Source organism: Bradyrhizobium sp. USDA 4486 (assembly GCF_054057995.1).
In genome coordinates this window covers 1415017-1639909 of sequence record NZ_JBSRZV010000001.1, presented here as the reverse complement: position 1 = coordinate 1639909, position 224893 = coordinate 1415017, and the positions used below count along the sequence as shown (strand labels likewise).

At 64.2% G+C, this 224893-nt stretch carries 224 protein-coding genes, 5 tRNA genes and 9 pseudogenes (2 of these 238 running past the window's edge); 75 read left to right on the top strand and 163 right to left on the bottom strand.

Annotated features, from left to right (window positions below; translation table 11 throughout):
- Positions 1-1001 carry the 3' portion of an L-idonate 5-dehydrogenase gene (locus ACVWY3_RS08035; RefSeq protein WP_456837969.1) on the top strand. Its footprint begins 37 nt before the window's first position, so the window shows 1001 of its 1038 coding nt (coding positions 38-1038); its start codon lies beyond the left edge, outside the window; it ends in the stop codon at positions 999-1001.
- 57 nt (positions 1002-1058) lie between these two features.
- Here the strand turns inward: ACVWY3_RS08035 and ACVWY3_RS08030 are convergent, their stop codons facing one another.
- Entirely contained in the window at positions 1059-1922 is an 864-nt protein-coding gene (locus ACVWY3_RS08030) for a DUF2380 domain-containing protein (RefSeq protein ID WP_456837968.1), read from the bottom strand.
- 187 nt (positions 1923-2109) lie between these two features.
- Here ACVWY3_RS08030 and ACVWY3_RS08025 point away from each other — a divergent pair, with 187 nt between their 5' ends.
- A complete protein-coding gene (locus tag ACVWY3_RS08025; protein ID WP_456837967.1) occupies positions 2110-3492 on the top strand; it encodes a histidine kinase in 1383 nt (460 codons plus the stop codon).
- A complete protein-coding gene (locus ACVWY3_RS08020; RefSeq protein WP_456837966.1) occupies positions 3489-4142 on the top strand; it encodes a response regulator in 654 nt (217 codons plus the stop codon). Before ACVWY3_RS08025 ends, ACVWY3_RS08020 begins: the two co-directional genes overlap by 4 nt.
- A gap of 18 nt (positions 4143-4160) precedes the next feature.
- Here ACVWY3_RS08020 and ACVWY3_RS08015 read toward each other — a convergent pair whose 3' ends face one another.
- Complete coding sequence (locus ACVWY3_RS08015) at positions 4161-5144, bottom strand: VOC family protein (protein WP_456837965.1); 984 nt, start codon at positions 5142-5144, stop codon at positions 4161-4163.
- A gap of 146 nt (positions 5145-5290) precedes the next feature.
- Between ACVWY3_RS08015 and ACVWY3_RS08010 the strand changes: the two genes are divergently transcribed.
- The 4 genes from ACVWY3_RS08010 (at position 5291) to ACVWY3_RS07995 (ending at position 9800) form a co-directional block, all read left to right on the top strand.
- On the top strand, positions 5291-6082 hold the full coding sequence (locus ACVWY3_RS08010) for a DNA-binding transcriptional regulator (RefSeq protein ID WP_456837964.1): 792 nt from the start codon (positions 5291-5293) through the stop codon (positions 6080-6082).
- A 71-nt stretch (positions 6083-6153) separates the two neighbouring features.
- The gene (gene mhpA / locus ACVWY3_RS08005) at positions 6154-7677 is read left to right on the top strand and encodes a bifunctional 3-(3-hydroxy-phenyl)propionate/3-hydroxycinnamic acid hydroxylase MhpA (protein ID WP_456837963.1); all 1524 of its coding nucleotides are present in this window, start codon (positions 6154-6156) and stop codon (positions 7675-7677) included.
- A gap of 25 nt (positions 7678-7702) precedes the next feature.
- On the top strand, positions 7703-8554 hold the full coding sequence (locus ACVWY3_RS08000; protein ID WP_456837962.1) for a fumarylacetoacetate hydrolase family protein: 852 nt from the start codon (positions 7703-7705) through the stop codon (positions 8552-8554).
- Positions 8555-8591: 37 nt separating this feature from the next.
- Entirely contained in the window at positions 8592-9800 is a 1209-nt protein-coding gene (locus tag ACVWY3_RS07995; RefSeq protein ID WP_456837961.1) for an ABC transporter substrate-binding protein, read from the top strand.
- A 62-nt stretch (positions 9801-9862) separates the two neighbouring features.
- Here the strand turns inward: ACVWY3_RS07995 and ACVWY3_RS07990 are convergent, their stop codons facing one another.
- Entirely contained in the window at positions 9863-10705 is an 843-nt protein-coding gene (locus tag ACVWY3_RS07990; protein ID WP_456837960.1) for a hypothetical protein, read from the bottom strand.
- Positions 10706-10916: 211 nt separating this feature from the next.
- On the opposite strand from ACVWY3_RS07990, the gene ACVWY3_RS07985 reads away from it, so the two are divergent.
- Together ACVWY3_RS07985 and ACVWY3_RS07980 are read left to right on the top strand one after the other, a co-directional pair.
- Positions 10917-11801 carry an IclR family transcriptional regulator gene (locus tag ACVWY3_RS07985; protein ID WP_456837959.1) on the top strand — a complete coding sequence of 295 codons (885 nt, stop codon included), beginning with the start codon at positions 10917-10919 and terminating at the stop codon, positions 11799-11801.
- Between the two features lie 36 nt (positions 11802-11837).
- On the top strand, positions 11838-12809 hold the full coding sequence (locus ACVWY3_RS07980) for a Bug family tripartite tricarboxylate transporter substrate binding protein (protein ID WP_456837958.1): 972 nt from the start codon (positions 11838-11840) through the stop codon (positions 12807-12809).
- A gap of 51 nt (positions 12810-12860) precedes the next feature.
- On the opposite strand, the gene ACVWY3_RS07975 is transcribed toward ACVWY3_RS07980, so the two are convergent.
- The 4 genes from ACVWY3_RS07975 to ACVWY3_RS07960 form a co-directional block, all read right to left on the bottom strand.
- A complete protein-coding gene (locus ACVWY3_RS07975; RefSeq protein WP_456843314.1) occupies positions 12861-13127 on the bottom strand; it encodes a hypothetical protein in 267 nt (88 codons plus the stop codon).
- 132 nt (positions 13128-13259) lie between these two features.
- A complete protein-coding gene (locus ACVWY3_RS07970; protein ID WP_456843313.1) occupies positions 13260-13757 on the bottom strand; it encodes a ferritin-like domain-containing protein in 498 nt (165 codons plus the stop codon).
- Positions 13758-14557: 800 nt separating this feature from the next.
- On the bottom strand, positions 14558-15049 hold the full coding sequence (locus ACVWY3_RS07965) for an SRPBCC family protein (protein ID WP_456837957.1): 492 nt from the start codon (positions 15047-15049) through the stop codon (positions 14558-14560).
- A gap of 2 nt (positions 15050-15051) precedes the next feature.
- On the bottom strand, positions 15052-15438 hold the full coding sequence (locus ACVWY3_RS07960; RefSeq protein WP_456837956.1) for an ArsR/SmtB family transcription factor: 387 nt from the start codon (positions 15436-15438) through the stop codon (positions 15052-15054).
- A 274-nt stretch (positions 15439-15712) separates the two neighbouring features.
- On the opposite strand from ACVWY3_RS07960, the gene ACVWY3_RS07955 reads away from it, so the two are divergent.
- Entirely contained in the window at positions 15713-16774 is a 1062-nt protein-coding gene (locus ACVWY3_RS07955; protein WP_456837955.1) for a serine hydrolase, read from the top strand.
- Positions 16775-16862: 88 nt separating this feature from the next.
- On the opposite strand, the gene ACVWY3_RS07950 is transcribed toward ACVWY3_RS07955, so the two are convergent.
- The gene (locus ACVWY3_RS07950; protein WP_456837954.1) at positions 16863-17567 is read right to left on the bottom strand and encodes an SDR family oxidoreductase; all 705 of its coding nucleotides are present in this window, start codon (positions 17565-17567) and stop codon (positions 16863-16865) included.
- 112 nt (positions 17568-17679) lie between these two features.
- On the opposite strand from ACVWY3_RS07950, the gene ACVWY3_RS07945 reads away from it, so the two are divergent.
- Positions 17680-18519: a GNAT family N-acetyltransferase gene (locus ACVWY3_RS07945; protein WP_456837953.1), complete on the top strand. Its 840-nt coding sequence runs from the start codon at positions 17680-17682 to the stop codon at positions 18517-18519.
- An 80-nt stretch (positions 18520-18599) separates the two neighbouring features.
- Here the strand turns inward: ACVWY3_RS07945 and ACVWY3_RS07940 are convergent, their stop codons facing one another.
- Entirely contained in the window at positions 18600-19055 is a 456-nt protein-coding gene (locus ACVWY3_RS07940) for a hypothetical protein (RefSeq protein ID WP_456837952.1), read from the bottom strand.
- Between the two features lie 283 nt (positions 19056-19338).
- On the opposite strand from ACVWY3_RS07940, the gene ACVWY3_RS07935 reads away from it, so the two are divergent.
- Positions 19339-19614 carry a hypothetical protein gene (locus ACVWY3_RS07935; protein WP_456837951.1) on the top strand — a complete coding sequence of 92 codons (276 nt, stop codon included), beginning with the start codon at positions 19339-19341 and terminating at the stop codon, positions 19612-19614.
- Positions 19615-19669: 55 nt separating this feature from the next.
- Here the strand turns inward: ACVWY3_RS07935 and ACVWY3_RS07930 are convergent, their stop codons facing one another.
- The 6 genes from ACVWY3_RS07930 to ACVWY3_RS07905 form a co-directional block, all read right to left on the bottom strand.
- Positions 19670-19951 carry a hypothetical protein gene (locus ACVWY3_RS07930; RefSeq protein WP_456837950.1) on the bottom strand — a complete coding sequence of 94 codons (282 nt, stop codon included), beginning with the start codon at positions 19949-19951 and terminating at the stop codon, positions 19670-19672.
- A gap of 11 nt (positions 19952-19962) precedes the next feature.
- Complete coding sequence (locus tag ACVWY3_RS07925) at positions 19963-20304, bottom strand: curlin (protein WP_456837949.1); 342 nt, start codon at positions 20302-20304, stop codon at positions 19963-19965.
- A gap of 162 nt (positions 20305-20466) precedes the next feature.
- Positions 20467-20877 carry a curlin gene (locus ACVWY3_RS07920; protein WP_456837948.1) on the bottom strand — a complete coding sequence of 137 codons (411 nt, stop codon included), beginning with the start codon at positions 20875-20877 and terminating at the stop codon, positions 20467-20469.
- 46 nt (positions 20878-20923) lie between these two features.
- On the bottom strand, positions 20924-21313 hold the full coding sequence (locus ACVWY3_RS07915; RefSeq protein WP_456837947.1) for a curlin: 390 nt from the start codon (positions 21311-21313) through the stop codon (positions 20924-20926).
- Between the two features lie 142 nt (positions 21314-21455).
- Positions 21456-21848, bottom strand: coding sequence for a curlin subunit CsgB (locus ACVWY3_RS07910; RefSeq protein WP_456837946.1), 393 nt, complete (start codon positions 21846-21848; stop codon positions 21456-21458).
- Positions 21849-22030: 182 nt separating this feature from the next.
- Entirely contained in the window at positions 22031-22663 is a 633-nt protein-coding gene (locus ACVWY3_RS07905) for a response regulator transcription factor (protein ID WP_456837945.1), read from the bottom strand.
- A 772-nt stretch (positions 22664-23435) separates the two neighbouring features.
- Between ACVWY3_RS07905 and ACVWY3_RS07900 the strand changes: the two genes are divergently transcribed.
- The 6 genes and pseudogenes from ACVWY3_RS07900 to ACVWY3_RS07875 all read left to right on the top strand — a co-directional run.
- The gene (locus tag ACVWY3_RS07900) at positions 23436-24680 is read left to right on the top strand and encodes an efflux RND transporter periplasmic adaptor subunit (RefSeq protein ID WP_456837944.1); all 1245 of its coding nucleotides are present in this window, start codon (positions 23436-23438) and stop codon (positions 24678-24680) included.
- A complete protein-coding gene (locus ACVWY3_RS07895) occupies positions 24677-25402 on the top strand; it encodes an ABC transporter ATP-binding protein (RefSeq protein WP_456837943.1) in 726 nt (241 codons plus the stop codon). Before ACVWY3_RS07900 ends, ACVWY3_RS07895 begins: the two co-directional genes overlap by 4 nt.
- The gene (locus ACVWY3_RS07890; protein ID WP_456837942.1) at positions 25399-26622 is read left to right on the top strand and encodes an ABC transporter permease; all 1224 of its coding nucleotides are present in this window, start codon (positions 25399-25401) and stop codon (positions 26620-26622) included. The genes ACVWY3_RS07895 and ACVWY3_RS07890 overlap by 4 nt, the downstream gene beginning before the upstream one ends.
- A 51-nt stretch (positions 26623-26673) precedes the next feature.
- Entirely contained in the window at positions 26674-26988 is a 315-nt protein-coding gene (locus ACVWY3_RS07885) for a response regulator transcription factor (protein ID WP_456837941.1), read from the top strand.
- Between the two features lie 586 nt (positions 26989-27574).
- A complete protein-coding gene (locus ACVWY3_RS07880) occupies positions 27575-28663 on the top strand; it encodes an IS4 family transposase (RefSeq protein ID WP_456837940.1) in 1089 nt (362 codons plus the stop codon).
- Between the two features lie 625 nt (positions 28664-29288).
- A pseudogene (locus ACVWY3_RS07875) lies at positions 29289-31127 on the top strand (alkaline phosphatase family protein); the annotation flags it as partial.
- Between the two features lie 75 nt (positions 31128-31202).
- Here the strand turns inward: ACVWY3_RS07875 and ltrA are convergent.
- Complete coding sequence (gene ltrA / locus ACVWY3_RS07870; RefSeq protein WP_456837647.1) at positions 31203-32582, bottom strand: group II intron reverse transcriptase/maturase; 1380 nt, start codon at positions 32580-32582, stop codon at positions 31203-31205.
- A 479-nt stretch (positions 32583-33061) separates the two neighbouring features.
- The gene (locus ACVWY3_RS07865; protein WP_456837939.1) at positions 33062-33643 is read right to left on the bottom strand and encodes a hypothetical protein; all 582 of its coding nucleotides are present in this window, start codon (positions 33641-33643) and stop codon (positions 33062-33064) included.
- 382 nt (positions 33644-34025) lie between these two features.
- Here ACVWY3_RS07865 and ACVWY3_RS07860 point away from each other — a divergent pair, with 382 nt between their 5' ends.
- Positions 34026-34685, top strand: coding sequence for a peroxiredoxin (locus ACVWY3_RS07860; protein ID WP_235545731.1), 660 nt, complete (start codon positions 34026-34028; stop codon positions 34683-34685).
- Positions 34686-34829: 144 nt separating this feature from the next.
- On the opposite strand, the gene ACVWY3_RS07855 is transcribed toward ACVWY3_RS07860, so the two are convergent.
- Positions 34830-36560, bottom strand: coding sequence for a methyl-accepting chemotaxis protein (locus ACVWY3_RS07855; RefSeq protein WP_456837938.1), 1731 nt, complete (start codon positions 36558-36560; stop codon positions 34830-34832).
- Between the two features lie 213 nt (positions 36561-36773).
- Here ACVWY3_RS07855 and ACVWY3_RS07850 point away from each other — a divergent pair, with 213 nt between their 5' ends.
- Complete coding sequence (locus ACVWY3_RS07850; RefSeq protein ID WP_456837937.1) at positions 36774-37028, top strand: histone; 255 nt, start codon at positions 36774-36776, stop codon at positions 37026-37028.
- 55 nt (positions 37029-37083) lie between these two features.
- Here ACVWY3_RS07850 and ACVWY3_RS07845 read toward each other — a convergent pair whose 3' ends face one another.
- The 3 genes from ACVWY3_RS07845 to ACVWY3_RS07835 form a co-directional block, all read right to left on the bottom strand.
- Positions 37084-37827, bottom strand: coding sequence for a hypothetical protein (locus ACVWY3_RS07845; RefSeq protein WP_456837936.1), 744 nt, complete (start codon positions 37825-37827; stop codon positions 37084-37086).
- 101 nt (positions 37828-37928) lie between these two features.
- Positions 37929-38801 carry a DMT family transporter gene (locus ACVWY3_RS07840; RefSeq protein ID WP_456837935.1) on the bottom strand — a complete coding sequence of 291 codons (873 nt, stop codon included), beginning with the start codon at positions 38799-38801 and terminating at the stop codon, positions 37929-37931.
- A gap of 85 nt (positions 38802-38886) precedes the next feature.
- Positions 38887-39333: a hypothetical protein gene (locus ACVWY3_RS07835; RefSeq protein ID WP_456837934.1), complete on the bottom strand. Its 447-nt coding sequence runs from the start codon at positions 39331-39333 to the stop codon at positions 38887-38889.
- A 292-nt stretch (positions 39334-39625) separates the two neighbouring features.
- Between ACVWY3_RS07835 and ACVWY3_RS07830 the strand changes: the two genes are divergently transcribed.
- Positions 39626-39889 carry a hypothetical protein gene (locus ACVWY3_RS07830; RefSeq protein WP_456837933.1) on the top strand — a complete coding sequence of 88 codons (264 nt, stop codon included), beginning with the start codon at positions 39626-39628 and terminating at the stop codon, positions 39887-39889.
- Between the two features lie 21 nt (positions 39890-39910).
- Here the strand turns inward: ACVWY3_RS07830 and ACVWY3_RS07825 are convergent, their stop codons facing one another.
- On the bottom strand, positions 39911-40285 hold the full coding sequence (locus ACVWY3_RS07825) for a host attachment protein (protein ID WP_456837932.1): 375 nt from the start codon (positions 40283-40285) through the stop codon (positions 39911-39913).
- A gap of 408 nt (positions 40286-40693) precedes the next feature.
- Between ACVWY3_RS07825 and ACVWY3_RS07820 the strand changes: the two genes are divergently transcribed.
- The 3 genes from ACVWY3_RS07820 to ACVWY3_RS07810 all read left to right on the top strand — a co-directional run bounded on the left by ACVWY3_RS07820 (position 40694) and on the right by ACVWY3_RS07810 (position 42583).
- Positions 40694-40963 (top strand): hypothetical protein, encoded by a 270-nt coding sequence (locus ACVWY3_RS07820; RefSeq protein WP_456837931.1) that lies wholly within the window; start codon positions 40694-40696, stop codon positions 40961-40963.
- A gap of 379 nt (positions 40964-41342) precedes the next feature.
- A complete protein-coding gene (locus tag ACVWY3_RS07815) occupies positions 41343-41891 on the top strand; it encodes a hypothetical protein (protein ID WP_456837930.1) in 549 nt (182 codons plus the stop codon).
- A gap of 53 nt (positions 41892-41944) precedes the next feature.
- Complete coding sequence (locus ACVWY3_RS07810) at positions 41945-42583, top strand: site-specific integrase (RefSeq protein WP_456843312.1); 639 nt, start codon at positions 41945-41947, stop codon at positions 42581-42583.
- Here the strand turns inward: ACVWY3_RS07810 and ACVWY3_RS07805 are convergent.
- From ACVWY3_RS07805 to ACVWY3_RS07795, 3 genes are read right to left on the bottom strand one after another with little or no spacing between them, the layout of a single operon-like run.
- Positions 42519-42725: a cold-shock protein gene (locus tag ACVWY3_RS07805; protein ID WP_456837929.1), complete on the bottom strand. Its 207-nt coding sequence runs from the start codon at positions 42723-42725 to the stop codon at positions 42519-42521. The genes ACVWY3_RS07810 and ACVWY3_RS07805 overlap by 65 nt on opposite strands.
- A gap of 19 nt (positions 42726-42744) precedes the next feature.
- The gene (locus ACVWY3_RS07800; protein WP_456837928.1) at positions 42745-43023 is read right to left on the bottom strand and encodes a DUF2934 domain-containing protein; all 279 of its coding nucleotides are present in this window, start codon (positions 43021-43023) and stop codon (positions 42745-42747) included.
- A gap of 18 nt (positions 43024-43041) precedes the next feature.
- Positions 43042-43203 (bottom strand): DUF2934 domain-containing protein, encoded by a 162-nt coding sequence (locus ACVWY3_RS07795; protein ID WP_456837927.1) that lies wholly within the window; start codon positions 43201-43203, stop codon positions 43042-43044.
- Between the two features lie 168 nt (positions 43204-43371).
- On the opposite strand from ACVWY3_RS07795, the gene ACVWY3_RS07790 reads away from it, so the two are divergent.
- Positions 43372-43554, top strand: coding sequence for a hypothetical protein (locus tag ACVWY3_RS07790; RefSeq protein WP_456837926.1), 183 nt, complete (start codon positions 43372-43374; stop codon positions 43552-43554).
- A 1693-nt stretch (positions 43555-45247) separates the two neighbouring features.
- Here the strand turns inward: ACVWY3_RS07790 and ACVWY3_RS07785 are convergent.
- Positions 45248-45547, bottom strand: a complete 300-nt coding sequence (locus ACVWY3_RS07785; RefSeq protein ID WP_456837925.1) for a hypothetical protein — start codon at positions 45545-45547, stop codon at positions 45248-45250.
- 203 nt (positions 45548-45750) lie between these two features.
- On the opposite strand from ACVWY3_RS07785, the gene ACVWY3_RS07780 reads away from it, so the two are divergent.
- Positions 45751-46083, top strand: a complete 333-nt coding sequence (locus ACVWY3_RS07780) for a PilZ domain-containing protein (RefSeq protein WP_456837924.1) — start codon at positions 45751-45753, stop codon at positions 46081-46083.
- A gap of 1225 nt (positions 46084-47308) precedes the next feature.
- On the opposite strand, the gene ACVWY3_RS07775 is transcribed toward ACVWY3_RS07780, so the two are convergent.
- The 10 genes and pseudogenes from ACVWY3_RS07775 to ACVWY3_RS07730 form a co-directional block, all read right to left on the bottom strand.
- Positions 47309-48462 (bottom strand): IS3 family transposase gene (locus tag ACVWY3_RS07775; RefSeq protein ID WP_456837923.1). Its coding sequence is split into 2 segments (ribosomal slippage): positions 47309-48213 and positions 48213-48462, totalling 1155 coding nucleotides; the frame shifts between segments, so codons are not numbered across the junction.
- 192 nt (positions 48463-48654) lie between these two features.
- Entirely contained in the window at positions 48655-48897 is a 243-nt protein-coding gene (locus ACVWY3_RS07770; RefSeq protein WP_456837922.1) for an ATP-binding protein, read from the bottom strand.
- 311 nt (positions 48898-49208) lie between these two features.
- Entirely contained in the window at positions 49209-49952 is a 744-nt protein-coding gene (gene istB / locus ACVWY3_RS07765) for an IS21-like element helper ATPase IstB (protein WP_456837182.1), read from the bottom strand.
- A gap of 11 nt (positions 49953-49963) precedes the next feature.
- Positions 49964-51502: pseudogene (gene istA / locus ACVWY3_RS07760) on the bottom strand (IS21 family transposase).
- Positions 51503-51619: 117 nt separating this feature from the next.
- Positions 51620-52210, bottom strand: a pseudogene (locus ACVWY3_RS07755) (ATP-binding protein); the annotation flags it as partial.
- A gap of 53 nt (positions 52211-52263) precedes the next feature.
- Positions 52264-53816, bottom strand: a pseudogene (gene istA, locus ACVWY3_RS07750) (IS21 family transposase).
- 127 nt (positions 53817-53943) lie between these two features.
- Entirely contained in the window at positions 53944-54378 is a 435-nt protein-coding gene (locus ACVWY3_RS07745) for a hypothetical protein (protein WP_456837921.1), read from the bottom strand.
- Between the two features lie 1473 nt (positions 54379-55851).
- Positions 55852-55928: transfer RNA gene (locus tag ACVWY3_RS07740), tRNA-Arg, on the bottom strand.
- A gap of 153 nt (positions 55929-56081) precedes the next feature.
- A complete protein-coding gene (locus ACVWY3_RS07735) occupies positions 56082-56579 on the bottom strand; it encodes a hypothetical protein (protein ID WP_456837920.1) in 498 nt (165 codons plus the stop codon).
- Positions 56580-56740: 161 nt separating this feature from the next.
- On the bottom strand, positions 56741-57313 hold the full coding sequence (locus ACVWY3_RS07730; RefSeq protein ID WP_456837919.1) for a hypothetical protein: 573 nt from the start codon (positions 57311-57313) through the stop codon (positions 56741-56743).
- A 178-nt stretch (positions 57314-57491) separates the two neighbouring features.
- Here ACVWY3_RS07730 and ACVWY3_RS07725 point away from each other — a divergent pair, with 178 nt between their 5' ends.
- Complete coding sequence (locus ACVWY3_RS07725) at positions 57492-57878, top strand: VOC family protein (protein WP_456837918.1); 387 nt, start codon at positions 57492-57494, stop codon at positions 57876-57878.
- 49 nt (positions 57879-57927) lie between these two features.
- Here the strand turns inward: ACVWY3_RS07725 and ACVWY3_RS07720 are convergent, their stop codons facing one another.
- Positions 57928-58428 (bottom strand): hypothetical protein, encoded by a 501-nt coding sequence (locus tag ACVWY3_RS07720; protein WP_456837917.1) that lies wholly within the window; start codon positions 58426-58428, stop codon positions 57928-57930.
- Positions 58429-58687: 259 nt separating this feature from the next.
- On the opposite strand from ACVWY3_RS07720, the gene ACVWY3_RS07715 reads away from it, so the two are divergent.
- Positions 58688-59038, top strand: coding sequence for a GrlR family regulatory protein (locus ACVWY3_RS07715; RefSeq protein WP_456837916.1), 351 nt, complete (start codon positions 58688-58690; stop codon positions 59036-59038).
- Here the strand turns inward: ACVWY3_RS07715 and ACVWY3_RS07710 are convergent, their stop codons facing one another.
- The 9 genes from ACVWY3_RS07710 to ACVWY3_RS07670 all read right to left on the bottom strand — a co-directional run bounded on the left by ACVWY3_RS07710 (position 59039) and on the right by ACVWY3_RS07670 (position 72880).
- Positions 59039-61726, bottom strand: coding sequence for a PAS domain S-box protein (locus ACVWY3_RS07710; RefSeq protein ID WP_456837915.1), 2688 nt, complete (start codon positions 61724-61726; stop codon positions 59039-59041).
- 125 nt (positions 61727-61851) lie between these two features.
- Positions 61852-62763, bottom strand: coding sequence for a DMT family transporter (locus ACVWY3_RS07705; RefSeq protein WP_456837914.1), 912 nt, complete (start codon positions 62761-62763; stop codon positions 61852-61854).
- A 79-nt stretch (positions 62764-62842) separates the two neighbouring features.
- Entirely contained in the window at positions 62843-63658 is an 816-nt protein-coding gene (locus tag ACVWY3_RS07700; RefSeq protein WP_456837913.1) for an NUDIX hydrolase, read from the bottom strand.
- Between the two features lie 4 nt (positions 63659-63662).
- On the bottom strand, positions 63663-64616 hold the full coding sequence (locus tag ACVWY3_RS07695) for a dihydrodipicolinate synthase family protein (RefSeq protein ID WP_456837912.1): 954 nt from the start codon (positions 64614-64616) through the stop codon (positions 63663-63665).
- Between the two features lie 105 nt (positions 64617-64721).
- Positions 64722-65603, bottom strand: a complete 882-nt coding sequence (locus ACVWY3_RS07690) for an SDR family oxidoreductase (protein ID WP_456837911.1) — start codon at positions 65601-65603, stop codon at positions 64722-64724.
- A 123-nt stretch (positions 65604-65726) separates the two neighbouring features.
- Positions 65727-66587 (bottom strand): MaoC/PaaZ C-terminal domain-containing protein, encoded by an 861-nt coding sequence (locus tag ACVWY3_RS07685; protein ID WP_456837910.1) that lies wholly within the window; start codon positions 66585-66587, stop codon positions 65727-65729.
- A gap of 195 nt (positions 66588-66782) precedes the next feature.
- Positions 66783-67172: a Zn-ribbon domain-containing OB-fold protein gene (locus tag ACVWY3_RS07680; RefSeq protein WP_456837909.1), complete on the bottom strand. Its 390-nt coding sequence runs from the start codon at positions 67170-67172 to the stop codon at positions 66783-66785.
- Complete coding sequence (locus tag ACVWY3_RS07675; protein ID WP_456837908.1) at positions 67172-68329, bottom strand: thiolase domain-containing protein; 1158 nt, start codon at positions 68327-68329, stop codon at positions 67172-67174. Before ACVWY3_RS07675 ends, ACVWY3_RS07680 begins: the two co-directional genes overlap by 1 nt.
- Before the next feature lie 1059 nt (positions 68330-69388).
- Positions 69389-72880, bottom strand: coding sequence for an indolepyruvate ferredoxin oxidoreductase family protein (locus ACVWY3_RS07670; RefSeq protein ID WP_456837907.1), 3492 nt, complete (start codon positions 72878-72880; stop codon positions 69389-69391).
- 295 nt (positions 72881-73175) lie between these two features.
- Here ACVWY3_RS07670 and ACVWY3_RS07665 point away from each other — a divergent pair, with 295 nt between their 5' ends.
- Positions 73176-74387 carry a c-type cytochrome gene (locus tag ACVWY3_RS07665; RefSeq protein WP_456837906.1) on the top strand — a complete coding sequence of 404 codons (1212 nt, stop codon included), beginning with the start codon at positions 73176-73178 and terminating at the stop codon, positions 74385-74387.
- Positions 74388-74474: 87 nt separating this feature from the next.
- Here the strand turns inward: ACVWY3_RS07665 and ACVWY3_RS07660 are convergent, their stop codons facing one another.
- Positions 74475-75119, bottom strand: a complete 645-nt coding sequence (locus tag ACVWY3_RS07660) for a trimeric intracellular cation channel family protein (protein WP_456837905.1) — start codon at positions 75117-75119, stop codon at positions 74475-74477.
- 163 nt (positions 75120-75282) lie between these two features.
- On the opposite strand from ACVWY3_RS07660, the gene ACVWY3_RS07655 reads away from it, so the two are divergent.
- Positions 75283-75675 carry a hypothetical protein gene (locus tag ACVWY3_RS07655; RefSeq protein ID WP_456837904.1) on the top strand — a complete coding sequence of 131 codons (393 nt, stop codon included), beginning with the start codon at positions 75283-75285 and terminating at the stop codon, positions 75673-75675.
- A 277-nt stretch (positions 75676-75952) separates the two neighbouring features.
- Here ACVWY3_RS07655 and ACVWY3_RS07650 read toward each other — a convergent pair.
- The 3 genes and pseudogenes from ACVWY3_RS07650 to ACVWY3_RS07640 form a co-directional block, all read right to left on the bottom strand.
- Positions 75953-76761: pseudogene (locus ACVWY3_RS07650) on the bottom strand (isocitrate lyase/PEP mutase family protein).
- Between the two features lie 51 nt (positions 76762-76812).
- Positions 76813-77163: an antibiotic biosynthesis monooxygenase family protein gene (locus ACVWY3_RS07645; protein ID WP_456837903.1), complete on the bottom strand. Its 351-nt coding sequence runs from the start codon at positions 77161-77163 to the stop codon at positions 76813-76815.
- A gap of 75 nt (positions 77164-77238) precedes the next feature.
- Positions 77239-77547: an NIPSNAP family protein gene (locus ACVWY3_RS07640; RefSeq protein WP_456837902.1), complete on the bottom strand. Its 309-nt coding sequence runs from the start codon at positions 77545-77547 to the stop codon at positions 77239-77241.
- 117 nt (positions 77548-77664) lie between these two features.
- Here ACVWY3_RS07640 and ACVWY3_RS07635 point away from each other — a divergent pair, with 117 nt between their 5' ends.
- The 3 genes from ACVWY3_RS07635 (at position 77665) to ACVWY3_RS07625 (ending at position 80014) form a co-directional block, all read left to right on the top strand.
- Positions 77665-78363, top strand: coding sequence for a metalloregulator ArsR/SmtB family transcription factor (locus ACVWY3_RS07635; RefSeq protein ID WP_456837901.1), 699 nt, complete (start codon positions 77665-77667; stop codon positions 78361-78363).
- Between the two features lie 195 nt (positions 78364-78558).
- Complete coding sequence (locus ACVWY3_RS07630; RefSeq protein WP_456837900.1) at positions 78559-79572, top strand: alpha/beta fold hydrolase; 1014 nt, start codon at positions 78559-78561, stop codon at positions 79570-79572.
- Between the two features lie 202 nt (positions 79573-79774).
- Positions 79775-80014 (top strand): GCG_CRPN prefix-to-repeats domain-containing protein, encoded by a 240-nt coding sequence (locus ACVWY3_RS07625; protein WP_456837899.1) that lies wholly within the window; start codon positions 79775-79777, stop codon positions 80012-80014.
- A 151-nt stretch (positions 80015-80165) separates the two neighbouring features.
- On the opposite strand, the gene ACVWY3_RS07620 is transcribed toward ACVWY3_RS07625, so the two are convergent.
- Positions 80166-80480, bottom strand: coding sequence for a twin-arginine translocation signal domain-containing protein (locus ACVWY3_RS07620; protein ID WP_456837898.1), 315 nt, complete (start codon positions 80478-80480; stop codon positions 80166-80168).
- 383 nt (positions 80481-80863) lie between these two features.
- Here ACVWY3_RS07620 and ACVWY3_RS07615 point away from each other — a divergent pair, with 383 nt between their 5' ends.
- Together ACVWY3_RS07615 and ACVWY3_RS07610 are read left to right on the top strand one after the other, a co-directional pair.
- On the top strand, positions 80864-81535 hold the full coding sequence (locus ACVWY3_RS07615; protein ID WP_456837897.1) for a glutathione S-transferase family protein: 672 nt from the start codon (positions 80864-80866) through the stop codon (positions 81533-81535).
- 75 nt (positions 81536-81610) lie between these two features.
- The gene (locus ACVWY3_RS07610; protein ID WP_456837896.1) at positions 81611-81763 is read left to right on the top strand and encodes a hypothetical protein; all 153 of its coding nucleotides are present in this window, start codon (positions 81611-81613) and stop codon (positions 81761-81763) included.
- Between the two features lie 9 nt (positions 81764-81772).
- Here ACVWY3_RS07610 and ACVWY3_RS07605 read toward each other — a convergent pair whose 3' ends face one another.
- Positions 81773-82120: a hypothetical protein gene (locus ACVWY3_RS07605; protein WP_456837895.1), complete on the bottom strand. Its 348-nt coding sequence runs from the start codon at positions 82118-82120 to the stop codon at positions 81773-81775.
- A gap of 112 nt (positions 82121-82232) precedes the next feature.
- Positions 82233-83765 carry an acyl-CoA carboxylase subunit beta gene (locus tag ACVWY3_RS07600; RefSeq protein ID WP_456837894.1) on the bottom strand — a complete coding sequence of 511 codons (1533 nt, stop codon included), beginning with the start codon at positions 83763-83765 and terminating at the stop codon, positions 82233-82235.
- Positions 83766-83915: 150 nt separating this feature from the next.
- Between ACVWY3_RS07600 and ACVWY3_RS07595 the strand changes: the two genes are divergently transcribed.
- The gene (locus tag ACVWY3_RS07595; RefSeq protein ID WP_456837893.1) at positions 83916-84320 is read left to right on the top strand and encodes a DUF4260 domain-containing protein; all 405 of its coding nucleotides are present in this window, start codon (positions 83916-83918) and stop codon (positions 84318-84320) included.
- A gap of 27 nt (positions 84321-84347) precedes the next feature.
- Here ACVWY3_RS07595 and ACVWY3_RS07590 read toward each other — a convergent pair whose 3' ends face one another.
- From ACVWY3_RS07590 to ACVWY3_RS07555, 8 genes are all read right to left on the bottom strand, one after another.
- Positions 84348-84506, bottom strand: a complete 159-nt coding sequence (locus ACVWY3_RS07590; RefSeq protein WP_456837892.1) for a hypothetical protein — start codon at positions 84504-84506, stop codon at positions 84348-84350.
- Positions 84507-84557: 51 nt separating this feature from the next.
- The gene (gene blaOXA / locus ACVWY3_RS07585; protein WP_456843311.1) at positions 84558-85415 is read right to left on the bottom strand and encodes a class D beta-lactamase; all 858 of its coding nucleotides are present in this window, start codon (positions 85413-85415) and stop codon (positions 84558-84560) included.
- Between the two features lie 87 nt (positions 85416-85502).
- Positions 85503-85763, bottom strand: a complete 261-nt coding sequence (locus ACVWY3_RS07580; protein ID WP_456837891.1) for an EscU/YscU/HrcU family type III secretion system export apparatus switch protein — start codon at positions 85761-85763, stop codon at positions 85503-85505.
- Positions 85760-87382, bottom strand: a complete 1623-nt coding sequence (fliK, locus tag ACVWY3_RS07575; protein WP_456837890.1) for a flagellar hook-length control protein FliK — start codon at positions 87380-87382, stop codon at positions 85760-85762. Before fliK ends, ACVWY3_RS07580 begins: the two co-directional genes overlap by 4 nt.
- 57 nt (positions 87383-87439) lie before the next feature.
- Entirely contained in the window at positions 87440-88234 is a 795-nt protein-coding gene (locus tag ACVWY3_RS07570) for an ATP12 family chaperone protein (RefSeq protein ID WP_456837889.1), read from the bottom strand.
- A 161-nt stretch (positions 88235-88395) separates the two neighbouring features.
- A complete protein-coding gene (locus ACVWY3_RS07565) occupies positions 88396-89610 on the bottom strand; it encodes an RluA family pseudouridine synthase (RefSeq protein WP_456837888.1) in 1215 nt (404 codons plus the stop codon).
- A 52-nt stretch (positions 89611-89662) separates the two neighbouring features.
- Positions 89663-91000, bottom strand: coding sequence for a replication-associated recombination protein A (locus ACVWY3_RS07560; protein WP_456837887.1), 1338 nt, complete (start codon positions 90998-91000; stop codon positions 89663-89665).
- Positions 90997-92406 carry a DegQ family serine endoprotease gene (locus ACVWY3_RS07555; RefSeq protein ID WP_456837886.1) on the bottom strand — a complete coding sequence of 470 codons (1410 nt, stop codon included), beginning with the start codon at positions 92404-92406 and terminating at the stop codon, positions 90997-90999. The genes ACVWY3_RS07560 and ACVWY3_RS07555 overlap by 4 nt, the downstream gene beginning before the upstream one ends.
- A gap of 311 nt (positions 92407-92717) precedes the next feature.
- Here ACVWY3_RS07555 and ACVWY3_RS07550 point away from each other — a divergent pair, with 311 nt between their 5' ends.
- Positions 92718-94328, top strand: a complete 1611-nt coding sequence (locus ACVWY3_RS07550) for an OprO/OprP family phosphate-selective porin (protein WP_456837885.1) — start codon at positions 92718-92720, stop codon at positions 94326-94328.
- Positions 94329-94501: 173 nt separating this feature from the next.
- Here the strand turns inward: ACVWY3_RS07550 and ACVWY3_RS07545 are convergent, their stop codons facing one another.
- Positions 94502-94879: a winged helix-turn-helix transcriptional regulator gene (locus ACVWY3_RS07545; protein WP_456837884.1), complete on the bottom strand. Its 378-nt coding sequence runs from the start codon at positions 94877-94879 to the stop codon at positions 94502-94504.
- 134 nt (positions 94880-95013) lie between these two features.
- Between ACVWY3_RS07545 and ACVWY3_RS07540 the strand changes: the two genes are divergently transcribed.
- Positions 95014-96027, top strand: coding sequence for a zinc-binding alcohol dehydrogenase family protein (locus ACVWY3_RS07540; protein ID WP_456837883.1), 1014 nt, complete (start codon positions 95014-95016; stop codon positions 96025-96027).
- A 179-nt stretch (positions 96028-96206) separates the two neighbouring features.
- On the opposite strand, the gene ACVWY3_RS07535 is transcribed toward ACVWY3_RS07540, so the two are convergent.
- The 34 genes from ACVWY3_RS07535 to ACVWY3_RS07370 all read right to left on the bottom strand — a co-directional run bounded on the left by ACVWY3_RS07535 (position 96207) and on the right by ACVWY3_RS07370 (position 117740).
- The gene (locus ACVWY3_RS07535; RefSeq protein WP_456837882.1) at positions 96207-96500 is read right to left on the bottom strand and encodes a DUF1330 domain-containing protein; all 294 of its coding nucleotides are present in this window, start codon (positions 96498-96500) and stop codon (positions 96207-96209) included.
- Between the two features lie 68 nt (positions 96501-96568).
- The gene (locus ACVWY3_RS07530) at positions 96569-97357 is read right to left on the bottom strand and encodes an SDR family NAD(P)-dependent oxidoreductase (RefSeq protein WP_456837881.1); all 789 of its coding nucleotides are present in this window, start codon (positions 97355-97357) and stop codon (positions 96569-96571) included.
- A gap of 136 nt (positions 97358-97493) precedes the next feature.
- Complete coding sequence (gene rplQ, locus ACVWY3_RS07525) at positions 97494-97910, bottom strand: 50S ribosomal protein L17 (RefSeq protein ID WP_456837880.1); 417 nt, start codon at positions 97908-97910, stop codon at positions 97494-97496.
- Positions 97911-98160: 250 nt separating this feature from the next.
- Positions 98161-99192 carry a DNA-directed RNA polymerase subunit alpha gene (locus ACVWY3_RS07520; RefSeq protein ID WP_035729592.1) on the bottom strand — a complete coding sequence of 344 codons (1032 nt, stop codon included), beginning with the start codon at positions 99190-99192 and terminating at the stop codon, positions 98161-98163.
- Between the two features lie 110 nt (positions 99193-99302).
- Entirely contained in the window at positions 99303-99692 is a 390-nt protein-coding gene (gene rpsK, locus ACVWY3_RS07515) for a 30S ribosomal protein S11 (protein WP_007603045.1), read from the bottom strand.
- Positions 99693-99813: 121 nt separating this feature from the next.
- The gene (rpsM, locus tag ACVWY3_RS07510) at positions 99814-100182 is read right to left on the bottom strand and encodes a 30S ribosomal protein S13 (protein WP_456837879.1); all 369 of its coding nucleotides are present in this window, start codon (positions 100180-100182) and stop codon (positions 99814-99816) included.
- A 187-nt stretch (positions 100183-100369) separates the two neighbouring features.
- Positions 100370-101212, bottom strand: a complete 843-nt coding sequence (locus tag ACVWY3_RS07505) for an adenylate kinase (protein WP_456837878.1) — start codon at positions 101210-101212, stop codon at positions 100370-100372.
- A 277-nt stretch (positions 101213-101489) separates the two neighbouring features.
- Positions 101490-102821, bottom strand: coding sequence for a preprotein translocase subunit SecY (secY, locus tag ACVWY3_RS07500; RefSeq protein ID WP_027564397.1), 1332 nt, complete (start codon positions 102819-102821; stop codon positions 101490-101492).
- 248 nt (positions 102822-103069) lie between these two features.
- Positions 103070-103555 (bottom strand): 50S ribosomal protein L15, encoded by a 486-nt coding sequence (gene rplO, locus ACVWY3_RS07495; protein ID WP_018322273.1) that lies wholly within the window; start codon positions 103553-103555, stop codon positions 103070-103072.
- A 74-nt stretch (positions 103556-103629) separates the two neighbouring features.
- Entirely contained in the window at positions 103630-103836 is a 207-nt protein-coding gene (gene rpmD, locus ACVWY3_RS07490) for a 50S ribosomal protein L30 (protein WP_456837877.1), read from the bottom strand.
- 24 nt (positions 103837-103860) lie between these two features.
- On the bottom strand, positions 103861-104457 hold the full coding sequence (gene rpsE / locus ACVWY3_RS07485) for a 30S ribosomal protein S5 (RefSeq protein ID WP_456837876.1): 597 nt from the start codon (positions 104455-104457) through the stop codon (positions 103861-103863).
- A 47-nt stretch (positions 104458-104504) separates the two neighbouring features.
- A complete protein-coding gene (rplR, locus tag ACVWY3_RS07480; RefSeq protein ID WP_080137236.1) occupies positions 104505-104867 on the bottom strand; it encodes a 50S ribosomal protein L18 in 363 nt (120 codons plus the stop codon).
- 11 nt (positions 104868-104878) lie between these two features.
- Positions 104879-105412: a 50S ribosomal protein L6 gene (gene rplF, locus ACVWY3_RS07475; protein ID WP_456837875.1), complete on the bottom strand. Its 534-nt coding sequence runs from the start codon at positions 105410-105412 to the stop codon at positions 104879-104881.
- Between the two features lie 16 nt (positions 105413-105428).
- Positions 105429-105827 carry a 30S ribosomal protein S8 gene (gene rpsH, locus ACVWY3_RS07470; protein ID WP_018647252.1) on the bottom strand — a complete coding sequence of 133 codons (399 nt, stop codon included), beginning with the start codon at positions 105825-105827 and terminating at the stop codon, positions 105429-105431.
- Positions 105828-105841: 14 nt separating this feature from the next.
- Positions 105842-106147, bottom strand: coding sequence for a 30S ribosomal protein S14 (rpsN, locus tag ACVWY3_RS07465; protein ID WP_018322268.1), 306 nt, complete (start codon positions 106145-106147; stop codon positions 105842-105844).
- A 46-nt stretch (positions 106148-106193) separates the two neighbouring features.
- Positions 106194-106751 (bottom strand): 50S ribosomal protein L5, encoded by a 558-nt coding sequence (gene rplE, locus ACVWY3_RS07460; protein WP_370985639.1) that lies wholly within the window; start codon positions 106749-106751, stop codon positions 106194-106196.
- Positions 106744-107058: a 50S ribosomal protein L24 gene (rplX, locus tag ACVWY3_RS07455; RefSeq protein WP_024342453.1), complete on the bottom strand. Its 315-nt coding sequence runs from the start codon at positions 107056-107058 to the stop codon at positions 106744-106746. The genes rplE and rplX overlap by 8 nt, the downstream gene beginning before the upstream one ends.
- Positions 107058-107426 (bottom strand): 50S ribosomal protein L14, encoded by a 369-nt coding sequence (gene rplN, locus ACVWY3_RS07450; protein ID WP_007603030.1) that lies wholly within the window; start codon positions 107424-107426, stop codon positions 107058-107060. Before rplN ends, rplX begins: the two co-directional genes overlap by 1 nt.
- Positions 107427-107509: 83 nt before the next feature.
- Positions 107510-107758, bottom strand: a complete 249-nt coding sequence (rpsQ, locus tag ACVWY3_RS07445) for a 30S ribosomal protein S17 (RefSeq protein WP_007603028.1) — start codon at positions 107756-107758, stop codon at positions 107510-107512.
- Positions 107759-107771: 13 nt separating this feature from the next.
- A complete protein-coding gene (gene rpmC, locus ACVWY3_RS07440; protein WP_011088144.1) occupies positions 107772-107978 on the bottom strand; it encodes a 50S ribosomal protein L29 in 207 nt (68 codons plus the stop codon).
- A 5-nt stretch (positions 107979-107983) separates the two neighbouring features.
- Positions 107984-108397, bottom strand: a complete 414-nt coding sequence (rplP, locus tag ACVWY3_RS07435) for a 50S ribosomal protein L16 (RefSeq protein WP_008136349.1) — start codon at positions 108395-108397, stop codon at positions 107984-107986.
- Between the two features lie 30 nt (positions 108398-108427).
- A complete protein-coding gene (gene rpsC, locus ACVWY3_RS07430) occupies positions 108428-109153 on the bottom strand; it encodes a 30S ribosomal protein S3 (RefSeq protein WP_027564403.1) in 726 nt (241 codons plus the stop codon).
- 17 nt (positions 109154-109170) lie between these two features.
- Entirely contained in the window at positions 109171-109557 is a 387-nt protein-coding gene (gene rplV / locus ACVWY3_RS07425) for a 50S ribosomal protein L22 (RefSeq protein WP_008549264.1), read from the bottom strand.
- 10 nt (positions 109558-109567) lie between these two features.
- The gene (rpsS, locus tag ACVWY3_RS07420; protein WP_008136357.1) at positions 109568-109846 is read right to left on the bottom strand and encodes a 30S ribosomal protein S19; all 279 of its coding nucleotides are present in this window, start codon (positions 109844-109846) and stop codon (positions 109568-109570) included.
- Between the two features lie 12 nt (positions 109847-109858).
- Positions 109859-110692, bottom strand: coding sequence for a 50S ribosomal protein L2 (gene rplB, locus ACVWY3_RS07415; RefSeq protein WP_060736369.1), 834 nt, complete (start codon positions 110690-110692; stop codon positions 109859-109861).
- 12 nt (positions 110693-110704) lie between these two features.
- The gene (locus ACVWY3_RS07410; protein ID WP_456837874.1) at positions 110705-111007 is read right to left on the bottom strand and encodes a 50S ribosomal protein L23; all 303 of its coding nucleotides are present in this window, start codon (positions 111005-111007) and stop codon (positions 110705-110707) included.
- Positions 111004-111624, bottom strand: coding sequence for a 50S ribosomal protein L4 (gene rplD / locus ACVWY3_RS07405; protein WP_456837873.1), 621 nt, complete (start codon positions 111622-111624; stop codon positions 111004-111006). Before rplD ends, ACVWY3_RS07410 begins: the two co-directional genes overlap by 4 nt.
- A 1-nt stretch (position 111625) precedes the next feature.
- Positions 111626-112339 carry a 50S ribosomal protein L3 gene (gene rplC / locus ACVWY3_RS07400; RefSeq protein WP_008549275.1) on the bottom strand — a complete coding sequence of 238 codons (714 nt, stop codon included), beginning with the start codon at positions 112337-112339 and terminating at the stop codon, positions 111626-111628.
- Positions 112340-112390: 51 nt separating this feature from the next.
- Positions 112391-112699: a 30S ribosomal protein S10 gene (rpsJ, locus tag ACVWY3_RS07395; protein WP_002712302.1), complete on the bottom strand. Its 309-nt coding sequence runs from the start codon at positions 112697-112699 to the stop codon at positions 112391-112393.
- Positions 112700-112780: 81 nt separating this feature from the next.
- The gene (gene tuf, locus ACVWY3_RS07390; RefSeq protein WP_235545631.1) at positions 112781-113971 is read right to left on the bottom strand and encodes an elongation factor Tu; all 1191 of its coding nucleotides are present in this window, start codon (positions 113969-113971) and stop codon (positions 112781-112783) included.
- A gap of 40 nt (positions 113972-114011) precedes the next feature.
- Entirely contained in the window at positions 114012-116084 is a 2073-nt protein-coding gene (gene fusA, locus ACVWY3_RS07385; RefSeq protein WP_456837872.1) for an elongation factor G, read from the bottom strand.
- A 33-nt stretch (positions 116085-116117) separates the two neighbouring features.
- Complete coding sequence (rpsG, locus tag ACVWY3_RS07380) at positions 116118-116588, bottom strand: 30S ribosomal protein S7 (RefSeq protein WP_018647239.1); 471 nt, start codon at positions 116586-116588, stop codon at positions 116118-116120.
- Between the two features lie 15 nt (positions 116589-116603).
- Positions 116604-116975, bottom strand: coding sequence for a 30S ribosomal protein S12 (gene rpsL, locus ACVWY3_RS07375; RefSeq protein ID WP_007603006.1), 372 nt, complete (start codon positions 116973-116975; stop codon positions 116604-116606).
- A 615-nt stretch (positions 116976-117590) separates the two neighbouring features.
- Positions 117591-117740, bottom strand: a complete 150-nt coding sequence (locus ACVWY3_RS07370) for a hypothetical protein (protein ID WP_456843573.1) — start codon at positions 117738-117740, stop codon at positions 117591-117593.
- Between ACVWY3_RS07370 and ACVWY3_RS07365 the strand changes: the two are divergent.
- Positions 117676-118171, top strand: a pseudogene (locus ACVWY3_RS07365) (FAD-dependent oxidoreductase); the annotation flags it as partial. The gene ACVWY3_RS07370 and the pseudogene ACVWY3_RS07365 sit on opposite strands and share 65 nt — an antisense overlap.
- Positions 118172-118239: 68 nt before the next feature.
- On the opposite strand, the gene ACVWY3_RS07360 reads toward ACVWY3_RS07365, so the two are convergent.
- The 12 genes from ACVWY3_RS07360 to ACVWY3_RS07305 all read right to left on the bottom strand — a co-directional run bounded on the left by ACVWY3_RS07360 (position 118240) and on the right by ACVWY3_RS07305 (position 137842).
- On the bottom strand, positions 118240-120264 hold the full coding sequence (locus ACVWY3_RS07360; protein ID WP_456837871.1) for an ABC transporter ATP-binding protein: 2025 nt from the start codon (positions 120262-120264) through the stop codon (positions 118240-118242).
- Between the two features lie 134 nt (positions 120265-120398).
- Positions 120399-122459, bottom strand: coding sequence for an FAD-dependent oxidoreductase (locus ACVWY3_RS07355; protein WP_456837870.1), 2061 nt, complete (start codon positions 122457-122459; stop codon positions 120399-120401).
- Positions 122460-122652: 193 nt separating this feature from the next.
- Positions 122653-126849: a DNA-directed RNA polymerase subunit beta' gene (gene rpoC, locus ACVWY3_RS07350; protein ID WP_456837869.1), complete on the bottom strand. Its 4197-nt coding sequence runs from the start codon at positions 126847-126849 to the stop codon at positions 122653-122655.
- Positions 126850-126979: 130 nt separating this feature from the next.
- Entirely contained in the window at positions 126980-131098 is a 4119-nt protein-coding gene (gene rpoB / locus ACVWY3_RS07345) for a DNA-directed RNA polymerase subunit beta (RefSeq protein ID WP_456837868.1), read from the bottom strand.
- 515 nt (positions 131099-131613) lie between these two features.
- Entirely contained in the window at positions 131614-131994 is a 381-nt protein-coding gene (gene rplL / locus ACVWY3_RS07340; protein ID WP_235545606.1) for a 50S ribosomal protein L7/L12, read from the bottom strand.
- Positions 131995-132048: 54 nt separating this feature from the next.
- Positions 132049-132567, bottom strand: a complete 519-nt coding sequence (rplJ, locus tag ACVWY3_RS07335) for a 50S ribosomal protein L10 (protein WP_456837867.1) — start codon at positions 132565-132567, stop codon at positions 132049-132051.
- Positions 132568-133150: 583 nt separating this feature from the next.
- Positions 133151-134104, bottom strand: a complete 954-nt coding sequence (locus ACVWY3_RS07330; RefSeq protein ID WP_456837866.1) for a 2-hydroxyacid dehydrogenase — start codon at positions 134102-134104, stop codon at positions 133151-133153.
- A gap of 90 nt (positions 134105-134194) precedes the next feature.
- Entirely contained in the window at positions 134195-134887 is a 693-nt protein-coding gene (gene rplA / locus ACVWY3_RS07325; RefSeq protein ID WP_456837865.1) for a 50S ribosomal protein L1, read from the bottom strand.
- 6 nt (positions 134888-134893) lie between these two features.
- A complete protein-coding gene (gene rplK, locus ACVWY3_RS07320; protein ID WP_011088164.1) occupies positions 134894-135322 on the bottom strand; it encodes a 50S ribosomal protein L11 in 429 nt (142 codons plus the stop codon).
- A gap of 133 nt (positions 135323-135455) precedes the next feature.
- Positions 135456-136013, bottom strand: coding sequence for a transcription termination/antitermination protein NusG (gene nusG / locus ACVWY3_RS07315; protein WP_456837864.1), 558 nt, complete (start codon positions 136011-136013; stop codon positions 135456-135458).
- On the bottom strand, positions 136013-136204 hold the full coding sequence (secE, locus tag ACVWY3_RS07310) for a preprotein translocase subunit SecE (RefSeq protein ID WP_456837863.1): 192 nt from the start codon (positions 136202-136204) through the stop codon (positions 136013-136015). Before secE ends, nusG begins: the two co-directional genes overlap by 1 nt.
- Positions 136205-137766: 1562 nt before the next feature.
- A tRNA-Trp gene (locus tag ACVWY3_RS07305) sits at positions 137767-137842 on the bottom strand.
- Positions 137843-137994: 152 nt separating this feature from the next.
- On the opposite strand from ACVWY3_RS07305, the gene ACVWY3_RS07300 reads away from it, so the two are divergent.
- Positions 137995-139218, top strand: a complete 1224-nt coding sequence (locus ACVWY3_RS07300; protein ID WP_456837862.1) for a serine hydrolase domain-containing protein — start codon at positions 137995-137997, stop codon at positions 139216-139218.
- 98 nt (positions 139219-139316) lie between these two features.
- On the opposite strand, the gene ACVWY3_RS07295 is transcribed toward ACVWY3_RS07300, so the two are convergent.
- Positions 139317-140084, bottom strand: a complete 768-nt coding sequence (locus tag ACVWY3_RS07295; protein ID WP_212308609.1) for an SDR family NAD(P)-dependent oxidoreductase — start codon at positions 140082-140084, stop codon at positions 139317-139319.
- An 80-nt stretch (positions 140085-140164) separates the two neighbouring features.
- Positions 140165-140863, bottom strand: coding sequence for a histidine phosphatase family protein (locus ACVWY3_RS07290; RefSeq protein ID WP_456837861.1), 699 nt, complete (start codon positions 140861-140863; stop codon positions 140165-140167).
- Between the two features lie 133 nt (positions 140864-140996).
- On the opposite strand from ACVWY3_RS07290, the gene ACVWY3_RS07285 reads away from it, so the two are divergent.
- Positions 140997-141782 carry an SDR family NAD(P)-dependent oxidoreductase gene (locus ACVWY3_RS07285; protein WP_456837860.1) on the top strand — a complete coding sequence of 262 codons (786 nt, stop codon included), beginning with the start codon at positions 140997-140999 and terminating at the stop codon, positions 141780-141782.
- 422 nt (positions 141783-142204) lie between these two features.
- Here ACVWY3_RS07285 and ACVWY3_RS07280 read toward each other — a convergent pair whose 3' ends face one another.
- A complete protein-coding gene (locus tag ACVWY3_RS07280) occupies positions 142205-143305 on the bottom strand; it encodes an IS4 family transposase (RefSeq protein WP_456837859.1) in 1101 nt (366 codons plus the stop codon).
- Between the two features lie 786 nt (positions 143306-144091).
- On the opposite strand from ACVWY3_RS07280, the gene argE reads away from it, so the two are divergent.
- Entirely contained in the window at positions 144092-145279 is a 1188-nt protein-coding gene (gene argE / locus ACVWY3_RS07275) for an acetylornithine deacetylase (protein WP_456837858.1), read from the top strand.
- A 259-nt stretch (positions 145280-145538) separates the two neighbouring features.
- Positions 145539-145835 carry a GIY-YIG nuclease family protein gene (locus ACVWY3_RS07270; RefSeq protein WP_456837857.1) on the top strand — a complete coding sequence of 99 codons (297 nt, stop codon included), beginning with the start codon at positions 145539-145541 and terminating at the stop codon, positions 145833-145835.
- 105 nt (positions 145836-145940) lie between these two features.
- On the opposite strand, the gene ACVWY3_RS07265 is transcribed toward ACVWY3_RS07270, so the two are convergent.
- On the bottom strand, positions 145941-146999 hold the full coding sequence (locus tag ACVWY3_RS07265; protein ID WP_456843310.1) for a phosphotransferase family protein: 1059 nt from the start codon (positions 146997-146999) through the stop codon (positions 145941-145943).
- A 93-nt stretch (positions 147000-147092) separates the two neighbouring features.
- Positions 147093-148328 carry an acyl-CoA dehydrogenase family protein gene (locus ACVWY3_RS07260; protein ID WP_456837856.1) on the bottom strand — a complete coding sequence of 412 codons (1236 nt, stop codon included), beginning with the start codon at positions 148326-148328 and terminating at the stop codon, positions 147093-147095.
- A gap of 329 nt (positions 148329-148657) precedes the next feature.
- On the opposite strand from ACVWY3_RS07260, the gene ACVWY3_RS07255 reads away from it, so the two are divergent.
- On the top strand, positions 148658-149320 hold the full coding sequence (locus ACVWY3_RS07255) for a TetR/AcrR family transcriptional regulator (RefSeq protein WP_456837855.1): 663 nt from the start codon (positions 148658-148660) through the stop codon (positions 149318-149320).
- Positions 149321-149518: 198 nt separating this feature from the next.
- Here ACVWY3_RS07255 and ACVWY3_RS07250 read toward each other — a convergent pair whose 3' ends face one another.
- From ACVWY3_RS07250 to ACVWY3_RS07185, 14 genes are all read right to left on the bottom strand, one after another.
- Positions 149519-149911 (bottom strand): RidA family protein, encoded by a 393-nt coding sequence (locus ACVWY3_RS07250; protein WP_456837854.1) that lies wholly within the window; start codon positions 149909-149911, stop codon positions 149519-149521.
- Between the two features lie 166 nt (positions 149912-150077).
- Positions 150078-150299, bottom strand: a complete 222-nt coding sequence (locus ACVWY3_RS07245) for a hypothetical protein (RefSeq protein WP_456837853.1) — start codon at positions 150297-150299, stop codon at positions 150078-150080.
- A 292-nt stretch (positions 150300-150591) separates the two neighbouring features.
- Complete coding sequence (locus tag ACVWY3_RS07240) at positions 150592-151821, bottom strand: CaiB/BaiF CoA transferase family protein (protein ID WP_456837852.1); 1230 nt, start codon at positions 151819-151821, stop codon at positions 150592-150594.
- A 154-nt stretch (positions 151822-151975) separates the two neighbouring features.
- A complete protein-coding gene (locus tag ACVWY3_RS07235) occupies positions 151976-153181 on the bottom strand; it encodes an MFS transporter (RefSeq protein WP_456837851.1) in 1206 nt (401 codons plus the stop codon).
- 130 nt (positions 153182-153311) lie between these two features.
- Complete coding sequence (locus tag ACVWY3_RS07230; RefSeq protein ID WP_456837850.1) at positions 153312-154139, bottom strand: 3-keto-5-aminohexanoate cleavage protein; 828 nt, start codon at positions 154137-154139, stop codon at positions 153312-153314.
- Positions 154140-154260: 121 nt separating this feature from the next.
- Positions 154261-155646 carry an MFS transporter gene (locus ACVWY3_RS07225; protein ID WP_456837849.1) on the bottom strand — a complete coding sequence of 462 codons (1386 nt, stop codon included), beginning with the start codon at positions 155644-155646 and terminating at the stop codon, positions 154261-154263.
- A gap of 233 nt (positions 155647-155879) precedes the next feature.
- Positions 155880-156053 (bottom strand): hypothetical protein, encoded by a 174-nt coding sequence (locus tag ACVWY3_RS07220; protein WP_456843572.1) that lies wholly within the window; start codon positions 156051-156053, stop codon positions 155880-155882.
- 35 nt (positions 156054-156088) lie between these two features.
- Entirely contained in the window at positions 156089-156292 is a 204-nt protein-coding gene (locus tag ACVWY3_RS07215) for a hypothetical protein (protein WP_456837848.1), read from the bottom strand.
- 30 nt (positions 156293-156322) lie between these two features.
- Positions 156323-157657, bottom strand: coding sequence for a PQQ-dependent sugar dehydrogenase (locus ACVWY3_RS07210; RefSeq protein ID WP_456837847.1), 1335 nt, complete (start codon positions 157655-157657; stop codon positions 156323-156325).
- Positions 157654-158106 (bottom strand): DUF2231 domain-containing protein, encoded by a 453-nt coding sequence (locus tag ACVWY3_RS07205; protein ID WP_456837846.1) that lies wholly within the window; start codon positions 158104-158106, stop codon positions 157654-157656. Before ACVWY3_RS07205 ends, ACVWY3_RS07210 begins: the two co-directional genes overlap by 4 nt.
- A gap of 62 nt (positions 158107-158168) precedes the next feature.
- Entirely contained in the window at positions 158169-159128 is a 960-nt protein-coding gene (gene fcl, locus ACVWY3_RS07200) for a GDP-L-fucose synthase (protein ID WP_456837845.1), read from the bottom strand.
- Positions 159109-160179 (bottom strand): GDP-mannose 4,6-dehydratase, encoded by a 1071-nt coding sequence (gene gmd, locus ACVWY3_RS07195; RefSeq protein ID WP_456837844.1) that lies wholly within the window; start codon positions 160177-160179, stop codon positions 159109-159111. The genes fcl and gmd overlap by 20 nt, the downstream gene beginning before the upstream one ends.
- 797 nt (positions 160180-160976) lie before the next feature.
- Positions 160977-162182, bottom strand: a complete 1206-nt coding sequence (locus ACVWY3_RS07190) for a CaiB/BaiF CoA transferase family protein (RefSeq protein ID WP_456837843.1) — start codon at positions 162180-162182, stop codon at positions 160977-160979.
- Positions 162179-162973, bottom strand: a complete 795-nt coding sequence (locus ACVWY3_RS07185) for an enoyl-CoA hydratase/isomerase family protein (protein WP_456837842.1) — start codon at positions 162971-162973, stop codon at positions 162179-162181. The genes ACVWY3_RS07190 and ACVWY3_RS07185 overlap by 4 nt, the downstream gene beginning before the upstream one ends.
- Before the next feature lie 100 nt (positions 162974-163073).
- On the opposite strand from ACVWY3_RS07185, the gene ACVWY3_RS07180 reads away from it, so the two are divergent.
- A complete protein-coding gene (locus ACVWY3_RS07180; protein ID WP_456837841.1) occupies positions 163074-163724 on the top strand; it encodes a GntR family transcriptional regulator in 651 nt (216 codons plus the stop codon).
- Positions 163725-163892: 168 nt separating this feature from the next.
- On the opposite strand, the gene ACVWY3_RS07175 is transcribed toward ACVWY3_RS07180, so the two are convergent.
- Positions 163893-163966, bottom strand: a tRNA-Gly gene (locus ACVWY3_RS07175).
- A 662-nt stretch (positions 163967-164628) separates the two neighbouring features.
- Between ACVWY3_RS07175 and ACVWY3_RS07170 the strand changes: the two genes are divergently transcribed.
- The gene (locus ACVWY3_RS07170) at positions 164629-165024 is read left to right on the top strand and encodes a YciI family protein (RefSeq protein WP_456837840.1); all 396 of its coding nucleotides are present in this window, start codon (positions 164629-164631) and stop codon (positions 165022-165024) included.
- Here the strand turns inward: ACVWY3_RS07170 and ACVWY3_RS07165 are convergent.
- Positions 165021-165611 (bottom strand): TMEM175 family protein, encoded by a 591-nt coding sequence (locus tag ACVWY3_RS07165; RefSeq protein WP_456837839.1) that lies wholly within the window; start codon positions 165609-165611, stop codon positions 165021-165023. The genes ACVWY3_RS07170 and ACVWY3_RS07165 overlap by 4 nt on opposite strands.
- 130 nt (positions 165612-165741) lie before the next feature.
- Here ACVWY3_RS07165 and ACVWY3_RS07160 point away from each other — a divergent pair, with 130 nt between their 5' ends.
- Entirely contained in the window at positions 165742-167799 is a 2058-nt protein-coding gene (locus tag ACVWY3_RS07160) for an ATP-dependent helicase (protein WP_456837838.1), read from the top strand.
- Between the two features lie 88 nt (positions 167800-167887).
- The gene (locus tag ACVWY3_RS07155) at positions 167888-168919 is read left to right on the top strand and encodes an LLM class flavin-dependent oxidoreductase (RefSeq protein ID WP_456837837.1); all 1032 of its coding nucleotides are present in this window, start codon (positions 167888-167890) and stop codon (positions 168917-168919) included.
- 15 nt (positions 168920-168934) lie between these two features.
- On the opposite strand, the gene rlmB is transcribed toward ACVWY3_RS07155, so the two are convergent.
- The gene (gene rlmB / locus ACVWY3_RS07150; RefSeq protein ID WP_456837836.1) at positions 168935-169762 is read right to left on the bottom strand and encodes a 23S rRNA (guanosine(2251)-2'-O)-methyltransferase RlmB; all 828 of its coding nucleotides are present in this window, start codon (positions 169760-169762) and stop codon (positions 168935-168937) included.
- Between the two features lie 206 nt (positions 169763-169968).
- On the opposite strand from rlmB, the gene ACVWY3_RS07145 reads away from it, so the two are divergent.
- Positions 169969-170054, top strand: a tRNA-Tyr gene (locus ACVWY3_RS07145).
- A 146-nt stretch (positions 170055-170200) separates the two neighbouring features.
- On the opposite strand, the gene ACVWY3_RS07140 is transcribed toward ACVWY3_RS07145, so the two are convergent.
- Positions 170201-170689 carry a hypothetical protein gene (locus tag ACVWY3_RS07140; protein ID WP_456837835.1) on the bottom strand — a complete coding sequence of 163 codons (489 nt, stop codon included), beginning with the start codon at positions 170687-170689 and terminating at the stop codon, positions 170201-170203.
- A gap of 43 nt (positions 170690-170732) precedes the next feature.
- Positions 170733-171218, bottom strand: a complete 486-nt coding sequence (locus tag ACVWY3_RS07135; RefSeq protein ID WP_456837834.1) for a hypothetical protein — start codon at positions 171216-171218, stop codon at positions 170733-170735.
- A gap of 307 nt (positions 171219-171525) precedes the next feature.
- Here ACVWY3_RS07135 and ACVWY3_RS07130 point away from each other — a divergent pair, with 307 nt between their 5' ends.
- The 3 genes from ACVWY3_RS07130 (at position 171526) to ACVWY3_RS07120 (ending at position 172798) form a co-directional block, all read left to right on the top strand.
- The gene (locus tag ACVWY3_RS07130; RefSeq protein ID WP_456837833.1) at positions 171526-172005 is read left to right on the top strand and encodes a hypothetical protein; all 480 of its coding nucleotides are present in this window, start codon (positions 171526-171528) and stop codon (positions 172003-172005) included.
- 162 nt (positions 172006-172167) lie between these two features.
- Positions 172168-172242: transfer RNA gene (locus ACVWY3_RS07125), tRNA-Thr, on the top strand.
- Between the two features lie 382 nt (positions 172243-172624).
- Positions 172625-172798 (top strand): hypothetical protein, encoded by a 174-nt coding sequence (locus ACVWY3_RS07120; protein ID WP_456837832.1) that lies wholly within the window; start codon positions 172625-172627, stop codon positions 172796-172798.
- 38 nt (positions 172799-172836) lie between these two features.
- Here ACVWY3_RS07120 and ACVWY3_RS07115 read toward each other — a convergent pair whose 3' ends face one another.
- Positions 172837-174534 carry a methyl-accepting chemotaxis protein gene (locus ACVWY3_RS07115; RefSeq protein ID WP_456837831.1) on the bottom strand — a complete coding sequence of 566 codons (1698 nt, stop codon included), beginning with the start codon at positions 174532-174534 and terminating at the stop codon, positions 172837-172839.
- A 735-nt stretch (positions 174535-175269) separates the two neighbouring features.
- Between ACVWY3_RS07115 and ACVWY3_RS07110 the strand changes: the two genes are divergently transcribed.
- A complete protein-coding gene (locus tag ACVWY3_RS07110; protein WP_456843309.1) occupies positions 175270-175656 on the top strand; it encodes a hypothetical protein in 387 nt (128 codons plus the stop codon).
- A gap of 303 nt (positions 175657-175959) precedes the next feature.
- A complete protein-coding gene (locus ACVWY3_RS07105) occupies positions 175960-176214 on the top strand; it encodes a hypothetical protein (protein WP_456837830.1) in 255 nt (84 codons plus the stop codon).
- A gap of 137 nt (positions 176215-176351) precedes the next feature.
- On the opposite strand, the pseudogene ACVWY3_RS07100 reads toward ACVWY3_RS07105, so the two are convergent.
- The 4 genes and pseudogenes from ACVWY3_RS07100 to ACVWY3_RS07085 form a co-directional block, all read right to left on the bottom strand.
- Positions 176352-176595, bottom strand: a pseudogene (locus ACVWY3_RS07100) (hypothetical protein).
- Between the two features lie 241 nt (positions 176596-176836).
- Positions 176837-177544, bottom strand: coding sequence for an outer membrane protein (locus ACVWY3_RS07095; RefSeq protein ID WP_456837829.1), 708 nt, complete (start codon positions 177542-177544; stop codon positions 176837-176839).
- A gap of 284 nt (positions 177545-177828) precedes the next feature.
- A complete protein-coding gene (locus ACVWY3_RS07090) occupies positions 177829-178251 on the bottom strand; it encodes a hypothetical protein (RefSeq protein ID WP_456837828.1) in 423 nt (140 codons plus the stop codon).
- A 309-nt stretch (positions 178252-178560) separates the two neighbouring features.
- Positions 178561-178923 (bottom strand): His-rich protein BRANT, encoded by a 363-nt coding sequence (locus ACVWY3_RS07085; RefSeq protein ID WP_456837827.1) that lies wholly within the window; start codon positions 178921-178923, stop codon positions 178561-178563.
- Positions 178924-179173: 250 nt separating this feature from the next.
- Between ACVWY3_RS07085 and ACVWY3_RS07080 the strand changes: the two genes are divergently transcribed.
- Complete coding sequence (locus ACVWY3_RS07080; RefSeq protein ID WP_456837826.1) at positions 179174-179716, top strand: tetratricopeptide repeat protein; 543 nt, start codon at positions 179174-179176, stop codon at positions 179714-179716.
- Between the two features lie 66 nt (positions 179717-179782).
- Here the strand turns inward: ACVWY3_RS07080 and ACVWY3_RS07075 are convergent, their stop codons facing one another.
- Entirely contained in the window at positions 179783-181351 is a 1569-nt protein-coding gene (locus tag ACVWY3_RS07075; protein WP_456837825.1) for a S10 family peptidase, read from the bottom strand.
- A gap of 256 nt (positions 181352-181607) precedes the next feature.
- Between ACVWY3_RS07075 and ACVWY3_RS07070 the strand changes: the two genes are divergently transcribed.
- Positions 181608-182387, top strand: coding sequence for an NAD kinase (locus ACVWY3_RS07070; RefSeq protein ID WP_456837824.1), 780 nt, complete (start codon positions 181608-181610; stop codon positions 182385-182387).
- An 8-nt stretch (positions 182388-182395) separates the two neighbouring features.
- On the opposite strand, the gene ACVWY3_RS07065 is transcribed toward ACVWY3_RS07070, so the two are convergent.
- The 3 genes from ACVWY3_RS07065 to ACVWY3_RS07055 form a co-directional block, all read right to left on the bottom strand.
- Positions 182396-182854, bottom strand: coding sequence for a hypothetical protein (locus tag ACVWY3_RS07065; protein WP_456837823.1), 459 nt, complete (start codon positions 182852-182854; stop codon positions 182396-182398).
- Positions 182855-183015: 161 nt separating this feature from the next.
- Positions 183016-183270: a helix-turn-helix domain-containing protein gene (locus ACVWY3_RS07060; protein WP_456837822.1), complete on the bottom strand. Its 255-nt coding sequence runs from the start codon at positions 183268-183270 to the stop codon at positions 183016-183018.
- Positions 183271-183272: 2 nt separating this feature from the next.
- Positions 183273-183836, bottom strand: coding sequence for a DUF2975 domain-containing protein (locus tag ACVWY3_RS07055; protein ID WP_456837821.1), 564 nt, complete (start codon positions 183834-183836; stop codon positions 183273-183275).
- A gap of 171 nt (positions 183837-184007) precedes the next feature.
- Here ACVWY3_RS07055 and ACVWY3_RS07050 point away from each other — a divergent pair, with 171 nt between their 5' ends.
- Positions 184008-184553 carry a response regulator gene (locus ACVWY3_RS07050; RefSeq protein WP_008549760.1) on the top strand — a complete coding sequence of 182 codons (546 nt, stop codon included), beginning with the start codon at positions 184008-184010 and terminating at the stop codon, positions 184551-184553.
- A gap of 27 nt (positions 184554-184580) precedes the next feature.
- Entirely contained in the window at positions 184581-185159 is a 579-nt protein-coding gene (locus tag ACVWY3_RS07045; RefSeq protein WP_456837820.1) for an Hpt domain-containing protein, read from the top strand.
- A 213-nt stretch (positions 185160-185372) separates the two neighbouring features.
- On the opposite strand, the gene ACVWY3_RS07040 is transcribed toward ACVWY3_RS07045, so the two are convergent.
- The 4 genes from ACVWY3_RS07040 to folE form a co-directional block, all read right to left on the bottom strand.
- Positions 185373-186548, bottom strand: a complete 1176-nt coding sequence (locus ACVWY3_RS07040; protein ID WP_456837819.1) for a DUF2336 domain-containing protein — start codon at positions 186546-186548, stop codon at positions 185373-185375.
- A gap of 171 nt (positions 186549-186719) precedes the next feature.
- A complete protein-coding gene (locus ACVWY3_RS07035) occupies positions 186720-187778 on the bottom strand; it encodes a lytic transglycosylase domain-containing protein (RefSeq protein ID WP_456843308.1) in 1059 nt (352 codons plus the stop codon).
- Between the two features lie 183 nt (positions 187779-187961).
- Entirely contained in the window at positions 187962-188384 is a 423-nt protein-coding gene (gene hisI / locus ACVWY3_RS07030; RefSeq protein WP_456837818.1) for a phosphoribosyl-AMP cyclohydrolase, read from the bottom strand.
- A gap of 27 nt (positions 188385-188411) precedes the next feature.
- Positions 188412-189104: a GTP cyclohydrolase I FolE gene (folE, locus tag ACVWY3_RS07025; RefSeq protein WP_456837817.1), complete on the bottom strand. Its 693-nt coding sequence runs from the start codon at positions 189102-189104 to the stop codon at positions 188412-188414.
- Positions 189105-189346: 242 nt separating this feature from the next.
- Between folE and ACVWY3_RS07020 the strand changes: the two genes are divergently transcribed.
- On the top strand, positions 189347-189802 hold the full coding sequence (locus tag ACVWY3_RS07020) for an iron-sulfur cluster assembly scaffold protein (RefSeq protein ID WP_027560032.1): 456 nt from the start codon (positions 189347-189349) through the stop codon (positions 189800-189802).
- Between the two features lie 116 nt (positions 189803-189918).
- Here ACVWY3_RS07020 and ACVWY3_RS07015 read toward each other — a convergent pair whose 3' ends face one another.
- Positions 189919-190827 (bottom strand): hypothetical protein, encoded by a 909-nt coding sequence (locus ACVWY3_RS07015; RefSeq protein ID WP_456837816.1) that lies wholly within the window; start codon positions 190825-190827, stop codon positions 189919-189921.
- Between the two features lie 248 nt (positions 190828-191075).
- On the opposite strand from ACVWY3_RS07015, the gene yidD reads away from it, so the two are divergent.
- Entirely contained in the window at positions 191076-191414 is a 339-nt protein-coding gene (gene yidD / locus ACVWY3_RS07010; RefSeq protein ID WP_456837815.1) for a membrane protein insertion efficiency factor YidD, read from the top strand.
- A 123-nt stretch (positions 191415-191537) separates the two neighbouring features.
- Entirely contained in the window at positions 191538-191744 is a 207-nt protein-coding gene (locus ACVWY3_RS07005; protein WP_456837814.1) for a hypothetical protein, read from the top strand.
- A 7-nt stretch (positions 191745-191751) separates the two neighbouring features.
- Here ACVWY3_RS07005 and ACVWY3_RS07000 read toward each other — a convergent pair whose 3' ends face one another.
- From ACVWY3_RS07000 to ACVWY3_RS06990, 3 genes are read right to left on the bottom strand one after another with little or no spacing between them, the layout of a single operon-like run.
- Positions 191752-192708 carry a PDR/VanB family oxidoreductase gene (locus ACVWY3_RS07000; protein ID WP_456837813.1) on the bottom strand — a complete coding sequence of 319 codons (957 nt, stop codon included), beginning with the start codon at positions 192706-192708 and terminating at the stop codon, positions 191752-191754.
- Positions 192705-193226: an MOSC domain-containing protein gene (locus ACVWY3_RS06995; protein ID WP_456837812.1), complete on the bottom strand. Its 522-nt coding sequence runs from the start codon at positions 193224-193226 to the stop codon at positions 192705-192707. The genes ACVWY3_RS07000 and ACVWY3_RS06995 overlap by 4 nt, the downstream gene beginning before the upstream one ends.
- Before the next feature lie 54 nt (positions 193227-193280).
- Entirely contained in the window at positions 193281-194594 is a 1314-nt protein-coding gene (locus tag ACVWY3_RS06990; RefSeq protein ID WP_456837811.1) for an MFS transporter, read from the bottom strand.
- A 355-nt stretch (positions 194595-194949) separates the two neighbouring features.
- On the opposite strand from ACVWY3_RS06990, the gene ACVWY3_RS06985 reads away from it, so the two are divergent.
- Positions 194950-195507, top strand: a complete 558-nt coding sequence (locus ACVWY3_RS06985) for a helix-turn-helix domain-containing protein (protein ID WP_027560040.1) — start codon at positions 194950-194952, stop codon at positions 195505-195507.
- A 25-nt stretch (positions 195508-195532) separates the two neighbouring features.
- On the opposite strand, the gene ACVWY3_RS06980 is transcribed toward ACVWY3_RS06985, so the two are convergent.
- Together ACVWY3_RS06980 and ACVWY3_RS06975 are read right to left on the bottom strand one after the other, a co-directional pair.
- Positions 195533-196735 carry a hypothetical protein gene (locus ACVWY3_RS06980; RefSeq protein ID WP_456837810.1) on the bottom strand — a complete coding sequence of 401 codons (1203 nt, stop codon included), beginning with the start codon at positions 196733-196735 and terminating at the stop codon, positions 195533-195535.
- A gap of 14 nt (positions 196736-196749) precedes the next feature.
- Entirely contained in the window at positions 196750-198117 is a 1368-nt protein-coding gene (locus ACVWY3_RS06975; protein WP_456837809.1) for an APC family permease, read from the bottom strand.
- Positions 198118-198438: 321 nt separating this feature from the next.
- Here ACVWY3_RS06975 and ACVWY3_RS06970 point away from each other — a divergent pair, with 321 nt between their 5' ends.
- Positions 198439-199785, top strand: a complete 1347-nt coding sequence (locus ACVWY3_RS06970; RefSeq protein WP_456837808.1) for an alpha/beta hydrolase — start codon at positions 198439-198441, stop codon at positions 199783-199785.
- Positions 199786-199975: 190 nt separating this feature from the next.
- Here the strand turns inward: ACVWY3_RS06970 and ACVWY3_RS06965 are convergent, their stop codons facing one another.
- Complete coding sequence (locus ACVWY3_RS06965) at positions 199976-200356, bottom strand: hypothetical protein (protein WP_456837807.1); 381 nt, start codon at positions 200354-200356, stop codon at positions 199976-199978.
- Positions 200357-200448: 92 nt separating this feature from the next.
- Positions 200449-201621 carry an MFS transporter gene (locus ACVWY3_RS06960; protein ID WP_456837806.1) on the bottom strand — a complete coding sequence of 391 codons (1173 nt, stop codon included), beginning with the start codon at positions 201619-201621 and terminating at the stop codon, positions 200449-200451.
- 187 nt (positions 201622-201808) lie between these two features.
- On the opposite strand from ACVWY3_RS06960, the gene thrS reads away from it, so the two are divergent.
- The 3 genes from thrS (at position 201809) to ACVWY3_RS06945 (ending at position 205849) form a co-directional block, all read left to right on the top strand.
- On the top strand, positions 201809-203851 hold the full coding sequence (thrS, locus tag ACVWY3_RS06955; protein ID WP_456837805.1) for a threonine--tRNA ligase: 2043 nt from the start codon (positions 201809-201811) through the stop codon (positions 203849-203851).
- Positions 203852-203947: 96 nt separating this feature from the next.
- Entirely contained in the window at positions 203948-204511 is a 564-nt protein-coding gene (locus ACVWY3_RS06950) for a nitroreductase family protein (protein WP_456837804.1), read from the top strand.
- Between the two features lie 66 nt (positions 204512-204577).
- A complete protein-coding gene (locus tag ACVWY3_RS06945) occupies positions 204578-205849 on the top strand; it encodes a serine hydrolase domain-containing protein (RefSeq protein WP_456837803.1) in 1272 nt (423 codons plus the stop codon).
- Here the strand turns inward: ACVWY3_RS06945 and ACVWY3_RS06940 are convergent.
- Positions 205835-208297 carry a putative bifunctional diguanylate cyclase/phosphodiesterase gene (locus tag ACVWY3_RS06940; RefSeq protein WP_456837802.1) on the bottom strand — a complete coding sequence of 821 codons (2463 nt, stop codon included), beginning with the start codon at positions 208295-208297 and terminating at the stop codon, positions 205835-205837. The two genes, ACVWY3_RS06945 and ACVWY3_RS06940, sit on opposite strands and share 15 nt — an antisense overlap.
- Positions 208298-208837: 540 nt before the next feature.
- Between ACVWY3_RS06940 and ACVWY3_RS06935 the strand changes: the two genes are divergently transcribed.
- Positions 208838-210037 carry an IS4 family transposase gene (locus ACVWY3_RS06935; protein ID WP_456837801.1) on the top strand — a complete coding sequence of 400 codons (1200 nt, stop codon included), beginning with the start codon at positions 208838-208840 and terminating at the stop codon, positions 210035-210037.
- 808 nt (positions 210038-210845) lie between these two features.
- On the opposite strand, the gene ACVWY3_RS06930 is transcribed toward ACVWY3_RS06935, so the two are convergent.
- Together ACVWY3_RS06930 and ACVWY3_RS06925 are read right to left on the bottom strand one after the other, a co-directional pair.
- A complete protein-coding gene (locus ACVWY3_RS06930) occupies positions 210846-211085 on the bottom strand; it encodes a hypothetical protein (RefSeq protein ID WP_456843307.1) in 240 nt (79 codons plus the stop codon).
- 457 nt (positions 211086-211542) lie between these two features.
- Positions 211543-212613: a hypothetical protein gene (locus ACVWY3_RS06925; protein ID WP_456837800.1), complete on the bottom strand. Its 1071-nt coding sequence runs from the start codon at positions 212611-212613 to the stop codon at positions 211543-211545.
- Between the two features lie 263 nt (positions 212614-212876).
- On the opposite strand from ACVWY3_RS06925, the gene ACVWY3_RS06920 reads away from it, so the two are divergent.
- A complete protein-coding gene (locus tag ACVWY3_RS06920; RefSeq protein WP_456837799.1) occupies positions 212877-213905 on the top strand; it encodes a patatin-like phospholipase family protein in 1029 nt (342 codons plus the stop codon).
- A gap of 21 nt (positions 213906-213926) precedes the next feature.
- On the opposite strand, the gene ACVWY3_RS06915 is transcribed toward ACVWY3_RS06920, so the two are convergent.
- Together ACVWY3_RS06915 and ACVWY3_RS06910 are read right to left on the bottom strand one after the other, a co-directional pair.
- Complete coding sequence (locus tag ACVWY3_RS06915) at positions 213927-214355, bottom strand: CBS domain-containing protein (protein ID WP_456837798.1); 429 nt, start codon at positions 214353-214355, stop codon at positions 213927-213929.
- Positions 214356-214544: 189 nt separating this feature from the next.
- Positions 214545-215363 carry a rhomboid family intramembrane serine protease gene (locus ACVWY3_RS06910; protein WP_456837797.1) on the bottom strand — a complete coding sequence of 273 codons (819 nt, stop codon included), beginning with the start codon at positions 215361-215363 and terminating at the stop codon, positions 214545-214547.
- A gap of 451 nt (positions 215364-215814) precedes the next feature.
- Between ACVWY3_RS06910 and ACVWY3_RS06905 the strand changes: the two genes are divergently transcribed.
- Positions 215815-216369 carry a PAS domain-containing protein gene (locus ACVWY3_RS06905; protein ID WP_456837796.1) on the top strand — a complete coding sequence of 185 codons (555 nt, stop codon included), beginning with the start codon at positions 215815-215817 and terminating at the stop codon, positions 216367-216369.
- Positions 216370-216580: 211 nt separating this feature from the next.
- Positions 216581-217372, top strand: coding sequence for a Crp/Fnr family transcriptional regulator (locus tag ACVWY3_RS06900; RefSeq protein WP_456843306.1), 792 nt, complete (start codon positions 216581-216583; stop codon positions 217370-217372).
- A gap of 278 nt (positions 217373-217650) precedes the next feature.
- Here the strand turns inward: ACVWY3_RS06900 and ACVWY3_RS06895 are convergent, their stop codons facing one another.
- The gene (locus tag ACVWY3_RS06895; RefSeq protein WP_456837795.1) at positions 217651-218136 is read right to left on the bottom strand and encodes a phasin; all 486 of its coding nucleotides are present in this window, start codon (positions 218134-218136) and stop codon (positions 217651-217653) included.
- Positions 218137-218560: 424 nt separating this feature from the next.
- Between ACVWY3_RS06895 and ACVWY3_RS06890 the strand changes: the two genes are divergently transcribed.
- From ACVWY3_RS06890 to ACVWY3_RS06880, 3 genes and pseudogenes are all read left to right on the top strand, one after another.
- Positions 218561-218785 (top strand): hypothetical protein, encoded by a 225-nt coding sequence (locus ACVWY3_RS06890; protein ID WP_456837794.1) that lies wholly within the window; start codon positions 218561-218563, stop codon positions 218783-218785.
- Positions 218757-218940 (top strand): annotated as a pseudogene (locus ACVWY3_RS06885) (DJ-1/PfpI family protein); the annotation flags it as partial. The gene ACVWY3_RS06890 and the pseudogene ACVWY3_RS06885, both read left to right, overlap by 29 nt.
- A 100-nt stretch (positions 218941-219040) precedes the next feature.
- Entirely contained in the window at positions 219041-219547 is a 507-nt protein-coding gene (locus ACVWY3_RS06880) for a GNAT family N-acetyltransferase (protein WP_456837793.1), read from the top strand.
- A gap of 34 nt (positions 219548-219581) precedes the next feature.
- Here the strand turns inward: ACVWY3_RS06880 and ACVWY3_RS06875 are convergent, their stop codons facing one another.
- Complete coding sequence (locus tag ACVWY3_RS06875) at positions 219582-221516, bottom strand: DEAD/DEAH box helicase (protein WP_456837792.1); 1935 nt, start codon at positions 221514-221516, stop codon at positions 219582-219584.
- A 292-nt stretch (positions 221517-221808) separates the two neighbouring features.
- On the opposite strand from ACVWY3_RS06875, the pseudogene ACVWY3_RS06870 reads away from it, so the two are divergent.
- Positions 221809-221976, top strand: a pseudogene (locus tag ACVWY3_RS06870) (cupin domain-containing protein); the annotation flags it as partial.
- 6 nt (positions 221977-221982) lie between these two features.
- Here the strand turns inward: ACVWY3_RS06870 and ACVWY3_RS06865 are convergent.
- The 3 genes from ACVWY3_RS06865 to ACVWY3_RS06855 form a co-directional block, all read right to left on the bottom strand.
- A complete protein-coding gene (locus ACVWY3_RS06865; RefSeq protein ID WP_456837791.1) occupies positions 221983-222495 on the bottom strand; it encodes a hypothetical protein in 513 nt (170 codons plus the stop codon).
- Between the two features lie 99 nt (positions 222496-222594).
- The gene (locus ACVWY3_RS06860) at positions 222595-223023 is read right to left on the bottom strand and encodes a VOC family protein (RefSeq protein WP_456837790.1); all 429 of its coding nucleotides are present in this window, start codon (positions 223021-223023) and stop codon (positions 222595-222597) included.
- A 94-nt stretch (positions 223024-223117) separates the two neighbouring features.
- On the bottom strand, positions 223118-224266 hold the full coding sequence (locus ACVWY3_RS06855) for a zinc-binding dehydrogenase (RefSeq protein ID WP_456837789.1): 1149 nt from the start codon (positions 224264-224266) through the stop codon (positions 223118-223120).
- Positions 224267-224473: 207 nt separating this feature from the next.
- On the opposite strand from ACVWY3_RS06855, the gene ACVWY3_RS06850 reads away from it, so the two are divergent.
- Positions 224474-224893, top strand: partial view of a GNAT family N-acetyltransferase gene (locus tag ACVWY3_RS06850; protein ID WP_456843305.1) — the 5' portion only. 9 nt of this gene lie beyond the right edge of the window; 420 of the gene's 429 nt are visible here — the first part of the coding sequence; the start codon lies at positions 224474-224476; the stop codon falls past the right edge of the window.

Here is a 224893-nt window from a genome sequence, read left to right as displayed (position 1 = left end):
GGATCGATACCTATCCTGATGCGGAGCCTGGCCCGGGCGAAGTCCGCGTCAAGATCGCCAATGGCGGCATCTGCGGCTCCGACCTGCACTACTACCACCACGGTGGCTTCGGCGTGGTGCGTATCCAGCAGCCGATGGCGCTGGGGCACGAGATCGCCGGCGTGGTTGCGGCGGTGGGTGACGGCCTTACCAGTGTGAAGGCCGGCACCCGCGTCGCGGTCAATCCGAGCAAGCCATGCGGAGCGTGCCTGCATTGCCGGGAAGGCATGCGCAACCAGTGCCTCGACATGCGCTTCCTCGGCAGCGCGATGCGCTTTCCCCATGTGCAGGGCGGTTTTCGCGAGTTCATCACGGTCGACGCGGCGCAGGCCGTGCCGATCGCCGACAAGCTATCGCTGGCGGAAGCTGCGGTCGCCGAGCCGCTCGCAGTGTGCCTGCATGCCGGCAAGCAGGCCGGCCCCCTGCTCGGCAAGCGCGTGCTGATCACCGGCTGCGGCCCGATCGGCGCGCTGATGATTCTGGTCGCACGCTTCGGCGGCGCGTCTGAAATCGTGGTCACCGATGTGGCCGACGCTCCGCTCGCGGTCGCGAAAAAGCTCGGCGCGACGCATGCCATCAACGTCGCGAGCGATGCCACCGCGCTCGATCTCTGGCGCGCCGGCAAGGGCGTGTTCGACACGCTATTCGAAGCATCGGGCAACCAAGCGGCGCTGCGCACTGCGCTCGACGTGCTGAGGCCCGGCGCGACGCTGGTCCAGCTCGGCCTCGGCGGCGAGATGACGCTGCCGATCAACTCCATCGTCGCCAAGGAGTTGCAGCTGCGCGGCACCTTCCGCTTCGATCCCGAGTTCGAGCTGGCGGTGCGGCTGATGGGCGACGGCCTGATCGACGTCAAGCCGCTGATCACGGCGACCATGCCGTTCGAGAACGCGGTCGCTGCCTTCGAGCTCGCCAGCGACCGCTCGCAATCGATGAAGGTCCAACTGACTTTCGGAGCATGATCCGGAAAATCGCGCGGCGGTTTTCCGATAAGATCATGCTCAAACAATAAACTCTGGCTACTGGCTTCCGACCAGTTTTTCGCTGACCAGCCGCACCGCGCCACGCTTCCACGAATAGTCCGCGCCCATGCGCAGACCGCTATCGCCGCGCGCCAACACCGCGCCGGTCCTGGCATCGCGGACCTGGAAGCCAAGGGTGTATTCGGTGCGGCTGACCCGCCGCACCACGCCGATCAACGACTGGTCCGCGCCGAGCTTCTGCGCGATCGCCGCCTCGCAGCCGTTGCAGTCGCGCAAGGCATGCGCCTTCGCCTCGCGGCCGACATCGATGACGCGATAGCGGCCGGATTGTCCCAGCAACTCGCGCACGCCGGCGGTGACCTCGGCGAGGTATGACGCATCCGATGTGGCTGAGGCGCCCCCTGATGCAGCGGTCGTGTCCTCCAGCTCGAAATCGAACACCGCCAGCGCGACCGGCGCGGGCGCGGCGAGCGCGGCCATCACCTCGCGCGAGACAAACATCTCGGCGCGCTCCCATGATTGGTCATTGTCGCCGCGGAAGGTGTAGAGCTTGTCCATCACCAGCTTTTTGGCGCCGACGTCGATCACGGCGACCTTGGCCCATTGCACCAGCGTGCTGGTCTTCTGGATGCCGCCGATGACCTTGAACGCTGCGCCCTCCTGGGCCGACGGCACCAGGCTGTAACGGCCATCCGCGCCAATATCCCGCCTCAGCGCCGCCATGAACGCCGACAGCCGACGCTCGTGGGCGGCGGTCTGGTCCGCGGGCTCGGCCGACGTGTCGGTATAGCTGAAATCGTCGATGGCCACGCCAATGGCGGCCTCGGCAGTCGCCGGCGAAGAGGCCGCCGGGAGGACCAGGAGGAAAAGCGCAGAGAGGATCGATCGGGTGCGGCGCATGCGGGCCTCATGAGGTGGAGCGGCGCCGCAATCTGGCGGGCCGCCCTGCGCCCTGCAGCCGCGGCGATCCCGATCAGCGCCGGGAAAATTTCACGTCATTGCACTGCAGTGAAGCGTAACGCTTTGCGCCGCTTGCGTTCTGCCGTTTAATGCGCAGGCGACAAATCCGTTCGCCAGGTGCCCGCCGATGTGGAACCGTCCGAGGTTCGATCTGAAGGTCCGACTGACGTTGCGCGTGGCCGCCATATCGGCCGCCTGCTTCGCCGCGATCTCCGCCTATTTCCTCATCACGGCCGACCGCGCCGCCCATGCGCGGATCGACAGTATCGCCGGCATCGTGGCGAAGTCGCTGGAGCTGCAGCAGGGCAAGATCCAGTGGGTGGCAGGGCCGCGCGCGGACTTTCCGAATCTGGATCCCGTTGCGGCCTATGTGATGACGCCCGGCCTGTGTCTGGCCGTCCGCGGCACCAGCGGCGACATGCTCCAGCGATTCTGTAGTGGCGTGCCTCCGGCAACGCCGCCGCCGCAGGCCTTCACGGCGTTCTATCGCAGCCTGTTCGACCCCGGCCGCGAGGCGGCAAGGCCGGTGATCGTGCGCGGAGCAAAGCTCGGCGATGCCGTGGTCTGGCTCGATCCGGCGGTGCAGACGGCCGAGGCCTGGCATGAGGCCGGCCGTCTGATGCTGGCGCTTGCGATCGCCCTGCCGCTGTTGTGCGTCCTGGTCTATGCCGCGCTGGCGCGGGCGCTGCGCCCGACCCACATGATCCGCACCGGCCTCGAACAGGTCGCCGCCGGTGACCTCACCGCGCGGCTGCCGCCGTTCGACCTCGCCGAGCTGTCCGCCATCCGCGACGTCTTCAATCATCTCGCCGAAAGCCTCGACACTGCGCTCGCCGAGCGGAACGAGCTGACGCGGAAACTGATCGCGCTCCAGGACGAGGAGCGTCGTCATTTGGCACGCGAGCTTCATGACGAGTTCGGCCAGTCGCTGGCCGCCATCCGCGCGCTCGCCTCCTCGGCCCGCCAGACCGCCGCGCAGGACTGCCCTGCCCTGCTCGGCGAATGCGACGGCATCGCACGAACCGCGACCGGCATGATGGAGACGCTGCGCGGGGCGCTGTTCCGGCTGCGCCCGCCCGATGTCGAGGAGCTTGGGCTGGTCGCCAGCCTGGAAGGCCTGGTCGCGGGGTGGAACGGGCGCAGCCGCGGCGAGACGCGCTTTGCGATCCGTTTCGACGGCACGTTCGAGACGCTGCCGGCGACCATCAGCGCCAATCTCTACCGCATCGTGCAGGAGGCGCTGACCAACGCCGCCAAGCACGCCGGCGCCACCAAGGTCAGCCTGGAACTGACGATGCGCCCCGACGAGATCGCACTCGCGATCGACGATGACGGCCGCTCGGCCGATCCCGCCGGAAAATCCGGAATGGGCCTGCTCGGCATGCGCGAACGCGTCGCGGCCTTGCGCGGCCGGCTGAGCTTCGAGCCGGGACCGAATGGCGGCTCGGCGCTGCGCGTCGTCATCCCGCTGGCGGCCGCCGATCGGCCGGTTCTGGAGCACGCGGCATGACCGCGACGATTCTGCTGGTCGACGATCATTCCGTCGTGCGCGAAGGCTACCGCTCCGTGCTCGAGAAGCAGCCGGGCCTGCGCGTGGTGGCCGAGGCGTCCGACGGCGCCGAGGCCTACCGCCTGTTCAAATCCGAGGCGCCCGACCTCGTCATCATGGATCTGAGCATGCCCGGCATCGGCGGCATCGAGGCCGTCAGGCGCATCAGGCAATGGGACAAGACCGCACGGATCCTGGTCTTCACCATGCACCAGAATGCCGGTTTCGCGGTGCAGGCGATCCGCGCCGGCGCGCGCGGATACGTCACCAAGATGAGCCCGCCGGAGACGCTGGTGCGCGCGGTGATGGACGTGCTGGCCGGCAAGATCGCCATCAGCCCCGACATCGACCACGAGCTCGCACTGAGCCGGATCAGCGGCGAGAGCTCGGCCGCCGACGTGCTGACGCCGCGCGAGTTCGAGGTGCTGCGGCTGCTGCTCGCCGAGAACACGACGGAGGAGATCGCCGAGACGCTGCATGTCAGCCCGAAGACGGTCGCCAACCTGCATTCGCTGATCAAGGACAAGCTCGGCGTCGGTTCCGACATCGAGCTGGTCCGGCTGGCACTGCGTCAGGGACTGCTGACCGAGGTCGATCTCCGCGAGACGTGATCGCGACGTGGCCGAAGATCATTCCCGCGCGACCACTGAGTCCAGCCACGCGCAGTTGAGCGGCGGCACGCGTGGGTCGGCGACGCGCACGCCGCGGGCAGCCGCGTCGAGCCGCATGTCACGCAATCGCTTGCGCGGCTCCTCGGGCATGCGGAGCCGCTCGTGGCCCCACAGGGAGGGCCCGTCAAAGGTCTCGTGCGGCTGCCAGGTTTCGGGATCGATGACGCGTCCGCCCCAGCCGTATTCGATGAAGAAGCCGGACGGCGTATTCACGTAGAACGAGGTCATGTGGTCATTGGTGTGCCGGCCCAGCGTGTAGGCGATGCGTCCCTCGTCCATCTGCGCGAGATCATAGCCCTGCCCGACATCATCGAGGCAGCCGAGCTCGACCATGAAGTGATGCATCGCCTTCCGTCCCGAGCCGACCATCGCAAAGGAGTGGTGGCGGCCGTTGACGTGGAAGAAATAGAGCCCGTAAGGCTTCAGCCCAAAATCCGAGACGTGAAAGCCGAGCACGTCGCGATAGAACGGCAACAGCGGCTCGACATCCTCCACATTGAGCACGACATGCCCCATGCCGAGCGCCCCGGTACGGAACCCCGAGATCGGGCGGCCCGGCTTGAACGGCTCGCTCGCGAGCTCCGGCTTGCAAAAAGCCTCCAGCCCGTTGCCGGCGGGATCGGCAAACGCGATCAGCTCGGCGACATGCCGCTCGTCAGCGAGCGCGCGCGAACCGCGCGTGACCTTGACGCCGTGGCTTTCCAGTCGGCCCGCCAACTGATCCAGCTCAGCGGTCGACGGAACTTCCCAGCCCATCACCGCCAGCCCGGCATCGCTGCCGCCGTCGACGATCAGCCGCTGCTTGCGGTCGTCCATGCGGAAGGCGCGCATCTTGCCACCGCGATCGACCTGCTGCATGCCGAGCAGCCCGGTCGCCATCCGGCTCCACTGGTCGAGCTGGGATGAACTGATTCCGATATAGCCGAGCGCTGCGATTTCCATCGAATTCCTCCCGAAGCATCGTGGTCGCCATATTGCGGCGAGCTTGATACCGGCCGCGCGCGATCCTACGGTGGCGTCCCGCAATCGCCTCGCGTCAGCGACGACAATAGGCGCGCCGGGACGTGCCACAAGGGAGGAAATACCGAGTGTCCAAGGAGCGGACGCGGAACGGCCAGCCGCGGCAGTCTGAGGGCGTCCGCGCCTTCAAGCGCGGGCTCGACGTGCTGCACGAGGTCAACCGCTCCGGCGGCATCCGCGCCGGCGACGTTGCCCGCGCGCTCGACCTGCCGCGACCCACCGTCTACCGCCTCCTCGAAACCCTGGAGGAGCTCGGCTACATCGCGCGCAGCGCCAGCGACGACCGATTTCGGGTCACCCGGCGCGCGTTGAGCCTCGGCGACGGCTACGATCCAGGAGTGGTGATCTGCCAGGCGGCGGCGCCTTATCTCGCAGATCTCAGCAGGAAGCTGATCTGGCCGGTCGATCTCTCCACCTATGAGAACGCGGCGATGGTGGTGCAGGAGACCACGCACTCTCGCAGCCCGCTCTCGATCGACCGCGGCATGATCGGTAAACGCCTGCCCATGCTGCGCACGTCTGCGGGCCGCGCCTATCTCGCCGCCTGCCCTGCGCACGAACGCGATCTCATCATCAATCATCTCCGCCGCATCGATGAGGCCGAAGACCGCCCCTTCCTCGACCAGGGCCGGCTCGACCGCATGATCGCCGAGACTGCCGCGCGAGGTTACGCAATTCGAAGCGAGGGCGAATACAATCCCAAGACGGCTTCGATTGCCGTTGCCATCGTGCGGGACGGCGCCGTATTCGGCTGCATCTCGATCATCTGGATCCGTTCGGCGCTGGGGATCGAGGAAGCGGTCGCGCAGTTCGCGAGCCAGCTGATGGAGGCGGCGTCGGCCATTCATGTCGCGGGATAGAGGCCGTCCGCTGGGCGGACACTTGGCACGCCGGCGTTGAAGGGCCGGCCCCGCATGGGAAAAGATGCCCCATGCAAGATAAATCCATCCCTGAAGAGTTTGACGTCGTCATCGTCGGCCGCGGGCCGGTGGGCGCCACGCTCGCCAACCTGCTCGGCCTGTGCGGCGTGCGGACGCTGGTGCTGGAGCGCGAAGCGCGGACCTATCATTTGCCGCGCGCGGTGCATTTCGACGATGAATGCATGCGCGTGTTCCAGACCATCGGGCTTGCCGACGCGATCCTGCCGCAAACCATCCTCAGTCCCGGCATGCTCTTCCTTGATGCGAACGGCAAGATGCTGCTGGACTGGTCGCGGCCACAGACGCTGACGCCGATGGGCTGGAATCTCAGTTACCGCTTCCATCAGCCCGATCTGGAGGACGTGCTGATTTCTGGTCTCGCGCGCTGGGGGCACGTCACCTTGCGCAGCCGCTGCGATGTGTTCGCGCTCGATCAGGACGAGACCGGCGTGCGCGTCCGCTATGAGGACCTGTCAAACGGCAAGCTGACCGAGGTCCGCGCTGCCTATGTCATCGGCTGCGACGGCGCCCGCTCGCTGGTGCGCCGCTTCATCGGCTCCGGCATGGACGATCTCGGCTTCCACGAACGCTGGCTGGTGATCGACGTGTTACTCAAGCGCGAGCGCGACGACCTCGGCGATTACAGCATTCAGCATTGCGATCCGCGGCGGCCCGCGACTTACGTCCGCGGCACCGGCACGCGCCGGCGCTGGGAGATCACGGTGCTTCCGGACGAGGACTCACAGGACGTGGCACAGCCGGCGAAAGTCTGGGAGCTGCTGTCGCGCTGGGTCACTCCCGACGATGCCGAGATCGAGCGTGCCGCGGTCTACACCTTTCATTCGGCGATCGCGCAGCAATGGCGCAATAGCCGGCTGCTGCTCGCGGGCGATTCCGCGCACCAGACCCCGCCCTTTCTCGGCCAGGGCATGTGCGCCGGCATTCGCGATGCCGCCAACCTTGCCTGGAAGCTCGCCAGCGTCATCCGCGCTGGCGCGAGCGCCGATCTGCTCGACACCTATCAGAGTGAACGGCTGCCGCATGTGCGCGAGTTCATCGAGCTCGCCATTCGCCTCGGCGGTGTCATCAACACAAAGGCGATCGAGGCCGGCCTTGCCGCCGGCCAAGCGCGCGAGAACGCGCCGGTCAAGCTGGAAGTGAAGAAGCCCCTGCTCGGCCCCGGTCTCGCGTTCGGCGACCTGCCGCTCGCGGGACATCTCGCACCGCAATTCATGCTGAGCGACGGACGCCGCAGCGACGACCGGACCGGCTATCATCATGTGCTGCTCGTCGAGACCGCGGCCGCACTGCCGTCGCGCCTCACCCTGTCGCAGGCTGGGATCGAGATCCTCGCCGGCGACGATGTCGAAGGCGTCGGAGACTGGCTGCGCGAGCACGGCGTCATCGCCGCGCTGGTTCGTCCTGACCGTTACATCCGCGGGACCGCCCGCAACGAGTCCGAGCTCGAGCGGCTCATCGCCGCCATCAATCCTCCAACCCAAATTCCTTCAGCCCAAGTGCCGTCCGCGGCCTGACCGAACCCACTTTCAAGGACATCTCATGAAGCTGCTCTCATTCGTTGCCGGCGGACACGCCTCGTTCGGGGCCCTCAAGGACAATGGCGTCGTTGATCTCGGCAGGCGCATGGCACCCTGCGCCACGCTGCGCCAGCTGCTCGAAGCCGGCCGCCTTGCCGAGGCGGCCGAGATCGTCGCATCCGCTGCACCCGATCATCTTCTCGACAAGATCGCCTTCGCCCCCGTCATCCCCGATCCCGGCAAGATCATCTGCGTCGGCCTCAACTACCGCGACCATGTCGCCGAGACCGGGCGCACCGTCACCGAGAAGCCGGCGCTGTTCGTCCGCTTCCCCTGCAGCCAGGTTGGCCATCTTCAGCCGATCGTGAAGCCTGAGGTCAGCGATGATTTCGACTATGAGGGGGAGCTCGCGCTCGTCATCGGCACGGGCGGCCGGCACATTCCCGCGAGCCGTGCGCTCGACCACATCGCCGGCTATGCCTGCTACAATGAAGGCAGTATCCGCGACTGGCAGCGCCACACCAGTCAATTCCTCTCCGGCAAGACCTTTGCGGAGAGCGGCAGCTTCGGCCCGTGGCTGGTGACGACGGACGAAATTCCGGACCCGTCGAAGCTCACTTTGCAGACGCGGCTCAACGGCGCGGTGGTGCAGGATACCACCACCGATCTCCTGATCACCGGCATCCCCGAACTGATCGCCTATATCTCCACGATCTGCCCGCTCGTCCCCGGCGACGTCATTGTCACCGGCACGCCAGGCGGCGTCGGCGCCAAGCGCACGCCGCCTTTGTGGATGCGCCCGGGCGACACCGTCGAGGTTGAGATCTCCGGCATCGGCATCCTGCGCAACAAGGTCATCGCCGAACGGGCCTGACCGCCCAGACCGATCAACGATAAAATCAGGAAACGCCATGAATCCCCTCCGCACCACATCCACCATGCTGCTGGCCGCTCTGGCTCTCGCGGGCCCCGCCGCGCGTGCCGAGATCAAGGGCGATGCCATCCGCATCGGCGTGCTCACCGACATGAACGGCGTGTTCGCGACCGCGATGGGCCCGGGCTCGGTCGAGGCGGCGCGCATGGCGGCGGAAGAGTTCGGCGGCAGGATCAACGGCAAGCCGATCGAGATCTTGCAGGCCGACCACCAGAACAAGCCGGATCTCGCCGCATCCTTGGCGCGAAAATGGTTCAGCGACGGCGTCCAGGCAATCGCCGACGGCGGCAGCTCGGGCGCCGCGCTCGCGGTGCAGGAGCTGGTGCGTGGCAACGGCAGGATATTCCTCGTCTCCGGCGCCGGCGCTAACCAGCTCACCGACGATGCCTGCGCGCCGACCAGCGTGCAGTGGACCCAGGACGCCTATTCCACCGCGACAGCGGTCGTCTCCGGCATCATGCAGACCAGCAAGGAGCCCTGGTTCTTCATCACCGGCGACTACGCCTTCGGCCATTCGATCGAGGTGACCGCGCGCGAGCGCATCGCCGCGCTCGGCGGCAAGGTCGCCGGCAGCGTCAAGGCGCAGCTCGGCACGCCCGATTACAGCTCATTCCTGCTTCAGGCGCAGTCGTCGGGCGCCAAGATCCTGGCGATCAACGTTGCCGGCGACAATGCGACCGCGATCAAGCAGGCCGAGGAATTCGGGCTCGCCAGCCAAGGCATGAAGATCGTCCCAATGTCGTTCCAGAACGTCGACATCGACGCGGTCGGGCTGAAGGCGACGCGCGGCGACCTCATCGTCACCTCCTTCTTCGAGGACGTCTCGCCCGCCGCTCGAAAATTTTCGGACGCGTTCTACGCACGACGCAAGGCGATGCCCTCGCAAATCCAGGCCGGCGTGTATTCCGCCGTACGCCACTATCTGCAGGCGGTGAAGGACACCGACTCCGACGAGGGCGCCGTCGTGATGGCCAAAATGAAGGCGACGCCGGTATCGGACGCCTACACCACCAACGGCCGCATCCGCGAGGATCAGCGCATGGTGCACGATCTTTATCTGGTGCAGGTCAACACCCCGGAGGAATCCAGAGGCGCGTGGGACTTCGTCAAGCTGGTCGCGACGATCCCACCCGACCAGGCCTTCCGCCCGCTCGATCGCAGCAAATGCACCCTGGTCGGCAAATAGAGCGTTTTGAAGCGAAGTGGATACCGGTTCGCGTAAAAAAACGCCTCAAATAAGAGGCAACCTCAGGCGAGATACCGCGTGAGATAGCCTTCCATCGCATAGAGCGCGCAGAGCGCGAGGCTCGACCAGACCGCGGCGCTGAAATACAGGAACATCCAGGTCAGCTCGCCCTTCCAGTGCGCGATGTCGTGCGTCACGACCCAGCGCGTCGAGACGTCATGCAGGCCTTCGAGCAGGCCAAGGAATCTGTTGCCCTCGGCATGCCCTGCCCGCCATCGGCTGAGATACATCGGCACGTCGATGGTGACCAGGAAGGCGAGGAAGCAGCCGATGCCGACGATGCCGGCGATCAGCGCCCAGCGCACCGGCCCCTGGAATTCCGGCATCAGACGGCACAGCGCGATGCCGGCGAGGAAGAAGGTCACCGCCCACAGCGAGTTCTCGATCGCGTTGTAGAGGAAGTTGGTGGTCACGACCGCGTACCAGGAGAAGCACTCCGCGACGATGATCTCGGGCACGATCAACCACGCGATGGTCACCGCGGTCTCCGCGCCGGTCATGGTGCCGAACTGGTGCAGGATGATGGCCCATTGCGCGGCGAAGCAGACTTCGGCCACGGTCGCGACCGTGCGGCCGACGAACACGCTCGACAGCCAGGTGTCGAACAGGCAGATGCGCTGCACATCGGCGCGCGGCAGCACCGAGCGGAAGGCGCAGCCGAACACATAGGCGGCGCAAAGCAGGAACATCAGGCCGATATCCGAGCCGCCACCGACGCTGCCTGCGACCGTCGGATAGAACTCGCGGTACAGCATGAACCAGACGAGAATGTTTGCAGCGCTGACCAGCGTTAAGGACCCCCACCACCACGCGAGGGGATTTGAACGTGCCTGCCACCGCAACATGAATCGCTCCGCTGTAATCGATGTGACATGTCTTCGTAACAATAATGTCACAAGACGCCACGCGATCGCGACAAAATTTTGTGCGCTTGAACGTTCCCGGCGCGGTTGCGGCGGCAGCGACAACCGCGAACTAGCGTCCGCATGGTGGACGATATCGGAGCCATATCCGATTTTATTGGACAAGTCTGGGTCTTGCGTTCGATATTCGGGCATGGTCCGCACTTCCCTAGCTAGACGCCGTCTTCCGCACGCGACCGCCGCCGCAGTGCTCGCGACAAGCACCGATGACGCGGCCTTCGCAACAACGCTGGCAAAAGGTCTCGTCGTACTCGAAGCCTTCAAGGCCGGCACCACCTTGCTCGGCAACATGGAGCTGTCGAAGCTGACCGGCATCCCGCGGCCGACGGTGGCGCGGCTGACGCACACGCTGGCCGAGCTTGGATACCTCCGCTACGAAGCCGTGCGGACGAAATACCGTCTCGCGGCCCGTGCGCTGCGGATGGCGCACCCGCTGCTTGCCGACATGCAGTTCCGGCAGATGGCGCGGCCGATGATGCAGGAGTTGGCACAGAGCGTGCGCGGCACGGTCTCGATCGGCCTGCTCGATGCGACCTCGATGATCTACGTCGAGACCGCGCGCTCCGGCGATGTCGGTCCGCATGTGCCCGACGTCGGCATGCCGATTCCCGTCGTGATGACCGCGATGGGCCGCGCCGCGGCAGCAATCTTGCCGCCGGCCGACGCGGAGCGGCTTGAACGGCAGATCGCAGCCGAAGACGCCGAGCTGTGGGCAGCCTTCCGCGACAAATACCGCACCGGCCTCGCCCAATGCGCCAGCCGCGGCTTCTGCACCTGTATTGGCGAGTACATCGCCTCGATCCATGCCGTCGCTGCGCCGTTGTTTCACGCGCGCGAGCTCAATCAGTCCTTCTCGATCAATTGCGGCATCCCCGCATTCCGGCTCCAGCCAGGTCAGCTGGAAGGAGAGATCGGCCCGCGGATCGCCGCCCTTGCCGACAGCATCCGCGCAGTGGTCCATGCGGCGGAGCCCGCCGTCGAGAGGCGAAAATCGAACAAGAAGAGCGCCAATCGATGAACAATAAAACCGGCGCTCCACACCCGGGAGGCCAACATGACCATCACGCGCCGAACATTGCTGGGGACTGCGCTTGCCCTACCCTGCGTCCCATTCGCCGCACGCGCTGAGGACGCCTGGCCCTCGCACCTGGTGCGGCTGATCTCGCCCTACGGACCGGGCGGCTCCAACGACATCTCGCTGCGCCTGCTCGCCGAAGAGTTCGGCCGCAACCTGCATCAGCAGTTCATCGTCGAGAACAAGCCGGGCGCCGGCACGCGCATCGCCAATGACACGGTCGCGCACGCACCGGGCGACGGCTACACGCTGCTCTATGTCGCCGCGCCCTATGCCACCGCGGAAGCGCTGTTCGGCAAGCTGACCTACGAGCGCCGGGATCTTCAGCCGGTCGCCATGGCCGTGATCGCGCCGCTGTTCCTGATCATCAGCGCGGAGGCGCCGTTCAAGTCGCTCTCCGAGTTGATCGCCTATGGTAAGTCGAAGCCGGATGGGCTGACCTTTGCCTCGCCCGGTGCCGGCTCGCAGCCGCACCTTGCCGGCGAGCTCCTGTTCCGCGACGCCGGCGTCAAGGGCCTCAACATCCCCTTCCGCGGCGATGCGGCCTCTTACACCGAGCTGCTCGCCGGGCGCGTCGACGCCACGCTGACGGCGCTGCCGACCGCGCTACCCTACATCCAAAGCGGCAAGTTCATCGTGCTCGGCGTCGCCTCGGCCGAACGCAGCGCGCTCTACCCGCAGGCACCGACCCTGCGCGAGCAGGGTTTTCCCAACGTGGTCGCCGCCGGATGGTACGGCTTCATGGCGCCCGCGACCACGCCGCGTGAGATCGTTGACAAGCTTCAGGCTGAGGTGCTGCGTGCGCTCGCCGAACCCGCGATCAAGGACAAGCTGACAGCCCAGGGCCTGGAGGTGCGGCCGGCCAATGCCGCCACCTTCGGCCAGTTCATCGACAACGAGACGCAGAAGTGGAGCGCGCTGATCCGCGAGGCCGGCCTCAAGGGCGAGTAGCGTGCCGCCGCCGCGCCGGCGTCCCGGACATGGCGCATCGGATACCGGCGCTCAACGCCCCTCGCCGCGGCAGCCGCCGCAGCAGACGAGATCGTCGCATTCATCGGCGTGGCGCTGGTATTCGGAGATCGCGCGATTGGCCATGCGGATACGGTTGGTCTGGCCCTGGTCGACCATCGCGGCGATCCGCTGCGCCAGGAACACCCAGGCTTCGAACTCGTCGCGAATGGCGCCGGTCCGCGCGAGAAAGTCCCAGGCGATCTCGTAAGCCTCCTCGGCGGCCGGATTGCGGTAGTCGCTGAAGATAACATGTCTCATCATCGCCAAAGCGAGACGGCCGCGATCGTTCCTGCCGGTCTTCGGTCCATGCCGCCGGTGCGGCGGCATGGCAAGACCACCGGCCGCGCGCTGCGGGCCGGTGGGCCTGATCCCGGCAGAATGGCTCGAGGATCAGGCTGCCCGGCGCTGATGCGCCAGATATTCCATCGTCACCTTCTCGACGTTGGAGTCGATCCACGACGCCATGCGCTGCTCTTCCTTCAGCGAGGCCTCGAGCTTCTCCTTGGCCGCCGGCACTCCTGCGGCGCCGCAGAGCGCGAGGAGAGATTTGTAAGCGGCGATCTCGAAATTCTCGAATGCATTGTTGGCGAAGGTGTTCTTGAGGATCTCATCGCCGGCCGCCGAGTGTGCCATGGCCTGCATGTTCGCCATCACTGACTGCGCCGTATCCTTGAGGCTCGACGTGCTCTCGCCGCAGGCCTCCAGACATTGCTCCAGTCGCCTCAGCTGCTCGTTGGTCTCCTGAAGATGGGCGGAGACTTTCGCCTTGACCTCCGGATACTCGTCCAGACGTTCCGACTGGCGCTCCATCAACTCTCGCGCCTGAACTTCCATCGCGTGTGCATTGCGTAATCCCACCACGAACGTATCGCGAGCTGCGTTAGCCATTGTCCTGTCCTTTCGTATTGACTGGCCTCGTTCCGCAAACCGCAGCTCGTAAGGATCGTTCCTCCAGGAAATCAGGCCGGTTTGCCGCAGCTGATCGGCCGCTGTTCCGATGTTCGGACCCGACGCTAACCTGCGATAGCCGAACATCAAACCACCTGCGCTTGTAGGAACGCCGCCCTTGGACAGTTGTTCTCGACAACATGGAGTCGCGCGGCCGCTTTTGTTTTGCCTGCTGCGCTTGATCTCCTCGCTGAACATTCGACGAGGTTGCCACGTGTCCGCACCAACGACCTCCGACCACGCTTCGCATAGGAACGGGTCAGCGTCGCACGCGATTGGTCACGTGCGAAAACCTCGAGGAGAAGCAATATGCGTAAGACAGTTCTAACGATCTTCACAGCCGCGGTGCTCGCGGGCGCTTCGGTCGGCGCAGCGTTCGCACAAGGTGCGGGCGGCGGTGCCGGAGGCGGTGCTGGAGGAGCCGGTGGCGGCGCTGGCGCCGGTGCCGGCGCTGGAGCAGGCGGAGCTGGCGCGGGTTCAGGCGGATCCGGTTCGGGCGGGAGCGGAGACGGAGGTGCCGGCAGTGGCGGTGGCGGCATCTCCCATGTAGAACGCGGCGGACAAGGTGCTTCGAGCCCTCCCGGCATGCGCAACGAAACGACTCCGCCCTCCAACGGCGTCACGCCGCGGCGCTAGCTGACCACGGATCGCGCATCGAAGCCGGTCCCTTTTCATGGCGCACGCGCAAGAGCGGCCCCAGCGCGATCCTCCCCTCGCTGGGGCCGCTCCATGTTAAAGCCTCACCGCTTCATCAGCGACACATAGGCCGCCAGCTTGTCCAGCGTCTGGTAGCCGTATTCGACCGCGCCGAAGCCGATCATGCCGTCGCGCTGCGCAGTGCTCGAGGTCAGTTGCCGCATCATCAGCACCGTCTTGCCGTTGCTCTGCTCGGCAAAGGTGACGGTGAAACGGAACATGCCGGGATCATCGTCCTGGTCGGTGCCGTGATCCATCTCCATCAGCGACGGCCGCTCGATGCGGCGGAAGCTCATCCGGTTCGGATAGACCGTGCCGTCGGGGCCGATCATGTTGAAGCGCCAGACGCCGCCGACGCGGACGTCGATCTCGAATGTCTCGACCTTGAATCCCTTCGGTCCGAACCATTGCGGCAGATGTTTCGGGTCGGACCAGGCCTCGAACACCAGCTCGCGCGGCGCGTCGATCACGCGCGACATCACGATCTCGCGGTCGAGCGACCATTGCGACAAAGCGGGATTGGCAGAACTCGTCATCGTCAGGCACCTTTCCGTTTGGTGGTTCGGGACGGCCGCTTGGCGGCGGCCGCCTCCTTCTCCTTCTTGAGCTTCATCACATAGGCCTCGAACCGGTCGAGCCGCGCCTCCCAGATTGCGCGCTGCTGCTGGAACCAGTCCTCGGCGCCGACAAGCGCATCCGGACTGAGACGGCAGGTGCGCACGCGGCCGGATTTCTCCGACTGAACGAGCCCGCTCGTCTCCAGCACGTGGATGTGTTTCATGAAGCTCGGCAGCGCCATGTCGAAGGGGTCGGCAAGCTCGCCGACCGACGCCTCGCCGGCGCACAGCCGCATCACGATCGCCCGCCGGGTGGGATCGGCAAGCGCCGCGAAAATCTGGTCGAGGCGGGATAATTGGTTAGCCATGAAGCTAACTAATCACGGCAAATGCCGGATGTCAACAATCGTTAGCCTATTGGCTAAGTAAACGGTGACCAACGGAACCCACAACGCGCAATCGTGAATTGGGGCATCGCGCCCTCCCCGCTAAAAGATGCCCGGGGGTGCACAAGCAGATCCACTAGAGCGCGTGCCGCCTGTTGTCACATCCCTCCCGATCACCCGACGAAGCTTCGCCCGGGCTGCGCTTGTTCCGCTGGCGATCGCGCTTTCCCCGCGGCGCACATTTGCGGACTCAGACATGATCGCGCAGATGCGCGATATCGTCGCCGCCGAACTCGCGCCGACCTCGAGGCCGGATCATCCGGGCGGTCTTGCCGCCGCGCTCTATGCCGGGCGCCATGTCGAGTTCTTCACGTTCGGCTTTGCGGACGAGGCGAGCCGCCGGCCGGTCACACCTGACACGCTGTTCAACATCGCTTCACTGCGTAAACCGTTCGAGGCGACGCTGGTCGCGCTCGGCACGCTACGCGGCGAGTTGCGGCTCGACGATGCCTTGCCGAAATACCTGCCTGAACTCACCGGCGATTATGTCGGCCGCGTCACCGTCGGTCAGCTCGCCGCGCACACGTCGGGACTGCTGCTTGCGACCGATCATCCGCCATGGCCAAACGATTCCTTCAACCGGGCGCAGTTCATCGAGATGCTCAACGCATGGGAACCGCAGGCCGGCGAAGCGCCCGGCAGGCAGCGCGTCTACAGCCATGCCGGATATGTGCTGCTTCAGCTCGTGCTCGAGCGCTGTTACGGCGCCCCGATCGCGACGCTGCTCGAACAAAATATCTTCAGGCCGCTCGGCATGACCGCGACCTCCGTGCCCGAGCGCGGGCCGGACGATCGCGCCGTGATGGACGCGGCCTGGATGCAGCGCGTCGTGCAAGGCTATTCGGATCAGGGCATGGCGATCGGCCCGCCCGGCAACCAGCAGAGCTATTACGATTTTCCCGGCACAGGCCAGATGTTTTCGTCTGCGCGCGACCTTGCGACCTTCGTCGGGGCCTCAGTCGACGGCCGGTCGATCGACCCGGATCTGCGCGAGGCATTGCGGATGACGCAACACGAGGTCTTCCGCGTCGACGAGAAATTCGGACAGGGCATGGCCTGGGAGAATGTACGCCTGCCCGGCGTCCTCATCGTCGACAAGCCGGGTGGCCTCAACAACGCCTCCGGCTATCTCGGTCTCGTGCCGACGCGGCGGATCGGCATCGTCCTGCTCGCCAATCGCGGGGAATATCCGCACGAGATCGCCCGCTACAAGATCCTGCCCGCGCTGGCGCATCTGATCGCCTCGCATGGCGGCTAGCTTCGAATCAGAAAGCCCCGGCTGAGCCGGGGGCTTTCACGCCAGATCCGGAACGGGATGAAGCTCAGTATCCGGCGCTCGGCTAGGCTCAGACCGAGCGCGTCAGCCCGCCGTCGACGCGGATGTTCTGGCCGGTGATATAGGCCGCGCCGTCGGAGGCCAGGAACGCGATCGTCGCGGCGATCTCCTCGACCTTGCCGTAGCGCCGCATCGGCACGCTGTCGCGCCGCGCGTCCTGCTGCGGCAGGCTGTCGATCCAGCCTGGGAGCACGTTGTTCATGCGGATGTTGTCGGCGGCATGGGTGTCGGTGAAGATCTTGGTGAAAGCGGCGAGCCCGGCGCGGAACACCGCGGAGGTCGGAAACATCGCGCTCGGCTCGAACGCCCAGGCGGTCGAGATGTTGATGATGGCGCCCGCCTTCTGCGCCTGCATGATGGGCGTGACCAGCCTGGTCGGACGGATCACGTTGAGGAGATAAGTATCGAGGCCGGCGTGCCATTGCTCGTCGGTGATCTCCGTGATCGGCGCACGCGGCCCATGGCCCGCGCTGTTGACGAGCACGTCGATGCGGCCCCACTTGGCCAGTGCGCCGTCGACGAGGCGCCTTAGATCATCGTTCGACTTGTTGGAGCCCGTGACGCCGAACCCGCCGAGCTCGGCGGCCAGCGCCTCGCCCTTGCCGGAGGACGACAGGATCGCGACGCGAAAGCCGTCGGCCGCAAGGCGCCGCGCGGCCCCTGCCCCCATGCCGCTGCCGCCGGCGGTGACGAGTGCGACCTTCTCTGCTGCCATGACCATGGTCCCTGTGTTGAGGCGAGCCGCAGGCCCGGCCTATCATGAGGCCTTCTACTGCCGGAGCTGCCGGCAGGTCCACCGCCGAGAGCATCCGCCGAGAGAATCCACCATGAGCGACCTGCAGATCCGCAATCTGCGCCCTGACGAAATTTCCCTCGCCGCCGACTGGGCCGCGGCCGAGGGCTGGAATCCGGGCCTCTCCGATGCCGCCTGCTTTTCGATCCCCGACGCGGAGGGTTTCTTCGTCGGCGAGATCGAGGGCGAGTCGGTCGCGACCGTCTCCTGCGTCAACTACGATGATCGCTTCGCCTTTCTCGGCTTCTACATCGTGCGCGCGAGCTTTCGCGGCAGAGGCCACGGCCTCAGCATCTGGAACGCGGCAATCGCGCATGCGGGCGCGCGCGTGATCGGGCTCGACGGCGTCGTGGCGCAGCAGGACAACTATAAAAAGTCCGGCTTCCAGCTCGCCTACGCCAACATCCGCTATGGCGGCGTCATCGCGGCGCCGTCGCCGCGAGCCGATGCCGTTGCGCTCGACACGGTCCCGTTCGCGCTGGTGGAAGCCGACGATGCGACGGTCTTCCCGGCCCGGCGCAGCGCGTTCCTGCGCGCCTGGATCGGGACATCGGGCCATATCGGCCGCGCGCTGATGCGCGACGGCAAGCTCGCCGCATGGGGCGTGATCCGGCCCTGCCGGAGCGGCTGCAAGATCGGCCCGCTCGTCGCCGATGATCGCGCCGCTGCGGAGGCGATCGTGCAGGCCTTGCTGGCAACAGCGGGCGGCGGCGAGATCTTTCTCGATGTCCCCGCCGTCAACCGCGAGGCAATTGCTCTGGCGGAACAGCTCGGGCTCAAGCCGGTGTTCGAGACGGCGCGGATGTATACCGGGCCGATCCGGAGCTTGCGGATCGACCGCGTCTTCGGCGTGACCAGCTTTGAGCTGGGTTAGCTAGTGCATGATCCGGACCCGAAGGCCCGCGTTAGCGCAAAGTGTGAAACGGTTTTCCGAAAAGATCATGCTCAAGATGCTCAGTAGCAGCGCATGATGTTGACGGTGTGCTCGCTGCCGCCGCGGCCTGGCACCGTCACCTGCTCGGTCGGGCAGCTCGGCACATAGGGCCGGTCCGACGGCACGACGTTCGGCGGGAAGCGATGCGTCCAGTCCCAGGGAACGTCATAAGTGTAGGTGTAGCGCACGTCCGTGGAGACCGGCTGCCCGAGGTCGGCAAAGGGCTGGCTGCTGTAGCCCGCACCGTCGTAGAAGAAGCCACCGCCGCCCGGCCAGTAGACCCAGGGCGTGTTGCGGCCGCGGAACCTGGCACCGGGTGCGATCGGCGGACGCGCCACCGCGGCCGGCCGCGCGGCAGCGCTCACCACGCCATGCGGCGCGGCGCCGCCGGGTCGTGCAAAAGTCTCGCTGGGGCTAAGGAGCAGCGCGGCTGCGCTGAGCGAGGCGAATAACGCCCCATATGATCTGGACATCATGATACGCACCAACTCGTTTGGCTTCGCGAAAAGCGGCTCCCCGCCGCACGCTAGGCCGGGCCGTCACCTGCCCGCAAACGTATAATTAATTGTTGGTTAAGGCGCGGAATGAACGGGGAACAGGGTGCGGCCAAACGCCCGAATTCCCCACGCGTTTCAGGCGCTTCGTTCCACGAGCGGCACTTCATAACCAGTTGATCGGAGTTGATCGGCACCCTCAAAATACGTCCGGAACGCTCCCCCATCGCTGTCGTTGGCCCCGACAAGAAAAGGAGCATCCTCAATGCAGAACACGTCAAAACTCGTCTGCCTGATCACGGCATCGCTCATCGCGGGCACCACGGCCGCATCGGCCCAGGGCTATGGCTGGAACGGACCGCGCGCCGGCTGGGACGCTCCCGCCTATGAGACGGTTCAGCCGCGCGCGTACTATCCTGGGGTCACCGGGCCATACGGCGCGCTCAACGGCAGCAACCATCCGGCGCCGAGCTCGACACAGGGCGATGTCGGCCCCGACGGCAACAACAATGGCACGCTGACCGGCGTCTATCGCTGGTAGTGTGCGCTCACGGCCAAGGCCCATCGTTCCTTCGCGGACGGTGGGCCTTCGCGCGTCAGCGGCCCCGCTGCTTGCGCAGCCAGTCGAGCATGTCCTGCGCGTTGCCGGTACCCTGGGAGACAATGGCCGTGTTTCCGCCGCTGCGGCGGTAGACCGTGGTACGCCCGGGCTCCTTCTCGATCTTCACCTCGGCCTGCGCCGGATCGCCGCTCTGCGTGATCACGGAGGTGCCGTTCTCGTCCTGGACCACCGTGGTGTGACCGTCGGCAGCCCCGGCCGGCGCCGCCGCGATCACGCTCATGATCCCTATGCCGGATGCGAGCAGGAATAATCTCATGTCACACTCCTTCATCGGCTGAACTGGAAGATCGCCATCCAGTTGAAACGTCCGAACTGCCGTACCGCTCCCGTGTTCATGTCGCCGATCTGGAGCAGGAGCGCATTGGTGGAATTGCCGATCTGGGTGATGTCGGCAGTGTTGCTGAGGCCGGACTGGCCGACCGCCGCATTGGTGGTACCGCCCACCTGGATCACGTTGGCATAGTTGCGCTCCCCGTTCTGGATGATCGTCGCGTCCACCGTGCCGGTCCCGCCGATCTGGATCACCCGCGCGATGTTGATGCGGCTGTTCTCCTCGATCGTGACAGGCTCGACATTGTCGCCGAACTGCACGATCGTTTCGACGCTCACGTTCCGGTTCGTGAAGCTCCGCTGGACGGATCCCGCCGGCGCCTGCGTCGCCGTGCCGACGGCGACAAGCAACGCCGCCGCGGCCAACACGTGCCTCAACACAGCCCTGCCCCATTGCATCACGCGTCTCCGCTTCGTTGTCGATTCCCGCGAGCTCGCGTGCTACGGGCTGTGTTGAACAACCATCGACGAGTTGATCCTGCCGAACTGCGCGATCGCTCCCGTATTCATGCTGCCGAGTTGCGACACGACGCTCGTCGCCGACTGACCGGTCTGGCCGACGAAGGCGAAATTAGTCATGCCGGTCTGCCCGACCGAAGCCGATGTCGCCCCACCGAATTGCAGGATGCCGACAGCATTATTCGAGCCGTTCTGGGTGACAGTCGCGCTGGTGTTACCGCCGCTCATGAACACGCCGGCCAGGTTGGTCGAACTGCTCTGGTTCAAGACGACCGGCGGCCCGTTGACCGAGACGATCGTCTTGATGTCAGCGCTTTGCGCCCGCGCAGGGCCGTTCGCGGCAAAACAGGAGAGGAGGATCGCCGTCGCAACGACCAGAAGATGCCTATTCATCATATGCCTCCACACTATCTGTGCCGAGCCAAAACACGATCTCGGGTTAAGGAGCCTGCTGCAAAATCGTGGAGCCGTTCAGAATGCCAAGCTGGGACACCCCGGCAGCGTTGTTCAGGCCAATCTGGCCGATCAAGCTCGTGTTGGCGCCGCCGACCTGACCGACTGCGGCGTTATTGGTCGCGGTGGGGGTCGTGCCGCCCTGTCCTATCGTCGCCGAATTGGCCGAAGCCAGCGATCCCAACTGCAAGCTCGATGCGGTGTTGGTCGCACCGAATTGCAGCGTCGTCGCGGTGTTGTTCACCGGGCCGGTCTGCACTGTGGACGAGAGATTTGTCGTGCCGAACTGCAACACGCTAATCGAGTTGGCGGCTTGGGCATCGACAGCACTCAGCGCGCTCAGCATGACGACCGTCGTGACGAAAAATTTGCGCATGTCATAATCCTCCGCGAAATGTCAGCCGCCGACCCGCCGCCCCGTTCAGGCAACCTGATCGCGGTGATTTCGAGTATGGTCTGTCGAGTATCACCCGGACGCGCCGCTCGGTGGACGCGCCCGGGGCCGATACGGGGCTGGCTTAGTGCTGCGTAATGGTGCTGGAGTTGATGCCGAAGCCGAACTGCCCAACGGCGGCAGCGTTGTTCGGCGGGAGGCCGAAGAGCGTGGACTGGCTGATCGAGCTGGTGTTGTTGCCCGTGGCAACCTGCCCAGTGGTGGCCGAGTTGCCAAAGACGCCAACCTGAGTCACCGAGCTCGCATTGTTGAGCGACGGAGTGGTCGTGCCCTGCAGGGTGATCGCGGTATTCACGAAACCGAACTGGGCGGTGGTCGAGGAGTCGTTCACGTGGCCCTGCTGGTTCACGCTGGAGCCGTTTACGATCCCGACTTGCACCGTAGTTGCGGTGTTGGCAGCCTGCGCCGCGGAAGACAGAGCGAGCACGGCAACGGAAGCAAAAAACAATTTGCGCATGGAAATCCCTTTCTAGCCGAGTTGTCTGACTGGGTTTGGATGCGGTCTTGAGGAAGGCCGACATCGTAGGGATGACTCTGAACCGATCGCGCTTCGTGCGACAGACTGCAGTTCATGCTAGTCGGTACGGACTAGACGTTATCCGGGATCTCGCCGTCCGCAGGCTCGGAGCTCGCGAGAGCTCACGTCGCCTCCGCTTCGCGGCCGATGCTGTCGATCAATCTCACCACCTCGATCGGAGAGCGCAGCTCCAGCTTTCGCATCATCCTGGCGCGATGAACCTTCACCGTCACTTCGCTCACCCCGAGCCGTGCCGCGATTTGCTTGGCGACGAGCCCTTCGGCCATCAGCAGCATGATGTCGCGCTCCCGCGCCGTCAGCGTCTCGACGCGCTGACGCGCCTCGCGCATGGTGTCTTCGCGCGCCAGCCGCCTGCGGTCGCGCTCGATGCCATGCCGGATCGCGTCGAGGATCTCCTGCTCGCGAAAGGGTTTTGGAAGAAACTCGACCGCGCCGCGCTTCATGGCCTCGACCGAGACGCGGACGTCGGAATGACCGCTGATGAAGACGATCGGGATGGGCACGCCAGTCTCCGCGAGCCGGCGCTGAAGCTCGAGACCGGTCGGCGCAGTGCCCGGGAAGCGCACATCGAGCACGAGGCACGACGGTCCCTCGGACATGCTCTCGGCAAGGAACTCGTCCGTCGACGCAAACAACCTCACCTTGTGTCCGGTCTCCTCGCAAAGACTCCCAATCGCGGTTCGAATCTGAATCTCGTCGTCAACGACATAAACTGTGGCTTGATCTGAACTCATGACAACAAACTCCCCAGCCTGGGGCCCGATGACCAGGTAACGAACCGTCCATTCTTTTGTGACCGCAAACAAGGTGCTTGGATGAGTTGCAGCGGATCGAGCGAAGAGCGTCGGTCCACCGACGGGATGTCTTAGAGCCAATACTCGCCCAAGGCGAGTGAAGGCGTTCACATCTCGAACTTCGTGATTACAGGGAATAGAGCCAGCCACAGGCATCACGGCGGGGCATGTATCGCGGATGCCACCATCCGGCCGCGAGCGCGGTATCGCCAACTGCGTCATGGTGTCGCCATCCATGTGCCGACGTCAACGCCGGCTGGTCGCCGCTTTCGGCAGACCAGACGCGACGTGCAGTCAGCTTATCGAATTCGGTACCGCGCGCGTCGTATGGAATACTCCCGGTATATGATCCCAGCAAATCACGAAACGTCGCAACCTCAGGCTTTACTTCTGGATGATGAAACGTGCCCGACCGTCAGCCCGGGATCGGCGACATACTGCCGAGACGATCAGGATCGCTTGGAAGATTTACAACCATAGCGCGATTTCTCGCCATACCCCCGCAACCATTTCAAACAGGCGGGTTTTGATATGCGATTTGTGCCAGTTATTGCCTTGTTCGGAACTGCATGCGGCCTCGCCGCGCTCTCCGCCGCCGGGCCGGCCGCCATCAGCGGCGCAGCCGGCAGTGCCGCCGAGAAAGCCGCCCGCGCCTACGAATCGACCAAAACGCCTGCTCGTGCCTGTTGGGCGCGAGGCCCCGACCTTCGGGGTGGATGCGCCTCTGTTCCGCTACGCCTCGATCCAACGCGGCAGCATCGAGCAGACGGTCACCGTCACCGGCGCGCTGCAGCCGGTCAAGACGATCGAGGTGGGATCTCAGCTGTCCGGACAGCTCGCGCGGGTCTACGTCGATTTTAACGACAGTGTCGTCAAGGATCAGCCGCTCGCCCTGATCGATCCACGCAGCTTCGCGGCCAAGGTGGACGAGGCCAAGGCCTCGCTGGCGGTCGCCAACTCGCTGGTCGACGTCGCGCGCGCCAAGCTCGATCGCGCCAGGATCGATCTGCAGAACGCCAAGGGCAGCCGCGACGTGCTCGCCGCCAAGCTCGAGAGCGCGCAAGCGGTCAAGAGCTCGGCGCAGAAGACCTTGCAGCGGAAGCTGGCGCTGCAGTCGCAAAACGTGGTGGCGACGACGACGGTCGATGATGCGCAGACCGAGTTCACCGCCCGCCTCGCCCAGGAGCGCGAGGCGGAGGTGATGATGTCCCTCAACTCCTATTCGGTGGATGGAGCCCAGGCCGACGTCCGCCGGATCGAGGCGGAACTGCAGCAAATGCGCATGGCCGTGCCCGAGAAGGCGGCCGTTCTCGCCGCGGCGCAGGCCGATCTCGACCGCACCGTGATCCGTTCGCCGATCGACGGCGTCGTCGTCGGCAGGTTCGTCAACGAGGGCCAGACGCTCGCGGTCGGGCTGGAATCGCGCACCACTTTCGTGGTCGCGCACCGTCTCGAGGACATGGAGATTCACGCCCAGGTCGACGAAGCCGATATCGGGCGCATTGCCTCCGGACAGCACGCCTATTTCACGGTGGATTCCTACCCGGACCGGCGCTTCGAGGCCGTGGTGCGGCAGGTGCGCAAGGCGCCGCAGAACCAGCAGCACGTCGTCACCTACACGGTCGTGCTGGCGACCTCCAACCTGGATGGCGCGCTGTTGCCCGGAATGACCGCGCTGGTGAAGATCGTGATCGAGCGGCATGACGATGTGCTGAAAGTGCCGCTCGCCGCGCTACGCTTCCAGCCCTCCGGCACTCGGCCGGACGCCGCGCACAGTGGAGTATGGGTACGCACCGCGAGCGGCTCGCTGCAGCGCGTCGCCGTGACGGTCGGGGCGGCCGGCACCGAACAGGTCGCGCTCAAGAGCGGAGACCTGGTCGAGGGCAGCCAGGTTGCCGTCGGCCAGGCGATCCGTCCGACAGGCATGGAATTTTTCGGCATCAGGTTCGGATCATGACCGCCTCTCCGCCCCTCATCAGCCTCCAGTCGGTCTCCAGGACCTATCGCACCGACGGCATCGCGGTGGCTGCCGTGCGCAATGTCAGCTTCGATATCGCGCAAGGCGAGATCGTCGCCGTGATGGGACCGTCCGGTTCCGGCAAGTCGACGCTGATGAACATGATCGGGCTGCTCGATCTGCCGAGCGCAGGCGCGGTCTTCCTCGAAGGCGCCAACGTCGCCGGTCTCTCGGAAGACCGCCGGTCGTCCTTGCGCGCCCGCAGCATCGGCTTCGTGTTCCAGTCCTACAATCTGCTCGCCCGCCACAATGCGATCGAAAATGTCGCGCTGCCGCTGATCTATTGCGGCGTCGGCCGGAAGGAGCGCCTGGCGCGCGCCGAGCAAAGCCTGGAGGCTGTCGGCATGCTGCACCGGGCCCATCACTTCCCCCGGCAGCTCTCGGGCGGCGAACAGCAGCGTGTCGCGATCGCCCGCGCCCTGATCGCCTCTCCATTGATCGTGCTCGCCGACGAGCCGACCGGCGCGCTCGACAGCCGCACCGGCGCCGAGATTCTGGCGCTGTTCGCCGCGCTCAACCGGACCGGCCAGACCATCGTGATGATCACGCACGATCCCGGCATCGCGACCCAGTGCCGGCGAACGATCCGCCTGCATGACGGCGAGGTCGTCGCCGACGAAATGATGGCTCCAACCTTGCCGAAACGGAGCGCCACATCATGACGATGCTCCAGGGCTTTCAGATCGCCCTTCACGCCTTGCGCCTCAATCCGCTGCGCAGCTTCCTCACCATGCTCGGCATCGTGATCGGCGTCGCCTCCATCGTGACCGTGTTTGCGATCGGGTCGGGCGCGCAGCTCCGCCTTCAGGAGCAGATCCGGTCGATCGGCGCCAACGTGCTGATGATCACCCCCGGGGCGGTCTACCAGGGCGGCGTGCGCCTCAAGGACGGCAGCAAGCTGACCATGACCGAGAGCGACGTGCAGGCCATCCTCGAGCAGATTCCGGAAGTCCAGGCCGCGGCCGGCTCGATTGCCGGAACCGCGCAAGTGATCCACGAGGGCAAGAACTGGAATACGACGATCAACGGCACCACGACCGGACACTTCATGGTGCGCGACTGGCAGCTTGCGACCGGGCGCTATTTTTCCGGAGCTGAAGAGGCCGGCGCCGGCAAGGTCGTGATCCTCGGAAGCACGGTCGCGCGCGAGCTGTTCGCGCCGGGCGACGATCCCATCGGCGCGCAGGTCAGGATCATGAAGGTCCCGCTCGAAGTGGTCGGCGTGCTCGATCGCAAGGGACCCGCGCAGGACGATGTCGCTTTCGTGCCGCTCACCACGGCCAAGCTGCGCTTCCTTGGCAGCGCGAGCAACATCAACAGGGATTCGGTGGCCTACATCATCGCCAAGGTCGCTGCGGACGGACAGATGGCAGGAGCGCGATCGGAGATCGAAGGCCTGCTGCGGCAGCGCCACCGGATCCCCGCCGGCCAGGAGGACGACTTCAAGGTCCAGGATCCGGCCGCCGCGATGGAAGCGCAGCAGGGGGCGATCCGCACCGTCGCGCTCCTGCTCGTCGCCATCGCCTCGGTCTCGCTGCTCGTCGGCGGCATCAGCATCATGAACGTCATGATCGTGTCGGTCACCGAGCGCACCCGGGAGATCGGCATCCGCCGCGCCCTTGGCGGGCGGATGCGGGACATCCGTCTCCAGTTCCTCTGCGAGGCGCTCGTGCTCTGCCTGCTCGGCGGCGCCATCGGCGTCGGCGGCGGGGTCACGCTCTCGATGACGGTCGCCCGCATGGCCGGGTGGATCACCTCGATCGACGGCCAGGCGATCGGCCTCTCCCTCGTCTTCTCGATCGCGACCGGTCTCGTCTTTGGTTTTTACCCCGCCCACAAGGCATCAAAGCTCAGCCCAATCGAGGCGCTCAAGACGGAGTGAGAAGATGTTGGGGGGCCAAGATCCATTCACAGGCCAAGGGAGGAGCAAGCCATGAGCCGGGATCCGAAGCATTTGATTGTGCCGACACCGCGCGAGCGCGAGCTGATGATGCTGATCGCGCGGGGACTGCAGAACAAGAACATCGCCTACGAGCTCAAGATCTCCGAGAACACCGTCCGGGCGCATATCGGCAACATCATGCGAAAATACCGCCTCCAGAACCGGACCCAGGTCGCGATCATCTACGCCCTGCATACGGCACCCCCATCGCTCCGCCGCGATCTCGCCAAAGACGGCGACTATGCGACGGCGACAGGCTCGGCGCAGGTGCTCGCACAACCGCGGGTGCCGACCGCGCCGGATTGACCGTCCTGACCGCAATTTCTTGCGCCACGTCGGGGCGAAACACCCAGATCCGGGTCAACGGCATGGCGACAATATAATTCTCTTTATTCGAATTCGGATTTTTGTTAGATATTGCGCAACCCGGCCTAAGGAAGAGGGCGTATCGCGATCGTCACGAACGTGGGCCGGGCGGCGGTGGGCGCGGACCACATCGGCGCGACAAGCTTCGCAGGGCGGGCAGCCGTGAGCGAGAGCCTCGCGCCAACGACAGGTGTGGTTCACGTACGGCCAAATCGTGTGGTCCTGGCGCCCGGGGTCTGTGCGCCAAGTCTTGCGGTGATGCGTGCTGTCCAACCGGACACGCGCATGAGCCATCCGCACGGCGACGGGGGCAATAGTGCATCGCTCCCCGGGGAGAGCACGACATACGCCGTTCCAACCACTGCGCAGGGAAGGCCGGTTGCTCGGCTCCACCTGTATGCCGCTGTGCAGCTTCTTGTTGCCACCTTTCGCACAGTGGACCGTGGGTGCCCGGCCGGCACCCGGTCTTCCCCATAGGCGTTAAGTTTATTCTTGAGTGTTGGAATCACACGTGATTCCAAGGGGCATGGCAGACGAATCGCTTCTAAATGAGGTGGTTGCGCAGCTGGGTGGGGCTGAGCAGCTTGAGATAAGCGCGCGCCAGACGAAGGCTTTCGCGCGGCGGCGCCAAATTCCAGACGCGGTGGCGTTGCTTCGGCTGATGCTGGCCTATTGTTTAGGGGAAAGAGGATTGAGATCGACAGCTGCGTGGGCGGCTTCTGTTGGCCTTGCGGACCTCAGCAGCGTGGCGTTGTTCTATCGCCTGCGTCAATGTGGCGATTGGTTTGCAGTGCTGGTGGAGAGCTTGCTCGATGCGGCAGCGCCGAAGGCGAGCCGAGGCCGCCTGATCCGCATCGTCGATGCGACGACAGTACCTCAGGCCGGGCCGACTGCCCGCAGGAGCAGTGAGCTTTGGCGGCTTCATAGTGCATTTGATCTGCCAAGTGAGCGCTTTGGTCACTTCGAGCTAACGGATCAGCAAGAGGGCGAAACGTTTGACCGGATACCAGTAGTCAAGAACGAGATCCGCATTGCTGACCGCGCTTATCTGCAACCTGACCGCATCGCGGCTGTCCGCGCGGCTGGTGCCGACGTTCTGATCCGAGCAGGCTGGAAGAACGCGCGCTGGCTTGATGCCCAAGGCCTTCCATTCGATCTGATGGCCCAATTGCGTGCGGCAAAGGCACGCGGACTGATCGATCGGAGGATTTGGATCAAACGCAAGGACGGGGCGCCTCTGGCTATGCGTCTGGTTGCGGTCAAGAAGCCCACCGGTGCGGCCGCGGCTTCGCGTCGTAAAGCTCGGCGAGACGCACGCGACGAAAACCGCATCATCTCCAAAGGGACTCTGGAAGCCGCGGATTGGGTCATTCTGGTCACGTCGCTCGCACGGGACGAGTTCTCCGCCAAGGATGTGCTTGCACTCTATCGACTGCGATGGCGGATCGAACTTGGCTTCAAGCGACTGAAAAGCCTGATTGGTCTCAAGACACCGCCTGGAACTGATCAGCGTTCGGCGAAGCCCTACCTGCTGGCTCACCTCTTGATTATCCTGCTGCTCGAGCCGCTTGTCCGCGACTTCGAGGACTCTCCCCACTGGAAGCAGGCCGCCTGACGACACCTGGCGGTTGGCGTATCTTGCAACAACTCGTTGCATCCTTGCTGCAAGCAATCATTCCACAACCAACCATCCGCCGCTTGCGCCGCAGTAAGCGAGCGCTTGGGCGGCACCTGCGCGAGCCTCCCCGAAAACGTCAATATCAATCAATGCTTGCGCTACCTTAACGCCTATGCGGTCTTCCCTGCGCCCTCTTCTCAATTGAGGGTGGCGTGACGAGGCAAAGCTCGGGCGAGATCAGCCGCGAGGATGCGAAAGTGTGTCTGTCGTTGGAGATCGAACTGCCGGTGCTGCGGCGAGCACCAATTTCTGACCGTCACCCTGAGGCGCGAGCCCGCGGTGCGCAGCAGCGCGAGCGAGCCTCTAGGGGCGACGGCCCGGCTGCACCTCGGCCGTTCATCCTTCGAGGCTCGGCTTGCGATGCGTTTGCATCACAAGCCTCGCACCTCAGGATGACGGGAAAGATATCTTCCCCCGCAACGACTTGTCCGTGAGGTTGAGGCCCCCTCCCCAGCCCGCCTGCATCCGCAAAAGGCCTTGTAACAAAACTGTCATACAGCAAAACTAAACGAAGGCGGGGCCGCGGTCGGCGGCCATGCCGCCTCACCGCTAGGAGACTTCGATGCGCCGTTCACTGGTGTTGCTGTCCGCCGGACTGACAGTGCTGTCCACCGGATTTGCCTCCGCCCAGAACAACACGCCCCACAACCTGATCCTGTTCATTCCAGACGGCCTGCGCGCGCTGAAGGTGACGCCCGAGACGGCCCCGGCAATGGCCGAGGTCCGCGACAAGGGCGTCAACTTCAAGAACCCGCACTCGCTGTTCCCGACCTTCACCATGGCCAACGGCTCGGCGATGTCGACCGGCCATTATCTCGGCGATACCGGCGTGTTCTCCAACACGATCTGGACCAACTACACCTCCGGTCCAGCCGGCGACACGGTCGTCCCCTTCATCGAGAACGACGCCGTGCTCGGCGACATCGACGAGCATTTCAAGGGCGACTATCTCAACGAGGAAACCATCCTGAAGATGGCCCGCGACAAGGGCCTCAGCACCGCCGCGATCGGCAAGGTCGGCCCGACCTATCAGTTCGACCACACCGACCATCCGGAGAAGCCGGGCCAGCACTCGATCGTCATCGACGATTCCACCGGCGGCAAGAACGGTGTCCCGCTGTCGGACGAGATGAAGGACGCGCTCACCAAGGCGAACCTGCCCCTCACCACCCCGAGCCGTGGCGACAACGGCAAGGCCGGCGATGCCAAGACGCCGGGCACCACGGTCGCCAACGTCGCCCAGCAGGCCTATTTCGCCGACGTCGCCACCAAGGTCGTGCTGCCGATGTTCAAGGCGCGCAACAAGCCGTTCGTCCTGGTGTTCTGGTCGCGCGACCCTGACGGCACCCAGCACAATCAGGGCGACAGCCTCAACCAGATCATGCCGGGCATCAACGGGCCGAGCACGATGGCGAGCATCAAGAACGCCGACAACAACCTCGCCCAGCTCCGCAAGGCGCTGGACGATCTAGGGCTCGCCGCCAACACCAACATCATGATCCAGGCCGACCACGGCTTCTCGACCATCTCCAAGGAGAGCAAGACGAGCCCCTCGGCCAAGCTCAGCTATGACGATACGCCGAAGGACTTCTTGCCGATGGGCTTCGTTGCGATCGACCTTGCGAAAGCGCTCGACCTGCCGCTGTTCGACCCCAACGACAAGAATGCGAAGATAGAAGGCAACAAGCATCCCAAGGCCGGCAACGGCGTGCTCGGGACCAATCCGGAGAAGCCCGACCTCGTCATCGCCACCAATGGCGGCTCGGACCTGATCTATCTGCCCAGCAAGGACAAGAAGCTCGCCGCGAAGACGATCAAGGCGCTGCTCGAGCAGGACTACGTCTCGGGCCTGTTCGTCGACGACTCCCTCGGCCGCTTCCCCGGCACCCTGCCGCTGTCGAGCATCAACCTGCGCGGCAAGTCGGCGACGCCGACGCCGGCGATCGTCGTCAACTTCCGCTCCTATGCCAGCGATTGCGGCGAGGCGCCGACCAACTGCTCGGTGCAGGTCGCCGACACCGTGCTGCGCCAGGGCCAGGGCATGCATGGCAGCTTCAGCCGCGGCGACACCATGAACTTCATGGCCGCCATCGGTCCGGACTTCAAAACCGCCTATGTCAGCGAGATCCCGGTCAGCAATGCCGACGTCGGCATGACCGCGGCCCAGCTCCTCGGTCTGCGCAGCTCGGGCAACGGGGGCCTCGTCGGCCGCGTGATGTCGGAGGCGCTGCCGAACGGCGTCGTGCCGAAGGCCTATAAGACCGTTGAGCGCTCGAAGAAGAAGTCCGAGAACGGTCTTGAGACCGTGCTCAACGTCCAGCGCGTCGGCAGCCAGCGTTATTTCGACGCCGCAGGCTTCCCGGGCCGCACGCTCGGCCTCGAGCCGGATCCAGGCAATCGGGATAGGGGGGAGTCTCGCGACTCCTCCCCTCCCACACCACCGTACATACGGGTCCGTATACGGCGGTTCGGCGGATTATGCAGGCCACTGTCCCGTGACGGAAGCCAAGCCGAGCGAAGCGAAGAAGCTGTTTGGCAGAGCAATGGCGAGCGCGGGGCTGTTCGCGAGCCGCCAAGGGCCATGCGGGGCGCCGGCAGTTTGCGCTGCCAGATCCCGGCCGACGCCACGGCGTCGCAGCTCGGCGAAGCGAGCGGGTCCATACTTCCATTGCTTCCAGACGACGGCGCGCAGCCGCCGCCTGATCCACCGGTCAAGCACGCGCAACACCGACGGGGTTTGGCAGAAGCCGAAGTAGCCGCGCCACCCGATCAGGTAGGCTGACAGCTCCTTGGTAATCTGCACGAGGCTTCGACCGCACGTGCGTCGCGTCAGCTCCAGAACTTTTACCTTGAAGCGGGCGAGCGCCTGCGGCGCGATGCGCCGTCGCGGTGGTTCACTTCCGCCGGTAAAGCTGAAGCCCAGGAACTTGCGAACGCTCGGTTTGGCGACCGCACTCTTGGCCTTGTTGATCTTGAGCTTGAGGTGCTTTTCGAGGAACCGTTCGAGGCCGGCCAACACCCGCTCGCCCGCCTTCTGACTGCGTACATAGATATTGCAGTCGTCGGCGTAGCGCACGAAGCGATGGCCGCGTTTCTCCAGTTCCTTGTCCAGCACATCCAGCATCAGGTTCGACAACAGCGGCGAGAGCGGTCCGCCTTGCGGCGTACCCTCCTCCGTCGGGCTGACCAGCCCTGCCTCCATCACACCCGCAGTCAAGAAGCCACGGATGAGCTTGAGGAGGCGCTTGTCAGCGACCCGTTTGGCAATGAGCCCCATCAGGATGTCGTGGTTGACCCGGTCGAAGAACTTTTCCAGATCGATGTCGACGACGACGGCGTAACCGGATGCGATGTAGGTCTGCGCCCGTTCCACCGCCTGATGCGCCGAGCGGGTCGGCCGGAAGCCGAAGCTCGCCTCGGAGAACGTTCCGTCCCAATCTGCCTGCAACACCTGCATCACCGCCTGCTGGATGAAGCGGTCGAGCACCGTCGGGATGCCGAGCGGCCGCAGGCCGCCCGACGCCTTCGGTATCTCCACCCGCCGCACCGGCTGTGGCTTATAGGTGCCGTCAAGCAACTGGGCGCGGATCGTGAGCCAGTGCTCCTTCAGATAGGCCGATAGCTCGCCGACGGTCATCCCATCGACGCCTGCCGCACCCTTGTTGCGCTTCACTTGCGCCAATGCTGCTTGCAGATTCTCACGCTCGACGACTACTTCCATCGACGGTCCTGCGACCGCCGGGCGTTCGAGGCTGGCTCTCACCGCGCTTGCTTCGGTCTCTCCGGCGGCGGAGCTTGCGGCTTCACCGCCTGCTCCGGTGCCCAAGTTCAGTTCGACCTGATTCTTCTGCCGCATGGCTCGCGCGAGATCGTTGCTCTACTAACCACTTCCACCGTTCGGGCCTTCGGCGGCACACGCCACCTACTATGCCCTCAGCTGACTTCTGCGCTGCGGTCGGGCCGCCTTACGACGACCTCAGTCCCGTTGCCGGGACACAACGCAGACCTCCCGAGGTAAGACCGACCGCCTTCACCGCGCGCCCGCCGAATTTACCACCCCGACCCTTGATGACCCTGGACTTCGCGATCAGTTGCTCGCTCGTCCGGCCGGGTAGGCCTCGTTATCCGGTGTTTGTCCATCGGGCCGCGGCTTTGCTCCACGCTTTCTTCAGACCCCACCTCGCGGTGACGCCCTTGCGCTTCGCTAATCCTTCGCCGCCATCAGGCTGGATAGAGGACTTCCACCTCCAAGCTGTCGTTCATACTCGGCACACAACAAAAAACGGCGGGGAAGTAACCCCGCCGTTCGCTCGCCCTCATCAAGAGGGGGAAGACTTACATGCCGATGTCGAACACGTTCGGCAGCTGGCCCGCCAGAGGCAGCGCGGTGGCGCCGAGGAACGTCGCCACCATCGCCATCAGGCGACGATTGTTGTGGCGTCTGCCGCGCATCTGGCCGGCGATCCACTCCAGCATCTCACTGTTGACCTTGGAGGCGTAGGCCGGCGCCCAACTCTCGATGTCGGTATCGGCCGAGAGCGCGACGCTGCGCGGCGGCACTTTCAGGCCCGAGGCGCTGGCCGCGTAATGGGCGACAGCTTTGGCCAGGAGGTCGTCGAAGCGGCCGCCATCCGTGCGCTCGGTCGCGGCCTCGTTGATCTCGAACAGGACTTCGGCTTCGGCGCGGCTGACCGGCTGGTCGTTGACGGCGGCGGCGGTCAGGATACGGACGCACCAGGCTGTGTCGTCGGCGTCGAGCGAGCGGGAGAAATGCACCCGGCCCTTGGTGGTCGGGCCTTCGCCCGTGATCACGCCGTCGCGCACGATGGTCAGTGCATGGGCCGAAGTATCGCGGCAGGACGGTTCGAGGGACGGCGACTGAGACTTTTCAGCGGACTTGGGCGCAGCGGCAGACATAGTTCACTTCCAGATTTCTTCTGACCGACCAGCATTTTCATGCGGACGTAAAGGGGTGGTTAATGATTGACTACGGGGATCGCGACTTTTCTCAATGGTTGCCGATTGGTCGCTATGAGGACCATTTCGGTTCCGGAGAGCGTCGGGCGAGCGTGATGCGGGTCATAAAAGGCTTTATCGGGGCAATCGAGACCGTGTGGTTCCGTGGAGATGTTTCGCCGCAGGGGCCCCCTGTAACAGAAAAGTGCTAAGAGATCGGCCCTTCAGAGAAGGAATTCACATTTTACTTGAGCCCCGTTCACTTGAGGTTGGTCAGAGCCTATACTGATGCGGACGGCCAAGGACGAATTTGCAAATAAATTCAATGAGATGAGGTAGAACCATGACACTTCCGATCGGCGCCACCGCCCCCGACTTCGAAGCCGAGACCACCGAAGGGAAGATCAAGTTCCACGACTGGATCGGCAACAGCTGGGCGCTCCTGTTCTCGCACCCCAAGGACTTCACGCCGGTTTGTACGACCGAGCTCGGCGCGCTCGCCAAGCTGAAGCCGGAATTCGACAAGCGCGGCGTCAAGCTGATGGGCCTCTCGGTCGACCCGGTCGATCGCCACGCCAAATGGTCCGAGGACATCAAGGAGACGCAAGGCGCCGCTCCGAACTATCCAATGATCGGCGACACCGACTTCAACGTCTCGAAGCTCTACGAGATGCTGCCGGCCTCGACCTCGGGCGATCCCCTCACCCGCACGCCGGCCGACAACCAGACCGTCCGCAACGTCTTCATCATCGGGCCGGACAAGAAGATCAAGCTCGTGCTGGTCTATCCGATGACCACGGGCCGGAACTTCCAGGAGATCCTGCGCGTCATCGACTCGCTCCAGATGACTGCCAAGCACCGCGTTGCCACCCCGGCCGACTGGAAGCAGGGCGAGGACGTCATCATCGCGGGCTCGGTGTCGAACGACGAGGCCAAGACGATCTACCCGCAGGGCTGGAAGGAGCCGAAGCCCTACATCCGCATCGTGCCGCAGCCGAAGTGACTTTTTGAGGTCGCCGATAGCAACTGCAAAACGTCATCCCGGGGCGATGCGTCAGCATCGAACCCGGGATCTCGAGATCCCCCGGTGCGCAATTGCGCACCTGGGGTCTGGTCCTGCGGACTATCCCGGGATGACGGCGTTAGACTAAGCCGCGTGCACGCGGTCCAGAAAACCGTCGACCTCGGCCTTCAGATGCACGCTCTCGCTCGATAGCGCCTGGGCCGATGCGAACATCCGGCTCGAGGTCTCGCCGGTCTCGCTCGCGCCCTTGGCGGCGTGCCGGACATTGACCGCAACCTCCGCCGTGCCCGAAGCCGCGGCGCGCACGCTGGCCGCGATGTTCTGGGTCGCGCTGCGCTGTTGCTCGACCGCAGCCGAGATCGAGCTCGCGATGCCGCTGATGCGCTCGATGGTCTGTCCGATCCCCTTGACCGCAGCGACAGATTCCTCGGTCGCAAGCTGCATGCTCGCGATCTGGTTCGAGATCTCGTCGGTCGCTTTCGCGGTCTGGCCGGCGAGCGTCTTGACCTCCTGGGCCACCACTGCAAAGCCGCGGCCGGCATCGCCGGCGCGCGCGGCCTCGATGGTGGCGTTGAGCGCCAGCAGGTTGGTCTGCTCGGCGATCGAGGTGATCAGTTTGACGACGTCGCCGATCCGCGCGCCTGCCTCGGAGAGCTGCGCAATCCGCTGATCGGTCGCTTCGGCCTGGCGCACCGCCTCGGCGGAGATCTCGTTGGATTCCTGCACCCTCCGGGTGATCTCGGAGATCGACTGGGACAGCTCGTCTGAGGCCGATGCGGCCGAGCGCACGTGCTCGGAGGCGCTTTCGGATGCCCCGGCTGACTGCGCCGACAGCTCTGCCGTCGAACGTGCGGTGTCGGTGAGCTGCCGCGCCACCCGTTCGAATTCGCCTGACGATGTCAGCACCTTGTCGAGAATGCCGCCGACGCTGCCGCGGAACTGCTCGACGAAATTGCGCAGCTCCGCCTTGCGCTGCTCGGCCGCGGCAGCCGTGGCCGCGGCCTGCTCGCTGCGCAGGCGGGCCCGCTCCAGCGAATTGCTCTTGAACACCGCGACCGTGCGGGCGATTTCGCCGATCTCGTCGGCGCGATCCTCGCACTCGATCGTGACGTCGCTCGCCCCCTCGGCCAGCGCCGTGAGCGAGCGCGCGACCAAGGTGAGCGGCCGGGTGACGCGGCGGACGATCACGAGGGTCAGGACCAGCACCAGCAGCGCGGCAAGCCCGGCGGCGGCCGCCATGCTCTCGATCGCCCGGGCCAGCATGCTCTCGAACTGGGCCATGGGGATGCCGACATAGAGAATGCCGGCGACCTTGCCGGCGGTATCCACGACCGGGAAATAGGCGGTCATGAAGGACTTGCCGAACAGCGTGGCCGGCCCCTTATAGGCTTCGCCCCGGCGCAACAGCGCCTGGCCCGGATGGTCGGCGGCGAGCTGGGTGCCGACGGCGCGGTCACCATTCTCCTTCTTCACATTGGTCGAGCGGCGCACGAACTGCCCGCTCGCATCGTCGAACACGAAGAGCGTCGCATTGCCGCCGACATAGGACACCGCGCGATCGACGATGGCGTGATCGCTGAATTCGGGCATTTTGGGGATCTCGGCGCGCACCACCGCGCCGTCCCTCACCGTGATCTTGGCGTCGGGAACGATCTCGGCGAAAGCCAGCGCGAGCGTGCGCAGATTGACCTCGATGCCGCGGAGCGCGCGATCATTGAAGGCGGAGGTGAGCGACCAATAGCCGGCTCCGACCACCAGCGCCGTGTTCACGGCGATCAGCAGCACCGCGCAGAGGACGGCCTTGGTGCCGAGCTTGAACCGCGGCAAGAACTTCGCCGTTGAAAGTCTGGACATGATTGGAATGACCCCCGTAATTGCTGCATATTCGTGCAATCCGCTTACGGCCGCATTAACGACGGTTCACCGCCGCCGCGCGCAGCATGCTTGCCGGAGCGTTAACGAGGAGCACGCCGAGCGCTGCGCAAGGATCGCAAAGGTTGAGCGGTGCTTTGACACAATCATGGAAAACGCTATCGTCATCGCTCCATACAAGCCGTGGGGGACGATATGGACGACGAGAAGCCGATCACCGAACAAGCGATGGAGACGATCACCACCGCCGTGGAAACGACCAGGGATGCCGCAGTCACTGCCGTCAAGAAGGTCAGGAAAGCCGCCAAGAAGGTCGCGAAGAAGGTAGCGCCGAAGAAGGCGAAGAAGTCGTCGAAGAAGGCAGCCAAGAAGACCGCGAAGAAGGCGGTGAAGAAATCCGGCAAGAAGGCCGCAAAAAAGAAAAAGAAGGCCAAGAAGTCCAAGCGCTGATCGCAAGCCGAGCATCTCTCCGGGTGCGCACGCCCGGAGAGGGCTCCGGCAATGCCTAGCCTCTACGTTTGATCGCCCGCCGGCCCGGGTGATGCTTTCCTTGCGGATCGCGGAATTCGCTGCGATGGCCGCGCCGGTCCTCGGCGTTGAATCGCCGCCGCTTTCCCGGCGAGCCGAACGCCTTGATCACCTTCCTGCCGTTGACCTTCTTGATGACGTAGCCGCCCTCGGTCATCGAGAACGGCTCCGTCAGCGTTCCCTTGTGGTCGAACTTGGTGCCGCGGGGGTGCTTGAACGGCTCGAACCAGGACGGGTAGACGAAGTTCGACATCTCAAAGCCGTTGACGCGGAAAGAATCCTCCTCCACTGCGTCGCAGACCTCATAGGCATACTGGGTATTCGGATTCTTGTCGGCCCAGAGATTGGCCATGGGATCGAGCACCATCTCGAACAGCTCGTGTGAGGCGGCGACGCTGACCGGCTCCTCGCCCAGCGCCTTGACGAAGATTTTGGAGATCGGCTGGCCGCGATGGGTCAGCTCGTGGCGCCCGAGCATGTTCTTGTGCGAGGCATCGTCGAAATAGACCAGCTGCCAGTCGGCCGCCTTCGGCTGCTGGGTGACATAGAGATCGACCGGATAGCCCCATACAGGAAGGAAGTGCTTGTCGTAACATTTTTGCAGTGCCGCGGTGAGCCTGCTCATCATCCGGCCGCTGATCGACTCCTCCGCGTAGTTGATGCAGGCAATCCGGACCGGCTTCAGGGAGCGGCCGAGCAGCGCACGTCTCGCCTTCTTCATGGAAATCACCGTTGCGAAAGGGAAGCTGAAATGTGCTCACCCTAACACGGATGCGGGGCGCACGTCAGGGATGTATTCCGCCGCACCTCACCACCATCCGCCTAGAACCGGCGGTTGACCACGAACACCGCGGCTGCGCACATCACCATGCCGGCAATCGCCAGCGCATCGAGCTTCTCGCCGAACAACAGATAGGCCATCAGCGCGGTCACCGCAGGCACCAGATAGAACAAGCTCGCAACCGAGGTCGCGGCGGCGCGGCGGATCAGCCAATACAGCAATCCGATCGATCCGATCGAGAGCGCCACCGCGAGCCAAGCCAGCGCGAGCACGAACTCCTGCGTCCAGTGCACCACGCGGTCCTCGAACAGGAAGGCGCCGACCGCGAAGAAGACGGTGACGGAGACGTATTGCACGAGATTGCCGGCACGCCAGTCGATGTGGTTGCAGTAGCGGCGCTGGTAGAGCGTGCCCAGCGTGATGCTGATCAGCGATACCACCGAGGCGAGCCAGCCGAGCCCGGCTTCGCCGGTCATCGGCCGGTTGTGCAGGATCATCACCACTCCGCCGAGACCCAGCACGAGCCCGCCCCATTGCACCGGCGTCACCTTCTCGCCGAGCCAGCGGTTGGCGATGGTCGAGGTCAGGATCGGCTGCAGGCCCGGAATCAGCGCCGAGAGTCCGGCCGGTATCGAATGCGCGATCGCGATCGCTGTGCCGCCGAGATAGAAGCCATGGACGAGGATGCCGGCGACTGCGCTATGGGCAATGCCGGCACGGTCCGGCCATTTCGGCCGCGCGATGCCGGCGATGATCGCCATCAGGCCGACCACGATCGCCATGCGGATGGCGAGATAGGTCAAGGGATCGGCGTTGTTGACGACGTATTTGGTGCCGATGAATCCGGTGCTCCAGAGCACTACGAACAGGATCGGCGCTGCGCGGGCGGTCAGGGCTTCTTGATTATGATTCATTGCCGCCCTCATGCCCCATGGGGCCCCGTGCGGCAATGCGAATTTGTACCAGAGCAGTGCTGCGCTGCGGCCGCGGCTCAGCCGCTCACCATTCTTCCGGACAGGGGTCGATGATCTTCCAGAGCTCGACGCCGTTCTTGATTTTCTTCATGTCGGTGGTGAGCCCGCCATTGCGGCGGATCCAGTCCTTCACCGTATCGGGGTAGTAGGACATCAGGTCGGACGTCCCCTCGGCGCTGGTGACCTTGATGCCGAAGGTGAAGGCCTTGTCGTAATAGGCCTGGTGGAAGCCAAGGCTCGCCTTCGGCGTCACGCAGATCTTGTTCATTGGCACGATGCCGAGCACCAGGGTGCAGGCCGAGTTGCAGATGCCATCGATGATGACGCGCTCGCCCTTGTCGCGGACGCGCTTGTACTTGGCCTTATATTCCTCGACATAGCCGCCGTGATCGCGGGTGATGTGCAGCTCCGCCCGCGCCGGCGGGGCGGCGACGACGCAGAGCAACAGCAGACTCAGAAGCGTGATGCGCATGGCGGCGTGACGACGACAGCCTTGAGGGATGGACCGGCCTCAAAGGAGCCCCATAAGGCCGGCGGCAGCATTCTTTATCGAATTCTCTTTGGTCATACTTGTGTGGGGAATTCGTTAAGCATCCCGAAAAGGCCAAAAATGGGCAGCCTTGGAAGCCATTTCCGGCAATTCTGTCACACCCTCCCCAGAATCTGCGGGATCGGCCCCATTTTCGGGCCTCCGGACGGGTGCCCCGGCGGCCCGAAATCGCTATAGATGAGCGACCTATTCGCGCCGGTTCCGGAGAATCGAGATGAGCAAGTTGACCCTTGTAGCCGCAGTTGCTGCCCTGTCGGCCGCAATCCTGGTCCCTGGCCTTGCAGAGGCGCGGGGACATCACCGGTACCACCACTATCACGCCAACCCGCTGCCCTACTCGATCAGCTATCTGCACAATTACGGCCCCGGCATCACCCCCGGCACTTTCGCCTTTTACGACGGCCCGTCGACCAACCACTGCTACCGGGGCGCCGCCGCCTATGTCGGCCAGGACCGCCGCCGGCACCCCTGCTTCTGAGGGATGCCAGCGCGGGCTTCGCTATCGGCCGGCGCCCGACCGCAGCAACTGCTTCTCGATCTCGTAGACCGGCAGCTTGACGAGGTCTTTGCCGACCTCGCCTTGCAGCGCCTTGCGCAAGACGTCCGAATAGTCGGCGCGGATCATCCCGAGCGCGCGGGGCGAGGCCACCATGGTCAGGGCCGAAGTCTCGCCCGCACTGACGGCAGCATCGAGCCGGCCGGCGAGGCTCCGCAGGAAGGCGCGCTCGGCCTCATCGTGCCAATCGGTCTGCTCGACCGAACTGCGGGCACTGCCGGCCGCACCATGCAATCGACCGGGCGCATCGCTCCCTTGCGCGCTGGTCGCTGGATTGGGCTGCTCGTGCACCTCCCTGGTGTGAAGGTTCGGAAACATCCCGTCGCCGCGATTTTCCAGAATGAGCGCCTTGCGCCCGTCGCACACCACCAGCCAATCACCCTTGCGTCATCTTGTCCATTGCACAGCTCCAAGGCACGGCTCTAAGGATCTTGCGCGCCTGTCCTCGCGTTTTTCGAAAGACTGGCCACGGCGACAAGACTAGGGACGAAGCCGCGTCGATGAATTGCGCAAGATCAAGCATGACCGGGAGGTCTTGCGGGCCAACAGCAGCGCAGACGCAGCATTGGTCATGCGTGCGAACCTGGGATAGTCTGGCAAGACAAAAGAAGGTTAGGCTTAGGGCGGCTGGCTGAAGATTTGTTCATCAGCATTACATTTCGGTTCCGCCACAATTTGATCAGAACGACTTCGATATCCTGCATCGCGTAAGCGGAGGAAGACATCATGAATCTCAAGACTGGCCTCGTCGCCGCGTCCCTGTTCGGTGCTCTCGCGGCATCGCCGGCGGCGTTCGCCATGCCCGTTGCGCCCACGCCTGCGACACCGCAGGTCTCCGGCGTCGAGCAGGTCCGCATGGTCTGCAACGCCTGGGGACGGTGCTGGTGGCGCCCGAACTACTATGGATATTACGGGCCGCGGCCCAATTACGGGTATTATGCGCCTCGCTATTACGGCCCGCGCTACTATGGTTATTACGGCTATCGCCGCTGGTGACATTTCGAAGGGGCCCTCGGGGCCCCTTCGCTTTTGCGGGCGGCGCGGTCGCCTGGAGCGTTTACAAAACTGATCTAGATCAAAGTGGAAATCCACCAGGCCGTCATGCTGCGACGATGGCCGATTTGATCGTTTTTCGTTGCCCGCAGACGGGCATGAATGTCCAGACGCACCTGGAGAGGCAGCAGAAGCAGGAGGGGCCAGCTTTGCGTCCTTCGCCTGTCCCGCCTGCACGCGGCTGCATTTCATCGACCTCGCCTCCGGCCAGCCGATGAGCCGGGAACGTTGACGGCGACATTGACCCAACCGGCCTCTTAGCATGATGTCCGCAATACTACGGCTCGGAATCGGGTTTACTGAGACCGATGTTTCGCCATTGATGGCAAGTACCGACGTTCATTTGATTGTCACTTTGCAGCAGCCGGCAGACGTATGTTGTTCGACACCCTCGCCCCGTCCTCCGCGCTTCACCTTGGGGGAATATCCTCTCATGACACTCGCGCAGGCCGTGATCGCGGCAAACCGCCGATATGCGGACCTGCACGAAGGCCGCAATCCCGTCGCTGAGGCCCAGCGCGAGGCCGCTGAAGCCTCGGTGGGGGCTGACGAGCTGACCTTCAATCGGCTGGCTGACCGTTACGTCAACGAATATGCGAAGCCTCGCAAGAAATCGTGGAAGGATGACGAGTGGGTCTTGAAGCGGGCGAAGGCCGAATTCGGTCCCCGCATCGTATCGACGATCACCCGCAAAGAACTGGTCGTGTTCCTGCGCGGCCTCGCCGCCACCTCGGTGCGCAATGCCAATAAGACCCAGGCGTCCATCTGCACCATGTACAATGGGTCAACCTCGAAGATGAAACGATCATCAACGCCCTCGCCCGCATCCCCAAGGTTGGCGGAAAAGAGCGTGAGGAAGATCGCGTTTTGAGCGATGACGAGCTGAGAGCCGTTTGGCCCGCCTTCATCACTCCGCCCGATGCCGTGTTCTCGGTCGCGGTGGGGATTGCCGTTCGCCTGATTTTCCTGACCGCACAGCGGCCCTTGCAGGTCTCGGGGATGCGCCTTGACGAGCTAGCCGACCTCGACGGCCCCTCGCCGCGCTGGGACCTTCCTGCCTCCCGAATGAAGCGCCCCAAGCCTCACTCGGTCCCGCTGAGCGCAGAGGCCGTGAAACTCGTTAAGCAGGCGCTCGCTGAGAGACTGTACGACGATAGCCCCTACGTCTTCCCGTCCACTCGGGGCAAAGGGGACAAGCCGATTGACCGGCACGCTCTGTCTCAGGCGGTCCGCCGACTACGGCTAAAGCTGAAAATGGGCGAATGGTCCCCGCACGATGCGCGACGGTCAGCCAGGACGTGGGCGCGGGCAATGGGTATCGCACGCGACACCACGGAGGCCCTCACCCATCACGCCATTGTTGGCAGCGGGAAGACCTATGACCGTTACGATATGCAGGCAGAGAAGCGGCAGGCAGTAGAGGCGATTGCGGAGTACATAATTCGCGCCTTGCGGCACAAAGATGCGCAAAGGCCGCATAGCTCGGCTGCGGTGGCCTTCAGCCTATCCGCAAATTTTCGGCAGACATTTTGCCGCTACGTCCCGCGCGCGGCTCGTAGCTGATGCGAGCACCCTCAAGCAGTTGAGTATATCCCGCCTTCTCCACCGCCCTGATATGCACGAACACGTCCGGTCCGCCGTCCTCCGGCTTGATAAAGCCGTATCCCTTGGTTGGGTTAAACCACTTCACGATACCAATCGCCACGTTAGGTGCTCTCCTGATCTTAGGACTTCGTTTCGCGGTCTTTAACCTCGCGTTCCGCGCGAAGCCAGAACTCCAGATCGCGGCCGACAGGTTGCCCCGCTCCCTGCCAAAGCTCGTGCGCCCGCCTCCTGATCGCCTCTTCTACGCTTTCGGCTTTCAGTCTGCGAAGTCTGTCGCCTATCTCCTCGGCGAAATCTTCAAGCCGAGCCACGATCACCCGATCCGCAATGAGCGCGACGGCCCGATTGGCCAATTCGAGCTGATGCTCAAGTCGCCGGAGTTCGGGCAAGTATTCCATTGCGTACTCGCACGCTGGTCAGAGAGTGTCCGGTGTCTTCAGCTCGCGGCGGATTCTTTCTTCCTTCAGTTGCTGCTCGGCCTGAAACCAAAACTCATCAATCCGGCCATCAGGCTTCCCGGCTTCCTCCCAAAGCTTGTAGGCGCGGGCGCGTATCTCGTTTAATTCTGCTTGACCCATGGCGGCACCCATACGCGGCGGGCGCTTGTCCTTCGGGCTAGTAGCAGGCCCGCCTATAATGGTTAACCCGACTCATGATGAGCGGTTCCCGAAGGTGAGCCCGCATATTTACAAGACTGTTTGACGCCTTGCGCCCGCTCTCCACAATGTGGCGGGGAGCCAAGCCAAATGGACTGGGAAAAAGAACTGGACGCGCCAGTTCGCGAGACTGCCGAGCTTGTCGCGCGCACAGCGTCGGCGAGCGTTCAACCGCAGGCCAACGTTCAGAGGGCGGTCACAGCGCTGACGATAATCGAGCGACGAATAATATTCGTGCATGATCGGATCGCAGGTCTTCAGCCGCTGGCATGATTAACTAAGCTTGCGGGAGGACGCCTTCGAAGCCTCTTCAAAGGCCCGTCCGACATCACCTAGGCTCGCGTCAAACTCGACCTCAAGCCGACCGCTCGCAAGAGTCCGCACTGACACAAAGTGCTTCCGGCCAGCATCGAGAACGGACGCCAGCTTTTCCCGCATTGCCTCCGCTGAAAGCCCTTTTTCCCCATACGTGGCGGGTTACCACCAACTGCCTCAGACGTGCGAGATCAGGAGGCACCTCGTTGTCGGTCATGCGCTCGCTGATAGCTGACCAGGGTGCGAGTGATTTGCCAGGGCTCAATCCGATACCAATCAAACACGTCGTCGAGACTGAGCGGCCGAGAGACTTCCCGTCCGCTCGCGCTGTCCGGCTCTTCGATCAGATAGAACTTGTTGCGCCCTGCCCGCACGAGCCGATCTCGACAGATCAAGCCCGTCGACTCGTCCATATAAACCCGAGTAGCTACGGTGAACCTCATCTTCATTCCCCAGCCCCTTTGATTGCGGCATAAGGTGCGCCGCTATCAATACAGCGTGGCAAATCTCTCAACGTGCAGGAAGTCCGGTATACTGCTAGCTTGACCGCGCAAGCGATGGGTGGCATTGTTTCACCCACAGATTGTTATACTTGTAAGCTTACATATATAACTGCCGCGCCCGCTCAAACTATATTTTATCGGGTCCACTCGTTGTGCAGTATCGTGACCGCACCTACCACATCACGGAAACCGCTGAGTCCGGCCAATGGCACTGGACTGTAAGGCTAAGCGCACGTTTGCAACGGACGGGGACGGCAGCCAACCGCCAAGCCGCCGAAGCAGCGGTCATTCAAGAAATCGACAAGGCTTTGGCTCTTGAAAAAGCGGCAGCCCCGCGACAGCACTGGTCAGGCGTTATACCTGACCAGTCCTGAGAGCGCTGCACGCTTTGGATACCGCCTGAGAAGCTCGCGGCTTCGTTTCTTTCCCAAACAATGCTCCAAGAACAATGGGCCGCAGTACGTCACGACGGCCTGCACCGCCGCGTGCGGAATGTACTGTCGGCGCGACGCCGCGTAGGCCAAGCCGGGCAAGATCATCTCAGGCAAGCTATCAAGAAGAATGAGCGCGCTCAAAGAGTCCTCGCACTCGCGGAGCTTCGCGAGCGCGGGGACTAAGATGTCCAGGGACGGCTCATAGGTCGCGCCTTGGCGCGGGGCGTATTGGACACGTTCCATTATTGTGCTCCCATCGTTGCGCCTTGGCTCGGTTTCGTACCGTTGTCGCCGGGACCTTGCATGCTTGTGCCGAGCCTGGCGGACAGCGCCCTTTATGCGCGCTTTCGATACCCCTATGTCTTCCGCGATCTTGGTGAGAGCCAGTCTCCGCGCAGCCGTCGCGGATTTGTCGACAGCGCGCCGTATGGCGTTACAAAAACCCCGAGTCGATAACTCGCGCGCCCAGGCTTCGAGCTTGGACGCGTCAATCTTTACTTCGATGCCCGACATACGGGGGCTGCCACTTTGTGGGCTCGCCGGACCGCGGCGTGATCTTGGCGAACCGCTCGCCCTGCTCGACCATGCGGGCCACGGGCGAACCGGGGACAAGTCCACTAGTGAAAGCGCTTCGGCTAATCGAGTCCAGCTTTGCAGCGGCTTCGTTCAGGGTATCCGCAAGCACGTTGAGCGCCTCAATGGTGGCGCGATCACTCACCGCCAATCCCCGGACTGTCCGCGTCGCACGCAAAGGGCATCGCACCATTGCCGCTGCGCAGATAATTCAGCGGTACGTTCCGGCTTCCCTGCTCCGACATAGCAGCGGGCTGAGCCCACGCCGATGCAGCTTGCGAGCAACGCGGTTAGCGTCTCGACGGCATCGGCGAGGCGTTCGAGCTGAGGCGCGGCGGCCGCGATCTTTTCGAGCGCGTCGGCGGCACGTCCGAGGCGGGCGTCTTCGGATAGCGCGAGTAGATCGGTCAGTCCGATGGTTTGGTCAGTTTGATTTGTCATGCTGTCCTTCTTTGAGTTGCCGGTTCCGGGTTAATTACTAGCTTCGATCCAGTTTTAAATGGACAGCGACACTGCTTGTTGCGTACGCGCAAGCGGCTCAACATGCGCGTATTGCCGTTTTCCGGGGTGTCGGCGGAGCCCCCGAAACTGACTTCGTAAAGTGCGATTGATTGAAGTTACCTCTCCATTTGGAGCATCTCGCCATGATCGAACGTCGTGCAATGGAGCGCATGCCGATCAACCGGGCTGCGCGGCTGTCATTTGGTGAAATTCAGGGAACGCATCCGTGCATGGTGCGCGACATCAACGCTCTCGGAGCCTGTATCTCCACGCCCTACTACGTGTTTGCGAACGAATTTGTGCTATCGTTCAGCGGCCATTCCGTAATCTTCATCTGCCGCGTCGTATGGAGAAAGGAAACACGTTGTGGCGTTACCTTCCTTCTGCGCCGCAGCCCGCCGAAAGTGGCGAATGATTCCTGCGACAGTTTCAGCGGGCCATGGCGGCCGCTTTGTACATTTAGCAAGTTCACTTAGAGCGAGGCGGATAGCACGCCGCGCCGTTCCCACCCGAAGCGATAAAGGACCGGCACGGCGGCTGCGCCCACCAGGCGGACTGCCGCGCGGCAGATGGACCGCGCGGCATACCTGATAGGACCGAGAGCCGGACGCCCGCTACGCACGGCCCTCACCTATTAGGCCTCTCGATTTGCGTAACTTCGGGCCTCCAGCGGTAAGCCTTTGAGCTTCTGAGTTAAATTCATCCTCTCCTAATTCATTTTGGGAATGTCGGGTTTAGGCGTAGGGTCCAAGCATGGACCCTCGAATGATCCGCGAGCACCTAGCTCAAGCTGAGCGCCACGTTGCGCTCAGCGATAAGCATATTGCCCGTCAAATCGAGATCATTGACGCGCTGGAACATGCGGGCCGCTTGACCGACCTAGCTCTAGATATTCTCGCCACGTATCGGCTGCTTCGGGCCTCTCATGTGGAGCACCGCGACATAATCCGCAGGGAGCTGGGGGGGGCGGGTGAGGCCGGGCAAGGAAGCTACGCCCTCCTGTGGGTTCGCTTCGCCGTGCGCAAACTTCTCGGTACTCGGTCGTTTATCCCCGCTCGCTCCGTTCGCAGTCCACCTATGGCACCCCGGCCCTTATAGGGCCGGGGGAAGTGCCATAAGTCGGGATGGACCAACTCTATGGCAGGTGCCATAGACTGCCATGGCACCGCTCATCCTGTTGTACCTGCGCGACTTTTAGGCGGGGCGCCTCATGGCACGTCCATGGCACTGAGCCCTGAAAAACCCATGGCAGAAGCCATGGCAGTGCCCAAAGTGCCATGGCAACTGCCATGCCCGCTTTAGATAACCAGAAAGTACTTCGAGGCCTTGGCGGTAAGGCGCTCCGCCTTCACGGTTGCCTGTGCCACACACCAGACGCCTCTCAGGTCGAGCGCTGCGAGAGGCTTCCGTTCGAGGTCGCATAGATTTCCGCGCTCCGCGTTGATGGCTCTGCGCAGCGTAGGTAGGTCCAGAGCGATCTCATCGAGCGGCTCGCCCTCCGCGGCCCCGCGTTCGGCCTCGGGTACGGGCGGTCTCTAGGAACATGTCCAATCGATCCTCACGGCGGTCGGAAACCTTGATAGGCGGGACCTCCCCACCTTCCCCATCTGCGACCGCGAGACTCGGGTCGTGATCCTCCATCGCGAGCACCACATCCATAATGTCACCGTCTGAGCTGCTGCCGGTTTGATGGACACCCGGTTAAGCTAATCCCACCTTGCGCTCGAACTCAACAGGGCTGAGATAGCCGATGGTCGAGTGCCTCCGGGTCGTGTTGTAAAATCGTTCGATGTAGTCGAACACATCGGCGCGTGCCTCGTCTCTGGTTCGATAAATCTTGTTGGCCGTACGCTCGGTTTTCAGCGAGGAGAAGAAGCTCTCCATCGCCGCGTTGTCCCAGACGTTGCCGGAGCGGCTCATGCTGCAAACGATGCCGTGATCGGCCATCAGGCGCTGGAACTGTTCGCTGGTGTACTGGCTGCCCTGATCGGAGTGATGCAACAGCGCATCCGGCTTGCCGCGTCGCCAGACGGCCATCAACAATGCGTCCGTGACGAGCTGTGCTGTCATGGCGGCACTCATCGACCAGCCGACCACCCGACGTGAGAACAGGTCGATCACCGCTGCGACATAGAGCCAGCCTTCGGCCGTCCAGAAATAGGTGAAGTCGGCGATCCATTTCTGGTTGGGACGCTCGGCGGCGAACTGCCGGTCAAGGAGGTTCGCCGGTACGGCCTCAAGCTGTCGATCGCCGGCATCCTTCGGCAAGCGCCGACGTCGCGGCCGCGCCCGCAAGCCTTGCAGGCGCATCAGCCGCTCAATCCGGTGCAGGCCGCAATCCGCCCCGTCAGCGAGCAGATCACGCCACACCCGGCGTGCGCCATAGGTGCGGTCGCTGGCGACAAAGCTGGCCTTGACCTTGTCGCCGAGCTCCTCGTCGCTGCGGGATCTGGCGCTGGGAGAGCGGTTCAGCCAGGCATGGAAGCCCGACCGCGACACTCCCAGCGCATCGCATAGCCATGCCACCGGCCAGATCGTCCGGTGCTTCGCGACGAAGGCGAACTTCATGTCGCTTCCTTCGCGAAGTAGGCTGCGGCCTTTTTTAGGATATCCCGCTCGGCCTTCAGCTTGGCGACCTCGCGGCGCAGCCGCTCGATCTCTTGCTGCTCGGGCTTCATCTGACCATGGCCGGGAAAGGCCTGAACCGGGTCAGAGCCGAACTCCTTCACCCATTTGCGCATTACGTTCTCATGAACCCCCAGGTCGCGGCCGGCTTGCGCCACCGACACCCCGCGCTCCCTGACAAACTTGACCGCTTCGATCTTGAACTCTCGGCTGAACTTCCGTCTCTGCATGACCAACCTCCGGCTTGATAAAACACCCAATCTCGGTGTCCATCAAACCGGCAGCAGCTCAGTCCTCATCGCGGCCGATCTCGACGCCTCTGAGCCGCTACCCAAAGCGAACTTTGGAAGGATCTCCGATTCTGAATGCGTATTTCGCAAAAACGCGACAGTGGTTTCGCTAACTGACGGACAGCAGTTTCGCTAAATCGCGGACAGCGTGGCGGCGCTGGCTTTTGGTTGCCTGGTTGTTGAAGTCAGTTGGTATTCGTTTCGCTGTTTTCGACGTCGGTCAAGGGGGCGCGCGGCTTTTTTCCTTCGCATGCTGTCGCCTTCGAGAGCGATGCGGTGGGAGTTGTGGATGATCCGGTCGAGGATAGCGTCTGCGATGGTCGGCTCGCCGACCATGTCGTGCCATTGCGCAACGGGCAGCTGGGCGGTAATCAAGGTCGATTTGCGCCTATAGCGCTCTTCGAAGATTTCGAGGAGATCAAGGCGCTGCGGATTCCGATGATCTCGCCCGGGTGTACCGATTTGATCTCGCCCAGGATTCCGAGATGATCTCGCCCACCATTCCGATTTGATGTCGCCCGGGGCGCGAGGCGTTCTGGCTGTCTGGTTTCTGGCATCGACGAAGCCGCGTGGTCAATCTTGAATCGCGGCTCGAAGGACTTGTTTTTTGCTGCTCCTGCTGTGGGCATGTGGGCAACGCCCTTCGCGTTGTCCAAGCGCAGCGGCATGTCCACAGCGCCACGGGCTCAGGTCTTTCGGCCGGGCTTACGGGTTCGCCGCAGGCTCTCGCCGTTGAGATCGATCCGGTGAGCATTGTGGACCAGGCGGTCGAGGACGGCGTCGGCGTAGGTGGGATCGCCGATCAGCGCGTGCCATTGGTCGACGGGGAGCTGACTGGTGACGATGGTGGAGCGGTGGCCGTAGCGGTCCTCGAGGATCTCCAGCAGGTCGTGGCGGGCTGCGGCGTCGAGTGGCTCGAGGCCCCAGTCGTCGAGGATGAGGAGATCGACACGGCCGAGCGCGCGCAGCAAACGGGGATGGCGGCCGTCGCCGCGCGCCAAAGCGAGATCGCTAAACAGCCGCGGGACGCGCTGATAAAGCACGGAGCGATTGTCGCGGCAGGCCTTGTTGCCGAGCGCCGAGGCGAGCCAGCTCTTGCCAACGCCGGAGGGTCCGCAGATCAAAAGGTTGGCGTGGTCGTCGATCCATTGCCCTTCAACCAGCATCGTCAGTAGGCTGCGGTCGAGGCCACGCGGGGTGCGATAGTCGATGTCCTCGACGCAGGCCTGCTGACGCAGCTTGGCGTATTGCAGCCGCTTCGAGAGCCGCTTGTCGCGTCGCAGCGACGCTTCGCGTTCGAGCAGCAGCGCGAGCCATTCGGCGTGGCCGAGGCTTGCGGCATCGCCGCCGGCTTCGATGTCGGCAAAGGCCTTGGCCATGCCATGAAGGCCGAGCGCGTGGAGTTGATCGAGGGTCGGATGCGTGAGCAAGGCGTGATCTCCTAGTTGTAGTAGCGCGGCCCGCGGATGTTGGGATGAAGGATCGGCGCATCGTCCGCGGAGCGCTTGGGGGAAGGACGCCGATCGAGATTGTTGGCGAGGATCGATTTGACCGAGCCGTAGGTGCGGGCGCCGATGTCGATCGCCCGCAGGGCGGCGGCATCGAGCCGCTCTTGCCCGTAGGATCTGGCGAGCCAGATGATGCCGAGGCAGGCGCGGAAGCCCTGCTCGGGGTGCGTGCGTTCATCGAGGATCAGGTTGCACAGCGCCGCGGTGGCCGATCCGATCGAGGCGGCATCCTTGCGGATGCGCTCGATGGTCCAGCCGGCGTAGCGCCGATGACTGGACGCCATGTGTTCCGGCAGGGTGGTGTGCTTGTGGTTGCCGCTCATGCGCTGATGCGCGGCGATCCGCTCACCCTTGTGGAATATCTCGACGGTGCGGGCGGTGAAGCGCACCTCGACCTCGGCGCGGACGAAGCGATGCGGGACGCTGTACTAATGCGCCTCGACCTCGACGTGGTAATCGATGCTGACCCGGCAGATCCGCCACTCGGCGAACACGTAAGGGCTCTCCGGCAAGACCCTGAGTGCCGGCCGGTCGATCTCCTCCAGCAGCTTGCGGCGGGTCACGCCGAGCCGCCGGATCGGTCGCTCCTCGTTGAGCCGGGTCATTAACTCGGCGATCGCCGCGTTGACCTCGGCGAGGCTGTGGAAGGTCCGATGGCGCAGCCGTCCGAGCAGCCAGCGCTCGACCATGAGGACCGCCTGCTCGACCTTCGCCTTGTCCCGGGGCCGCCGTGGCCTGGCCGGCAGAATGGCGGTGCCGTAATGCGCCGCCATGTCGGCGTAGCTGCGGTTGATCTGCGGATCGTACAGGCAGGCCTTGATCACGGCGACCTTGGTGTTGTCCGGCACCAGCAGTGCCGGCACGCCGCCGATCGCCTCGAAGGCGCCGACATGGCCATCGATCCAGTCGGCGAGCCCCTGCGTCCAGGTCGCCTGCGCGTAGGTGAAGCTCGATGCGCCGAGCACCGCGACGAAGATCTGCGCAACTCGCCGCTCGCCGGTGAACCGGTCGATCACCACCGGCACGCCGTCGCCCGCATAATCGACGAACAGCTTGTCGCCGGCTGCATGCGACTGGCGCATCGTCACCGACAGCCGGCCTTCCCAGGCCCGGTAGAGCTCGCAGAACCGCGAATAGCGATACCCGCCGGGTTCGCCGGCGATGTACTCCTCCCACAGGATCGCCAGCGTCACGTGCTTGCGCCGGAGCTCGCGGTGCACCGCCGCCCAGTCCGGCTCGGGCTGCCGGCGATGGCCACGCCGGGTGCCGAGACCGGCTCCCGTGCTGGCGAACAACCGGGCTTCCAGCACAGCGTCGGTGATGTCGTCGGGCAATGGCCAGGTCAGCCCAGCCGCCTCGAACCGGCGGATCGTCAACCGCACCGTCGAAGGCGCTGTCCCCACCCGCCGCGCAATCTCGCGGGTCGGCATCCCGGCCGACTTCAATCTGATCACATCGCGCACATGGCGCATCGCAAACCTCTCCGTCGGCATCCAGGTCCCCCTTCGCAAAGCCGAAAGGCGGGACCGTAGCGGAGCCAGAAGAGGCCTCGTCACCCGGGCGACATCATCCCGGAATGGTGGGCGAGATCATCTCGGAATGGTGGGCGAGATCAAATCGGAACGGTGGGCGAGATCATTCCGGAATGGTGGGCGACATCGAGCGGAATCAGCAAGGCGCTGCTGATCATTGAGGGTGTGGGTGCCCCAGTCGTCGAGGATGAGCAACTGGACCCGTGCGAGCTTGTCGATGAGGCGCGGGAAGCGACCATCGAGACGGGCCATGGCGAGGTCTTCGAACAGGCGCGGCATACGCAAATAAAGGACGGAATGATCGAGCCTGGCCGCCTGGCGTCCGAAGGCGCACGCCAGCCAGGTTTTACCAGTCCCGGTCAGGCCGGTGATGATGAAGTTCTCATGGGCTTTCAGCCAAGCGCCTTGCGCCAGCTGCAGGGTGTTGCGCCGGTCAAGGCCGCGGCGGGATGCGAAGTCGACGTCTTCGATACAGGCGTCGACGAAGCGCAGCTTGGCTGCGGCGAGGCGATTGGTCAGGCGCCGGTCGGCACGCATGGCGGCTTCACGATCGAGCATCAGGCCGAGCCACTCATCCCGGCTGAGATCGGCGGCATTGTCCTGTTCGGCTAGTTGCCTGTAAGCGGCCGCCATTCCGGCAAGGCCGAGGGCCTGCATCTGCTCGAGGGTCGGGTGGGTCAGCATCGCGATGTTCCTTTCCTTCATTGATAATAGGCGCCGCCACGGATGGTTGGCGTGGGAGGGCGTGGCTTTGATGGGCTCGGCGGCAGGGCTCGCGCGGTCCAGCCCGGATTTGAGGATGGCGCTCACGGAGGAGTAATTGATCGCGTTGATGGCGAGCGCCCTCTCACAGGCCGCTTCCAGCCGATTGCGCTCGTAGCGCCGCGCCAGGGCGATGATCCCCATGGCGGAGCGATAACCCTGCTCGGGATGCGGGCGCTCACGCATCATCCGCTCGACCAGGGTGGCGGCGTTGACGCCGACCCGCGCTGCCATCTTGATCAAACTCGCCGGTGTCATATTGGCGTAACGCTGATGGGCCTTGGGCATGTGCTCGTTCACGGTGACATGGCCGCTGCGCTGAGAGCGGCGCACATGGCTGGCGACACGCGTGTGATCCTGGAAGATCTCGACGGCTCGATACGTGAGCCGGACGTCCACCCGACGGCCGATCAGTCGGTGCGGCACCGAGTAAAAGGTCTTGTCGACTTCGACGTGATAATCGGGATGGACCTTCGCGGTTTTCCACTCGGCGTATTCGAATGGTTCGCTCGGCAGCGGCGTCAACGCAGCGCGCTCGATCTCCTCGAACAGCTGCCGGCGGGATTTGCCGATATGGCGCATCGGCCGATGGTTCAGCTCCTCCAGCAAACCGCCGATCGCAGTATTGAGATCGGTCAGGTTGAAGAACCGCCGATGGCGCAGCCGTGCCAGAATCCAGCGCTCAACAATCAGCACCGCGCCTTCAACCTTGCCCTTGTCGCGGGGCTTGCGGCTGCGGGTCGGCAAAATCGTCGTGTCGTAGTGCTCGGCCATGGCGGCAAAGGTTTGGTTGAGCGTCGGCTCGAACCACAACGCCTTGACGACCCCGGCCTTCAGATTGTCGCAGACGATCGCCTTGGGAACTCCGCCGAAGTACGACAAGGCTCGGGTCTGGCCTTCGATCCAATCTGGTAGTCGCTGACCGAAGCTTCCCATAGCGAAGGTCAGCGACGAGGCCCCGAGCACCGCGACAAATATCTGCGCCTGACGGATCTCGCCGGTTTGCGGATCGATCACCTCCACCGTCGGACCGGCATAGTCGGTCTGCATAACTGCACCCGCCGCGTGGCGATGACGGAAGGTCGGGTTCGCCCGGCGCCGATAGAACGTCAAACTTCTCGCAGAACCACGTGTAACCATAGCCCTCGGGATGCGCCGTCCGGTATTCCTGCCACAGCAGCGTCAGTGTCACGCCCTTGCGCTTGAGCTCCTGCGCGACCCGCGGCCACTCAGGCTCACTCAAGTCCTGCGGAGGCCGCCCGACCCGCCGGAACAGAGCCCGCTGCAACGCCGCCTCGCTCGCGTAAATCGGCGGTAACGGCCAGCTTAAGCCCGCCTCGCGTGCCCGCAGCAGGTAGGTGGCAACCGAGCTCTTGCTGATCTGCAGCCGTTCCGAGATCTCCCGAACCGACAGGCCCTGCTCGTACGTCAGCCTCAGGATCGATCGTAGGTCCTTCACAGTGGTTCGTTTCGCTTGCTTCCGTCTCGGCATTGCCCCTCTCAAACTCAGCTTGAGAGAGAACATTGCCTGAACGGCGCTCCCGAAAACCAACCTCCCGCAACTGTCCGCGATTTAGCGGAATCCCTGTCCCGGAATTACTGAAATCGCTGTCCGCGAATTACCGAAATCGGTGTCCGGAAATTGCCGAAACACGCATTCTGAACTTCGAGCCCGCCTCGATAGTGCCGCGTCCCGTCTTCGCGTTGCGCGAAACTTCAATCACGGTGTCGACGTTGCCCTGCAATTGCCCGTCTCCACGCACGTGCTCTCCTGCTTTGGTGGGGTGCTGCAGGCTTGCGACGTTCGCGCCGGTTGCCAATGAAATGCGCTGCATGGCGACAACGAAAATGCCGCCATGCTCGCGGTCATTTCCAGGAGCGATGCTTTGGCTGAGCGTATCGATGATAATCATCGCCACCGGCATGCCGTAGTGCTCGCCCGTTTCTTTGGCGATCCTGATCAGCTCCTTCTCGTCGGCGGTCGCTTTTCCGTCCGCACCATAGAGCCCGCACGGCCCCCCACTGAAGACAGCCGTCTTACCGGCTCTCCACAAGCCCGAGACAATCGAAGTCGTGCCTCTAGCGATAAAGAACTTCCCGCACCAATCGAGGTGGCGAGGCTCCGCGCTGCGAATGTCTTCGATGTACGCGATCTTAGATTGCTTACCGATAGACTGATTGTCCCGGCGCTCTTCGCTCTCTTCAGTCGTCTCGCCAGCGTCAAGCGACCGCTGGCGTTCAGCTTTGGAAATCCGCTGCTCGCGCTCCCGCTCAGCTTATCTTGCCATTCGGCCCACCGCTCTTCAGTGCCGCCGTTCGCCAGGAATGCAGTCTTCTCGTCGACATCCTGCTGGTGCTTCTTGAGTCCTTGATTCTTGAGACTCTCACTGGCAGCGGCAACGAAGATCGCTTTATCGATCTTGCCGCGCGTTCGCCCGATAGTGCGAAGGTAACGGCTCGCGCGCTCCAAAGCATCAGGCGTCGATACTATGGGGCGGCAAAGCTCGGCTAGCAGCTTGCGCCGGTCCTCGAGTTGGCGTCGCATCCTGTCCAGAGCACGCTCAGCCGAACGCTCCAGCTCGTTAAGTTCGCTCCCATCGGATGCGCACTCCTGCCGTCTGTCGGCAATCGCCCGGATCGTCGTCTCGCTTTCGTCTTCAATAGGACTGAAGGTCTGCTCGATAGGCTTGAAACCCCTCCCCGTCCGGCGCAAGGGGGATGACGTAGTCGAACGTCACCCCAAGGATGCCGTTTGCCTGACGGGTCGCCTCGGCGCGCTCAGCCGGTGACAGAGCTAACAGCCGCGGTCGCGAAGCCGCGGCCGGTTGGTTGGAACATGATTGCATTCGGGTTCTCGCGGAAGTTCGTTAGGCAGCCAGGACGGAAGCGATGACGCTGGCGCGGTAGCGGCGGAAGCCTCCGAGCTTGAAGCCGTCACCAGCAACGGAGCGGCCAGCCTTGGAGTAAAGCCAAGGCCGGGTAACTCGAAGCGCCGTGCAGACTTCCTCGACGGTTAAGGCAGCTTCGCCCGATAGAGCCGCTAGGCTGCATTTGGGGGCCTGGCGCTCTGAGAACGATAAGAGCGGGTTGGGCGGCAGTGCGGTAGTCATGGCGCAGGACTCCTCCTTCCCCGGCGAGCTGGTTGCTCCGGAGGCGTGTCAGTGATGACGCCCGGCAGGCGGGCGATGGTGCTTGGTCTGGAACGGTCTCGCGAAGTGCGCCGGTTTAGGGTATCCGCGCGCGAGCTATCGTTTAGGACCGTTAGGCAGAAGGTCTCACGGCTCGGTTCTGGGGGTCAACTTAAGGGGCAAGACAGTCTAAGGCAGACCCGAGCGGCTCTGGCCGTCTCCGGCCTTCGCACGACGCATGTAGACGGCGCGCCGTTGTTCTTGAACAAAAAATATCGCGCCGGGGGCCCCCTTCCCCGAAGCGCGCTGCCGTGGCTCGCCCGACAAGTGGAGGTATCCCGCCGGTTTCCCGAACGCAAAATCCACCGATTGAAAATGACGTTAAGCTGTTGATTTTGCTGGCGCGCTCGGAAGGATTCGAACCTCCGACCCTCGGAATCGAAATCCGATGCTCTATCCAGCTGAGCTACGAGCGCCCTGGCCCATTGGAGGGCCGCAACCGAGAAGCGCCGGGACCGCGGCTGGCGAACCAGCGCAGCAGGCGGCGTTCGGACGGCTTCGAATTAGCAGAGAGATTGACCAATAAAAAGCCCTTCCCGCCTCCCCGGAGGCGGGTCACAGCGGGGTTGTCACCAGGTCGTGTTGAAGAGGCCGAAATGCGGCTGCTGTGCCACCATCATCGGCCGGCCATACTGCGGCCCACCATATTGTGGCCCACCATAATACGGCGGGGCCGGATGCACTCTGGCGACCTTGCGCTTGGGCTGAGCCTGGGCCTGCGACTTCTTGGCGGCGTCGGGCTTCGAACCAGGGGTGAACTGGGCAAATGTCTCGCGCACCCGCGCCTTGGCCGACATCTCCGCCAGGGCGGCTGCCGACGCGGCGTCCGGCGGCTGAGGCGCGGCCGCGGCCGTCTTCACCACGGGCGCCGCAATCGTCGGCTGGGTGGTGTCGAGCACGACACGCTCAGGCAGGTGGCGATCCGACCTGATCCGGATCAGGGGTTGATCATTGCTCGCGGTGGCAACAGCCTGCGCCACAGGTGCCACCGGCACCATGTAGCTCACCGCGAACAACAGTGCGAGCAAAGCTCCACCGACATAAACGAAGTACCGAAAGATGGGCATTGGCCACGCTCCGCCCCCCGCATCCCCGCGTGGGCTCTCCGCCTCAACGGGCGATCCTTTAATTGGTTCCTAGCTCAGCCCTTTGGTTCAAATGGCATCGCCAAGATTTTTGACCAAGGGCTGCGGACGGTAACTTTTCCGCTATCGGAGAGCGCTGTCTTTCAGGCGCGCCGTGCTGCGAGGAGCGAACATTTCGCCTGATCCGCGTTCACGTTGACGAAGCCGATCGGGACGCGCGCAAACGTCTTGCGGCTCTTCATGCTGACCGGCTCGGTCAGCACGCGGATGCGGTCGGTGAGATGGCTGCCGTCGCGTCGTGCGAATGCGCAAACGATCTCGACATCCTTTACGGCATAGTCATTGTCATTTCGCAGCGTGAACGTCACCAGCGCCTTCGAGCCGAGGCCACCGCGGCGCCAAGTCTGTGATGAAATCCTGAGATGATCGAGGTCGGCCATTGCCGACGCCTGGGCTTCAGAAGCCGGCGTGACCGCCGCTGATGCATCGCCCGAGGACCCCGGCTCGACGGATGCGAGCTCAGGCTTCGCCGGCTCGGCGCTGTTGCCCTTGGAAAGAGGCAGCAGCATCCAGACACCGCAGCCGACGATGATGGCCGCCAGCAGCCATAAAAGGCTGCGGCCGAATGAGACACTCGCGATCGTCACGCTCCGCGCCACCCGCTCGCCGGTCCCGGCGAAGCGTCCCAGTCCGATACGATCAAGCCTGGCGTTCATGGTGAACCGATAGCGACCACAGCGCGTCCGACCACAGATCTGGCTGCTATTTACCCTAATCCGGCAGACGAACTAAGGTTCCCGCGCTTCATGCGAGTCGGCAGGGGCGGTGGCGATCACTCCCCGAGCGCGTTAACATGCGCTGCAACATCGAAAGACCCTGTCGGGAGAACAAGGAATGCCAGTCGTCGTTACCTGGGATCACGTCCATCTGCGCAGCCCCGATCCGGAGGCCACGGCGGCCTGGCTGCGCGACATCCTCGGTGGCGAAATCGTACGCGCGCCCGGACGGATCGACGTGAACCTCGGCGGCGCAAAAATCTTCATTGCACCGCTTGAGGGCGATAACGCCGTCAATCCGCCGCCCCCGCACCCGCACCAGGGCCTCGACCATTTCGGTCTGACGGTGAAGGACATCGACGCCGTTGCGGCCGAGATCAAGGCCAAGGGAGTGACCTTTACGCGCGAGCCGACCACGATCCGCCCCGGCGTGCGCATCTGCTTCATCAGCGGTCCCGAGGGCATCTCCATCGAGCTGCTCGAGCGCGACAAGAAATACGCCTGACGCAAGCCGCATCAGGCAACAGCCGCCGGGCGAGAACCGCTCGGTGCGGTTACGTCATGCTACCGGGCATGAAACAGCGGATGGTCACGCCCATGTAGCCGTAGATCGGCCACACCATGGTGCGCCCCACCCGGTTCGGCTCCGAGATCACGGCCTCCTCGGGCACGTCGACCCAGACCATCTCCTGCTGCTGCTGACGATCGAGCATGGAGCCCGAACGCGGGATGCGGACACGATAGTGTCCGTCCTTGCTCTCCCAATCGGTATCCGAGAGCGCCGAGCCGTCGGCATCGGAGCAGCACGGCCCCTTACCGCTGCGCAGGCCGTCGAACCAGGCCTTCAGATCGGCATTGGTGTTGACGAACTGGCCGCGGTCGCGCGCGTGCCCGAAAGGGGCTGCGAGCGCAATCAGAGCCGCGGCGCAAGCCAGCTTCGTCACGCTTTGCCAGCGTGCCGCGCTGCCAATCCGCCATCGTTCGTCTTTGCAAATCGTGGGACGCGCACTGTGCAGACGCGGCTCATCGCCGCCGGAATCGATCCAGTTGCTCACGTTTGTCTTGCTCCAGCACCCCGCGGCCAGTGCAACAATGGTTATGCATTTCGCGGGCCAACTTGATTCGCAATGACTGGCCTCGCCTCATAATGAGACCGTCATATCAGTGTCACAGACAAGCCGGGACAATTACGGTCTGCAGGACGGGAACAGCGTGGCGGCTGGCAAACTGCCGCGTTGCGCGCGGGATTGTGCTTTGGCATAAAAGCTCTACCGGTTGCGCCATTGGGCGATGGCGGCCGGCTTGCGGGGCTTTATGAAGAACGGCCTCTATTCGATTCACGTGTGTCTGCTCGATGGTCGAGTCAGCAAGGGCAGCGGGGTGATTCTTTTTCGCGACGGCAGGATTCTGGGCGGCGACGCGTACCTGTTTTACACTGGCAGCTACACCGTGAAGGACAACACCTTCAAGGGCGAGGTGCTGGTCCAGCGCCACACCTCTCCGCGGGGCGACGACAATCCCCTGTTCGGCGGCCCTGCCCCGGTCGGCATCGGCGTCAGCGGCACGTTCACGGACACCCGCGCTGAGATGACCGGCACGGCTCTCGTCGGCAAGGCCAGCCAGATCTTCGGCGCCACCTTGCACCGGCTGGCTGACGCCGACTAGCTATTCCGCTGCCTGCTCAAGTGGCGCGGTGCGCGGCAGAATCATCTGGATGCGTGTGCCGCCGCCCGGCTCGGAATCAAGGTCGAGGCGCCCGCCGAGGCGGTTGGTCACGATGCTGTAGACGATGTGCAGCCCGAGACCGGTGCCTCCCTGGTCACGCCGCGTCGTGAAAAACGGATCGAACGCGCGGCGGCGGACGTCGAGCGACATGCCGCAGCCGTTGTCCGAGAAGATGACCTCGACATTGTCCTTGCCGGACTCGCGCACCTGGATGTCGATCGTCCCCGGCCGGCCGTCCGGGAAGGCGTGTGCCACCGAATTGAGAAACAGGTTGGTCAGCACCTGGCCGTAGGGACCGGGATAGCTGTTCATGGTGAGATCGGGCTGGCACTCGACGTTGAGCGTCAGATTGTGCTTGCGCAGGCCCGGCCGCAGACTCATCACCACCTGCTCGGTGAGGTCGCCGAGATCGAACGTGCGCTGGTCAGAATAGTTGCGGTCGGCCGCGACCTGCTTGAACGACTGGATCAGCTCGGCGGCGCGATTGAGGTTGGAGACGAGCTGCGAGGACGCATCGCGGCTGGTGTTGAGGAAGTCGTTGAGCGTGGAGCGGCGAAGCTCGCCGCGCTCGACCTCGGAGGTAAACGTCGCAGTCTTGCGCTCCAGCGCGGAGGCGACCGTGAGGCTGATGCCGACGGGGTTGTTGACCTCATGCGCGACGCCGGCGACGAGTCGTCCGAGCGCCGCGAGCTTCTCCGCCTCGATCAGCGACGCCTGGGTCTCGCGCAGATTGCGCAGCGCGGTCTCGGCGGCTTCCTTGGCCTTGCGCATCTCCTGCTCGCCGCGCTTGCGCTCGCCGATGTCGAGCGCCACGGTGACGATCCGCTCGATCTCGCCCTCGGCGTCAAGCAGCGGCAGCTTGTTGACGAGCCATTGCCGCATGTTGCCGGAGGCGTCCTTGTACTCCTCCTCGTAGAAACCCAGACCCTTGCGCAGCCTGAGCACGCGCTTGTCGTTCTCGTCGGTCTTGGCCGCGCCGTAGCGCGACATCAGGTCCGCGGTGGTGCGGCCTAGCGCATCGCCGGGCTCGATGCCGAAGATGCCGGCCATGTAGCGGTTCATCAGCACGTAGCGCAGGTCGCGGTCCTTGACATTGATGACCGCCGGCACGGTGTCGATGACCTGCTGGAGCAGGCGCCGGCCTTCGGCGATGGCGTCTTCCGCCCGCTTCTGGTCGGTGATGTCGCGCAGCGTGCCCTCGTAGCGGACGATGTTGCCGGCTTCGTCCCGCACGCCGGTGGCGCTGTCGGAGAGCCACAGGATGTCGCCGCTGCGCTGGCGCACCTGGTACTCGAACTCGCGCACCATGCCGTCACGCGCCATCAGCCGCTGATACTCGTCGCGCGCCTCGGGATGGACGTAGATGGTATGGGCGATATCGCTGATGCTGTCGATGAGGTGCTGCGGGCTGTCATAGCCCATCATCCGCGCCAGCGCCGGATTGGCATTGAGGAGGTCTCCGCCCGGCGTCGTCACGTAGATGCCGTCGACGGAGCCCTCGAACAGCTTTCGGTAGCTCTCCTCCGCAAGGCGCTGCTCAGTGAGCGCGCGCACCGCCGCCTCGCGTGCGGTGTCGGCCTCCTCCAGCGCGCGGCGGAACACTTCGGCTGCGCGCGCGATGTCGCCGATCTCGTTGTCGAGGTCGGCAGACGGAATAGAGGTGTTCTTCTCGCCTGCCGCGAGCGCGCGAATGGATCGCGCGATCTTGGCCAGCGGCCGCACGGTCCGCCGCACCACGAAGGCGGCAGCGACCATGCCGATCAGCACGCCGACGCTGCCGAGCACGATGCTCTGCCACCGCGCCTCGGCAAGCGTCCGGGCGAAGTCGCGTGACAGCACGTGGCCGCGGCGGTCGCTGACATCGCGCAGCAGTTCGGTGACGCGGCCGATCAGCCGGCCCTCGGTACCCAGCACCTCGCGGTCGATGTCGACGATCTGCCGCTCCCGGACCGCGACCGCGATGATGGCGTCGGCGTAGTCATTGACGGCCGCCTTCAACCCGCTATCGGCGATGTCCATCGTCCGCATGCCCTGCGCCGCCTGCTCGGCCGCGGACGGATTGCGTGCGAGCAGACCGAGCGCGATCCGGCTCTGCGCCTCGGACAGGCGGGACGCCAGCTCGCGGTCCGCGGTGGCGGAGACCGCGGCGTCGAACCGGTCGCGCAGCGGCGGCAATCCGGCGAGCAGCTGCGCGCGGCGGTCGATCAGGGTCGAGATGCGCTCGAGGCCGCTGCGATAGGTCGCCAGGCGTTCGGTGACGCCGTCGATCATGTCCTGCTGCTCGGGCGCGAGCTCGATGCGGGTCTTCTTCAGGATGTCGCTGAGGGTCGAGGCCGCCTCGCCGACCTGCTTGAACTGGATGCCGGCACCGGGATCGGTGACGAAGTCGCGCGCGGCGAGCCGCAGCTCGTTCATGCGGCGGTCGATGTCCTCGGCGAGGTCGCCGACGCTCTGGAGCCGCTGCAGCTCGGCGAAAGTCGTGTCGATGTGCCGGATCGCGATCACGCTGGCCGTCGAGGTGACGATGATCACCGCCAGCACCAGGAGGAAGCTGCCGAAGGTGAGCTGGCCGATGGAGAGCGAGAATGTACGCTTTTTCTCGGGGGTCGGCGTCAATTCGGCGGACATTGGTGTTTTGAGGACCGGGCTACTGGTAGCCCAATATACGACGTATTGCAGGCGCGGGGGAACATGCCTGGGGCCGCCGGATATCCTTAATATTTCGCCTGCCGCCCTGCTCCGCCTCGCGTTGATCAGGCCTTGGCGCTGGCCGGCCGGCGGGCCGGGATCGTCATGGCGGCCACGCCGAGGACGACGCAGGCGAGGCCGATCCAGGCGGTCCGACTCAAGGTCTCGCCAAGGAAGGCGACGCTGAGGGTGACCCCGATGGGGACACGCAGATAAGCCTGCGCGGTGGTTCCGACCGAGCCCAGGGTCTGGATCAGGCGGAAGTAGATCGCGAACGCCGCCGCGGTCGAGAACACGGCGAGCGCAAGCAGCGCCAGCACGGAGCTCAGCGAGGGCGTTACCGTCCAAGGCTGCTCGACGAGCAGCGAGGCCGGGATCAGCACAGCCGCGCCCGCCAGCAGCGAGCCCGCGGCAGGGGCCATGGGATCGAGGCCCTTGAAGCTGCGGCCGAAGATCGCGGCACAGGCATAGCAGATCGTGGCGGCGACGATCGCCGCCTCTGCAATGATCCCGCTCCCGATGTCATGGACGGCATCGACGCCGACGATCAGCAGGATGCCGGCCATCCCCGCAATAACGCCGAACAGCTTTCGCGGGGTCGTCGCCTCATGACGGGTGACGATTGCGGTGAGCAGGAAGGTGAAGATTGGCCCCGCCGAGTTGAGGATGGTGGCGAGCGCGGCATCGACATGGCGCTCGCCCCAGGCGATCAGCGTCCAGGGAATGACGCTGTTGAGCACGGCCTGGAACGCGAAGCGCTGCCAGGTCGCGGCATCGATCGGCATGCGGATGCCCCGCCCCCACATCACGAGGAGCAGCAGCAGGCCCGCGATCGCGGTGCGCGCCGCAATCAGCGTGATCGGCGGGATGGTGGCAACACCGAGCTTAATGAAGGTGTAGGAGCCGCCCCAGAGCGTTGCCAGCATGACCAGCAGTGCCAGCTCGACGGCGATGTTGGTATCTTGCCTGATGTTCATTGTGCGTCCCGTCCATTCCGCAATGGACGGAACCTAGCGCGTCCGCGCTCGCCGATACTTCGCTGCGTGTCGAAGTGTATTAGCCGACCGCGCCAACCTCGAAGACCTCGCCATCATAGCCGGCCTCACGGGGAATTCGGAGCTGGCGGCCGGTTTCGGTCTTGGTCATCACAGGCATCACCGTGACGATGGACAGGCCGCGGGCGTGCGCCATCGCGGCGCTCACGTTTGGCTGCTTGGCAAGCCGGATCAGATTGCGCGTGGTCGGGAACGGGAGCTTGAAACGGCCGGTCTCGCCGCCCTCGACCGCCTCGCGCGGCGACACCCAGATCGAATCGGTGGACTCGCGGCCGTCGTGGGCGCCGAGCTGGTCGGGCGGCGCGGCGGCGAGGAAAAACCAGGTATCGAACCGCTTCGGCATGCCCTCCGGCGTGATCCAGTGCGCGTAAGGCACGAGCGTGTCGAGCGCGAGCTGGAGGCCGTTGTCGGCGAGAATGCTGAGGAAGCTGATCTTGTGCTCGTTCAGCGCAACGCGATGCTTGTCCGCGATCTCGCCGGCGCGTTTGGCATCGACCGCGGCGCCCGTGTCCTTCGACCGCGCCAACAGGATCCCGCTCTCCTCGAAAGTCTCGCGGATAGCGGCGATCCGGAAACCGCGGTCCGCCTCGCTCAAGCCCTCGCCGCCTGAATAGAGGTCGGCGCGGGCGACGATCTCCTGATCGCCGGCATCGACGCTGCCCCCGGGAAACACCAGCGCGCCCGAGTTGAACTCGATCTGATGATGGCGGACCATCATGAAGACCTCGATTTCGCCGGGGCCCTTGCCGTCGGCCTTTGCGCCATCGCGGAGCAAAAGGATCGTCGAGGCTGGGCGTGACGCTGATGTCTCGGGCATTCGATTAACCTGCGGCGCTGGATTGCGGGCCGAGATTGGCGCGCTTGTCGAAACGGGCGACGCGCGACAAGAGGTAATCGACCTCGGCTTTCGCCGTCGCCGTCATCGTCGCGCCCGGCTTGCGCTGCGCGCTGGAGGCGATGATGCCGCGCTTCTGGAGCACGTATTTGCGTACGGTGAGGCCGACGCCGGGCTGCTGTTCGTAGCGGATCAGCGGCAGATGGGCGTCGAAGATGTCATGCGCGGCATCGCGCTTGCCGGCCTTGGAGAGGTTGACGACGTCGATCAAAAGCTCGGGGAAGGCGTAGCCAGTCATCGCGCCGTCGGCACCGCGCTCCATCTCGAAGTCCAGGAACGTGCCGCCATTGCCGCAGAGGATCGAGAGCGGGCGGAGCGAGCCGTCCTTCTGGAAGCCGCGCAGGGTCGAGATCTTCTCCAGGCCCGGCCAATCCTCGTGCTTGAGCATCACGCAGTTCGGATTGTCCATGACGATCTTGCGGATCACGGCCGGCGTGAACACCACCGACAGCGTCAGCGGATAGTCCTGCAGCACCCAGGGAATGTCGGGGCCGATCGCCTCGGCCGCCTGCTTGAAATAGCCGACAATTTGGTCGTCGGTGCGAAGCGAGGGTGGCGGCGCGATCATCACGCCGGCGGCGCCTGCGCCCATCGAGGCCTTCGCCAGCGAGCGCATGGTAGCAAAGCCAGGCGCGGAGACGCCGACGATCACCTGCATCTTCTTGGCGCGCTTGACGTAGCGCACCGCCACCTGCTCGGCTTCAGTGGCATCCAGCTTCGGCGCCTCACCGAGGATGCCGAGCACCGTGACGCCATCGCAGCCGACCTCCTCGTAGAAATCGGTCAGGCGGTCGATCGAGCGCTCGTCGATCCGGCCGTCATCGTGGAACGGCGTCGGCGCGATTGCGAAGGTGCCCTTGGCGTCGGCGGTGAGTTTCATCAAGCTCTCTCTTTCTCCGTCATTCCGGGGCGCGCGCAGGCGCGAACCCGGAATCTCGAGGTTCCGGGTTCGGCTCTTCGAGCCGCCCCGGAACGACAACAACAGCTAAAACCGCCTCGCCGACCAACGCTTCACATCCTCCTCGGAGAAGAAGATCTCCTTGGCATGATCGACGATGTCCTGGGCGTTCCAGCCCGAATGCGGCGGCTTCCAGCCTTCCATCTCCATCATCCGCATTTCGCGCACGCCGCAGGGCCCGGACACGCCCAGCACCTTGCCGGTCTGGTCGCCCGACAAATCGCTGACCATGTATAGCACGGCCGGCGCGATGCCGTCCGGCCCCAGCGCCGCACCGGGGTTCTCCTTATAGCGGGGCAGGTCTGCGGTCATGCGGGTCAGGGCGCCCGGGGCGAGCGTCCAGATCCGGATGTTGTACTTGCGGCCCTCGATCGCCAGCACGTTGGACAGCCCCCAGATGCCGCCCTTGGCCGCGCCGTAATTGGTCTGGCCGAAATTGCCGATCAGGCCTGAGGTCGAGGAGGTGTTGACGATGACACCGCCGCCGTTTTCCCGCATCCAGCGAAACACCGGCATGGTGCAACAAAAGGTGCCCTTCAGATGCACCTTGATGACCTTGTCCCAGTCGGCCTCGCTGGCCTTATGAAAGGTCTGGTCGCGCAAAATGCCGGCATTGTTGACGAGGATGTCGGCGCGGCCGAAGTGCTTGATGGCGTCGTCGAACACCGACTGGCCGCCTTCCATCGTGGAGATGTCGGCGCCGTTGGCGACGGCCTTGCCGCCCTCGGCCTTGATCGCGTCCACCACCTTCTGGGCCATCGAGGTGTCGGCGCCGGAGCCGTCGCGAGGCCCGCCGAGATCGTTGACGACGACCGAGGCCCCTTCCCGCGCGAACAGTTTTGCGTAGGCCTCACCCAGCCCCCCGCCCGCGCCGGTGATCAGCGCAACCTTGCCGTCGAGTAGTCCCATGGTGGCTTCTCCCTGTTCGTTATCGTCATTCCGGGGCGCGCGAAGCGCGAACCCGGAATTTCGTGCCACAACATCTGGATTCCGGGTTCAGCCCTGCGGGCTGCCCCGGAATGACGGAGGGTGCTAACCAAGCACCGTCTTGCCGTTCTTGATCACGGTGACGCCGCGCGACTTCACCTTGGCTTCGAACGAGATCACGTTGCCGTCCTTCCAGAGGTCCATGGTCACGGTCTCACCGGGATAGACCGGGGAAGAGAACCGCGCGACGTGCTGGCGGAACGCGCTGGCGTCGTAGTCGGCATAGGTCTGGAGCACGCCGCGGCAGGTGATGCCGTAGGTGCACATGCCGTGCAGGATCGGACGCGGGAAGCCGGCTTTCCTGGCGAACTCGGGATCCGAGTGCAGCGGGTTGCGGTCGCCGCAGAGGCGATAGACCAGCGCCTGGTCCGGACGCGTTGGGATATCGATGGTTCTGTCGGGGCTGCGCGAGGGGATCTTGTGCGGATCGGGCTGGGTCAGGTTCGGCCCGCCGAAGCCGCCGTCGCCGCGGGCAAAGCGCGAGGCGACCAGCGTTGCGAGCTTCTCGCCCTTCTCGTTCTTGAGCACGGTCTGGTGGCTGATGACGACGCCCTTGTCCTTGCCTTTGTCGTAGACCTCGAGCACCGAGGAGTCTGCGGTGATGTTGGCAGCCACCGGCAGCGGCTGATGGAAGGTGATGTCGCGCTCGCCGTCCACCACCATGACGCGGTTGAGGTTCATCTCGCCCGGCCCCGAGCCCCAGGCTGCGACGGACGCAAACGTCGGCACCACCTTCAGCGGCCGCGGCGTGAACGTGCCCTCGTTGACGAAGGCGAGCTCGTTCTCGTCCATCGGGTCTGAGCCGAGGCCGATGCCGTAGGCGTAGAGCATCACCTCGCGATCGGTGTAGGCGTATTGCTGGCCGAGGTTTTTCAGGCCTTTGAGCTCGTCGTATCTGGCGGACATTCTCTGGTTGCCTCCCGGAATTTCACCGGCGCTCATTTACGTGCCCTCTCCCCTTGTGGGAGAGTGCTACGATGTGCCGGCCACATACGCGTTTGGGTGAGGGGTTGCTTCCGCATCGAAAGTTGTCTCTGCGGAGGGATACCCCTCATCCGGCGCTTCGCGCCACCTTCTCCCACAAGGGGGAGAAGGAAGAAATCAGGCCACCGTGAAGAACGGCAGTGGCGCGCCGTCGGTCGGCTTGAACACCACCTTCACCTTCAGGCCGATCTTCAGCTTCTCCAGATCGCAGTCGACGAAATTGGTCTGCACCGACGGTCCTTCCTTCAGCGTGACGTAGCCGATGGCGTAGGGACCCGTCGGCGACTTCCGCATCAGGCTGTAGGTGTAGATCGTGCCCTCGCCCGACGCCTCCTCCCACACTGTCCTGTCGGAGTAGCAGAACGGGCAGATCGAGCGCGGGAAGTAATGCGCTTCACCGCAGGCGGTGCAGCGCTTGATCATGAACTTGCCTTGCTTGGCCGCATCCCAGAACGCGGCGGTCTCCGGATTCGTGACCGGGGCCGGATATTTCTTCACTTCACTCATCACACGCGCTCCAGAATAGCCGTCGAGGCGGCGTGGCGAACACCCAGGAGACCGCCGGTGCCGTGGGCGATGGCGAGATCGCAATTCTTGACCTGCACCTTCGGATGCGCCTCGCCGCGCAGCTGCCTGACAGCCTCGATAATCTTGGTCATGCCGCCGCGGTTGACCGGATGGTTGCTGCAGAGGCCACCGCCATCGGTGTTGAACGGAAGCTTGCCGACGCCCGAGATCAGATTGCCGTCGGCGACGAACTTGCCGCCTTCGCCCTTCTTGCAGAAGCCGAGGTCCTCGAGCTGCATCAGCACCGTGATGGTGAAGCTGTCATAGATCGAGGCGTATTTGATGTCCTTCGGCGTGATGCCGGCTTCCTCGAACGCGCGCGGGCCGGACCAGACGCCGGCGGAGTAAGTGAGATCGAGATCCTTGCCGCCGCGCGGCCCCTTCATCGCCTCGCTATGGCCGATCAGGCGCACAAGCGGCTTCTTCAGGCTCTTGGCGATCTCCGGCGTCGTCACGATCAGCGCGCCGCCGCCGTCGGAGACGACGCAGCAATCCATGCGATGCAGGGGATCTGAGATCATCGGCGAGTTCAGGACGTCCTCGACGGTGACGACGTCCTTGAGCATCGCATGCGGATTGTATTGCGCATGATGCGAAGCTGCGACCTTGATCCAGGCGAGCTGCTCGGAGGTGGTGCCGTAGTCGTGCATATGGCGCATGGCACACATGCCATAGGCATTGTGCGTGGTCGCGCCATACGCGGTTTCGAAATCGACCTCGGCGCCGGCCGCGCGCGGCGGCATCACGCCGGTGCGCGGCTTGCCCGCGAGCGTGATCAGCGCGATCGAGCACTTGCCCGCTGCGATCGCTTCGGCGGCATGGCCGAGATGGATGATGTAGGAGCAGCCGCCGGTCTCGGTGGAATCGACATGGCGGAGCTTTTTGATATTGAGGCCGAGATAGTCGACCATCGGCCAGGCGCCGCCGGGCGCATCGCCCGCGCAGAAATAGCCGTCGACATCGTCCTTGCTGATCCCGGCATCCTCGATCGCACCCTTGGCGACCTCGGCATGGAGCTGGGCGGTGGATTTGTCCGGCGCATGCCGCGTCGGGTGTTCGTAGATCCCGGCAATGTAGGCCTTGCCCTTGATGGTCAAAACAGAGGTCTCCGCTTGCGTTTCTTCTTGCCCTGTTTTTCTGAACCGCAGTAGGCGGATTGGCAAGCGCGGAAATATTCCGCCCCGCGAGAGGGCAGCGGGTTGGCGCAACTCTCTGGCCCCGTCATCCTGAGGCGCGAGCGGCGCGATGCAAGGCATTGCGCCGGGAGCCTCGAAGGATGCACGGCTGAGCTATCTCGACGCCCGCGCCGCAACAGCCGGGCCGTCGTCCTTCGAGGCTCGCCGAAGAGGCTCGCACCTCAGGATGACGGTTATGCAGGGCTGGCTGTCTCGACATCGTCGTTGCGAGCGCAGCGAGGCAATCCAGGAATTTTTCCGCGGATGCATTTCTGCATTGCTTCGCTGCGCTCGCGATGACGGCCAGGCACGCCTCCGCATCCTCGCGGCACATCTCGCCCGAGCTTTGCCTCGTCACGCCACCCTCAATTGAGAAGAGGGCGCAGGGGAAGACCGGGGAGAAGACCGGGTGCCGGCCGGGCACCCACGGTCCACTGTGCGAAGATTGCGCTACGAAGAGCTGCACAGCGGCATACAGGTGGAGCCAGACATCCGGCCTTCCCTGCGCAATGGGTTGACGGCTTATGTCGTGCTCTCCCCGGGGAGCGTTGCACTATTGCCCCCGTCGCCTTGCAGATAGCTGATGCGCGAACCCGGTCGGGCCGCCACATCACCACAAGACTTGGCGCACAGACCCCGGGCGTCAGGACCACACGATTTTGCCGTACGCGAGACCGCGCCCGTCGTGCGCGCGAGAGACTCGCGCGACGCAGCCCGCGTCCACCGCCGCTCACCCCGCGTTTTGTGACGATCGCGATACGCCCCTCTGAGAGGGATGAGGTGGCGGAGAGATACGACAATTCCGAATTTCGGTAAAGGGGAATGTTTTTGGAGATGTGGGTTGACCCATGTGCGGGTGTTTTGCGCAACGGGTAGCACAAGGCATGGTGTGGGCAAAGCGTAGCGTGCCCACGTCTTTTGTGCCATCCGGCGAGATGGTGGGCACGGCCTTTGCGCCTTTACCCACCCTACGAGAGCGCCCTACTCCGCCGCGATCTGCCGAGGCGCGGGCGGCGGGTTGGCGAGATCCGCGGCGAGCTGGGCGTAGCGGCTCTTGGCGTCCTGCACCGCCTTCTCCTTCACCGGGCCGTAGCCGCGGATGCGGTCGGGCAGTGACAGGAGCTCGACCGCTGTGTCGATCGTGACGGGCGACAAGAGGCCGAGCACGGTGGCGACATCCTTCTCGTAGCCGGCGATCAGGTCGCGTTCGAGCTTGCGGTCGGCACTGCGGCCGAAGATGTCGAACGGGGTGCCGCGCAGGAACTTGAATTTTGCCAGCACGCGGAACGCCTTCAGCATCCACGGGCCGAAGGCGCGCTTCTTCGGACGACCGAGCGCATCGACGCCGCGGCTGAGGATCGGCGGGGCGAGATTGAAGCTGAACTTGAAGTCGCCTTCGAACTGGTCGCGCAGCTGCTGCTCGAAGGCGCCGTCGGTGAACAGGCGCGCGACTTCGTATTCGTCCTTGTAGGCCAGGAGCTTGGCGTAATTCACCGCGACGGCGCGCGGCAGCGCTTCGCCATAGCCGCCCTGCTTGGCGGCATCGCGGACCTGATCGACCAGCTTGCGATAGCGCTTGGCGAGACGGTTGTTCTGGTAGGCGGTCAGATGCTTGGCGCGGTGCTCGATGACCTCGTCGAGCGTCATGGCATCGAGCGTCTTCGGCGCGACCACCTCATCGCTGCCCTTCAGCATCTCCGTAAGGCGCGCGGGATCGGCGACCGCGAGGCGGCCGAGGCGGAAGGCTTCCTTGTTCATCTTGATCGAGACGCCGTTGACCTCTATAGCCTGCTCGATCGCCTCGGCCGAGAGCGGCAGCAGGCCCTTCTGATAGGCGTAGCCCATCATCATCATGTTGGTGGCGATGGCATCGCCGAGCAGCTGCTCGGCGGGCTTGGTGAAGTCGAAGAACACGGAATCCTTGTGCAGCGCCGTCTCCAACAGCCCGTTCAACTTGCGGGTCTGGAAGTTGAAGTCGCGGTTGAGGATGAAGTCGGCGGTGGGAATGAGGTGGCTGTTGATGATGCCGCGGGTGCGGCTGGTATCACACAGCGAGATGGTGTCCTTGGCGACCGCGACCACCTCGTCGGCGGCAAGCACGAGATCGGCCGTGCCGGTGACGATGCGTGAGCACGTCACCTCGGCCGGGTGGTCCGAGAGGCGGACATGGCTGAGCACCGCCCCGCCCTTTTGCGCCAGGCCCGACATGTCGAGGATCATCGAGGCCTTGCCTTCGATGTGCGCCGCCATGCCGAGCAGCGCACCGATCGTGAGCACGCCGGTGCCGCCGACACCGCCGACCGCGATGTTGTAGGGCTTGTCGAGTGTCGGGCGCGAGGCGGGCTCGGGCAGCTCGCCGATGTCGGCGAGCTCGGCCGGCGCGCGGTGGCGCGGCGCGCCGCCGTCGATGGTGACGAAGGATGGGCAGAAGCCCTTCAGGCATGAATAGTCCTTGTTGCAGGACGACTGGTTGATGGCGCGCTTGCGGCCGAACTCGGTCTCCAGCGGCTCGACCGAGATGCAGTTCGACTGCACCGAGCAATCGCCGCAGCCTTCGCAGACGGCCGGATTGATCATGACACGCCGCGCCGGATCCTCCATCAGGCCGCGCTTGCGGCGGCGGCGCTTCTCGGCGGCGCAGGTCTGCACGAAGACGATCGCCGAAGTGCCCTTGAACTCGCGGCACATCTTCATGACGTTCTCGAGCTCGTCGCGGTGATATTTCTTCACGCCGGGCGCGATGGTGTCGGCGGGATAGGCATCGGGCGCCTCCGAGACCAGGTAGATCTCGCGGATGCCTTCGGCGTGGAGCTGATGAGTGATCTGCTGCGGCGAGAGATCGCCGTCGTGGCGCTGGCCGCCGGTCATGGCGACGGCGTCATTGTAGAGGATCTTGTAGGTGATGTTGGCCTTGGAGGCCACCGCCTGGCGGATGGCGAGAATGCCGGAGTGGAAATAGGTGCCGTCGCCGAGATTGGCGAAGATATGGTTCTCGTTGGTGAAGGGCGCGATGCCGACCCACGGCACGCCCTCGCCGCCCATATGCGTGAAGGTCTCGGTCGAGCGATCCATCCACAGCGCCATGAAGTGACATCCGATGCCGGCCATGGCGCGGCTGCCTTCGGGGACTTTTGTGGAGGTGTTGTGGGGACAGCCGGAGCAGAAATACGGAGTGCGGGAGACAGGCGCGACCGCCTGCATCTGCGTGGCCTGGCGGCCGTTGAACCAGTCGGCCTTGGCGCGGAGCATCTCCGCGATCTCGGGGTTGAGATTAAGTCGAAGCAGGCGTTCGGTGAGCGAGGTCGCAAGCGAGGCGACGCTGAGCTCGGCGGCGAAGGTCAAAAAGCGCTTGTCGTGCTCATCCATCTTGCCGACGATGCGCGGGCGAACGTCGTCGCGCCAGTTGAACAGCTCCTGCTTGACCTGGTTCTCGACGATCTCGCGACGTTCCTCGACGATAAAGATCTCTTCGAGACCGACGGCGAAGCTGCGCACGCCCTCCGGCTCCAGCGGCCAGGGCATGCCGATCTTGTAGAGGCGAAGGCCGATTTTCGCGGCGATCTCCTCGGTGATGCCGAGCTCGCGCAGCGCCTGGCGCACGTCCTCATAGCTCTTGCCCGAGGCCATGATGCCGAAGCGGGCGTTCGGCGAGTCCATGGTGATGCGGTTGACCTTGTTGGCGCGGGCAAAGGCGATCGCGGCAAAGCCCTTGTAGTCCTGCAGGCGACGGTCCTGCTCGAAGCGGTCGTCGGGCCAGCGCAGGTTGAGGCCGCTGGGCGGCAGCTCGAAATCGGTCGGGATGATGAAGGGCTTCATCTCGTCGGTGAGGTCGATCTCGGCGGTGGTCTCTACCGTCTCGGTGATCACCTTCATGCCGACCCAGCAGCCGGAATAGCGCGACATCGCGATGCCGAGCAGGCCCATCTCGATCATCTCGTGGATGCTGGACGGATAAAGATACGGCATCAGCGCCGAGATGAAGGCATGGTCGGACTGATGCGGGACGGTGGAGGACTTTGCGCCGTGGTCGTCGCCGGCCAGGCACAGCACACCGCCGTTCTTGGCGGAGCCCGCGGCATTGCCGTGGCGGAACACGTCGCCGCAGCGGTCGACGCCGGGGCCCTTGCCGTACCAGATGCCGACCACGCCGTCATATTTGGCGCCGGGCGAGAGGTTGAGCTGCTGCGAGCCCCAGACGGCCGTGGCCGCCAGGTCCTCGTTCACGCCGGGCTGGAACTTGATGTTGTACTGTTCGAGATGCTTGCGGGCGGCGAAGAGCTGCTGGTCGTAGCCGCCGAGCGGCGAGCCGCGATAGCCGGAGATGAAGCCCGCGGTGTTGAGGCCGTTGGCGCGGTCGCGCCGGATCTGGGCCATGGGAAGGCGGACCAGAGCCTGGATGCCCGTGGTGAAGACATGTCCGGTCTGCTGGGTGTATTTTTGGTCGAGACTGATCGGACCCTGGTTGATGCCCATGCTGTCCTCGTTTTGCCGCCCTGTTCAGGCCCTTGTTGCTTTAGGTCGCTTAAGCCGTTGCCTGCCCGTTGTTTTTAGCTAGGGCGCGCCGACCACCTTCGCCACTCTATGTCGGATATTTCACGCTCCGCATCACAAATCTGGACCAAAGGGAGCGCCGGGTAAAAATCGCAATTTCGTGGCCGGAAGCACACTGGGGATTTTCAATTTGTGTCACCATACCCCCGTCGTCGCGAAATGAATCGATGCCCCATCCTGCGGGGATGCGGGCCATTGGTCGCAGGAGAGACCGAGCATGCGGACGATTCTGGCAGTGATCGCGTTGTGCAGTGCAGTTGGAAGCGCGGCTTTCGCCGCCGAGCCGTCGCCGGAGCTGATCGCCTATGGCAAGGCGCTGGTCGAGGCCGGCGGCTGCGCGGGCTGCCACACCGCCGATCCGGCGCGGCCGTTCGCGGGCGGCAAGCGCATCGACACGGCCTTCGGAGCGGTCTATGCGCCGAACCTGACGCCCGACCGCGATAGCGGGATCGGCGCCTGGGCGGATGCCGATTTCACCCGCGCGCTCCGCTACGGCATCGCACCCGATGGCTCGAACTATTATCCGGCATTCCCCTATTCCTACTTCACGAGGATGACGAAGGACGACACGCTGGCGATCCGCGCCTATCTCGGCACGCTGGCACCGGTGGCGAACCGCAACAAGCCGCCGGAGATGCGCTGGCCATTCGGTTATCGCCGCCTGATGCGGGTCTGGAACGCCTTCTATTTCAAGCCCGGCCTGTTCGAGCCGGACCAGAGCCAGAGCGCGGCATGGAACAGGGGCGGCTATCTCGTCAGCGGCCTTGCGCATTGCGGCGCCTGCCATACGCCGAAGAACTATTTCGGCGCAGACAAGGCCGCGCAGGCGCTCTCCGGCAACGAGGTCGGCGGCTGGTACGCGCCACGACTCGACGGCGCCGCGCGCACCGGGCTGAAATCGTGGAGCGTCGAGGAGATCACCGAATATCTCCAGAGCGGCCGCAATACCAGGAGTCATGCCGGTGGGCTCATGGCCGAGGTGGTCGTCAACTCGACCTCGAAGATGAGCGATGCCGACGTGAAGGCGATCGCGCTCTACTTGAAGAGCCTGCCGCCCTCGCGGCGCGAGACCATCGTGACGCCACCCGGGGAGGCCGAGATGACAGCCGGCAAGGCTGTCTACGCAAGGCTCTGCATCGCCTGTCATGAGGCCGACGGCTCGGGCGCGCCGCGGATTTATCCGCCGCTGCCGGGCAATGCGCTGCTGCAATCGGTCAATCCGTCCTCGACCTTGCGCATCATCCTCGACGGTGCCCATACCGTGACGACACCGCGCGCACCCAATACTGGCGAGATGCCTGCCTATGCCAAGCAGCTGTCGGACCACGAGATCGCGGCGGTGACGAACTATATTCGCAATTCCTGGGGCAATGCGGCGCCGCTGGTGACGCCGTCGCAGGTGGCGAAGGCGCGCAGGCAAGAGCCGTAGTTGGCACTCTCCGAATTCATGAGATCGTCATGGCCGGGACAACAAGCCTGGCCATGACGTAGCGGACAGAATGAGGCGACGGAGCAATTATCTCCCCTCGTCCTCGGTGAAGACGAATTTCGGCATCTCCCATTTGTAGCGCACGGCAAGCAGGCGGAAGCTGATGCCGAGGACGAATGTCAGAATGGTCCAGAGCTCGGCGTTGAGTTTCAAGCCGAACGCGGTGGCATAGAACAGGCCAGTCACCACCGAGACGCTGGCATAGAGCTCGGAGCGGAACAGCAGCGGCACGTCGTTGCAGAGCACGTCGCGCAGGACGCCGCCGGCGCAGCCCGTCACCATGCCGGAGACGATGACGATCGGCAGCGAGGCATCCATCTGCCAAGCGACGTCGCAACCGGTCATCGTGAAGACGACGAGGCCGATGGCATCGAGCACGATGAAGGCGACCTTGAGCCGGTGCACGAGGCGTGCGGTCAGGATAGTGAGAAAGGCGGCGCCGCCGGCGAGCGCGAGATAGATCGGGTGCTGCACCCATACCAGCGGATAGTGCCCGAGGAAGAGATCGCGCAGCGTGCCGCCGCCGAGCGCGGTGATGCAGCCGAGGAAGCAGACCCCGAGCCAGTCCATGCTGCGGCGGCCGGCGGCGAGCGCGGCGGTCATGCCTTGCGCTGCGACCGCGACCAGCGACAGGAGATGCAGCACGCTATCGCTCGGCGGCAGGCTCCACATGATCTTATTCCCTTCCTCCGCGGGTGGAACTCACGCTCGATGTTCCCGGTGAACAGGTTCCCGATTCCCGCAGCCGGAGCAACATGCGACGAAAGCATAGAGGGCCCGGAACTGAATCTCGCATCCATGGGTTGTCCGGGGTCATAACCGAGGAGACCAATCGATGGCTGACGACCGTTTTCCCAACGATCCGTACCGCCCGAACCTCGCCGACGATGAGTATCTTCGCGCGGCGCGCCGGGATACCGACCTTCAGGCCGATCCCGAGCTTGGCGAAGGCCCCGCCTCCAGCGGCAAGATTGCGCTGTTCGCGGTGGCGGTCGCCCTGGTGTTGGGCGCCGTGTTCTACGGCTTGAACAACACGACCACCGGCAACCAGGCGAGCAACACGCCGTCGACGCAGACCGCACAGCAGTCGCAGCCCGCCAATCCGGCCGCGCCTCCCGGCATGCGCGACGTGACGCCGCGCAACAACGCCGCGCCGGGCGTGACGACGGGCGCCGCGCCGAGCAAGCCGGCCCCGGATACGCAGACGCCGTCTGACGGCGCGAAGTAACGACGTCATTGCGTAACACGCAACTGTCAGCGCTCGGCTTGACTGGGCGATCCAGTACTCCGAGACGGCAGTGATTCAATCGATAAGCCGCCGCGTACTGGATGCTCCGCTTTCGCGGAGCATGACACCGGGAGGATAAGAGAGCGGTGGGACAAAAATCCCGCTGCTCTTCTTTCGTCTAAAGCGCGATGAGATTGGGATGAATCGTCATCGACTTTAGGTTGTTGTCTGAGCATGATCTTTACGGAAACAGCGTCGCACGTTTCCGGATCATGCGTTAGCTGAACATCTTGTTGAGCTCGGCGCCGGAATAGCCGCCGCCGAGCTCCGCAAACGTCCCCTTCTCCGCCATTTCCTTGGCTGCGCGCATGAAGCCGGCCCAGGCGGCACGGGCGAGCGAGCCGCCGACGCTGATGCGGCGCACGCCGAGATCCTCGGCTTCCTTCAGCGACAGGCCGGAGCCGCCGATCAGCAGGTTGAACGGCTTTGGTGCGACAGCCTTCACTACCGCGGCGATGTCCTCGCGAGTCTTCAGGCCCGGCGCATAGAGGCAGTCCGCGCCGGCGTCCGCATAGGCGGTGAGCCGGTCGATGACGAGCTTGAGGTCGGTCACGCCCCACAAGTAAGCCCGCAGCGGCCGACCAGCAGCGTGCCACTGTCGCCGATCGCCTTGCGCGAAGCCTTGATGCGCTCGACGGCGAGCGTGCGCTCATAGATCGGCTTGTCCTTGTCGCCGGTGGAATCCTCAATCGAGAGGCCCGCGACACCGGTGCGCACACCGCGCTCGACATTGTCGGCGACCTTGTCCGGCTCGACCGCAAAGCCGCCCTCGAAATCCGCATTTACGGAAATGTCGACCGCCGAGCTCAATGCTGCCAGATGCTGACAGACGTCCTCGACGGTGACGTGATTGTCGGCCTTGCCGATGGTCCCGGCAAAGCCGGCGCTCGAGGATGCGATCGCCTTGAAACCGAGTTGCTGCAAGGCTTTCGCGCTGCCGATATCGACCGGATTGGGCAGGATGAAGCAGCCGCTCTCGTGCAGCTTCCTGAACGTCGCGCGCTTGTCGGCGGTCGTCACATGCATGTCTCTCTCCCTTGTTGGCCGCGCAGAGATGGGGATGCGTCGCGGCCGGCGCTAGTGCACGTCGTGCACCGCGCGGCTGTCCTTCGGCGCCTGCTCGCGATCATTCATGCCGTAGTCGCGGATGACGCTGGCGATGCGCAGGTGATAGTCGGCGAAGATCTGCGCCCTGCCCTTGGCCTGGGTGCGGCGATGCTCCATGGTGTTGCGCCAGGCCTGGACTGCGGCCTCGTCCCGCCAGAACGAGATCGACAGGATCTTGCCCTTTTCGGTCAGGCTCTCGAAGCGCTCGACCGAGATGAAGCCATCGATGGTTTGCAGGAGCGGCTTCAGATCGGCAGCGAGATCGAAATAGTCCTGGCGGTGTTCCGGCTTGGGCCAGACCTCGAAAATCACGGCGATCATGGGCGTCTCCTCTTATGTGAGCATGATCTCCTGCGGAAAACCGCGTTGCACTTTTGCGGATCATGCTGGCGTAGCCTACACTACCACCTTGCGCAGGAAGGTGCGCTCTTCCACCAGGATGAATTTGTTCTCCTCGGCGAAATGGAAATTCGCCATCCCTTCCGCATCCTGTCGCAGCCGCGCGCGGTAGACCTCATAAGCGGCGAGACTCTCGAAGGTGATCAGCGCGAAGGCGATGTTGTTGGTGCCCTCATGTGGCATGAAATAGCCGATGAGGTCGCCGCCGCATTTCGGGATGATGGTGAGCCAGCTCTTGGAATATTCCTCGAACTGCGTGCGCTTGAACGGATCGAGCTGGTAGCGGATGAAGACGGTGACGGACATGGTCGGCTCCTGTGTCTTCCGTCGTTGCGAGCACGGGTTTCGTAGAGTGGGCGCAATGACGGCGTCGTGAGAGGCTAAGCCCTTGCCCGACCGTAATGCTTCGGCTACCATCGAAGCATGAAATCAGGTCCCGACATCGCCATGGTCGCCTCGCTGGTCGGCGACCCCGCCCGCGCCAACATGCTCACGGCGCTGATGAACGGCCGCGCGCTCACTGCGAGCGAGCTTGCGCAGGAGGCCGGCATCACGCCGCAGACCGCGAGCTCGCATCTGGCAAAGCTCGAGGCCGGCGGTCTCGTCGAGCCGGAGAAGCAGGGCCGCCACCGCTATTACCGCCTCACCGACGACGACGTCGCCGGCGTGCTCGAAGGCCTTGCCGGCCTTGCCGCACGCACCGGCCACATGCGCGTGCGCACCGGGCCGAAGGACCCCGCGCTGCGTCGCGCGCGGATCTGCTACGACCACCTCGCCGGCGATCTCGGCGTGCAGATGCTCGACACCATGCGCGAGCGGCAGCTGGTCAGGCAGAAGAAGCAGGAGATCGAGCTGACAGCCGAAGGCGAGCGCTTCCTCGCCAAGAATTTGCAGATCTCACCCGACATGCTCAGCCATCCGCGCCGCCCGGTCTGCAAGGCCTGCCTCGACTGGAGCGAGCGGCGCCACCATCTCGCCGGCACGCTCGGCGCGGCAATGATGCAGCGGTTCGCGGAATTGAAATGGGCCGCGCGCGATCCCACGCCCGGCAGCCGCGTTGTGATTTTCACCCGCAGCGGCGAGAAGCAGTTCGCGGCGCTGTTCGGAAACGGGAAGGATTAGTCACGCAAGGTGCGTGACGGCACACAATTGCGTGTGAACTCCCACTGTTGTCGTGGCCGGGCTTGACCCGGCCATCCATCGCTTTAAGCGCAGTGTCGTTCCGGGGCGATGCGAAGCATCGCACCCGGAACCTCGAGATTCCGGGCTCGCGTCTTCGACGCGCCCCGGAATGACGGCTCCAAATACGAGACGCCAATGACCCGCCTCCTCATCCTCGCCGCGCTCGCCGCTGCCCTTCTCGCTTCCCCGCTCACCTCCGCACACGCCGCCGACACGCCTCAACGCGAACCCTACGGCATCGCACTCGAGGGCTTTGCGTATCCCTATCCCGTGCAACTGCTCCCCGTGGTCAATGACGGCGAGCAGCTCAGCATGGCCTATATGGACGTGGCGCCAGTGCAAGCAAACGGCCGCACCGTCGTTCTGCTGCACGGGCGCAATTTCCCGTCGAGCTATTGGGCACCTGTCATCAAGATGTTGAGCGAGGCCGGGTATCGTGTCGTGGTGCCGGACCAGGTCGGCTTCGGCAAATCCTCCAAGCCGGCAGGCGAGCTGCATTTCGACAATCTGGCCCGCAACACCATCGCGCTGCTCGATCACTTAGAGATCAGCAAAGCGGATATCATCGCTCATTCACTCGGCGGCATGCTGGGCGTGCGCATCGCCCGCGCCTATCCGGAACGCGTCAGCCATCTCGTGCTGACCGCACCGATCGGGCTCGAGGACTACCGCCTCTACGTGCCGCCGACGCCGACCGAGAAGATCATCGAGACCGAGGACAAGCTCACCGCCGACGGCTACCGCAAGCAGCTCCAGACCAATTACGCGATCAAGTTGCCATCGGATGCGATCACGCCATTCATCGACGCCCGCTTCAACATCAAGGGCAGCCCGGATTATCCGCGCTGGCTGCGCGCCTTCGTCTCGTCCGGCCAGATGATCTATCGCGAGCCGGTTGCGCATGAGATTCCGCTCATTACCGAGCCGACGCTGTTCATCATGGGCGCCGACGACCACAACGCACCGGGCCGGCCGCTCGCGCCCGAGGCGTTGCGCGCCAAGATGGGGCAGAATGCGGAGCTCGCCACGCAACTCGCCGCGAAGATGCCGAATGCGCGGGCCGAGATGATCCCGGACACCGGCCATCTCGTCTTCCTGGAGGCGCCGGAGAAATACAGGGATCTGGTGCTGGGGTTTCTCGGCCGCTAACGGCAGATGCGTATTGCCTGAGCCGTACGCGGGGAACGTTCATGCCGTATTCAGGTCATGATGGGCAGGTTGGCATCGCGATGCACGTTGCCTTCCCATTTGACGTGTCGAATTGTGTCTTTTGATTCATTGTGCGCCGCAAGCGCAAAGCCCTGAAGCTTCGCCCCCAAAGCCCTGCCCCAAGGACGAGAAGGAAGACCAAATGAAATATCTCTTCGCCGCCGTCATGCTCGCCAGCGCGGTCGTCGGTTTCAGCGAAGGGGCCAGCGCCGCTGGCGGCTGCGGCCCCGGCTGGTATCGCGGCCCCTATGGCGGCTGCCGTCCGATGGCCGGACGCCCGCCGGTCGTCGTCGCGCCGGCGCCCGCACCCGTCGTCGTGGTGCGACCGCGCGTTTGCCCCTACGGCTTCCGCTGGTGGGCCGGCCGCTGCCGCCCGATCTGATCTTGTCTTTTCGCACTGCGACGTGGCCGCGCAAGACCAGCCTGCGCGGCCATGTTGTTCTTGAAGGCCCTCCCATCATCTCGCCACGGCCTCGAATCAAAACGGGGACCGCGAACCGCGATCCCCCTCCAAGGCCTGGCTTGCGCGAAGCTTACCAATGATGACGACGCCAGTGCCGGCGGCGCCAGCCCCAATGGCGGTGACGCCAGCCCCAATGGCGGTGGCGCCAACCCCAATGGCGGCGGTGCCAATGGCCGTGACCGTAGCCCCAACGAACCTGCTCGGGCCTGAGCTGCGCGGCCTCATCGCTGCTGGTCAGGGCAGGATGGGCCTCGGGATTGCCTTCCGGCCTGCGGGCCGGGCCGAGCGGCTGCGGTGACAATGGCGCGGCCTGCGCGGTCGCTGCGAAGGCGGCGGCGCCCGCCGTCACACCCAACGCAAGTTTCAAAAAGTTCCGACGCTCCATGACGTGTCCTCTGATCTTTCGCGCCAGTGATGCAGAGGGAGTGTCGCGGTCATGACATGAACCAGAGCTGAATCGCACATTCAGATTCGTTGCGAAGGTGATGGCTGCCGCAGGCCTATGTCACGAACTCCTGCGCCAGCACCAGCGTCTCGCGCGTGCGCTTCACGTCAGGCGAGTTGCAGTTGAAATCGGCAGCGGGCATCGCGGCTCCTCCCGTTGTTTGGCCTCAGCACAGATGGATATAGTGGCGGCAACAAAATGCCCGCGCGGCCCCACGCGCACCGCCCAATCTGCGGTCTCTCTGCCCGCGGGAAAAAACATGTGCCCATTGTCGGAACTCCCTCCCCTCATACGTCCTCTGCTCGGACAACACGGAGCCCCACATGCCCAATCTCATCCTCACCACGTTCGACTGGGTTCCCGAAATGCCGCGCGGCTTCGTGCGCGACCTTCGCGTGCGCTGGGCGCTGGAGGAAGCCGCCTTGCCCTACCGCGTCGCGAGCGTGCCGTTCAGTCCGCGCGATGCGGCGCACTTCGCGCACCAGCCGTTCGGACAGGTGCCGTGGCTGACCGACGGCGACCTCTCGATCTTCGAGAGCGGCGCGATCCTGCTGCATCTGGGTCAGCGCAACCCCGAACTGATGCCGACCGATCCCCGTGGCCGTAACGAAGCGATGGAGTGGGTGTTCGCCGCGCTCAATTCGGTGGAGATGCCGGCCCTGCCCTGGACGATGTTCAAGTTCACCGGCAGTTTCGACGCCTCACCCGCCGTGAAGTTTGTCGACGACTTCCTCAAACTCCGCCTCAAGCACATGGAGACGGTGCTGGCGGCCCGCGAATGGCTGGCGGGGTCCTTCTCAGTCGCGGACATCGCGATGTCGGACGTGCTGCGCGTGGTCGATAAGTTCGGCGGCCTGTCGGAGCACCCGGCTTGCCGCGACTACGTTGCGCGCGCAACGGCCCGTCCGGCCTTCGTCAAAGCCCACGCCGACCAGATGGCGCATTTTGCCGCGGCGGATAAGGCGCACGGGGCGTCACTCGCGGCACACAATTAACCCGCTGTTATCCATGTCCCCACCACCCCCGGAACGAAGCAATTTGCTTCAAATTATTCCGGCCAGAGGTGACACATGGCCCGCATCGACTATCTCAAAGAGCAGGTTGCCCGTGCCGAACGTCTGGCGAAGACCATCCTCGACCAGGAAACCGTGGAGCGGCTGCAAGCCTTCGCGGCCGAATGCCGCGCGGAGCTGATGGTGCTGACGCTGCGGGCTGCAGCATGACGCGGCGCGTCAGACCAGCTTCAGCGGCGCATCGGCGACCACGCGCAGGTCGATGGTCCCAATCAGCGCCGCGCGCCGCGCCTCCGCAGCGCTGATCGCCTCATTTGTCTGCCGCAGCGTGCTGATGTTCGAGCCGAGCGAGACGATGCCGCCGAGCACCAGGGCAATCGATCCGAGCGCTGCGGTCTGGCCGGTCCCGAACAGGCCGAGGATGGTGATCAGCAGCAGCGCACCACCGCTGCCGATGGCGATCTTCGACGCGAGGATGTATTTCCGGCATCGCTCGGCGATCTCGGCGAGCCGCTCGATCCGGTCTTCGATGTCGGAGATTTCGTCGGTCCGGTCGGATACGGTCATTGGATCGATGATGCCAAATCAGAAGAAACTAGCAGCCCGCATGAGCGAAGCGACATGCGGGACCTGGACAAAGATCCAGATATTCGCTTTCGCTCATCCGGGCTAAGCCGTCTCACAACGGCAAATTGTCGTGCTTCTTCGCCGGCATTTCCGTCTTCTTGTCCTTCAGCATCGCCAGCGCTCGTGCGATCCGCTTCCGTGTCGAATGCGGCATGATGACGTCGTCGATGTAGCCGCGCTCCGCCGCAATGAACGGCGACAGGAAGCGGTCTTCGTACTCCTTGGTTCGGGCGGCGATCTTGTCGGGATCGCCGAGGTCTGAGCGGAAGATGATCTCGACCGCGCCCTTGGCGCCCATCACCGCGATCTGGGCGGTCGGCCAGGCGTAGTTCATGTCGGCGCCGATTTCCTTGGAGGCCATGACGTCGAAGGCGCCGCCATAGGCCTTGCGGGTGATAATGGTGACGAGCGGCACGGTGCACTGCGAATAGGCGAACAAGAGCTTGGCGCCGTGCTTGATCAGGCCGCCATATTCCTGCGCCGTGCCCGGCAGGAAACCGGGCACGTCGACGAAGGTGACGATCGGGATGTTGAAGGCGTCGCAGAAGCGAACAAAGCGCGCCGCCTTACGCGATGCGTCCGAATCGAGCACGCCGGCCAGCACCATCGGCTGATTGGCGACGAAGCCGACGGTGCGGCCGGCGATGCGGCCGAAGCCGGTGACGATGTTCTTGGCGAAGGCTTCCGCGATCTCGAAGAAGTCGCCCTCGTCCACGACCTTCAGGATCAGCTCCTTCATGTCGTAGGGCTTGTTCGGATTGTCGGGGATCAGCGTGTCCAACGACATGTCGATGCGGGCGGTGTCGTCGAAGCTCGGCCATTCCGGCACGCCGTCGGTGTTGTTGGACGGCAGGAAGTCGATCAGGCGCCGCATCTGCAGCAGCGCTTCGACATCGTTCTCGAAGGCACCGTCCGCGATCGAGGAGCGCGTCGCGTGCACCGAGGCGCCGCCGAGCTCCTCCGCCGTGACGACCTCGTTGGTAACGGTCTTCACCACGTCGGGGCCGGTGACGAACATGTAGCTGGTGTTCTTCACCATGAAGATGAAGTCCGTCATCGCGGGCGAATAGACGTCACCGCCGGCGCAGGGGCCCATGATGACGGAGATCTGCGGGATCACGCCCGAGGCGAGCACGTTGCGGCGGAACACGTAGGAATAGCCGGCCAGCGCGGCGACGCCTTCCTGGATGCGCGCGCCGCCCGCGTCGTAGAGGCCGATGATGGGCGCCCGCGCCTTCATCGCCATGTCCTGGAGCTTCGTGATCTTCAGCGCGTGCGTTTCCGAGAGCGAGCCGCCGAACACCGTGAAGTCCTTGGCGAACACGAAGGTCTTGCGGCCATTGACGGTGCCCCAGCCGGTGACGACGCCGTCGCCGGGGATCTTGCTCTTCTCCATGCCAAACTCGATCGAGCGGTGCTCGACGAACATGTCGAATTCCTCGAACGATCCCTTGTCGAGCAGAAGCTCGATACGTTCGCGCGCGGTCAGCTTGCCGCGGGCGTGCTGCGCCTCGATGCGCTTCTCCCCGCCGCCGAGCTTTGCGCCGGCACGACGTTCTTCAAGGGCGTCCAGGATGTGTTTCATTTGCTCCCGCCAGTTCTTAACTAAGCCACGTTTGCCGGGGGTTCTAACACGCCATTTTGCGGACCGGAAAGCGGCTTTCGGCGCCGCAGGGCTGCCCTGAAGCAGCGCGAAAGCGCAAGGAATTGCAAAGTTTTTGCCTGGAGGGCGACGATGGACGAACAAGCTGCCGAGACCGGCTCCGTGACGGGCGGCGTCAACATCCTGCTGCGGCTGGAGGGCCTGACCCTGTTCGCAGGCATGGTGATGCTCTACGCGGCCTGGGACGGCTCGTGGCTGGTCTTTGCCGTGCTGTTCTTCGTGCCCGACCTGAGCTTCCTCGCCTACCTCTCCGACGCCAAATTCGGCGCGATGGTCTACAACGCCGCCCACAGCTACATGGCGCCGGTGGCGCTGCTGACGCTGGGCTTCGGCCTCGCCTCGCCCCTCACCCTCTCCATCGCCTTGATCTGGCTCGCCCATATCGGCATCGACCGGGCGCTCGGCTATGGCTTGAAATATTCGGCCGGGTTCGGCTTCACCCATCTCGGCCGGATCGGCCGGCAAAGGGGCGTCTGACCTCAAAAGTCGGTACGGCGGCGGTCATCACGCCCTGGCATCACCCATGTCCGCGACGGTCGTCCCACTGCCGCCGAAGTCATCGTCCGAAACCGTCGATTTCCTGCGGCGCATGGCCCGCATGGTGTCGGGGGGAACGGCGAGACGCTGCTGCGCGCCGCCGCGCTGATCGGGACGGATCGTCATGCCCGGGCTGGTCCCGTCTGCGGGGCCGGCTCGCCCGACCTCCGCCGCGAGTCAGATCGCGCCGATCTCGGCAAGGCAGGCTTGCGTCAGGCTCATGCGCGCCTCGATGTGGCGCGGCTCCTTGCAATCGATGTTGAGCGCGAACACCGTGTGCGCTTCGCCCTTTTCGGCCCAGCCGACCATCCAACCCAGCGACGGCTCGCCGCGCTCGGCGCCGAGCAAGCCTGATTTGGCGCGGATGACGCTGTCGCCGACCTTCGTCATCGGCAGGATGTCGGCGACGAGATCCTGGCTGCGCTTTGAGATTGGCAGCGCGCGGCGGCGCAGCCGGTCGACGAAATCAATCTGCTCGACCGGGTCGATGCGCAGATTGCCGGTCAGCCAGAACTGGTCGATGCCGCCGCCGATGTCGCGATTACCGTAGTCGAACTCGTCGACATATTTCTGCATGCGCACCTCGCCGATCCGGCGCGCGATCTCCTGATAGACCGGCACCGCACTGACCGCGATCGCACTGCGCAGCGTGTGATCCTTGTTCCAGGCTTCGATCGGCCGCTTCACGCCGTCCCAAGGGAAGACGTCCTTGTCAGGGTCGGCGACAACGCCAGTCTCGAGCGCAATCAGCGAGTTCGGAATCTTGAAGGTCGAGGCCGGCAGCTTGGCCTCGCCCGAGCGCTCCTTGTCGCTGGCGACGATCAGATAGTCCTCGACCTTGTAGCCAACGAAAGTGCCTGACGTGGCGAGATCGGTGAAACGTTTTGCCAGGCTGTCGCGGATCTCGTTGCGCGGCGGCGCGACATGGGCGAGCGCGCGCTGCGGCAGGATCGCGGTGGCGGCGAGAAGGCCGAGGGTGGAACGGCGGGTGAGCAAGGGTGATGTCCGCAAAATGATGAAAGTGACCGCGACCATGCAGCCGCTACGCGGTGAAACCATGACAGGTAACTACTTGAGCATGATCTTTCCGGAAAACCGCTACACACTTTTCCGGATCATGCCCTACTGCCCCCGGCCCGACAGCCGCAGCAGGAACACCAGCACCTCGGCGACGGCCTTGTAGAGGTCGGGCGGGATCTCCTCGCCGAGCTCGACCTTGGAGAGCGCGCCGGCCAAGATCTCGTTCTCCTCGATCGGGATGTCGTTGGCTTTCGCGATCTCGACGATCTTTTCGCCGATCGTGCCCTTGCCCTTGGCGACGACGACCGGCGCGCCCGAGCCCTTCTCGTAATGCAGCGCGATCGCGAGCTTGGGGTCGCTCATGTCGCACGATCCAGGAAATGGCCGGCGCGGGCGGGTGCGGGCTGCGGCGGCGTGCCGTCGCGGACCAGGATGTCGCCGGGCTTGAGCTCGGCCCGCACCAAAGCCTGGTTGAGCTCACTGACACCGGCGCGGAGCTGCTGCGCGGTCGCCGGCCGCTCCGCCCACATCCGCACGAAAGTCTTGTCGCCGTTCAGCGTGATCAGCGCGTGTACGGGTCCCGCCGGCTCGACATTGAGCGTGAAGCGCGCGCGCCAGGCGCGCTTGGCGGGATCGGCGGACCCATCGCCGCCGTCACGCGAGATCTCGAACTGAGCCATCGCGGTGCCCTGTGGGGTCGCAAACGGAATCTCGAAATTCCATTGCGGCACGGTTGGCTCGATGCGATGGCCGGATGCATCGGTGCGGTCGGGAAGCGAAGCGACTTGCAGCAATGTCTGCCGCGCGATCGCGGCATCGGTGTCGTCGAGCAGGCGATGCACTGTTGCGGAGAGCGGCGTATCCGGCGCCAGCGACGGCGAGGCGATGGCCTGCGCTGCCGGCAGCGCACCGCGGAACGGCGGCGGCGTCATGCGCGCGGCGGCCTCGAAGATACGGCCGTCGGGCGCGGTCTTGTTCGAGCCCGGCACGTTACCGGTCAGGCGCGGCAGGTTCTGCGCGGCCTCTTGCAGCAGGCTCGCGGCGAGGCCGGCCGACAGGGTGCGCGGCAGCGCGGCCTGCGACACGTCGGGGACGATATCAGCCAGGACTGCCGCAGCGAGACAGGCGGCACGTGGCATCTGCTGCGGCTGCGCGATGTCAGGCGCGGTCGAAGGCAATGCGGCCTGCGGGGTCTCGCCTGCCGTCGGCGCCGACGGCGCGGCGGCGACCTGCAGTGTCGCCGCGGCGTTCGCCGGGATCGTTCCACCCTGGGCCCGCGGCGCGGCGGTCTCGAGCGTCGCCAGCGTCTGGCGCAGCACCAGCAGCGCGGCCTTCAGGTCCGGCACGTTGCCCGAGGACGGCGTTGCGCCGGCGGCGAGTGAAGCCTCAAGGAACAGGCCGGACTTCTGGAAAGCGGATTCGATATCGCCGCCGTCGAGAGCGGTGTTGAGCGGCGTCTGTTGCGCCAGCACGTCCAGCACCGCCTGCTTCAGTCCAACAGGCAGATCGCTGCCGGTGACGACGGAGGCGAGGTTGGCGAACAGCGGCGCCTGGCTGCCCTGCATTTTGACCGCCTCGGCCGAAGCGGCAGTAACGGCGACCTGCTCCAAGGGCGTCAGCGAATTGCGTGCCGCGGTTGCGGACGGCGCCAGCGACGGGCTGTCCACGAGCGAGGCCGCAGCCGGCGTCAGCGTGATCTGATCGGCAGCCGTCTCGCCTGCCCCGTTCATGACGGCGAGCCGGATGGTGCCGTCGTTCTGCGACGCCGCGAGCTGGAGATTCTGCCCCGGGGTCAACGACACCTCCGACATCACGTCCATCGAGAGGTTGGCGATCGCGATCCGCACCAGATTGTCGGCGAGCACGCTGACGACTTTGGCGTCGACGACGCTGCCGGCCTGAAGCACGAGATCGGGCGTCGCCGCATCAGCGATGATGCTGGCGGCACTGACCGGAAGGATCGAGCTGATCGGCGTCGGCATCTCGGCGGGCCCAGGGAATGCTCGCGCCACCCTAAGGCCGCCGTCGTAAACCTGTCGTTAAGGACCTTTGGCCGCGGGCGCCTTAACAGCCTCCAGAACCGCGACGGCGGCCTCGAAATCCCTGAGGCGCGTGGCCCTGCGGGCGGCCGCCTCCTCGTCCACGCCCCACTGGTCAATATTCCAGTCCTCGTCGACATGGGCAGCGGCCCAGACCTGGCCGGCATCGCGCACACCATGGGCCAGCGCCAGCGCCAGCAGCGCCGAGCCGGTCAGAGTCGTCACCATATGGAGCGCCGCGACCGACCAGGGATCACCCGGCAGTGCGGCGCGCGCGGCCCGCAGTGCCTCGTCCGGCTGCTTCACGTGCATGACGCCTTCGGAGAGGATGAAATGCGCGCCCAGCGTCTCCGCGGCCCAGAACAGCACGGGGTCCCAATGCGCGGCCTCGCGGGCGACCAGCCCCTCGGGGTGGCCGGCGCGATAGAACAGCAAATCGGACTCGAAGTATTTTGCGAGGTCGTCGCTGACGAGCTCGACGCGGTCGACGACGCCCTCGACCACGCTGTTGGCGATCCGCGTCAGCGGCATGGTTACGGGATCGATCGCCTCGCCTTGCGCCGCCCACTCGCCGGCCACGGCATCGGCCAGCGGTCGCGAGGGGATCACCACCTGGCGGCCGGACGGCGTGCGGATCGGCTTGCCGTCGAGCGCGATGGCAAAACCGCCCTCGGCTTCGGTGACGCCGGCCTCCTTGTAGAAGCGCTTGCGCAGCGGCGTGCGCGCAGAGGCACGCGCCGAGTCCCGCGGATCCGGCAGGGGCTGGCTTGCTGCTTCTTCGAACAATTCGCGCATGTGAGTGCTCGGTCCCGGTCGCTGAGTGCTACGCTTTTACGACAAGACCTGTGGCCGATAAAGCGAGTGGCGGCATGAGGGAACCTGCGAGCGCCCGCCCCAGTGCGCAATTGAGCACAGGGCGTGCGATGACATTGAGGTGGTGCTTAGCAGTGCGCCTCCTACTCCTCCGGCGCGTTCTCGATCGGATCGAACCGGCTGGCATCCAGCCCCAGCAGATTCCACGACTGCTGCATGTGCGGCGGCAGCGGCGCGGTGGCGTCGATCACGCCGCCGCGCGGATGGGGGATGACGATGCGGCGTGCCAGGAGGTGCAGCCGGTTCTGCAGGCCGCCCGGCAGCTGCCAGTTCTCGATGTTGAAATATTTGGGATCGCCGACGATGGGGTGGCCGATATGCTCCATATGGGCGCGTAGCTGGTGGGTGCGGCCCGTCACCGGCTTCAGCGACACCCAGGTCAGCTTGTTGCCGGCGGTCTCGACCACCGCATAGTACGTCACTGCGTGGCTCGCGCCCTCGTCGCCATGCTGGGCGATGCGCATGATGGTGTCGTCCTCGCCTTCCTCTTTGGCGAGGAAGGTCGAGATGCGGCCCTGCTTCGGCTTCGGCAGGCCCGGCACCAGCGCCCAGTAGATCTTTCGCGCCGACCGCGAGCGGAACGCGCCGGTCAGATGCGAGGCGGCAAAGCGTGTCTTGGCGATCAGGAGACAACCCGACGTCTCGCGATCGATGCGGTGCACGAGGCGGGGCTTCTGGCCCTTGGCATCGCGCATCACCTCCAGCATCTGATCGATGTGGCGCGTCATGCCCGAGCCGCCCTGCACGGCAAGGCCGGCGGGCTTGTTGAGCACGAGGACGTCGTCGTCCTCCCAGATCGTCATCTCTTTCAGCGCCTTGAGCGTCTTCTGCGCGGCCTCGGAGAGCTCTCCGACCACCTTCGGTGCATCGAGCTTCAGCGGCGGAATGCGGACGCTCTGGCCTTCCTCCAGGCGATCCTTGCTGTCCACGCGCTTGCCGTCGACGCGCAGCTCGCCTTTGCGGACGACGCGCTGGATGTGGGAGAACGACAGACCCGGAAAGCGCGCTTCGAGAAAACGATCGACGCGCATATTGTTCTCGTCGGCCGTGACGATGACGGTCTGCACTTTGGTCGGCAGCAGCGCCTCGACGGGCTTCGCCGGCGCGGCTTTCTCCAGCGCGGCCTTGGGCGGACGCCGCTCGGCACGCTCACCCGCAAAGCGCGGCGGCTTGCTGCCGGGCTTGCCGCCTGGACGCGCTCCGGCTTTCTGCGCGCTCCGTGCCTGATGCAGGCGCGCTTCCTTGCGCTCGGCGCGTGAACGGGGCTCTTGATTGGTTCTCTTGATACGGCGGCTCATGGTTGCCTGCGTACCCTAAAAGCCGGCTGCCGTCACGACGAAATGGCCGTTTCTAGCGCGAGCCGCCCCGCTCCTTGCGCAGCTTCGCCCAGTAATCCAGCCGCTTGCGGATCTCCCGTTCGAAGCCACGCTCGGGCGGGTCGTAGAAGGTTTGCCGGCCGAGCGCCTCCGGGAAGTAGTCCTGGCCGGAGAAGGCGTCGGGGGCGTCGTGGTCGTATTCGTAGCCTGAGCCGTAGCCCTCCGACTTCATCAGCTTGGTTGGCGAATTGAGGATGTGTTTTGGCGGCAGCAGCGAGCCGGCCTGTTTTGCGACCTGCATCGCCGTGCCGAAGGCGGTGTAGACCGCGTTGGATTTCGGCGCGGTGGCGAGATAGACGACGGCCTGCGCGATCGCGAGCTCGCCCTCGGGATGGCCGAGGAAGTCGAAGGCGTCCTTGGCGGCATTGGCGATGACGAGTGCCTGCGGATCGGCAAGGCCGATGTCCTCCACCGCCATCCGCACCACGCGGCGGGCCAGGAACAGCGGGTCCTCGCCGGCATCCAGCATGCGCGCGAGATAATACAGCGCGGCGTCGGGATCGGAGCCGCGCACCGACTTATGCAGAGCCGAGATCAGATTGTAATGGCCGTCGGCCGACTTGTCGTAGATCGGCGCACGGCGCTGCAGGATGTCCTGCAGCTGCGCGGCATTGAATATCTCGTCCGCCCGTGCCGAACGCCAGACCTCTTCGGCAAGCGTCAGCGAGGCGCGGCCGTCGCCGTCGGCCATGCGCACCAGCACGGCGCGCGCCTCGGCATCGAGCGGCAGCTTCCTGCCCTCAACCGCCTCGGCATGCGCAAACAGCTTCTCGATCGCGGCGGCATCGAGCGAGCGAAACACCAGCACGCGCGCGCGGGAGAGCAACGCCGCATTGAGCTCGAACGACGGGTTTTCGGTGGTGGCGCCGACCATCACCACCGTGCCGTCTTCCATGACCGGCAGAAACGAATCCTGCTGGGCGCGATTGAACCTGTGCACCTCGTCGACGAACAGCAGGGTGCCCTTGCCCATCTCGCGGCGGGCCCGCGCGGCGTCGAACGCCTTCTTGAGATCGGCGACGCCGGAGAACACCGCGGAGATCTGCTCGAAATGCAGATCGGTGGCGTCCGCCAAGAGCCGCGCCACCGTGGTCTTGCCGGTGCCGGGCGGTCCCCAGAACACCAGCGAGCCCAGCGTGCGCGTCTCCAGCATGCGCGTCAGCGCGCCGTCGGGCCCGAGGATGTGATCCTGACCGACGACCTCCGACAGCGCACGCGGGCGCAGCCGGTCCGGCAGCGGATGCGGAGCCTCGTGGTCGAGCCCCGCCGCGGCAAAGAGAGTCGGCGTCTCCTGTGGTCGTTTCGGACTCATCCGCCCAGCGTGACGTTGATCTGCTGGCCGCCGCGCACCAGCGTGATGCGCCAGATCCGCGGCCGCTCGCCCGCGGCCTTTTCGAGGTCGCCGGTCTTGCTGATCTTCTGGTTGTTGACCGCCAGGATGATGTCGCCCTTCTGGAAGCCGACACTCGCGGCCGCGCTGTCGCTGCCGAGGTCGGTGACCACGACGCCTTCGGTGTCGGCGTCCAGATGCAGTTCGTCGGCCACCGCCGGTGTGATGGTCGAGACCTTCGCGCCCTGGAACGGCGAACGCGCGGTAATGACGAGCTCGTTGCGCCCCGAGTCAGGCGCGGTCTCCAGCGCCACCGTCAGCTTGAATGGCTTGCCGCCGCGCTGCACGTCGATCTGCGCGGCGCCACCGAGCGGACGGGTGGCGAAACGGTAGTCGAAGGCGTTGGGATCATCCACGGCCTGGCCGTCGATGCCGGTGATGAGGTCCGAGGATTTCAAACCGGCCTTCGCCGCCGGGCTATTCGAGACCACGCTCGCGACCAGCGCGCCTGTCGGCGAGCGCAGGCCGAGGCTCTCGGCGATCTCGGGCGTCACCGCCTGCAGCTTGGCGCCCAGCCACGGCCGCTTCACCGCCTTGCCGCCGCTCTTGGCTGAGGCGACGACGACGCGCACCATGTTGGACGGAATCGCAAAGCCGATGCCTTGCGAGCCGCCGGAGCGCGAATAGATCGCGGTGTTGATGCCGGCGAGCTTGCCGCTCATCTCGACCAGCGCGCCGCCGGAATTGCCGGGATTGATCGCCGCATCGGTCTGGATGAAGAACTGGTAGTCGGTGATGCCGACCTGCGTGCGCGCCAGCGCCGAGATGATGCCATGCGTCACCGTCTGGCCGACGCCGAAGGGATTGCCGATCGCGAGCACGACGTCGCCGACCAAGAGCTCGTCGGAATTGGTGAAGTCGAGCGTCGGAAACTTCTCCTTGGTGTCCTTCAACCGCAGCACCGCGAGATCGGTGCGCGGGTCCTTCAGCAGGATCTCGGCCTCGAACTCGCGCTTGTCCGACAGAGATACCCTCACCTGGTCCGCCCCCTCGATGACATGGACGTTGGTGACGACGAGGCCGGAGGCATCGACGATGACGCCGGAGCCGAGCGAGCGCTGCATCTGCTCGGGCTGCTGGCCCGGCACGCCGAAGAAGCGGCGGAAAATCGGGTCATCGAGCAGCGGATTGCGGTTCTGCACCACCTTGGCGGCATAGACGTTGACGACCGCCGGCTGCACCCGCTGCACGATCGGCGCATAGGACAGCCGCAGCTCCGCCTGCGAGGATGGAACACGGCGGTCCTGCGCGGCGGCCGGATTGAAATGGGCTGAAAACGCTATGCACAATGCCGTGACGACAGTTGCGGGACGGATCGATCGAAACATTCCTACCTCTCGGAAAAGACGTCGGAATATAGGCGCGTTCGCCGGCCAATAGAAGGGCGCGCTGGGGGCAAATATGCCCTCTCCGGTGTGTCCGGCCTGCAAGCACGGCGGGCGAAATGACGATCCGCCTGAGGTAGTGTATTGGCATGATGCGCGTCATCCAGCATGCTACTTGGTGGCGGATTCGGTTGCGACGAAATTGCATCAGTGGGAACCCGCGCAACCGGGGCGCCGTCGCGGGGCAGTCATCGATCATACCTAGGCTCTCCCGTTACGACTTGGGGAAGTTCGTCAAACGATGGAGGCGTGACGTGAGCAGAACAAGAATTGCAGCCACGGCTATTGGTCTCGCCGGCGCGCTGGCGGCTTCGCAGGCAAAGGCTCAATCCGCAAGCAACAGCGAGCAGGAAATTGCGCTGCTGAAGCAACAGTTGAAGATGCTTGAGCAGAAGCTCGACAAGCTCCAGAGCCAGACCGCGGCGAACACCGCGGCCACGGCGAAGGCCAGGGCCGAAGCGAAGGCCGAGGCCAAAGCCGAAGCGCGGTCGGAGGCGAAGGCGGTCGTCAATGCCAATGCCGCGATCCCCGTCAAGGGCCCGGCACCCGCACCCGGCGTGGTCGTGACCATGCCGAACAACCGGCCGACCATCTGCACCGCAGACCAGGCCAATTGCGTCGCCCTCACCAGCCGCCTGCACTGGGATGTCGGCGGCTATGACTATCGCCCGAACACGGCGGGCACCGTGCCGCAGAAGCTCGACAGCGGCGAGAACGTCCGCCGAGCGCGCATCGGCGTTACCGGGAAATTCTTCAACGACTGGAACTTCGCGCTGATCTACGACTTCGGCGGCTCCTCCGACGGATTTGGCGGCGCGGCGCCGGGATCGCTCCCGGGCGGCGGCGTGTCCGGCGTCGAGAACGCCTATCTCAGCTACACCGGCCTGAGGCCGTTCGGAGGCCGAATGGCGATCGAGGCCGGCATCATGGACCTGCCCTACACACTGGATGAAGCCACGAGCTCCAACGACATCTTGTTCCTGGAGCGCGCCTCGCCCGGCGTGATCGCGACCAACATCGCCGCCGGAGATTTCCGTTCAGCAGCCGGCACGCGCTGGTTCAACGACCAGCTCTGGATCGGCGGCTATGTCACGGGACCGTCCACGGGTGCGATCCACTCCGCCTCGAGCGCTACGCCGGCGGGCACCATCGAGCAATACGGCGCCGTTGCGCGTGTTGCAGGCAATCCGATCAGCGGCAAAGACTACTCGGTGCATATCGGCGTCGATGCGGAATGGCTGATTCAGCCGCCGCGCAATCTGATCGCGAATACACAGACGCTGACGCTCAGCGATCGTCCGGAGCTTCGCATCGATCCGACCACGCTGATCTCGACCGGCGCGATGGCCAATGTCTCGGGCGCGCAGGTCTACAGCGTCGAAGCGGCGGCGACCTACGGTCCGCTCATCGTTCAGGGCGAGTACTTCTGGTATAATATCGACCGCAGTGCGAATACATCGGTGCTACCGACCGGCTTGCCGAGCCTGAAATTCCAGGGCGGCTATGCGCAGGCCGGCTACGTGCTGACGGGCGAAGGTCGGACTTACAACGCGGCGAACGCGGCCTACAACGGCGTAAAGCCGGCGCATCCGTTCTCACTCGACGGCGGCGGCTGGGGCGCGTGGGAAGTCGCGGGGCGCTTCTCGACCATCGACCTCAACGATCAACTCGCGACCGCCAACGGCGTCGCCGGCGGGCGGCAGACCGTCTACACGCTGGCGCTCAACTGGTACGTCAACGGCAATGTGCGCTTCATGCTCGACTATCTGCATGGCACGGTGTCGAAGCAAGCCTCAGCGGTGTCGGCGGCGGACACTGGCTCGAAGTTCGACGCGGTCGCGTTGCGCACGCAATTTGCGTTCTGATCCTCGCTGTCGTCCCGGGGCGCGAACCCGGGACCCATAGCCACAAGCTGGAGTTCTGGCGAGGACTCGGAGTTGCCGGCTCGCGCCAAACTTCTTCCCGGGGTTGTGGGTCCCCACCCGCTCCGCCTTCGCAGGGATGACACTGAGATTGCCGCAACAACTTCGCGGCAGAATCATGCCGCCCGTTTCGGCTTCTTCGCGACCGCCGGCGGCGGCGCGCAGGACAGCCGCTGCTGATGGCTCTCGCCCCAGGCCTTTAGGATGTCGATGACCGGCCGAAGGCTCTCGCCGAGCTCGGAAAGGCAATATTCCACCCGCGGCGGCACCTCGGCATAGACCTTGCGGATGACGAGCTTATCCTCCTCCAGCGCGCGGAGTTGCTTGGTCAGCATGCGCTGGGTGATACCGGGCATCCGGCGGCGCAATTCGCCGAAGCGCTGGGTGCCGCTTTGCAGGTGGTAGAGGATCACGCCCTTCCATTTGCCGTCGATCAGGTCCAGCGTCGCCTCGACCGAGCAGCCCGGCCGGCGGGCAAAATCGCGCCGTTTCATGCGTGTTTTCCCCAATAGTATCCAAACAGGGACTATATCCCCGAATTTACAGTACTTGCCAAATGGAGGCCAGCGGGACAGTTAGCAGGCCAGGCGCATGTCGCAAGCTGCGCGCCAACTGATGGAGACAAGCCATGAAGGCCGTCGGCTACAAAAAGTCGCTTCCGATCGAGGACGCGGATTCACTGATCGATTTCGAGACCGCAAAGCCGGATCCCAAGGGACGCGACATCCGCGTCGCCGTGAAGGCGATCTCAGCCAATCCAGTCGATTACAAGGTGCGCAAGCGCGCCGCTCCGCCCGAAGGCGAGACGAAGATTCTGGGTTACGACGCAGCCGGCGTGGTCGATGCTGTCGGCCCCGATGTCTCCCTGTTCAAGCCGGGCGACGAAGTGTTCTACGCGGGCTCGATCCTGCGCCAGGGCACCAATGCCGAATTCCATCTGGTCGACGAGCGCATCGTCGGCAACAAGCCGAAGAGCCTGTCGTTCGCTCAGGCCGCCGCCCTTCCCCTCACCTCCATCACCGCCTGGGAATTGCTGTTCGATCGTCTCGGCGTAGTGCCCGGCAAGAGCGTCGATCCGCGCACGCTCTTGATCACCGGCGGCGCCGGCGGCGTCGGCTCGATCCTGATCCAACTGGCGCGCCGGCTCACCGGCCTCACGGTGCTCGCCACCGCGACGCGGCCGGAGTCGCAGAAGTGGTGCCTCGATCTCGGCGCGCATGCCGTGATCGACCACGGCAAGCCGATGAGGGAGCAGATCGAGAGCTTGAAGCTGCCCCCAGTCGCGCTGGTGGCAAGCCTCACCTATACCGACCAGCACTACAAGAGCATCGCCGAGCTCATGGCGCCGCAGGGCCGGTTCGGCCTTATCGATGATCCCCCGGAGTTCACCATGAGCACCTTCAAGGGCAAGGCGATCTCGGTCCACTGGGAATCAATGTTCACGCGCTCCTCGTTCCAGACACCCGACATGATCGCGCAGCATCATTTGCTGGGCGATGTCGCCGATCTCATCGACAAGGGCGTGTTGCGCACCACGCTCGACCAGACCTTTGGCACGATCAATGCGACCAATCTCAAGCGCGCTCACGCGCTGCTCGAAAGCGGCAAGTCGCGCGGCAAGATCGTGCTGGAAGGATGGTAGGCGCTACATACTCCGTCATGCCCGGGCTTGTCCCGGGCATTCACGTCCTGTTTTGCAGGAGTGAAGACGTGGATGGCCGGGACAAGCCCGGCCATGACGATGTGGAAACGGTAGCGCCAAAAATCACGCCTTTTTCATAGGCGATAGCCCTCGGACAAGCCCGGCCATGACGAGCGCCGTTACGGCGCCACACCCTCGACGAACAGCAGCCGACGCTCCAGCGCACCGGCGCGGATCTTCAGCGCTTCGGCATATTCCGGCGAGGCGTACCATTCCTTCAGCCGCGCCATCGAGGCAAATTCGACGATGACGATGGTCTTCGGCGGAAGCTTGCCTTCCGCAAGCTCGGCCTTGCCGCCGCGAACGAGATAACGCCCGCCGTACTGCGCGATAGTCTTCGCGGCCAGCGTGCGATAGGCTTCGAAGCCCTCGAGATCGCGCATCTCGACTTCGGAGATCACATAGGCCGGCATGGACGCGGCCCTACTGTTTTGAGCGTGACCTTGTCGGAAAACCGCATCACACTTTTCCGGATCATGCTCTACGCGATGGTGTTGACGATGCCGCCCTCCGCGCGTAGCGCGGCGCCATTGGTCGCGGATGCCTCCTTCGAGGCGACGTAGACCACCATGTTGGCGATCTCGTCGACGCTGGCAAAGCGCTGGATCAGGGAGCTCGGGCGATGCTGCTTGACGAAGTTGGCGGCGGCTTCGTCAACCGATTGACCGTTCTGTTTCGCGAGATCCTTCACGAAGGTCTCGACGCCTTCCGACAAGGTGGGGCCTGGCAGCACGGAATTGACGGTGACGCCGGTGCCGCGGGTGAGCTGCGCAAGGCCGCGCGCGACCGAGAGCTGGGCCGTCTTGGTCATGCCGTAGTGGATCATCTCGACGGGAATGTTGAGCCCGGACTCCGAAGAGATGAAGACGATACGGCCCCAATTGCGTTTGAGCATGCCCTTCATGTAAGCGCGCGACAGCCGCACGCCGCTCATGACGTTGACCTCGAAGAAGCGGTTCCAGTCCTCGTCCGGGATCTCGAAAAAGTCCTTCGGCTCGAAGATGCCGGCATTGTTGATGAGGATGTCGACCTCGGGAAGCGCCGCGACGAGGGCCTTGCAGCCAGCAGCAGTCGAGACGTCGGCGGCGATGCCGCGCACCTTGGCACCCGTCCCTTCCAGCTTGCGCACGGCGGCATCGACCTTGGCCTGGCCGCGGCCGTTGATGACGACGCTGGCGCCAGACGCGGCCAGGCCCTTGGCAATGGCGTGGCCGATGCCGGCGGTCGAGCCGGTCACGAGGGCGGTCTTTCCGGACAGATCGATCTTCATGCGTCGTCTCCATTGAGGCTGATGGAGATATCGTGCACAGCACGGATCGGCGCAATCAGCCCTCACCGACGCGTGAGCACCATAAAAAAAGCGGCGCCTAAGGGCGCCGCTTTCCGGAATCTTTCTGCGGGTCGACTTACGCCGCCTCGGCTTCCTTCTCCTGCACCGGACTGGAGTCCTGGCCCTTGGCATCGACGTCGCGATCGACGAACTCGATCACGGCCATCGCGGCGTTGTCGCCGTAGCGGAAGCCGGCCTTGATGATGCGGGTGTAGCCGCCCTGGCGGTCCTTGTAGCGGGTCGCGAGCGTATCGAAGAGCTTCTTGACCATGTCGACGTCGCGCAGCTCGGAGATGGCCTGGCGACGCAGCGACAGACCGCCCTTCTTGCCGAGGGTGACGAGCTTCTCGACGATCGGGCGGAGCTCCTTGGCCTTGGGCAGCGTGGTGACGATCTGCTCGTGCTTGATCAGCGCGGCCGCCATGTTGGCGAACATCGCCTTGCGGTGCTCGGCCGTGCGGTTGAGCTTCCGATGAACCTTGCCGTGACGCATGTGAGTAGTCCTTACGTTAAAACTGCCGCGACGGTTCGTCGGACATGTTGCTCAGGTGGGCTGCCTGCGTTCGCCCGCGAAAGCGCCAGGCGCTTTTCGCTCTTCTTGTTTGAGCATGATCCTTATCGCAAAACGGCCTCGCACTTTTGCGGGATCATGCTCTCAGTCATTCCGGACGGCGCGAAGCGACGATCCGGAATCGCGAGATTCCGGGTTCGATGCTGACGCATCGCCCCGGAACGACGAATTCTCAGTAGTGATCCTCGAAGCGCTTGGCGAGCTCGTCGATGTTCTCCGGCGGCCAGCCCGGCACTTCCATGCCGAGGTGCAGACCCATCTGGGCCAGCACTTCCTTGATCTCGTTCAGCGACTTGCGGCCGAAGTTCGGAGTGCGGAGCATTTCCGCCTCGCTCTTCTGCACGAGGTCGCCGATGTAGACGATGTTGTCGTTCTTCAGGCAGTTGGCCGAACGCACCGACAGCTCGAGCTCGTCCACCTTCTTGAGGAAGGCCGGGTTGAAGGCGAGGTCCGGGATGATCTCCTGGGCGACTTCCTTGCGCGGCTCTTCGAAGTTGACGAACACGTTGAGCTGATCCTGCAGGATGCGGGCGGCGTAAGCCACCGAGTCATCCGGCGAGATCGCGCCGTTGGTCTCGATCGTCATGGTCAGCTTGTCGTAGTCGAGGATCTGGCCCTCGCGGGTGTTCTCGACCTTGTAGGAGACCTTGCGGACCGGCGAGTACAGGCTGTCGACCGGGATCAGGCCGATCGGCGCGTCCTCGGGACGATTGCGCTCGGCGGGCACGTAGCCCTTGCCGGTCGAGACCGTGAACTCCATGCGGATCTCGGCGCCCTCGTCGAGGGTGCAGATCTGCAGGTCGGGGTTCAGAACGGTGACGTCGCCGACGGTCTGGATGTCGCCGGCGGTGACGACGCCCGGGCCCTGCTTCTTCACGACCATGCGCTTGGGGCCTTCGCCCTGCATCTTGATCGAGATGTCCTTGATGTTCAGCACGATGTCGGTGACGTCCTCACGGACGCCCGCGATCGAGGAGAATTCGTGCAGCACGCCATCGATGTGCACCGACTGCACCGCCGCGCCCTGGAGCGAGGACAGCAGGATGCGGCGCAGCGCGTTGCCGAGGGTCTGGCCGAAGCCGCGCTCGAGCGGCTCGGCGACGATGGTCGCGAAACGCGTGGGGTCACTGCCGGGCGTGACCTGGAGCTTGTTCGGCCGAATCAGTTCTTGCCAATTTTTCTGGATCGTCACTGTTTCACCCATACAGGCCAGTCGAACTGCCGTTGCAGACACTGGCGTTGGAGGAAAGGCCGCAGGTCGCGCCCGCGGCTTGGTACAAAGTCATTGCGGGCCGATGTACCCGCAACTTGGTATCAAACGCGCCGACGCTTGCGGGGACGGCAACCGTTGTGCGGGATGGTGGTCACGTCACGGATCGAGGTGACGGTGAAGCCCGCGGCCTGGAGCGCGCGGAGCGCCGACTCGCGGCCCGAACCGGGACCAGCGACTTCGACTTCCAGCGTGCGCATGCCGTGCTCCTGCGCCTTCTTGGACACGTCCTCGGCGGCCACCTGCGCCGCATAGGGGGTCGACTTGCGCGAGCCCTTGAAGCCCATCGTGCCGGCGGAGGACCAGGCAATCGTGTTGCCCTGCGCGTCGGTGATGGTGATGGTCGTGTTGTTGAACGACGAGTTCACGTGCGCAACGCCGGAGGCGATGTTCTTGCGCTCACGACGGCGAACGCGGGTGGCTTCCTTGCCCATTGATGACCTTTCCTGGAGATCTCAAACGCCGCCGTAATGCCAGCGGCTACACCTGTGGAACGAAAAGCGCGTGGCGAACGGGTGCCCCCTTTCGCCACACGCCGCGATTGGATTCGAAAACTTACTTCTTCTTGCCGGCGATGGCCTTGGCCGGACCCTTGCGCGTACGCGCATTGGTGTGGGTCCGCTGACCGCGCACCGGCAGACCGCGACGATGACGCAGGCCGCGATAGCAGCCGAGGTCCATCAGGCGCTTGATGTTGATGCCGACTTCGCGACGCAGATCGCCCTCGACGAGATAGTCGCGGTCGATCACTTCGCGGATCTGGAGCACTTCGGCGTCGCTGAGTTGATTGACGCGACGATCCGCGGGGATCTTCACCTTCTCGATGATGTCACCGGCGATCTTCGGGCCGATGCCATGGATGTACTGAAGCGCGATCAGCACGCGCTTGTTGGTGGGAATGTTCACGCCGGCAATACGGGCCACGGCCTTCTCTCCTGTTGCCGATCCCTCGTCAGGGACCGGGCTTTAAGTGCTTGCTTTCTCGGGCAGGTGTTCACAAACGCGAACACGACGCCCACCCCCGGTCTTCCTGGGGCCCGGCATCGTCTGAAACTATCCGACTTGGATGCGAGGCTTATTAGGGGATTCCAGGGGCTTTCGTCAACCGCTGCTAGCGCTTGGCTCGCTTTTTCGTGACCTTTTTTGGTCCCTTCATCGAACCTTTTTTGACCGTCTTTTTGGCGGTCTTCCTAGCTGTCTTCTTCGCGCTCTTCACAGCCTTTTTGGCCGCTTTTTTGGCGGTCTTGGCTGATTTTGCCGCCTTTTTAGCCGCTTTCGCCGATTTTGGGGCCATCTTCTCGGGTGCCTTGGCCTTCTTGGCCGGGCCTGCCTTGGCCGCGCTGCGGGCATGGGTCTTGGGTTCCACCGCCCCGAGCGCCAGCAGCTGGCGGTGGATGGCGCGGGTGACCTCGTCGATGGCCATCATGCCGTCGATGGTCGAGAGCTTCCGCCGCTCGGAATAGTAGTGAATCAGCGGCTCGGTCTGGCTGCGGTAGCTGGCCAGGCGCTTGGTCAGGACCTCCGGGGTGTCGTCGACCCGGACCTCCTCCCCGCGCTCGCGCATCTGGGCAACGCGGGTCTCGACGCGACTCAGCAGCGCGCTCTCGTTGACGCGGAGCTCGATCACAGCGTCGAGCTTGAGATGCTTCTGCCTCAAGAGCTCGTCCAGCGCCTCGGCCTGCGGCACGGTGCGCGGGAAGCCGTCCAGGATGAATCCGGCCTTGGCGTCCGGCTGATCGATGCGATCGGAGATGATTCCGACCACGACGTCGTCGGGGACGAGGCCGCCGCTGGCCATGATCTCCTTGGCTTTCAGCCCGACCGGCGTTCCAGCCGCCACGGCCGCGCGCAGCATCTCGCCGGTCGAGAGCTGGACGATGCCATAGCGCTGCACCAAGCGCTGCGCCTGGGTCCCCTTGCCCGACCCCGGCGGTCCCAGAAGTATAATTCTCATCGGCGTACGCCCCCCGGATTGGTGAGCGATACGTCGCGCACCTGTGTTTGAAAGTTCGGCAACAGTGCAAACCATAATCGGCGCCGCACCGCTACCCATATCATAGGGGAGGGCATGCCCGGACGCCAAGAAGGCCTTTGAAATCAGTGATTGTGTGGCGGTGAGAGCAGCTCTGCCGATGCGACCGAACGTCCGGCCGGTCGCTCCCGCGGGCGCTGCGCGTTGCGCGCGCGCCGAATCGGCGGCGCCGTAGCGCCGTCTTCGGAGGACTCTGTGCTTAGCGGCGGCGGCCGCGCAGCTTCGACTTGCGGATCAGGCCTTCGTACTGATGGGCCAGCAGATAACCCTGCACCTGCGCCACCGTATCCATGGTCACGCTGACGACGATCAGCAGCGAGGTGCCGCCGAAATAGAACGGCACCGAGGCGTAGGAGATCAGGATCTCCGGGATCAAGCAGACGATCGCGAGATAGATCGCGCCCAGCACGGTGATGCGCGACAGCACGTAGTCGATATATTCCGCCGTGCGCTCGCCCGGGCGGATGCCCGGGATGAAACCGCCATGCTTCTTCAGATTGTCCGCGGTCTCGGTCGGGTTGAACACGATTGCGGTATAGAAGAAGGCGAAGAACACGATCAGCGCGAGATAGAGCACCAGGAACAGCGGGCGGCCGTGGCCGAGCTGGGTGGTGATCCACTGGAACCATTCCGGCCCGCTGCCGGCATTGAAGTTCGCGACCGTGGTCGGCAGCAGCAGCAGCGAGGACGCGAAGATCGGCGGGATCACGCCCGAGGTGTTCAGCTTCAGCGGCAGATGTGAGGACTGACCCTCGAACATCTTGTTGCCGACCTGGCGCTTCGGATACTGGATCAGCAGCCGGCGCTGGGCGCGCTCCATGAACACGATGAAGGCGATCACGGCGACGGCCATGATGATGACGACCAGGATCAGGCCGGTCGACATCGCGCCCTGACGGCCGAGCTCGAGCATGTTGGCGAGCGCCGCCGGCAGCTCGGCGACGATGCCGGAGAGAATGATCAGCGAGATGCCGTTGCCGATGCCGCGCGAGGTGATCTGCTCGCCCAGCCACATCAGGAACATGGTGCCGCCGGTCAGCGTGATCGCGGTCGACAGGCGGAAGAACATGCCGGGGTCGCTGACGACATTGCCGGCGCCTTCGAGGCCCACCGCGATGCCGTAGGACTGGAACGCGGCCAGGATCACCGTCAGATAGCGGGTGTACTGGTTCAGCGTCTTGCGGCCGGCCTCACCCTCCTTCTTCAACGCCTCGAGCTGCGGCGAGACGGTGGTGAGGAGCTGGATGATGATCGAGGCCGAAATGTACGGCATGATGTTCAGCGCGAAGATCGCCATGCGGTGGATGCCGCCGCCGGCGAACATGTTGAACATGCCGAGGATGCCGCCCGCCTGGGACCTGAACACCTGCTCCCATATGTTGGGATCGATGCCCGGCAGCGGGATGTAGGTTCCGAGCCGATAAACGAGCAGCGCACCCAGGGTGAACCAGATGCGCTTCTTCAGTTCGTCGGCCTTGGCGAACGCGCCGAAATTGAGATTGGCTGCCAGTTGTTCCGCTGCAGAGACCATCTTGGACTTTCTCCCGCCGCCTGTTGCGCCGTCATGCCCGCGGCCGGGCTACTAAAGCGCGATGGATCAGGATGCCCCATCATCGCGCTTCAGGTTGTCGTTTTAAGCATGATCCTATCGGAAAAGCGCTTCACACTTTTCCGGATCATGCTTTAGCGGACGCCGGACATTATCTGGGGCTCGGCTTCGATAAGTCCATCGTCCCGCATGCGTAAAGGCCCGCGAGGCGCGGGCCAATGACGCAGTTGTTACGCCGCCTCGCCTTCTTCCTTGGCAGGGGCGAGGATCTTCACCGAGCCGCCGGCCTTCTCGACCGCCGCGATCGCGGTCTTGGTGGCGCCATGCACTTCGATGTTGAGCTTGGACTTGAGCTCGCCGCGGCCGAGCAGCCGCAGGCCGGCCTTGGCGCGGCGCAGCACGCCGCCCTTCACCAGGGCCTCGACGTTGACGACGCTTCCGGCGTCGATCTTCTTGGCATCGACCGCTTCCTGGAGCCGGTCGAGATTGATCTCGGCGAACTCGACGCGGAAGATGTTGTTGAAGCCGCGCTTGGGCAGACGGCGATGCATCGGCATCTGGCCGCCTTCGAAACCCTTGATGCGCACGCCCGAACGCGCGGTCTGGCCCTTGCCGCCGCGGCCGGACTGCTTGCCCTTGCCCGAACCGATGCCGCGGCCGACGCGCATGCGCTTCTTGCGCGAGCCGGCGTTGTCGGCGATATCGCTGAGCTTCATCGCCCTTCTCCTTGTGTCTTGCGCGTGATCGTCAGCGAAAACCGGGCACCCGGTTTCGGGATCATGCGCCCTGCTTACTTCTCGTCGACGATACGAACGAGATGGTGAACCTTGTTGATCATGCCGCGCACGGCCGGGGTATCCGGCAGTTCGCTGGTGCGGCCGATCTTGTTGAGCTTGAGCCCGATCAGGGTCGACCGCTGCGAGTGATGGCGGCGGATCGCGCTGCCGGTCTGCTCGAGCTTGATCGTCTTGCTGGACTTAGCGGCGTCCTTGGCCATGGGAGTCTACTCCGAAAGCTTCCGTTAGTCGGCAGCCGCCTCGGCATCGCCGCCGACGCGGCGGGACTGCAGAGTGGACACCTTGATGTTGCGGCGGGCTGCGACCGAACGCGGCGAATCCTGCTGCTTCAGGGCGTCGAACGTCGCGCGAACCATGTTGTACGGGTTCGACGAGCCGATCGACTTGGCCACCACGTCCTGGACGCCGAGCGTCTCGAACACGGCGCGCATCGGACCGCCGGCGATGATGCCAGTACCGGCCGGAGCGGCACGTAGGTAGACACGGCCTGCGCCATGACGGCCGGCGATGTCGTGATGGAGCGTGCGTCCTTCGCGCAGCGAGACCCGGGTCAGATTGCGCTTGGCGGATTCAGTCGCCTTGCGGATCGCCTCGGGCACTTCGCGTGCCTTGCCGTGACCGAAGCCGGCGCGGCCCTTCTGGTCGCCGATCACGACCAGCGCTGCGAAACCGAAGCGCTTGCCGCCCTTGACGACCTTGGCCACGCGGTTGATGTGGACGAGCTTGTCGACGAACTCGCTGTCGCGCTCCTCGCGCTCCTTGCGTTCACGTCCGCCGCCGCGTTGATCGCGTCCACCACGTTGTTCGCGTTCAGCTGCCATTGTTTTTCCAATCCTTCAGAGGCTTACGCCTCAATCCTCGAATTCCGTTAGAAGCTCAGGCCGCTCTCACGCGCCGCGTCGGCCAAAGCCTTGACGCGCCCGTGGTAGAGGTAGCCGCCGCGATCGAACACGACTTCCTTGACGCCCTTCTCGACCGCGCGCTCGGCCAGCAGCTTGCCGACCGCCTTCGCCGCATCGATGTCGGCGCCGGTCTTGCCGCCGTCCCGCATCGACTTCTCGAGCGAGGAGGCAGAGGCCAGCGTCTCGCCCTTGAGGTCGTCGATGACCTGGGCGTAGATGTGCTTGGACGAGCGGAACACCGACAGACGCGGGCGGCCGCCACCGGAGCGGCGCAGCTTCAGCCGCACACTCCGCTTGCGCCGGGCATTGGTAACCTTGGCTTTGGACATGACCGGCTCCGTTACTTCTTCTTGCCTTCCTTGCGGAAGATGAATTCGCCAACATACTTCACGCCCTTGCCCTTGTAGGGCTCCGGCGGGCGGTAGGCGCGGATCTCGGCGGCGACCTGGCCGACGCGCTGGGCGTCGCTGCCCGCCACCGTGATCTCGGTCGGCTTCGGCACCGTGATCGTGATCCCTTCCGGGATGGGATAGATCACGTCGTGGCTGTAACCGAGCGCGAGCTGCAGGTTCTTGCCCTGCATCGCGGCGCGGTAACCGACGCCGGTGATCTCGAGCTTCTTCTCGAAGCCCTTGGTGACGCCCTCGACCAGGTTCGCGACCTGGGCGCGCGCGGTGCCGTACAGGGCGCGGGCGCGGTTGGTCTCGCCGCGCGGCTTGACCTTGACCTGGCCGTTCTCGAGCTTCACCTCGACGTCGTCATGGACGACGAACTGAAGCTGGCCCTTCGGCCCCTTCATCTTGACGGTCTGCCCATCGACGGTCGCGGTGACACCCGACGGAACCGTCACAGGCTTTTTGCCAACTCGTGACATGGATCAAAAATCCTTCTCAGAACACCGTGAAGAGGACTTCACCGCCCACATTCGCGTCGCGCGCGCTGTGGTCGGCCATGATCCCCTTCGGGGTCGACAACACCGAAATGCCGAGCCCGTTGTTGACCCGCGGCAGGTTCTTCACCGAGGCGTAGACGCGACGCCCGGGCTTGGAAACGCGCTCAATCTCGCGGATGACGGGCTCGCCGTCGAAATATTTCAGCTCGATCTCGATCTCGCTGCGGCCCGAGGGGTGCTCGAGCGTGGCGTAACCGCGAATGTAGCCCTCGGACTTGAGCACCTCGAGCACGTTCTCGCGCATCTTCGAGCCGGGCGTCGAGACTTTGGTCTTGGAGCGCATCTGCGCGTTGCGGATGCGGGTGATCAGATCGCTGATTGGATCGTGCGTAGACATCTAAACGACCCTCCTTACCAGCTCGACTTGACGAGGCCCGGGACCATGCCCTTGGAGCCAAGTTCGCGCAGCGCGATACGGGACAGCTTGTTCTTGCGATAGTTCGAGCGCGGGCGGCCCGACAGCTCGCAGCGCAGGCGAATGCGGGTCGCCGACGAGTTGCGCGGCATTTCCGCCAGCTTCAACGTCGCCGCGAAACGCTCTTCCATCGGCAGTTTCTTGTCGGCGATGATCGCCTTCAACCGCTCGCGCTTGGCGGCGGCGTTCTTCACCATCCGCTTGCGTCGGTTGTTCTTCTCGACTGAACTCTTCTTTGCCATGCTTGGCTCCTGGGTATCCGCGTTTGAGAGGCTTTAGGTCAGCGTCTCACTGCCGGAACGGGAAATTGAAAGCGGTCAACAAGGCCCTCGCCTCTTCGTCGGTCTTGGCCGTGGTGCAGACGGTGATGTCCATACCGCGGGCTTCCGCGACCTTGTCGAAGTCGATCTCGGGGAAAATGATGTGCTCCTTGATGCCGAGCGAGTAGTTGCCGCGGCCGTCAAAGCTCTTCGGGTTCAGGCCGCGGAAGTCGCGGACGCGCGGCAGCGCGACCGTCACCAGGCGATCGATGAACTCGTACATGCGGGCCTTGCGCAGCGTGACCTTGCAGCCGATTGGCTGGTTCTCACGCAGCTTGAAGGTCGCGATCGCGATACGCGAATAGGTCACGATCGCCTTCTGGCCGGCGATCTGGGTCAGCTCGGCGGCGGCGGTCTCGGCCTTCTTGCGGTCGTTGACGGAATCGCCAACGCCCATGTTCAGCACGACCTTGTCCAGGCGCGGAACCTGCATCACGTTCTCATAACCGAACTTCTCGGTCAGGGCGGTGCGGATCTTCGCGTCGTATTCCGCGCGCAGGCGCGGGGTGTAAGCGGCCTCAGCCATCGATCTCAGCTCCCGAGCTCTTGGCGATGCGGACCTTCTTGCCGTCCGCCAGAATCTTGAATCCGATGCGGGTCGGCTTTCCGTCCTTGCCGACATACGCAATGTTGGACAGTTGGATCGGCGCCTCTTTCGAGATGATGCCGCCCTCCTGGGCCTGCGTCTGCTTCTGGTGACGCTTGACCATGTTGATGCCGCGCACGAGCGCGGTGCCGGCGTCGGGACGAACCTCGAACACTTCGCCGGTGCGGCCCTTGTCGCGGCCGGTCAGCACGACGACCTTGTCGCCCTTGCGGATCTTCGCAGCCATTACAGCACCTCCGGCGCGAGCGAGATGATCTTCATGTGGTTCTTGGCGCGCAGTTCGCGCGGCACGGGCCCGAAGATACGGGTGCCGACCGGCTCGGACTGGTTGTTGATCAGCACGGCGGCGTTGCGGTCGAAGCGGATGACCGAACCGTCGGCGCGGCGGATGTCCTTGCGGACGCGCACCACGACGGCCTTCATCACGTCGCCCTTCTTGACCTTGCCACGCGGAATCGCTTCCTTGATCGAGACGACGATGATGTCGCCGATCGTGGCGTAGCGGCGCTTGGAGCCTCCGAGCACCTTGATACACATGACACGGCGTGCGCCAGAATTGTCGGCCACGTCGAGGTTGGTCTGCATCTGGATCATTGATGCACCTCGTCCTCTTTCTATTGCGCCAGCCCAGCCGGCGCTCAACATTTCCCTGAAGTCAGTCGGCTAAAGCCAACAGATCAGGCGCTTTTCTTGTGCTCGCCCCGGATCACGACCCAGCGCTTCAGCTTCGAAATCGGCTTCGATTCCTCGATCCACACCATGTCGCCCGGCTTGAACTCGTTGCTCTCGTCGTGCGCGTGGTAGTTCTTCGAACGGCGGATCGTCTTCTTGTAGATCGGGTGCGTGAAGCGGCGATCGACGCGCACCACGATGGTCTTGGCCTGCTTGTCGCTGACGACCACGCCCTGCAAAGTACGTTTCGGCATCTTCGTAAGCCTCTTACTTCTTCTTCGCGCGCGTCTGCGCGGCGACGGTCTTGATCCGGGCGATGTCACGGCGGGCCTCGCGCAGGCGCGAGGTGTTCTCGAGCTGCCCGGTGGCGCGCTGGAAGCGCAGGTTGAAGCGCTCCTTCTTCAGGTTCAGGATGGCGTCATCCTGCTGGTCGGGGCTCATCGCGCGGATGTCTTCGATCTTCATCTGGGCCATGGGCATTACTCCGCAATGCGCTCGACGAAGCGCGTCTTGATCGGCAGCTTGGCGGCCGCCAGGGTCAGCGCCTCACGCGCCGTCTGGGTGTTGACGCCGTCGATCTCGAACAGCACCCGGCCCGGCTTGACGCGCGCCACCCACAATTCCGGCGAACCCTTGCCGGAGCCCATGCGGACTTCGGCCGGCTTCTTCGACACCGGAACGTCGGGGAACACACGGATCCAGACGCGGCCGGCGCGCTTCATGTGGCGGGTCAGCGCGCGGCGAGCGGCTTCGATCTGGCGCGCCGTGACGCGCTCAGGCTCGGTCGCCTTCAGGCCGAACTGGCCGAACGCCAACGTCGCGCCCGAAGATGCGACGCCGTGGATGCGGCCCTTATGCGCCTTCCGGAACTTCGTTTTCTTAGGTTGCATCATGGCTTTAAGCCCTCAAATTCCTGTCTGGCTTTAGGCTGCTGCCGTCTCGCGGCGCTGACGGCCACCGCGATCGCTGCTGCCGCCGGTCTCGCCTTCGGCCATTCTCTTGTCCTGGGCCATTGGATCGTGCTCGAGGATCTCGCCCTTGAAGATCCAGACCTTGACGCCGCAGGTGCCGAAGGTCGTGAACGCGGTCGCAACGCCGTAGTCGATGTCGGCGCGCAGCGTGTGCAGCGGCACGCGGCCTTCGCGGTACCACTCCATGCGCGCGATTTCCGCACCGCCAAGGCGACCCGAGCAGTTGATGCGGATGCCTTCCGCGCCGAGACGCATCGCCGACTGCACGGCGCGCTTCATGGCACGGCGGAACGCCACGCGGCGCTCCAGCTGCTGCGCGATCGATTCCGCCACCAGCGTCGCATCGAGCTCCGGCTTGCGGATCTCGACGATGTTGATGACGACGTCGGACGAGGTGATGTCCGCGACCTTCTTGCGCAGCTTGTCGATATCGGCGCCCTTCTTGCCGATCACCACGCCCGGACGGGCCGAGTGGATGGTGACGCGGCACTTCTTGTGCGGACGCTCGATCACGATGCGGGCGACGGCCGCCTGCTTGAGCTCCTTGTGCAGGATCTCGCGGATCTTGACGTCCTCGTGCAGCAGCTTGCCGTATTCCTGCTTGCCGGCGAACCAGCGGGAATCCCAGGTCCGGTTGATGCCGAGGCGCAGACCGATCGGATTGATCTTTTGACCCATCGTGTTCTCCTGCGCCCTTAAGCGGCGGCTTCAGCTTCGACCTGACGAACGATGATCGTCAGCTGCGAAAACGGTTTGTAGACACGGCCCGAACGGCCACGGCCGCGGGCGGCGAAGCGCTTCATCACCAGGCCGTTGCCGACGAAGGCCTGCGCCACGACGAGATCGTCGACGTCGAGGTCGTGGTTGTTCTCGGCGTTGGCGATCGCCGATTCCAGGCACTTCTTCACGTCGACCGCGATCCGCTTGCGCGAGAACTGCAGGTCGGCGAGCGCAGCAGACGCCTTCCGGCCGCGAATGAGCTGGGCGACCAGGTTGAGCTTCTGCGGGCTCACCCGCAGCATCCGGGCGACCGCCTTGGCCTCGTTGTCGGCGAGGCTCCGTTCGCGCTTAGGTTTGCTCATCGTTTAATCCTCAAGCCTTCTTGGCTTTCTTGTCGCCGGAGTGGCCATGGAAGGTCCGGGTCGGCGAGAACTCGCCGAACTTGTGACCGACCATTTCCTCGTTGACCGCCACCGGCACGTGCTTCTGACCGTTGTAGACGCCGAAGGTCAGGCCGACGAACTGCGGCAGGATCGTCGAGCGACGGCTCCAGATTTTGATGACGTCGTGACGGCCGGACGCGCGCGCGGCATCTGCCTTCTTGAGCAGAGAACCCTCGACGAACGGGCCTTTCCAGACTGAACGAACCATGTCCGGCGTTCCTTACTTCTTCCGCTTGTGGCGGCTTAGGAGAATGAATTTGTTGGTCGACTTGTTGGTGCGGGTCTTCTTGCCCTTGGTCGGCTTGCCCCACGGGGTGACCGGGTGACGACCGCCCGAAGTGCGACCTTCACCACCGCCGTGCGGATGGTCGATCGGGTTCATCGCGACACCGCGGTTGTGCGGCCTGCGGCCCATCCAACGCTTGCGACCGGCCTTGCCGATCGAGGTGTTCATGTGGTCCGGGTTCGACACCGCGCCGATCGTGCCGCGGCAACGGCCGTGCACCAGGCGCTGCTCGCCCGAGTTCAGGCGGATGATGACGTAATCCTGGTCGCGGCCGACGAGCTGGGCGTAGGTGCCCGCCGAACGGGCGAGCTGACCGCCCTTCCCGATCTTGACCTCGATGTTGTGGATGATCGTGCCGACCGGCATGTTGCCGAGCGGCATGACGTTGCCCGGCTTCACGTCGACGTAGTTGCCGGCGATGATGGTGTCGCCCACGGCCAGGCGCTGCGGCGCTAGGATGTAGGCCTGCTCGCCGTCCTGGTACTTGATCAGCGCGATGAAGCCGGTGCGGTTCGGATCGTACTCGAGCCGCTCGACGGTCGCGGGAACGTCGACCTTCTCACGCTTGAAGTCGACGGTGCGCAGCGTCTGCTTGTGACCGCCGCCACGGAAACGCACGGTGATGCGGCCGGTGTTGTTGCGGCCGCCCGAGGACTTCTTGCCCTCGGTGAGCGCCTTCAGCGGCTTGCCCTTGTACAGGGCCGAACGATCGACCATCACCAGCTGGCGCTGGCCCGGCGTCGTGGGATTGAATGTCTTCAGTGCCATCGTCGTACGACCTTACAGACCGGTGGTGACGTCGATCCGGTGGCCCTCTTCGAGGGTCACGATCGCGCGCTTGCTGTTCGACTGCGAACCGAGATTGCCGCGGAAGACCTTGATCTTGCCCTTGCGGACCAGCGTGTTGACGCTCTTGACCTTGACGTCGAACAGCTTCTCGACCGCTTCCTTGATCTGCGGCTTGGTCGCCTTCGCGGCCACCTTGAACAGCACCTTGTTGTGCTCCGAGGCGATCGTCGCCTTTTCGGTCACGACCGGCGACAGGATCACGTCGTAGTGCCGAGGCTCGATGTTCTTGCTCATTTGAAGCGCGCCTCCAGCGCATCGATGGCGGCCTTGGTCAGAACCAGCTTCTGACGGCGCAGGATGTCATAGACGTTGATGCCCTGGATCGGCAGCACGTCCATGTTCGGGATGTTGCGGGCCGCGGCGGCAAAGCCGTCGTTGAGCTCGGCGCCGTCGATGATCAGCGCGTTGGTGAGCCCGAGACCCGAGAAGTGACCGAGCAGCGCCTTGGTCTTGGCAGCCTCCAGCGCGGCCTTCTCGATCACGACGAGATCGCCGTCCTTGGCCTTGGCCGAAAGCGCATGCTTGAGCGCGAGCGCGCGGACCTTCTTCGGCAGGTCGGTGGCGTGCGAACGCACCACCGGACCGAAGGCACGGCCACCGCCGCGGAACTGCGGCACGCGGGCCGAGCCGTGACGAGCACCGCCGGTGCCCTTCTGCTTGTACATCTTCTTGCCGGTGCGCCAGATCTCGGCGCGGCCCTTGGCCTTGTGCGTGCCGGCCTGGCGCTTGTTGAGCTGCCACTGCACGCAGCGCGCGATGATGTCCTCGCGCGGCTCAAGACCGAAGATGGCGTCGGACAGCTGGACGGAGCCCGCTTCCTTACCTTCGAGGGTGGTGACCTTCAGTTCCATCTCACGCCTCCTGCGCAGCCGGAGCGGCGTCCGCGTCGCCAGCGACCTTGAACTTGCCGGGCTTCGGAGCTTCCTTCGGCAGCGGCTTCTTGACGGCGTCGCGCACGCGGATCCAGCCGCCCTTGGAGCCGGGAACGGCGCCTTCGACGAGGATCAGGCCGCGCTCAACATCGGTCTGGACGACGCGAAGGTTGAGCGTGGTGATGCGATCGACACCCATGTGGCCGGGCATCTTCTTGTTCTTCCAGGTCTTGCCCGGATCCTGACGACCACCAGTCGAACCGATCGAGCGGTGCGAGATCGACACACCGTGCGTGGCGCGCAGGCCGCCGAAGTTCCAGCGCTTCATACCGCCGGCAAAGCCCTTACCGACCGAGGTGCCGGTGACGTCGACGAACTGGCCGACGACGAAGTGATCGGCCTGGATCTCGGCGCCGACCGGGATCATGGCATCCGCGGTGACGCGGAATTCCTCGACCCGGCGCTTCGGCTCGACCTTGGCGACCGCGAACTGGCCGCGCTCGGCCTTGGGCATGTAAACGGTCTTGCGGCTGCCAGAACCAAGCTGGAGCGCGACGTAACCGTTCTTCTCTTCAGTGCGGTGGCCTACGACCTGGCAATTGCCGAGCTTCAGCACGGTCACGGGGATATGTTCGCCGGCCTCCGTGAAGACCCGCGTCATCCCGACCTTTTGTGCGATCACTCCGGAGCGCATCGGCTTGCTTCCTGTTCTCTTTGTCCGCTTGCGCGAACGGGATCCAAAATCTTAGAGCTTGATCTCGACGTCGACACCGGCGGCCAGGTCGAGCTTCATCAAAGCATCGACGGTCTGCGGGGTCGGATCGACGATGTCGAGCAGGCGCTTGTGCGTGCGCATCTCGAACTGCTCGCGGCTCTTCTTGTCGACATGGGGCGAACGGTTGACGGTGAACTTCTCGATGCGGGTGGGCAGCGGAATGGGTCCGCGGACCTGCGCGCCGGTGCGCTTCGCCGTGTTCACGATCTCGCGGGTCGACGTATCGAGGATACGATGGTCGAACGCCTTGAGACGGATACGAATGTTTTGGCCGTTCATTGCCGTGGTCTCTCTTCAGTGGGTGGCGAATAGCGAATAGCGAATGTCACCACTCGCTACTCGCCGTCCCTATTCTCGTAATTACTCGATGATCGAGGCGACGACGCCGGCGCCGACGGTGCGGCCACCTTCGCGGATCGCGAAGCGGAGCTTCTCTTCCATCGCGATCGGCACGATCAGGTGCACTTCCATCGCGATGTTGTCGCCCGGCATCACCATCTCGGTGCCTTCCGGCAGGTGCACGACACCGGTCACATCGGTGGTGCGGAAGTAGAACTGCGGACGGTAGTTGGTGAAGAACGGGGTGTGGCGACCGCCCTCTTCCTTGGTGAGGATGTAGGCCTCAGCCTTGAACTTGGTGTGCGGCTTGACCGAACCCGGCTTGGCCAGAACCTGGCCGCGCTCGACGTCCTCGCGCTTGGTGCCGCGGAGCAGAGCGCCGATGTTGTCGCCGGCCTGGCCCTGATCGAGCAGCTTGCGGAACATTTCGACGCCGGTGACGGTGGTCTTCTGGGTGGCGCGAAGACCGACGATCTCGATTTCCTCGCCGACCTTGACGACGCCGCGCTCGACACGGCCGGTCACGACGGTGCCGCGGCCCGAGATCGAGAACACGTCTTCAACCGGCATCAGGAACGGCTGGTCGATCGGACGCTCCGGCTGCGGGATGTACTCGTCGACGTTGCGCATCAGCTCGAGGATGGCGTCGTGGCCGAGCTTCTTGTCCGAATCTTCGAGAGCGGCGAGCGCCGAACCCTTGATGATCGGGATCTTGTCACCGGGGAATTCGTACTTCGAGAGCAGCTCGCGGACTTCCAGCTCGACGAGCTCGAGCAGCTCCGGATCGTCGACCATGTCGCACTTGTTGAGGAACACGACGAGCGCGGGCACGCCGACCTGGCGGGCGAGCAGGATGTGCTCGCGGGTCTGCGGCATCGGGCCGTCAGCGGCCGACACGACCAGGATCGCACCGTCCATCTGGGCGGCGCCGGTGATCATGTTCTTCACGTAGTCGGCGTGGCCGGGGCAGTCGACGTGGGCGTAGTGGCGGTTCGTGGTCTCGTACTCGACGTGCGCGGTCGAGATGGTGATGCCGCGAGCCTTCTCTTCCGGCGCCTTGTCGATCTGGTCGTACGCGGTGAACGTCGCGCCGCCGGTCTCGGCGAGGATCTTGGTGATCGCCGCGGTCAGCGACGTCTTGCCATGGTCGACGTGACCGATGGTGCCGATGTTGCAGTGCGGCTTGTTACGTTCAAACTTTGCTTTGGCCATTTGACTCTCCGTTCAATCGTCAGCTTGAGACCGACGACAATCAGGCAAACTTCTTCTGGACTTCTGCCGACACGTTCGCCGGCGCTTCTGCGTAGTGGTCGAACTGCATGGTGAAGGTCGCGCGACCCTGGCTCATCGAGCGCAGGTTATTCACGTAACCGAACATGTTCATGAGCGGCACCATCGCGTTGATGACGTTGGCGTTGCCGCGCATGTCCTGCCCCTGGATCTGACCGCGCCGGGAATTCAGGTCGCCGATGACCGAGCCGGTGTAGTCTTCCGGGGTCACCACTTCGACCTTCATGATCGGCTCGAGCAGCACGGACTTGCCCATCTGCAGCGCTTCGCGGAAGCAGGCGCGCGAGGCGATTTCGAAGGCGAGCGCCGACGAGTCGACGTCGTGATACTTGCCGTCCACGAGCTGCACCTTGACATCGACCACGGGGAAGCCCGCGACCACGCCGGACGAGAGCACGCTCTCCAGGCCCTTTTCGACGCCGGGGATGTATTCCTTCGGCACCGCGCCGCCGACGATCTTCGATTCGAACTCGAAGCCCTTGCCGGGTTCGTTCGGCTCGACGATGAACGACACGGCCGCGAACTGGCCGGTACCGCCGGTCTGCTTCTTGTGGGTGTAGCTGTGCTCGACCCGCTTGGTGATGCGCTCACGGAACGCAACCTGCGGCGCGCCGATATTGGCGTCGACCTTGTAGGTGCGCTTGAGGATGTCGACCTTGATGTCGAGGTGGAGTTCGCCCATGCCCTTGAGGATGGTCTGGCCGGATTCGTGGTCGGTCGACACGCGGAAGGACGGATCCTCCGCGGCGAGCTTGGCCAGCGCCACGCCCAGCTTCTCCTGGTCGGCCTTGGACTTCGGCTCGATCGCGATCTCGATGACCGGCTCGGGGAATTCCATCTTCTCGAGGATCACCGGCTTATCGGGATCGCACAGCGTGTCACCGGTGCGCGCTTCCTTCAGGCCGGCCAGCGCGACGATGTCGCCGGCATAGGCTTCCTTGATGTCCTCGCGGTTGTTCGCATGCATCAAGAGCATGCGCCCGATACGCTCCTTCTTCTCGCGGGTCGAGTTCACGACGCCGGTGCCGCTCTGCAGGATACCGGAGTAGATGCGGCAGAAGGTGATGGTGCCGACGAACGGGTCGTCCATGATCTTGAATGCGAGCAGCGCCAGGGGCTCCTTGTCGTCCGCCTTGCGAACGACTTCGTTGCCCTTGTCGTCGGTGCCCTTGATCGCGGGCACGTCGAGCGGCGACGGCAGGTAGTCGACGACGGCGTCGAGCAGCGGCTGCACGCCCTTGTTCTTGAAGGCCGAGCCGCACAGCACGGGATAGAACGCGCCGGTCAGCACCGCCTTGCGGATCAGCTTCTTCAGCGTCGCCTCGTCCGGCTCCTTGCCGTCGAGATAGGCGGCCATGGCGTCGTCATCGAGCTCGACGGCGGCTTCCACCATCTTCTCGCGGTATTCCTTGGCCTGGTCAACGAGGTCTTCCGGAATGTCGACATAATCGAACTTCGCGCCGAGCGATTCATCGTTCCAGATGACGCCCTTCATCTTCACGAGGTCGACGAGACCCTTGAAATTGTTCTCGGCGCCGATCGGGAGCTGGATCGCGACGGGCTTGGCGCCCAGACGGTCGACGATGTCCGACAGGCACTTGAAGAAGTCGGCACCGATTTTGTCCATCTTGTTGGCGAAGACGATGCGCGGAACCTTGTACTTGTCGCCCTGGCGCCAGACGGTCTCGGTCTGGGGCTCGACACCCTGGTTGGAGTCGAGCACGCAGACGGCGCCGTCGAGCACGCGCAGCGAGCGCTCGACCTCGATGGTGAAGTCGACGTGGCCGGGCGTGTCGATGATGTTCAGGCGCTTGCCGTTCCAGAACGCGGTGGTCGCAGCCGAGGTGATCGTGATGCCACGCTCCTGCTCCTGCTCCATCCAGTCCATCGTCGCGGCACCTTCGTGCACTTCGCCGATCTTGTGGCTCTTGCCGGTGTAGTACAGGATGCGCTCGGTCGTCGTGGTCTTGCCGGCGTCGATATGCGCCATGATACCGAAGTTACGGTAGTCCTCGATGGCATGTTGGCGGGGCATAGGGTGTTCCTTGCGAGTCCGTTTGTTTCGCCGTTACCAGCGATAGTGCGAGAAGGCGCGGTTGGCTTCCGCCATCCGGTGCACGTCTTCACGCTTCTTGACGGCGTTCCCCCGGTTATTCGATGCGTCCAAGAGCTCCGCCGAGAGCCGCTCGGTCATCGTCTTCTCGTTGCGCTCGCGCGCAGCCGCGATCAGCCAGCGAATGCCAAGCGCCTGCCGGCGGGTCGAACGAACCTCGACCGGAACCTGGTAGGTCGCGCCGCCGACGCGGCGGGAGCGAACCTCGATCGTCGGCATGACGTTCTCGAGCGCCTGCTCGAACACGCCGAGCGGGTTCTGCTTGGTCTTGCTCTCGATGATGCCAAACGCACCATAAACGATGCCTTCGGCAACCGACTTCTTGCCGGCATACATCACCGAGTTCATGAACTTCGTGACGATGATGTTCCCGAACTTCGGATCCGGGAGAACTTCGCGCTTTTCCGCTGAGTGGCGACGAGACATTGAGCTGGTTCCCGCTTACTTCGGACGCTTGGCGCCGTACTTCGAACGACGCTGCTTACGGTTCTTGACGCCCTGGGTATCCAGAACGCCGCGGAGGATGTGATAGCGCACGCCGGGCAAGTCCTTGACGCGGCCGCCGCGGATCATGACCACCGAGTGCTCCTGGAGGTTATGGCCCTCGCCGGGGATGTAGCCGATCACCTCGAAGCCGTTGGTCAGGCGCACCTTGGCAACCTTACGAAGCGCCGAGTTCGGCTTCTTCGGGGTCGTGGTGTAGACGCGCGTGCAAACGCCACGCTTCTGCGGCGACTGCTGCAGCGCCGGCACCTTCTTGCGCGACTTCTGCACTTCACGCGGTTGAGCGATCAGCTGGTTGATCGTCGGCATCCTGGCCTTACCCTTTGTTCTGTCGCGACCCCTTCCGGACCCGCTGTCTTGACGCGGCCCGTCGCCGGGACCGCAAATTCTTCTCGAGCTACCCACCCGACGAGGCCGCCTTTGCGGAACAATTCGCGCAAAGCGAAATTGCGCCAACCGCTCCATCAACGAGCGGAAAGCGCTTCGACGCCACAGAGGACCGCGATATTGAGGCCGATCAGCGTCAAGCTGCGGCCCGCGCACCGAGGTCATGCATCCGAATTCGATCTCAAGAGAACAAGCTCAAGAGAACTAAAATCGCACTGGCATTGCCTAGCTATGATCGACAGCGTTTGAGCGGCATTCGTCGAGGTTGGTGCCCGCCTTAAACGACCCTTGGGGAGCTAGTCCGTGGGGATCAACGGGTGGCCCGTTCCGACGCTGGCGATGCTCACCGCCTGTCGTTAAGTGAGGCGCTTTCTATAAGTGAGAATCGGTCAAGTCAAGGTGAAACGACAGTCAGAAAACGCTTCTCACGACTGTCGAAATCGCTGTTTGCCGCACTCACCGCGCCGTCCGGATATGGGCATGAGGCCCCTGCTCCGCTACCCCAGCGACCTATTTACATCCGGATGAAATATACTTTTATGTCCCGTGCTCAGGCTTTTCTTCCTGTTGATGCGGCAGTCTGCCGTCTTCGGGAGAGATTTGCGCCAAGCGGTACACCGAGATTTCCATCATCAGCGGGCGATTGTCCGGCTCGACCGCCGCCGCGGTGCTCGGCCGGGCCGGCATTTCGACCGCGCTGATCGATCCGCATCAGAGCTATCCGGCGGATTTTCGCGTCGAGAATCAGCGGTCACGTCCAGGTCGAGCGATTCCTAAAGACCGGAATTGGAGAATCGGTCCTGCGCCGCGCCACCTTTGCTGGCGAGAACAGGATCGCGCGCTTCGGCCGTCTGCCCGATAAGGCGCCAAGCCGACAGTTCAACATCATCTACGATTCCCTGGTCAACGCCGTCCGCGGCGATATCCCTGGGAACGTCGAGCGCATCTGCGCCAAGGCGACTACGGTCGAGACCAGCCCGGAGCGGCAGAGGGTTTCGCTCTCCAATGGCGAGACGATCTCGGCCCGTCTGGTCGTGCTCGCCAACGGTCTCAATGTCGGCCTGCGCCACCAGCTCGGCATTGCGCGGAAAGTCGTCAGCGCCCGCCATTCGATCTCGGCCTGGTCGGTGCAGGGGCTATTGCGGCCGCTCGGAGGCGCCTTCGCCCTGGAACCGAACTTCCTCGGTCACTCCTCCTCGTCGCCCTCGTCCTCATCATCCGCGAGGTCGTCGTCTTCCTCGTCGTCATCCTCGCTGTCGTCATCGGCCTGAGCCGCAGCGCTGTGCGGCTGGTGCATCTGGTCGTTCCACAACTTGCGATAGGTGCCGTTCTTGGCAAGCAGCTCGGCATGCGAGCCGCGCTCGATCGCCCCGCCCCCTGAGATCACGATGATCTCGTCCATCTCGACCACCGAGGTCAGGCGATGGGTCGACCAGATCATGGTGCGGCCCTTGGCGACCTTCAGCAGCGTGCGGTTGATCGCCGCTTCCGTGGTCTGGTCCAGCGCCGAGGTGGCCTCGTCCAGCAGCAGCACCGAGGGATTGCGGATGATCGCGCGCGCGATCGCGATGCGCTGGCGCTGGCCGCCCGAGAGCGTGTCGCCGCGCTCTCCGACCTGCGTGTCGTAGCGCTGCGGCAGGCTCATGATGTAGCGGTGGATCTCGGCCTTCTTCGCCGCCTCCTCCACCTCCTCGTCGGTCGCGCCCTCCTTGCCGAGGCGGATGTTCTCGCGGATCGACATGTTGAACAGCATGTTCTCCTGGAACACGACCGCCATGCTCCGGCGCAGCGAATCCAGCGTCACCTTGCGGACGTCGACGCCATCGATGGTGACGCGGCCCTCGTCGGGCACGTAGAGCCGCAGGATCAGGTTGAGCAGCGTGCTCTTGCCGGAGCCCGAGGGACCGACGATGGCGATGCTCCTGCCGACCTTGAGCTTGAGGCTGAGATTGTCCAGCACCGGCGTCTGGCTGCCTTCGTACTGGAAAGTGACGTGATCGAAGGTGATGTCGTTGGTGATGCGCGGCAGGTCGGGCGCGCCGGGACGATCGGCGCCGCGAGTCGGCTCGTCAAGCAGCTCCTGGATGTGGCGGACCGCGGCGGCCGAGGAGATCGACACCGGGATGAAGTGCATCACATGGGCGATGTTGTAGGAGACCTCCCAGAACGCGCTCTCGAAGGTCACGAAGGTGCCGATGGTAATCTGGCCCTTGGTCGCGAGATAGGCGCCGATCGCGAGCACCACGAGGTGCAGCAAAAGCACGGAGATGGTGACCGTCCGCTCCACCATGGTCGACAGAAACGCGGCGGAGGCGATCCTGTTGCGGGTCTCGTCGTTGCGGAAGCGGAAGAAGCCGAACATCTTGCGCTGCAGGCTGAACGCCTTGATCACGGCCTGCGCCGCCACGTTCTCCTGCACCATGCCGAGCAGCGCGCTCTCGTTGAGCTTCTGCTCGTAATTGGCCTGCACCGCCTTCGGGGTGAGGATGCGCGGGCCAATCAGGGTGATCGGGAACACCAGCAGCGCGACCACGGCGAGCTGCCAGTTCAAAAACAACATCAGGATGATGCCGGCGACCAGTTCCAGGAACGGCAGCGCCGCACTGTTGGCGAAGGTCTTCACCGAGCCTTCGAACGCCGAGAGGTCGACGGAAAAGCGCGACAGGATCTCGCCGCGTTTGGTGCGGCCGAAATAAGCCGCCGGCAGCTCCTGGACGTGCTCGAACAGGCGCTTGCGGACGTCGGAGATGATGCAGGCGGCCAGCCGCGCGTCCCAGCGCTCGTACCAGACCGCGATGATGGAGGTGAGGATGCCGGCGACCGCGAGCACGCCGAGGATCTTGTACAGCGCCTGGAAATCCTCCTCACCGAGCGCGTCGTCGATCAGGTACTTCAGGCTGAGCGGCATGATGACGTTGAACAGCGTCTCGACAACGACGCCGAACGCCACGAACGACAGCATCCGCTTGTAGTTGGTGAGGAAGGGCTTGACGAAGCCCAGGATGGTGGCGAGCGCGCCGGCGGCCTCGCGCGCGGTAAAGACGACGAGGTCCTCGTCCTCATCGTCGTCATCGAGCTCCAGCTCGTCATCCTCCTCGTCTTCGTCGTCCTCGAGGTCCGGCTTGGCGGCGATGGCGAGCTTGTCGTCGAGCTCGGTCGCATCTTCGGCGGTGAGCTTCTGTTTGTCGGGCGAGAGAGGCTTGGACGCCATGATACCAACCGATGCTGACGGCCGGCATGACCGCAGAGAAAGCAGGAGATAGCGGAGAGCCGCTATCGCACCGATTCTATGCGATCAAAATGAATTCGGCAAAACAATTGGCGAATTCACCCGATCCTTGAACGCTAGTCGTCGTCCTCGTCCTCGACCTTGTCGAAGAACGAATAACGCAAGCTGTCGGCGTCGGCGTACCATTGACCCGGGCCCTTGCCCGCGGCAAGCGTCGCCTCCCACAGCGCGTCGGTGCAGTCCTTGCGGTGCATCGACAGCTCGAAGCCGTTGCCGAAGAACAGCTCGGACCATTCCCACCAGGTGCCGAGCTTCTTGACCCCGCGCAGGAGATCGTAGCGGTCGATCACTGCCGAGGCCATGTCCGAGGTAACAGAGCCGAACACGAGGCCGGTCTTGACCACGCGGTTGAACTCGCGGATCGCGCGGACCACCTGCTTCGGGGAAACGTGGCAGAGGCTGGTCTCAAACACGAAGTCGAAGCTGCCGCCCTTGAACGGCATGTCGGTGATCGAGCCGAGCTTGTTGTACTTCTTGAGCGCCTTCGGCGTCTTGGCGTGGATGGCGCGGTTGTTCTCGATGCCCCAGGCATCGATGCCGCGATCGCGCAGCGCGCCGACCAGCTCGCCGCTCGCCGAGCCCGCGACCAGCAGTTTGGCGCCTTTCGCATTGCCCCAGACGATGCCGATCAGCTTTGTCAGATAATCGGGATCGGTGAAGTGCTTCCACGCCTCGTGATAGGGACCGAGGCCGCGATAATTCTCGAAATAATCGCGGTCGATCTTGTCCGAGACCGGCCGGCCGTCCTGCGCGCGCTCGCGGCGCAGGCGCATCATCTCGGTCAGGATGATGTCGGTCGCCGCATCCGAGGAGTCGAGCAGGCCGTTCAGCGTGGAGTCGAACAGGTAGTCGCCGACCACCACGATGCCCGGATGTTCCTTCGGCTCCGGCCGATGATTGGTCATGATGTCGCGCACGGGCAGGCCGCCCGGCAGCGCGTTCACCGATGACAGCCAGCGATGGATCTTGCCTTCCATGAAATGGGCGCGGGCATCGCCGAGCGAGGCCGGCAGCGATTTCAGCGCGGCGTCGATCAGCTCCTGGTCCGAGAGGTTGGCGAAGGCCAGCGCGTCGGAGCCGGGAATGAGCCAGTTCAACACGCCGTGCTTGCCGACGTCGTGACGCGCGCCCTCGTTGTAGACGCAGCAGCCGCCGAAGGCCTCCGACATGAACCAGGCACCCGGAATCTTCTCGCCCCAAAACGGGGTGTCGAACAGGATCGAGACGCGCAAATAGTGCGCCGGACGGTCGAAATAGGAGATGTGCTTGACCATCGACTTGCGCAGCTGCTCGCCTTCCCACCCCATCGTGGCGAGCCAGGAATGCGGCAGGCACATCAGCACGAGATCGAAGTCGCGCGTCTCCGGCCCCTTGCCGTTCATCATCTTGAGCTGGTAGCGGCCGGTCGGCGCCTTGCCGACGGTGAGCACGCGGTGATTGAGCTGAATGTCGGCATTGACCTCCGACTGCAGGCACTCGATCAGCTGCTCGTTGCCGTTCTGGATGGAGTAGAGGCCGATATAGCCGTCCACATCCATCAGGTAGTTCTTGAGCGCGTTGAGGCCGTTGGTGTTGTGGCTCTCGGTGGCGATATCCGAGCGCGCCATCACCTTGAAGAAACGCTTCGCGGTCTCGTCCTCGACCTCCTCGTCGAGCACCTGCTCGGCGGTCTTGTAGGCCCAGGGGTTCTCGTTGTCGTGCGCGCCGACGCCCTCGTAATATTCGATCGGCGACATCACCTCGGTGCAGCGCTTGCGGAACGTCTCGATCGCCGCCGCGGTCTTGGCGCCGTATCTGCGGCGCATGCCCGCGACGTCGTCGAGCAGCTCGCCGCCGAATTGCACCTGCTCGGCGTCCATCGGAATGGTCTGAAGTCCGAAATGCTGAATCAGCTCGCGCAGCGGGTCCGGGCCCGTCATCGAGTAGTCGTAGATCTCGGCAACGCCGGCCTCGTACATCGCCGGCGCCGAATCGAATTTGCGCGTGACGATCTTGCCGCCGAGCCGATCGGACGCCTCGAAGATGGTGACGCGGCAGAGGTCGCCAAGCTTACGCTTCAGATACCAGGCGCTCATCAGCCCGCCGGGGCCGCCGCCTACGATTGCGAGATCAAGCATGTCAGTTCCGTGGTCTCCGGCCCTGCCCCCGTCACGGGATCCACCGGTCTAAGCTGCACTAGCAGAAGCGCTTTTGCGCCTGAAGGAAAGATGAACAAAGGTTGATCTCGCACCGCAACAGGCAATCAAAGCAGCAAAAAGGCCGGCTCGCGCCGGCCTTTTCATTGTCCTCGGTATTCTTACGGGTGAACGATCATTCCGCAGGCGGCAGCGCAGGAAGCTCGGCCTCCGGCGCGGGCGACACCACAGCTGCCTGCTTCTCGCGCTCGTCCAGGATCAGCTTGTCGCGCTTCATCGCGACCTCGCGGATCTTGGCCATGGACGCGCCGGTGCCCGCCGGGATCAGCCGGCCGACGATGACGTTCTCCTTGAGGCCCTCGAGCGGATCGATCTTGCCGTTGACCGCCGCCTCGGTGAGGACGCGGGTGGTCTCCTGGAACGAGGCCGCCGAGAAGAAGGAGCGGGTCTGCAGGCTCGCCTTGGTGATGCCGAGCAGAACCGGCGTACCCGTGGCGGGCTTCTTGCCCTCTTCCTTGGCCTTCTCGTTGAGCGCGTCGAACTCGATCTTGTCGACCTGCTCGCCGGAGATCATGTCCGTATCGCCCTGGTCGGTGACTTCCACCTTCTGGAGCATCTGACGGACAATCACCTCGATGTGCTTGTCGTTGATGAGCACGCCCTGGAGCCGGTAGACCTCCTGGATCTCGTTGACCAGATAGGCCGCAAGCTCCTCGATGCCCTTGACCGCAAGAATGTCGTGCGGCGCCGGGTTGCCTTCCACGATGAAGTCGCCCTTTTCGACGACGTCGCCGTCCTGAAGGTGGATGTGCTTGCCCTTCGGGATCAGGTACTCGCGCGGTTCCTCGGTCTTGTCCATCGGCTCGATCGAGATGCGACGCTTGTTCTTGTAGTCGCGTCCGAACCGGATGGTGCCCGCGATTTCGGCGATGATCGCCGCATCCTTCGGACGCCGTGCCTCGAACAGCTCCGCCACCCGCGGCAGACCGCCGGTGATGTCACGCGTCTTGGCGCTTTCGGTCGAGACACGCGCGAGGATGTCGCCCGGATTGACCTTGGCGCCGACGTCGACCGAGAGAATGGCGTCGACCGACAGCATGTAGCGGGCATCGCCGCCACGGGGGAGCTTGAGCACCTTGCCGTCCTTGCCCTTGACCACGATGGCCGGACGCAGGTCCGAGCCGCCGCGGGTCGAGCGCCAGTCGATGACCACGCGCTTGGCGATGCCGGTGGCCTCGTCGAGCGTTTCCGAGATCGACTGCCCCTCGACCAGGTCCTCGAAGCCGATCGTACCTTCGACTTCGGTGAGGAGCGGACGGGTGTAGGGATCCCACTCGACGATACGCTGGCCGCGCTTGACGTTGTCGCCCTCGTCGACGTGCAGGCGCGAGCCGTACTGGACGCGGTGCGTCGCACGCTCGGTGCCGTCGGCATCGACGATCGCCACCACCATGTTGCGTACCATCGCGATCAGGTGACCTTCGCTGTTGCGGGCGATGGACTTGTTCCGGATCACGATCTTGCCGTCGAAATTGGCTTCGACGAACGACTGCTCGTTGAGCTGCGCCGCACCACCGATGTGGAAGGTGCGCATGGTCAGCTGGGTGCCCGGCTCGCCGATCGACTGCGCCGCGATGACGCCGACGGCTTCACCGTGATTGACCGGCGTGCCGCGGGCGAGGTCGCGGCCGTAGCACTTGCCGCAGATGCCGTTGACGAGTTCGCAGGTCAGAGCCGAACGGATCTTCACCTCCTGCACGCCACCCTGCTGGATGGCTTCCAGATGGCTCTCTTCCATCAGCGTGTCGCGCTTGATGATCACCTTGCCCGAGCTGTCACGGATATCCTCGCAGGCCGTGCGTCCGAGGATGCGCGAGCCGAGCGAGGCGACCACGGTGCCCGCATCGACGATGGCGCGCATCTTGATGCCGAGCTTGGTACCGCAGTCGCTCTGCGTGATGATGCAGTCCTGCGCGACGTCGACGAGACGGCGGGTCAGGTAGCCCGAGTTCGCGGTCTTCAACGCGGTGTCCGCGAGGCCCTTGCGGGCGCCGTGGGTCGAGTTGAAGTACTCGAGCACCGAGAGGCCTTCCTTGAAGTTCGAGATGATCGGCGTCTCGATGATCTCACCCGACGGCTTGGCCATCAGGCCGCGCATGCCGGCGAGCTGGCGCATCTGGGCCGGCGAACCGCGGGCACCGGAGTGGGCCATCATGTAGATCGAGTTGATGTCGGCATCGGCTCCGCTCGCCGTCTTCTTGGTGGCGGAGATTTCCTTCATCATCGCCTTGGCGATTTCTTCCGTGGCCTTCGACCAGGCGTCGACAACCTTGTTGTACTTCTCGCCATGGGTGATCAGGCCGTCGTTGTACTGCTGCTCGAAATCCTTCGCCAGCGTACGGGTGGTGTCGACGATCTTCCACTTGCCGTGCGGCACGACCATGTCGTCCTTGCCGAACGAGATGCCGGCCTTGAACGCGTTGTAGAAGCCGAGCGCCATGATGCGGTCGCAGAAGATCACCGTCTCCTTCTGGCCGCAATGGCGGTAGACCTGGTCGATGACGCCCGAGATCTCGCGCTTGGTCATCAGCTTGTTGATGATCTCGTACGTGACGCGCGGGTTCTTCGGCAGCAGGTTGCCGAGCATGACGCGGCCGGCGGTGGTCTCGATCCAGCGCTTGGAGACCTTGCCGGACTCGTCCATGCCTTCCCACCGGTACTTGATCTTGGTGTGGAGGTGGATGACCTTCGCGTGCAGCGCGTGCTCGAGCTCGGCCATGTCGCCGAACGCCTTGCCCTCGCCGGGGAGGCCTTCACGCATGATCGAGACGTAGTAGAGACCGAGCACGATGTCCTGCGACGGCACGATGATCGGCTGACCGTTCGCCGGATGCAGGATGTTGTTGGTCGACATCATCAGGACGCGCGCTTCCAGCTGCGCCTCGAGCGACAGCGGGACGTGCACGGCCATCTGGTCACCGTCGAAGTCGGCGTTGAACGCCGAGCAGACCAGCGGGTGAAGCTGGATCGCCTTGCCTTCGATCAGCACGGGCTCGAACGCCTGGATGCCGAGGCGATGCAGCGTCGGGGCACGGTTCAGCAGCACCGGATGCTCGCGGATCACCTCGTCCAGGATGTCCCAGACCTCGGGCCGCTCCTTCTCGACCAGCTTCTTGGCCTGCTTCACGGTGGTGGACAGGCCCTTGGCGTCGAGCCGCGAATAGATGAACGGCTTGAACAGCTCAAGCGCCATCTTCTTCGGCAGGCCGCACTGATGCAGGCGCAGCTCGGGACCGACCACGATCACCGAACGGCCCGAATAGTCGACGCGCTTGCCGAGCAGGTTCTGACGGAAGCGGCCCTGCTTGCCCTTGAGCATGTCGGCGAGTGACTTCAGCGGACGCTTGTTGGCGCCGGTGATGACGCGGCCGCGGCGGCCGTTGTCGAACAGCGCATCGACCGCTTCCTGAAGCATGCGCTTCTCGTTGCGGATGATGATGTCGGGCGCACGCAGCTCCATCAGCCGCTTCAGGCGGTTGTTGCGGTTGATGACGCGGCGGTAGAGGTCGTTGAGATCAGAGGTCGCGAAGCGGCCGCCGTCGAGCGGCACCAGCGGACGCAGATCCGGCGGAATCACCGGAACCACGGTCATGATCATCCATTCCGGCTTGTTGCCGGAGTGGCGGAACGCTTCGACGATCTTCAGGCGCTTGGCGAGCTTCTTGTGCTTGATGTCGGAGTCGGTCTCCTGCATCTCGACGCGCAGCGAAGCCTCGAGCTTCTCGAGGTCCATGCCCTTGAGCAGCTCGCGGATCGCTTCTGCGCCGATCATGGCGGTGAAGCTGTCCTGGCCGTACTCGTCCTGCGCCTTCAGATACTCGTCTTCCGACAGCAGCTGACGGTCCTTGAGCGCGGTGAGACCCGGCTCGAGCACCACGTAGTATTCGAAGTAGAGGATCCGCTCGAGATCCTTCAGCGTCATGTCCAGCAGCAGGCCGATGCGCGAGGGCAGCGACTTCAGGAACCAGATGTGGGCGACGGGCGCGGCGAGCTCGATATGGCCCATGCGCTCGCGCCGGACGCGCGACAGCGTGACCTCGACCGAGCACTTCTCGCAGATGATGCCCTTGTACTTCATGCGCTTGTACTTGCCGCACAAGCACTCGTAGTCCTTGATCGGCCCGAAGATGCGGGCGCAGAACAGGCCGTCGCGCTCGGGCTTGAAGGTACGGTAGTTGATGGTCTCCGGCTTCTTGATCTCGCCGTAGGACCAGGACAGAATCTTCTCTGGAGACGCGATCGAGATCCGGATCTGGTCGAAGACCTGAGCCGGCGTCGTCGGGTTGAAGAGATTCATAATTTCTTGGTTCATCGTCTTCTCCTCGCGTGCCGGTCGCCTCCGGCCGCAAATTCGAAAATCACTCGTGCAGGGCGCCCTGCCCTCAAGGCCTCAGGCCGGGCGCCGATGCCCGGCCGTCGAAGGCCGGGCATGAAAGGTCGAATTACTCGGCCGCTTCCGACGTCGGCGCCGGTCCCATCTTGGAGTTGTGCAGGTCGACGTTGAGGCCGAGCGAGCGCATTTCCTTGACCAGCACGTTGAACGATTCCGGAATACCGGCCTCGAACGTGTCGTCGCCGCGCACGATCGCCTCGTACACCTTGGTGCGGCCGGCGACGTCGTCCGACTTCACCGTCAGCATCTCCTGGAGCGTGTAGGCCGCGCCGTAAGCCTCGAGCGCCCACACCTCCATTTCGCCGAAGCGCTGGCCACCGAACTGCGCCTTGCCGCCCAGCGGCTGCTGGGTGACGAGCGAGTACGGACCGATCGAACGCGCATGGATCTTGTCGTCGACCAGATGGTGCAGCTTGAGCATGTAGATGTAGCCGACCGTCACCTTGCGATCGAAAGCATCCCCGGTGCGGCCGTCATAGACGGTCGACTGACCCGAAGCGTCGAGACCGGCCAGCTTCAGCATCTCCTCGATGTCGGCTTCCTTGGCGCCATCGAACACCGGGGTTGCGATCGGCACGCCGCGGCTGAGGTTATGGCCGAGTTCAAGCAGCTCGTTGTCGTTGAGCGTCTTGATGGTCTCGTCCTCGCCGTAGACCTTCTTCAAGGTTTCCTTCAGCGGCTTGATGTCCTGCTTCGACAGGTAGGCATCGACCGTCTGGCCGATACGCTTGCCGAGGCCGGCGCAGGCCCAGCCGAGATGGGTCTCGAGGATCTGTCCGACGTTCATGCGCGAGGGCACGCCCAGCGGGTTGAGCACGATGTCGGCGTGCGTGCCGTCTTCGAGGAACGGCATGTCCTCGATCGGCACGATCTTCGACACCACGCCCTTGTTGCCGTGGCGGCCGGCCATCTTGTCGCCGGGCTGGATCTTGCGCTTCACCGCGACGAAGACCTTGACCATCTTCATCACGCCGGGCGGCAATTCGTCACCGCGCTGGAGCTTCTCGACCTTGTCGAGGAAGCGCTGTTCAAGCCCCTTCTTCGACTCGTCGTACTGCTTCCGCATGGCCTCGATCTCGGCCATCAGCTTGTCGTTCGGCGAAGCGAACAGCCACCACTGCGACTTCGGGTACTCCTCGAGCACCGCACGGGTGATCTTGGTGTCCTTCTTGAAGCCCTTCGGGCCCGCAATGCCCTGCCGTCCCTCGAGCAACTCGGCAAGACGGTTGTAGACGTTGCGGTCCAGGATCGCCTGCTCGTCGTCGCGGTCCTTGGCCAGACGCTCGATCTCTTCCCGTTCGATCGCCAGCGCACGCTCGTCCTTGTCGACGCCATGACGGTTGAACACGCGCACTTCCACGATCGTGCCCTGCACGCCCGGAGGCACGCGCAGTGAGGTGTCGCGGACGTCGGAGGCCTTTTCGCCGAAGATGGCGCGCAGCAGCTTCTCTTCCGGCGTCATCGGGCTTTCGCCCTTCGGCGTGATCTTGCCGACCAGGATGTCGCCGGCGCGCACTTCCGCGCCGATGTAGACGATACCGGCTTCGTCGAGGTTCTTCAGCGCTTCTTCCGAGACGTTCGGAATGTCGCGGGTGATTTCCTCAGGTCCGAGCTTGGTGTCGCGGGCCATCACCTCGAACTCCTCGATATGGATCGAGGTGAAGACGTCTTCCTTCACAATCCGCTCGGAGAGCAGGATCGAGTCTTCGAAGTTGTAGCCGTTCCACGGCATGAACGCGACCAGCACGTTGCGCCCCAGAGCGAGCTCGCCGAGATCGGTCGACGGACCGTCGGCGATGATGTCGCCCTTCTTGACGACGTCGCCGACCTTCACCAGCGGACGCTGGTTGATGCAGGTCGACTGGTTCGAGCGCTGGTACTTCATCAGACGGTAGATATCGACGCCCGACTTGGTCGGATCGAGGTCTTCCGTGGCGCGGATGACGACGCGAGTGGCGTCGATCTGGTCGATCACGCCCGAACGGCGCGCCGCGATCGCGGCACCCGAGTCTCGCGCAACTACGCCTTCCATGCCGGTTCCGACGAACGGCGCCTCGGCGCGAACCAGCGGCACCGCCTGGCGCTGCATGTTCGAGCCCATCAGCGCGCGGTTGGCGTCGTCGTTCTCGAGGAACGGGATCAGCGCCGCGGCGACCGAAACGAGCTGCTTCGGCGACACGTCCATGTAGTCGACCTTGTCCGGGGTCACCGGCAAGACTTCGCCGGCGTGACGGCAGACCACGAGGTCTTCGGTGAAGCGGCCCTTCGGGTCGAGCGGCACGTTGGCCTGCGCGACCGTGTAGCGGCCCTCTTCCATCGCCGAGAGGTACACGACCTCGTCGGTGACGCGACCGTCCTTGACCTTGCGGTACGGCGTCTCGACGAAGCCGTACTTGTTCACGCGCGCGAAGGTCGCAAGCGAGTTGATGAGGCCGATGTTCGGACCTTCCGGCGTCTCGATCGGGCAGATACGGCCGTAATGGGTCGGATGCACGTCGCGGACTTCGAAGCCGGCGCGCTCGCGGGTCAGACCGCCCGGTCCAAGCGCCGAGAGACGACGCTTGTGGGTGATCTCCGAGAGCGGGTTGGTCTGGTCCATGAACTGCGAGAGCTGCGAGGAGCCGAAGAACTCGCGCACGGCGGCAGCCGCGGGCTTCGCGTTGATCAGGTCCTGCGGCATGACCGTGTCGATGTCGACCGAGGACATGCGCTCCTTGATCGCGCGCTCCATGCGCAGCAGGCCGATGCGGTACTGGTTCTCCATGAGCTCGCCGACCGAGCGCACACGGCGGTTGCCGAGATGGTCGATGTCGTCGATCTCGCCCTTGCCATCGCGCAGGTCCACCAGGGTCTTGATGACCGCGAGGATGTCTTCCTTGCGCAGCGTGCGCTGGGTATCGGGCGCATCGAGGTCGAGGCGCATGTTCATCTTGACGCGGCCGACCGCGGAGAGATCATAGCGCTCGGCGTCGAAGAACAGCGACTGGAACATGGCCTGCGCCGATTCCAGCGTCGGCGGCTCGCCCGGACGCATCACGCGGTAGATGTCGAACAGCGCGTCCTCGCGCGTCATGTTCTTGTCGGCCGAGAGGGTGTTGCGGATGTAGGGGCCGACATTGACGTGGTCGATGTCGAGCAGCGGCAGCTCCTTGTAGCCCTGCTCGTTGAGCGCCTTCATCAGCTTGTCGGTGATCTCCTCACCGGCTTCCGCATGGATCTCACCCGTCTTCGGGTTGACGAGGTCCTCGGCGACGTAGTTGCCGACCAGCTCCTCATCGGCCATGCGCAGCGCCTTCAGCCCCTTCTCCTGGAGCTGGCGGGCGGCACGGACGGTGAGCTTCTTGCCGGCCTCGAGCACGACCTTGCCGGTGTCGGCGTCGATCAGGTCGTTGACGGTCGAGTAGCCGCGGAAACGGTTGGCGTCGAACGGAACGCGCCAGCCGTCCTTGGTCCGCTTGTAGAGGATCTTCTTGTAGAACGTGGACAGGATCGCTTCGCCGTCGAGGCCGAGGGCGAACATCAGCGACGTCACCGGAATCTTGCGGCGACGGTCGATACGCGCATAGACGATGTCCTTGGCGTCGAACTCGATGTCGAGCCAGGAGCCGCGATACGGGATCACGCGGGCGGCGAACAGCAGCTTGCCCGACGAATGGGTCTTGCCCTTGTCGTGGTCGAAGAACACGCCGGGCGAACGGTGCATCTGCGAGACGATGACGCGCTCGGTGCCGTTGACGATGAAGGTGCCGTTCATCGTCATGAGCGGGATGTCGCCCATGTAGACGTCCTGCTCCTTGATGTCCTTGACCGACTTCGCACCGGTTTCCTCGTCGATATCGAACACGATGAGGCGCAGCGTCACCTTGAGGGGAGCCGCGAAGGTCATGCCGCGCTGGCGGCACTCGTCGACGTCATATTTCGGCTGCTCGAACTCGTAGCGGACGAACTCCAGCATCGAGGTGCCCGAGAAATCCGAGATCGGGAACACCGAGCGGAACACTGCCTGCAGACCCTCGTCGAGACGGCCGCCAGTGGGTTCATCGACCATCAGGAATTGGTCATAGGACGCCTTCTGAACCTCGATGAGGTTCGGCATCTCGGCGACTTCCTTGATGTGTCCGAAGAACTTGCGAACGCGTTTGCGACCGGTGAATGTCTGCTGCGCCATCGTGGCCTCTCATTTCGTCGCCCGCTCTGGGCGCGCCGTCCGGAACGCGGCTGCCACCGCTTTCCGGGTTGAATTTTTCGAACCCGTTTTGGGGGCCGGAAACTCAGTTTCAGGCGGGAATGTCCTGAATCTGTTCTTCAGACCTTCAAAACGCAAAACGACGCGCGGGGCGCTGCTGCGCGCCCGCCCGTCACAACGATCGTCTTCACGGACTGCAAAAGCCCGAAATAGCCTGCTCTCCCAACGGCTTACAGGGAAATCCGGCCTCCCTGCCCACCGCGCTTTCGTGCTGCCGACCCGATATGGGGCGACAATAGTGCAGATTCGAGGGTTAAACCCGTAAATCCCCACACTTTTTCGTGTTCGGCCTGCGTCGGATCGTTCCGTCGCACGCCTTTTGCATCCGCCTCGTCTTTCCGATCGTCATGGCCGGGCTTGGCCCGGCCATCCACGATCTTGGGACGAGGTCCCGGGCCTCGCTTCGCGAGCCCGGGATTTCGCTGAAGTAAATTGCGTTACTTGAGCTCGACCTTGGCGCCAGCCTTCTCGATCTGGGCCTTGATCTTCTCGGCTTCTTCCTTGTTCACGCCTTCCTTCAGCGGCTTCGGAGCACCCTCGACGAGGTCCTTTGCTTCCTTGAGGCCGAGACCGGTGATGGCGCGGACTTCCTTGATGACCTCGATCTTCTTCTCGCCGGCAGAGGCGAGAACGACCGTGAACTCGGTCTTCTCTTCCGCCGGAGCGGCAGCGCCGCCGCCAGCACCGGCCGGGCCGGCCACGGCGACAGCCGCGGCAGCCGAAACGCCCCACTTCTCTTCGAGGAGCTTCGCCAGCTCAGCGGCTTCGAGCACGGTGAGGCTCGAGAGGTCGTCAACGATCTTCTGCAAGTCAGCCATTGTTCAGTTTCCTTACGTATGTGTCTGGTTCGGGTTTGAGTTTTGCGAAGGGCGTCAGGCCGCTTCGCCCTTTGAGGCATGAGCCTGGATGACGCGCGCGAGCTTGCCCGCGGGCGCGTTGGCGAGCTGGGCCAGCTTGGTCGCCGGGGCCACGATGAGGCCGACGATCTTGCCGCGCAGTTCGTCAAGCGACGGCAGCGAGGCAAGCGCCTTCACGCCGTCGACATTCAGGACGGTCTTGCCCATCGATCCGCCGACGATGACGAACTTTTCGTTCGCCTTGGCGAAGTCGATGGCGACCTTCGGCGCCGCTACCGGATCGTTCGAAGTCGCGATCACGGTCGGTCCCTTCAGCATGGGGCCGATGGCAACGACGTCAGTGCCTTCAAGAGCAATTTTGGCGAGACGGTTCTTCGAGACCTTCACCGATGCGCCAGCCTGCCGCATCTGCTTGCGCAGAGTCTGCATCTGGGCGACGGTGAGGCCGGAATATTGAGCAACGATCGCGACGCCCGTGGTCTTGAAGACCTCATGGAGCTGTTCGACCGCTTCCTTTTTTGCCGCTCGTTCCACAGCAAGCTCTCTCCGGTTGGCGGTCATCGCGACAGCGGGACCGCCGGGTTGCACCCATCGTCCCGCCCAAACCTGAACCTCGGGGCCAAATCCCCCAGGACACGCCGGGCAAGACGACAATTCAAAGCCTGCCCTCCGGGAACCCCTTAGAGGTCCACGGCGTGTCGAGGTCCGAACCAGACCCGTTTCGCAAAGCCAGCCCTTAAAGCTGGGTGCGAAGTGAAATCCGGTCTTCACCCGTCTATGCAGGCCATGCGATTAAGCCGTTGAGAAATCGAAATTCCCCGCAGGCGCCTGCAGTCTTGGACAGGACAAGGTCAGCCGGCGAACCGCCCGACCTCTGCCCGCATCCCTACCGGCCGACAGCTTTTCCTTCCTCTTCGGGCAAATCCTGACGGACGTCCTGAAAAGGAATGATCTCCTGCCGTGTCGGGTTTTCGGAATGCATGCACGAACGCGCCAGCCGAGGCCGGCACGTCCGGAGGCGGTTCTTTAACCGCTCTCTGCCGGCTTGCCAAGGCCAAATTCACACCAGTTGCGATCCGATGCCGGCGAGGCTTGATCCGGGCCGACAAGGGCCGATTCAGGCCGATTTGACCGCATAAGGCAGCGGCTTGCCCGCGAAGAATGCGGTGAGGTTCGCGAGCACGCAGTTCTGCATGGCAACGTGCGAGTCCAGGGTGTGGCCGCCGATATGCGGGGCGAGCACCACGTTGGGCAGCGCGGTCAGCGCGTCGGGTGCGTGCGGCTCCTCCTCGAAGACGTCGAGGCCGGCGCCGGCGATGGTCTTGTCGGTGAGCGCCGCGACCAGGGCCTTCTCGTCAATGACAGAGCCGCGGGAGACGTTGACGACATAGCCGTCCGCGCCGAGGCGCTTCAGGATATCCGCGCCCACGACGTGCTGCGTCTCCGCCCCTGCCCGGACTGCGATCATCAGCACGCTGCACCAGTCGGCGAGCGCCTGCAGCGAGGGGAAATAATGATAGGGCAGATCGTATTGGGTCCGGCTGAAATAGCCGATTTCGCTCTCGAAGGCGGCGCAGCGCGCGGCGATCTTGCGGCCGATCTCGCCCATGCCGTAGACGCCGATCCGGCGGCCGGGCATGCCGGCCTGGGGCCGCATCATCGGCGACTGCTTTGACGCCGCCCAGTCGCCGCTACGGACATATTGGTCGGCGACCAGGATCCTGCGCGTCGTCGCCAGCATCAGGGTCATCGCGATGTCGGCAACCGAGGCGGCGTTGGCGCCCGGGCTGTGGCCGACCGCGATGTTGCGGCTAGCCGCCGCCTTCAGGTCGACGCCATCATAGCCGGTGCCGTAGCAGATGATGGCGCCGAGCTTCGGAAACCGGTCCATCGCCTTCGCGCCGAGCGGCGAGCCGCCAGCGGTCAGCATCGCGCGGACGTCGCCGAGCTCGTCGGCGGGAAACACCTCGTGCGCGGGCCTGCCACCGGTGTCGAGCAGCTCGAACTGTTCAGCGAAGCGCGCCATCATCGTCTTGGGAAAGCGCGAGTAGATCAGGACCTTGTCAGCCATTGTTGTTGTTTCCGGTCAGCGCCGCCACAAACGACGAGGGGCGGAATCGGTCGCCCGATTCCGCCCCTCGCCTCATACAATTTCCAAACCTCAGCCGAGAATGGTGGCCGGCTCGACCTTCACGCCCGGACCCATCGTCGAGGACACCGCAACGCGCTGGATGTAGGTGCCCTTCGAGCCGGCCGGCTTCGCCTTCGAGACGGCATCGGCCAGAGCCTTGATGTTCTCGACCAGCTTCTCCTCGGAGAACGAGGCCTTGCCGACGCCGGCCTGCAGGATGCCGGCCTTCTCGACGCGGAACTCGACCGAGCCGCCCTTGGCACCCTTCACCGCACCGGTGACGTCCATGGTCACGGTACCGATCTTCGGGTTCGGCATCAGGCCGCGCGGGCCCAGCACCTTACCGAGACGGCCGACCAGCGGCATCATGTCGGGGGTGGCGATGCAGCGGTCGAAATCGATCGTGCCGTTCTGCACCTTCTCGACCAGATCCTCGGCGCCGACGACGTCGGCACCGGCGGCTTTGGCTTCATCGGCCTTGGCGCCGCGGGCGAACACGCCGACGCGGAGCGTACGGCCGGTGCCGTTCGGCAGGGTCACGACGCCGCGGACCATCTGGTCGGCGTGACGCGGATCGACGCCGAGATTGATCGCGACCTCGATGGTCTCGTCGAACTTCGCTTTCGCGCGCTCCTTGACCATCTTGATGGCGTCCGCGAGCGGGTAAAGCTTTTCGCGGTCAATGCCTTCGCGGGCTTTGTTCAAACGCTTTCCGATTGCCATGACCGCTTACCCCGCAACTTCCAGACCCATCGAACGGGCGGAGCCCTCGACCATCTTCATGGCCGATTCGATGGTGTCGCAATTCAAGTCCTTCATCTTCTTCTCGGCGATCTCGCGCACCTGCGCCTTGGTCACCTTGCCGGCCTTGTCACGGCCCGGCGCCTTCGAGCCGGACTGGATCTTGGCGGCCTGCTTGAGGAAGTAGGACATCGGCGGCGTCTTCATCTCGAAGGTGAAGGAACGGTCCGCATAGATGGTGATGATCACCGGGATCGGGGTGTTCTTCTCTTCCTTCTGGGTCTGGGCGTTGAACGCCTTGCAGAACTCCATGATGTTGAGACCGCGCTGACCGAGCGCGGGACCGATCGGGGGCGAGGGATTCGCCGCACCGGCCGGGACCTGAAGCTTCAGGTATCCGGTCACTTTCTTTGCCATGTATCACTCCTGTTGTGCCGGCCGTGGCCGGCGGTTTCAGGTTCGTGGTCTGGGTCGGATGCGGCTGGCAACCGCTCTCTCCCTCCCACGGCCTCTCTTCGCGCGAAGCTCTTCAGTCTCGCGCGTTACTCGATCAGACCTTCTCGACCTGACCGAATTCCAGCTCGACGGGCGTTGCGCGGCCGAAGATCGACACTGCGACCTTCACGCGCGAGCGCGCCTCGTCGATTTCCTCGACCACGCCCGAGAACGAGGCGAACGGGCCGTCGGCCACGCGGACGTTCTCGCCGATCTCGAACGACACCGACGCCTTCGGCCGTTCCACGCCCTCCTGCACCTGGTGCAGAATGCGCATCGCCTCGGCTTCCGAAATCGGCATCGGCTTGTTTTCCGCGCCGAGGAAGCCCGTCACCTTCGGCGTGTTCTTGATCAGATGAAACGCCTCGTCGGTCAGCTTCATCTTCACCAGCACGTAGCCCGGGAAGAACTTGCGTTCGGCGTCGATCTTGCGGCCGCGGCGCACTTCCGTGACCTTCTCCGTCGGAACCAGCACCAGCTCGAACAAATCCTCAAGCCCGCGCTGCTTGGCCTGCTCGCGGATCGATTCGGCGACCTTCTTCTCGAAATTCGAATAGGCGTGGACGATGTACCAGCGCTTGTCGGACGATTGGGTTGCGGCTGCTGTTGCCATCAGTGAATGCCCAAGAGGAAGGTGATGAGGTAGCGGATGATCTGGTCGGCGGCGAAGAAGAAGACGGCGGCCACGGCGACCATCACGAACACCATGATGGTGGTGATCGTGGTCTCACGACGGGTCGGCCAGGTGACCTTGGCAGTCTCCGAGCGCACTTCCTGCAAGAACTTGAACGGGCTGACTGCCATCGTTTGAATGTCCAACGTCCGTCGCCAGACGCGCATGAATTTCGGGGACCCGAACAGCCGCCGTTGACCCAGCCCTCTGTCGCGAAGGATGAGCCGGAAACCGGGCTCGATTGTTCGGGGATTTAAAGCCGCGCCGGATATCCGCATCTCAACGGGCCGGCTGCGAGTGCCGGGTAGATACTGCGGATGGGGCCAAAGGTCAAGGTGTGGCCGAACCCGATGACCGCGGCAACCGTGCGCGGACCTGATCGGGATCAATGGGTTACCCGACCTGGCTTTATCCTGATTGGCTGCCTAAGCTGGCAGGAGTGGCAGGGCTCGAACCTGCGACCCGCGGTTTTGGAGACCGAGCGGCATCGCACCATCCGGTGCCGCCCTGTTACTTTGCGTAACAGGCCACCCTGCCCGACCCACAATCCGCCCTGTCCGTCTGGTTCGGTCCTGTACTTTCGGCTTCGGGTCCGGGTTCGGGTCCCCAGAATCTTCCCCTCGCCCTGAGCAGCCTCGGCCCGGTAGTTGCCGGCATCTCGACTAGAGCGGCGCGCTCCAGCGGTAAGGTGCTGTCGTCGGCCAGCGCAAGGCAAAGCCGCTCCATGCGCGCGAGCTCGTCGATGTCGTGCTGGTGCTGCCCCATGGCGCCGATCAGACTCTGACGATGAGTCCGCCGTCAAGGTCATTGAGATGGCCTCATGGGTTACTCCCGGAGTGCATCTCACTTTGCCGCTCCTTCCCTATACAGTGGCTTTGCGCGCGGCGGAGCGCACGGGGACGAACGGCTCCGGCGTGTCCGCCAGCCTCGCGCGCCGGGGCCGTTATCGCGTGCAGTATCGAAGCGGCCTGGCGGCTCAAATGGGGCGGGAGCGTATGATTAACCTGGTGGTCGCAATTTGAGGGCGCCTTTTGAAACCAAGAGGAAACAAAATGCGCGCCGTTTTGGTGGCATTCTTAGCATTGGCTTCGCTATTCCAGGCTCATGCACAAGAGGCAGCTCAAGGCAGAGCCGAGACGTCCGGAAGGGCAGATCCTAGCCTCCGCGAGGTGTGCACCTACACGATACGCGGGTATCCGCAAGAGGTTCCGGCGGGCGTCAATCTCTGTTGGCGCGCACCATACCCGTATTTGTCGGAGTATGGGCTCTTGCACTGTGAACTAAAATACAACCTCCAGGAGATCACTCTGGTGAAGCGCGGCGATCCTCGCTGCGACCGATACGAGATCCGTCAATGACGCATAACTCGTAGCCGTGTCTGTCATCGTAGCCTTAATTGTCATGGCCTCGATTGGCTTCGCCCAAAAGCGCCATGAGTGTTGGAACGGGCACGTGCTCAAAAATTGGCGGCACGGGCACGCGCTCATAACCCCGTGAGCCCTGCGGATCCGTTAGCCCCTCTATATGGACCGCCGCCCTCGGAGCTTTTCCACACCCACGAGGCGCAGTGGCTCGCGCGCGTTCGGAGCCCCAGCCAATTCGGATGCGCAATAGCGACTAAATGCTTGGGTCCATCTTGGGTCCCGTTCAGCCTCTGTTCGAGACAAATAGCCGCTTAAGCCATTGAATTATCTGGCAGGAGTGGCAGGGCTCGAACCTGCGACCCCCGGTTTTGGAGACCGGTGCTCTACCAATTGAGCTACACTCCTACGGACCCTCGCGTCGCCACGCGGATCAGGGGCGCTTTCAAGCACAGGGGGCGGCTGGTTTGCAAGGGTGAAGCGCGCTGGCTTCGCTTGTTTGTGCCGCGCCTTCTGGGTCACAGTCCATTCCCGACAATAATGTGCCCCCGGGAGTGAACATGACCGCGACTGCCGCCGCCCGCCCCTCGACCGCGCCGACAACCCCGCCTCTGCCCGAAGCCAAGCCCGAGACGCTGGGCCTGTCGCGGCCCCGCCTCCAGGCGATGTCGGATGCTTTCAAGCGCGAGATCGACAAGGGAACCGTGCCCGGCGTGACCGTGCTGGTGGCCCGGCGCGGTCAGGTCGGATGGTTCGAGGCGCTCGGCAAGCAGAGCCCGGCGGGGTCCGCGCCGATGGCGCGTGATTCGATCTTCCGGATTTTTTCGATGACAAAGCCGATCGTCTCGGTCGGCATCATGGCGCTGGTCGAGGACGGCCATCTGCTGCTCGGCGATCCCGTGGCAAAATTCATCCCGGAGTTCGCCGACCAGAAGGTCGCCGTGGTCAGCGGCGGTAAATTGGAGCTGGTTCCGCCGAAGCGGGCGATGACCGTACAGGACTTGCTGCGGCACACCTCTGGACTGACCTACGAGCACCAGGGCGATGGCCCCGTGCACAAGCTCTATCAGGAGTCCCGCGTCCGCAGCCGCAAGATCAGCAATGCCGAGCACGCCGCGCTGGTGGCGAGCTTCCCGCTGGTCTGCCATCCCGGCGACGAGTTCAACTACAGCCGCTCCACCGACATTCTCGGCCGCATCATCGAAATCATCAGCGGCAAATCGCTCGGCGCGTACCTCGCCGAGCGCATCCTCGTGCCGCTTCAGATGGCCGAGACCGGCTTCTCGACCGCTGAGAGCAATGCTGGCCGGCTCGCCGAGGCGTTCGCAACCGATCCCTGGACCGGCGACAAGGTCGCGCTGTTCAACATGCTCGAGCAGCCGGTGATGGAATCCGGCGGCGGCGGCCTGGTCTCGACCACGATGGACTATGCCCGCTTCGCGCTGATGCTGCGCAATGGCGGCACGCTCGAGGGCAACAGGATCATCGGCCGCAAAACTCTGGAGCTGATGGCATCGGATCATCTCGGGCCGCACGTCGTCACCAATGGCACGCTGCTGTCGCCCGGCCACGGCTTCGGTCTCGGCTTCGCCGTCCGCCGCGAGGCCGGCATCGCGCCCTTCCCCGGCAGCGTCGGCACTTACTTCTGGAGCGGCATTGCGGGGACGTTCTTCTGGATCGATCCGAAGGAGGATCTGTTCGCGGTGTTCATGAGCCAGGGCCCGGGACAGCGTGATTTCACGCGGACCTTGGTGCGCGATCTGGTTTACGCGGCAGTGGATTGACCCGAAGGGTCATTCCGGGGCGGTCCGGCAGGACCGAGCCCGGAATCTCGAGATCCCGGGTTCGCGCTAAGCGCGCCCCGGGATGACGCTCTATCGCGTCAACTGATCGTCGCGCCGCCATCGATCACCATGGTCTGACCGGTCATGAAGTCGCCGGCCTTGGAGCCGAGGAACACCGCGGCGCCCGCGATCTCGTCGGGGATGCCGATGCGCAAGAGCGGCGAGCGCGAGGTCGAGGCTTTCAGGTTCTCGGGATTGTCCCACAACGCCTTGGCGAAGTCGGTTTTGATCAGGCCCGGTGCGATGCAGTTCACGCGGATGTTGTGCTTGCCGTACTCGCAAGCGAGGTTGCGCGCGAGCTGCATGTCGGCGGCTTTCGAGATCGCGTAAGCGCCGAGGATGGTCGAGCCCTTGAGGCCCCCAATCGAGGACACGATGATCACCGAGCCGTCCTTGCGCTCGATCATCTGCGGCACCACCATCGAGATCAGCCAGTTGTTGGCGACGATGTTGTTGTCGAGAATCTTCCTGAACTGATCGTCGGAGATGCCGGCGAGCGGACCGTAATACGGGTTCGACGCGGCGTTGCAGACCAGCACGTCGATCTTGCCGAATGCGCGGTTGCTCTCATCGACGAGGTTTTGCAGATTTTCCTTTGACGAGATGTTGGCGGCGATCGCGACCGCGGTGCCCTTGCCGAACTTGTCGTTGATGCCTTTGGCAACCTGGTCGCAGACATCGGCCTTGCGCGAGGAGATCACGACCTTGGCGCCGTGCTCGGCCATGCGCTCGGCGATCGCAAGCCCGATGCCGCGCGTCGATCCGGTGATGACGGCGACTTTCCCCTTCATGTCGAACAAGGTCATGTTTCTCTCCCAAGATTGATCTTCGTATCGAACGTCATTCCGGGTCCGGTCCTGTGGACCGTCCCGGAATGACAGCGTACTCACGCGAGCTTCTTGACTTCCGGTCCGGCCGGCTGATGCATCGCCGCATGCGCATCGTCCGCGATCCAGGGCTGCTGGTTCACCATCGGCAAGCGCCAGACGCTTCGCTCGGGGCTGGCGAAATGATCGAGCCGCGTCACCGAGACGTTGTCGATGTCGAACGCGAGCCCCTGCTCCGGCAGATCGCCGAGCGCGAGGCCGACTGCTGCCTTGATGGTGCCGCCATGCGCGACCACGATGATGTCCTGGCCAGCCGCCTCATTGTTGATCCGCTCGATGGTGCGGCGCGTGCGGTTGTAGAGGTCCATGAAGCTTTCGCCGCCAGGCGCCGGCTCGTTGATGTCGGCGAACCAGCTCGCGCCGACCGGGCGGCTGGCGACAAACTCGGCGCGGTTCATGCCCTGCCATTTTCCGAGATTCTGCTCGGCGAGATCCGCCTCCCATTTCATCGACGCCGGCTTCGGGAAGCCCGCCGCCCAGATCGCTTCGGCGGTCTGATGCGTCCGCATCAGATTGCTCGAATACCAGACCGCCTTGCGTGGCAGCACCTTGGCAACAGCGTTGAACACATAGGTGTCGCTGGTGTCGCAGGCGATATCGCTCTGCCCGTAGATGTTGCCGCCGTCATTGCGCACCGGCGCGTGGCGAACCCACCACCAGCGTGTCGTGACCACTTTCGGCTTGTCTGCGGCTGCCATCGAAACCCTTCCATCCCGTGTGATGTCGCTGTACGTGAGTAGCGAACGTGTCTCAAGACACTTTACTGTTTCAAATTCTGTTTGAAATTCCGTCGCGCGGCAAGCGTCGCGCACGAACCAAAAGGAGAAGCGCATGGGCCGCCTGCAAGGCAAATCCGTCATCATCACCGGCGCCGGCAGCGGCATCGGCCGCGCGGCTGCACTCCTCTTCACCAAGGAAGGCGCCAAGCTGATCGCGGTCGATCGTACCGAGGCGGTGAAGGAGACGGTCGACGAGGTGAAGAAGGCCGGCGGCGTCGCTGAAGCCATGGTCGCGGACGCGGGCTCCGAAAAGGACGTCATCGCGGTCATCGACAAGGCGGTGAAGACGCATGGCCGCCTCGACGTGATCTGGGCCAATGCCGGCGTCTCGGGCGGGCTCGTCCCGCTTGCCGAGCAGACGGTGGAACACTGGCAAGAGATCCTGCGCGTCAACCTGATCGGACCGTTCCTCGCGGTGAAATACGCAATGCCGCACATGGTGAAGCAGCAGTCCGGCGCGATCGTGCTGACGGCATCCGTCGCAGGCCTCAAGGCCGGTGCCAGCGGGCATCCGTACGCGGCCAGCAAGGCCGGCGTGATCTCTCTGGTGCAGACCACCGCCTACTCGCTCACCGGCACCGGCGTGCGCATCAACGCGGTGTGCCCCGGCCTGATCGAAACCGGCATGACCAAGCCCATCTTCGACCGCGCCAAGGAGCGCGGCACCCAGGACAAGATCGGCCAGCTCAATCCGCTGAAGCGCGCCGGCCAGCCGCATGAGCTCGCCGCGATGGGGCTGTTTTTGGCGAGCGACGAAGCCTCGTATGTGAATGGACAGGCATTCCCGGTGGACGGCGGCCTCACGGCATCGATGCCGTACACGGGGAAGCCGATTTAGTTCATACGCTCTCGTGTCCCGGACGCGACGCAGCGCGCAAGCGTTGCGGCGCAGAGCCGGGACCAAAGTGCCACAAGCATAGGCCCCGGCTCTGCAGCGCACCGCTGAAGAAGCGCTGCGCTGCGTCCGGGGCACGGGACTGTTGCTGAATTGCAGGCACACTTTCGCATCCCCGCGGCGCATTTCGCCCGAGCTTTGCCTCGTCACTCGACCCTCAATTGAGAAGAGGGCGCAGGGAAGACCGCATAGGCGTTAAGGTAGCGCAAGCATTGATTGATATTGACGTTTTCGGGGAGGCTCGCGCAGGTGCCGCCCGAGCGCTCGCTTACTGCGGCGCAAGCGGCGGATGGTTGGTTGTGGAATGATTGCTTGCAGCAAGGATGCAACGAGTTGTTGCAAGATACGCCAACCGCCAGGTGTCGTCAGGCGGCCTGCTTCCAGTGGGGAGAGTCCTCGAAGTCGCGGACAAGCGGCTCGAGCAGCAGGATAATCAAGAGGTGAGCCAGCAGGTAGGGCTTCGCCGAACGCTGATCAGTTCCAGGCGGTGTCTTGAGACCAATCAGGCTTTTCAGTCGCTTGAAGCCAAGTTCGATCCGCCATCGCAGTCGATAGAGTGCAAGCACATCCCTGGCGGAGAACTCGTCCCGTGCGAGCGACGTGACCAGAATGACCCAATCCGCGGCTTCCAGAGTCCCTTTGGAGATGATGCGGTTTTCGTCGCGTGCGTCTCGCCGAGCTTTACGACGCGAAGCCGCGGCCGCACCGGTGGGCTTCTTGACCGCAACCAGACGCATAGCCAGAGGCGCCCCGTCCTTGCGTTTGATCCAAATCCTCCGATCGATCAGTCCGCGTGCCTTTGCCGCACGCAATTGGGCCATCAGATCGAATGGAAGGCCTTGGGCATCAAGCCAGCGCGCGTTCTTCCAGCCTGCTCGGATCAGAACGTCGGCACCAGCCGCGCGGACAGCCGCGATGCGGTCAGGTTGCAGATAAGCGCGGTCAGCAATGCGGATCTCGTTCTTGACTACTGGTATCCGGTCAAACGTTTCGCCCTCTTGCTGATCCGTTAGCTCGAAGTGACCAAAGCGCTCACTTGGCAGATCAAATGCACTATGAAGCCGCCAAAGCTCACTGCTCCTGCGGGCAGTCGGCCCGGCCTGAGGTACTGTCGTCGCATCGACGATGCGGATCAGGCGGCCTCGGCTCGCCTTCGGCGCTGCCGCATCGAGCAAGCTCTCCACCAGCACTGCAAACCAATCGCCACATTGACGCAGGCGATAGAACAACGCCACGCTGCTGAGGTCCGCAAGGCCAACAGAAGCCGCCCACGCAGCTGTCGATCTCAATCCTCTTTCCCCTAAACAATAGGCCAGCATCAGCCGAAGCAACGCCACCGCGTCTGGAATTTGGCGCCGCCGCGCGAAAGCCTTCGTCTGGCGCGCGCTTATCTCAAGCTGCTCAGCCCCACCCAGCTGCGCAACCACTCTCGTCCAGTCCTCATTTAGAAGCGATTCGTCTGCCATGCCCCTTGGAATCACGTGTGATTCCAACACTCAAGAATAAACTTAACGCCTATGGGGAAGACCGGGTGCCGGCCGGGCACCCACGGTCCACTGTGCGAAAGGTGGCAACAAGAAGCTGCACAGCGGCATACAGGTGGAGCCTAACAACCGGCCTTCCCTGCGCAGTGGTTGGAACGGCGTATGTCGTGCTCTCCCCGGGGAGCGATGCACTATTGCCCCCGTCGCCTTGCGGATGGCTGATGCGCGTGTCCGGTTGGACAGCACACATCACCGCAAGACTTGGCGCACAGACCCCGGGGCGCCAGGACCACACGATTTGGCCGTACGCGAACCACACCTGTCGTTGGCACGAGGCTCTCGCTCACGGCTGCCCGCCCTGCGAAGCTTGTCGCGCCGATGTGGTCCACGCCCACCGCCGCCCGGCCCGCGTTCGTGACGATCGCGATCCGCCCCTCTTCCTTGGGCCGGGTTGCGGCGACACATACGCTATTTCCGAAATTCGGTAAAGCGGAATATTTTGGTGATCGCGGCTTGACCGAACCTTTGGTGTTTCGCTCGCTCGACAGTACAAGATGTGGCAGCTCTCCCTCGTCATTCCGGGCGCGACGAAGGCGCGAACTCAGAATCAATTTCGCCGCACGTGATGCGGCCCGATGGATTCCCGGGCTCGATGCTCCGCATCGCCCCGAAATGGCGGCTGCGATCTTGATTTGCCCGACCGCCCACCACGTTGGTATGGTTCATGCAAGCAATTTCAGCCTCTGCAATCCCCGACACGAAGTAACAATGCCGAACCCGATCTTCCCGAGCTCCAGAGCCGATCGCATCCGCCACCTTCTCACCGACCTCGTCGGCTTCGACACGATCAGCGATCGCACCAACCTGCCCCTGATCGCGCACATCGAGAGCTATCTCGCCTTCCTCGGCATCAAGGGCGAGCGCATCATCGACGAGACCGGGCAGAAGGCTTCGCTGTGGGTCACGGTCGGGCCCGAGGACCGCCCCGGCTTCGTGCTATCGGGCCACACCGACGTCGTGCCTGTTATCGGCCAGGACTGGAGCCACGATCCGTTCAAGCTGGTCGAACGCGACGGCAAGCTCTTTGGCCGCGGCACCACCGACATGAAGGGCTTTGTCGCGGTGTGCCTGGCCATGGTGCCGGAGATGCTGGAGGCGAAACTGGCGACGCCGATTCATCTTGCGATCTCCTATGACGAGGAGATCGGCTGCGTCGGCGTGCGGCCGATGCTGCGCGAGGTGGCAAGGAAGAAGGTCCGGCCGCTCGGTGCCTTCATCGGCGAGCCGACCCAGATGCAGGTCATCATCGGCCACAAGGGCAAGCACGGCATGCGCGCCACGTTCCATGGCCTCGCCCGCCATTCCTCGATCGCGCCCGACGGCGTCAACGCGATCGAATATGCCGCGGAATTGATCGTCGAGATCCGCCGCCGCGCCGAGAAGCTCGCGGCCGCGCGGTCGACGGACAGCCTCTACGACGTTCCGCATTCGACGCTGCTCACCAGCATCGTGCATGGCGGCGCCGCGCTGAACATCGTACCGGACACCTGCGCGGTGGACTTCGAATGCCGCGGCATCGGCATCACCGAGTCGCGCGAGGTCACGGACGCGATCGTCGCGTGGGCCAAAGCCGAGCTCGAGCCGGCGATGAAGGCGAGACACCCGGAGTGCGGCATCGATTTCGAAGAGATCCTCGATTATCCCGCGCTCGATACCGCCGCCGATGCGGCGATCGTCACGCTCGCCAAGAGCCTTGCGGGGCGCAACGATCACGCCAAGGTCGCCTTCGGCACCGAGGCGAGCCTGTTTGCCAGCATGGCCGGTATCCCCTCGGCGGTGATCGGCCCCGGCTCGATCGCGCAGGCGCACACGCCGGATGAGTTCGTCGAGATGGCAGAGCTGGAGAAATGCGCAGGGTTCGTCGAGAGGCTGATCGCGCATTGTGCGAAGGCGTGACCCGCGGGTGCTTTAGGACTCGAACAGCGCAGCTGGGTCCCAGCTCTGCGGCGCATCACGTTGTGATGCGCCTTGTCCGGGACACGAGAGCATGCACTTGATTGCTCGGGAATCACAGACGTGGAAATCCGGTCTCGTGTCCCGGACGCGGTGCGGCACGAAGTGACGCTCCGCAGAGCCGGGACCCAGAGCGCTCGGCAAAGGCGCCGAAACATGCAACCTTAGATTACGTCACCCCATCGACGCCGGTTGCGCAACGATGTCCCTCTTCGTTTACATCCTGGCCAGCAAACGAAACGGCACGCTCTACATCGGCGTGACGAACAATCTCGTTCGCCGCATGACCGAGCACAAGGCAAAGCTCATTCCTGGCTTCACGCGACAGTATGACGTGACATTGCTGGTCTACTTCGAAACCTTCGAGTCGGTGCTCGAGGCGCGTTCGCGCGAACATTCGCTGAAGCGCTGGCGTCGCGCCTGGAAGCTCGAGCTGATCGAGAAGCTCAATCCGGATTGGCGCGATCTCACTGATGAACTGAATACCTTGGCGGCGTGACAGGGCCCCGGCTCTGCGGCGCAGCACTCCGTGCTGCACCGCGTCCGGGACACAAGAGCGGCAAACAAGCAAAAGGCGCGACCATCGGCCGCGCCTCCGTCGTTCCTAAACCGCGCCCGCCTTCTGCGCATACTCCCATGACGCCTTCGACAGCGGCACGGTGCGCTTGGCGGATTCCAGCGCCTTGGCGTTGGCGGCGGTGCCGTCGCGGATGCGGCCGGCGATACCTTGCGTGATGCCCGCGAGGCGAAAGAGATTGTAGGAAAAATACCAATTGAGATCCGGCACACTCATCCTGGTGACGTTGCAGTAGATCTGTGCCGCCTGTTCCAGGCTCGGGATGTTCAGCGCCTCGAGATCGACGCCCTGCAGGCCAGGCATGATCCACTGCATGAGCAGATAGGTGAAGTCGGCCATGGGATCGCCGAGCGTCGACAGCTCCCAGTCGAGCACGGCCTGCACGCGCGGTTCCGTCGCATGGAAAATCATGTTGTCGAGACGATAGTCGCCGTGAACGATCGAGACGCGCGCCTGCTCCGGCACGGTCTTGGGCAGCCATTCGGCGACCTTCTCGAACTCGGGAATGTGCTGCGTCTCGGACGCGCGATATTGCTTGGTCCAGCGATCGATCTGCCGTGCAAAATAGTTGCCGGGCTTGCCGAAGTCGCCGAGCCCGATCGCGACGGGATCGAACATGTGGAGTTTCGCCAACGTCTCGATCTTGCTGGTGAAGATCTTGCGCCGCGCGTCGGCGTCCTGGCTCGGCAGCGTCGGATCCCAGAACACCCGGCCCTCCTCCATCGACATGATGTAGAAGGCCGCGCCGATCACGCTGTCGTCCTGGCACAGCGCGTAGGCGTGTGCGACCGGAAAGCCCTGCTTTCCAAGGGCCGCAATGACGCGATATTCGCGATCGACCGCGTGCGCCGACGGCAGCAATTTGCCAAACGGCTTTCGGCGCATCACGTAGGAACGGTTCGGCGTGTTGAGGCGATAGGTCGGGTTGGACTGGCCGCCCTTGAACTGGAGCACGACCAGCGGGCCTTGAAAACCTTCGACGTTCTCGCGCATCCAGGCTTCCAGGCGCAGCTCGTCAAAACGATGCCGCTCCTCGACCGGCTTGGTGCCCGAGAACTCTTCGTCTTTCCTGACGCCGTCAGCCACGGTGACGCTCCCTCTTCTCATGTCGTCATTCCGGGGCTCGCGTAGCGAGAACCCGGAACGACGGTGCGGGGAGCACGCAGCTCTCCCAGATTTTTAGTGCGCGGGAGAGTTTGCATACTTCCGAAGTTCAAGTCTGGCAATGGCGCGATTGTGCACCTCGTCCGGACCGTCGGCGAGACGGAGCGTGCGGATGTGGGCGTAGTCCTTGGCAAGGCCGGCTTCATCCGAGACGCCGGCGCCGCCAAAGGCCTGGATCGCCTGATCGATGATCCTCAAGGCCATGTTGGGACCTGCGACCTTGATCATGGCGATCTCGAGCTGCGCGGTCTTGTTGCCGACCTTGTCCATCATGTCGGCGGCCTTGAGGCACAACAGGCGGTTCATCTCGATGTCGGTGCGAGCCTCGCCGATGCGCTGCTCCCACACACTGTGCTCGATGATCTTCTTGCCGAAGGCGGTGCGCGAGGCGAGCCGCTTCACCATCTTCTCCAGCGCCTCCTCGGCCTTGCCGATGGTGCGCATGCAGTGGTGGATGCGGCCGGGGCCGAGGCGGCCCTGTGCGATCTCGAAGCCGCGGCCTTCGCCGAGCAGGATGTTCTCCTTCGGCACCCGCACGTTCTCGAGCAGCACCTGGGCATGACCATGCGGCGCGTCGTCGAAGCCGAACACGGGCAGCATCTTCTCGACCTTGATGCCGGGCGTGTCGAGCGGAACCAAGATCTGCGACTGCTGCTGGTGCTTGGCGGCCGACGGATCGGTCTTGCCCATCAGGATCGCGATCTTGCAGCGGGGATCGCCGACGCCCGACGACCACCATTTGCGGCCGTTGATGACGTAGTGATCGCCGTCCTTCTCGATGCGGGTCTCGATGTTGGTCGCATCCGATGATGCGACCGCAGGTTCCGTCATCAGGAAGGCCGAGCGGATCTCGCCGTCCATCAGCGGGCGCAGCCATTTGCGCTTCTGCTCCTTGGTGCCGTAGCGGATGAACACTTCCATGTTGCCGGTGTCGGGCGCCGAACAGTTGAACACTTCCGAGGCCCAGGTGATGCGGCCCATCTCCTCCGACAGCAGCGCGTATTCGAGATTGGTCAATCCCGCGCCGCGGAATTCGTCGTCCTCATGCTCGCTCGGCGGCATGAACATGTTCCACAGGCCTTCGGCCTTGGCCTTCTTCTTGAGGTCCTCGAGGATCGGGATGACCTTCCAGCGCTCGCCGCTGCGATCCTGCTCGTCATAAATAGGCACCGCCGGGCGCACGTGCTTGGCCATGAAGGACCGCACGCGGTCGAGCCATTCCTTCTGCTTCGGCGACAGATCGAAATCCATGGGACGCTCCTCGTTTCTCTCTCACTGGTCGTTTTGCGCCGGACTGTCCTCCCGCCGCGCACGGCCCGCAAGCGCGACGTGCGGGCGTTTTGCGGAACCGGCCCGCAAATTGCGAACGAGTCCCGATTGCGGATTGACTTTTACCGGCCTTCAAACGATAGTTTCATACAACTGTTTGAATTGCAACTCCCGACGCTTCGTGCCTCGCACGTCATTCCGGGGCGACGCAAAGCGTCGAACCCGGAATCCAGAGATTGCGGCGCGGGATTCCGGGTTCGCGACCGTATCGCGCCCCGGAATGACAAAGGTCCCAAGCCGAGATCCAAGCCATGGCCAGCGATCACACCAGGTCCGCCATTCTCGCCGCCGCCGAGCGGCTCTATGCCGACCGCGGCTTTGGCGATGTCACGTTGCGTGACATCGTGGCGGAGGCGGGCGTCAACCTCGCCGCGGTCAACTATCATTTCGGCTCGAAGGACGAGTTGATCGCGGAACTGTTCGTCACCCGCTCGATCGCGACCAACCGCGAGCGTCTGCGCGAATTGAAGGCGGCCGAAGAGCAAGGCGGCGGCCGCGCGCCGATCGAGGGGATCCTGCATGCGCTGGTCGGCCCGACCTTGCGCGGCTGCCTTGGACCTGAGAACCAGCGCTCCACCGCGGCACGTTTCATGATCCGCGCCTCGATCGAATCCGTGCCGCCGATCCGCCGCATCAAGAACCGCGAGATCGACCATTTGCGCAAATTCGTCGGTGCGATGCGCAGATCCCTGCCCGACCGCAGTGAGGTCGAGATCTATTGGGGCCTGAACTTCGCGCTCGCGATGGCGCACCACACCATCCGCGAGAGCGAACGCCTGACCAAGCTGTCGGAGGGCAAATGCGATCTCGACGATGTCGAGGACGTCATCGCGCGCGTCGTCAGCGTGGCGACGATGGCACTGACGGCCGGACGGGCGGAGACGAAGGTGCCGGCGAAGGTTGCTGCACGTTAAAGCGCGATGAGGTCAGGATGAATCGTCATCGCGCTTTAGCTTGTTGTTTGCTCATGATCTTTTCCGAAAACCGCTGCGCACTTTTCCGGATCATGCTTTGGAACGAGCCTCACCGCGCCGGCGCTACGCTTCCTCGCCCCGTTCTTACGCGGAGAGGGTTCCGCGCGAGCGGAAAGAGGTGAAGTAACCGCTCGCGCGTCACATCATCGCGATGCAGTCGATCTCGACGTCGAAGGGAGCGAACCATTCAGGCGTGCAGACGAAGATCCGCGCCGGCGGATCATGGGGGAAATAGCGCGCATAGACCGCATTGAACGCGGCGAAGTGTTTGGTCGAGGTGCAGTAGACGTTGCACTTCATGACATTGTCGAGGCTGGCGCCGGCCGTCTCGAGGCACAGCTTCATCTGCTCCATGATGATCTCACTCTGCCGTTCGATCGGCGCTTCTGCGATCTCGCCGGTCTCGGGATTGAATGGCGGCAGGCCGGCGACGAAGATCATGTTGCCGGCGCGCGTCACCGGCGAGGTCGGCGCCTTCCAGCGATCGAGAAAGGACGAGATCGGTTCGACGCGGAGCGCTTCGCGTTTCATGGACCACCTTCGGTTCAAGCGAGACTGGGGCCTGACTACACTATTCTGCAGCCGGCATGCTTCGCTAAAGCTCGAAGTGTGGTGCGCGGGCTAAAGCGCGATTGGATCGCGCTTTAGTTTATTGTTTGCATGATCTTTCCGCAAAACCGCTGCGCACTTTTCCGGATCATGCTTTGCCCTGCTGCGGCATCTCCTCGGCCTCTTCCTTGGCGAGCAGCAGCAGCATCTCGATGCCCATCTCGCCTTCCTGCGGCGAGCGGATGAACTTGATTTCGTCGGCGCTCTGCCGCAGCGCGGCGATGATGGCGACGGCCTGATTTGCGGTGGCCGCCTCTGTCGCCAGAATTGCCTTCTGGTCCTTGGCCTGGAACCCGATCGTATAGGACATGCGCTTCCCTCCCGACTTATGGGAGGAGATCAGACTCGGGCGCGAAGCGGAAGCCTGTGCGACTACGGACCGGGTTTATCTGGGGATTGCGCGCAAGCTCCACGCAAGGCCCGGCCAGCGCCACACTGAGGTCACCAATCCGTGCGCAGCAATCCGCGGCCTCCGCCAGCCCCAGCATCGCGCGCGTCCTCCGCGGTCGCAGCGGTGGCGAAGAGCAACCCGAACTGGTCGCGCACGCCGCCGGCATTTTTGAAGAGCCTCGGCGTCCCCTCCAGAGGAGGGGCAAAGGGCACTAGATGATCCCCTGCTGCTTCAGCTCCCCGATCTTGCCGGCATCATAGCCGAGCTTGCCCGCCAGCACCTCCTCGGTATGCTCGCCGAGCAGCGGCGGGGCGCGGTAGGTCTTGATCGGAGTTTCCGAGAGGGTCAGCGCGTTCCGGATCAGCGACAGGTCCGGCTGGAACGGATGATCGACCTTCACGCGCATGCCGCGCGACTGCACGTGCGGATCGGAAAACACCTGCTCGAAATTGTTGATCGGCCCCGACGGCACGCCGGCCTCCTCGAGCTTCTCCAGCCAGTAGGCCACCGGCTTTTTCAGGAACAGGCCGGCGAAGATCGCCATGATCTCCTTGCCGTGCACGACGCGGTCGTTGTTCTTGATGAAGCGCGGATCGCTGGCAAGCCCGGGCTCGCCGAGCACGGCGCAGGTGCGCTGGAACTGGCCGTCATTGCCGACCACCACCATCAGCTCGCCGTCGGTGCAGCGGAACACGCCGGCCGGCATGCCGCCATTGCCCCAGGTGCCGCGGCGCGGGGGGACCTTGCCGTTGACGAGGAAGATCTGCAGCCAGTGGCTGAGCGAGGCGATCACGGTGTCGAACAGGCAGACGTCGATGTGCTGTCCCTGACCGGCATTGGCGTCGCGATTGTAGAGCGCCGAGAGAATCCCGATCGAGGCGTTCATGCCGGTCATGTAATCGACGATCGAGGGACCGACCTTCATCGGGCCCTCGCCCGGCTCGCCGTCGATATGGCCGGTGACGCTCATCAGGCCGCCCATCGCCTGCAGAATGGCGTCATAGCCGGCGCGCGGCGCGTAAGGGCCGGTCTGGCCGAAGCCGGTCACCGAGCAGTAGATGATTTTCGGGTTGATCGCCTTGATGGTCTCATAGTCGAGGCCGTAGCGCTTGAGATCGCCGACCTTGTAGTTCTCCATGAAGACGTCGGCGTCCTTGGCGAGCTCGCGGATGATCGCCTGCCCCTCGGGCTTGGCGATGTTGACGGTGACCGACTTCTTGTTGCGGTTGGCGCAGAGATAGAACGAGTTGTTGTTGTTCGCCTTGCCTTCGGGGTCGGTCAGATAAGGCGGGCCGAAGGCGCGCGCGTCGTCGCCGGTGCCCGGCCGCTCGATCTTGATCACCTCCGCGCCGAGATCGCCCAGCATCTGGGCCGACAGGGGACCGGCAAGCACGCGGGTGAGGTCAAGGATCTTGATGCCTGAGAGCGGCAGGGCCGACATTTAAGTTTCCTCCGGGGAACTGGATATTGGCGCGGCGGGCCGCGCCAGGCCGCGCTTCCTGCGGATACACTATTTTCGTTCTGCGAGCACTGCGCTCCGGGCATATCGCCACCCCGCCACGGCGGCGGCGAATTTCCGCGCTGCGAATATCTCGTCAGGTCACGGCCGCCGCGGCAACATGCGGCCTGCGCCGGCCGAGCAGGACCAGGATCAGCACCGTGGCGCAGGAGAACACGAAGGTGAGACCGAGCGCGCCGCGGCTGCCGAACTCTGTGAGCAGGCCGGCGAGCAACGGCGGGGAGATCGCGGAGGCGAGATTGAGCGGCAGCGCGATCATCGACATCGCCTTGGCGAACTCGGCCTGGTCGTAGAACACCAGCGGGATCGTCGCCCGTGCCACCGCCATCGCGCCGCTGCCGGCGCCATACAGCAGGATGAAAACGGCGACCGCCCAGGTCGCCCCCTCGCTCAGCATCAAGAGCAGCATCGCCACGGGCAGCGCTGTGCCGGCGACGAGCCCGGTCGTGATGCCATCCCAGCGGCCGCCGCCGAGGAAGTCGAGGCCGCGGGCGCTGACCTGGATCACGCCGAGCATGGAGCCGAACGCGATCGCCTGCGCGGGCGCCAGCCCTTCCGCGCGCAGCAGCTCGATGAACACCGCGCTGAGGCCGAAATTGACGAAGGCATTGAGGGTGATCGCGGAGACCACGAGGCCGAACGTGCCCCGGGCAATTCGCGGCGCCTCCGCGCGCTTCGCCGGCGCAGCACTGTCGTCCTTCGCGACGGGCCGGCGCGGTGCTGCGAAGGCATAGAGCGGCAGCGAGACGAGGATCAGCATGGCGGCATAGACGAGGCAGGTCCCGCGCCAGCCGAGATGGCCGCTGAGGAACGACGTGGCCGGCCAGAAGATGCTGCTGGAGAGGCCCGTCACCAGCATGAGCGCGCCGATCGCGCTCTTGGCCTGGCGCCCCGCGATCTCGTTCAGCATGATATAGGCGCCGGTCGAGAGCGTGGCGCTGCCGGCGACGCCGAAGATGGTCCAGGCGGCGAAGTAGAGCACCGGCTCGCGCGCGAAGGACAGCAGCACGAAGCCGGGCACGGTGAGGACCGTGCCGACCATCATGACCTTGCGCGCGCCATGCCGCGCGAATGCCTTTGCGAGCCAGGGCGCGCACAGGCCCATGGTGACATAGAGAACGGAGGTCCCGCCGAACACCGCCGGCAGGCTCATGCCGAGGTCAGCCGCGAGATCCCGCCCGACGATGGCGGGGAGCCCGATCGTGCCCCATCCGATGAGCTGGGTGATCGCGAGCACCAGCAGGGCGCCGATGAGCCTGCTGTCAGATTTCAAGAACCGCATTCCCTCGCCTGCCCGGCAGGCGCCGATCACGCCTGTGCCGCCCGTCTTAGCCGGAGACTCAGCGCAGGGGAACGCCGGCCGCCGAATGGCAGAATGCAGCCGGGAGCATGTCAGCAGGAGACAGTAGCCCCTACCCCGCGAGCCCGAGCAGGGATCGCGCCTCGGCCGCGGTCGCGACGCGCCGGCCGTGGCGCGCGACAGCCTCGCAGGCGACGGTCACGAGCTCGGCGTTGCTGGCGGCGAGGCGCGTCTTGTCGATCCGGATATTGTCCTCCAGGCCGGTGCGGACCGCATCAGCGCCCCGCGCGAGAGCCCAGCCCATGACCTCGGCCTGGTGGCGCCCGATCCCGGCGGCGGTCCACGTCGCTTGCGGGATCAGCCGCTTCAACTCTCCCAGCAGGATGTCGAGGACATGCTCGTCGGCCGGCATCGCGTTCTTGACGCCCATGACGAACTGCACATGCGGACGCGCATCGATCAGCCCCGCCTCGATCAGTCGGCGCGCGCCATGCAGATGCGACAGATCGAAGATCTCGATCTCCGGCCGGATGCCATTCGCCTTCATGCCGGTGGCGAGCGTCTCGACCAGCGCGGCACTGTTCTCGTAGACGATCGTCGGAAAGTTCACCGAGCCCGTGGACAGCGAGGCCATGTCGGGCTTCAAATAGAGCGACGATCCACGCGCCGAGGGATCGCGGCCTCGCCCGCCGGTCGAGAACTGAACGATTATTCCCGGGCAATGCTTTTTGATGCCCTCCTGCACCAGGGCAAAGCGCTCGGGGTCGGAGGACGGCGTCTCGTCATCGTTGCGAACATGGATGTGGGCCAGCGTGGCGCCGGCCTCGAAAGCCTGCTGCGTCGATTCGATCTGTTCGGACGGCAGGATGGGCACCGCCGGGTTGTCCTTCTTGCGCGGAACGGAGCCGGTGATAGCGACAGCAACGACGACGGGGTTCATCCCTTGACCTCATGATGATCGCGCTCGCGCGCAGAAGGTTCGACCAGGCCATCACGTAACGCGTTAAGCCTGCCGCTGCAAACTCCACCGGTCGCAGCGGCAGGGCTTCCCTGCGCTCTCGTCAGGTCGGAATTGCGGCCGCACCGCTCGCCGCCGCGCGCTGCCGCTCGTAATCGGCCCGCGCCATCGGGACGGCCTTGGGATCACCGAGATCGTCGATGCTGATCCGGTAGGTTTCCCGTGCCGTGACGGCGGCCAGCGCCGCGATGACGGTGATGCCGAAGGCGATCGCCCCGACCGTCAAGGGAATGTTGGCCGAGCCGGGAGGCGCCACGGTCGCAAACAGCGCCGGGAGCAACGCGGTGATGGTCGTGCCGATGTTCTGCGAGATCGCCATTGCCGATACACGAGTGCGCGTCGGAAACAGCTCCGGGTAGAAGCTCGGGAAGATCGCGTTGTAGCCCTGGTAGACCACGCCCCACATGAGCAGCGAGAGCAGGATCGCGAGCGGCACGTTCCTGATGCTGATGGCATAGAGGTAGCCGAACGCGAGCAGGCCGGAGAGCAGCGCGCCCACGATGATCGGAGGCTTGCGGCCGACCTTGTCGGAGAGATGGCCGACAAAGGGAATGACGAACACGGCCAGCATGTTTCCGAGCACCGGGATCCACAGATAGACGTCCCTGGCGAAACCGATGCCATAGGCGGGCTGCACCGCATATGCCGCACCGAAGATGGTCGCAACGACGGGAATGACGTTCATCAGGGCCATGCAGATCACCCTGAGCATGTCGCGCCAGCTCAGCTTGATGGCCTGGACGATGGGCGCCCGCGGCGTTTCTCCCCGCTCGCCCTCGCGGGCAAAGGCCGGGGTCTCGTCGACTTCGCGGCGAATGATGTAGCCGGCGACGATGACGAAGAAGCTGAGCAGGAACGGAATCCGCCAGCCCCAGCTGTTGAAGGCTTCGGTCGGCATATAGGCCGCCAGCGGCAGGAACACCGCCGCCGCAAGGATCTGTCCGGCCTGCACGCCTTGAAGCGCGAAGCTTGCATAGAAGCCGCGCCGTCCGAACGGCGCGTGCTCCAGGATCATCGAACTGGCGCCGGAGATTTCACCGGCCACGGCAAAGCCCTGCACGAGGCGAAGGATGACGAGCAGGATCGGCGCCAAAATCCCGACCTGCTGATAGGTCGGCAGCAGACCCACCGCCATGGTCGAGATGCCCATCAGGAACATGCAGACGATGAGCACGGTCTTGCGGCCATGTGTGTCGCCCCAATGTCCGAGCACGAACGCGCCGATCGGCCGGGCCACATAGCCGACGCCGTAGGTCGCCAGCGATGCGACGATGGCGACGGTGGGATTGTCCGACGGGAAGAAGATTTGCGGGAAGATCAGCGAGGCGGCGGTGGCGTAGATGAAGAAGTCATAATATTCGAGAGCCGAACCGATCCAGCCGCTGGCAGCAGCCTTCCTGGACTGACTCGTCTGACGGGTCGCGGTCATCTCAAGATTCCTCCACTCGGTCTTTTGACGTCCCGTTGCCGGGCTTCTTGGAGACATTGGGCAGCACTCTCCGCCCGCTCTGCGAAAGCCTCGCGAGCGCTCGTCACTGCCGATGGGTGTCTGATTGGTCGCGACAATAGGCTTTCGCCTGGGTAACACAATTACCCAGTTATGCGATAAACCTAACATGATGTTATTTTACGCGGAGGCCTTAACCTCCAGGCGGCCCCGGCCTAGGCGGTGTGGCCGGGATCGACCTGCTTTGGCGTCTTCTTGTCACGCTGAGGCGTCATCTTCGCCGGGTCGGGTGCGTCGGGCACACCGCGGGGCCCCAACTGCTCACGTTGGATGTCGTCTTCGGACCGGGAAGGTTCGACGCCGTTCGGCTCACGAGGCTTGGTCATCATGAGCTCCTTCTTTTTGCAGGTCTGCTGTCGACGCCTCAAATGCCGAGCGCGTTCTCGCCGGCCTCCCGGCCGGGCACGCTGACATGGACTTCGTGGCCCTCGCGCAGCGCCAGGGACGCTGCCGCGACGGCGGATTCGAACGCGGCTTCCTTGGTGGCGTATGTGTTCTTGACGTCGCCGTCATGCAGCACGCCCCATTCGTCCCGCACCGGTACGATGGCGTATTGAGCAAGGCCCATGGTTTCCTCCTCCGTCTCTCTCATCCGTGTCTATCGCTGCGTGAGCTGCGGATGCGCGGCGGTCACGCGCCACACCGTGTTGCCGCTGTCGTCGGCAACCAAGAGCGCGCCGGTCCGGTCGATGGCGACGCCGACCGGGCGGCCGCGCGCGTGGCCGTCGTTGTCGAGGAAGCCGGTGACGACGTCCTGCGCCGGGCCGCTCGGCTTGCCGTCCGCGAACGGCACGTAGACGACCTTATAGCCGTTGAGATTCTGCCTGTTCCAGCTGCCGTGCTCGCCGACGAAGGCACCGCCGCGATAGTCGCTCGGCAGGCTGGTGCCGGTGTAGAAGGCCATGCCGAGCGGGGCGACATGCGAGCTCAGCGCGTAATCAGGCACGATCGCCTTGGCGACCAGATCCGGCCGCTCCGGCTTGACGCGGGGGTCGACGTGCTGGCCGTAATAGCTATAGGGCCAGCCATAGAAGCCGCCGTCTTTCACCGACGTCATGTAATCGGGCACGAGGTCGGGACCAAGCTCGTCGCGCTCGTTCACCACCGTCCACAGCGCGCCGGTCTGCGGCTCGAAGGTGAGGCCGTTGGGATTGCGCAGGCCGCTTGCGAAGATGCGCCATCGGCCGCTGGCGCGGTCGACCTCGAGGATGGCGGCACGATTGTGCTCGGCCTCCATGCCGTTCTCGGTGATGTTGCTGTTGGAGCCGACGCCGGCATAGAGCTTCGAGCCATCGGGGCTCGCGACGAGACTCTTGGTCCAGTGGTGATCGATCGGCCCACCCGGCAGCTCAGTCAGCACCGTGCCTGGCGCGGTGATCTTGGTGTCGCCTTCGGTGTAGGGGTATTTCATGATCGCGTCGGTGTTGGCGACATAGAGATCGTTGCCGACCAGTGCGACGCCGAAGGGCGAGTTGAGATGGTCGAGGAAGACGCTCTGCGTATCCGGCACGCCGTCGCCGTTGCTGTCGCGCAACAGCGTGATGCGATTGCTCGGTCCTGTATCGCCGCCCGATGTCGCCCACGACTCGATATAGCCCATCACGATTTCCTTGGGCCGCTTGATCGGAGCGGATTTCGGCGCCTTGGATTCCACCACCAGCACGTCGCCGTTCGGAAGGACGTAGAGGAAGCGCGGATGCTGCAGGCCGGTGGCAAAGGCCTTGGCCTGGAGCCCCTGCGCGACAGTCGGCGTCTCGTCCTTTTTCCAGCCGACGATGCGCGCAATGTGTATCGGCGGCAGCAAATATTGCTGGATGTCAGGCAGCTTCGGGTTGGCGCCGATCTGCGCCTTTGGATCGCCGCTGCCGTCGTTGCAGCCGGCGAGGCACAACAGCGACGAGCATACGAGCGTGCGGGCAATCAAGGATGTCATCGCGCAACTCCCACGCCGTGGCGGTACACCATGGCCCAGCCCAGCCAGCCGGTGACCGGCAGGATCAGCACGGTGAGTGCGGACAGAACGAGCCCGGTCGGCCACACCGAGGTCCAGGCATCACGCGTGTGGATCAGCAGGTTGAAAACCGCCAGGACCAGCGCCACGGCGTTGCCGATCAGATGCGGCCAGGCCGGCGACTGCGCCCGCACCAGACGGTTGCCGAGGAAGTCGGTCAGGCCCGCGATCGCCGCCAGCACGCCGAAGACGACGCCGAACAGCAGAAGCCAGGTGGAGAAATTCGCCCACATCATCTCGGCGCTGACGACATAGGCGATGTCGGTGAGGAGCGCACCGATGAAGCACACGATCGGGATCGGCACCAGCATCGGATGAATCGGATGGCCGGCGATTTGCGCGCTAGAGCGCACGCGCACAGCTTCTTGCACGGTTGGCCTCGTGTGACTTTCGCCCTGCCCGACCGGCCAACTCGTGCTTGCAGCGAAGGTTCCTACACCTGCGCCGTCATGTCCAGGTCGGCCAGATAGGCCGCGTAGGCGCGCTTCAAACCATCGTGAAGCGATGTCGTCGCGCGCCAGCCGAGCCCATTGAGGCGGCTGACATCGAGCAGCTTCCGCGGCGTGCCGTCTGGCCTTGATGTGTCGAAACTGATCTCGCCGCTGTAGCCGACGATCCCGGCCACGACACGCGCGAATTCGGCGACCGCAATGTCCTCGCCGGTGCCGATGTTGACCAGCTCGGACCCGGAATAGGTCTTCATCAGGTGCACGCAGGCATCCGCCATGTCGTCGACATAGAGGAACTCGCGCCGCGGCGTGCCGGTGCCCCAGACCACGACATTCGTCGCGCCGGAAACTTTCGCCTCGTGGAAGCGGCGGATCAGGGCGGCCACCACATGGCTCATCTCGGGATGATAGTTGTCGCCGGGGCCGTAGAGATTGGTCGGCATCACGCTGATGAAGTCGCTGCCATACTGGCTGCGATGGGCCTCCACCATCTTGATGCCCGCGATCTTGGCAATCGCATAGGGCTCGTTGGTCGGCTCCAGCGGGCCGGTCAGCACGAAATCTTCGCGCAGCGGCTGCGCCGCCAGCTTCGGATAGATGCAGGACGACCCCAGAAACATCAGCTTCTCGGCGCCGTTCAGGTAGGCGGCGTGGATCACGTTGGCCGCAATCGCGATGTTGTCGTAGATGAACTCGGCACGCAGCGTGTTGTTGGCGACGATGCCGCCGACCTTGGCGGCAGCAAGGAAGATCACCTGCGGCCGCACGCGGGCGAACCAGTCGAACACGGCGGCCTGGTTGCAGAGATCGACCTCGCGGCGATCCACCGTGACGAGCCTCGCATCCTCCCGTTCGAGCCGGCGCACCAGCGCAGCTCCGACCATGCCGCGATGGCCGGCGACGTAGACGCTCTTGCCTTTCAGCTCAAACGCTGTTCTTGCCATGGCCGGCGTCCCGTTTTGCGTCCGCCAGATCGCTCGCCACCATCTCCTCGACGAGCTCTGCAAACGTCCGCTTCGGCTTCCAGCCGAGCACCTGGCGTGCCTTGCTGGCGTCACCGACCAGGAGATCGACCTCGGTCGGGCGGAAATAGGTTGGATCGATTCTCACCACGGTCTTGCCGCTCGTCTCGTCGACGCCGGTCTCGTCGACGCCCTGCCCGCGCCATGCGATGCGGCGGCCGACATGGGCGAAAGCCAGCTCGACCATCTCGCGCACCGAGCGCGTCTCGCCGGTGGCGAGCACGAAATCATCAGGCTTGTCGGCCTGGAGGATCATGTGCATGCCTTCGACGTAGTCCCTGGCATGGCCCCAGTCGCGCTTGGCTTCGAGATTGCCGAGATAGAGCGTATTCTCGAGGCCGACCTCGATGCGGGCGACGGCGCGGGTGATCTTGCGGGTGACGAAGGTCTCGCCGCGGATCGGGCTCTCATGGTTGAACAGGATGCCGTTGCTTGCGAACATGCCATAGGCTTCGCGGTAGTTCACCGTGATCCAGTAGCCGTAGAGCTTGGCGACGCCGTAAGGCGAGCGCGGATAGAACGGCGTCGTCTCCTTCTGGGGGACCTCCTGCACGAGGCCATAGAGCTCGGAAGTCGAGGCCTGGTAGAACCGTGTCTCCTTGTCCATGCCGAGGATGCGGATCGCCTCCAGGAGGCGCAGCACGCCGAGGGCGTCGGCGTTGGCGGTATATTCCGGGCTCTCGAAGCTGACGGCGACGTGGCTCTGGGCGGCGAGATTGTAGATCTCTGTGGGGCGGATCTGCTGCATCAGGCGGATCAGATTGGTCGAATCCGTCATGTCGCCGTAATGCATCAGGAACGGCACATTGCCGACATGCGGGTCCTGGTAGAGATGGTCAACGCGCGCGGTGTTGAACGAGGACGAGCGGCGCTTGATGCCGTGCACGACATAGCCGAGCGACAGCAAATATTCGGCGAGATAGGCGCCGTCCTGGCCGGTCACACCGGTGATGAGAGCGATCCGCTCAGTCATATGGCCCTTAAGCTCCCGGCGGCCACCCGACACGGGCGGTCCGCGCGTACGTGGCATCCGTCGATTTGACGCCCTTCTTGGACAGAACGGCCGTCAGCGTCAACTTCGTATGGGACCAAAGGGGATTTGGAGCGGGTGAAGGGAATCGAACCGCCGTCCTCAGCTTGGAAGTCACAAAATTCGCAATCCGCGCGAGGCCGGTTCCGACATTCTGCAGCCCTCCGGACCCTTGAGATCACAAGGGAATTTCCCGTTGTCGGAATGGTCGTGCGAGTTTTCCCGAACGGTCTCCTAGTCTATGGAAATCCATGAAGTACGGGTGGCAACGTGTCTCGCGAATTGAGCACAGCTCATCCGGCTCAGCCGGTCGCAGCGGAACGATTGTTTGGCAGGCAAGCTGTTAGCCCTCGGACCAGACCAGGCGACGCCACGAGGCCTTCCGACTATCAAATGGAGGCCGTTCTGGCCTACCTGGAGGAGTCGCGAGCCGGCCAGTCTCGCTGAGCGAGTATGAGGTCCACCCTCAGTTTCCAAATGAATCGAAGGCCACGAAGCGGAGGTATTTGTCCTCATGATGCACCACGTTGCATCTAGCTGGAGATGGATCGAGCCTCCGATTGGCGGAATCGAAATCTTTTTACCTCATATTCTCCGCATCCGGCCCAAACCGCTCCCATTTTTCCCCGTCGAACCGGATGAGTTGCTCCTGTTTGATCGGCGCAAAGTCCGTCGGTGACGTGTTGATCGTTATTCCCGGAAGAAGCATGTCGAGCTTCAAATCCTCTTCGCGGAGCCGATCAGACCAGTCCGAGTTCTTGCAGGAGAGCGTTGCGATCGGCATCGAGCTCTGGCGCAGGCCGATAGTTTGCGAATTGCTCGCCGGCGAACCGGATGGGACAGGCCGCGGTTTTCAACACCATGCCCCCGGGAGCCTCCAACGGGACGAACATGTCGCGCGCATTGAGCTGCGGATCACGCAGTACGGCGGCGATGTCGTTCATCGGTCCACATGGGATCCCGGCTTGCGTCAGGATGGGAAGCCATTCCTCGGCGGTTCTGGCGGCCAGCGCCTCTTCGATCCGCTCGGCGAGAGCACGATGATGTTCGCATCGCGACGAATTGGAGACGAATCGCGGATCGGCTTTGACGTCCTGCATCTGCAGCACATCGCAAAGATCTCTGAACTTCCGGTCGTTGCCGGCGGCGATGATGAGATGCCCGACCTTGCTCTTGAAGACGCCAAAGGGCGTGATAGAGGGGTGCCTGGAGCCGATAGGCCCCGGAACGACTTGCTCGACTTGATAACGAACAAGGGCATTCTCGAGCAGAGAGATCTGCGTATCGAGCATGGAAATATCGACGTGCTTACCGCGACCGGTGCGGGCGCGCTCGATCAACGCCGCCTGAACTCCGATCACCGCATGAGTGCCCGCGGCGATGTCGCCGATCGATACTCCGACGCGCGTCGGCGGACCTCCCTCCTCGCCCGTCAAGCTCATGACACCGCCCATGGCCTGCACGACCATGTCGTAAGCCGGCAGTTCGCGGTAGGGTCCCGTCTGACCAAAGCCAGATATCGACGCCAGAACCAGCCGGGGAAAGCGCGAGCTGAGCGCCTCCCAGCCGTAGCCGAAACGGTCCATGGTACCGGGCGTAAAATTTTCCGCGAGGACATCGGCTTCCAGCAATAGTCGCTCGAATATCGCGCGGTCGGCAGCATCCTTGAGGTTCAGTGCGATCGATTCCTTGCTTCGATTGATCGAGAAGAAATAGCCTGACCTCGGCAAGCCATCGGCGTTCGAGATGAAGGGGCCGATGTGCCGCGCGTCGTCACCGATGCCCGGCATCTCGACCTTTATGACCCGCGCGCCGAGATCCGCGAGCATCATGGTGCAATACGGTCCGGCCAGCACGCGGGTGAGATCGATCACGATCAGTCCAGCAAGTGGCCCCTTTGACCGCGGCTTCAGCGCGGACGCCGGTGGTGAGTGAGGTCCAGTCATCGGCCGTCCAGGTCGGCGCCGAAGCGCGGGGGACGCTTTTCGGCGAAAGCCGCGCTGCCCTCGCGCAGCTCGGCGCCCACGAGGCTGTCACGGTAACGCTGATCGGCAGCAGCACGATCGAACGAGTTTCTGGCGATCTCGTTGATGGCGCGTTTCATGCCACGCATGGCGGCCGGCGCATTGGCAGCGAGAACAGAGGCGAGCTCCTTCACGCGCGCATCGAGGCTGCCCGCAGGAACGGCTTCATCCAGATAGCCGATGCGCAGCATCTCGGCCGCGTCCAGTTTCAGGCCCGTGAGGAACAGCTTCTTTGTCGCCGCTACGCCGAGGCGCGCCGCAAAGCGCATGAGACCGCTGCTGTAATAGTGAAGCCCGAGGCGCGCGGCCGGCATGAACATCTCGCCACTATCTACGCCGATCCTGAAATCGCAGGCGAGCGCAAGATCGGTCGCGCCGCCATAGACTCCGCCGTTCAGTCTGCAGATGGTCGGTATCGCCAGAGTTTCGAGCTGATCGACGACGTTCGCAAAACCGGAAGCATGAACATCTTCCTTAGACGAGTTTCGCGCAGCGATGTCTCCGAGGTCGTATCCAGCGCTGAACGCGCGTCCTTCGCCGGTCAGGATGAGAACTCTCGCACCTGCCTTCTCAATGCTGGCGAAGTGCCCCGAGAGCACGGCGAGATCGGCTGCGGTGATCTTGTTCATCTGCCGCGGGCGATTGAGCTTGATCGTCGCGATAGGCCCATCCGTCTTCAGCAAAGGCGCGCCGCTCAAATCCACGCAAGTCATCGGCGTTTCCAGTTGTCCTTGTTCTATGCCCGGATTATATGTATTTTTTTAAAAGGTCTACGTATACATAAAGGCATAAGCGTATACATAAGGGCAGCCAATGCGGGTTCGCGTCTCCGATGAGCTTTGTCGACGGATCGAAAGCGATATCGCCGAGGGACGGCTGCTCCCCGGCGACAAGCTGGACGAGCAGAGCCTCGCCAGACGCTTTTCGGTCTCGCGCACGCCAGCGCGGGAAGCGCTGCTTCGCTTGGCCAATGAAGGTCTCGTCAAGTTCAGGTCGCGCCAAGGCGCAACCATCGCGAGCATGACACCTCAGCGAGCGATCGGCATGGTGGAAATTCTCACTGCGCTCGAAGCGGAGGCTGCCGGTCTGGCGGCGCGCCGAATGACTGTCGCCGAACGAACCGACCTGCGTGAGATCCACGAGCAGTGCGCATCAGCCGTGCACACCGGCAACACGGCGCGCTACGTCGAACTCAACACCGCATTTCACCAAGCCATCTACGCTGGCGCGCGCAACACGCCCTTGGCCGATCTCGTGACTGAAACCCGCCTTCGGATGCGGTTCTTCCGGCATCAGAGCTTGTCGCGACCGGCCCGCCTGGCGGCATCATTCGGCGAGCACGCTCTGATCGTCAGGGCGATTGAAACAGGGAGCGAAAGTGACGCACAGCAATCGATGCGCGCTCACATCATCGTCGGGGGCAACCTCTTTGCCGACATGGTCGCTTCCATCAAGCCCGAGTGACGGTTCCGCGCCCCGCGCCGTGAAAAGGTCATCGATAAGCGATGGTGCATCTTCATCACGATGATGAGGAGAAGCAGGACGCAAAAATGAAGCGGATCAAGCAGGCGGCCCAAAAGTGAACCCTTGTCGGAATGAAAACCAACAAGCTCACTAAGCAACTGAAAACATTGGAGCGGGTGAAGGGAATCGAACCCTCGTATTCAGCTTGGAAGGCTGCTGCTCTACCATTGAGCTACACCCGCGTTGGCGATCCCCTAACACGGCCCGGCGGCGGTCTCAACTGGCCCTGACCGGCCATTCCGCCCCGCAAACGCCCTTGTTCCCGGCCACTTCGCCCCACCTCTTAACCGCGGGGCGGTTTCTCCCTATATTGAGGCTCCCGAAACCAACGAAAGGAGGTGATCCAGTGTCTTATCTCAAGCGCTGTCACCTCGCTGGGATCGCCCGCTAAGCTCCAAGGCTTGGCATCGGGGCGCTCTCAGCCCTGGACCAGCGAGCAAGAAATCGGGCGCGACGGGGCCTCCCCGCCGCGCCTTTTCTTTTGGGATTTTGCTCGGAAGTGCCGGCTCGTCGCCGAGCAGCCCGGTAAAGACGCTGGCGAGCAGGCACGGGGCGATCACCTTGCTGGTCGGGCTCGCGAGCGAGAGCAGGAACGGCATTGCGGCGGTCGATATCTGTAGGGCGCTCATTGGCTCGCGCCGATCGCGGCGTGGGGCTTAGAAGCCGCAGAGGTTCTGGGCGCGGGGCCGCTTGCCGCGGCGGCTTTCGACGGGGAGCGGCAATCGGGTTTCCGGACGGTTTCGTCGCCGCGCCCGGCGATGCAATACTTTCCACGCCGCCATTGTCGGCGCAGGCTGTGGTGATACGTCCTTTGGACGCGCCCAGCAGAATCAACGAGGTGACGATGCTTTACGCCATCCTGGCCTACCATGTGGAAGACGAGGTCCTGTCCTGGACGCCGGAGCAGGACGCTGCGGTCGTGGCCAAGGTCATCGCGGTCCAGGCGCCGCTGCGGGCCAGCGGACAGTTCGGACCGGCCGCACGGCTGGATGAGACCCGAAAGGCCCGCACCCTGCGCGGCCCCGGCGCAGGGATGGTGCTGGACGGCCCCTTTGCCGAGACTAAGGAGCAGCTTCTGGGCTTTCACCTCATGGAATGCGAGACCGAGGATGAGGCGATCGCGGCCGCGCGGAAGCTGCGCGCCGTCAATCCGACCGCGGTCTACGAGATCCGTCCGGTGAAGCTTTACGTGCCGGCCGACGGGTTCGGCGCGACAGCGGGTGACGGGCGCGCGCTTTAGGAACCCTGGTCCGCCGGCGCGGCATAGAAGCGCCGAATCAAAATCCCGCCGAAAGCGATGAACCACAGGAAGGGCGCGATGTGCGGCGCGAATGCCGCGACGATCGTGCCCGGAATGAACACCAGCAGCGGAAACAGCGAGGCCATCGTCTCACGCCGCCAGCCGCCCAGAATCGTCCACCACAGCCACGCATTGAGGCCGGCGATCGCGGTCAGATGCAGGCCGTAGAGCACCGCCACCGCGCTGCTCATGGCGTAATTGGTGTAGAGGCCGTTGGTCACCGGCAGCAGCACGATCGAGAGCAGGAAGAACAGATTGAGGATCACCGCGCCGCGGGTGCCGACCGCCTGGCGTGCCAGCCGGCGGTGATGGCTGATCCAGAACAGGCCGGCGATGATGAAGCTGAGCGCAAAACCCGCGAGCTTGCCGGAATAGGCCTGGGCGAGATCGCCCCAGCCGGGCGCGCTGGTGAACACCGCGGCCCTGGGCAGGTCGTAGGCGAGCAGCGTCATGGCGACGCCGAAGATGGTGTTGCTGAGCGATTCCAGCCGCCGCATCTCGAACTGGTCGGGCTTGAGCTCGGTCATGCCGGTTGCGCGCTTTTCGAGCCTGGAACTTCGGGCTGTGTTGTCCCTAGGTCTTAACACCGGTTCCGTCCAGCCGCATTGCGATTCGCGTTGGGATCGCCGACCCTGTCGCCTTTCACCGGGGCGATTCGTGGCGACATATCTGGACACGCTCAATGCGGAGCAGCGCCGCGCCGTCGAGCATGGCGTCGCCGATGGTGCGACCGTGGGCGCCCCCCTACTCGTCATCGCCGGCGCGGGCTCCGGCAAGACCAACACGCTGGCCCATCGCGTCGCGCATCTCATCGTCGCCGGCGCCGACCCGCGTCGCATCCTGTTGATGACGTTCTCGCGCCGCGCCGCGGCCGAGATGGCGGGCCGCGTCGAGCGCATCGCGCGCAAGGTGCTGGGTGAGAACAACGCCGCGATCATGCGCGATGCGCTGACCTGGGCCGGCACGTTTCACGGTATCGGCGCGCGGCTCCTGCGCGAATATGCCGAGCGGATCGGCGTCGATCCCGCCTTCACCATCCACGACCGCGAGGATTCCGCCGACCTGATGAATCTGGTGCGGCACGAGCGCGGCCTGTCGAAGACGGAGAGCCGCTTTCCGGCCAAGGGCACCTGCCTGTCGATCTACTCGCGCTGCGTCAATGCCGAGATGGAGATCGAGAAGGTGCTCGGGGCGCACTATCCCTGGTGCGCCGGCTGGGCCGCCGAGCTGAAGGGCTTGTTCGCCGCTTACGTCGAGGCCAAGCAGGCCCAGCATGTGCTCGATTACGACGATCTCCTGCTCTACTGGTCGCAGATGATGAGCGATGCGCTGATTGCCGAGGAGATCGGCGGCCGCTTCGATCACGTGCTGGTCGACGAGTATCAGGACACCAACCGCCTGCAATCCTCGATCCTGCTGGCGCTCAAGCCCGACGGGCGCGGGCTCACCGTGGTCGGCGACGACGCGCAATCGATCTATTCGTTCCGCGCCGCGACCGTGCGCAACATCCTGGAGTTCCCGCAAAGCTTCTCGCCGCGCGCGGAGATGATCACGCTCGACCGCAATTACCGCTCGACGCAAGCGGTGCTCGCGGCAGCCAACGGCGTCATTGGTCTGGCGCGCGAACGCTTCACCAAAAACCTCTGGACCGATCGCGGCGCCGGGCAGAAGCCGCAGCTCGTCACTGTGCACGACGAGGCCGACCAGGCCCGCTACATCGTCGAACAGGTGCTGGCCAACCGCGAGCAAGGCGCGCTGCTCAAGCACCAGGCGGTCCTGTTCCGAACGGCCTCGCATTCGGGCCCGCTGGAAATCGAGCTCACCCGCCGCAACATTCCGTTCGTGAAGTTCGGCGGGCTGAAATTCCTCGACGCCGCTCACGTCAAGGACGTGCTGGCCTTGCTGCGCTTTGCCGAGAACCCGCGCGACCGCGTCGCCGGCTTCCGCATCCTGCACCTCTTGCCTGGCATCGGACCTGCGACCGCGCAGCGCGTGCTCGACCAGATGGCCGAAAGCACCGACCCGCTGCACACGCTCTCGCAGCTCCCGGTCCCGCCGCGCACGGGCGCGGACTGGACCGACTTCGTCCGCACGACCCAGAATCTGCGCTATTCGGAATGGCCTGTCGATCTCGAGCGCGTGCGGCTGTGGTACGAGCCGCATCTCGACCGCATCCACGAGGATTCGGAGACGCGGCGCGCCGACCTGATGCAGCTCGAGCAGATCGCGAGCGGCTATGCTTCGCGCGAGAAGTTCTTGACCGAGCTCACGCTCGATCCGCCGGACGCGACCAGCGACAAGTCCGGTCCGCCCTTGCGCGACGAGGACTATCTGATCCTCTCCACCATCCACTCTGCCAAGGGCCAGGAGTGGAAATCGGTCTACGTGCTCAACGTCGTCGACGGCTGCATGCCGTCAGATCTCGGTGCCGGCACCAGCGCCGAGCTCGAGGAGGAGCGCCGCCTGCTCTATGTCGCGATGACACGTGCCAAGGACGATCTGCACCTGGTCGTGCCACAGCGCTTCTTCACCCACGGCCAGCAAGCCAAGGGCGACCGCCACGTCTACGCCTCGCGCACCCGCTTCATCCCGGAGCAGCTGGTCTATCTGTTCGAGCGCACCGCCTGGCCGAAGGCCACGGCGGGCGCAGCCCGCAGCGCGGCACAGGGCCCGAAGATCGACATCGGGACAAAGATGCGCGGGATGTGGCGGTAAAACGGAAACCGAGCATTTCCGAATGCCGCCTTGTTGCGTGACTGCGGTCCATTAAGTCTGGCGGATCACCCCATAGAGACCCGCATCGATGACCGCACCGCTCGAATTCGGACTGGATACTTTTGGCGACGTCACCCGGGACGCCTCCGGCGCCTTGCTTGCGCATGCGCAGGTGATCCGGAATGTCGTCGACGAAGCGGTGCTGGCCGACGAGCTCGGCCTCGATTTCATCGGGCTCGGCGAGCATCACCGCGCCGATTTCGCGATCTCCTCGCCCGAGACCGTGCTGGCTGCGATCGCATCGCGCACGAAGCACATCCATCTCGGCTCGGCCGTGACGGTGCTGAGCTCGGACGATCCGATCCGCGTGTTCCAGCGCTTTGCAACGCTGGATGCGCTCTCGAACGGGCGCGCCGAGGTGATCCTCGGCCGCGGCTCGTTCACCGAATCCTTCCCGCTGTTCGGCTTCGACTTACGCAAATACGAGGAGCTGTTCGAGGAGAAGCTCGACCTGTTCGCCGCGCTCTTGTCGCAGCAGCCGGTGAGCTGGCAGGGCAAGCTCCGCCCGCCGCTGAAGGATCAGCTGGTCTATCCGCCGGTCGAGAACGGCCGGCTCAAGAGCTGGATCGGCGTCGGGGGCAGCCCGCAATCGGTGGTGCGCGCCGCCCATTACGACCTGCCCTTGATGCTCGCGATCATCGGCGGCGATCCCGCGCGCTTTGCCCCTTACGTCGCTCTCTATCACCGCGCCTTCAAGGAGTTCGGCCGCCCGGCACAGCCGATCGGTGTGCACTCACCCGGCTACGTTGCCGCGACGGATGAAGAGGCGCGCGAGGCGCTGTGGCCCGACTACAAGACCATGCGCGATCGCATCGGCAAGGAGCGCGGTTGGCCGCCAATGGGCCGCGACGAGTTCGTCAGCGAGGCCGAGCGCGGCTCGCTCTATGTCGGCTCGCCGGAAACGGTGGCGCGCAAGATCGCAAAGACCGCGAAGGCGCTCGGCATTTCGCGGTTTCAGTTGAAGTATTCTGCGGGACCATTGCCGCACGAGAAGCTGATGAAGAGCATCGAGCTCTATGGGCGCAAGGTGGTGCCGATGGTGCGGGAGATGATGGGGTAGCGCTCGAGGCAGCCACTACTTCATCAGCCCGAGCCGGCTTGCGCCGACATAGAGCGAGAGCACCGCGGCATTCGAGACGTTGAGGCTCTTGATTTCGCCAGGCATATCGAGCCGCGCCACGACGCTGCAGGTCTCGCGGGTCAATTGCCTGAGGCCTTTGCCTTCAGCCCCCAACACCAGCGCAAGCGGCTCGCGCAGTGCGACGTCCGACAGGTTCTCGGTGCCCTCGCTGTCGAGGCCCACGGTCTGGAAGCCGCGTTCATTGAGCGCAGTCAGCGCGCGGGCGAGGTTCTGCACGGTCACCATGGGCACCAGCTCCAGTGCACCGGAGGCGGCTTTCGCGAGCACGCCGGTGGCTTCCGGACTGTGACGCGCGGTGGTGACAATTGCCCTCACCGCGAAGGCCGCGGCCGAGCGCAGGATGGCGCCGACATTGTGCGGATCGGTGATCTGGTCGAGCACCAGCACCATGCCTTCCTGCTTCAGGGTTTCGATGTCAGGCGAAGGCAGCGGATCGGCTTCGGCGAGAAGGCCCTGATGCACGGCGTCGGGCGACAGCAGGCGGTCGATTTCCTGGGGCCGGACGATCTCGGGCGTAACACGGGTCTCGATGTTGTCTTCCGCGAGCCGGCGGGCGGCGTTCTCGGTCAGCGTCAGCTTGCGGATCCGCCGTGCCGGATTGGCCAGCGCCATGGTGACGGTGTGCCAGCCATATAGGATGACGGGCCCGTCGGCGTGCGAATCGCGGTCCCGCCAGGACGGGCGGCCGACGGGTTTTCCGGGCCGGTTGAAGGGCTTAGCGCCGCCGCGCGGGCCCTTCGGTGCAAATTTTCGATCCTTCATGGGGCGCTTGTGTCACGGGTCCCGGAATATGGCAATTTGGGTGCGAATGGGGGCGATTTTAGCTGTTCGCCTCGGTTGACTTTGCCCTACCGCTTCGCCCATAAACGCGCCCGGTCGCGCCCCCATCCGGGCTGTCGCGGCCTTCACGTTCCATGGCCGTCTTCGGTCCGCCGGCAAGGTCCGGCCCGATTGTGCTGCCGTCGAGCGGGGGAGTGTCCCGAGTGGCAAAGGGAGCTGACTGTAAATCAGCCGCCTCATGGCTTCGCAGGTTCGAGTCCTGCCTCCCCCACCAGCCTTTCACTGCACCAAGCAATCGTAGCTTTAACGTCTCTCCTTGAGCGACTCTTCGCGATCGCTGCTACGCAACGCACGCGCTAAAACAAAACGCCTGCCCGCATCGCGCGGACAGGCGCCTCGTCAACTCAACCGATCGAACGATCAGTAATAGCGGCGCAGCACGCGATGGCCGCCGTAGTAGTAGGGCGCGTGGCGATGAGCGTAGCCATAGCGCGGAGCATAGCCGTAATGCGTGCGCGGCAGGTAGCCGTAGCGCGGGCCATAGCCGTAGCGATACGGACGGTAGTACGGGCGGTGATAAGGATAGGCAGCGGCGCGATAGCCATAGCCGTAGCCGTAATTGGCGGGCGCAACGACCGCGTCCTCACGATAGGTCGGATACGGCGCGAAGGCGCCCGGACCAGTATATGTCGGGCCCTGGTTGACGTAATAGTACTGCGTGGTCGGCTCGGCGAGACGCTCATAGGCGCCATAGCCATAGCCATAGCCATAACCACCGCAGCCGGTGTTGCAGCCGGAATAGACCGGTGCGACGGACGCGCAAGTGGTGAAGCCGCAGGCCGCGGCGGGCGCGGTCGCGACGAACATCACGGCAGCCGCCGCAACCAGTCCCGAAATCATTTGACGCATTACTCTCTCCTGTTGATTTTCGTCTTTTGGATTTTGACGTTTCTTAACCCGGCGGCCTGCCGGGAATGTTTGCACGCGGTCGCGGCGGATGAGGCCGCGGATGGTCGTTGAACTCGGGCGCGTAGATCATCGGCGGCGGATCGACCGGCACGTCCATCTGCGGCGGCAGCGGCGCCGATTGCGCGCCCCAGCTCTGGTGATAGCTCTCGGCGGGCTTGGGCAATTTGCGGTTCGCGGGCGGCTCGACCTCGAACCGGCCATAGGCAGGCCGCAGGCCCAGCGTCGGGTAGTAATGGCCGACATCGTCGGGCTGCCGCTCGGCGATGTAACGCCCGCCATAGATCGTCGGCTGCACCTGGACGTTCTTGCCGAGGCCCCAGACACCTTCGACGACGCTGTAGGACGCGTCGATATTGTTGATGATGATCGGCACGCCGGGACGGCCGGGCACGACGATGTCGAAGCCGCCGCCGGCCAACGCCGTTGCGGGCAGTCCGATCAGAAAGGCGGCAAGCGCCGTGGCACGCATGAGGAGGTCCCGGTTATCAGGAGCACAACCTATCCGATAGCGGCGCAGAGAGGGTTAAGGCCCGCTCGCCCAATTTCGGTAAGCCTAATGTGTAAGGATTGCGCGCCGGTCAAATGCTGCAAAGCGCGCTAGCGAAGCGTTAACGTGGCGCAAACTCGCCACATGTGCCCAAGCGGCGCAGGGTTGCGTCGTACAAATTACACATCCTCGGCGGGCTCACGTCGATGTGACCCTGCCGGCGAGAAACCGCGGAACCAGCGCCGGAGGTCGCACTTAGCACAGGTCTCAACAACATGGAGCAAATGCCATGACGAGCCTGAAGCTTCTTGGCTTGGCCGCAATCGTCGCGTCCACGCTGGCAACACCGGCCTTCGCGCAAAGCACGGTCGACAATTCGGGCCGCTGCACCGGACCCTTCCAGGATCCCAACTGCCAGAATCTCCGCGCCGGCAATCCCGCAACAGATCGCGCCTATCGGCGCCGGCACATGGCCCGGCAGCAAGTGAACCCGAATGACGGGACGCGATCAGGCTTCTGGCCGCTGGACACTGCGGGCGCAGTTGCTGGTGCCGCGGTCGGCACCGCGGCAGCCGTTGCGTCGGCACCGTTCCGCGGATGGGACAATTCGTACGCCTATGACAATTCCGGCCGATATAACGGCAGCTACGACCGCAGCGAAATGGGCTGGTACGGCAATTGGGATACCTATGCGGCCCGTAACGGCATCGTTTGCCGGCCCGGCACCTGGGTGAAGGGCGAGGACGGCCGCCGGCACATGTGCCAATAAGGCGGCACAAGTCGGATCAAACGGAACAGGCGGCCCGCGAGCCGCCTGTTTCGTATTCGCGACAGGTCGCGGGTTCTGGCACTTTCCAGCCAAGTCTGATATTGCGGCGCGCACGGGCCGACGGCTCCGGCGCAGGCCGGGCCCTGCCCGCTTTCCAGCGTCGCCGGCTTAGCTCAGCGGTAGAGCAGCGGTTTTGTAAACCGAAGGTCGGGGGTTCAATCCCCTCAGCCGGCACCATTCGTTTAGCCGACACCGCCTCGTGGCCTGACGCAAGAACCAAATCATCAGTTCGGCGTTATCGTCGCAGCAGAGAGCCGTCTTGCGGAGGTCTAGCGATGGACCCGAATGATCGGGTAGCCTTGGCCCTATCCGCTGTCGCTTTGGGCGATCGCCCTTGTGGTTGCATCGACAGTCACGCTGGAGCGCGTCAATACCCGTACTGCCAGCAACGACGCACCTCCTGGCACGGTTGGACTCGCTCGGCCTCACCCGCCGCTGGACCGTGCTCCCGGTGAGCCGATACCGACGACGGGAGCGCCGTCTAACGCAAATAGTCGGCAGCGTCCCTGAGCGAGCCTCGGCCTCAGCCTGAGTTCTTGCGCGCGCTGCTCTGTTCGAAGTGCTCGACACCTCGGCCAGCGATGTCGACCCAGGCATGTTTCGATTGCTCGAACACCGATCGGACAGGCGCCGGAAAATCCGGGTTTGCCATGGCGCCGACGGCAACGCCGATCGTGTCGGGCAGACGGCCATGCTGTTCGTGATCGCGCTTGCGTTGCTGCTGCCGCAATAGGCGCGATCGGCGCGGCGGACGAGAGCCGCCGCGCGCCCTTACGCCGCGCGCACGGTCCGGAGGAATTTTCCGACTTCGTCTTTGAGGCGGTTGCTGTCGGTCGCCAACATCTTTGCGGTCGAGAGCACCCGCGAGGAAGCCGAGCCGGTCTCGGCCGCGCCGCGCTGCACGTCGGTGATGTTCGAGGAGACCTGCTGGGTGCCGTGGGCGGCCTGCTGGACGTTGCGGGAGATTTCCTGGGTCGCGGCGCCCTGCTCCTCGACGGCGGCTGCGATGGTCGAGGACACTTCCGACAGCCGCTCGATCGTCGCGGAGATGTCGCGGATCGCGTTCACCGATTCCTGTGTCGCGGTCTGGATGCCGGAAATCTGCTGGCTGATCTCGCCGGTCGCCTTCGCGGTTTGCTCGGCCAGCGTCTTGACCTCGGAGGCGACGACCGCGAAACCGCGGCCTGCCTCGCCGGCGCGCGCCGCCTCGATGGTGGCGTTCAGCGCCAAGAGGTTGGTCTGGCCGGCGATGGTGTTGATCAGCTCGACGACGTCGCCGATGCGCGTGGCCGCGACCGAGAGCTCGCTGACGCGCTCGGTCGTGGTGCGCGCCTGGGTGACGGCTTCGCCTGCCATCCGCGCGGATTCCTGCACCTGACGGCTGATCTCGTTGACCGAGGACGACAGCTCTTCCGTCGCGGTCGCAACCGATTGCACATTGCCGGTGGCTTCGCCCGACGCGGCGACGACGACCGAGGTCAGCTCCTGCGCGCGATGCGCGGTGGTGGCCAGCGTCGAGGACGACGCCTCGAGCTCGGTGGACGCCGATCCGACGGTCTCGATGATCTCGCCGACCGCGCGCTCGAAGCCGTCGGCGAGGTTGATCATGTCGCGGCGGCGCTGCTCGCCGGCCTGCTTCTCGGCTTCGGCCTGCGCCGTCTTGAGGCGCTCGACCTCGAGCGCGTTGGTCTTGAACACTTCGACGGTCTTGGCCATTTCGCCGATCTCGTCGTGGCGGTCCTTCTCGGGCACTTCGGTCTTGAGATCGTTGCGGGCGAGGCCTTCCATCGCGAGCTTGAGGCGCGCGATCGGCCGCGACATCGCGTTGAAGCCGATGAACAGCGCGATCGCGATGCCGAGGACCAGGCCGCCGGCGCTGACACCGATCACGGTCCAGGTCGCGGACCTCGCGTCGCGCGCGATAGCTTCCTTGCGCTTGCTCGTGGCCTGTGCGGTCTCGCTCACGAAGGTGACGATGCGCGCGAGGGCCGCGTCCAGCACCGGGTCGCACTCCTTGTGTGCGCGGTCGGCGGCCTTGGCATTGTCCTCCATGCTGCTCGCCTGTGCACCGGCCTGGAGCACTGGATCGCAGCTGGTGAACGCGGCCTTCAACTGGTCGCCGATGCTCTTGACCTGGCTCGCGCGAGCAGGGTCGTCCTGCACGGCGGCATCGAGGTACTGGCCGACTTCGTTACGGTTCTGATTTGCGGTCTTGAGGCGAGCGGCGTTGCCCGCTTCGGTCGCCTCGGTGAAGACCGCATAGAGCGCGGCATGGTAGGTCTCGGCGCGGCGCTGGGCCCGGGTCAGATTGAGCGCCGAGGATTGTGCGGCGGAAAGCTCGGCGAACCCGTCAACGGTCGCCGAGAGTTCGCGTATGCCGAAGCCAGCGACCGCGACCATCGCGCAGCCCATCACGGCCACGATCACCGCGACCTTCCACACGATCTTCAGGTTGTTCAAAAAGCTCATCTCAGCCGTCCAATGATTTCCGGTCAGGGCGTAATCCCAGCACCGGCATTGGAACCGCGCATCGTTAAAAATTAATGCCAAATAACCCGAGTAGTCTTACGTAAAGATAACCTTCTGCTGCTGATCCGTAAGCTCCGCGTAAGCTTCACTGCATGCGTTGCCACCTGGCGCGGCCCAGGCCCGGAACGAATTGCGCGCGTCGATTGTTTTCGGCCCATGCGGATCCGGGAAGAAAATCGAAATATGTTTCTGTTGGGGGCCGTGACGCTTTGTTGCGCTATCGTGGCCGGCACGCTTGCGCTGCTCGAGCCCGTCTTCGGACAGCGGCCGGAGCGACAACCGCGGGAGAGGCAGGTCGCGGACGCCGACAGAGGGCCGATCGATAGCGCAGCCCCGGTCCGGGTGATTGGTGCGCCCTTCGTGCCCAACGTCAACCCGCGCGAGCGATAGCACTCACCTCGCTGGCGCGCCCTCGCCTTCTCCGGCCTGGGCGTGAAGGCGGGCCAGCTCCTCGACAAACGTGATCACCTCCGCCCGCTTGTGGGGCGGCAGCGAGAGGAAGGCGCGGACCAGCCTCAAGCCCTCCACCTCGTCCAGCTGTTCTTGTCCGTCTTTTCCGGCATCCATTCGCCCACTGTCGGGCGGGCGGGAAAAATATGCAATCCCTTGCGGGCCACCTTCTTGATTCGTCCCGCGAGCTTTGGTGAAATAGCAGCAGCAAGGGTGGGGTGGCCCATGAAGTGGATCAGGGAGCGCGACGCACTGATCGCGCAGACACTGGCCTTCGTCCAATCCGTAACCGGCAAGAAGGATGAATTCCATCCGCCGGAGCGTCCGCCTACTGCTTTCGAGGTAACGCCAGAGATCACGACCGTCCAGACGGTCGCGGTCGACCCCGAGCCGCCAGCCGCATCTCCTCCGCCGTCCCCTCTTGCGAGTCTGCAGGTCCCGCCGCCTCGCATAGGCGGCGATTTCCGCATCGAGATGCAGGCCCGGATCGCGAATTTCCGCAAACATCAAGAGCGGTTCGAGCGCGAGCGTGAGGAATATTGTGCGGCGACCCTGACCAAATTGCGCGCCGCCATCCGCGACGGCTCTACCCGTCCGCCGACCGAAAGGTAACCGCCGGCCCGTCCGCCGGGACCTACAGCCAAGACCATACCAACCAGAGATTGGCTGCGCAGGCGCCGAACAGTGCCAGCGTCAACGGCAGCAGCATGTGCCCGCAGCAGGTTTTCAGGTCGCTCGTCATGACCGAAACATCCGCTGATTCCGGCCGGAGAGTCCCAGGGATTCTTTTTTCCGGGATTCAGGACTCGTTTACGACTCAAGGCTTGGCCGCCCCGATCACGGCGCCGTGATCGTCCGTCGGCCGGAACTCCGCCCGCGGCGCAATCGTTAACGGGCTTTCCCGGAGCGGAAAGAATGCCCTACGCCCTGTTCTGCAACGACGCCCAGATCAGCAAAGCCTATCCAGACGAGTCCGACGTCTGGAAGATCGCGCAGCGGAGCGGCCTGGTCGTCGATGTCAGCACGGACGACGAGCGACCCGGACCGCGTCGGGTGCTCGACAATGACTACGAGATCAAGCCCTGCCGGGCAGCGCAAGGCGAGGACCCCGCCAGGAACAAGGCTGAGGCCGAGCGGGACTCCCGCATGGAGCTTGAACTGAATTCCTAAAGCGCGATGACATCAGGAAAGATCGTCATTGCGCTTTAGCTTGTTGTTTGCGCATGATCTTTTCGGAAAACCGCTACGCACTTTTCCGGATCATGCTTTGGGATCCGGCCGGAAGCCCAAAGGATCCCAAGAAGAGATCAGGGAGTCGCGGTCGCCAGCGATGCCTGCTCACCCGCCCAGGGCGACGCAGGCCTTGCGCCGATGCAGCCCGCGGATCGCGCCTGTCACCTTCAGCACCTTGCCCGACGGGCAGGCCGCAGCCTTGACGAAGGCCACCTCGTAGGGTGCCAACATAAGAGGCTCGGATTTGAGGATTGTCTGTGCAGAGCACGGCAGGCAGGTGAAGCACGAGAGCACCACTGCCGACACAAAGATACGCATGTCCGTCGTCCCACCAGCCCGGTAATCCCAGATAACGCGCCCCGGAGCGCGAGTTCCGTAAGCGGCAAAAATTATTTTTGCTTTACCTCAGTCCCATGACGCACGTGAGAAGGCGCGCGCCCGAATGTTTGCCTGCAAATGACGCGCCAGATGGTTCACACAATGCAAACAACGGCGGCTGGCAAACGAAAGGCCGGCGCGAGGCCGGCCTTTGTCAAATCCTGGATGGCGGCGGCTGGGATCAGTAGCGCGAGCCCGCCGGGCCGCCCCAGCCGAAGCGGTAATTCACACCGACCTTGACGGTATGCTCGTCCTCCCGGCCGCGAACACCGACAAGGTCGGCCGGGCCGGAGGTGAAGGTGGTGCTGCCGAAATTGTAGTACTGGTACTCGGCCTTGGCCGACCAGTTCGGGGCGAACATGTATTCGAGGCCGGCACCGACGGTGTAACCGTCCTTGTTGTTGCCGGTCGCGGTGAAGGCCTGCGGCACGCCGGCGATGTTGACGCCGAGACCGCCATTGCGCCAGGCATAACCGCCCTTGGCATAGAGCAGCGCCGGGCCCCAAGTGTAGCCCACGCGGCCGGTCACCGAGCCGAGTTGGTCGGTGTTGGAGGTCACCTGCGTGCCCAGCGGGAACGTCACGCCGTTGTTGTTGGTCGGCAGCCAGGAATACTGGGCCTCGACACCCACCACCCAATTGGACGCGAACTGGTAGTCGAAGCCGCCCTGCACGCCGCCCAGGAAACGGCCATCGCTGGACTGGAAGCTGCTGTCGCCGGCGAACGCGCCGCCGACATGGCCGCCGATGTAGAAACCGGTCCAGTTGTAGATCACCTGCGGCGGCGTATAGGCGGGCGCCTTGGTGTAGGTGCGCGGCTGCATGTCCGCTGCTGCGGCCGGCGCGGCCAGCGCAAGCAGGGCAACTGCACCCAGCAAGATCGTCTTCATGGTCATCCCCGTTCTTTCATACGACACTCTGGAAACAACGTGGCGTGAATTGGGTTGCTTCGCGGTGATGCCGGAACGTTGATCGTTGGCGGCTGTGACGGGGTGACAACAACGCGATTATGTTCCGTCACGTCTGCTGCGCCGACAAATCTTGTCGTCGGCGCGAGACCCGCCGTAACGATCTGTCGCAAGGCCAACCACCCCGTTCAAAGCTCGCCAAAATGTGATCCGGCTGCTCCGGCAACCATTGCTCTAGCACGCCCGCGATGAAGGCCGGCTTTGCGCTACCGCGTCATCTTTTGCAGTTCCGGAAAGGGAGCGTAAACCGCACCAGTGCAGAGCTCGCTGGTCCGGTCGACGACGCGGTCGGCGCGGCCATTGACGAAGATCACGGCGCGCTCGCGCATGGCCTTGTAGCTGCCGTCGCTCTCGCGCGGGGTGAAATGCAGGCAGCTGACATAGAACTGCCGGCCGCCAACCTCACGCTGCACAGGCTCGGCCATGCTGGCCTCGCGCACACCGACCGGATTGTTGAGATAGGTGCGCATCAAGGCGAGCGTGTCGTTGCGGAAATTGTCGGGAAACGGCTGCGGCCCTCCGGCCTGGGCTCCGTCCATCAGGGTCGGACGGTCACCCTCGCTGCCGAAACAGCCCGCGAGCGCCAGCGGCAGCACCACGATCGCCGCACGTTTCGTCAATCGCCCCAAGTTACCACATTCTCCGGCCAGACAGACTCGGACAATGTTCTAGAGCATTTTCGGTTCTGATAGAACCGAAGCTCCAGATTCTTGTTTTGGCGCGTTTTCTTCACGCGAACCGGCGCCCACTTCGCTCCAAAACGTTCTGGCTCCGAGGTTGCGCAAAGGGAATTCGCTTCGCAATCCGGCCAATACGCGCACCGGCCCGCCGCCAGCACCCCGTCTGCTTGCGCGAGGGGGCATGACGAACGGGTCGGGCCTGAATTCCGCGCGCGGCGACAGGGCAATGCCAGGGATGCCGCCGCGCGGGATCAGTCGTTAGCTGCGCTTGTCGGTCGTCATCGGCTTGGTGACGTCCGGCTGCGTCTTCAGCGACTTCTTCGACGACAGGTGCTTGTGGTGATGGCGATGGGTGCGCACGGTCTTGTGCTCGTCGGGCGTCACGGCCGCGTTGGCATTCATCGCCTTCTTGGTGTCGACCTTGGCATCCGACTTGACGTCGGCGGCCTTGGTATTGGCCTTGACGTTGGCGTCCGGTTTCGCGGCTGTGGTCGACTTGGTCTGGCTCTGGTCCGCCTTGATCACCGGGGCGGTCGTGGTGGTCTTGCCGGCCTCAGCCGCGAAGGCCGGGGCTGCGATCACGGAAGCTGCGAGCAAGGCTGCGGAAATGGTCTTCAGCATGGTGGTCTCCTCTTGGAAGGATCTTGAGGCGGCGCCCTCTCGCCGACCCTTCGATCGTAGGTGGGAGCCTAGGCGCCACGCACTGAACCCAGTCTGAAGCCGGTTGCAGGCTTCCGTTCATCTCGATGACAAGTTTGTCATCTGCCTCGAGGGGAATGGCTCGTGCGAAGCGGGAATGTTTTCGCCCAATGGGTGTTCCGGTCTTCGGGCAATCGTGTAGGATCGCCACGTTCCATACGGGAGAACTTAGATGCGCAAACTCTCAATGCTTCTTGTGCCGGGACTGCTCGCCATGACGCTGGCGGCCGCGCCGGTGCTGTCCAGCGCCTATGCCGCGGGCAGTGACGAGCCCTCCTCGCCGCCGAAGTCGGACTCCTCGTCCAAGAAGGGCAAGAAGAAGAGCTCCTCCGTCAGCGATCCCAAATTCCTCGCGGCCTATCGCACCGCCTATACCGCCATCTACGACAACCACGACTACACCGGCGCGATCAGCCAGCTTAAATCGCTCAAGCGCGACGACGTCGCCGACGTTGCGAACCTGATCGGCTACTCCTATCGCAAGCTCGGCGACTACCAGTCGTCGAAGGTCTATTACGAGATCGCGCTGAAGGACGATCCGAACCACGTCCGCACCTGGCAGTATTACGGCCTCTGGCAGCTCGAGCAAGGCAACCGCGAGCAGGCGCAATATCACCTCAACAAGATCGCCTCGCTCGCCGGCACCGACAGCTCCGAATATCGCTCGCTAGCCGCGGCGCTCGACAAGCCGACCGGCGCGACGCTCGTCTACTGAAAAGTCGCATCTTTGCATCAGGCGAACGGGCGCAACCTTGCGGTTGTGCCCGTCCTGCTTTCTCGGCTACTCCCTGATCAGCGCCTCGACCTCGCTGCGGAACGCCTGCCGTGAGCCGTCGCGCGAATAGAACATGTGGCCGCCGGGATAGACCACGAACTTGACGCGCTGGGTCGCGAAGGCCGGGAGCTGGTCGAGCACCCGCTTGGTTCCGAAATAGGGTGTGGCGAGATCGAACAGGCCGTGTCCGACCAGCACGTTGAGCCTCGCATCGGTGGCGAGGATCTGGCGCAGCTCCGACACCGATTGCGGCGGGTTGATGCCGCGGCCGAAGTCCCAATGGCCCTCGACGGCGCCATTCAGGACCTCGTAGGAGCCATCGGGCCGCCAGTTCAGCTTGCGCGTCAGCACGTCGACCGCCGCGCTCGTCAGCGGCGCCTGGAGGGAGTCACCCGAGGGATCGCCGAACCGCGAGCTGCTCGAATCCGGATAGGGATCGAGGCCGCGCACCGAGCCGTCATAGCGCCCGGTCACCTTGCCGTTCTTGCGGTCCAGCTCGCGGCGGAATTCGCCGACGTCGAAGCGGCCGGCAAGCCTGCGGCTGACCGCCTGGTCAATGCCGGTGAACTCGGCGAGCTTGTCGGCGAGCCGGTTGGTAGCCTCCCGGTCCGCCTCGCCCTTGACGAGGTCGGTCAGAAATTCGCCGCGCGCATAAGCCTCGACGTCGGCGAGATCGGTGCGCGTGACCGGTCCTTTCGCCTCGCGCGCGACCGCCACGTAGCTCGGCAGGGTCGCGACATATTGCAGGAGGCTGGTGCCGGTGAACTCGCGGAAGTCGAGGAGCGGGGATACCAGGATCAATCCCCTGACGCCGACGCCGTGCTGGAGCTGCAACTGGCGCACGACCTTCGGCCCGCGGATGCCGCCATAGCTCTCGCCCGCGACGTATTTCGGCGAGGTCAGCCGGTCGTGCTTCTCCAGCCAGCGGCGGATCACCAGCGCGATCGCGTTGACGTCGCCATCGACCGAGTAGAACGATTTTCGCGCGTCTTCGCCGCTGGCGACGAAGCGGCTGTAGCCTGTGCTGACGGGGTCGATGAAGACGAGATCGGTGAAGTCGAGCCAGGTGTCCGCGTTCGGCCTCACCTCGGGCGAGGCCGACGGTGAGAGAGCTTCGCCGTGCAGCGGCAGCCGCCACGGCCCGGCCGCGCCGAACTGGAGCCAGGCCGAGGATGCACCCGGTCCGCCGTTGAACAGGAACGTCACGGGGCGCGTCGCGCGATCGGCGCCATCGAGCTCATAGGAGGTGTAAGCGATGTCGGCCAGCGGCTCGCCCTTGCCGTCGAACACGCGGATCGAACCAGCGGTCGCAGCGAAGTTGAGGGTGCGGCCGGGCAGATCGAGCGTCTGCTGCGTGGTGGAGTCCGCCGGGAGACGGTGCAGTTCGGCAGGCGACGACGAATTCTGTGACGCGGTTTGCGGACCGCTGCCGCGTCCGCCCTTCTGACCGGCTGGCGCGGCCGTCTCCGCGCGCGGCTGCGGTGGATCGTCCGCGTGCGCAACGCCTGCGACCGCGAAGATCGACAGCGCCAGCACCAGGATCGCGCAGCGCGCGGCCGGCAAGCTCGTGTCCATGATCGTCCTCCCTGCCCGGCTATGAGGAGCCGGTGCACATCCAAAGGCTAGCGAGCAAATGCGACGGTTTGGGGGATCGCCGGTCCAGCGGCGCCCGAGGAGGCCGGCCGGGCTCAGATCGAGCGGATTTTGACCGGAAATCGAGATGGACAATCGTCCGTTTGCCTTGCCGAGCGGTCCTCCTCGACAATGCGGGCCCAGGTCGTATAGACGAGCCCGGCGGAACTTTCTCTAGCCAGCGGCCTTGCCGGAAGCCATGACCAAGCCCATGCGATACGACCGGATCGCCTTCGTCGCGAGCCCAAGCAACGAGGCGCAGACCGCCTTCAACCAGCTCACCAAGGACTATGGCAATTGCGATCCTGGTGATGCCGACGTCGTGGTGGCGCTCGGCGGCGACGGGCTGATGCTCCAGACGCTGCACCGGAACATGCGCACGGGAAAACCGATCTACGGCATGCACCGCGGCACCGTCGGCTTCCTGATGAACGAGTATTCGACGCACGATCTGCGCGCGCGACTCGCGGCGGCACACGAGTCCGAGATCAACCCGCTTCTGATGCGCGCCACGGACTCCAACGACCGCGTGCACCTGCATCACGCCATCAACGAGGTCTATCTGTTCCGGCAGACCTACCAGGCCGCACGCCTGCGCATCCTGATCGACGAGCGCGAGCGCATGTCCGAGCTGATCGCCGATGGCATCATCGTGGCAACGCCGGCAGGTTCGACTGCCTACAACCTGTCGGCGCAGGGCCCGATCCTGCCGATCAACGCGGCGCTCCTTGCCCTGACACCGATCAGCGCCTTCCGGCCACGGCGCTGGCGCGGCGCCCTGTTGCCCAACAGCGCCTATGTCGTGATCGAGGTGCTGGAAGACGACAAGCGCCCGGTCGCGGCCGTCGCCGACCATGAGGAGGTGCGCAGGGTCCGCCGCGTCGAGGTGCTCTCAGACAAGTCCATCTCCATGCGCATGCTGTTCGATCCCGGCCACAGCCTGGAAGAGCGCATCCTGCGCGAGCAGTTCGGCTACTGAGCCCCGGCTCACTGGCCGCAGGGCTGAATCGCTTCCAAGCCTCCCGCCATGGCGGGATCGCTCAGCAAGTCAAAATCCCTGACCACCGGAACGAAACTTTTCGTCTCCGATGTCATCAGATAGATCGTCACTAGCAGCGAGTCCGACGGGCCTGCGCTCGCGCGACAGAATTCCCTGGCGGCCACGCCAAGTCCCATCGATCCGCGCTTGCCGTTCTTCCCCTGCTCGACCATCGAGGCGCGCAACGCCTCGAAGCGCGCGGCATCTTCTGGCGACAAGCGATAGGCGTAGATGGAGGAGTTCTGTGGCGGGGCCGGCAGGCCGCTCCGCTCGCGCGCGCTCAGCTCCATCATGGCGAAGCTCATCTTGGCCTCCGCCTCCCCCGACAGCTTGGTGACGACGTCGAGCTTGACCCCGCCCGAACGAGGCCGCAGCGCGTCGGGCAATTGCACGGCGACGCGCAGCATCGACAGATCCGTCGTCCTCGCATCGATGCGGGCGAGCGGCCGGATCGACGTCAGCGGCATCGAGCCGCATCCGGCGAGCATGAGCGCTGCCGCGCTCGAAAGAACGCGCAACCGGCGGTTCATCGCAGGCTTCTCCAGACTAACCTTGAAACGGGATCCGGCTAGGCCGATTTCCGGCCGGCCACGCGAGGCTCTCGCGCGCCGTCCGCATTTTCGGGGACGTATTCCAGGATGTCGCCGGGCTGGCAGTCGAGCACGGCGCAGATCCGCTCCAGCGTGTCGAAGCGGATGCCGCGCACCTTGCCCGACTTCAGCAGGGAGACATTCGCTTCCGTGAGCTCGATGCGGGCCGCGAGCTCACGCGACCTGATCTTGCGCCTGGCGAGCATCACGTCGAGATTGACGACGATCGGCATGGTCAGATGATCTCGCTGTTCTCGTGCCAGAGGCGAACGGCATCGCCCATCACGGTCGCGAAGGCGATGAGCGCGAGGCCGCTCAGCACCGACAGCACGTGCGACTGGTCGATGCCGAACATGACCACGATTTGACCCGGCTGGTTGGCCCGCGTCAGATTGATCGCCGTGAGCATCTGCACCAGCGGCGAGATCAGCGCATTGGCGATCAAAGCAAGGCCCATCCGCCGGATGCGCCAGGTGTTGTCGGCCACGAACACGTCGCCGCGCGCGAAACACGAAAACAGCATCGAGAGTTGCAACAAGGCGTAGATCACCGGCGCAAGCCCGATCAGGCTGATCAGCGCGCCGGCGAAGCGCGTGCCGGGATTGAGCGTGAAGGGCCGCGCCCCCAGCGGGGATTGAGTGGCGATCCAGTGCCGAAGCACCTCGTCGCTCGACCAGAGCAACGGCACCGCAATCACAGCGCCCGCGACGCAGACGAGCGCGCCGACGGCGACGATCCGTCCGATCCGCCGCAATCGCGGCTCGGCCGGCACGGGGCAAGGAAACACGATGACGCTCATTGGACGACGCTCCGTTCAAGCGGAATATTTTATTGTTTTGCGATAAAAAATGGCAGAATTACGATATCCAGACGCCCGCCCGCCCGATACGCCGCAAGATACAACCGCAACCCTTCATTAACCCCCGGCGCGATATGGTTAACGAAGGTTGACCGCTTTGGCCCGGGCGTCATGTTCCGCATCGATTTCAACAAGCTGCGCTTCCTCGTCTGCGACGACAATCCGCACATGCGCCGCATCCTGCGGACGCTGCTGCATTCGTTCGGCGCGCGCGAAGTCTACGAGGCCGAAGACGGCGCCACCGCGCTGGAAATGTACAGCCATTACGTCCCCGACATCGTCATCACCGACTGGGCGATGCCGATCTTCGACGGACTCGAGCTCGCGCAGATGATCCGGCAGCCGGAATCCAAGGGCAATCCTTACGCGCCGATCATCATGCTGACCGGCCATTCCGAGAAGCGCCGCGTCACCGTCGCGCGCGATGCCGGCGTCACCGAATTCCTGGCCAAGCCGATCTCCGCGAAAGGCCTGTACCAGCGCATCCTCAACGTCGTCGCCAATCCCCGGCCCTTCATCAAGACCAAGACCTATTTCGGTCCGGACCGGCGCCGCAACACCAACTCCGCCTATATGGGTCCCGAGCGCCGCGTCGGCGAAAAGCACGAGGTGCTGCAGCAGCCCTCGCTGCTCGACAAGGCCCGCTCCTCCATCTAGCGCAACGTCTCACACGAGGCCGGCATCATGGCGAAGAACAGCGCAAAGGACATCGAGGTCACGGCCTTCGCCACGCACCAAGTGATCACGCAGCCCAACCCGCTGCGCAAGGTTCTGCGCCGGGTCGAAGACAAGGACATTGACGATCCGATCGGCCGCGCCGAACAGGCGCTCGCAGGTCTCTCCGGCGAGTTCGAGGATTGGATGACGACCGAGGTGAACCGGCTGTCGGCCGCCTACGTCGCCATCCGCCATGACGGCTTCACCAAGGAGCGGCGCGACGAATTGTTCCGCGCCGCGCACGACATCAAGGGTGACGCCGCGACGTTCGGCTATCCCGCCGCGGCCGGAATCGCCGAGAGCCTGTGCCGGGTCATCGAGCACGCGCCCGATTTGGAGAAGGTGCCGGCCGAGCTGTTCACGCACCACATCAACGCGATCCTCGCCATCGCGCACGAGAACACCCAGCTCGACAGGATCAGCGTCTCCGCCGAGCTCAGCCGTCGCCTGCGCAAGGTCGCCGACGATTATCTCGCCCAGGTCAACCGCGACCGGCCCGAGCATCTTGAGGCGATCCTCGCGCCGAGCATCGTGCCGGTGGAGTAGCCCTCTCCTCGTCATTGTGAGCGCAGCGAAGCAATCTAGAATCCCGCCACGGGGACAGTCTTGATCGCTTCGCTGCGCTCGCAAAGACGGAGAGCTCCATCCCTACGATAAGTATCGTAGGGTGGGCAAAGCGGAGCGTGCCGACATCCGTCGCTATCATTGACGGATGGTGGGCACGGCGCTGCGCGCCTTTGCCCACTCTATGGAATCTCGCTAGGCCGCGATCAAATCGTCGTAGACCGGATCGATCGCATCATCCGCGACGATCTCGTCGCAGAACAGCCGCGCCTCTTCACGCGCCGATTCCGTCGCGAAGCGGCGAAGCAGGACCATCAGCGGCTCGGTGGCGCCGCGGTCGGTCTCACAATGGGTCAGCACGCGCTCGACCATGCGGCGGCGCAGCCGCGCGGCACCGTCGGCGCTGTCGACAAAGCCCTGCTCGTGGTAGGCATCGAGCGCCGCCTGAAACGCGGCGAACGTCGCCTCGGGCAGGCCGGCGCGGCGCAGCAGCGCATGCAGGCTGTTGCCGCGGCGGTCGTGCAGCAGCGCGGAGACGCGCGCCAGCGGCAGATCGGCGAGTTCAGCCAGCGCCGCGTCGAACAAATCGAGATTGCTCGACAGCAGCGCGCGCAAAATGAGACCGGCAGTCAGCTGGCCGGTGACGCGGAGGTGATGCACCAGCCCCTGCATATCGTCGCCGCGCGAGCGCGCCGCGATGTTGATGGTGGAGCGGTCGCGCGCCTCGATCGTCACGCGCTCGGCGCGGTCGGCGCTCAGCCAGTTCCGCGCGACGACGAATTGCGCCAGCGTCTCGGAAAGCTTTGCCACCAGCGCGGCACGCGTTGCCGCCGGCAGATCCTCCAGCACCAGCATCGCCTCGCGGATCGCGGCGAGATGGCCGTGACGCTCGACGATACGATTCCACGAGAACGGCGCAAGCTCGGCATGGGGATTTTCGATCAGCTCGAGCGCCGACGCCGCGCAGCCGACTTCGGCGATGGCGGCGCAGACCGACACCGGCAGCGCGATGCGGCGGGCGACCGCGCACTGCACCTCGTCATTGCCGGTGGCAACGATGTCGACGAGATCGGCGTCAATCAGCAGCGGCGAATGCTCGAGCACGGGCAGCGCGACGGTCGGCTGGTCTGCCGACAGCGCCCGCACGATCGCAGCCGGCGCATCGAGGCTGCGCGCAAACGCCTCGGCCATCGCCTGCCGCACCAGCGGCGAGGGATCATCGAGCTGCATCAGAAGCGCGCCTTCGGCGGCGACGCGGTCGTCTGTCGAAAGGTCTGAGATCAGCCAGGCCCGGGCCAACGCCCGTGTCGCCTCGGCCCGCTCGCCGGCGGGCGCCGTCCTGATCCAATTGATAAACTGCCGAACGATCATGCTGCTTCCGGCTTACACAACAAACAAAATGGTGACGGCTCGTCACGTGCAACACAAAATAAACCACGACGCTTAACAAAGCGTTCACCATAACTGGCTGGTTTCATTGACGTTTTGTTAAGGGAACAAAGGCGGTCGCCGCACGCTGCGCAGCACGTAGAGGTGCGCCGACTAGCTCGAGAACGTGCCGCTGCGATCGCTGAAGAGATCGAGCGGTTGCGGCGGACGCACCTCAGGCGTCGCGGAAGCGACGGAGGTGAGCGCGGCGTTGTTGCCCCACAATGTCTGCACCGTGGTCGAGACCGGCTGCGTGACGTCGCCTGGCTGATAGATCGAGCGGAATGCGGGTGCGATCGGCGCATTGTCCGCGACCGTCGAAGACGTCGCACTCACCGCCGTTACGCCGCGTGCATCCGGGAAAGTCTGGAGATAAGCGGCGTTGTCGATAACAGGCGCGATCGGCTGCACGCCGTTGGCGCTTGCGACCTGCGTGGTCGAGGGCGTATCGCCATACATCGCCATCGCGCTGCGGGTGAGTTTCGAATTCGCCGCGCTGGCGTAGCGCGCATCGAGTACCGTATAGACTTCAGAGACGCTACGGGCGCGGCCGTCCCTGGCGTAGAAGATCGAGCGGTTGGCGGAGGCCGCATTCGGAAACAGCCGCGCGCCGACGGCCTGCGGATTGTCCTCGGCATTGGCGATCAGTTTTGCCGCACCGCCGACGCCCATGAAATGCGCCATGTAGAGCTCGCTGTCGGACGGCCTGCGGCCGAGCAGACCGGTGAGCTTGAAGCTGTTCGACTGCGTCAGCGCCGCCGCCATGCTGGATGCGGCTTGCGGATCGTCCCGCAGCTTCATGATCGACCGCTTCATGAAGGGATCGTCGACAGTGTAGCTGCCGGAGGACGTTTTGGTGATAGCGCTGGCGTAATTGCCATAGCCGAGCTGGGCGCCCGCCTCCTTGACGGTGCCGAGCCAGGTCTGATCGATGAACTGGTAGAGCCCGTGCGCTGACGATGTGGTGGCGCCCGCCGTCGGATCGAAATCCGATTCTATCTTCGCGGTCGTCAGCATGTACTGGAAGCTGACGCCGGTCCGGTTGGAGACGTCCTTGATCGCACCGGCGACGCGCGCCCGCGTCGGGTCGAGAGCGACCGTCTGCATGGCACTGGAATTGTCGACCGACATGATGAAGTGCCCGCCCCGCGCGGCGTTGAGCGGCGCCGGCAATTCGGCGCCCTGTCGTCTCACCGTGGGACAGGTATGGTTAATGTGGCGTTAACTGGGCTTCGCCGTCCATCCCGAGTTATTCCGGGGCATCGCGAAGCGATGAGCCCGGAATCCATTCCACCGCACTTATGCCGTACCATGGATTCCGGGCTCGCGCTGCGCGCGCCGCGGAATGACGGGGGGCTACTTCTTATAAACCTCGTTCGGATCGAACAGCCGGCCGGCATCGACGAAGATCAGCCTGGCGCCACCGCCCGCGGCCTCGATCTTGCGATAGAAGCACGACCATCGCCCGGTGTGGCATGCCGCGCCAATCTGCTCGACGCGGAGCCAGACCGCGTCCTGGTCGCAATCGGTGCGCATCTCGACCACACGCTGGGTCTGACCTGAGGTCTCACCTTTTCGCCACAAGGCATTGCGGGAGCGGCTGAAGTACCAGGCTTCACCCGTGGCGATCGTCTTGCGCAGCGCCTCATCGTTCATGTGCGCGACCATGAGCACGTCGCCACTGACGACGTCGGTCGCGACGACCGTCACGAGGCCGCTCGCGTCGAACTTAGGGAGAAAGGCCAGGCCTTCCTCGATCTCATCGGAGTGAGCGGACACAGCAACTCTCGCCAGTCATTCGCGAGGTCAGCGCTGCAGGCCTCGCACCAGGGACAGGAAACGGGCCTGCTCCGCCGGATTGTCGCGGAACATGCCGGTGAAGCGGCTGGTGAAGGTGGAGGCGCCATGCTTGGCGACGCCACGCACCGACATGCAGGTATGCTCGGCCTCGATCAGCACCGCAACGCCGCGGGGTTTCAGGATCTCATCGATCGCCGCAGCGATCTGCGCGGTCAGATGCTCCTGGGTCTGGAGCCGGCGGGCAAAGATATCGGTGAGGCGGGCAAGCTTGGACAGGCCGACGACGCGTTCCACCGGTGTGTAGGCGATATGCGCCTTGCCGTAGAACGGCATCATGTGGTGCTCGCACTGCGAGGTGAACTCGATGTCGCGCACCAGCACGAAGTCGTCATAGCCGGCGGTCTCACCGAAGGTGCGGTCGAGCACCTCGGCCGGGCACTGGTGATAGCCCTGATAGAGCTCGTCGAAGGCCTCGACCACGCGGCGCGGCGTGTCCAAAAGGCCCTCGCGCTCGGTATTCTCGCCGATATAGGCAAGCAGCGTCTTCACTGCCGCTTCCGCCTCGGCGCGCGCGGGGCGCGGCTGGTCGGCGCGAACGGCGACCGCGAGGAATTCGGCAGGGTCCAGCTCGGCCGGGCGGCTCTCGGGCTGCCGGTCAGCGGGCTTGTTGGGGCGGATGGATTTGATTGCCGCGTCCATATCTTCTCCGTTCGACGGCCTCAACGGCCGGAGTGTCACCGGCAGACGGGGCGGCAAGCCGCCGGACGCCTGAAGAAAACAGTTTTGACGAAAAAGGCCCCTGCGTCATCACGCTGGCAGCGCAGATCTGGATCATCCCCACCGCACCGCTGGACTGTTTTTCCGCCAGTTCCGTCCCTATATAGGACCGTGGGCGGCGGCCGCCAAGGCCGATCCGGTAGGTAAGTGCTGGACTCCATCACATGCTGAACGACATCTATAACAAGCGGATCATCGAGCTGGCCGGGAATATTCCGCGGCTCGGGCGGTTATCGGACGCCGATGCCACCGCCACCGCCCACTCAAAGCTGTGCGGCTCGACCGTGAAGGTCGATCTCAAGATGGAGGGCGACATCGTCACCGACTTCGCCCATGACGTGAAGGCCTGCGCCTTGGGCCAGGCCTCTTCATCCATCATGGCAAGTCACGTCGTCGGCTCGACCGCGAGCGAACTCCGCGCGTTACGCGAAACCGTTCGCAAGATGCTGAAGGAGAATGGCGCTCCTCCCGAAGGCAAATGGGAAGAGATCAAGTTCCTCGAGCCGGTGCGCGACTACAAGGCGCGGCATGCCTCGACGCTGCTGACCTTCGACGCCGTCGTCGATGCCATCGGCCAGATCGAGGCGAAGGCGAAGCAGCCCGCCGCGGCCCAGGGCTGATTCCTTCATCATTCCGGGGCGCCGCAAAGCGACGAACCCGGAATCCAGAGCTTGCCGATCGAGATTCCGGGTTCGCGCGAAGGCGCGCCCCGGAATGACTGCAAGGATTTAAGAGCTTACTTCTGCACCGCCGCAGCCGGCGTGGCCGCGCTGCCGGTCGGCACCAGGGCTTCCGCCGTCTTGGTCGACCTGGCGGCCTGCGGCGCCTGCTCCGGCTCCGCACCGAACCTCGCCTGCGTCTTCGGCGCCAGCTCCGCCACTGCCGGCGTTTTGACGTCCACATGCGGCAGCACATCGGCGACGAGATCGGTCGTCACGAGATTGGTGAGCTTGAGCTCGCCCGGGTCGAGCTCGTGCAGGTCTTCCCACGGCGGAACGCTGAGCGCGAGCGACAACAGATCGCCGGCACCGCCCATGTCGAAGGTGTATTTGGCGAGCCGGCCGATGTCGCGCTCCACGATCATCAGGTCCTGCGCGCTGTAGCTCGCCGCCTTTGCGTCGTCGGCCCGGTCGCCCATCCAGATCTGGTGAACCCGGACATGGGCCGCATCGGGCACGTAGCGCTTCTTGCCCGCCAGCAGCAGGAACACGCACATGGATTCACAATAGGCTTCAGGCGCGACCGCCGGGCGCGCCGACTGCCCGCTGCGGTTCTGAACGCTGATCCCAACCGTGGTCATAAGGCCGAGGTTGCGGAAGCGCCGGCCGAGCGTGATCGCGTCGTTGACGGACCCGCCGCTGGAATCGAGCACGACGGTGGCGCCACCGAGCTGACGTCCGCGCGCAAACTCCTCGAAATCCTTGGGAGTATCGGACGTGATGATCCCGACCGCGCTGACCCAGCCACGACAATTCGGCTCGCAGGCGACCCAGCTGAACTTCATCGGCAGCTTGCGCTCTTCAAGCGCAGCGCCGGCACGGGCCGTAGTGCCGGTCGTAGCGACAGCGCCGGACAGCGCGACACCAAGCGCGGCGGCCCCAAGCAACAACCAACCGCGAAGATCAAGGGAGTTCAGAAGTCTCAATCTGGTTCCTTCCCCAAGCCCCAAAGGTCCCCCAACAATCCCCGGTAGCGCCTTCTGAGTCCATCATACAGGCGTATGCTTCTACACACGGGCGTCATAAAAATGGTATCCGGGCGAATACAGATCGTCCACAGATACTTGCTGCACTGCTCCCAAAAAGCATACAAAATATGGCGCAGAAACAACAGCTTACGGTTCCCTGCACCGGAACCGTGCAACACCTCGCCCAACGTCGCAGCAAAGCGCACATGAAGCATTCAGCCTGCGAGCATTGTTCCAATCCGGTCGAGGGCGCGCTTCGGCTGCCGCGCAGATTCGGCCGTGCGCTGATCTGGCTCTACCGCCACACGCTCTCGCCGCTGGTCGGCTACAATTGCCGGCACCTGCCGACCTGCTCCGTTTACGGCGACGAAGCGATCGAGCGGTTCGGGCTTTGGGCCGGCGGCTGGATGACGCTCGCGCGCCTACTCCGCTGCAATCCGTTCGGCACGTCAGGCATCGACAATGTGCCGCTCAACGCGCCGCTGGGCGCGCGCTGGTATCTGCCCTGGCGCTACGGTCGCTGGCGCGGCGTCAACGCGCCGTAGCGCGCGCTTTTTTTGCGGATCATTCTGGGCGTTTGCTGCGACGCTTTGCGCATCGCTGCTCTGAGTGGAACCTCCCGCCCCCTTCCTCGCTTTATCGTGATGCTCCCACGGGAGGAAACAACAATGCGCTGGAAAATCAGCCCTCGCGTCAGGCCTGGTCCCCATCACGGTGCGGGCGGACATCATCACGATCCCAGAACCCTCGACATGCTCGCCATCATCGCCCTGCTGGTGCTCGCGGCCGGCTCCGGCTGGTATCTCGCGACGAGCTTCGCCACGCCGCCGAGTTCAACGGCCTTCATCGTGCCGAGCCAGAGCGTGCACTGGTAGCTCAACGTCAGAGGTCGAGCACCAGCCGATCGGCGTCCGATCCGGCGACGCAAACCATGAGATAGCGTTCGCGCTCATATGACGACAGGATGCGGTCGCGGTGCACCGGCTTGCCCTCGATCCAGCCGACCTTGCAGGCGCCGCAGATGCCGCCGCAGCAGGACGTCGCGATGTCGATGCCCTCTTCCTGCAACGCAGCCAGCATGGTCTGGCCGGCCCGCACCTCGATCTCCATGCCGGACCGCGCCAGCAACAGCGTAAAGGGCTTTGCATCTGGTTCAATCACAGGTCGTGGCGCGACGAAGCGCTCGACATGAACATTGGCCGCGGGCCACGCTGCCGTCAGCCGCGCGAAATCATCAATCATGCCTTCCGGGCCGCAACAGGCGACCAGCGTGTCCGATCTACGCTCCCCGACGAGCGCCGCGAGATCAGGACGCCCGGTCCGGGACGTTCGGTGCACGACGAGGCGCCCCTTTTCGATCAGCACGCCGAGATGCGCGGCGAGCGGCACCTCATCGCGCACGATGAGATGCAGCACAAAGTCGGCCTCGCCCGTCCGCACGAGGTGCCGCGCCATCGACAGAAACGGCGTCACCCCGATGCCGCCGGCGACGAAGACGTGACGTCCGACGTCGGCGCCTGCCCTGAGCCCGCCACGCGGCAGCGAGACGCCGATGACATCGCCAAGCCTGACATCATCGTGGAGCGCGCGTGAACCGCCACGCCCCTCTGCCTCGCGTTTCACGGCGATGATATAGCGCGCGTTGTCGGCGGGCTCGTTGCACAACGAATAGGTACGCACGAGCCCATTGGGCAGATGCAGATCGATATGCGCGCCGGGCCTGAACGGCGGCAGTTCCCAGCGATCGGGATCGACCAGGGTGAACAGCTTGATCCCGTTGCCTGCCTCCTCGATGTCGGCGACGACCGTCTTGACCGTCGTGATCGGGCGCGCCTTCATGCTGCGTTCCGCACGATATCGCCGACCTTCACGACGCCGCCTTGCAGGATTTTGCAGTTGAGGCCCGAGCGGTTGATCAGGGGATCGAAGATCGCCTTGCCGGTGATCTCCTCGATGTGCCGGCACGGCACCGACAGCCGCGTCGCCTCCAGCAACGTCTCGCCCAGCCAGAAGCGCCGGCCGACCAGATGGTTCAACGGCACCCCCTCGACCGTGACGTTGCGTCGGTGTTCCTCGGGTCTCAGCTCGATGCCGGCGTCGCGCTTGAGCGCGACCAGTGTCTCGAGCTCGAACAGGGTGACCTGCCGGCCCTCTTCCGGCTTGTGCGAGTAAAACCCCTCTTCGTTGCCGATCATGTAGCGATCGCCTTCGATGCCCCGGCCGGCGACGAGATTGATCCGCTCCGCTGCGCGCATCGGCAGGAACGCACGCGGGGTGAAATGAAGGAAGCGCACCACGCCGGTCCAGCCGAGCTGTGCTGCGCCCTGCGTCGAGCCGGCGCTGATGGTATCGAGCATGACAATTCCCCTTGGGTGAGCGATGCGCGCCGCCGGCAGCGACGCGCCGCGGGATCAGGTCAGTTCTTTGTTCGCCATCTCCGGCGCGAAACTGGTTGCGGTCGCGGTGACCGCGGCGCAGGCAATGAGCAAGAGCGAGACCGGCCAGGTTGCGCCCCCGCTCCAGGCCATCAGAAATGCCGCAATCAGCGGCGTCAACCCGCCGCTCAGGGCCGCACCGACCTGGAAGCCGAGCGAGGCGCCGCTGTAGCGCAGCCGCGCGGAGAACAACTCGGAATACCAGGGCGCACCGATGCCGAACATGACCATCTGACCGAAGGTGATCGCGACCACGATGGTGCAGACGACGATGGCGGGATCGCGGGTGTCGAGCAACCAGAACAGCGGGAAGGCAAACAGTGCGGAGAACACGCAGCTCGCATAGAACATCGTCTTGCGGCCGACGAGGTCCGACAGCCAGCCGAACAGCGGAATGGCAAACAGCGCAACCAGCGATGCGGCGAACGCACCGTTCAGGACCACCGCGCGCGGCAGCCCCAGATTGGCCGTGGCGTAAGACATCACGAACACGCCACCGATGCTGGCATAGGCGATCTCGGAGATCTTCAGACCGACCGCAGTGAAAAACGGCCTGCGGTGATGCCTGAAGATCTCGACCAGCGGCATGCTTGCGACTTCCTTCTTGGCCTGGACCTGACGGAAGGCGGCGGTCTCCTCCATGTTGAGACGGATGTAGAGACCGACGCCGACCAGAAGGATCGAGATCAGGAACGGAATGCGCCAGCCGTAAGCCATGAAATCGTTTTCCGGCAGGCTCGCCACCAGCGCGAACATGCCGATCGCGGCGAGATTGCCGATGGGATTGCCGACCTGCACCATGCTGCCGAGCAGTCCGCGGCGATGTGTCGGGCAGTTCTCGACCACCATCAGCACGGCCCCGCCCCACTCGCCGCCGAGGCCGATGCCCTGGAGGAAACGCAGGCCGATCAGCAGCAGCGGCGCGGCGATGCCGATCTGATGATAGGTCGGCAGCAGACCGATCAGGAAGGTGCCGATACCCATCACCATGATGGTGATCGCGAGCATCGCCTTGCGGCCGACCCGGTCGCCGAAATGACCGAAGATCGCCGCTCCAAGCGGCCGCGCCAAAAAGCCGACGGCGTAGGTGCCGAAGGCCGCGATGGTGGCGAGCGTGGGATTGCCGGCGGCGAAGAAGACCTTGTTGAACACCAGCGCGGTCGCCGTGCCGTAGATCAGGAAATCGTACCATTCGACCGCGGTGCCGATCACGCTCGACCACACGATCCGTCGCAAGCTCGCCGCCTCGTCCGGTGCTACGCTCAGGGTTGCGTCGTCTGCTATGGTCATCGATCTCTCCAAAAGGTACCGGCGCCTAGGAAAAGCAGTTGGTTCCGTCCGTGGAGCCCATCGGCAACCAGGACGGTAAAATCGATCATGTTTACTGTTGGAAATCAACGCCACGAAATGCGGCAACTGCCGCCGATCGCGGCAAAGGGCGTAAAATGCATCAATTTTTGGCTTATCTTCGCGATATACCAGCAGACCTGCTCACATTATCCGCGGTATTGCCCGAAATTTCTGCGCAAGAGTTTTCTGCCGGAATACGCCTGCAGGCGGCCGGGCCGGCCGATCCGCGCCGTCGGACTGGCAGTCGGGCGGCATCTGTTGCAAAAGTAGCCCCAGCAGTTCGGGAGATTCCTGCGTGCTTGACGTCAGCAAAGCGACAGCGGTCGGGGCCAATATCCGCCAGGCGCGGATTGCCAAGGGCCTGACGCTGGACCAGCTTGCCAAGCAAAGCGATCTGACGCGCGGCTACATCTCGCTGGTCGAGCGCAACCTCAAGATCCCCTCACTCGCAGCGCTGCTGCGCATGGCCGCGGCCCTCGAGGTCAATGTCGCGAACTTCTTCGATCCGAACGCCGAGCCCGCGCCGCGCTACACGCTGTTCCGCCGCGAAGGCGGCAACGTCCCGCTGTTCCAGGACACGTTTGGTGTCGTGCCGCTGGCGACCGGCCGCACCCGCAAGATGATGGAGCCGTTCCTGCTGAGCCCCCCGCACAAGGCGGCAACGCGCGCCTCGCATGCTGGCGAGGAGCTGCTGTTCGTCATCAACGGCAAGATTGCAATCAAGCTCGACGGCGAAGAACTGACGCTCGGCAAGGGCGACTGCCTGTATTTCTCAGGCGAGACCCCGCATGAGGTCAGGAGCCTCGGCCGACAGAAAGCCGAAGTGCTGGTCGTGGTGGCCCAGACGCCCTGACGCCTGATTCAGCAAACAGTCTAAATTAGCGGAACCAGAAGAAGCGTCCGGGCGGCGGCGGAATCGGCTCGGGCGGACGCGGCCGCTTCGGGCGCGGCGGTCTCGGCGGCGGCTCGGCGGATGACGTGGCTTCCACGGCCGGCGCGACCTCGCTGCCCGGCACCTTCACCGCGAGCAGCAGATTCGATTCATTCATGCGCCAGCGATAGCCGACGCCGAAATCGATCGGCTGGGCGCGCGTGAACAATGCCGCGTAGCGCTCCTGGTAGCGGCCGGGGAACTCGTCGATCGGTCCGAGATAGCGGCCGAACGGGAAGAACCGCCATTGCCGCGCGCTGTAGTTCGCAAGCGGAATACCGGAATCGTCCTGGATGATGGTCGCGCTGTTGGCGAGCAGCCAGTCGCGCGCGACGGTGAAGTTGCCGGAGTGCAGCAGATAGGACGCGCTCTTGATCAGGCTGTTGCCGGGCCCGAGCGTCTCGCAGAACTTCAGGAAGCCCGTCGAGCGCGCGCTCGCGTTGGAGAGGTCGGCGGAGAAATAATAGAGCGTGCGTGCCTCGCCATCGGGGCCGGCAAAGGTGATGCGGACGCCGCGTGTCGCGTTCGGTCCCGGATTGTCGTTGCCGACATGCATCCCGCCCTTGTCGTCGAGAGCGACCATCTCGACGTTGCGGATGGTCTTGCCGGAGCGCGCGAGGAAGACATAGAGGATGGGCAAGGTGCCGTTGACCTGGTTTGTGTGCAGGTCGACCTTCATCTGCTTGGTGATGAAGAAGGAGAAGCTCAGGATCGAGCCCAGCGAGCGCTCGACACTATAGAGTGCGGCCCCGACCGACGGGCGCGGCAGCCGCGTCAAATCAGGCACGGCGCCGACCGGCTCCAGCGCGCCAAGCACATAGGTGCTCGCCTTGGAATAGAATGCGTTGGCGTAGAGGAAATCCGGGCCGCTGAACAAATAGAACATCGTCGGCCTGGGTGCAGCCAGATTGACGTCGGCCCAGCTCCGGATCTTCGAGAGCTGTCGCTGCTCGAGCTGGGCGAAGGCGCCGTCGAAGAATTTTGCGTGGCGTTGCCAGCCGGGGTCCCTCGTGAGCGGCACCAGCGGCGAGTCCGCCGAAGGCTGCATGCCCGCCAGGAAACGCGCGGTGTCGTCGAAGGTGACCTCGGCGGCACGCGCCGATGAGATGGCCGCAACGAGGAGGGCAAGAGCGACGGCCGCAAGTCTCATGGGACGAAACATGTCTATTCGCGACGTGATGTATGGCCAGCGGCGACCGGCCGCCTGCGGAAAACTGCATAAATCAACAGGCCCGAGAGCATGACGAGCATGCCCGAGAGCGACTGAATGGGCCGCTCGGTCAACAGGTAGTACATCATGAACCCGGTCACGAGCAGGAAAACGAACGGCGTGAAGGGGTATCCCCAGGCGCGATAGGGCCGCGGCAGCTTGGGATCGGTAATGCGCAGCTTGATGACGCCGGCGACCGTGAAGAACGAGCAGAACAAGAGCGCGAACTGGATGAAGTCGAGCACCGCCTCGAAGCTGCGCGTGAACAGTAGCAGGTTGGTCACCGCGAGCTGAAACAGGATGGCATAGGCCGGCGCGCCGCTGACCGATCGCTTTGAGAACACGCGCAGCGCCGGAATGTCCTCCCCCATCGTCATCATCACGCGCGGGCCGATCCACATCATCGCGCTGATCGAGGAGATCAGGCCGACGCAGATCATCGCGCCGACGATGCGGCCGCCGAGGCCGCCGAAGATCGCGCTGCCGGCGACGCTGGCGACGTCGAGCTGACCCGCAAGCGCACTGACGGGCGTTGAGTAGAGGAACACGGCGTTGAGCGCGACATACAGCACCAGCACGATCAGCGTACCCGCGAGCAGCGCGCGCGGCAGGCTCTGTTGCGGCGTGTTCATCTCGCCGATGATGTAGGTCGCCGCATTCCAGCCCGAGAACGAGTACATCACGAAGACCAGCCCGATCGCAAAGGGTGCGCTGACGATATGCGCAAGATCGCCCGGCTGCGGCGTGAAGGCGATCGGCTGCGGCACGCCGACGATGAAGCCTGCGACGAGGAAGGCGACGATCAGCACGACTTTCAGGATCGTCGAGATCAGCTGGAACGTCGAGGAGTGCCTGACGCCCGTTAATTGCACGAGCGAGACCAGCCAGACCACGCCGATGGCGAGCGGGATCGGCGGCAGATCGGGGATGACCGATTTGGCGTACTCGCCGAACGCCATCGCCGCCAGCGCAACCGGCGCGGCAAAGCCGACGGTCGCCGAGACCCAGCCGGCGAGAAAACCGAAGGCGGGATGATAGGCGCGGCCGAGGAAATTGTACTCGCCGCTCGAGCGCGGAAACATCGCCCCGAGCTCACTGTAGGCGAATACGCCGCACAGCGCGACGATGCCGCCGACAGTCCACAGCAGCAGGATCGAGAAGCCGGACGGGATGTCCTTGACCTGGAAGCCGAGGCTGGTGAAGACGCCGACCCCGATCATGTCAGCAACGACGATGGCGGTCGCGACCAGAGCGGAGACCCCCGACCCGCTTCCGGTCAGCCGGCCAGTCCAGGGCGCAGTACCCGCATCTGATGCCGTCATCGGGGTCCTTAAAGCGTCGCGCCTCCTGGGAGGCATCGTGCAGATCGATCCAGTCAATTCAAGCAGGGTTAACAAGGGTTAAATGAGGCGAACGGAATTGGTAATTTGGCACCTTTCATGCTTGGTCTTGGGCAATAAACCCGCCCAAACACCGGCAAATCCCGTTCCCCTCCCCCACAATCAGGACACGATTGCATGGTCCCTTTTAAGCGCTCCGGATGTGGGGAAGTTTTTCCGGACGCTTAACGTCACCTAAACGCCGGTCGGCTCAATTACCTTAAGCTTGCCGATTGACTTGAAGTGACTTGGGGTCATGGGTGGATGGTCGGGGCCGTTCCGAACGTGAGAGCTGACACGCGTGCCGATCGGACGAATTCCGGTCGGCACGGTCGTGCGCTCCGGATCGGCCTGGTCTCGGCTTTGGTGCCGTTCTCGCTCGCGCTGGTTCAATGCGGCAAGGCGCCAAATCCGGCAGCGCTCGCGGCGAACTCGCAGGCCAATGTTCAGGTCAATCAGGTCGTAGCCAAGACCAATCCGCAGGCCTCCAATCGGCAAGTAGCGGGCGGCGACACCTTCGAGGATCGCTTCCCTGCCCCGCAGTTCACGGAGCGCTTCCCGTCGGCGAGCGAGAGTTTTCTGCAACGGCAGATGTCGGACTTCTCGCCCAAGCGCGCGGTGCAGCAGCCGCCGCAGTCGGAGCAGGCCCCCTACAAGGTCGCCTCGCTTGAGCCTCAGGTCCCTTTCAAGCGCCCCGCACGTGACGACCTGACGACGCTCGTCAGCATGAAATCGTCGGCGTTTCCTTATTTCGGTAACAACCCTGCCTCCGACGCACCGTTCCTCAACATCTCCAAGGGCGACCGCCGCGGCCACCGCAGCTATTCGGGGCGCGTCTACTGGCAGGACGAGACCTACAGCGACAGCCGCGTGCTGGTGCACGTGCCCGAGCATTTCGACGTGCGCAAGCCGGGCGTGATCGTGGTGTTCTTCCACGGCAATGGCGCGACGCTCGAACGCGACGTGCGCGACCGGCAGCTGGTGCCGCAGCAGGTCACCGATTCCGGTGCCAATGCCGTGCTGCTCGCGCCGCAGATGGCGGTCGATGCCGCCGATTCCAGCGCCGGCAAGTTCTGGCAGACCGGCGGCTTCAAGCGCTTCATGGAGGAATCGGCAAGCCACCTCGCCCGCCTCACCGGCGATCCCAACAGCGAGCGCGCCTTTGCCAACATGCCGATCCTGATCGTCGGCTATAGCGGCGGATTCCTGCCGACGGCCTGGAGCCTCGAGGTCGGCGGCATCAGTGACCGCGTCCGCGGCGTCGTGCTGCTCGACGCCGTCTATGGCGAGATGGACAAGTTCGCCTCCTGGATCGAGAGCCATCGCTCCGGCTTCTTCGTCAGCTCCTACACCCGCTACACCGCGCGGCGCGATCGCGGGCTGATGAGCATGCTCAGGCAGAAGGGCATCGGCGTCTCCGAAGACATGGACGGCCCTTTGCGCCCCGGCAGCGTGGTGTTCGTGGAGACCGGCGAGGGCATCACGCATCGTGACTATGTGACGCGTGCCTGGACGCGCGATCCGCTCAAGGACGTGCTGGTGAAGATGTCGGCAACGCCCGCACTGGCCCTGACGCGCGTTGCCGCCACCAATTCCGCACCGAGCCGCTAGGGCAGCGCTTCCAAGCGAATTCGATACCGGTCTGCGTCAATGAAACGCGTCAAATTGAGAATTGCGCCAGCCGGTATTGGGCTGCGCTGCCGGCAATTGTCTCAAGCCCTGCTCAAAATGTGATGTTGATGGCCGACAAGCGGACGCAGCTCTTGGTCGACCAGCTCTTGGCCGACCAGCTCTTCGCCGATCAGCTCTTGGGCAGCTTCGGAATGCTCTCGGCAAAACCGTTGAAGCAGGCCAGCCGCTCGTCCTCTTCCTTGAAGAAACGGCAATCGGCGTAGCCCTTGGGCTTCGCCGGCTTCGGCTTCGGCGCCGGCGGGATCACCGCGTCGTAGCAGTTGAGGCGGTCCTTGGTGCCGTCGTCGATGTCGAGGCAAGCCTGGAGCCGCGCCGCGACCGATTGCGGCTTGCCCTTCGGCGCCGGCGCGGCCGTAGCAGCTGCTGCCGCCTTGGTCCCCTTGGGCTTGACCTGCACCAGCGGCTTGTCCCCCACCATGGGTGGCTTGTCGGTCTGCGCAAACGCGGAGGCTGAATAGAGCACAGCGGCAACCGCCAGAATCATCCTCATCTCAGTCAACTCTCTTTGGTCCCCATGACCGGCCTTCTAGCGCTCCCGCGCGCGGTTTGCCAAGCACCTTGCGCACAGGAAAACGCTGGAATTCAGGCCGTGGCGGCCGCAGCCGGCCGGGGCCGGGTCAGGACCACCAGGATCAGCGCCAGCACGACGAAGCCGACCGCGACGAAGCCGAGGGTATGCAGGAGCTCGCGGGCGAACAGCAGGCCGCCGACGGCGGAGCCCACGGCCTGGCCGATATAGAGGACGGAGGTGTTGAGCGCGACGGTCGCTGATGCCAGCGGCGGCGCAGCCGCGACCAGCCGCACCTGCTGCATCGAATTGGTCGAGGCAAAGCCGAGACCCCAGACCGCCACCGCGACGGTCATCAGCACGAAACTCCCAGCGCCGAGCGCCCAGCCCGTAATGCCCGCAAGCAGCAGGCAGGTGAACAGCAGCGAGGTTCGGAACGGCCCCCAGGTGTCGACGATGCGGGTTGCAATCACGACGCCGAGGAAACCGCAGACGCCATAGATGGCGAATACCATGCCGATCGCATCGGGGCTTGCCTCGGTCAGCTTCTTCAGCAGCGGCCCCATGAAGGTGAACACGACGAACTGCCCGGACATTTGCAGCATGGTGATCCCAAGCAGGAGCAGGATCGCCTTGCTGCGGCCGACCGCAACCCAGGTCTTCAGATCCACGGGCACGCCCTTCAAGCCGCCCGGCAAGCGCATCAGCAATAGCACGAAGCTGATGCAGCCGAGCACGCCGATCGCGCCATAGGCCGAACGCCAGCCATAGCGGCTGGCGATGAAGGTGATCAGCGGCAGGCCGACGGCGGCGGCGAGCGACCAACCGAGAAAGATGTAGGCGATTGTGCTGCCACGCCGCTCCACCGGCACGATCATCGCCGCGGTGCCAGCCGCCTGCGGCGTGTAGAGCGCGCCAACCGCGAGCATGACGAGACGGATCATGAGAAGGCTGGCGTAGTCCGGCGCAAAGGCCGAGGCCAGATTGCCAAAGGCGAGCACGGCGAGCGTCACGGTGAGCAGCGTCCGCCGCTCGATCCGGCTGGTCAGCCACGCCGTCAGCGGCGAGCCGACGCATAGCGTGATCGCGCCGAAGGTGATGAGGAGGCCGGCCGCATGGATCGTGACGTCGAGCCCGCTCGCCAGTTCGGGCAGCATGCCCGCGGGCGCCAACACCGAGCAGCCGGTGACGAGATTGCCGAGCATCAGGGCGGTCGGCGCAAAGCGCCGGGCGGCGGCATTTTTCATGCAAACGCATGTAGCGCGGCTTGTGACGAGTTAAAGGGCACGGAGCCAAATACTTGGTGCAAGGCCCCCCTTTTTTTGCGCGCGACTTTCTTGGAATTGCCGGATTGCACAGGCCGAATCGCCTGATATATCGCTCGTTCCCGCTTACCTGCGCTCGTTCGCAGGAGTGAGCCTCAGGAGAAAAGCAATGTCCGACCAGCCCAAATCCGAGTCCGGCTTCCAGTACAGCCTCTCCAATCTGAAGCCCGTGACCCCCGCCCCCAAGATCACTCTCACTTTCCCCGACGGCGCCCAGCGCCAATATGACAAGAGCATTACCGGGCTCGATATCGCCAAGGGCATCTCGCCGTCGCTGGCCAAGCGCACGGTGGCGATGGCGCTCGATGGCGTGCTCGCCGATCTCAACGATCCCATCGACGCCGATGCCAAGATCGAGCTCGTCAATCGCGACGACCCGCGCGCGCTCGAACTGATCCGCCACGACTGTGCCCACGTGCTCGCAGAAGCCGTGCAGACGCTGTGGCCGGGCACCCAGGTCACCATCGGCCCGGTGATCGAGAACGGCTTCTACTACGACTTTTTCCGCAACGAGCCGTTCACGCCGGAAGATTTTGCCGCAATCGAGAAGAAGATGCGCGAGATCATCGCGCGCGACAAACCTTTCACCAAGGAAGTCTGGGACCGCGAGAAGACCAAACAGGTGTTCCGCGACAAGGGCGAGGCCTTCAAGGTCGAGCTGGTCGACGCCATTCCCGGCAACGAGCCGATCAAGATCTACTACCAAGGCGACTGGTTCGACCTGTGCCGCGGCCCGCACATGACTTCGACCGGCAAGGTCGGCAACGCCTTCAAGCTGATGAAGGTGGCCGGCGCCTATTGGCGCGGTGATTCCAACAACCCGATGCTGACCCGCATCTACGGCACTGCCTTCGCCAAGCAGGAGGATCTTGACGCTTACCTCAAGCAGATCGAGGAAGCCGAGAAGCGCGACCATCGCAAGCTCGGACGCGAGCTCGACCTCTTCCACTTCCAGGAGGAAGGTCCGGGCGTGGTGTTCTGGCACCCGAAGGGCTGGACCATCTTCCAGCAGCTGATCGCCTATATGCGCCGCCGCCTCTCCGGCGACTACAACGAGGTCAACGCGCCGCAGATCCTCGACAAGGTGCTGTGGGAGACCTCGGGGCACTGGGGCTGGTACCGCGAGAACATGTTCGCGGCGCAGTCCGCCGGCGACGAGGCCGAGGACAAGCGCTGGTTTGCGCTGAAGCCGATGAACTGCCCCGGCCACGTGCAGATCTTCAAACACGGCCTGAAGAGCTACCGCGACCTGCCGCTGCGTCTCGCCGAGTTCGGCGTGGTGCATCGCTATGAGCCGTCGGGCGCGATGCACGGCTTGATGCGCGTGCGCGGCTTCACCCAGGACGACGCGCACATCTTCTGCACCGAGGACCAGCTTGCGGACGAGTGCCTGAAGATCAACGAGCTGATCCTGTCGACCTATGCCGATTTCGGCTTCACCGGCGATCTCACGGTGAAGCTGTCGACGCGGCCGGAGAAACGCGTCGGCACAGACGCGATGTGGGATCACGCCGAGCGCGTGATGGCGACCGTGCTCAGCCAGATCCAGGCGCAAAACAACCACATCAAGACCGAGATCAATCCGGGCGAAGGCGCCTTCTACGGGCCGAAGTTCGAATATGTGCTGCGCGACGCTATCGGCCGCGACTGGCAGTGCGGCACCACGCAGGTCGACTTCAACCTGCCGGAGCGGTTTGGCGCGTTCTACATCGACCATGACGGCAGCAAGAAGCCGCCGGTGATGGTGCACCGTGCGATCTGCGGCTCGATGGAGCGTTATATCGGCATCCTGATCGAGCACTTTGCCGGCAACTTCCCGCTCTGGCTCTCGCCGGTGCAGGCGGTGGTCACGACCATCACCTCCGAAGGCGACGAATACGCCAAGGTTGTGCTGGAGCAGGCGCGGCGCGCCGGGCTCCGGGCCGAGATCGACCTGCGCAACGAGAAGATCAACTACAAGGTCCGCGAGCATTCGCTGGCCAAGATCCCGGCGCTGCTCGTGGTCGGCAAAAAGGAGGCCGAGACGCATTCGGTGTCGGTCCGCCGGCTCGGCAGCGACGGCCAGAAGGTGATGACCACCGCGGAGGCCATCGCCGCGCTGGTCGACGAGGCGACCCCGCCGGATGTCCGGCGGGCTCGCGGCGCCGTCTGACCCCTGAAATCGATCTAAACTCGCTTTCGGTTGCGGGCGTGCATCCCCATCTGGGGAGTGCACGCCCCAACACGGCCAGCCGATGAGGAAACCGCAGTGCCCGACGCCATCGAACTCCTGAAGACCCGCCGCTCGGTCAAGCCGCGCGAGATGACTGGCCCTGGTCCCTCCCCGGCCGAGCTCGAGACCATCCTCACCATCGGCGCTCGCGTGCCCGACCATGGCAAGCTGGCGCCCTGGCGCTTCATCATCTTCGAAGGCGATGCGCGCCAGCGCGCCGGCGAGGTGATCGCCAAGGTCTTCGCGCGGAAGCATCCCGGCGCGCTGGCGGCCGATATCGAGACCGAGCGCAATCGCCTGATGGACGCACCGCTGGTGATCGGCGTCGTCAGCTTCACCAGGCCGCATCCGAAGGTGCCGGCGTTCGAGCAGGAATTGTCGGCGGGCGCGAGCGCCATGAACATCGTCACGGCCGCAACCGCGCTCGGCTACGGCGCCTGCTGGCTGACCGGCTGGTTCTCGTTCGACCGCGACGTGCTCGACGGACTTGGCCTGAAGCCGGATGAGAAGCTCGCCGGCTTCATCCATATCGGCAAGCCGACCAGGCCGAGCGAGGATCGTCCGCGACCGTTCCTTTCCGAAATCGTGACGCGATTTTAGTCGAAGGCTTGTTGACGGCCTCGACGTCTTGCGGCTTTGATCCCTCCCGCGAGGGAGGAGGCGCGGATGAAACGCCGTGAATTTCTGGTCGGGGCCGCGCTATTGGCCGGCACGATGACGCGAAGCCGCGCCGCCGCCGATATCCCCGCTCCCTCGCCCGAGGGGCTCGACCGCATCAGCGCGTATTTCGACAACGAGGTCGCGAGCGGCCGGCTGCCGGGCGCCGTGATCCTGGTGCAGCAGCACGGCAAGCTGGTGTACCTCAAGACCTTCGGCGTGCGCGACACCAGGACCGGCCTTGCGATGACGCCGGACACGATCTTCGCCATCCACTCCATGACCAAACCGATCACGTGCCTCGGCGCGATGATGCTGATCGAGGAGGGCAAGCTCGCCCTCACCGATCCCGTCTCGAAATACGTCCCCCTCTTCGCCGACACCAAGGTGGGCATCGAGGTCACCGAGCCGGACGGCAAGCTGAAGCTCGACCTGGTGCCGCCGGTCCGTGCCGTCAACATCGAGGATCTGTTGCGGCATACCTCGGGCATCAGCTACGACTATATCGGCGGCAAATGGGTCGAGCAGGCCTACAAGGCCGCCAACATCTTCGAGGGTCAATTCAACAACAGGGAATTCGCCGACCGCATCGCGCGGCTGCCGCTGGCGCGCCAGCCGGGCACGCTGTGGCGCTACGGCCATTCCACCGACGTGCTCGGCGCCGTCATCGAGATCATCTCGGGCCAGACGCTTTACGAGTTCCTCAAGCAGCGCATCCTCGATCCGCTCGGCATGACCAGCACCAAATTCGCGCTGGCGACGGAAGGCGAACTGGCGCGGATGGCGCGGCCGCTGCCGAACGATTTCATCCTGCTCGCTGGCGAGCGCGACCGCCTCGACCATCCCGAATGGCAGTCCGGCGGCGGCGGGCTGCTGTCGACCATCACCGACTATCAGCGCTTTGCGCAGATGCTGCTCAACGGCGGCGAGTTCGAGGGCAAGCGTTATCTGAGCCCGGCCGCCTTCAAGGCGATGACGACCGATCACATCGGGCCTGGCTCCGGCGTCGGACGCGACTATTTCTATTTTCCGGGCGATGGCTTCGGCTATGGCTACGGCCTTGCCGTGCGCACCGATCCCGGCAATGCGAGGCCGCCGCCGCCGGGCTCACTCGGCGAATTGAAATGGGACTCTGGGAGCGGCACCTATTTCGGCGTCGATCCCAAACTCGACATGGTCTACCTCATGATGCAGCAGACCCAGAACGAGCGCAGCCGCATCACACCCGCATTCAAGGCGCTGGTCTACGACTGCTATCCTGAAGCGCTACGCCGCCCGTGAGGCGCGCTGGCCGAAATCGGCAAGCAGCTTTGCGATCTCCGCGGCAGGCCGCGCCGCGCTGAACAGGAAGCCCTGCACCTCGTTGCAACCCTCGGCACGGAGCCAGTCGAGCTGATCCTCGGTCTCGACGCCCTCCGCGGTCGTCGTGATGTTGAGGCTGCGGCCAAGACCCGAGATCGCGCGCACGATCGCGCCGCAATCGGGCCGCTGCGCCAGATCCTTGACGAAGGAACGGTCGATCTTGATCTTGTCGAACGGGAAGCTGCGGAGATAGCTGAGGCTGGAATAGCCGGTGCCGAAATCATCCATGGAGATGCCGACGCCGAGCTCGCGCAGCTGGTGCAGGATCGCGAGATTGGCATCGGTCTCGGCGAGGAAGATCGACTCGGTGATCTCGAGCTCGAGCCGCTTCGGCGACAGGCCGGACTGCGCCAGTGCCGAGATCACGACCTGAACCAGATTGCGACTGCGGAATTGCGTCGGCGAGAGATTGACCGCAACCTTGACATCGCTCGGCCATTTCACGGCTTCGGCACAGGCTTCGCGCAGCACCCACTCCCCAAGCTGCGTGATCAGCCCGATGTCTTCGGCAACGGGGATGAACTCCGCCGGCGAGATCATGCCCTTCTCCGGATGACGCCAGCGCAGCAGCGACTCGAAGCCCGAGATGCGGTCGGAGGCGATCGACACCAGCGGCTGGTAGTGCAGCTCGAACTCGCCATTGGCGAATGCGCGGCGCAGATCGACCTCCATGTCGCGGCGCTTCTGCGCCTGGAGATCCATCTCGCGCTCGAAGAAATGGTGCACGCCGCCGCCGTCGGACTTCGCCCGGTACAGGGCCATGTCGGCGTTGCGCATCAATTCCTCCGACGTCGTGCCGTCGCCCGGCGACAGCGCGATGCCGATGCTGGCTCCGATCACCATCTCCTGGCCGTCGATCTCATAAGGCGCGCGCAGCATGTCGATCAGCAAGGTCGCGCAGGCGCTGGCCTCGTTCGGCGAGACGTCGGCGGCCAGGATCACGGCGAACTCGTCGCCGCCGAGCCGGGCCGCGAGATTGGCGCCGCGGACGGCGGTGGTGAGCCGTTCGGCAACCTCTTTCAGCAGGCGGTCGCCCGACGGATGGCCGAAGGAGTCGTTGATGTTCTTGAACAGGTCGAGATCGATATAGAGCACCCCCACACGCTTGCCGCCAGCCTGCTCGAGCGCCTGCTTGAGGCGCTCCTGGAAATATTCGCGGTTCGGCAGATCCGTGAGCCCGTCATGGTGCGCCATGTGGGCGATCCGCGCCTCGGCCTTGCGCCGCTCGGTGATGTCGACCACTGCGACGAGATAGCCGTCGCGTTCATCGAAGGTGACGCGGCGGCCGAAGGTGAGCACCTCGATCTCGCTGCCGTCGGCGCGCAAGTGCCGCCAGTTGCGCGAGGAGTGATAGGTGTCGCCGACGCGTTCGAGCGCCTCGGCATGGCTCTCCCATTCGTCCTGCGGCCAGATCTCGTGCAGCTTCATGCGCAGGAAGGAGGCGCGGCTGTAGCCGTAATGCTGGACCGCGGCGTCGTTGACGCCGAGGAACTGCTTGGTCTCGGCGTCGAACACCCACATCGGCATCGGGTTGTTGTCGAACAGCAGGCGGAACGAGGCATCGCGCCGCTTCAGAGCGGTGACGTCGGAGATCGTCAGCGAGACCACGTCGGCGAACGCCGTGGCGCTGAGGCGGAGGTACCGACCCTCGTTCTCGATCTCGAGCTGCTCTCCGCGGCCGCCCGAAACGGCCTTGAGCAGGAATTCCATGATCTCGGGGGCAGCCAGCAACGTGCTGCCCTCGCCGATCCGCCGCCACAACAGGTTTCCGGTCGCAACCTTCAGCAGCGCGCTCGCGCTCTTGTTGTGGTGCACGACCTGGAGGTCGAACGGCTTGCCTTCGGCATCACGCAACGTCGCCAGCGAGACCACCGCATCGTCGGTGGAGGAGAAGATCGCATCGAGCAGATTGTATTGCGCGCCGCGCTCGTTGACATAGGCGCCGATCAGGGTCGCGCCCCAGCGCGAGGCGGTCGGCAGTGCCAGCACGTCGTAGGTCCGGACCATGCCATCGCGCACGCAATGCGCGCTGGCCTGGTGAGGCCGGCCGTTCGCGAGCGCGCTCGCCGCCGCTTCCGACAGCGCGGTGGCGCAATCGGGCGACAGTTCGGCGACCGGAATATCCCAGCGCTCCTCGCCGAGCCATTTCTGCACGTAGCGCCCGCTGCGCGACAGTTCGAGCGCGCCGTCATTTCTCAGCAGCGCGATGTGGTCGGCGAGCCGTCCCAGGCTGCCCAGCATCACGTCTTCGTAGCGGGGCAACCGGTCCCCCGGCTTCAACGCGGCACGCCATTTACGTTGAAGCACCGGGATGTCGTCGAACATTTCGGTGGCCGGTTTCCCCGACGTTCTCTTCGCGGCACTCATTGTAGTCCCCAACGCACATTCCCCGCGCATCCAATGCAGCGGCGCTTAAGGGCGTGTAAAAAGGACGCAGATGCGGGTCCCATTGAGTGATTATGACAGTTTTAAGTCAGGTGTTGGTTAGTGAGCGTTAGAGACTATGACAGGCGTTTGAAATGCGCCGCTCTCGTGTCCCCATGGGCCCCGGCTCTGCAGCGCACCGCTGAACAAGCGCTGCGCTGCGTCCGGGGCACGAGAGCGGAGTTTTCGGATACAACTGCTTCCACACCGTCATTGCGAGCGCAGCGAGCAATCCAGAGTCTTTCCGCGCAGGCAGTCTGGATTGCTTCGTCGCAAGGGCTCCTCGCAATGACGGTGCTTGGAGCAAGGACGCCGCTTCATCATTCGCATCTTCGTCGCAGACACACCTTCGCATCCTCGCGGCTGATCTCGCCCGAGCTTTGCCTCGTCACGCCACCCTCAATTGAGAAGAGGGCGCAGGGAAGACCGCATAGGCGTTAAGTTTATTCTTGAGTGTTGAAATCACACGTGATTCCAAGGGGCATGGCAGACGAATCGCTTCTAAATGAGGACTGGACGAGAGTGGTTGCGCAGCTGGGTGGGGCTGAGCAGCTTGAGATAAGCGCGCGCCAGACGAAGGCTTTCGCGCGGCGGCGCCAAATTCCAGACGCGGTGGCGTTGCTTCGGCTGATGCTGGCCTATTGTTTAGGGGAAAGAGGATTGAGATCGACAGCTGCGTGGGCGGCTTCTGTTGGCCTTGCGGACCTCAGCAGCGTGGCGTTGTTCTATCGCCTGCGTCAATGTGGCGATTGGTTTGCAGTGCTGGTGGAGAGCTTGCTCGATGCGGCAGCGCCGAAGGCGAGCCGAGGCCGCCTGATCCGCATCGTCGATGCGACGACAGTACCTCAGGCCGGGCCGACTGCCCGCAGGAGCAGTGAGCTTTGGCGGCTTCATAGTGCATTTGATCTGCCAAGTGAGCGCTTTGGTCACTTCGAGCTAACGGATCAGCAAGAGGGCGAAACGTTTGACCGGATACCAGTAGTCAAGAACGAGATCCGCATTGCTGACCGCGCTTATCTGCAACCTGACCGCATCGCGGCTGTCCGCGCGGCTGGTGCCGACGTTCTGATCCGAGCAGGCTGGAAGAACGCGCGCTGGCTTGATGCCCAAGGCCTTCCATTCGATCTGATGGCCCAATTGCGTGCGGCAAAGGCACGCGGACTGATCGATCGGAGGATTTGGATCAAACGCAAGGACGGGGCGCCTCTGGCTATGCGTCTGGTTGCGGTCAAGAAGCCCACCGGTGCGGCCGCGGCTTCGCGTCGTAAAGCTCGGCGAGACGCACGAGACGAAAACCGCATCATCTCCAAAGGGACTCTGGAAGCCGCGGATTGGGTCATTCTGGTCACGTCGCTCGCACGGGACGAGTTCTCCGCCAGGGATGTGCTTGCACTCTATCGACTGCGATGGCGGATCGAACTTGGCTTCAAGCGACTGAAAAGCCTGATTGGTCTCAAGACACCGCCTGGAACTGATCAGCGTTCGGCGAAGCCCTACCTGCTGGCTCACCTCTTGATTATCCTGCTGCTCGAGCCGCTTGTCCGCGACTTCGAGGACTCTCCCCACTGGAAGCAGGCCCCGCCTGACGACACCTGGCGGTTGGCGTATCTTGCAACAACTCGTTGCATCCTTGCTGCAAGCAATCATTCCACAACCAACCATCCGCCGCTTGCGCCGCAGTAAGCGAGCGCTCGGGCGGCACCTGCGCGAGCCTCCCCGAAAACGTCAATATCAATCAATGCTTGCGCTACCTTAACGCCTATGGGGAAGACCGGGTGCCGGCCGGGCACCCACGGTCCACTGTGCGAAAGGTGGCAACAAGAAGCTGCACAGCGGCATACAGGTGGAGCCGAGCAACCGGCCTTCCCTGCGCAGTGGTTGGAACGGCGTATGTCGTGCTCCCCCCGGGGAGCGATGCACGATTGCCCCCGTCGCCGTGCGGATGGCTGATGCGCGTGTCCGGTTGGACAGCACACATCACCGCAAGACTTGGCGCACAGACCCCGGGCGCCAGGACCACACGATTTGGCCGTACGCGAGATCACACCGGTCGTTGGCGCGACGCTCCCGCTCACGGCTGCCCACCCTGCGAAACTTGTCGCGCCGATGTGGTCCGCGCCCACCGCCGCCCGGCCCGCGTTCGTGACGATCGCGATCCGCCCCTCTTCCTTGGGCCGGGTTGCGGCGACACATACGCTATTTCCGAAATTCGGTAAAGCGGAATATTTTGGAGATCGCGGCTTGACCGTTCGCTTGGGTGTTTTGCCCGACGGGCAGCGCAAGAGCTTGTAGCCTGAGGACTTGTAACCTGGATGGTGCGCCCCGTAATCCGGGATCGCATAGGCGGGTGCAGCGGTGCCGGAGTGTGCTCCGTCCGGCTGCGAGCTGCGCTAAAGCATGATCCGGAAAAGTGCGAAGCGGTTTTCCGAAAAGATGATGCGCAAACAACAGCCTAAAGCGCGATGACGATTCATCCCAATCTCATCGCGCTTTAGTCCTCGCTGGACGCCGCGGAGGGATTGCGCAAATAGGCCTGCGACAGCAGGAAGAACAATGCGCGCTCGCCATGGTATTTGGCGGCCGGCCGGGTGCGCTCGAAACCGTCGGCAAATTTCTTGCCGGACTGGTCGCACACCTGCCACCGCCAACCGAACCGTTTGCGCCTGGTGAGGATGACTTCGAACATGCCGACGGGCTTGGTCCCCTGCTCCTGCCGGTCCCGCAGGTTCATCACTTGCGCCGGCCTCCCCCATTGGACGGATGTCCGACATATCACGCAGCAGGACGGAAAGAGAATAAAATTGAATATCGGACGTACGTATCTTCCACTGCCTCCTGCGCCGGCCGTGACGACGTCGCAGCGGCCGTGGAATAAGCCGTTGGCAGCGGTGTTTTCTCACCCCCGAGCCGCAGCTTGCCAGCGCTCACAGCGATATTCAGCGCCGAACACAAGCAGGCGGCGGTGAGCGTCCGCTCACTCCGACACGAGCACGACGGAGATCGGGGGAAGATGGATCGTTCGTGCGCCGGATGAGAATTATCATGCCGGGTACGAAGCTCGACGGCGGCCGCATGCGGCGTTGCCGCAAGAGCGCTCGCGCATGATGAAATATGGTTCGCCGGCCTGTCCGTGCTTCATGTCTCCCCGTCGGGAGCGGTGAACCGATTCCACCAAAACTCATCCCGCTTTAGCGCGCGACGACCTCGACTTCGCCGTCGACGCCGTTCACGACGTTGAAGCCGCGCTCGTAGACCTTGCCCTCGTTCTTGGCGATGGCACGGTATTCGCCTTCGGAGAGCACGACGCGGGGAAAGGCGCCGATCGATTCCTTGATGACGTCGCCGCCGGGGGTCAGCACCGACCAGGCGGTGTTGGCGAGCGCCTCGCCGCCGCGGTCGCTGACGAGCTTCAACGTGATGACCGCGGCGCGGTGGGTGATGGTGACGTCGGTGAGCTTGCCGGCCTGGACGCGGATATCCGAGCGCACCACCGAATTGGCGTCGCCATAGTTGGAGATGATGTAGTAGGTGCCCTCCGGCAGCAGCACGACGTCGCCGGCGGCGACGTTCGGCACCAGCGAGGCACGCTCACCGGATTCGAACTGGCTGCCCTTGTAGATCGCGAACGAGATCTGGTTCTGCGGAATGCGGCTGGCGCCGACCCGGCCTTCGATGCGCAGGCCTCCCGCCGGCAGCACGAAGGATTCGCGGTCGGTCTCGGCCTTCAGGCTGACGGTGCGCACCGCGCTGACGAGGCCGAAGGCGACGTGCACGACGTAATTGCCGGGCGGCAGCACGATGTTCGGCGTGGCGTTGCGATCTTCCTTGATCAGCTTGAAGGTGCCGTTCTCGTCGGGACGGTCGGCAAACACCCGCCAAACCAGGCCGCTGGTGATCGCAGCCGAGTCCTTGCCGTATTTTGCGGTCAGCGACAGCACGCCCTGGCCGGGCACGGCCGCATTGAGCGGCGCGGCCGGCGGCACGGTCGCGACTGCGGGTGGCGGCATGCTGGGTGTCACCGGCTGGGTCAGGGTCGGCGGCAGGCTTGGTGGGCCGGCGGCCTGCCCGGACGGCGCCAGCTGGATGGCGTTACCGGGTTCGGGCACCGACGCCGGCGGCACCGGGGGCGGACGATCGGAGAAAAGCTGCGCCTGCGCGGCATTTTGGCCCAAATTGAGCATGCACGCGGCAAGCATCAGCGCCGGCAGCAGCGTGCCGCTGCGCCGCCATCTGATGATGCCGTCACCCCCGCGTGTCATGTCACCTGCTTTTCACCGAAAACGCGGCAAATTCAAGCCTTGGCATATTCAAGCCTTGGCATATTCAAGGATTGGGAAGCCTGGGAAATACGGACTTTGGAACCGGGCTGGCGCCTGCGTGATTAGACCAAAGGCAGCCGGCCTTGCCACACTCCTGCCCCCTGCTTCCCGAACGGTATAAACCATGCTTGGCCTTCGTTCTGGCGGAGCGGATATACGGCGCCCATTCTGGTGTGGGGGCTGGCCCGGGTAGGAGAGTTTCGGTGCTTGAGATCTTGAAGGGCCGCGGCGCGAACGGCTCCAATGGCGAGAAGGTCGGCCTCGGTAGCATCCGCCGGCCGGTCATCGGCCTTGCCCTCGGCGGCGGCGCGGCGCGCGGCTTTGCCCATATCGGAATCCTGAGGACCCTGATCGCCAACGGCATCGTGCCTGATGTCGTGGTCGGCACCTCGATCGGCGCCGTGGTCGGCGGCGCCTATGCGGCCGGCCAGCTCGATACGCTGGAAGATTGGGGGCGCAGCCTGCAAGGCATGCGCACCATCCTCGGCTATCTCGACATCCGCCTCAACGGCTCCGGCCTGATCGGCGGCGAGAAGCTTGCGACCCGGCTCGAGGAGGCGATCGGCCAGACCCTGATCGAGGAGCTACCCATCAAGTTTGCGACTGTCGCGACCGAGGTCCGCACCGGACACGAGATCTGGCTGACGCGCGGCCGCGTGGTCGATGCGATGCGCGCCTCCTACGCGCTGCCCGGCATCTTCTCGCCCGTGCTGATCGGCGACCGCTGGCTGGTCGACGGCGCGCTGGTCAATCCGGTGCCGGTCTCGGCGGCGCGCGCGCTCGGCGCCGAAATCGTCATCGCTGCAAATCTTTCCAGCGACATCTTCACCCATTCCACGACGATCTATGCGCACGGCGCGATGCCGGAGCCGGTCGCGCCCGTTGCCGAGGAGCCCGTCGCCAAACGGCGCTTTCCGCGCTTCTTCTCGCCCGAGAAAACCATGAAGCGGGAGTTCTTCGGCGGCGGCGGACGGCCCGGCATCTCCTCGGTGATGGTCGACGCATTCAACATCATGCAGGACCGCATCACCCGCGCGCGCCTCGCCGGAGATCCGCCTGATATGCTGATCACGCCGCGGGTCGGCCAGTTCGGCTGGTTCGACTTCCACCGAGCCGAGGATTTGATAGCTCACGGCACGCGCGCCGCCGAGCGCGCGCTGGAGTCGATCCAGGAGGCAATCGAGGTGCTGGCGCCGGCGCCCGCGGGCAACGCGCCCAAAGCGGGCGAATAAGGAGCGGACGCCTGAGGCCGATCAGGCCGTCTTGATGTAGTCGCGCAGGGCTTCCTGCTCGCTCTCGTATTCCTGGACGCGCCGCTTGACGATGTCGCCGATCGAGATCAGGCCGACCACCGTGCCGTTGTCGATCACGGGCAGATGGCGGAACTTGCCTGTCGTCATTATCTCCATCAGCTCGGCGACCGTGTCGGTCTCCTTGCAGGTCACGACCTTGCGGGTCATGACCTCCGAGACCGGCGCCTCCAGCACGGCGGCGCCGCGCTCGCCGAGCACGCGGACGATGTCGCGTTCGGACAGGATGCCCTCGAGCCGGCTTTGGTTCATCACCAGCACTGCGCCGATCTTCTTCTCGCCGAGCAGCTTGATCGCGTCGGAGAGCTTGGCGTCGGGCTCGACGCTCATGATCTGGTGGCCCTTGGTGTTGAGAATGGAACGTACCGTCATTGTCGCCTCCCTGAATCGGAGCCCTCCGCTTTGCGCGGTCCGGACTTGTTCGCGAGTCTTCAACTAAGAGTTTTGGCGCGGGTTTCACGCTCGCGCGCTTGTCGAAGCGTTGCCGCTACGGCCTTGTCGCTTCGGAACATTCTTCGGCACAAATGATGGATGAATTCGGGCCGCGCCGCAAGCGCCGCTTCAAATTCGGTCTGAAACGTCCTGTGATGACGCATCCGCAGCATCGCTTCGCACGCGCGGCACGGGATCGAACAGCGCGAACAAGAGCAGGCCGGCGAAGAAGCCGCCGATATGTGCCTGCCAGGCGACGCTCGTGGTCTCGGCATCGACGCCGATCGCGCCAACACCGAAGATGATGTTGACGCCGAACCACACCGCGAGGAAGCCGACCACTCGCCCGTCCCGCAGCGCGCGCGACAGCGGCAGCGCCGGAACCTTGGCCGCGGTATCGGCGTCCGATCGGCTGAACGACAGGAAGCTGCCGCGGACGAAGGCGAAGCGGATGGCCGCGGCCATCGCGCCGGACACCGAGGCCGAGGCGCCGATCATCGGCGCCACCGCATGCTCATGGGTGACGAGATGGGCGAGCGCACCGGCCGCCGCCGTCACCGCCATGAACACGAAAAACCTGACCGCGCCGAAGCGCCGCGCCAGCGCGCTGCCGAACGGCAGCAGCCACAGCACGTTGAAGCCGAGATGGGTCAAGTTGGCGTGCAGCAGCGAATAGGTGACGAAGCTCCAGACCTTGGCGCCGGCCCCGCCCGGAATTTGCAGATTCAGCAGCGAGGCATCGTAGCGCTTGGGGATGAAGCCGAAGACATCGATGGTCCAGTTCTCGAGCTCCGGCGGCAGCAGCACCCGCAGATGGATCACCGCGAGCAGAAGGATATAGGCCGTCAGCGCCACCGGCAGCGTCAGGACCGGCTCGTGCGAAGCTTGCTCGGCAGCGGCCGGCACGGCCGGCTGAGTGTCATGTGGAGAATTTGGCGGGGAATCCAAGGCAGCTTCGCTTTCAGGCGCGATCGGAGCGTTGCGCTTGGAGATAGTCGCGTTTGCCGGCCTTGCGCAAGTGCACAAAAGGAAAAGGCAGGGCCCTGGGAAAGCCCTGCCTGTCCGTGTCGACCTTCCGATACCGGAGGAATGAAGGTGTATCCCCACCCCTCCCCGGCCCGTGGCAAACTGTTTGACGCCTGTGTACAGGCCTCGCCGAGAACCTGGATGAAAGCGGCGAGGCTTGCGACCGCGATGACCATAGCAGGCGAGCGGGCGACGCCAAGCGCATAGTTAACTTAACGTTAACGCCGCAAAGGCCGGCTTAAGAGCGGCGAAAACGCCGCTCCGGCATGGACGCTGCTAGTCCCCTCCTGCACAACAACGAAAGGGATCGCGGGTGCACTGAAGCGGGACAGGTCTGTCCCGCGAGGTGGCGCCCCGGGGTAAGCGTCCAGTCATGAAACATCCGTCGAGCCGCGCATTCTTCGCGTATTGGGACAACAAGCGCGGCGCTGCACGGGCCCCTGACCGGGCCGACATCGATCCGGCCGCCGTCCGCGGCCTGCTCGGCGACATCTTCGTGCTGTCCTGCGACCCCACGCTCGGCTTCCCCTTCCGCGTCGCCGGCACACGGGTCTGCGCGCTGGCGGGAGCGGATCTCAAGGACGCGAGCTTCGCGGCGCTGTTTGGCGAGGCGAGCCGCGGCGAGATCGAGGAGATCACGACCGTGGTCGCCGACGAGACGCTGGGTGCGATCGCCGGCGTCACCGCCGCGCGCGAGGACGGCAGCAAGGCGCGTCTCGAGCTCTTGCTGCTGCCGTTCAACGCCCGTCCCCACACGCCGGTGAGCGTCACCGGCGTGCTCGCGCCGTTCGACGACGAATGCGGCGCGCTTGGCCCCTTCACCCTCACCTCCTGGCGCTATCTGCACCAACCGGAGAAATTGCTGCCGCGCGCCATCCGCAAATTGCAGATCGCCCGCGGGCTGATGGTGTATGAGGGGCTGCGCTAGAAGCAGCCTTCGCGTCTGACGCGCAGCTTTGCTGACGCCGCTGCCGATCTTGGAAAGCCTGATCGCGCTCAGACGCGCCCCGCGTGCGAGCTTGCCAATCCATCAGAGGAACCTTAGCTTTCAGGATGCGTTGGCCATTGCCGTGGCAAGCAACAACGCGGCTCGGTTGGTGAAAATGCGTCTGCCGGGCCTCCGTCGAGGGACGATTCCCGTGATGGAGCACGCGACCAGAGTTGGTAATCGATTGTTAGCTGCGCTACCGCCGGCCGATTTCGCTTTGCTTGCCCCTCATTTGCGAAAAGTACCACTCGAGCACGACCATGTCCTGGTTCGATCAGGCGACAAGGTCGAGCATCTCTGGTTTCCCTGCAGCGGCGCGATCGCCTTCATCATGGAGTTGCCGAACGGACAGACGGCGGCAACGGCCGTGATCGGCAACGACGGTGGCGTCGGGATCATGACGGCGCTCGGCCCGACCCGATCACCCATGACTGCAACCGTCCGCGTGGCCGGAACGGCACTGCAGATCTCGGCCGCGCGATTTCACATTGCGCTCGAGCGCAGCCCCGCCATCGCAAGTTCGGTCCAGCTTCTCACCAGGGCGATGCTGACGCAATTCCAACACGTCGCGGCCTGCAACGCGTTGCATTCCGTCGAAGCGCGCCTCGCCCGCTGGCTGCTGCACATCCACGACCGGACCGATGGTGGCGATATCCTGCCCTTGACGCAGGAGACGCTGTCGGAATTGCTTGGCGTCCGGCGCACCACGGTCACGCACGTGGTGAGCGCGTTGCGCACGTCACGGGCAATCAAATCCAACCGGCGCGGCCAGCTCGAGATCGACAGGCGCCGCCTCGAGGTCATCGCCTGTGAGTGCTACAGGGTGATGAGCCGCAGGATCGATCGGATCGTTTCGCAGGATGCGCCGAGGGTTCTTCACACCGCGCCGGCGCGGATCGGCTGCCTACCGCCCGACCCGCCCTTCGCCGAGACCGACTCGTAGACCCAGGCCTCCCTGGCAAACCATTCGTGCGTCGCTGCGCATATCCGGCAATAGGTGCGGGAAAAGAACACCGCAGTGCACCGAAACCTTTCGCGATCCATCTCGATACCGGTTGGAATGGCGTCTCCGGTTTCCGGGCACTTGATCATCACCATACCCATCCTGATTTCCTCCAGCTTGGCGTCACCTCGGCAGTGAGGGAGGCCGCAATCGGCTGGACGGCGTCTCTTCTTGCGAAGACGCTCGTCCAGCCGATCCGCGCGGCCAACCGCTTCGACTCAAGCAGCCTTACGCAGGACCCGGTTGAAGCTCTGCTTGATCGGCTCGGCCGTTTCGGTCGCGACCTTCTGGGCGAGTTCCCACAGTTCGCGGTTTTGGGCCGAAGTTGCTTCAAGGGTCTTGCGGCTGTGGGCCGTGGAGAGGTCTACGAGATCGGCAAACGACCTCGCATCGACGAGCTGGGAAAGGAAGTCCAGGGTGGAGCTGGTATTGATGTGGGATATTTCGATGAGCTTGATGCCGTAATCGGAGGCACGCTTGGCATTGGTCGAACAGGCGTCGCAGACGGCTGCAGTGATCTCCTCCGAAGTTGCCCTCATCTGCGCAAAGTTTGCCTGGGCCCGCGTGGCGCCCTGCTCGGCGAGACCGCCGAAGATCGTCTGCATGTTGAAGAAGGGTACGTCGAACCGGAACTTTGCGCTTCCGTTGCCCCCCGCGTCTTGCGGCGCGGCATTCGTATCGACTTTCACATTGGCATCACTCACGGGCTTTCATCCTTTCAAGCGAAAACTAGATAACGGATTGAAGACTCCCCGATGGGGTCGCAGTGCATGCCGCACCGGGACACCAGTACTCCGACTTTCAATGCGGTGGATTGCTGCGGATAACCGCCCCCGCCCCCTTTACGACACCAACTATGCCAGACGAAAGTCGTGGGTTCGGTTCGCTTTCGGACTCTCCGCTTGAATTTATTCAGTTCATGCGTCGAAAACGGCGCGACCGCGCTATGCATCTTTGAAGTTGTTGCGATGCGCATGCGCCAACGTGAGATCACCGCAGCAACTCCCCTCGTGAGGCAGACGATCGCGCTTGCGGCATGGCCCTTTTTGCCGGATTTGCGTCGTTCCCGATGCCGCCGCGAGCGGGTAGCTTCCGCGCCGTATGAGGCAACCGCGATCGGGTGACATCATGATTTGGCGCATTCTGGCATGGGGCGCCCTCGGAGGCCTGGCGGCGCTCGCGGCGATCGGCGGAACCTGGTTGCTGCTGCTGCCCGGCGCGCCCGCGCGGGGAGCCGCACCCGCAATATCGAGCGAGGAGACCGAGGCGACGCTTGCCGCGCTGAAACCACCGAAGCGAAAGCGTCCCCTCATCGCCATCAACCTATGCGGCCGACCGCAGGCTCGTCGTTGACCGCGGCGTCGCAACCACGACCGGCATCACCGCGTCCATGCCGATGGCCCTCAATCGAGGCCATCGCCGGCCGCGGCAGGGCCGAGGCGATCGCCCGCGACGCCGGCCTTGCGGCATGGGATGCGCGCCACCGCAGTGACGCCTTCCAGTTTACGGTGCTCTCGCAAAGAAAGGCTACTGCGAGGATGTTTTTCGCTGCGCGCATCGTCTCGGAGAAATAGATTGCGATGATCGAGATGGACACGACGGACCGAGATGAGCAAGCCGCATTGGCGTCCCGCCCGCGCATCGGATCTGCCCGCGATCAGCATGATCGCGGCGCGCATCCATCCTGATCTGCCCGAACGCCCCCAGGTGCTCGCCGAGAAGATGCGGCTCTGTCCCGACGGCTGCCGCGTGCTGATCGCCGGCGATGCGATCGCCGGCTATGGACTCGCGCATCCCTGGACGCAGCACCACATTCCGCCGCTCGATGGCTTGCTGCAAGCATTGCCTGAGGATGCGGACTGCCTTTACCTGCACGATGTCGCCGTGCTGCCCGACTTCCGCGGCGGCGCTGCGCGCGGTTATGTCACGACGATCGAGGCGCTGGCACGCGCCTTGGACCTCACGAGGCTCGCGCTGGTCTCAGTCTATGCCACGCGGCCGCTATGGGAACGGCTCGGCTTTCGCCCCGTCACCGCGGATGAGCAATTGCGCGCCAAGCTCGCATCCTACGGCGAAGCTGCCACCTACATGCTGCGCGACCTCGCTGCGACATAAAGCATCATTGCTGTTCACGCTGAATGGTGCCCGATCAGCCGCGGCGTTTCTTCTTCGCCTTCTTGCCCGGCGCGCCCTTCACCGGCCACGGTGTGACGGACGGCTCGGCGTGCCCGGGCCTGTTCTTGTGCTTCTTTTTCGCTCCGAACGAAGGCGCAGCGTCGAATCGCGGCCCGCGCTCGCCGAGCGCCTTGCCGCGCGGCTTGGACTCCCGTGCGTCGCGCGGGCGATCGCCCTGACCTGCACGATGATCGCCGTCGTCCTTCTCGCGCCGCGGCGCGTATGACCGCTCCTCCGAAGGCGCCTGCCGCTGCGGCACATCGGCCATCGGCTCGATGCGGATGCTGTCTTCCTTGTCCGGACGCTTGATCTTCGCGGTGAAGGCGTCTGCGACCCGCTCGGAGATCTCGAACTCGGTGGTGGTGTCCATGATCTTGATGGCGCCGATGTCGCGCTTGTCGATGCCGCCGCGGCGGCAGATCATCGGCAGCAGCCAGCGCGCCTCAGCATTCTTGCGCCGCCCGATGGCGGCGCGGAACCACACGCTGCCCTCGGCCATGCCGTGTTTCGAAGACGATTTGCCGGACTTCGATCGCGGCTTGGCGCGATCCTCGCCACCTTCAAACCTGTCGCGCCCGCGATCCGGCCGGCCGCTGCGCTCGCCGGGATCGATGATGTCCTCCGGGGACGGCAGCCGCGCGCGATAAAGCCGCGCCAGCGCGGCTGCGATATCCTCGGCCGACCGCTCGGCGAGCAGCGCCTGCGCCAGCGCGAGATCGTCGGCGGTCGTCTCCTCGGTAAACAGCACGTCCTTCATGCGTTCGTGATCGAGCTTGCGGATCTCCTCCGCCTGCGGCGCCGTGCCCCAGGCTGCATCGATGCCGGAGAGGTTGAGCAGCAGCTCCGCGCGCCGCCGCCGCGCGGGCGGCACCAAGAGGACGCTGGTCCCCTTGCGGCCCGCGCGACCGGTGCGGCCCGAGCGATGCTGCATGACCTCGGCGTCGTTGGGCAGGTCGGCGTGAATGACGAGGTCGAGACTCGGCAAATCGATGCCGCGGGCGGCAACGTCGGTCGCAACGCAGACGCGGGCGCGTCCGTCGCGCAGCGACTGCAGCGCCAGCGTGCGCTCGTTCTGCGTCAATTCGCCCGACAGCGCGACCACGGCGAAGCCGCGCTCCAGCAGCGCCGCCTGCAAATGCCTGACGGCATCGCGCGTGCTGCAAAACACCAGCGCGCTCGGCGCCTCGAAGAAACGCAGCACGTTGACGACCGCGTGCTCGACATCGCCCGGCGCGATCCGGATCGCGCGGTACTCGATGTCGGCGTGACCGCCTGCGTCGCCGGCGACCTCGATCCGGAAGGCGTCGCGCTGATACTGCCGCGCCAGCGCGACGATGCCACGCGGAAAGGTTGCCGAGAACAGCAGCGTCCGGCGCGTCTCCGGCGTGGTCTCGAGGATGAACTCCATGTCCTCGCGAAAGCCGAGATTGAGCATCTCGTCAGCCTCGTCGAGCACGACCGCGGTGAGTTCGGAGATGTCGAGCCGGCCGCGGCGGAGGTGGTCGCACAAACGGCCGGGCGTGCCGACGACGATGTGCGCGCCGGCGGCCAGCTCGCGCTGCTCGCGGCGCGGATCCATGCCGCCGACGCAGGAGACGACGCGCCCGCCGGCATGTCCATATAGCCAGGCCAGCTCGCGCTGGACCTGAAGCGCGAGTTCGCGGGTCGGCGCCACGATCAAAGCGAGCGGTGCGGCTGCAGGTGCGAACTGCTCGGCATCATCGAGCAGATTTTTGGCAATCGCCAATCCATAGGCGACCGTCTTGCCGGAGCCCGTCTGGGCCGAGACCAGAAGATCGCGGCCGGCGGCTTCGTGCGCGAGCACCGCGAGCTGGACTGGGGTCAGTGAATCATAGTTCCGCTCGGCCAAAGCGCGGGCGAGCGGCGGGGTCAGGGCCGGAAGAGACACGAGATAGGAAACCTTGGTTGATTCAGGCGCGGAATGGTGAACCGGCGGACCTGAGCTGGCGTGCGCGGCAATCGGCCCGGCCACACGCTGGCGATGTGATTGAGGGCTCTTTACGCCAAGCGCCGGGAAATCACCATGCCTGTGATGCATGGCTTTTCGACAAGAGCCGCGCCTGAAGGTTGCAGCGAACTTTTGCGGCCACCTTGATTAACCTGAAGCCGATCGGCTCCCAAGGGGACGACCGCGTGACGTCTTCCATCAAACGCGCCTGCGGCGATTGCACGCTTTGCTCTTGCGCGATCACACCGTGACGCTCGGGCCGGGTGAGCTCTACGTCATGCCAAAAGGTGTCGAGCATCGCCCGGTGGCGCGCGAGGAGGTTCATCTGGTGCTGATCGAGCCGGCCGGCACACCGAACACGGGCGACAAGGCAACCGCCGCAGCGCGCAAGCTGGCCTGAAGCGCTTCAATCCCTGGAGGTCACCAGCCTGTTGAAGCTGCCGACCAGCCTTGCCCGTGTCCGCACCACATAGTCCTTTGCCGCGCGGCTCAGGGCGCGGATCATGCGCCAGGCCTCGGTCGCTTGCAGCCATGCCCTCACCTCGGCGAACTTCCCATACGTCCAGGCGAACGCCGGAATCCGCATCAGCTTGTCGCGGGTAAGATGAAACAGACGCTCGACCAGCACGAGCTTGAGCAGCTCGCCGATGATGAAAGTCACAGCGCCGCTCACGATCTGGCCGGTCGCCGCGAGGTAAGCCGCCACCGGCTTGATCGGTTCCAGGATGATCACTGGCACCGAGAACAAGGCCAGCGACGGGTAAGGCGGCAGCGATTTGATCCACTCCCGCAACCGCCTGAATTCGAGATGCCGCCCGATCCAGCGCGCGATCGGCCTCGCCACGGCGATGAAGACCGCATCCACCAGGAAGTAGATGGCGGCCAGGATGTAAGTGACGGGTTTCAGGATTCGCTTCACGAGACCTCTCCCGTGAAGTGAAAGCCGGAACTTGGGCCTAAGTTTCACCTCGGAATGGATAAGTCGGGGATATTCGCATGGAACTTTTGGGGCTCCCGCTCAGATCTCCGCATAGATTTCCAGCAGATTGCCGTCGGGATCGCGAAAGAACAGCGTGCGGTGGCCGAAGGATTGATCGGTGGGCGGCGACAGCAGCGCCACGCCCAGGCGCACGAGCTCGTCGGCGCATTGATCGACCTCGGCCGCGGACACCTTGAAGGCCAGTTGCAGCGAGGCCGTCCCCGCCGGCACCGGCGCATCGGACGCCGTGCGGCTCGGCCTCGCCAGAGCCAGCGTGTTGCTACCGATCCCGTATTCGATCCAGTTCGGCGAGAGCTCGCGCAGCAGGGGGAAGGCCAGGACATCCTGGTAGAAGCGCCGCATCGCCGCCATGTCGCGCACGAAGATGACGGTGTAGTCGATGGCGCGGATGGCATGGAAGGGCGAGCGGGCGTGTGGAGTTGGTTCGGCTGTCTGCTCGTCTGTCATGACGTCTTCATTCCAAATGCCGCAATTTAGCCCGCATGAGCGGAGCGATGTGGGACAACCCGGCCCACATGAACCCCGGATCCGGGCAACGTCTTCACTCCACCAGCTCCAGCCACGGCACGATGGTCGACTTCACCGTCTTCATGGCCATCGCGTCCTTCACCGCCTGCGCAACGCCTTGTTCCGTGAACGGGTAGATCGTCTGCATGTTCAGCCAGGGATATTTGCCTGCCGTGCGGTAGAGCATGTCGACGCCGAGCGGCAAATCGTTGCCGGTAAAACCCCAGGATCCGAGCACGTTGAGGTCTTTGGTGCAGATGCGGTGCCATGAGGTATCGATCGAGCCGGCGTCCGTGAACTGGCCCATCTCGACATAGGTGCCGCCGTCACGCAGCATCTCGATGCCTTCGGGACCGGCGGTCGGATGGCCCGAGCAGTCCATCACGAGATCGGCGCCGAAGCCGCCGACGATCTCGCGCACACGCGCAATGCGCTCCTGCGGCGATTGGACCTCGATGTTCACCGTCGCCTCCGCGCCGAACTCGCGCGCGAGCTTGAGCCGCGGCGCCTCCGGCGCACCGACGCAGATGACGCGCCCTGCCCCCATCTCCCTGGCGGCCGCGACGGCCAGAATGCCGATCGGGCCCGAGCCCTGGATCACCACCGTGTCGCCCCAGGAAAAGCCACCAGCACGGGTCGCGCGATTGAAGGCGCGGATGCAGGACGTCAGCGGCTCGGACAGCGCGCCGAGCCGCAGCGACATGTCGTCGGGCAGCTTGTAGATCTTGGTGCCCGGCAGCATGTCGAGATCGACATAGACATACTCCGCCCAACCGCCCCACAGGTGCGGCGCCTTGTCGAAGCCGAGATAGCGGCCGTAATAGACCGGCGTCAGGCATTTGTTGGCGGTCTGCGGATAATGGAGACAATAATAGCATCGCCCGCAGGGCATCAGCGGCGGGATCATCACCTTCGATCCGACTGCAAGCGGCTTGCTCATGAAGTCCTCGGTGAACTCGCCGCCGCATTCGACTATGACACCGCCGAGCTCGTGGCCCAGCGTGAACGGCCAGGGCAGCGGCTTCGGCCAGTGACCTTTCAGGATATGCAGATCGGTGCCGCAGACGCCGCAGGCGCCGACCTTGATCAGCGCGGCCTTCTTGCCGAGCTTTGGCCAGGGCACGGTCTTGATCACGGGCTCGCTGCCGGGGCCTGCGTGGGTGCAGACGCGGATCTGGTCCATGGCGAATTCCTCGCTGCCCGTCTATTATGACTATGGTGCGGGCTGACGCGAAGCGTATGTGAGATGCGCCTGGATGCCAAGGTGCGGCAGCCTCCATGAGCGAAGCGACATGCTGGGCCGGCTGTTTCCGGATATGGCTGCGCTCATCCGGGGCTACGATCGGATGGTGCCGATGCTGCGCGACTACCGTGAGACAGACGCGAAGCGATCGTACGCGTCGCGCTCGCCGCATTCGCGGAGTTCGAGCCGCATTTTTCCGACTGGCCGCTGTTCAACGCCAATGTCGCGAAGATGCCGGGGCTTGCCCGGACTGGCGAGATCATCGTCGCCGAAGATGGCGGACGCATCGTCGGTGCCGTCGCCTATATCGGTCCGAAAGCGACGAAGCCTGCGTTCTTCGATCCGGCGTGGCCGGTCATCCGCATGCTCGTGGTCGATCCCGCCGCGCGCGGCAAGGGCGTCGGCCGGCAATTGACGGAAGAGTGCCTGCGCCGCGCCGAGCGCGACCAGGCGGGCGTCATCGCCCTGCATACGACCCCGATCATGACGGTCGCGCTGCCGATGTATCTGCGCATGGGATTCGTGAAGGCCGGCGAGGCCCGGATATTCTGGGCGTGCCGTATGCGG

Coding starts and splice junctions, on each gene's coding strand:
- rpsE (WP_456837876.1), bottom strand. CDS start 104,457: ATGGCAGCTGAACGCGAACAACGTGGTGGACGCGATCAACGCGGCGGC.
- ACVWY3_RS07655 (WP_456837904.1), top strand. CDS start 75,283: ATGGCTGACGACCGTTTTCCCAACGATCCGTACCGCCCGAACCTCGCC.
- ACVWY3_RS07290 (WP_456837861.1), bottom strand. CDS start 140,863: ATGGCAGCCGCAGACAAGCCGAAAGTGGTCACGACACGCTGGTGGTGG.
- rplF (WP_456837875.1), bottom strand. CDS start 105,412: ATGTCACGAGTTGGCAAAAAGCCTGTGACGGTTCCGTCGGGTGTCACC.
- ACVWY3_RS07885 (WP_456837941.1), top strand. CDS start 26,674: ATGAGCCGGGATCCGAAGCATTTGATTGTGCCGACACCGCGCGAGCGC.
- rplO (WP_018322273.1), bottom strand. CDS start 103,555: ATGAAGCTCAGCGATATCGCCGACAACGCCGGCTCGCGCAAGAAGCGC.
- ACVWY3_RS07715 (WP_456837916.1), top strand. CDS start 58,688: ATGAAGAACGGCCTCTATTCGATTCACGTGTGTCTGCTCGATGGTCGA.
- ACVWY3_RS07700 (WP_456837913.1), bottom strand. CDS start 63,658: ATGCCCGAGACATCAGCGTCACGCCCAGCCTCGACGATCCTTTTGCTC.
- ACVWY3_RS07040 (WP_456837819.1), bottom strand. CDS start 186,548: ATGATCGTTCGGCAGTTTATCAATTGGATCAGGACGGCGCCCGCCGGC.
- ACVWY3_RS07840 (WP_456837935.1), bottom strand. CDS start 38,801: ATGAATCATAATCAAGAAGCCCTGACCGCCCGCGCAGCGCCGATCCTG.
- ACVWY3_RS06915 (WP_456837798.1), bottom strand. CDS start 214,355: ATGACGGTACGTTCCATTCTCAACACCAAGGGCCACCAGATCATGAGC.
- ACVWY3_RS06860 (WP_456837790.1), bottom strand. CDS start 223,023: ATGACAGACGAGCAGACAGCCGAACCAACTCCACACGCCCGCTCGCCC.
- ACVWY3_RS07670 (WP_456837907.1), bottom strand. CDS start 72,880: ATGGGCATCAACCAGGGTCCGATCAGTCTCGACCAAAAATACACCCAG.
- ACVWY3_RS06905 (WP_456837796.1), top strand. CDS start 215,815: ATGAAACATCCGTCGAGCCGCGCATTCTTCGCGTATTGGGACAACAAG.
- ACVWY3_RS06935 (WP_456837801.1), top strand. CDS start 208,838: ATGGCAGACGAATCGCTTCTAAATGAGGACTGGACGAGAGTGGTTGCG.
- ACVWY3_RS07795 (WP_456837927.1), bottom strand. CDS start 43,203: ATGGGTCAAGCAGAATTAAACGAGATACGCGCCCGCGCCTACAAGCTT.
- rplD (WP_456837873.1), bottom strand. CDS start 111,624: ATGGAACTGAAGGTCACCACCCTCGAAGGTAAGGAAGCGGGCTCCGTC.
- ACVWY3_RS07560 (WP_456837887.1), bottom strand. CDS start 91,000: ATGAGTCCGAAACGACCACAGGAGACGCCGACTCTCTTTGCCGCGGCG.
- ACVWY3_RS07260 (WP_456837856.1), bottom strand. CDS start 148,328: ATGGATTTCGATCTGTCGCCGAAGCAGAAGGAATGGCTCGACCGCGTG.
- ACVWY3_RS07505 (WP_456837878.1), bottom strand. CDS start 101,212: ATGAGAATTATACTTCTGGGACCGCCGGGGTCGGGCAAGGGGACCCAG.
- ACVWY3_RS07635 (WP_456837901.1), top strand. CDS start 77,665: ATGAAATCAGGTCCCGACATCGCCATGGTCGCCTCGCTGGTCGGCGAC.
- ACVWY3_RS07865 (WP_456837939.1), bottom strand. CDS start 33,643: ATGTCTGCCGCTGCGCCCAAGTCCGCTGAAAAGTCTCAGTCGCCGTCC.
- ACVWY3_RS07980 (WP_456837958.1), top strand. CDS start 11,838: ATGACCATCACGCGCCGAACATTGCTGGGGACTGCGCTTGCCCTACCC.
- ACVWY3_RS07905 (WP_456837945.1), bottom strand. CDS start 22,663: ATGAGTTCAGATCAAGCCACAGTTTATGTCGTTGACGACGAGATTCAG.
- ACVWY3_RS08020 (WP_456837966.1), top strand. CDS start 3,489: ATGACCGCGACGATTCTGCTGGTCGACGATCATTCCGTCGTGCGCGAA.
- ACVWY3_RS07075 (WP_456837825.1), bottom strand. CDS start 181,351: ATGGACACGAGCTTGCCGGCCGCGCGCTGCGCGATCCTGGTGCTGGCG.
- ACVWY3_RS07985 (WP_456837959.1), top strand. CDS start 10,917: ATGGTCCGCACTTCCCTAGCTAGACGCCGTCTTCCGCACGCGACCGCC.
- rplP (WP_008136349.1), bottom strand. CDS start 108,397: ATGATGCAACCTAAGAAAACGAAGTTCCGGAAGGCGCATAAGGGCCGC.
- ACVWY3_RS07890 (WP_456837942.1), top strand. CDS start 25,399: ATGACGATGCTCCAGGGCTTTCAGATCGCCCTTCACGCCTTGCGCCTC.
- rplC (WP_008549275.1), bottom strand. CDS start 112,339: ATGCGCTCCGGAGTGATCGCACAAAAGGTCGGGATGACGCGGGTCTTC.
- ACVWY3_RS07820 (WP_456837931.1), top strand. CDS start 40,694: ATGAATCTCAAGACTGGCCTCGTCGCCGCGTCCCTGTTCGGTGCTCTC.
- rpsG (WP_018647239.1), bottom strand. CDS start 116,588: ATGTCTCGTCGCCACTCAGCGGAAAAGCGCGAAGTTCTCCCGGATCCG.
- ACVWY3_RS07920 (WP_456837948.1), bottom strand. CDS start 20,877: ATGAATAGGCATCTTCTGGTCGTTGCGACGGCGATCCTCCTCTCCTGT.
- ACVWY3_RS07860 (WP_235545731.1), top strand. CDS start 34,026: ATGACACTTCCGATCGGCGCCACCGCCCCCGACTTCGAAGCCGAGACC.
- ACVWY3_RS07555 (WP_456837886.1), bottom strand. CDS start 92,406: ATGTTTCGATCGATCCGTCCCGCAACTGTCGTCACGGCATTGTGCATA.
- ACVWY3_RS07005 (WP_456837814.1), top strand. CDS start 191,538: ATGCGCTGGAAAATCAGCCCTCGCGTCAGGCCTGGTCCCCATCACGGT.
- ACVWY3_RS07600 (WP_456837894.1), bottom strand. CDS start 83,765: ATGAAACACATCCTGGACGCCCTTGAAGAACGTCGTGCCGGCGCAAAG.
- ACVWY3_RS07295 (WP_212308609.1), bottom strand. CDS start 140,084: ATGACCTTGTTCGACATGAAGGGGAAAGTCGCCGTCATCACCGGATCG.
- ACVWY3_RS07230 (WP_456837850.1), bottom strand. CDS start 154,139: ATGAACCCCGTCGTCGTTGCTGTCGCTATCACCGGCTCCGTTCCGCGC.
- secY (WP_027564397.1), bottom strand. CDS start 102,821: ATGGTCTCTGCAGCGGAACAACTGGCAGCCAATCTCAATTTCGGCGCG.
- ACVWY3_RS07165 (WP_456837839.1), bottom strand. CDS start 165,611: ATGACCGAGCTCAAGCCCGACCAGTTCGAGATGCGGCGGCTGGAATCG.
- ACVWY3_RS07105 (WP_456837830.1), top strand. CDS start 175,960: ATGCCCTACGCCCTGTTCTGCAACGACGCCCAGATCAGCAAAGCCTAT.
- ACVWY3_RS07530 (WP_456837881.1), bottom strand. CDS start 97,357: ATGAAGATCGATCTGTCCGGAAAGACCGCCCTCGTGACCGGCTCGACC.
- ACVWY3_RS06855 (WP_456837789.1), bottom strand. CDS start 224,266: ATGGACCAGATCCGCGTCTGCACCCACGCAGGCCCCGGCAGCGAGCCC.
- ACVWY3_RS07975 (WP_456843314.1), bottom strand. CDS start 13,127: ATGAGACATGTTATCTTCAGCGACTACCGCAATCCGGCCGCCGAGGAG.
- nusG (WP_456837864.1), bottom strand. CDS start 136,013: ATGGCAACAGCAGCCGCAACCCAATCGTCCGACAAGCGCTGGTACATC.
- rplA (WP_456837865.1), bottom strand. CDS start 134,887: ATGGCAATCGGAAAGCGTTTGAACAAAGCCCGCGAAGGCATTGACCGC.
- ACVWY3_RS07520 (WP_035729592.1), bottom strand. CDS start 99,192: ATGGGTGAAACAGTGACGATCCAGAAAAATTGGCAAGAACTGATTCGG.
- ACVWY3_RS07225 (WP_456837849.1), bottom strand. CDS start 155,646: ATGACCGCGACCCGTCAGACGAGTCAGTCCAGGAAGGCTGCTGCCAGC.
- ACVWY3_RS07215 (WP_456837848.1), bottom strand. CDS start 156,292: ATGGGCCTTGCTCAATACGCCATCGTACCGGTGCGGGACGAATGGGGC.
- ACVWY3_RS07130 (WP_456837833.1), top strand. CDS start 171,526: ATGACGAGCCTGAAGCTTCTTGGCTTGGCCGCAATCGTCGCGTCCACG.
- ACVWY3_RS07665 (WP_456837906.1), top strand. CDS start 73,176: ATGCGGACGATTCTGGCAGTGATCGCGTTGTGCAGTGCAGTTGGAAGC.
- ACVWY3_RS07790 (WP_456837926.1), top strand. CDS start 43,372: ATGGACTGGGAAAAAGAACTGGACGCGCCAGTTCGCGAGACTGCCGAG.
- ACVWY3_RS07140 (WP_456837835.1), bottom strand. CDS start 170,689: ATGCGTCAAATGATTTCGGGACTGGTTGCGGCGGCTGCCGTGATGTTC.
- ACVWY3_RS06945 (WP_456837803.1), top strand. CDS start 204,578: ATGAAACGCCGTGAATTTCTGGTCGGGGCCGCGCTATTGGCCGGCACG.
- rpsJ (WP_002712302.1), bottom strand. CDS start 112,699: ATGAACGGCCAAAACATTCGTATCCGTCTCAAGGCGTTCGACCATCGT.
- ACVWY3_RS07960 (WP_456837956.1), bottom strand. CDS start 15,438: ATGGCTAACCAATTATCCCGCCTCGACCAGATTTTCGCGGCGCTTGCC.
- ACVWY3_RS07135 (WP_456837834.1), bottom strand. CDS start 171,218: ATGCGTGCCACGGCGCTTGCCGCCTTTCTGATCGGACTGCCCGCAACG.
- ACVWY3_RS08025 (WP_456837967.1), top strand. CDS start 2,110: ATGTGGAACCGTCCGAGGTTCGATCTGAAGGTCCGACTGACGTTGCGC.
- ACVWY3_RS07990 (WP_456837960.1), bottom strand. CDS start 10,705: ATGTTGCGGTGGCAGGCACGTTCAAATCCCCTCGCGTGGTGGTGGGGG.
- ACVWY3_RS07785 (WP_456837925.1), bottom strand. CDS start 45,547: ATGACAAATCAAACTGACCAAACCATCGGACTGACCGATCTACTCGCG.
- ACVWY3_RS06960 (WP_456837806.1), bottom strand. CDS start 201,621: ATGAAAAATGCCGCCGCCCGGCGCTTTGCGCCGACCGCCCTGATGCTC.
- rplR (WP_080137236.1), bottom strand. CDS start 104,867: ATGTCCAAAGCCAAGGTTACCAATGCCCGGCGCAAGCGGAGTGTGCGG.
- ACVWY3_RS07815 (WP_456837930.1), top strand. CDS start 41,343: ATGGCAAGTACCGACGTTCATTTGATTGTCACTTTGCAGCAGCCGGCA.
- ACVWY3_RS07590 (WP_456837892.1), bottom strand. CDS start 84,506: ATGACGATCCGTCCCGATCAGCGCGGCGGCGCGCAGCAGCGTCTCGCC.
- blaOXA (WP_456843311.1), bottom strand. CDS start 85,415: ATGGTCGCGGTCACTTTCATCATTTTGCGGACATCACCCTTGCTCACC.
- rpoB (WP_456837868.1), bottom strand. CDS start 131,098: ATGGCGCAGCAGACATTCACCGGTCGCAAACGCGTTCGCAAGTTCTTC.
- ACVWY3_RS07855 (WP_456837938.1), bottom strand. CDS start 36,560: ATGTCCAGACTTTCAACGGCGAAGTTCTTGCCGCGGTTCAAGCTCGGC.
- rpoC (WP_456837869.1), bottom strand. CDS start 126,849: ATGAACCAAGAAATTATGAATCTCTTCAACCCGACGACGCCGGCTCAG.
- ACVWY3_RS07880 (WP_456837940.1), top strand. CDS start 27,575: ATGGCAGACGAATCGCTTCTAAATGAGGTGGTTGCGCAGCTGGGTGGG.
- secE (WP_456837863.1), bottom strand. CDS start 136,204: ATGGCAGTCAGCCCGTTCAAGTTCTTGCAGGAAGTGCGCTCGGAGACT.
- ACVWY3_RS07930 (WP_456837950.1), bottom strand. CDS start 19,951: ATGAGATTATTCCTGCTCGCATCCGGCATAGGGATCATGAGCGTGATC.
- rpsS (WP_008136357.1), bottom strand. CDS start 109,846: ATGGTTCGTTCAGTCTGGAAAGGCCCGTTCGTCGAGGGTTCTCTGCTC.
- ACVWY3_RS06965 (WP_456837807.1), bottom strand. CDS start 200,356: ATGAGGATGATTCTGGCGGTTGCCGCTGTGCTCTATTCAGCCTCCGCG.
- ACVWY3_RS07620 (WP_456837898.1), bottom strand. CDS start 80,480: ATGGAGCGTCGGAACTTTTTGAAACTTGCGTTGGGTGTGACGGCGGGC.
- ACVWY3_RS07065 (WP_456837823.1), bottom strand. CDS start 182,854: ATGCTGCGCGTCGCCGTGCAATTGCCCGACGCGCTGCGGCCTCGTTCG.
- folE (WP_456837817.1), bottom strand. CDS start 189,104: ATGGACGCGGCAATCAAATCCATCCGCCCCAACAAGCCCGCTGACCGG.
- ACVWY3_RS07180 (WP_456837841.1), top strand. CDS start 163,074: ATGCGGGTTCGCGTCTCCGATGAGCTTTGTCGACGGATCGAAAGCGAT.
- ACVWY3_RS06995 (WP_456837812.1), bottom strand. CDS start 193,226: ATGCTCGATACCATCAGCGCCGGCTCGACGCAGGGCGCAGCACAGCTC.
- ACVWY3_RS07625 (WP_456837899.1), top strand. CDS start 79,775: ATGAAATATCTCTTCGCCGCCGTCATGCTCGCCAGCGCGGTCGTCGGT.
- ACVWY3_RS07360 (WP_456837871.1), bottom strand. CDS start 120,264: ATGGCGTCCAAGCCTCTCTCGCCCGACAAACAGAAGCTCACCGCCGAA.
- ACVWY3_RS07710 (WP_456837915.1), bottom strand. CDS start 61,726: ATGTCCGCCGAATTGACGCCGACCCCCGAGAAAAAGCGTACATTCTCG.
- ACVWY3_RS08015 (WP_456837965.1), bottom strand. CDS start 5,144: ATGGAAATCGCAGCGCTCGGCTATATCGGAATCAGTTCATCCCAGCTC.
- ACVWY3_RS07950 (WP_456837954.1), bottom strand. CDS start 17,567: ATGGCAGCAGAGAAGGTCGCACTCGTCACCGCCGGCGGCAGCGGCATG.
- ACVWY3_RS08030 (WP_456837968.1), bottom strand. CDS start 1,922: ATGCGCCGCACCCGATCGATCCTCTCTGCGCTTTTCCTCCTGGTCCTC.
- ACVWY3_RS07300 (WP_456837862.1), top strand. CDS start 137,995: ATGACCGCGACTGCCGCCGCCCGCCCCTCGACCGCGCCGACAACCCCG.
- ACVWY3_RS07825 (WP_456837932.1), bottom strand. CDS start 40,285: ATGTTTCCGAACCTTCACACCAGGGAGGTGCACGAGCAGCCCAATCCA.
- ACVWY3_RS07965 (WP_456837957.1), bottom strand. CDS start 15,049: ATGACGAGTTCTGCCAATCCCGCTTTGTCGCAATGGTCGCTCGACCGC.
- ACVWY3_RS07190 (WP_456837843.1), bottom strand. CDS start 162,182: ATGACTGGACCTCACTCACCACCGGCGTCCGCGCTGAAGCCGCGGTCA.
- ACVWY3_RS07955 (WP_456837955.1), top strand. CDS start 15,713: ATGATCGCGCAGATGCGCGATATCGTCGCCGCCGAACTCGCGCCGACC.
- ACVWY3_RS07250 (WP_456837854.1), bottom strand. CDS start 149,911: ATGAAACGCGAAGCGCTCCGCGTCGAACCGATCTCGTCCTTTCTCGAT.
- ACVWY3_RS07535 (WP_456837882.1), bottom strand. CDS start 96,500: ATGCCGGCCTATGTGATCTCCGAAGTCGAGATGCGCGATCTCGAGGGC.
- ACVWY3_RS07605 (WP_456837895.1), bottom strand. CDS start 82,120: ATGACCGTATCCGACCGGACCGACGAAATCTCCGACATCGAAGACCGG.
- argE (WP_456837858.1), top strand. CDS start 144,092: ATGCCGAACCCGATCTTCCCGAGCTCCAGAGCCGATCGCATCCGCCAC.
- ACVWY3_RS06925 (WP_456837800.1), bottom strand. CDS start 212,613: ATGACACGCGGGGGTGACGGCATCATCAGATGGCGGCGCAGCGGCACG.
- ACVWY3_RS07680 (WP_456837909.1), bottom strand. CDS start 67,172: ATGAGTGAAGTGAAGAAATATCCGGCCCCGGTCACGAATCCGGAGACC.
- ACVWY3_RS07910 (WP_456837946.1), bottom strand. CDS start 21,848: ATGCGCAAATTGTTTTTTGCTTCCGTTGCCGTGCTCGCTCTGTCTTCC.
- ACVWY3_RS07580 (WP_456837891.1), bottom strand. CDS start 85,763: ATGAGCGACCCCAAGCTCGCGATCGCGCTGCATTACGAGAAGGGCTCG.
- ACVWY3_RS07080 (WP_456837826.1), top strand. CDS start 179,174: ATGCGCAAACTCTCAATGCTTCTTGTGCCGGGACTGCTCGCCATGACG.
- yidD (WP_456837815.1), top strand. CDS start 191,076: ATGAAGCATTCAGCCTGCGAGCATTGTTCCAATCCGGTCGAGGGCGCG.
- fusA (WP_456837872.1), bottom strand. CDS start 116,084: ATGCCCCGCCAACATGCCATCGAGGACTACCGTAACTTCGGTATCATG.
- rpsC (WP_027564403.1), bottom strand. CDS start 109,153: ATGGGTCAAAAGATCAATCCGATCGGTCTGCGCCTCGGCATCAACCGG.
- rplN (WP_007603030.1), bottom strand. CDS start 107,426: ATGATCCAGATGCAGACCAACCTCGACGTGGCCGACAATTCTGGCGCA.
- mhpA (WP_456837963.1), top strand. CDS start 6,154: ATGCAAGATAAATCCATCCCTGAAGAGTTTGACGTCGTCATCGTCGGC.
- ACVWY3_RS07240 (WP_456837852.1), bottom strand. CDS start 151,821: ATGTCGGCCCTGCCGCTCTCAGGCATCAAGATCCTTGACCTCACCCGC.
- ACVWY3_RS06980 (WP_456837810.1), bottom strand. CDS start 196,735: ATGAGACTTGCGGCCGTCGCTCTTGCCCTCCTCGTTGCGGCCATCTCA.
- ACVWY3_RS07830 (WP_456837933.1), top strand. CDS start 39,626: ATGAGCAAGTTGACCCTTGTAGCCGCAGTTGCTGCCCTGTCGGCCGCA.
- ACVWY3_RS07370 (WP_456843573.1), bottom strand. CDS start 117,740: ATGCCGGCCCGGCCGAGCACCGCGGCGGCGGTCGAGCCGGACAATCGC.
- ACVWY3_RS07845 (WP_456837936.1), bottom strand. CDS start 37,827: ATGAAGAAGGCGAGACGTGCGCTGCTCGGCCGCTCCCTGAAGCCGGTC.
- ACVWY3_RS07045 (WP_456837820.1), top strand. CDS start 184,581: ATGGCGAAGAACAGCGCAAAGGACATCGAGGTCACGGCCTTCGCCACG.
- ACVWY3_RS07115 (WP_456837831.1), bottom strand. CDS start 174,534: ATGAGCTTTTTGAACAACCTGAAGATCGTGTGGAAGGTCGCGGTGATC.
- tuf (WP_235545631.1), bottom strand. CDS start 113,971: ATGGCCAAAGCAAAGTTTGAACGTAACAAGCCGCACTGCAACATCGGC.
- ACVWY3_RS07355 (WP_456837870.1), bottom strand. CDS start 122,459: ATGCTTGATCTCGCAATCGTAGGCGGCGGCCCCGGCGGGCTGATGAGC.
- ACVWY3_RS07540 (WP_456837883.1), top strand. CDS start 95,014: ATGAAGGCCGTCGGCTACAAAAAGTCGCTTCCGATCGAGGACGCGGAT.
- rpmD (WP_456837877.1), bottom strand. CDS start 103,836: ATGGCCAAGGACGCCGCTAAGTCCAGCAAGACGATCAAGCTCGAGCAG.
- ACVWY3_RS07730 (WP_456837919.1), bottom strand. CDS start 57,313: ATGAACGCCAGGCTTGATCGTATCGGACTGGGACGCTTCGCCGGGACC.
- ACVWY3_RS07565 (WP_456837888.1), bottom strand. CDS start 89,610: ATGAGCCGCCGTATCAAGAGAACCAATCAAGAGCCCCGTTCACGCGCC.
- ACVWY3_RS07615 (WP_456837897.1), top strand. CDS start 80,864: ATGCCCAATCTCATCCTCACCACGTTCGACTGGGTTCCCGAAATGCCG.
- ACVWY3_RS07735 (WP_456837920.1), bottom strand. CDS start 56,579: ATGCCCATCTTTCGGTACTTCGTTTATGTCGGTGGAGCTTTGCTCGCA.
- ACVWY3_RS06975 (WP_456837809.1), bottom strand. CDS start 198,117: ATGACGGCATCAGATGCGGGTACTGCGCCCTGGACTGGCCGGCTGACC.
- ACVWY3_RS06940 (WP_456837802.1), bottom strand. CDS start 208,297: ATGAGTGCCGCGAAGAGAACGTCGGGGAAACCGGCCACCGAAATGTTC.
- ACVWY3_RS07935 (WP_456837951.1), top strand. CDS start 19,339: ATGCAGAACACGTCAAAACTCGTCTGCCTGATCACGGCATCGCTCATC.
- ACVWY3_RS07850 (WP_456837937.1), top strand. CDS start 36,774: ATGGACGACGAGAAGCCGATCACCGAACAAGCGATGGAGACGATCACC.
- ACVWY3_RS08000 (WP_456837962.1), top strand. CDS start 7,703: ATGAAGCTGCTCTCATTCGTTGCCGGCGGACACGCCTCGTTCGGGGCC.
- ACVWY3_RS06880 (WP_456837793.1), top strand. CDS start 219,041: ATGAGCAAGCCGCATTGGCGTCCCGCCCGCGCATCGGATCTGCCCGCG.
- ACVWY3_RS07695 (WP_456837912.1), bottom strand. CDS start 64,616: ATGAAACTCACCGCCGACGCCAAGGGCACCTTCGCAATCGCGCCGACG.
- ACVWY3_RS07410 (WP_456837874.1), bottom strand. CDS start 111,007: ATGAGCAAGAACATCGAGCCTCGGCACTACGACGTGATCCTGTCGCCG.
- ACVWY3_RS07220 (WP_456843572.1), bottom strand. CDS start 156,053: ATGATGACCAAGCCTCGTGAGCCGAACGGCGTCGAACCTTCCCGGTCC.
- ACVWY3_RS07995 (WP_456837961.1), top strand. CDS start 8,592: ATGAATCCCCTCCGCACCACATCCACCATGCTGCTGGCCGCTCTGGCT.
- ACVWY3_RS07690 (WP_456837911.1), bottom strand. CDS start 65,603: ATGGGACTACTCGACGGCAAGGTTGCGCTGATCACCGGCGCGGGCGGG.
- rpsH (WP_018647252.1), bottom strand. CDS start 105,827: ATGTCTACGCACGATCCAATCAGCGATCTGATCACCCGCATCCGCAAC.
- ACVWY3_RS07835 (WP_456837934.1), bottom strand. CDS start 39,333: ATGCGCATCACGCTTCTGAGTCTGCTGTTGCTCTGCGTCGTCGCCGCC.
- ACVWY3_RS07055 (WP_456837821.1), bottom strand. CDS start 183,836: ATGAGCGTCATCGTGTTTCCTTGCCCCGTGCCGGCCGAGCCGCGATTG.
- fliK (WP_456837890.1), bottom strand. CDS start 87,382: ATGCCGACGCCGATCAGCTCGATCCTTCCGGTCAGTGCCGCCAGCATC.
- rlmB (WP_456837836.1), bottom strand. CDS start 169,762: ATGAAGGATCGAAAATTTGCACCGAAGGGCCCGCGCGGCGGCGCTAAG.
- rplE (WP_370985639.1), bottom strand. CDS start 106,751: ATGGCTGAGGCCGCTTACACCCCGCGCCTGCGCGCGGAATACGACGCG.
- ACVWY3_RS07705 (WP_456837914.1), bottom strand. CDS start 62,763: ATGAACATCAGGCAAGATACCAACATCGCCGTCGAGCTGGCACTGCTG.
- ACVWY3_RS07780 (WP_456837924.1), top strand. CDS start 45,751: ATGATCGAACGTCGTGCAATGGAGCGCATGCCGATCAACCGGGCTGCG.
- ACVWY3_RS07945 (WP_456837953.1), top strand. CDS start 17,680: ATGAGCGACCTGCAGATCCGCAATCTGCGCCCTGACGAAATTTCCCTC.
- rplX (WP_024342453.1), bottom strand. CDS start 107,058: ATGGCTGCGAAGATCCGCAAGGGCGACAAGGTCGTCGTGCTGACCGGC.
- rplQ (WP_456837880.1), bottom strand. CDS start 97,910: ATGCGTCACGGCAAGGTTCATCGGAAGCTCAACCGCACGGCCGAGCAC.
- ACVWY3_RS07050 (WP_008549760.1), top strand. CDS start 184,008: ATGTTCCGCATCGATTTCAACAAGCTGCGCTTCCTCGTCTGCGACGAC.
- ACVWY3_RS07915 (WP_456837947.1), bottom strand. CDS start 21,313: ATGCGCAAATTTTTCGTCACGACGGTCGTCATGCTGAGCGCGCTGAGT.
- ACVWY3_RS07095 (WP_456837829.1), bottom strand. CDS start 177,544: ATGAAGACGATCTTGCTGGGTGCAGTTGCCCTGCTTGCGCTGGCCGCG.
- ACVWY3_RS06930 (WP_456843307.1), bottom strand. CDS start 211,085: ATGAACCTGCGGGACCGGCAGGAGCAGGGGACCAAGCCCGTCGGCATG.
- ACVWY3_RS07185 (WP_456837842.1), bottom strand. CDS start 162,973: ATGACTTGCGTGGATTTGAGCGGCGCGCCTTTGCTGAAGACGGATGGG.
- ACVWY3_RS07640 (WP_456837902.1), bottom strand. CDS start 77,547: ATGTCCGTCACCGTCTTCATCCGCTACCAGCTCGATCCGTTCAAGCGC.
- ACVWY3_RS07210 (WP_456837847.1), bottom strand. CDS start 157,657: ATGACATCCTTGATTGCCCGCACGCTCGTATGCTCGTCGCTGTTGTGC.
- ACVWY3_RS06990 (WP_456837811.1), bottom strand. CDS start 194,594: ATGACCATAGCAGACGACGCAACCCTGAGCGTAGCACCGGACGAGGCG.
- ACVWY3_RS07685 (WP_456837910.1), bottom strand. CDS start 66,587: ATGTCCGCCAGATACGACGAGCTCAAAGGCCTGAAAAACCTCGGCCAG.
- ACVWY3_RS06890 (WP_456837794.1), top strand. CDS start 218,561: ATGATTTGGCGCATTCTGGCATGGGGCGCCCTCGGAGGCCTGGCGGCG.
- ACVWY3_RS07270 (WP_456837857.1), top strand. CDS start 145,539: ATGTCCCTCTTCGTTTACATCCTGGCCAGCAAACGAAACGGCACGCTC.
- ACVWY3_RS07660 (WP_456837905.1), bottom strand. CDS start 75,119: ATGTGGAGCCTGCCGCCGAGCGATAGCGTGCTGCATCTCCTGTCGCTG.
- ACVWY3_RS07170 (WP_456837840.1), top strand. CDS start 164,629: ATGCTTTACGCCATCCTGGCCTACCATGTGGAAGACGAGGTCCTGTCC.
- ACVWY3_RS07285 (WP_456837860.1), top strand. CDS start 140,997: ATGGGCCGCCTGCAAGGCAAATCCGTCATCATCACCGGCGCCGGCAGC.
- ACVWY3_RS07895 (WP_456837943.1), top strand. CDS start 24,677: ATGACCGCCTCTCCGCCCCTCATCAGCCTCCAGTCGGTCTCCAGGACC.
- ACVWY3_RS07085 (WP_456837827.1), bottom strand. CDS start 178,923: ATGCTGAAGACCATTTCCGCAGCCTTGCTCGCAGCTTCCGTGATCGCA.
- ACVWY3_RS07245 (WP_456837853.1), bottom strand. CDS start 150,299: ATGTCCTATACGATCGGGTTCCAGGCCAAGGACCAGAAGGCAATTCTG.
- ACVWY3_RS07330 (WP_456837866.1), bottom strand. CDS start 134,104: ATGGCTGACAAGGTCCTGATCTACTCGCGCTTTCCCAAGACGATGATG.
- ACVWY3_RS07725 (WP_456837918.1), top strand. CDS start 57,492: ATGCCAGTCGTCGTTACCTGGGATCACGTCCATCTGCGCAGCCCCGAT.
- ACVWY3_RS07280 (WP_456837859.1), bottom strand. CDS start 143,305: ATGGCAGACGAATCGCTTCTAAATGAGGACTGGACGAGAGTGGTTGCG.
- ACVWY3_RS07235 (WP_456837851.1), bottom strand. CDS start 153,181: ATGCGGTTCTTGAAATCTGACAGCAGGCTCATCGGCGCCCTGCTGGTG.
- rpsK (WP_007603045.1), bottom strand. CDS start 99,692: ATGGGCAAGGAAGCCACCCGCGTTCGCCGTCGTGAGCGCAAGAACATC.
- ACVWY3_RS07545 (WP_456837884.1), bottom strand. CDS start 94,879: ATGAAACGGCGCGATTTTGCCCGCCGGCCGGGCTGCTCGGTCGAGGCG.
- ACVWY3_RS07970 (WP_456843313.1), bottom strand. CDS start 13,757: ATGGCTAACGCAGCTCGCGATACGTTCGTGGTGGGATTACGCAATGCA.
- ACVWY3_RS07255 (WP_456837855.1), top strand. CDS start 148,658: ATGGCCAGCGATCACACCAGGTCCGCCATTCTCGCCGCCGCCGAGCGG.
- rpsL (WP_007603006.1), bottom strand. CDS start 116,975: ATGCCGACGATCAACCAGCTGATCGCTCAACCGCGTGAAGTGCAGAAG.
- gmd (WP_456837844.1), bottom strand. CDS start 160,179: ATGACTGAGCGGATCGCTCTCATCACCGGTGTGACCGGCCAGGACGGC.
- ACVWY3_RS07020 (WP_027560032.1), top strand. CDS start 189,347: ATGCTGAACGACATCTATAACAAGCGGATCATCGAGCTGGCCGGGAAT.
- rpsQ (WP_007603028.1), bottom strand. CDS start 107,758: ATGCCGAAACGTACTTTGCAGGGCGTGGTCGTCAGCGACAAGCAGGCC.
- ACVWY3_RS07800 (WP_456837928.1), bottom strand. CDS start 43,023: ATGGAATACTTGCCCGAACTCCGGCGACTTGAGCATCAGCTCGAATTG.
- ACVWY3_RS07155 (WP_456837837.1), top strand. CDS start 167,888: ATGACCGCACCGCTCGAATTCGGACTGGATACTTTTGGCGACGTCACC.
- rplB (WP_060736369.1), bottom strand. CDS start 110,692: ATGGCACTGAAGACATTCAATCCCACGACGCCGGGCCAGCGCCAGCTG.
- rplL (WP_235545606.1), bottom strand. CDS start 131,994: ATGGCTGACTTGCAGAAGATCGTTGACGACCTCTCGAGCCTCACCGTG.
- ACVWY3_RS07570 (WP_456837889.1), bottom strand. CDS start 88,234: ATGCGCGAATTGTTCGAAGAAGCAGCAAGCCAGCCCCTGCCGGATCCG.
- rplV (WP_008549264.1), bottom strand. CDS start 109,557: ATGAGCAAACCTAAGCGCGAACGGAGCCTCGCCGACAACGAGGCCAAG.
- rplK (WP_011088164.1), bottom strand. CDS start 135,322: ATGGCAAAGAAAGTGACCGGATACCTGAAGCTTCAGGTCCCGGCCGGT.
- ACVWY3_RS07630 (WP_456837900.1), top strand. CDS start 78,559: ATGACCCGCCTCCTCATCCTCGCCGCGCTCGCCGCTGCCCTTCTCGCT.
- ACVWY3_RS07070 (WP_456837824.1), top strand. CDS start 181,608: ATGACCAAGCCCATGCGATACGACCGGATCGCCTTCGTCGCGAGCCCA.
- rpsN (WP_018322268.1), bottom strand. CDS start 106,147: ATGGCAAAGAAGAGTTCAGTCGAGAAGAACAACCGACGCAAGCGGATG.
- rpmC (WP_011088144.1), bottom strand. CDS start 107,978: ATGGCCCAGATGAAGATCGAAGACATCCGCGCGATGAGCCCCGACCAG.
- ACVWY3_RS07595 (WP_456837893.1), top strand. CDS start 83,916: ATGGACGAACAAGCTGCCGAGACCGGCTCCGTGACGGGCGGCGTCAAC.
- ACVWY3_RS07610 (WP_456837896.1), top strand. CDS start 81,611: ATGGCCCGCATCGACTATCTCAAAGAGCAGGTTGCCCGTGCCGAACGT.
- fcl (WP_456837845.1), bottom strand. CDS start 159,128: ATGGCAAGAACAGCGTTTGAGCTGAAAGGCAAGAGCGTCTACGTCGCC.
- ACVWY3_RS07060 (WP_456837822.1), bottom strand. CDS start 183,270: ATGCCGATCGTCGTCAATCTCGACGTGATGCTCGCCAGGCGCAAGATC.
- ACVWY3_RS07940 (WP_456837952.1), bottom strand. CDS start 19,055: ATGATGTCCAGATCATATGGGGCGTTATTCGCCTCGCTCAGCGCAGCC.
- ACVWY3_RS06970 (WP_456837808.1), top strand. CDS start 198,439: ATGGTCGGGGCCGTTCCGAACGTGAGAGCTGACACGCGTGCCGATCGG.
- ACVWY3_RS07000 (WP_456837813.1), bottom strand. CDS start 192,708: ATGAAGGCGCGCCCGATCACGACGGTCAAGACGGTCGTCGCCGACATC.
- thrS (WP_456837805.1), top strand. CDS start 201,809: ATGTCCGACCAGCCCAAATCCGAGTCCGGCTTCCAGTACAGCCTCTCC.
- ACVWY3_RS07110 (WP_456843309.1), top strand. CDS start 175,270: ATGAAGTGGATCAGGGAGCGCGACGCACTGATCGCGCAGACACTGGCC.
- ACVWY3_RS07645 (WP_456837903.1), bottom strand. CDS start 77,163: ATGATCGCCGTGATTTTCGAGGTCTGGCCCAAGCCGGAACACCGCCAG.
- ltrA (WP_456837647.1), bottom strand. CDS start 32,582: ATGCGGCAGAAGAATCAGGTCGAACTGAACTTGGGCACCGGAGCAGGC.